The 230686-nt window shown below is 42.9% G+C and carries 182 protein-coding genes and 2 tRNA genes (2 of these 184 only partly in view); 75 read left to right on the top strand and 109 right to left on the bottom strand.

The window, feature by feature from the left end; genetic code table 11:
* Positions 1 to 554, top strand: partial view of a pyrroline-5-carboxylate reductase gene (proC, locus tag IDJ75_RS05865; RefSeq protein ID WP_191174648.1) — the 3' portion only. It extends 262 nt beyond the left edge of the window; 554 of the gene's 816 nt are visible here — the last part of the coding sequence; the start codon falls outside the window, past its left edge; its stop codon occupies positions 552 to 554.
* Positions 555 to 776: 222 nt separating this feature from the next.
* Here proC and IDJ75_RS05860 read toward each other — a convergent pair whose 3' ends face one another.
* Positions 777 to 977: a hypothetical protein gene (locus IDJ75_RS05860; protein WP_191174647.1), complete on the bottom strand. Its 201-nt coding sequence runs from the start codon at positions 975 to 977 to the stop codon at positions 777 to 779.
* 350 nt (positions 978 to 1327) lie between these two features.
* Between IDJ75_RS05860 and IDJ75_RS21310 the strand changes: the two genes are divergently transcribed.
* Positions 1328 to 1453 carry a hypothetical protein gene (locus IDJ75_RS21310; RefSeq protein WP_262892093.1) on the top strand — a complete coding sequence of 42 codons (126 nt, stop codon included), beginning with the start codon at positions 1328 to 1330 and terminating at the stop codon, positions 1451 to 1453.
* A gap of 7 nt (positions 1454 to 1460) precedes the next feature.
* Positions 1461 to 1784 carry a hypothetical protein gene (locus IDJ75_RS05855; protein WP_191174646.1) on the top strand — a complete coding sequence of 108 codons (324 nt, stop codon included), beginning with the start codon at positions 1461 to 1463 and terminating at the stop codon, positions 1782 to 1784.
* Positions 1785 to 1869: 85 nt separating this feature from the next.
* On the opposite strand, the gene IDJ75_RS05850 is transcribed toward IDJ75_RS05855, so the two are convergent.
* Positions 1870 to 3219 carry a PhoH family protein gene (locus tag IDJ75_RS05850; protein ID WP_191174645.1) on the bottom strand — a complete coding sequence of 450 codons (1350 nt, stop codon included), beginning with the start codon at positions 3217 to 3219 and terminating at the stop codon, positions 1870 to 1872.
* A 94-nt stretch (positions 3220 to 3313) separates the two neighbouring features.
* On the opposite strand from IDJ75_RS05850, the gene IDJ75_RS05845 reads away from it, so the two are divergent.
* Both IDJ75_RS05845 and IDJ75_RS05840 read left to right on the top strand, forming a co-directional pair.
* On the top strand, positions 3314 to 4201 hold the full coding sequence (locus IDJ75_RS05845; RefSeq protein ID WP_224746496.1) for an AraC family transcriptional regulator: 888 nt from the start codon (positions 3314 to 3316) through the stop codon (positions 4199 to 4201).
* Between the two features lie 75 nt (positions 4202 to 4276).
* Positions 4277 to 5395: an FAD-dependent monooxygenase gene (locus IDJ75_RS05840; protein ID WP_191174644.1), complete on the top strand. Its 1119-nt coding sequence runs from the start codon at positions 4277 to 4279 to the stop codon at positions 5393 to 5395.
* Positions 5396 to 5440: 45 nt separating this feature from the next.
* Here the strand turns inward: IDJ75_RS05840 and IDJ75_RS05835 are convergent, their stop codons facing one another.
* The 3 genes from IDJ75_RS05835 to IDJ75_RS05825 all read right to left on the bottom strand — a co-directional run bounded on the left by IDJ75_RS05835 (position 5441) and on the right by IDJ75_RS05825 (position 9979).
* Positions 5441 to 7078 (bottom strand): ABC-F family ATP-binding cassette domain-containing protein, encoded by a 1638-nt coding sequence (locus tag IDJ75_RS05835; RefSeq protein WP_191174643.1) that lies wholly within the window; start codon positions 7076 to 7078, stop codon positions 5441 to 5443.
* Positions 7079 to 7961: 883 nt separating this feature from the next.
* Positions 7962 to 8723, bottom strand: a complete 762-nt coding sequence (locus tag IDJ75_RS05830; RefSeq protein WP_224746495.1) for a TIGR03915 family putative DNA repair protein — start codon at positions 8721 to 8723, stop codon at positions 7962 to 7964.
* The gene (locus IDJ75_RS05825; protein ID WP_191174642.1) at positions 8723 to 9979 is read right to left on the bottom strand and encodes a putative DNA modification/repair radical SAM protein; all 1257 of its coding nucleotides are present in this window, start codon (positions 9977 to 9979) and stop codon (positions 8723 to 8725) included. The genes IDJ75_RS05830 and IDJ75_RS05825 overlap by 1 nt, the downstream gene beginning before the upstream one ends.
* An 83-nt stretch (positions 9980 to 10062) precedes the next feature.
* Here IDJ75_RS05825 and IDJ75_RS05820 point away from each other — a divergent pair, with 83 nt between their 5' ends.
* The gene (locus tag IDJ75_RS05820; protein ID WP_191174641.1) at positions 10063 to 10293 is read left to right on the top strand and encodes a hypothetical protein; all 231 of its coding nucleotides are present in this window, start codon (positions 10063 to 10065) and stop codon (positions 10291 to 10293) included.
* A 39-nt stretch (positions 10294 to 10332) separates the two neighbouring features.
* Positions 10333 to 10611, top strand: coding sequence for a UBP-type zinc finger domain-containing protein (locus IDJ75_RS05815; RefSeq protein ID WP_191174640.1), 279 nt, complete (start codon positions 10333 to 10335; stop codon positions 10609 to 10611).
* Here the strand turns inward: IDJ75_RS05815 and IDJ75_RS05810 are convergent, their stop codons facing one another.
* The 7 genes from IDJ75_RS05810 to ribD form a co-directional block, all read right to left on the bottom strand.
* On the bottom strand, positions 10612 to 11514 hold the full coding sequence (locus tag IDJ75_RS05810; RefSeq protein ID WP_191174639.1) for an SAM hydrolase/SAM-dependent halogenase family protein: 903 nt from the start codon (positions 11512 to 11514) through the stop codon (positions 10612 to 10614).
* A 52-nt stretch (positions 11515 to 11566) separates the two neighbouring features.
* Positions 11567 to 11881: a ferritin family protein gene (locus tag IDJ75_RS05805; RefSeq protein ID WP_191174638.1), complete on the bottom strand. Its 315-nt coding sequence runs from the start codon at positions 11879 to 11881 to the stop codon at positions 11567 to 11569.
* 57 nt (positions 11882 to 11938) lie between these two features.
* Positions 11939 to 12955 carry a biotin synthase BioB gene (gene bioB / locus IDJ75_RS05800; protein ID WP_191174637.1) on the bottom strand — a complete coding sequence of 339 codons (1017 nt, stop codon included), beginning with the start codon at positions 12953 to 12955 and terminating at the stop codon, positions 11939 to 11941.
* A 27-nt stretch (positions 12956 to 12982) separates the two neighbouring features.
* Entirely contained in the window at positions 12983 to 14332 is a 1350-nt protein-coding gene (gene mgtE / locus IDJ75_RS05795; protein WP_191174636.1) for a magnesium transporter, read from the bottom strand.
* Positions 14333 to 14686: 354 nt separating this feature from the next.
* Positions 14687 to 15301, bottom strand: a complete 615-nt coding sequence (locus IDJ75_RS05790) for an IMPACT family protein (protein WP_191174635.1) — start codon at positions 15299 to 15301, stop codon at positions 14687 to 14689.
* 3 nt (positions 15302 to 15304) lie between these two features.
* The gene (locus IDJ75_RS05785; RefSeq protein WP_191174634.1) at positions 15305 to 16174 is read right to left on the bottom strand and encodes an EamA family transporter; all 870 of its coding nucleotides are present in this window, start codon (positions 16172 to 16174) and stop codon (positions 15305 to 15307) included.
* 11 nt (positions 16175 to 16185) lie between these two features.
* On the bottom strand, positions 16186 to 17238 hold the full coding sequence (gene ribD / locus IDJ75_RS05780; RefSeq protein ID WP_191174633.1) for a bifunctional diaminohydroxyphosphoribosylaminopyrimidine deaminase/5-amino-6-(5-phosphoribosylamino)uracil reductase RibD: 1053 nt from the start codon (positions 17236 to 17238) through the stop codon (positions 16186 to 16188).
* 33 nt (positions 17239 to 17271) lie between these two features.
* On the opposite strand from ribD, the gene prmC reads away from it, so the two are divergent.
* The 4 genes from prmC to IDJ75_RS05760 all read left to right on the top strand — a co-directional run bounded on the left by prmC (position 17272) and on the right by IDJ75_RS05760 (position 21543).
* Positions 17272 to 18141, top strand: coding sequence for a peptide chain release factor N(5)-glutamine methyltransferase (gene prmC / locus IDJ75_RS05775; protein WP_191174632.1), 870 nt, complete (start codon positions 17272 to 17274; stop codon positions 18139 to 18141).
* A 146-nt stretch (positions 18142 to 18287) separates the two neighbouring features.
* Entirely contained in the window at positions 18288 to 20171 is a 1884-nt protein-coding gene (gene htpG, locus IDJ75_RS05770; RefSeq protein WP_191174631.1) for a molecular chaperone HtpG, read from the top strand.
* A gap of 559 nt (positions 20172 to 20730) precedes the next feature.
* On the top strand, positions 20731 to 21246 hold the full coding sequence (locus IDJ75_RS05765; protein WP_191174630.1) for a DUF4251 domain-containing protein: 516 nt from the start codon (positions 20731 to 20733) through the stop codon (positions 21244 to 21246).
* Positions 21247 to 21276: 30 nt separating this feature from the next.
* The gene (locus IDJ75_RS05760; RefSeq protein WP_191174629.1) at positions 21277 to 21543 is read left to right on the top strand and encodes a hypothetical protein; all 267 of its coding nucleotides are present in this window, start codon (positions 21277 to 21279) and stop codon (positions 21541 to 21543) included.
* 21 nt (positions 21544 to 21564) lie between these two features.
* Here IDJ75_RS05760 and IDJ75_RS05755 read toward each other — a convergent pair whose 3' ends face one another.
* From IDJ75_RS05755 to IDJ75_RS05720, 8 genes are all read right to left on the bottom strand, one after another.
* Positions 21565 to 22488 carry a sugar phosphate isomerase/epimerase family protein gene (locus IDJ75_RS05755; protein ID WP_191174628.1) on the bottom strand — a complete coding sequence of 308 codons (924 nt, stop codon included), beginning with the start codon at positions 22486 to 22488 and terminating at the stop codon, positions 21565 to 21567.
* Between the two features lie 86 nt (positions 22489 to 22574).
* Positions 22575 to 25172: an MGH1-like glycoside hydrolase domain-containing protein gene (locus tag IDJ75_RS05750; protein ID WP_191174627.1), complete on the bottom strand. Its 2598-nt coding sequence runs from the start codon at positions 25170 to 25172 to the stop codon at positions 22575 to 22577.
* A gap of 9 nt (positions 25173 to 25181) precedes the next feature.
* Positions 25182 to 26252, bottom strand: a complete 1071-nt coding sequence (locus IDJ75_RS05745; protein WP_191174626.1) for a dipeptidase — start codon at positions 26250 to 26252, stop codon at positions 25182 to 25184.
* 27 nt (positions 26253 to 26279) lie between these two features.
* The gene (locus IDJ75_RS05740; protein WP_191174625.1) at positions 26280 to 27395 is read right to left on the bottom strand and encodes a D-TA family PLP-dependent enzyme; all 1116 of its coding nucleotides are present in this window, start codon (positions 27393 to 27395) and stop codon (positions 26280 to 26282) included.
* A gap of 5 nt (positions 27396 to 27400) precedes the next feature.
* Complete coding sequence (locus tag IDJ75_RS05735) at positions 27401 to 27865, bottom strand: RidA family protein (protein ID WP_191174624.1); 465 nt, start codon at positions 27863 to 27865, stop codon at positions 27401 to 27403.
* Positions 27866 to 28180: 315 nt separating this feature from the next.
* On the bottom strand, positions 28181 to 28609 hold the full coding sequence (locus tag IDJ75_RS05730) for a GNAT family N-acetyltransferase (protein WP_191174623.1): 429 nt from the start codon (positions 28607 to 28609) through the stop codon (positions 28181 to 28183).
* Positions 28610 to 28891: 282 nt separating this feature from the next.
* A complete protein-coding gene (locus IDJ75_RS05725; RefSeq protein WP_191174622.1) occupies positions 28892 to 30829 on the bottom strand; it encodes a glycoside hydrolase family 97 protein in 1938 nt (645 codons plus the stop codon).
* Between the two features lie 132 nt (positions 30830 to 30961).
* Positions 30962 to 31822, bottom strand: coding sequence for an AraC family transcriptional regulator (locus tag IDJ75_RS05720; protein ID WP_191174621.1), 861 nt, complete (start codon positions 31820 to 31822; stop codon positions 30962 to 30964).
* Positions 31823 to 31943: 121 nt separating this feature from the next.
* Between IDJ75_RS05720 and IDJ75_RS05715 the strand changes: the two genes are divergently transcribed.
* Positions 31944 to 32924 carry a phytanoyl-CoA dioxygenase family protein gene (locus IDJ75_RS05715; protein WP_224746494.1) on the top strand — a complete coding sequence of 327 codons (981 nt, stop codon included), beginning with the start codon at positions 31944 to 31946 and terminating at the stop codon, positions 32922 to 32924.
* A 64-nt stretch (positions 32925 to 32988) separates the two neighbouring features.
* Here the strand turns inward: IDJ75_RS05715 and IDJ75_RS05710 are convergent, their stop codons facing one another.
* The 8 genes from IDJ75_RS05710 to IDJ75_RS05675 all read right to left on the bottom strand — a co-directional run bounded on the left by IDJ75_RS05710 (position 32989) and on the right by IDJ75_RS05675 (position 38913).
* Positions 32989 to 33528: a DUF4199 domain-containing protein gene (locus tag IDJ75_RS05710; protein ID WP_191174620.1), complete on the bottom strand. Its 540-nt coding sequence runs from the start codon at positions 33526 to 33528 to the stop codon at positions 32989 to 32991.
* Positions 33529 to 33642: 114 nt separating this feature from the next.
* Positions 33643 to 34113, bottom strand: a complete 471-nt coding sequence (locus IDJ75_RS05705; RefSeq protein ID WP_191174619.1) for a response regulator transcription factor — start codon at positions 34111 to 34113, stop codon at positions 33643 to 33645.
* A 78-nt stretch (positions 34114 to 34191) separates the two neighbouring features.
* Positions 34192 to 35097: an NAD(P)/FAD-dependent oxidoreductase gene (locus IDJ75_RS05700; RefSeq protein WP_191174618.1), complete on the bottom strand. Its 906-nt coding sequence runs from the start codon at positions 35095 to 35097 to the stop codon at positions 34192 to 34194.
* A 132-nt stretch (positions 35098 to 35229) separates the two neighbouring features.
* Positions 35230 to 36366 carry an acyltransferase family protein gene (locus tag IDJ75_RS05695; protein ID WP_191174617.1) on the bottom strand — a complete coding sequence of 379 codons (1137 nt, stop codon included), beginning with the start codon at positions 36364 to 36366 and terminating at the stop codon, positions 35230 to 35232.
* A gap of 11 nt (positions 36367 to 36377) precedes the next feature.
* Positions 36378 to 36929 (bottom strand): ATP-binding protein, encoded by a 552-nt coding sequence (locus IDJ75_RS05690; RefSeq protein WP_191174616.1) that lies wholly within the window; start codon positions 36927 to 36929, stop codon positions 36378 to 36380.
* Between the two features lie 5 nt (positions 36930 to 36934).
* Complete coding sequence (locus IDJ75_RS05685; protein ID WP_191174615.1) at positions 36935 to 37273, bottom strand: STAS domain-containing protein; 339 nt, start codon at positions 37271 to 37273, stop codon at positions 36935 to 36937.
* Entirely contained in the window at positions 37270 to 38406 is a 1137-nt protein-coding gene (locus IDJ75_RS05680) for a SpoIIE family protein phosphatase (RefSeq protein WP_191174614.1), read from the bottom strand. Before IDJ75_RS05680 ends, IDJ75_RS05685 begins: the two co-directional genes overlap by 4 nt.
* Positions 38407 to 38412: 6 nt before the next feature.
* The gene (locus IDJ75_RS05675; protein ID WP_191174613.1) at positions 38413 to 38913 is read right to left on the bottom strand and encodes a hypothetical protein; all 501 of its coding nucleotides are present in this window, start codon (positions 38911 to 38913) and stop codon (positions 38413 to 38415) included.
* 71 nt (positions 38914 to 38984) lie between these two features.
* Here IDJ75_RS05675 and IDJ75_RS05670 point away from each other — a divergent pair, with 71 nt between their 5' ends.
* Positions 38985 to 39908 (top strand): glycosyltransferase family 2 protein, encoded by a 924-nt coding sequence (locus IDJ75_RS05670; RefSeq protein WP_191174612.1) that lies wholly within the window; start codon positions 38985 to 38987, stop codon positions 39906 to 39908.
* Positions 39905 to 41080, top strand: coding sequence for a glycosyltransferase family 2 protein (locus tag IDJ75_RS05665; RefSeq protein ID WP_191174611.1), 1176 nt, complete (start codon positions 39905 to 39907; stop codon positions 41078 to 41080). Before IDJ75_RS05670 ends, IDJ75_RS05665 begins: the two co-directional genes overlap by 4 nt.
* Positions 41081 to 41133: 53 nt before the next feature.
* Here the strand turns inward: IDJ75_RS05665 and IDJ75_RS21130 are convergent, their stop codons facing one another.
* Genes IDJ75_RS21130 through IDJ75_RS05655 form a run of 3 tightly spaced genes read right to left on the bottom strand, consistent with a single transcriptional unit; the run spans position 41134 to position 43548 of the window.
* Complete coding sequence (locus IDJ75_RS21130; protein WP_317173742.1) at positions 41134 to 41631, bottom strand: SMP-30/gluconolactonase/LRE family protein; 498 nt, start codon at positions 41629 to 41631, stop codon at positions 41134 to 41136.
* Positions 41553 to 42029, bottom strand: a complete 477-nt coding sequence (locus IDJ75_RS21125) for an SMP-30/gluconolactonase/LRE family protein (RefSeq protein ID WP_224746492.1) — start codon at positions 42027 to 42029, stop codon at positions 41553 to 41555. The genes IDJ75_RS21130 and IDJ75_RS21125 overlap by 79 nt, the downstream gene beginning before the upstream one ends.
* 1 nt (position 42030) lies before the next feature.
* Positions 42031 to 43548 carry an alpha-L-fucosidase gene (locus tag IDJ75_RS05655; RefSeq protein ID WP_191174610.1) on the bottom strand — a complete coding sequence of 506 codons (1518 nt, stop codon included), beginning with the start codon at positions 43546 to 43548 and terminating at the stop codon, positions 42031 to 42033.
* Between the two features lie 98 nt (positions 43549 to 43646).
* On the opposite strand from IDJ75_RS05655, the gene IDJ75_RS05650 reads away from it, so the two are divergent.
* From IDJ75_RS05650 to IDJ75_RS05640, 3 genes are all read left to right on the top strand, one after another.
* On the top strand, positions 43647 to 45797 hold the full coding sequence (locus tag IDJ75_RS05650) for a glycoside hydrolase family 3 N-terminal domain-containing protein (protein WP_191174609.1): 2151 nt from the start codon (positions 43647 to 43649) through the stop codon (positions 45795 to 45797).
* Positions 45798 to 45936: 139 nt separating this feature from the next.
* Entirely contained in the window at positions 45937 to 46392 is a 456-nt protein-coding gene (locus tag IDJ75_RS05645; protein WP_191174608.1) for a DUF4268 domain-containing protein, read from the top strand.
* A 164-nt stretch (positions 46393 to 46556) separates the two neighbouring features.
* The gene (locus IDJ75_RS05640) at positions 46557 to 47759 is read left to right on the top strand and encodes a DUF763 domain-containing protein (RefSeq protein ID WP_191174607.1); all 1203 of its coding nucleotides are present in this window, start codon (positions 46557 to 46559) and stop codon (positions 47757 to 47759) included.
* Here IDJ75_RS05640 and IDJ75_RS05635 read toward each other — a convergent pair.
* Positions 47751 to 48275, bottom strand: coding sequence for a DUF4142 domain-containing protein (locus tag IDJ75_RS05635; protein ID WP_191174606.1), 525 nt, complete (start codon positions 48273 to 48275; stop codon positions 47751 to 47753). The two genes, IDJ75_RS05640 and IDJ75_RS05635, sit on opposite strands and share 9 nt — an antisense overlap.
* A 195-nt stretch (positions 48276 to 48470) precedes the next feature.
* Positions 48471 to 51044 carry a phosphoenolpyruvate carboxylase gene (locus IDJ75_RS05630; RefSeq protein WP_191174605.1) on the bottom strand — a complete coding sequence of 858 codons (2574 nt, stop codon included), beginning with the start codon at positions 51042 to 51044 and terminating at the stop codon, positions 48471 to 48473.
* Between the two features lie 191 nt (positions 51045 to 51235).
* On the opposite strand from IDJ75_RS05630, the gene IDJ75_RS05625 reads away from it, so the two are divergent.
* A complete protein-coding gene (locus IDJ75_RS05625; protein WP_191174604.1) occupies positions 51236 to 53395 on the top strand; it encodes an FUSC family membrane protein in 2160 nt (719 codons plus the stop codon).
* 30 nt (positions 53396 to 53425) lie between these two features.
* Here the strand turns inward: IDJ75_RS05625 and IDJ75_RS05620 are convergent, their stop codons facing one another.
* Together IDJ75_RS05620 and IDJ75_RS05615 are read right to left on the bottom strand one after the other, a co-directional pair.
* Entirely contained in the window at positions 53426 to 53914 is a 489-nt protein-coding gene (locus IDJ75_RS05620) for a PRC-barrel domain-containing protein (RefSeq protein WP_191174603.1), read from the bottom strand.
* Positions 53915 to 53938: 24 nt separating this feature from the next.
* Positions 53939 to 54589: an OmpA family protein gene (locus IDJ75_RS05615; protein WP_191174602.1), complete on the bottom strand. Its 651-nt coding sequence runs from the start codon at positions 54587 to 54589 to the stop codon at positions 53939 to 53941.
* A gap of 297 nt (positions 54590 to 54886) precedes the next feature.
* Between IDJ75_RS05615 and IDJ75_RS05610 the strand changes: the two genes are divergently transcribed.
* Positions 54887 to 56437 carry a M20/M25/M40 family metallo-hydrolase gene (locus tag IDJ75_RS05610; protein WP_191174601.1) on the top strand — a complete coding sequence of 517 codons (1551 nt, stop codon included), beginning with the start codon at positions 54887 to 54889 and terminating at the stop codon, positions 56435 to 56437.
* 118 nt (positions 56438 to 56555) lie between these two features.
* Here the strand turns inward: IDJ75_RS05610 and IDJ75_RS05605 are convergent, their stop codons facing one another.
* A complete protein-coding gene (locus IDJ75_RS05605) occupies positions 56556 to 57284 on the bottom strand; it encodes a ThuA domain-containing protein (RefSeq protein WP_191174600.1) in 729 nt (242 codons plus the stop codon).
* A gap of 79 nt (positions 57285 to 57363) precedes the next feature.
* Positions 57364 to 59073 carry a GMC oxidoreductase gene (locus tag IDJ75_RS05600; protein WP_191174599.1) on the bottom strand — a complete coding sequence of 570 codons (1710 nt, stop codon included), beginning with the start codon at positions 59071 to 59073 and terminating at the stop codon, positions 57364 to 57366.
* 125 nt (positions 59074 to 59198) lie between these two features.
* On the opposite strand from IDJ75_RS05600, the gene IDJ75_RS05595 reads away from it, so the two are divergent.
* From IDJ75_RS05595 to msrB, 6 genes are all read left to right on the top strand, one after another.
* A complete protein-coding gene (locus IDJ75_RS05595; RefSeq protein ID WP_224746491.1) occupies positions 59199 to 60053 on the top strand; it encodes an MOSC domain-containing protein in 855 nt (284 codons plus the stop codon).
* On the top strand, positions 60050 to 60343 hold the full coding sequence (locus IDJ75_RS05590; protein WP_224746490.1) for a VOC family protein: 294 nt from the start codon (positions 60050 to 60052) through the stop codon (positions 60341 to 60343). Before IDJ75_RS05595 ends, IDJ75_RS05590 begins: the two co-directional genes overlap by 4 nt.
* Positions 60325 to 60453, top strand: coding sequence for a VOC family protein (locus IDJ75_RS21305; RefSeq protein WP_262892092.1), 129 nt, complete (start codon positions 60325 to 60327; stop codon positions 60451 to 60453). The genes IDJ75_RS05590 and IDJ75_RS21305 overlap by 19 nt, the downstream gene beginning before the upstream one ends.
* A gap of 158 nt (positions 60454 to 60611) precedes the next feature.
* Positions 60612 to 62942 (top strand): penicillin-binding protein 1A, encoded by a 2331-nt coding sequence (locus tag IDJ75_RS05585; RefSeq protein ID WP_191174598.1) that lies wholly within the window; start codon positions 60612 to 60614, stop codon positions 62940 to 62942.
* 69 nt (positions 62943 to 63011) lie between these two features.
* Positions 63012 to 66179, top strand: coding sequence for a peptidase MA family metallohydrolase (locus IDJ75_RS05580; protein ID WP_191174597.1), 3168 nt, complete (start codon positions 63012 to 63014; stop codon positions 66177 to 66179).
* 137 nt (positions 66180 to 66316) lie between these two features.
* The gene (gene msrB / locus IDJ75_RS05575; protein ID WP_224746489.1) at positions 66317 to 66808 is read left to right on the top strand and encodes a peptide-methionine (R)-S-oxide reductase MsrB; all 492 of its coding nucleotides are present in this window, start codon (positions 66317 to 66319) and stop codon (positions 66806 to 66808) included.
* On the opposite strand, the gene IDJ75_RS05570 is transcribed toward msrB, so the two are convergent.
* The gene (locus tag IDJ75_RS05570) at positions 66798 to 67100 is read right to left on the bottom strand and encodes a GIY-YIG nuclease family protein (protein WP_317173741.1); all 303 of its coding nucleotides are present in this window, start codon (positions 67098 to 67100) and stop codon (positions 66798 to 66800) included. The two genes, msrB and IDJ75_RS05570, sit on opposite strands and share 11 nt — an antisense overlap.
* A gap of 142 nt (positions 67101 to 67242) precedes the next feature.
* Between IDJ75_RS05570 and IDJ75_RS05565 the strand changes: the two genes are divergently transcribed.
* The 4 genes from IDJ75_RS05565 (at position 67243) to bioD (ending at position 70311) form a co-directional block, all read left to right on the top strand.
* Complete coding sequence (locus tag IDJ75_RS05565; RefSeq protein ID WP_191174595.1) at positions 67243 to 68022, top strand: XRE family transcriptional regulator; 780 nt, start codon at positions 67243 to 67245, stop codon at positions 68020 to 68022.
* A gap of 123 nt (positions 68023 to 68145) precedes the next feature.
* Complete coding sequence (locus IDJ75_RS05560; protein ID WP_191174594.1) at positions 68146 to 68496, top strand: Spy/CpxP family protein refolding chaperone; 351 nt, start codon at positions 68146 to 68148, stop codon at positions 68494 to 68496.
* 71 nt (positions 68497 to 68567) lie between these two features.
* The gene (locus IDJ75_RS05555) at positions 68568 to 69698 is read left to right on the top strand and encodes an aminotransferase class I/II-fold pyridoxal phosphate-dependent enzyme (protein ID WP_191174593.1); all 1131 of its coding nucleotides are present in this window, start codon (positions 68568 to 68570) and stop codon (positions 69696 to 69698) included.
* A complete protein-coding gene (bioD, locus tag IDJ75_RS05550; protein WP_191174592.1) occupies positions 69688 to 70311 on the top strand; it encodes a dethiobiotin synthase in 624 nt (207 codons plus the stop codon). Before IDJ75_RS05555 ends, bioD begins: the two co-directional genes overlap by 11 nt.
* Here bioD and IDJ75_RS05545 read toward each other — a convergent pair.
* Positions 70292 to 71002 carry an energy transducer TonB gene (locus tag IDJ75_RS05545; protein WP_224746488.1) on the bottom strand — a complete coding sequence of 237 codons (711 nt, stop codon included), beginning with the start codon at positions 71000 to 71002 and terminating at the stop codon, positions 70292 to 70294. The genes bioD and IDJ75_RS05545 overlap by 20 nt on opposite strands.
* A gap of 128 nt (positions 71003 to 71130) precedes the next feature.
* On the opposite strand from IDJ75_RS05545, the gene IDJ75_RS05540 reads away from it, so the two are divergent.
* Positions 71131 to 72018 carry a 3-hydroxybutyryl-CoA dehydrogenase gene (locus IDJ75_RS05540; RefSeq protein WP_191174591.1) on the top strand — a complete coding sequence of 296 codons (888 nt, stop codon included), beginning with the start codon at positions 71131 to 71133 and terminating at the stop codon, positions 72016 to 72018.
* Positions 72019 to 72133: 115 nt separating this feature from the next.
* Here IDJ75_RS05540 and IDJ75_RS05535 read toward each other — a convergent pair whose 3' ends face one another.
* Positions 72134 to 73144, bottom strand: a complete 1011-nt coding sequence (locus tag IDJ75_RS05535) for a hypothetical protein (protein ID WP_191174590.1) — start codon at positions 73142 to 73144, stop codon at positions 72134 to 72136.
* A 220-nt stretch (positions 73145 to 73364) separates the two neighbouring features.
* Between IDJ75_RS05535 and IDJ75_RS05530 the strand changes: the two genes are divergently transcribed.
* Positions 73365 to 73661, top strand: a complete 297-nt coding sequence (locus IDJ75_RS05530) for a YXWGXW repeat-containing protein (RefSeq protein ID WP_191174589.1) — start codon at positions 73365 to 73367, stop codon at positions 73659 to 73661.
* A gap of 121 nt (positions 73662 to 73782) precedes the next feature.
* On the opposite strand, the gene argS is transcribed toward IDJ75_RS05530, so the two are convergent.
* Positions 73783 to 75552 (bottom strand): arginine--tRNA ligase, encoded by a 1770-nt coding sequence (argS, locus tag IDJ75_RS05525; RefSeq protein ID WP_191174588.1) that lies wholly within the window; start codon positions 75550 to 75552, stop codon positions 73783 to 73785.
* 210 nt (positions 75553 to 75762) lie between these two features.
* On the opposite strand from argS, the gene IDJ75_RS05520 reads away from it, so the two are divergent.
* The 11 genes from IDJ75_RS05520 to IDJ75_RS05470 all read left to right on the top strand — a co-directional run bounded on the left by IDJ75_RS05520 (position 75763) and on the right by IDJ75_RS05470 (position 89649).
* Positions 75763 to 77208 (top strand): arginine deiminase family protein, encoded by a 1446-nt coding sequence (locus IDJ75_RS05520; RefSeq protein WP_191174587.1) that lies wholly within the window; start codon positions 75763 to 75765, stop codon positions 77206 to 77208.
* A gap of 80 nt (positions 77209 to 77288) precedes the next feature.
* Positions 77289 to 78209 (top strand): citrulline utilization hydrolase CtlX, encoded by a 921-nt coding sequence (gene ctlX, locus IDJ75_RS05515; RefSeq protein WP_224746487.1) that lies wholly within the window; start codon positions 77289 to 77291, stop codon positions 78207 to 78209.
* 141 nt (positions 78210 to 78350) lie between these two features.
* A complete protein-coding gene (locus IDJ75_RS05510; RefSeq protein ID WP_191174586.1) occupies positions 78351 to 78866 on the top strand; it encodes a protease in 516 nt (171 codons plus the stop codon).
* Positions 78867 to 79401: 535 nt separating this feature from the next.
* Positions 79402 to 80796, top strand: coding sequence for an arginine decarboxylase (locus IDJ75_RS05505; protein ID WP_191174585.1), 1395 nt, complete (start codon positions 79402 to 79404; stop codon positions 80794 to 80796).
* 413 nt (positions 80797 to 81209) lie between these two features.
* Positions 81210 to 83303 carry a HEPN domain-containing protein gene (locus IDJ75_RS05500; protein ID WP_191174584.1) on the top strand — a complete coding sequence of 698 codons (2094 nt, stop codon included), beginning with the start codon at positions 81210 to 81212 and terminating at the stop codon, positions 83301 to 83303.
* Entirely contained in the window at positions 83300 to 84088 is a 789-nt protein-coding gene (gene cobA / locus IDJ75_RS05495) for a uroporphyrinogen-III C-methyltransferase (RefSeq protein ID WP_191174583.1), read from the top strand. The genes IDJ75_RS05500 and cobA overlap by 4 nt, the downstream gene beginning before the upstream one ends.
* Positions 84081 to 85577 (top strand): TSUP family transporter, encoded by a 1497-nt coding sequence (locus tag IDJ75_RS05490; RefSeq protein WP_224746486.1) that lies wholly within the window; start codon positions 84081 to 84083, stop codon positions 85575 to 85577. The genes cobA and IDJ75_RS05490 overlap by 8 nt, the downstream gene beginning before the upstream one ends.
* The gene (locus IDJ75_RS05485) at positions 85577 to 86296 is read left to right on the top strand and encodes a phosphoadenylyl-sulfate reductase (RefSeq protein WP_191174581.1); all 720 of its coding nucleotides are present in this window, start codon (positions 85577 to 85579) and stop codon (positions 86294 to 86296) included. Before IDJ75_RS05490 ends, IDJ75_RS05485 begins: the two co-directional genes overlap by 1 nt.
* Complete coding sequence (gene cysD, locus IDJ75_RS05480; RefSeq protein ID WP_191174580.1) at positions 86293 to 87198, top strand: sulfate adenylyltransferase subunit CysD; 906 nt, start codon at positions 86293 to 86295, stop codon at positions 87196 to 87198. Before IDJ75_RS05485 ends, cysD begins: the two co-directional genes overlap by 4 nt.
* A gap of 209 nt (positions 87199 to 87407) precedes the next feature.
* Positions 87408 to 88658 (top strand): sulfate adenylyltransferase subunit 1, encoded by a 1251-nt coding sequence (locus IDJ75_RS05475; protein WP_191174579.1) that lies wholly within the window; start codon positions 87408 to 87410, stop codon positions 88656 to 88658.
* Between the two features lie 295 nt (positions 88659 to 88953).
* Positions 88954 to 89649 carry a hypothetical protein gene (locus tag IDJ75_RS05470; protein WP_191174578.1) on the top strand — a complete coding sequence of 232 codons (696 nt, stop codon included), beginning with the start codon at positions 88954 to 88956 and terminating at the stop codon, positions 89647 to 89649.
* 451 nt (positions 89650 to 90100) lie between these two features.
* Here IDJ75_RS05470 and IDJ75_RS05465 read toward each other — a convergent pair whose 3' ends face one another.
* On the bottom strand, positions 90101 to 91528 hold the full coding sequence (locus IDJ75_RS05465; RefSeq protein WP_317173740.1) for an ATP-dependent DNA helicase: 1428 nt from the start codon (positions 91526 to 91528) through the stop codon (positions 90101 to 90103).
* Positions 91529 to 92507: 979 nt separating this feature from the next.
* Between IDJ75_RS05465 and IDJ75_RS05460 the strand changes: the two genes are divergently transcribed.
* The 4 genes from IDJ75_RS05460 to coaD all read left to right on the top strand — a co-directional run bounded on the left by IDJ75_RS05460 (position 92508) and on the right by coaD (position 95070).
* Positions 92508 to 93320 (top strand): DUF3822 family protein, encoded by an 813-nt coding sequence (locus IDJ75_RS05460; RefSeq protein ID WP_191174576.1) that lies wholly within the window; start codon positions 92508 to 92510, stop codon positions 93318 to 93320.
* On the top strand, positions 93296 to 93829 hold the full coding sequence (rsmD, locus tag IDJ75_RS05455; RefSeq protein ID WP_191174575.1) for a 16S rRNA (guanine(966)-N(2))-methyltransferase RsmD: 534 nt from the start codon (positions 93296 to 93298) through the stop codon (positions 93827 to 93829). Before IDJ75_RS05460 ends, rsmD begins: the two co-directional genes overlap by 25 nt.
* Positions 93830 to 93847: 18 nt before the next feature.
* Positions 93848 to 94429 carry a GDP-mannose pyrophosphatase NudK gene (nudK, locus tag IDJ75_RS05450; protein ID WP_191174574.1) on the top strand — a complete coding sequence of 194 codons (582 nt, stop codon included), beginning with the start codon at positions 93848 to 93850 and terminating at the stop codon, positions 94427 to 94429.
* A gap of 179 nt (positions 94430 to 94608) precedes the next feature.
* Positions 94609 to 95070 (top strand): pantetheine-phosphate adenylyltransferase, encoded by a 462-nt coding sequence (gene coaD, locus IDJ75_RS05445; RefSeq protein WP_191174573.1) that lies wholly within the window; start codon positions 94609 to 94611, stop codon positions 95068 to 95070.
* Here coaD and IDJ75_RS05440 read toward each other — a convergent pair.
* On the bottom strand, positions 95039 to 95626 hold the full coding sequence (locus tag IDJ75_RS05440; protein ID WP_317173739.1) for an NUDIX hydrolase: 588 nt from the start codon (positions 95624 to 95626) through the stop codon (positions 95039 to 95041). The two genes, coaD and IDJ75_RS05440, sit on opposite strands and share 32 nt — an antisense overlap.
* Positions 95627 to 95675: 49 nt before the next feature.
* Between IDJ75_RS05440 and pyrE the strand changes: the two genes are divergently transcribed.
* From pyrE to IDJ75_RS05420, 4 genes are all read left to right on the top strand, one after another.
* Positions 95676 to 96317: an orotate phosphoribosyltransferase gene (pyrE, locus tag IDJ75_RS05435; RefSeq protein WP_191174571.1), complete on the top strand. Its 642-nt coding sequence runs from the start codon at positions 95676 to 95678 to the stop codon at positions 96315 to 96317.
* 7 nt (positions 96318 to 96324) lie between these two features.
* Positions 96325 to 96720, top strand: coding sequence for an SRPBCC family protein (locus IDJ75_RS05430; protein ID WP_191174570.1), 396 nt, complete (start codon positions 96325 to 96327; stop codon positions 96718 to 96720).
* A 368-nt stretch (positions 96721 to 97088) separates the two neighbouring features.
* Positions 97089 to 98717 carry an ABC-F family ATP-binding cassette domain-containing protein gene (locus tag IDJ75_RS05425; RefSeq protein ID WP_191174569.1) on the top strand — a complete coding sequence of 543 codons (1629 nt, stop codon included), beginning with the start codon at positions 97089 to 97091 and terminating at the stop codon, positions 98715 to 98717.
* A 30-nt stretch (positions 98718 to 98747) separates the two neighbouring features.
* The gene (locus IDJ75_RS05420; protein WP_191174568.1) at positions 98748 to 99566 is read left to right on the top strand and encodes a carboxypeptidase-like regulatory domain-containing protein; all 819 of its coding nucleotides are present in this window, start codon (positions 98748 to 98750) and stop codon (positions 99564 to 99566) included.
* 170 nt (positions 99567 to 99736) lie between these two features.
* Here IDJ75_RS05420 and IDJ75_RS21300 read toward each other — a convergent pair whose 3' ends face one another.
* Positions 99737 to 100942, bottom strand: coding sequence for a hypothetical protein (locus IDJ75_RS21300; RefSeq protein ID WP_191174567.1), 1206 nt, complete (start codon positions 100940 to 100942; stop codon positions 99737 to 99739).
* 143 nt (positions 100943 to 101085) lie between these two features.
* Between IDJ75_RS21300 and IDJ75_RS05410 the strand changes: the two genes are divergently transcribed.
* A tRNA-Lys gene (locus IDJ75_RS05410) sits at positions 101086 to 101158 on the top strand.
* 337 nt (positions 101159 to 101495) lie between these two features.
* Here the strand turns inward: IDJ75_RS05410 and IDJ75_RS05405 are convergent.
* The 12 genes from IDJ75_RS05405 to IDJ75_RS05350 all read right to left on the bottom strand — a co-directional run bounded on the left by IDJ75_RS05405 (position 101496) and on the right by IDJ75_RS05350 (position 116881).
* Positions 101496 to 102482 (bottom strand): SAM-dependent methyltransferase, encoded by a 987-nt coding sequence (locus IDJ75_RS05405; RefSeq protein WP_191174566.1) that lies wholly within the window; start codon positions 102480 to 102482, stop codon positions 101496 to 101498.
* 150 nt (positions 102483 to 102632) lie between these two features.
* Positions 102633 to 103550, bottom strand: a complete 918-nt coding sequence (locus IDJ75_RS05400; RefSeq protein WP_191174565.1) for a glycerophosphodiester phosphodiesterase family protein — start codon at positions 103548 to 103550, stop codon at positions 102633 to 102635.
* A gap of 107 nt (positions 103551 to 103657) precedes the next feature.
* Positions 103658 to 104278, bottom strand: a complete 621-nt coding sequence (locus tag IDJ75_RS05395; protein WP_191174564.1) for a hypothetical protein — start codon at positions 104276 to 104278, stop codon at positions 103658 to 103660.
* 138 nt (positions 104279 to 104416) lie between these two features.
* A complete protein-coding gene (locus IDJ75_RS05390) occupies positions 104417 to 104881 on the bottom strand; it encodes a DoxX family protein (protein WP_191174563.1) in 465 nt (154 codons plus the stop codon).
* A 115-nt stretch (positions 104882 to 104996) separates the two neighbouring features.
* Positions 104997 to 105671 carry a MarC family protein gene (locus IDJ75_RS05385; RefSeq protein WP_191174562.1) on the bottom strand — a complete coding sequence of 225 codons (675 nt, stop codon included), beginning with the start codon at positions 105669 to 105671 and terminating at the stop codon, positions 104997 to 104999.
* A gap of 90 nt (positions 105672 to 105761) precedes the next feature.
* A complete protein-coding gene (locus tag IDJ75_RS05380) occupies positions 105762 to 107276 on the bottom strand; it encodes an alpha/beta fold hydrolase (RefSeq protein ID WP_224746485.1) in 1515 nt (504 codons plus the stop codon).
* Positions 107277 to 107481: 205 nt separating this feature from the next.
* Positions 107482 to 108216 (bottom strand): LamG domain-containing protein, encoded by a 735-nt coding sequence (locus tag IDJ75_RS05375; RefSeq protein WP_191174561.1) that lies wholly within the window; start codon positions 108214 to 108216, stop codon positions 107482 to 107484.
* A gap of 5 nt (positions 108217 to 108221) precedes the next feature.
* A complete protein-coding gene (locus tag IDJ75_RS05370; protein ID WP_191174560.1) occupies positions 108222 to 109565 on the bottom strand; it encodes a glycoside hydrolase family 18 protein in 1344 nt (447 codons plus the stop codon).
* A gap of 34 nt (positions 109566 to 109599) precedes the next feature.
* Positions 109600 to 110613 (bottom strand): glycosyl hydrolase family 18 protein, encoded by a 1014-nt coding sequence (locus tag IDJ75_RS05365; RefSeq protein ID WP_191174559.1) that lies wholly within the window; start codon positions 110611 to 110613, stop codon positions 109600 to 109602.
* 3 nt (positions 110614 to 110616) lie between these two features.
* Entirely contained in the window at positions 110617 to 112221 is a 1605-nt protein-coding gene (locus IDJ75_RS05360; RefSeq protein ID WP_191174558.1) for a SusD/RagB family nutrient-binding outer membrane lipoprotein, read from the bottom strand.
* Between the two features lie 33 nt (positions 112222 to 112254).
* Positions 112255 to 115761 carry a SusC/RagA family TonB-linked outer membrane protein gene (locus IDJ75_RS05355; RefSeq protein ID WP_191174557.1) on the bottom strand — a complete coding sequence of 1169 codons (3507 nt, stop codon included), beginning with the start codon at positions 115759 to 115761 and terminating at the stop codon, positions 112255 to 112257.
* A 67-nt stretch (positions 115762 to 115828) separates the two neighbouring features.
* Positions 115829 to 116881 carry a FecR family protein gene (locus tag IDJ75_RS05350; RefSeq protein WP_191174556.1) on the bottom strand — a complete coding sequence of 351 codons (1053 nt, stop codon included), beginning with the start codon at positions 116879 to 116881 and terminating at the stop codon, positions 115829 to 115831.
* 95 nt (positions 116882 to 116976) lie between these two features.
* Here IDJ75_RS05350 and IDJ75_RS05345 point away from each other — a divergent pair, with 95 nt between their 5' ends.
* From IDJ75_RS05345 to IDJ75_RS05330, 4 genes are all read left to right on the top strand, one after another.
* A complete protein-coding gene (locus IDJ75_RS05345) occupies positions 116977 to 117600 on the top strand; it encodes an RNA polymerase sigma factor (RefSeq protein ID WP_191174555.1) in 624 nt (207 codons plus the stop codon).
* Positions 117601 to 117747: 147 nt separating this feature from the next.
* Positions 117748 to 119331, top strand: a complete 1584-nt coding sequence (locus IDJ75_RS05340; protein ID WP_224746484.1) for a flavin monoamine oxidase family protein — start codon at positions 117748 to 117750, stop codon at positions 119329 to 119331.
* Between the two features lie 32 nt (positions 119332 to 119363).
* Positions 119364 to 120530 (top strand): pyridoxal phosphate-dependent aminotransferase, encoded by a 1167-nt coding sequence (locus IDJ75_RS05335; protein ID WP_191174554.1) that lies wholly within the window; start codon positions 119364 to 119366, stop codon positions 120528 to 120530.
* Between the two features lie 87 nt (positions 120531 to 120617).
* The gene (locus IDJ75_RS05330) at positions 120618 to 121598 is read left to right on the top strand and encodes a Hint domain-containing protein (RefSeq protein ID WP_191174553.1); all 981 of its coding nucleotides are present in this window, start codon (positions 120618 to 120620) and stop codon (positions 121596 to 121598) included.
* A gap of 52 nt (positions 121599 to 121650) precedes the next feature.
* On the opposite strand, the gene IDJ75_RS05325 is transcribed toward IDJ75_RS05330, so the two are convergent.
* Entirely contained in the window at positions 121651 to 122691 is a 1041-nt protein-coding gene (locus IDJ75_RS05325; protein WP_191174552.1) for a sialidase family protein, read from the bottom strand.
* A 246-nt stretch (positions 122692 to 122937) separates the two neighbouring features.
* Between IDJ75_RS05325 and IDJ75_RS05320 the strand changes: the two genes are divergently transcribed.
* Positions 122938 to 124140, top strand: coding sequence for an MFS transporter (locus IDJ75_RS05320; protein WP_191174551.1), 1203 nt, complete (start codon positions 122938 to 122940; stop codon positions 124138 to 124140).
* Here IDJ75_RS05320 and IDJ75_RS05315 read toward each other — a convergent pair.
* The 7 genes from IDJ75_RS05315 to IDJ75_RS05285 form a co-directional block, all read right to left on the bottom strand.
* Entirely contained in the window at positions 124137 to 124985 is an 849-nt protein-coding gene (locus IDJ75_RS05315) for an HvfC/BufC N-terminal domain-containing protein (protein WP_191174550.1), read from the bottom strand. The genes IDJ75_RS05320 and IDJ75_RS05315 overlap by 4 nt on opposite strands.
* Positions 124978 to 125898, bottom strand: coding sequence for an MNIO family bufferin maturase (bufB, locus tag IDJ75_RS05310; protein ID WP_191174549.1), 921 nt, complete (start codon positions 125896 to 125898; stop codon positions 124978 to 124980). Before bufB ends, IDJ75_RS05315 begins: the two co-directional genes overlap by 8 nt.
* Before the next feature lie 15 nt (positions 125899 to 125913).
* Complete coding sequence (locus IDJ75_RS05305; protein WP_191174548.1) at positions 125914 to 128013, bottom strand: ferritin-like domain-containing protein; 2100 nt, start codon at positions 128011 to 128013, stop codon at positions 125914 to 125916.
* 329 nt (positions 128014 to 128342) lie between these two features.
* Positions 128343 to 129263 (bottom strand): PorP/SprF family type IX secretion system membrane protein, encoded by a 921-nt coding sequence (locus tag IDJ75_RS05300; RefSeq protein ID WP_191174547.1) that lies wholly within the window; start codon positions 129261 to 129263, stop codon positions 128343 to 128345.
* Positions 129264 to 129763: 500 nt separating this feature from the next.
* On the bottom strand, positions 129764 to 136975 hold the full coding sequence (locus IDJ75_RS05295) for a cadherin-like beta sandwich domain-containing protein (protein ID WP_191174546.1): 7212 nt from the start codon (positions 136973 to 136975) through the stop codon (positions 129764 to 129766).
* Positions 136976 to 137090: 115 nt separating this feature from the next.
* Entirely contained in the window at positions 137091 to 138017 is a 927-nt protein-coding gene (locus IDJ75_RS05290; RefSeq protein WP_191174545.1) for a methionyl-tRNA formyltransferase, read from the bottom strand.
* A 36-nt stretch (positions 138018 to 138053) separates the two neighbouring features.
* Positions 138054 to 138596, bottom strand: coding sequence for a phage tail protein (locus IDJ75_RS05285; protein WP_191174544.1), 543 nt, complete (start codon positions 138594 to 138596; stop codon positions 138054 to 138056).
* A gap of 290 nt (positions 138597 to 138886) precedes the next feature.
* Between IDJ75_RS05285 and IDJ75_RS05280 the strand changes: the two genes are divergently transcribed.
* From IDJ75_RS05280 to IDJ75_RS05265, 4 genes are all read left to right on the top strand, one after another.
* Entirely contained in the window at positions 138887 to 139495 is a 609-nt protein-coding gene (locus IDJ75_RS05280; protein ID WP_191174543.1) for a hypothetical protein, read from the top strand.
* A 9-nt stretch (positions 139496 to 139504) separates the two neighbouring features.
* Positions 139505 to 140170 carry a hypothetical protein gene (locus IDJ75_RS05275; protein ID WP_191174542.1) on the top strand — a complete coding sequence of 222 codons (666 nt, stop codon included), beginning with the start codon at positions 139505 to 139507 and terminating at the stop codon, positions 140168 to 140170.
* Between the two features lie 95 nt (positions 140171 to 140265).
* Positions 140266 to 140916, top strand: a complete 651-nt coding sequence (locus IDJ75_RS05270) for a sensor histidine kinase (protein WP_191174541.1) — start codon at positions 140266 to 140268, stop codon at positions 140914 to 140916.
* A 7-nt stretch (positions 140917 to 140923) separates the two neighbouring features.
* Positions 140924 to 141577, top strand: coding sequence for a response regulator transcription factor (locus tag IDJ75_RS05265; RefSeq protein WP_191174540.1), 654 nt, complete (start codon positions 140924 to 140926; stop codon positions 141575 to 141577).
* Positions 141578 to 141598: 21 nt separating this feature from the next.
* On the opposite strand, the gene IDJ75_RS05260 is transcribed toward IDJ75_RS05265, so the two are convergent.
* The 11 genes from IDJ75_RS05260 to IDJ75_RS05210 form a co-directional block, all read right to left on the bottom strand.
* Entirely contained in the window at positions 141599 to 141922 is a 324-nt protein-coding gene (locus IDJ75_RS05260; protein WP_191174539.1) for a hypothetical protein, read from the bottom strand.
* A gap of 406 nt (positions 141923 to 142328) precedes the next feature.
* Positions 142329 to 144371 (bottom strand): alpha-amylase family protein, encoded by a 2043-nt coding sequence (locus tag IDJ75_RS05255; RefSeq protein ID WP_191174538.1) that lies wholly within the window; start codon positions 144369 to 144371, stop codon positions 142329 to 142331.
* 29 nt (positions 144372 to 144400) lie between these two features.
* Entirely contained in the window at positions 144401 to 146725 is a 2325-nt protein-coding gene (locus tag IDJ75_RS05250; RefSeq protein ID WP_191174537.1) for a glycoside hydrolase family 95 protein, read from the bottom strand.
* 140 nt (positions 146726 to 146865) lie between these two features.
* Positions 146866 to 148068, bottom strand: coding sequence for an SGNH/GDSL hydrolase family protein (locus tag IDJ75_RS05245; RefSeq protein ID WP_191174536.1), 1203 nt, complete (start codon positions 148066 to 148068; stop codon positions 146866 to 146868).
* A gap of 98 nt (positions 148069 to 148166) precedes the next feature.
* Positions 148167 to 149396: a DUF4998 domain-containing protein gene (locus tag IDJ75_RS05240; protein WP_191174535.1), complete on the bottom strand. Its 1230-nt coding sequence runs from the start codon at positions 149394 to 149396 to the stop codon at positions 148167 to 148169.
* Positions 149397 to 149426: 30 nt separating this feature from the next.
* Positions 149427 to 150671 (bottom strand): DUF5000 domain-containing lipoprotein, encoded by a 1245-nt coding sequence (locus IDJ75_RS05235; RefSeq protein WP_191174534.1) that lies wholly within the window; start codon positions 150669 to 150671, stop codon positions 149427 to 149429.
* A 37-nt stretch (positions 150672 to 150708) separates the two neighbouring features.
* The gene (locus tag IDJ75_RS05230; protein ID WP_191174533.1) at positions 150709 to 152619 is read right to left on the bottom strand and encodes a RagB/SusD family nutrient uptake outer membrane protein; all 1911 of its coding nucleotides are present in this window, start codon (positions 152617 to 152619) and stop codon (positions 150709 to 150711) included.
* Positions 152620 to 152645: 26 nt separating this feature from the next.
* Positions 152646 to 155900 (bottom strand): SusC/RagA family TonB-linked outer membrane protein, encoded by a 3255-nt coding sequence (locus IDJ75_RS05225; RefSeq protein ID WP_191174532.1) that lies wholly within the window; start codon positions 155898 to 155900, stop codon positions 152646 to 152648.
* Between the two features lie 512 nt (positions 155901 to 156412).
* On the bottom strand, positions 156413 to 158065 hold the full coding sequence (locus tag IDJ75_RS05220; RefSeq protein ID WP_191174531.1) for a sodium:solute symporter: 1653 nt from the start codon (positions 158063 to 158065) through the stop codon (positions 156413 to 156415).
* A gap of 17 nt (positions 158066 to 158082) precedes the next feature.
* Positions 158083 to 159315 carry an enolase C-terminal domain-like protein gene (locus IDJ75_RS05215; RefSeq protein ID WP_191174530.1) on the bottom strand — a complete coding sequence of 411 codons (1233 nt, stop codon included), beginning with the start codon at positions 159313 to 159315 and terminating at the stop codon, positions 158083 to 158085.
* A complete protein-coding gene (locus tag IDJ75_RS05210) occupies positions 159315 to 160139 on the bottom strand; it encodes an SDR family NAD(P)-dependent oxidoreductase (RefSeq protein WP_191174529.1) in 825 nt (274 codons plus the stop codon). Before IDJ75_RS05210 ends, IDJ75_RS05215 begins: the two co-directional genes overlap by 1 nt.
* Positions 160140 to 160497: 358 nt before the next feature.
* On the opposite strand from IDJ75_RS05210, the gene IDJ75_RS05205 reads away from it, so the two are divergent.
* The 3 genes from IDJ75_RS05205 to IDJ75_RS05195 all read left to right on the top strand — a co-directional run bounded on the left by IDJ75_RS05205 (position 160498) and on the right by IDJ75_RS05195 (position 164736).
* On the top strand, positions 160498 to 161409 hold the full coding sequence (locus tag IDJ75_RS05205; RefSeq protein ID WP_191174528.1) for an AraC family transcriptional regulator: 912 nt from the start codon (positions 160498 to 160500) through the stop codon (positions 161407 to 161409).
* 155 nt (positions 161410 to 161564) lie between these two features.
* A complete protein-coding gene (locus tag IDJ75_RS05200; protein ID WP_191174527.1) occupies positions 161565 to 164273 on the top strand; it encodes a TonB-dependent receptor in 2709 nt (902 codons plus the stop codon).
* A 389-nt stretch (positions 164274 to 164662) separates the two neighbouring features.
* A tRNA-Pro gene (locus IDJ75_RS05195) sits at positions 164663 to 164736 on the top strand.
* Between the two features lie 109 nt (positions 164737 to 164845).
* Here IDJ75_RS05195 and IDJ75_RS05190 read toward each other — a convergent pair.
* The 6 genes from IDJ75_RS05190 to IDJ75_RS05170 form a co-directional block, all read right to left on the bottom strand.
* Positions 164846 to 165424 carry a YdeI/OmpD-associated family protein gene (locus tag IDJ75_RS05190; protein WP_191174526.1) on the bottom strand — a complete coding sequence of 193 codons (579 nt, stop codon included), beginning with the start codon at positions 165422 to 165424 and terminating at the stop codon, positions 164846 to 164848.
* Positions 165425 to 165436: 12 nt separating this feature from the next.
* On the bottom strand, positions 165437 to 165670 hold the full coding sequence (locus IDJ75_RS21115; protein ID WP_317173746.1) for a DoxX family protein: 234 nt from the start codon (positions 165668 to 165670) through the stop codon (positions 165437 to 165439).
* Between the two features lie 12 nt (positions 165671 to 165682).
* On the bottom strand, positions 165683 to 165820 hold the full coding sequence (locus IDJ75_RS21110) for a hypothetical protein (protein WP_224746483.1): 138 nt from the start codon (positions 165818 to 165820) through the stop codon (positions 165683 to 165685).
* A gap of 7 nt (positions 165821 to 165827) precedes the next feature.
* Positions 165828 to 166295: an SRPBCC family protein gene (locus IDJ75_RS05180; RefSeq protein ID WP_191174525.1), complete on the bottom strand. Its 468-nt coding sequence runs from the start codon at positions 166293 to 166295 to the stop codon at positions 165828 to 165830.
* Between the two features lies 1 nt (position 166296).
* Positions 166297 to 166617 (bottom strand): ArsR/SmtB family transcription factor, encoded by a 321-nt coding sequence (locus IDJ75_RS05175; RefSeq protein ID WP_191174524.1) that lies wholly within the window; start codon positions 166615 to 166617, stop codon positions 166297 to 166299.
* A gap of 125 nt (positions 166618 to 166742) precedes the next feature.
* Positions 166743 to 168380, bottom strand: coding sequence for an alpha-amylase family protein (locus IDJ75_RS05170; RefSeq protein ID WP_191174523.1), 1638 nt, complete (start codon positions 168378 to 168380; stop codon positions 166743 to 166745).
* Positions 168381 to 168515: 135 nt separating this feature from the next.
* Between IDJ75_RS05170 and IDJ75_RS05165 the strand changes: the two genes are divergently transcribed.
* Entirely contained in the window at positions 168516 to 169196 is a 681-nt protein-coding gene (locus tag IDJ75_RS05165; RefSeq protein ID WP_191174522.1) for an SGNH/GDSL hydrolase family protein, read from the top strand.
* Positions 169197 to 169727: 531 nt separating this feature from the next.
* Here IDJ75_RS05165 and IDJ75_RS05160 read toward each other — a convergent pair.
* The 6 genes from IDJ75_RS05160 to IDJ75_RS05135 form a co-directional block, all read right to left on the bottom strand.
* Positions 169728 to 170591 carry a glycoside hydrolase family 16 protein gene (locus tag IDJ75_RS05160; protein WP_191174521.1) on the bottom strand — a complete coding sequence of 288 codons (864 nt, stop codon included), beginning with the start codon at positions 170589 to 170591 and terminating at the stop codon, positions 169728 to 169730.
* Between the two features lie 69 nt (positions 170592 to 170660).
* Positions 170661 to 171695, bottom strand: coding sequence for a family 16 glycosylhydrolase (locus tag IDJ75_RS05155; RefSeq protein WP_191174520.1), 1035 nt, complete (start codon positions 171693 to 171695; stop codon positions 170661 to 170663).
* Between the two features lie 5 nt (positions 171696 to 171700).
* On the bottom strand, positions 171701 to 172597 hold the full coding sequence (locus IDJ75_RS05150; protein ID WP_191174519.1) for a PKD domain-containing protein: 897 nt from the start codon (positions 172595 to 172597) through the stop codon (positions 171701 to 171703).
* Positions 172598 to 172608: 11 nt separating this feature from the next.
* On the bottom strand, positions 172609 to 174699 hold the full coding sequence (locus tag IDJ75_RS05145; protein ID WP_191174518.1) for a hypothetical protein: 2091 nt from the start codon (positions 174697 to 174699) through the stop codon (positions 172609 to 172611).
* A gap of 19 nt (positions 174700 to 174718) precedes the next feature.
* Positions 174719 to 176230: a RagB/SusD family nutrient uptake outer membrane protein gene (locus IDJ75_RS05140; RefSeq protein WP_191174517.1), complete on the bottom strand. Its 1512-nt coding sequence runs from the start codon at positions 176228 to 176230 to the stop codon at positions 174719 to 174721.
* Between the two features lie 19 nt (positions 176231 to 176249).
* Positions 176250 to 179372: a SusC/RagA family TonB-linked outer membrane protein gene (locus IDJ75_RS05135; protein ID WP_191174516.1), complete on the bottom strand. Its 3123-nt coding sequence runs from the start codon at positions 179370 to 179372 to the stop codon at positions 176250 to 176252.
* A gap of 368 nt (positions 179373 to 179740) precedes the next feature.
* Here IDJ75_RS05135 and IDJ75_RS05130 point away from each other — a divergent pair, with 368 nt between their 5' ends.
* Positions 179741 to 182617, top strand: a complete 2877-nt coding sequence (locus tag IDJ75_RS05130; RefSeq protein WP_191174515.1) for a ligand-binding sensor domain-containing protein — start codon at positions 179741 to 179743, stop codon at positions 182615 to 182617.
* Between the two features lie 7 nt (positions 182618 to 182624).
* Here IDJ75_RS05130 and IDJ75_RS05125 read toward each other — a convergent pair whose 3' ends face one another.
* The 15 genes from IDJ75_RS05125 to IDJ75_RS05055 all read right to left on the bottom strand — a co-directional run bounded on the left by IDJ75_RS05125 (position 182625) and on the right by IDJ75_RS05055 (position 210499).
* Positions 182625 to 185255 carry an ABC transporter permease gene (locus IDJ75_RS05125; protein ID WP_224746482.1) on the bottom strand — a complete coding sequence of 877 codons (2631 nt, stop codon included), beginning with the start codon at positions 185253 to 185255 and terminating at the stop codon, positions 182625 to 182627.
* A 213-nt stretch (positions 185256 to 185468) separates the two neighbouring features.
* The gene (katG, locus tag IDJ75_RS05120) at positions 185469 to 187742 is read right to left on the bottom strand and encodes a catalase/peroxidase HPI (RefSeq protein ID WP_191174514.1); all 2274 of its coding nucleotides are present in this window, start codon (positions 187740 to 187742) and stop codon (positions 185469 to 185471) included.
* A gap of 255 nt (positions 187743 to 187997) precedes the next feature.
* Complete coding sequence (locus IDJ75_RS05115; protein WP_191174513.1) at positions 187998 to 188492, bottom strand: helix-hairpin-helix domain-containing protein; 495 nt, start codon at positions 188490 to 188492, stop codon at positions 187998 to 188000.
* Positions 188489 to 188764 carry a hypothetical protein gene (locus tag IDJ75_RS05110; protein ID WP_191174512.1) on the bottom strand — a complete coding sequence of 92 codons (276 nt, stop codon included), beginning with the start codon at positions 188762 to 188764 and terminating at the stop codon, positions 188489 to 188491. Before IDJ75_RS05110 ends, IDJ75_RS05115 begins: the two co-directional genes overlap by 4 nt.
* A 117-nt stretch (positions 188765 to 188881) precedes the next feature.
* Positions 188882 to 191548 (bottom strand): glycoside hydrolase family 2 protein, encoded by a 2667-nt coding sequence (locus IDJ75_RS05105; protein WP_191174511.1) that lies wholly within the window; start codon positions 191546 to 191548, stop codon positions 188882 to 188884.
* A gap of 398 nt (positions 191549 to 191946) precedes the next feature.
* Positions 191947 to 194130, bottom strand: a complete 2184-nt coding sequence (locus IDJ75_RS05100) for a GH92 family glycosyl hydrolase (protein WP_191174510.1) — start codon at positions 194128 to 194130, stop codon at positions 191947 to 191949.
* Complete coding sequence (locus IDJ75_RS05095) at positions 194130 to 196433, bottom strand: glycoside hydrolase family 3 N-terminal domain-containing protein (protein ID WP_191174509.1); 2304 nt, start codon at positions 196431 to 196433, stop codon at positions 194130 to 194132. The genes IDJ75_RS05100 and IDJ75_RS05095 overlap by 1 nt, the downstream gene beginning before the upstream one ends.
* Positions 196434 to 196435: 2 nt before the next feature.
* Positions 196436 to 198676 (bottom strand): beta-N-acetylhexosaminidase, encoded by a 2241-nt coding sequence (locus IDJ75_RS05090; RefSeq protein ID WP_191174508.1) that lies wholly within the window; start codon positions 198674 to 198676, stop codon positions 196436 to 196438.
* 20 nt (positions 198677 to 198696) lie between these two features.
* A complete protein-coding gene (locus IDJ75_RS05085) occupies positions 198697 to 199842 on the bottom strand; it encodes an acyltransferase family protein (protein WP_191174507.1) in 1146 nt (381 codons plus the stop codon).
* A gap of 18 nt (positions 199843 to 199860) precedes the next feature.
* Complete coding sequence (locus IDJ75_RS05080) at positions 199861 to 202650, bottom strand: alpha-L-rhamnosidase (RefSeq protein WP_191174506.1); 2790 nt, start codon at positions 202648 to 202650, stop codon at positions 199861 to 199863.
* Between the two features lie 119 nt (positions 202651 to 202769).
* Positions 202770 to 204248 carry a RagB/SusD family nutrient uptake outer membrane protein gene (locus IDJ75_RS05075; RefSeq protein ID WP_191174505.1) on the bottom strand — a complete coding sequence of 493 codons (1479 nt, stop codon included), beginning with the start codon at positions 204246 to 204248 and terminating at the stop codon, positions 202770 to 202772.
* Positions 204249 to 204277: 29 nt separating this feature from the next.
* The gene (locus tag IDJ75_RS05070) at positions 204278 to 207694 is read right to left on the bottom strand and encodes a TonB-dependent receptor (protein ID WP_191174504.1); all 3417 of its coding nucleotides are present in this window, start codon (positions 207692 to 207694) and stop codon (positions 204278 to 204280) included.
* Positions 207695 to 207872: 178 nt separating this feature from the next.
* The gene (locus IDJ75_RS21370; protein WP_191174503.1) at positions 207873 to 209039 is read right to left on the bottom strand and encodes a FecR family protein; all 1167 of its coding nucleotides are present in this window, start codon (positions 209037 to 209039) and stop codon (positions 207873 to 207875) included.
* Between the two features lie 85 nt (positions 209040 to 209124).
* A complete protein-coding gene (locus tag IDJ75_RS05060; RefSeq protein ID WP_191174502.1) occupies positions 209125 to 209703 on the bottom strand; it encodes an RNA polymerase sigma-70 factor in 579 nt (192 codons plus the stop codon).
* Positions 209704 to 209944: 241 nt separating this feature from the next.
* Complete coding sequence (locus IDJ75_RS05055) at positions 209945 to 210499, bottom strand: RNA polymerase sigma-70 factor (RefSeq protein ID WP_191174501.1); 555 nt, start codon at positions 210497 to 210499, stop codon at positions 209945 to 209947.
* 215 nt (positions 210500 to 210714) lie between these two features.
* Between IDJ75_RS05055 and IDJ75_RS05050 the strand changes: the two genes are divergently transcribed.
* From IDJ75_RS05050 to IDJ75_RS05040, 3 genes are all read left to right on the top strand, one after another.
* The gene (locus IDJ75_RS05050; RefSeq protein WP_191174500.1) at positions 210715 to 211773 is read left to right on the top strand and encodes a FecR family protein; all 1059 of its coding nucleotides are present in this window, start codon (positions 210715 to 210717) and stop codon (positions 211771 to 211773) included.
* 163 nt (positions 211774 to 211936) lie between these two features.
* Positions 211937 to 215470: a TonB-dependent receptor gene (locus IDJ75_RS05045; RefSeq protein ID WP_394368088.1), complete on the top strand. Its 3534-nt coding sequence runs from the start codon at positions 211937 to 211939 to the stop codon at positions 215468 to 215470.
* A gap of 27 nt (positions 215471 to 215497) precedes the next feature.
* The gene (locus IDJ75_RS05040; protein ID WP_191174498.1) at positions 215498 to 217270 is read left to right on the top strand and encodes a RagB/SusD family nutrient uptake outer membrane protein; all 1773 of its coding nucleotides are present in this window, start codon (positions 215498 to 215500) and stop codon (positions 217268 to 217270) included.
* Positions 217271 to 217468: 198 nt separating this feature from the next.
* Here IDJ75_RS05040 and IDJ75_RS05035 read toward each other — a convergent pair whose 3' ends face one another.
* From IDJ75_RS05035 to IDJ75_RS05025, 3 genes are all read right to left on the bottom strand, one after another.
* Complete coding sequence (locus IDJ75_RS05035) at positions 217469 to 218362, bottom strand: bestrophin family protein (protein WP_191174497.1); 894 nt, start codon at positions 218360 to 218362, stop codon at positions 217469 to 217471.
* A gap of 219 nt (positions 218363 to 218581) precedes the next feature.
* The gene (locus IDJ75_RS05030) at positions 218582 to 220918 is read right to left on the bottom strand and encodes a TonB-dependent receptor (RefSeq protein WP_191174496.1); all 2337 of its coding nucleotides are present in this window, start codon (positions 220916 to 220918) and stop codon (positions 218582 to 218584) included.
* A 222-nt stretch (positions 220919 to 221140) separates the two neighbouring features.
* The gene (locus IDJ75_RS05025; protein WP_191174495.1) at positions 221141 to 221848 is read right to left on the bottom strand and encodes a Crp/Fnr family transcriptional regulator; all 708 of its coding nucleotides are present in this window, start codon (positions 221846 to 221848) and stop codon (positions 221141 to 221143) included.
* Positions 221849 to 221944: 96 nt separating this feature from the next.
* On the opposite strand from IDJ75_RS05025, the gene IDJ75_RS05020 reads away from it, so the two are divergent.
* From IDJ75_RS05020 to IDJ75_RS05010, 4 genes are all read left to right on the top strand, one after another.
* Positions 221945 to 222604 (top strand): class I SAM-dependent methyltransferase, encoded by a 660-nt coding sequence (locus IDJ75_RS05020; RefSeq protein WP_191174494.1) that lies wholly within the window; start codon positions 221945 to 221947, stop codon positions 222602 to 222604.
* Positions 222589 to 223248 carry a methyltransferase domain-containing protein gene (locus tag IDJ75_RS05015; protein WP_191174493.1) on the top strand — a complete coding sequence of 220 codons (660 nt, stop codon included), beginning with the start codon at positions 222589 to 222591 and terminating at the stop codon, positions 223246 to 223248. Before IDJ75_RS05020 ends, IDJ75_RS05015 begins: the two co-directional genes overlap by 16 nt.
* Positions 223249 to 223762: 514 nt before the next feature.
* Positions 223763 to 223897 (top strand): hypothetical protein, encoded by a 135-nt coding sequence (locus IDJ75_RS21295; protein WP_262892091.1) that lies wholly within the window; start codon positions 223763 to 223765, stop codon positions 223895 to 223897.
* A gap of 18 nt (positions 223898 to 223915) precedes the next feature.
* Positions 223916 to 224497 carry a PhnA domain-containing protein gene (locus tag IDJ75_RS05010; RefSeq protein WP_224746480.1) on the top strand — a complete coding sequence of 194 codons (582 nt, stop codon included), beginning with the start codon at positions 223916 to 223918 and terminating at the stop codon, positions 224495 to 224497.
* A 555-nt stretch (positions 224498 to 225052) separates the two neighbouring features.
* Here the strand turns inward: IDJ75_RS05010 and IDJ75_RS05005 are convergent.
* The 4 genes from IDJ75_RS05005 to IDJ75_RS04990 form a co-directional block, all read right to left on the bottom strand.
* Positions 225053 to 225259, bottom strand: coding sequence for a heavy-metal-associated domain-containing protein (locus tag IDJ75_RS05005; protein ID WP_191174492.1), 207 nt, complete (start codon positions 225257 to 225259; stop codon positions 225053 to 225055).
* A gap of 83 nt (positions 225260 to 225342) precedes the next feature.
* The gene (locus tag IDJ75_RS05000; protein ID WP_191174491.1) at positions 225343 to 227574 is read right to left on the bottom strand and encodes a heavy metal translocating P-type ATPase; all 2232 of its coding nucleotides are present in this window, start codon (positions 227572 to 227574) and stop codon (positions 225343 to 225345) included.
* A gap of 81 nt (positions 227575 to 227655) precedes the next feature.
* Entirely contained in the window at positions 227656 to 228228 is a 573-nt protein-coding gene (locus IDJ75_RS04995) for a helix-turn-helix domain-containing protein (protein ID WP_191174490.1), read from the bottom strand.
* Positions 228229 to 228305: 77 nt separating this feature from the next.
* A complete protein-coding gene (locus tag IDJ75_RS04990) occupies positions 228306 to 228677 on the bottom strand; it encodes a DUF3659 domain-containing protein (protein ID WP_191174489.1) in 372 nt (123 codons plus the stop codon).
* A 259-nt stretch (positions 228678 to 228936) separates the two neighbouring features.
* Here IDJ75_RS04990 and IDJ75_RS04985 point away from each other — a divergent pair, with 259 nt between their 5' ends.
* From IDJ75_RS04985 to IDJ75_RS04975, 3 genes are all read left to right on the top strand, one after another.
* Positions 228937 to 229338, top strand: coding sequence for an HYC_CC_PP family protein (locus tag IDJ75_RS04985; protein ID WP_191174488.1), 402 nt, complete (start codon positions 228937 to 228939; stop codon positions 229336 to 229338).
* Between the two features lie 119 nt (positions 229339 to 229457).
* Positions 229458 to 229940 (top strand): DUF3347 domain-containing protein, encoded by a 483-nt coding sequence (locus tag IDJ75_RS04980; RefSeq protein WP_191174487.1) that lies wholly within the window; start codon positions 229458 to 229460, stop codon positions 229938 to 229940.
* Positions 229941 to 229981: 41 nt separating this feature from the next.
* A protein-coding gene (locus IDJ75_RS04975; protein WP_224746479.1) for a multicopper oxidase domain-containing protein crosses the window boundary here: on the top strand, positions 229982 to 230686 show its beginning. The gene runs 1551 nt beyond the window's last position; only the first 705 of its 2256 coding nucleotides appear in the window; it begins with the start codon at positions 229982 to 229984; its stop codon lies beyond the right edge, outside the window.

The raw sequence follows: 230686 nt of genomic DNA, 5'->3' as shown, positions 1-230686 counted from the left end.
CCAACCAAACCAAACACCTGCTGATATCGGTAGTATCGGGCGTTAGCTGCCAGGATATCCGTACGCAGTTGGGGTTAGATATTCAGGTGATTCGCGCGATGCCTAACACAGCCATAGCTATTGGTCAAAGCATGACCTGTATTGCTACCGATAATGCTTCTGCTGCTAATGTTAGTCTTGTACTATCGTTATTTGATACCGTTGGCGTAAGCATTCAGATAAACGAGGAGTTGATGACATCGGCCACGGCATTATGTGCCTGCGGTATTGCATTCTTTTTACGCTCTATTCGCGCGGCATCACAAGGCGGTACCGAAATTGGTTTCCACGCACACGATGCCCTTAGAATGGCCGCCCAAACCGCCAAAGGTGCTGCCGATCTGCTCCTTCAGCTGGCATCACATCCCGAACAGGAAATTGATAAGGTTACATCGCCAAAAGGCTGCACAATAGCAGGATTAAACGAAATGGAACACAACGGCTTTAGCTCAGCTATGATAAAGGGTATCAAAGTTTCGGCGGAGAAAGCCGGAGCGCTTTATAAAACTGAATAATTGCGCTGGCCAAAAATTATGGCACCACAAATCAGGGCCACTTATTTGTGGTGTTAGAAAGGCTTTTAATTACTTTAAGAATAACTATACAGATGCTTTACAGCACGAACAAGGGCGGCAATGTATATATTTTCTACCTGCACCCTAATCAGAAAGGCGCTGCCCGTTTAAGGAGAGCTTTGGGCAAGGCCATCTACAAAGTGTTGTATAAGTAAGAGCGGATTACTCTTCGGTGTTAGCTTTTTTCTCTGGTGGGGTTGATACGATCTCGCCGAACTCATTTACGTAAGCCATCATATTATCAAGGTCGCTCCCGCTTGGGTTTTCTTTACGCTCTTGTTTACGTTGTGCTTTGTCCTCTTTCTTTTTCTGGCGGTTCTTTTCCAGTTGTTTTTTCATAAATGTTGCTTGCGATTTAGCCATATTTTAATGTGGATTAGTGAATAAAAAAAGCACCTGCTTTTACGGGCAGATGCTCAGTATCCTCACAATATAATCAATTTAAACCACTTTCCTTTCAAATAAAATCTTTTAAGTGTTGTTTAAACAGATAGGTGGCTGTATATCAGCTATTAATATTTTAACTGAATTGGTATTAATAGCGGCAATTTATTTATAATTCAAAACCTGCTGATTTTCAATAAATAAAGGTTAAATTTAAGAAATCCTTTCTAGCAAAATCAAGTATCAAAAAAGGCATTGCCAATATTTTCGCTGCATTGGCTGGGCTTACAGCAATATATCAATAGTATTAACAATTAAATAATTATACAATGAGTAAAGACAGAAAAACTGTTAAGGAAAAAAAGAAAGAACCTGCTGTAAACGTAAACAAAAAGCAATCGGCATATCAATCAGGTAAAGGTTCGGCTTCCTCAGATTTATCAAGTAAGAAATAAACAACACATGAGCGAACAAATAATAGAAGCACAAACCAAGATGTACCTGTATGATCTGACCAACCTTGCCAAAGAGCATGGTTTTAAGGCAGATGATAACTGGGAATTCAGCATGGCAAGCAATGCCGACAGGATAAAGATCCAAAGGAACTACTTCCCTACCAATGCTACCAAAATGGGGCCTGAGATATTATTGCAGGTTTTAAACTCGGTTAAAGCCGGGCTTAAACAATCTTACACACCCGATGACAGCCAGATTGACAAACGTACCATCATAGCTGATGAACTGGATTACCTTGTTGCGTTTAACCCTAAAAGGCCAAGAACGTAACCAACAATTGTCATGGTGAGCCGGTCGAACTATTAGTGAATATACAAGTCTTCGACTAGCTCAGACTGACATTTATCATTAAACTCTATAACAACTCCGTGGCTAAATTAGCCAGCTCGCTCCTTTCACCCTTTTGCAGGGTGATATGGGCGTAAAGCGGATGCCCTTTGGCTTTATCTATTAAATAGGACAAGCCGTTACTCTCGGCATCAAGGTATGGGGTATCTATCTGGTATATATCGCCGGTAAAAACAAATTTGCTGTTTTCGCCCGCGCGCGATATGATGGTTTTCACCTCATGCGGAGTAAGGTTCTGAGCCTCATCTACAATAAAGAAGATCTTGCTCAGCGTACGCCCACGGATGAACGCCAGCGGCGTGATAGAAATTTTATCGTTAGCCACCAACTCGTCCAGTTTGGCCTGCATCTTTTCGTCCTCGGCAAATTGGTCTTTTATAAATTTCAGGTTATCCCATATCGGTGCCATATAGGGGTCTATCTTTGATTTGACATCGCCTGGTAAAAAGCCAATATCCTTATTGCTTAAAGGCACAATTGGGCGGGTCACAAAAATCTGTCGGTAATATTTGCGTTGCTCCAATGCGCTGGCAAGTGCCAGCAGGGTTTTACCTGTACCGGCGTTACCTTGTATCGTTACCAATTTAATATCGGGGTGCAGCAGCGCATGTATAGCAAAGGCCTGCTCTATATTACGGGGATAAATATTCAATACGGGCTGCTCGGTCACTTTTTCCAATTGCCCGCTTTGCGAATTATAAAAACCCGATGCCGAACCGTTCTTACTGTTTAAGATATAAAACTGGTTGCCTGCCTCTACCGGGATATCTAAATCATCCACCGGCAGGCTATCGTTCTTATTGAGCTTGCCCAGCAGTTTCTCGGTTATTTTATTCAGGGTTGATTTGCCGCTGTACAGTTCTTCCAGGTTTTTTACTTTGCCGGTTTCGTAATCTTCGGCAAACAGGCTTAACGATTTTGCCTTTAAACGCAGGCAGATGTCCTTTGACACCAGTATAACTTTCCTATCTGGATGCTCAAACTGCACGCCGAGGGCTGCGTTGAGGATACGATGGTCTATTTTATCAGATCCAAACACTACCTCGGCATCGGCGCTGGTGTTCTTGGCATCCATGATCACCTTAAAGCAACCTTTGCTTTTGCCGTTTAGCGGCACCCAATGGTTAATGAGCCTGCTTTTAGACATTTCGTCCATCAGCCTGATAAAGCTGCGGGCCTCAAAGTTGCGGGTATCGTTACCGCTTTTCATGTTATCCAGCTCTTCCAGTACCTGTATGGGTATGGCTACATCGTGCTCCTGGAAGTTCTCAAAGGCGTTGTGGTCATAAAGTATGACCGAGGTATCCAGCACAAATATCTTCTTTTTTCCGTCTGTTTTTCCTGTAGGTTCCTTCATCAATGCAAAATAGGCATTTTGATTGGTGACTTACAGCAGATGTTGAAAATGTTGTAATTGTTGGGAAAGGTATTCAAAATTTATCTTTGCTTTGTTGTCTGATAAAGAAATGCCCCGTAAAAAGCGATCTATACCGGTAAACGCCATGGCGACTGAGTTCGGCACAGGCATCGTTATCGAAAAATTTTCGATGAGCGACATTGAGGCATTTGGCGAAGGCACTTTAGATAATGCGACTTCGGTACACCGCCACGATTCGCATTCATTCTTCCTGCTAAAGAGCGGTACGGTAAATATTACTATTGATTTTGAACAATACGTCATAAAGCCCCGGTCAATAATTTACATACATCCCGACCAAGTGCACCATGCTGTGGCATCTGAAAAGATGGTTGTGAGCAGTTGGGCAATCACCAATGAAAACTTGAACCCCGAATACCTAAAGTTGCTGGAAAGCATAACACCCGCAATGCCTTTGACACTAACAGCAGAAACCTTTAATATGATAGATGAAGCTGCTGACATTTTTATTAAACTTACCGGGCACAAAAGCGACAGGTTACATCACTGGTTGTTAAAAGATTGTTGCAACGCGTTGGTGGCCTTAGTTATTTCGCAATATTTAAAGGCAGCCAAACCCGCTGATAAGCTTACGCGGTTTGATGTGATCACTAAATCGTTCAGGGAGTTATTGGAACGGAAATACACTAACCTTAAACGCCCGGCGGAGTATGCTGAGATATTAAATATATCTGTACCCTACCTTAACGAATGTGTTAAAAACACTACCGGATATTCCGTATCATATCACATTCAGCAACGTGTTATTTTAGAGGCGAAGCGTTTACTTTACTTCTCTAACAGCTCCGTTAAAGAAATTGCCGCGGCGTTAGGTTATGATGATTATCCCTATTTTTCGCGCCTGTTCACTAAAGTTACAGGAATGTCTGCCCTTACTTTCCGAAACAAAAACCTTGGTTAGTCCAATACTTACCCCTTATTGCCATTCTTTACTACCCTTACCTGGCCTTCCTTTGCAGTATAAAAAAATACGAAGATGGAAGCAATTAAGAACAAAACGGCACTTATTTCCGGCGCCAGCATAGCAGGGTTTTCGGCAGCCTGGTGGATGAACAATATAGGCTACAAAGTAACCGTTGTTGAACTTGCCAACGAACCACGCGTTGCAGGCGGGGCTGTTAATATAGAAGGCCCCGCATTAGATGCCGCCAAGCGTATGGGCATTTTTGAGCAGTTAAAAGCTGAACGGTTAAACGTAGAATTGATTGAATTTAAGGATGCCAATGATGTTACAGAGGGTTCAATGTCAATGCCAACCGACGTAACACAACTATCCGATGATGAAATAGAGGTTGAGCGGGATAGATTTATTTATATAGTACATGAGAAGCTAAAAGATGATGTTGAATTTATTTTTAACGACTGCGTAACCGCGTTAAGTGAAACCCAAGATGGGATAAATGCCACATTTAAAAACCTCTCCGAAAGATCGTTTGACCTGGTATTGGGATGCGATGGTTCACATTCCGGCATACGGAAACTTTGGTTTGGGCCCGAGAAAAATTATGAATATTTTTTGCAGGCATACTTTTCCATCACAATAGTTAACAAATTACTGGTTAAACAAAAAACGATGCAAATGTATAATGTGCCCGATAAGGCAGTTATGCTTAATGCCTACAAAAATAAAACGGATATTATTTTTTGCCTTTACGCAGATGAACAGATACCCTATGATTACCGTAACATAGCGCAGCAACGAAAAATAATTACAGACCATTTTACAGGGCAAAGGTGGCGGGCGGCCGAATTATTGGAAGAAGTAAAAAACTCACCTGATTTTTATTTTGATAAGTTTTGCCAGATAAAAATGCCCACATGGACAAAAGGCAGGGTGGTGCTGGTAGGCGACTCTGGCTATTGTGCTTCGCCTGCTGCAGGTAAGGGTGCATCTTTGTCTGTAGCAGGCGCAGCATCGCTGGCAGATGCTTTACTAAAGCATAACGGCGATCTGGAACCTGCCTTTGCAGATTATAATAAAGAGTTGCGACCGTTTGTAGAAGAAGTGCAGGCTATAGCTGAATTAAATGTAAAAGAGAATTTCCTCCCCAGAACAGAAGAAGCTATCCACAAGAGGAATAAACAGGGTTTTTAGCTATTTATTATTTAATTAATGTTTTATTCAAAAGATCGGACAGAATCAATTACTCTGTTCGATCTCTTTTAAGCTATCCATCTTTTTATAGGCCAGGAATCCTTTGATATCCTCAAAATGCTCCCTAACACGCTTGTTGCCAAACTCAAATACTTTTTTTACTAAGCCATCCAAAAAGTCGCGGTCGTGAGATACCAGGATCAAAGTTCCATCAAAATCCCGGAGCGCATCTTTGATAATATCTTTGGTCTTCATATCCAAATGGTTGGTTGGCTCATCCAGTATTAACACATTCACAGGCTCCAGCAGCAATTTGATCATGGCTAAACGGGTTTTCTCACCTCCTGAAAGCACTTTAACCTTTTTGGTGGTATCGTCACCGCTAAACATAAAGGCACCTAAAAGGTCTTTTATCTTTAGCGTTCCATCGCTCAACGGGATTTGGTCAATGGTTTCAAATACGGTTAAACGCTCGTCCAATAATGACGCCTGGTTTTGAGCAAAATAGCCAATCTTAGCATTATGGCCAACTTTTAAGCTTCCTTCAAAATCAATCTCGCCCATAATAGCTTTGATCATGGTGGACTTTCCCTCGCCATTCTTACCTACAAAAGCTACCTTTTCTCCCCGCTCAATAACCATAGAAGCGTTTTTGAACACCACATGATCGCCGTAGGTTTTGGTCAGCTCTTCTACCATTACCGGGTATTGACCCGAACGTGGCGACGGAGGAAACTTAAGGCGTAACGCCGAAGTATCTACTTCATCTATCTCTATCACTTCGAGTTTTTCGAGCATTTTTACCCGCGACTGCACTTGCAATGTTTTTGAATAAGTACCTCTAAAGCGATCAATAAATTCCTGGTTATCGGCAATAAAGCGTTGTTGTTCTTCGTAGGCTTTTAGCTGGTGCACACGCCTGTCGGCACGTAACTGCAGATAATGGCTGTATTTGGCTTTATAATCGTATATGCGGCCCATGGTAACTTCAATTGTACGATTAGTGATATTATCTACAAAAGCACGGTCGTGCGAGATGACCATAACCGCTTTTGCAGAATTGATCAAAAAGTCTTCCAGCCATTGAATACTCTCAATATCCATGTGGTTAGTAGGCTCATCCAGCAAGATCAGGTCGGGCTTCTTTAATAAGATTTTGGCCAGCTCTATCCGCATACGCCACCCGCCTGAGAATTCTGAAGTTTGGCGGTCAAAGTCCTTACGCTCAAACCCAAGGCCTTTGAGCACCTTTTCTACTTCCGCATCATAATTGATCTCTTCTACCGTATAAACTTTCTCGCTTAGTTCCGATACCCTTTCAATCAATTTCATGTACTCATCACTTTCGTAATCTGTACGAATGTTAAGTTGCTCGTTTACCTCATCCAGCTCCTTTTGCATTTGGTTGGCCTCTGCAAAAGCTTTCATGGTTTCTTCAAAAACGGTCACCTTATCCTGGGTAAGCAAATGCTGTGGCAGATAAGCGATTACCGCGTCTTTAGGGCCGGTTACGTTGCCGGTAGTAGGCTTGGCTTCGCCTGCAATAATTTTTAAAATGGTAGACTTTCCTGCACCATTTTTACCCATCAGGGCTATTTTGTCGTTCTCGTTGATGGAAAAGGTTACATCACTAAATAGGACGGTTCCTCCAAATGAAACGGAGATATTATTTACATTAATCACAAAACGAGGGTGTTAAATTGAGCGGCAAAGATAGTGGAATTTGGCGTAAAATAGGAAAACGGAAGCCTCTTCTTTCGAAATGACTCCCGTTTTTCCTGCCCTCATGAATGCCGTAGCCGTCATGAAGCACCAAGTTTTGTGTAAAATTAACCGACCTGATCTCCTCTTTGTTATGATGCGAACGCTGATGTCTCTTTATTCTGTGCGAATGCCGATGTTTCAATTGTTTAACACTGATGCTGATCTTGTCTGTCTCCTTGCGGATGGCAACTCCTTCAAATCCGTTCCGTATGTGTCCTTCTTTCCTCTTGCGAGTGCTGACGGGTCATCTCGTCTGCGAATGTTGATCTTGTCACTTCTCCCTCGGGGAAGTCGACTCCTTCGTTATCCGTGTAACGCTGATACTTCTTTATTCGTTTGAACGCTGATGTCTCTTTGTTACGCTAACGCCGATTGCTTCAAGGTCATTATTTTGTTTGCTGCTTCCCGTAGGCTCTCGCAAAACCCATAATACCTCGTTAATCATTTCCGGGGTAAATTACTTTCGTATTTTATTCCCTTTATATGATTCAGGCACTTCCCTTATCTTTAGTTCGCCCTGAGGTTCACCCGATTAAGTTGCTGTATTCCTGTAAGGCTGTCAAAGTACGTCGTTCTTGATGATTACAATATAGGAAGATAAAGTGCCTTTTGTCAAGCACTTTTTTACTTTTCTTTTTAACATGTTATTAACAATAATGTGATGTTTATCCACATACATTTAATGATGTATAATAGTATTTTATGCTGCATATAGCGTGGTTATGAACATCGCCCTTTATCCACAAACAGTACCAAAACAGATGTTACGGGCAAATTAAAAAAGGCGTAAAATCGTAAAAAATCAAATTTTTTCGGTTAAATGCTTCCAATATCTTTTAGGGATGTGGCGTACATGCAGCTTCGTATTTTTACGTGATGGGATATTTACACTGGTAAAATAGTTCTTCCAAAGGTGCTGGTAGATCCCTTCATCCTCGGTAAAGGCGGCAATTACGTCAGCAGGTTTGGCTACGTTTGCAAAATCAAGAGAGATGTACTGTGTATGGTGCAGATCATAATAAAGGCCATATTTGCGACGCAGATCATAAATGATCCATTTCTGATCGGCATATCGGCTTTTAAAATGGCGGATAAGCAAGGGCAGTACATTAAAGTCGGGCTCGATACCGGCATAAAAGGTATCATCCTTCAGTTTCTGAAAACGCACAAAAGCCTCCATCCTATGCTTCTCGCGCCTAACCATCCGCACCATTTCTGATACGCGCATTACAAACCTGTTACCATAATCCTCTTCAATATTCACAGCCGAATCAAACGCATATCTGATGTAGCCAAGCAAACTATTGGCATCGCTATCCATTTCGGCCAGGTGCGCGGCATACAAACGCTGTACCCCCATCGATGAGATCTTTTGTTTTAGGCCTTTCAGCACACGGTTGGCCCGGGCCTCGTCGGTAATTACCTGCATCTTATCTTCAAACAGGGCATTAGCTCCCAAATCAGATTTTTGCAGGTTCACCCTACCCAGCCTGCGGTCGTAAACTTCAAATACTGCGGTAAGCAGGCCTTCGAAAGTGCCGTCGTAAATTAATGTGGTCATCATTAAAAGAGGTTTAATTGTACCTGCGTGTTCTTTAAGTATTTGCTTTGCGATGTAGCCAAGATGAATTGTTTAATGTTGCTGCCGGTAAGATCTCGCCGCTCAAACTCATTGCTTTTGCAAGTGATGAAATATTTGGCGCGGTTAAGGGCCACTCCTATTTTTTTGAGCTGATCCCAGTTCAGTTTAGCAAACTTGCGTGCGCTCACAATTTTTTGTGCCGATTGCAACCCAATACCCGGCACGCGTAATATCATTTGCAGGTCGGCCTTATTGATATCAACCGGGAATGCCTGCATATTGCGAATTGCCCAGCCCAGTTTCGGGTCGATATCCAGGTCGAGGTGAGGCTGACTATCGTTCACTATTTCGTTCACCTTAAAGCCGTAAAAGCGCATCAGCCAGTCGGCCTGGTATAGGCGGTTCTCGCGCACCATAGGTACGCTGGTATTTAAAGCGGGCAGGCGGCTATCGGCCAGCACCGGCACATAGCCCGAATAGTAAACACGCTTCAGGTTAAAATTCTTATAAAAGTAATTGGCCGATTGCAGTACCTCGCTATCATTCTCGGGCGTGGCACCAATAATTACCTGTGTACTTTGACCTGCCGGGGCAAATATGGGCGCTTTTTTAAATATCTTTTTTTCTTCGGTACGCTGAATGATGGCATTTTTAAGATAGCCCATCGGTTTTATCATATCCGCCTGGTTCTTATCGGGTGCTAAAAGTTTCAGACCTGCTTCGGTGGGCATTTCCAGATTCACGCTCAGGCGGTCGGCATACAGGCCGGCCTCGTTCATTAGTTCATCACTGGCCCCTGGGATAGATTTAAGGTGAATGTATCCGTTAAAGTTATGCTCGGTACGCAATTTTTTGGCGATGCGTACCAGTCGCTCCATGGTATAATCGGCATCTTTAAATATGCCCGAACTCAGGAACAGGCCCTCGATATAATTACGGCGGTAAAAGTTGATGGTCAGATCAACCACCTCCTGCACCGTAAAAGCCGCGCGCTGTACATCGTTACTTTTACGCGATACGCAATACGCGCAGTCAAATATACAATGGTTGGTTAACAGAATTTTTAACAGCGACACGCAGCGCCCATCTTCGGTATACGAATGACAAATACCGTTACTGGCATTGCCCAAACCTTTATTCTCATTTTTACGCTTGCTGCCACTGCTTGCGCATGATACATCGTATTTAGCAGCATCTGCCAAAATATTCAACTTCTCTGTAATCCTGTCCACATTCATATTTCAAAAATACTAATATTATTAGTATTTTTATCTCTGATATTATTTTACTTTACTCCTTTTAGGGTAAATTGGATGGTTAGATGGTTTTCACAGCTATTTCAAAAAAAGCCGAAACGTATGGGAACGGTAAATTTATAAGCAAAGACCGTTACGAGGTATTTGCCGGCGTTAAAATGTTTTTTTATGATCGGCAATCGATTATTGAAGAATTTAAGAAAGTGGGATTATTTGAGGTAACAGAGATAAAAGAAACCTACCCATTCTTTTTGATCAAGTGCAAAAAAGGCGGAACTGATTACGGTTGGGAATAAATAATTGCTTTGCTATATTAGCACAAACTTTTATCTCCTATGCCAGATTTAGATCCATCATTTTGCCAGCACCTGCAAGCCATAACTAAAGTAAAACTGAGTGACGACCAGGTGTGCGAAGAATGCATAAAACAAGGTACCGAATGGTTCCATCTGCGTACCTGCCAAACCTGCGGCGTTACCCTATGCTGCGACCAAAGCGATGAGCAGCACATGACCAAACATTATCATGCACAACATCACCCGGTAATAGCATCGGCACAACCCGGCGAGCGCTGGCTTTGGTGTTACCCAGATGAGCAATTTGCGGAGTATTAATTACTTCTTAGTCACCTCTACGCTCCAATCGGCCCCGCTGCCAATTTTGTAAGCATCAGCAAAGCTGCCCATGTTTAGCGCGAAGGATAATTGCATTAGGCTGTTCAGGTATACCAGCGGTTTGCCTTCGGGGACACTGCCAAAGGTTTCGCTGTAAGGCGCATCGCTTTCATGCACCAGTTTGCCTTTGTTAAAAATCTTTAAATGCAGCAAGTCGCCGTATTTAGGGTTAAGTTGCTTTACCAATCCTTCGCTGATGTCTGTCCAGATGTTACCATATTGTACATCGTGGATATCTATAGTACCTTTTAGCTTCCCTCCTTCAAAGACAGATCTTTGATAAGGGATGCTCACCACCTGTTTAGGTAATTCGGGTCCAACCTGTTCAAAGGTAATCACCCCTGCTGCAAGGCGTGCAGCGGTATACGAATAAACATCGCGGCCATGAAAGGTATAGGATTTTCCCGAACCAGCGCGACGGTTTTTCACTTCATCTATCTGGCGGATAGCGGCTATGCCATAGGTTTGGGCAACCAGCGTTAATGTGCCATTATCAGGTGTTACAATAAACTGCCCGGTATTGGTTTTTAATACCACCGATTTACGGGCGGTGCCCACTCCGGGGTCAACTACCGAAACAAATACCGTCCCCTTTGGCCAGTAGCTAACTGTTTGAAACAGCCGGTATGATGCTTCCCAAATATTATAATTAGGGATTTCGTGCGTCAGATCGTATAGCTTCAGATCGGCCGATACACCTATGGCAACACCCTTCATTTCAGAAACAGCGCCATCTTTCAGCCCAAAATCCGATTGATAAACAATGATCTTATTTTGCGCAAAGGTTGGTCTGATACCAAATAGCATCAGTATAAGGATTAAGGTTTTCAAGGTTTTATTCATATCCGCCTTGTATTAACCTAAGTGAGACTAATACAAGGATGAATATAAAAAATTATTCCGAAGCTTCTTCGCCTTTTTCGCCCAGTGCTACAATATCACCTTCTTGAAACAGGATAGCCTTCAGGGTTTCGCGCCAAACGGGTTTCTTGCGCAGCAAAAACTCCAGATCCATGCCGAAGTGTTTAAACTCTTCATGCTGGGCATTTTGCATAATTTCTTTTGCTTGTTTGTCTTTCTCTACCGAGATACGTTGTTCGTACCAGTTGATAGCTTCGGCTTCTTCGCCCAGAGATACTATCATGCGCACGAAAGTGCGGGTTTCTTGTGATAACTCCTCAGGTGGTTCGTGGTATTGGTCAAATGCCATAGCGTTTTCTTTTTTGTATAAAAGAAGCGCTATGGCATTTTTGTTTTATGAAGTTTTTTATATTACCTCGTTAATGCTCATTTCCTTAATTTCTTTAGAAACGTTTGGCCTTCCGTTTTTAAAAGCTTTACGCGGTGTTAAGCCTAAAAGCTGAAACATGGCCATATCTTCATCAAAAGATGGGTTTGGTGTAGTGAGTAATTTTTCGCCCGCGAAGATGGAGTTAGCGCCTGCCATAAAGCACATAGCCTGTTCAACGGTACTCATTTCGGTACGGCCTGCTGATAACCTTACAACCGTTTTTGGCATAATGATTCGCGTGGTAGCTATCATCCTTACCATATCCCAAACAGAAACACGAGGCTGCTCGGCCAATGGCGTGCCTTGTACCGGTACTAAAGCATTGATTGGAACAGATTCCGGGTGCTTTGGCATATTTGATAATGTTTTCAACATTGAGATACGGTCTTGAGCGGTTTCGCCAAGGCCGATGATACCGCCGCTGCAAACAGAAATTTTTGCTTTACGCACATGGTCGAGCGTTTGTAAACGGTCGTCATACGTACGGGTAGTGATAATTCGCTTGTAGTCCTCCTCAGAGGTATCCAAATTATGGTTGTATGCATACAGGCCTGCATCGGCCAAACGTTGCGCCTGGCTTTCGGTAAGCATACCCAGTGTACAGCAAACTTCCATATCAAGTTCGTTCACGGCTTTCACCATGTCAATCACCTTATCAAAATCGCGGTTATCCCTAACCTCGCGCCATGCAGCACCCATGCAAAGCCTTGAAGCGCCACCGTTTTTTGCTTTTTGCGCTACCGCAATAACCTCTTCTTTTGGCATAATGGCATGCACATCCACACCAGTATTGTAACGCGCTGCCTGCGGGCAATAAGCGCAATCCTCGGGGCAGCCGCCAGTTTTGATGGAGATAAGCGAACTTATCTGTACCTCCGCATAGTCTTTATTTTCGCGGTGAATAGTTGCCGCCCTAAATATCAGGTCCAGCAATGGTGAATGATATATTTTGGAAATTTCTTCCTGAGTCCAGTCGTATCTTACTTCAGTCATATTCGTATTCGTTTTGATGGGTCAAAATTATAATAAAAGCTTGCTTGCCAACCATAGTGGCAGAAAAAATCCAATACAATCTGTAAATGTGGTAATGATAATGGATGATGCCACAGCCGGATCAATCCCTACCCTTTTCAAAATCAACGGGATAGAAGCTCCAGTAATACCAGCAATAACCAGGTTACCCGTCATAGCCAGGAACAGCACCAGTCCCAGCATGGGGTTGGCATCGTAAAAATAAGCCACTGCAAAAACGATAACCCCGTTTGCTGCGCCATTTATTAACCCTACTAAAAACTCTTTTATAACCGTATTATAAGCCTGCCTGTCGCTCAGATCGCTCAGCGAGATACGCCTAACAGTTACTGCCAAAGCCTGTGTAGCAGTGTTACCGCCCATACCAGCAATAATGGTCATGTAGGCCGAAATGATAGCCAGATTTTTAACCGTCGAATCAAAATTACGGATGATGGAGGCCGCTAAAAATGCCGTGCCCAGGTTAATAACCAACCATGGCAAACGGCTCTTTACCGCGTCCTGCCAGTTACCACTCAATTCCTCATCTTCGGACACACCGGAGATCTTCAATATATCTTCGGTGTTCTCGGCTTCCATTACATCGATGATATCATCAACCGTAATGCGCCCCAACAATTTCATATGGTCATCAACCACAGGTATGGTGGTGAGGTTGTACTGTGAGATCAGTTTGGCTACCTCTTCCTGGTCAAGTTCGGCCTTTACGTACACAAAATCGGGTTGTACCAGGTCGCGCACTTTAGCTTCGCCGCGGGCTTTTATAATGTCTTTAATGGATACAATGCCTTGCAGGGTCTTATGGTCGTCTACCACATAAATGGTATAAAACTCTTCCATTTCTTCCGATTGGCGAATGATCTCATCCAGTGCAGCCTTTTTATCCAGGTTGATGTTTACACATATCACCTGCGAGTTCATCAACCCTCCGGCGGTATCTTCATCGTAATTTAATAGCGCACGGATGCTGGTAGCATCTTCCTGGTCAATATCCTGTAATATCTCGTGCTGGTCTTGCTCATCCAACTGCGAAATAATATCCGTAGCCACGTCATAATCCATCTCCTCCACAATGTCCGAGCGTTTCTCGGGATGAAGGCTGATCAGCAGGTCTTCGGGGTGCGATTCCTCGGTCATTTCGGAGATAACTTCAGAAGCTATCTCGGTCGACAGGGTATTGATGATACGCTCTTTGGCCTCCTGCGGAAGTTTTTCAAACAGTATGGCAATCTCCGAAGCGTGATAATCCTTCAGAACGTCCTGTAATTCAGCATCATCACCTTCAAGAGCGGTTTTAATGCGGAGCAGGTCGGTTTTATCGATTTCAAAAGATTGCATATGCAGGCAAAATAAGCAATTTTAGTGAGAAGCTGAACCGGCATGAGGCGGATTTTTACGATTGACAGGGGTTTTTCTTTGCAGAAACCAAAGCTGAGTTCACAGGGCAAAAGATTTCGCGTACTTTTTTGCTTTATTTTCCGGCCCCGGAATGCATGCTTTAAAACGTCCTTAAACGACCTAAAATGACTCAAAAACGCACCACATACCCTCAAAGTGTTCACGTTCACTGCCGTGAACACACATGAACACCTGCATTTGCCTTATAATCAGGCATTTCGTAGTTTTCTGTTAGTTATACCAAGGTAAGTATCAATCAGTCAATATGTTATACATTTACTAACGGTTTGGGCGTTATCCGCTGTAATTATAAACAACTTTTACCCCGCTTACTTTATTCAGCTTATACATCACTGCCTCTACCTGTGTTTTACGGACAGAAAACTTGATCGTACAGTTTAGTTCTGATACCTGCTCTAACACCTGCAATTGCTCATCCTTTATAATGCGCATTACATCGTTCATCTGCGGGTATTCAAAGGTGATGGTATAAATATCGTTTACGGTTTTTTCTATCACCTGCACGGCATCCAGTGCCATTTCGGTAGCGGTTTTGTAAGCATTGATCAGGCCGGGGACCCCTAATAAGGTACCACCGAAGTAGCGCACCACTACAACCAGTACATTGGTAATATTACGGGATAATAAAGTATTCAGGATAGGCCGGCCCGCCGTGCCCGATGGTTCGCCGTCATCATTCACCCTAAAAACAGACCGGTCAATCCCCAGGCGGATAGCCCAGCAAGCATGGTTGGCTTTTGGGTGTTCGGCCTTCAGGCTGGCAACAATTGCTTTTATATCATTATCAGATGTAACCGGGTATGCATAACCCAGAAACTTGCTCCCCCTGTCGCGGAAGATGCTCTCTGAGGGTTGGGCAATGGTTTTGTAGGTATCGTCGAACAGCACGCTTTAGTGATTTGAAATGGTAATAATTACGATGGCAACAACCGCCAGTGCCACACCAATTTTGTTAAGTATGCTAAGCCGCTCGTTAAACAGCACAAGGCCCACCAGGGTGCCCAGGGCTATCACACCGATATTCATCCCGGTAAATACGGTAGATGGGCTGTTGGACAGTGCCGTATGTGCTTTAAGGTAAAAAAATATGTTGCCAAAATTGGCTATCCCCAATATCCAGCCGAATATTACATGCGTAAAAGTTATTTTAGATAACTTATTTATCCTTCTAATTATCAGGATTATAAGCGATACTATAAATGCAATTATAAAGGCTAAGAACTGTAGGGTTGTAAAAGGCATCTGTTTAAAAGCTGCCACCTGTTTAAATAAAATATCAATAACACCAAAGCCCAGGAAAACCAGCACAAGGTATATCCAGGCATTACTGAGCACCTTACGGTTGGCTGTTTTCTTTTGCCAGGGGATGCTACATAAAATAGCTGCTATCCCCACAGCAATCCCTATAAACTTAAGCGTGTTTAAATGATCATTAAACAATAAAAATGCTGCCGTTAATGATACAAATAACGATAACCTTTGTGCAACATCAGTACGTACAATACCGGCCGCCCTTACCGAAGCTGCCAGCGCAAAAAATATAACCGGCAGCAAAACCCCTAAAGGAAGCAAGATGCTAAAGGGAGCTTGTTTTAGGGTTTCAAATTGCAGTACAGGTTTAAAAAAGAACCAGGTAAGCAATATAGCAATACTGTAATTCCAGGTGATGGCCTGGAAAACATCTATCTGGTAGCGTTTAGCCAGTTTCAGTAATATGGAAACAATAACACTGCAGCAAATACTTAAAAAAACGTACAACATTGTTCTGTTGGTTATATGGGTGGATTTGTAATGATCTGTAAACTGTCGGCCCCAACCGTGCTTTCACTGATAGTGGTGCCGGTTATAACAGGCGCCTTAATTCCACTTACCAGTGCAGATGCACCGGTAAAAATACGTGCTTCATCCCATAAACCTGCATCAATAAACGCTTTTAATGTGTAAGCGCCGCCCTCAATAATTACCGACTGGATATCCTGCAGGTACAACTGGAACAAAATATACTGCGGTACAAAGCGGTCAAAGTCCTCCAGGGCTATATATTTATTTTTGCCGTCAATATCTGTCTTTATCTCGTTAAATATCAATGTTTCAACTGTTTGGTCAAACACATTCAAAGTATCACTTAACTCCAAACGGCGGTCAATTACCACCCTTTTGGGCGATTTCCCTTCCGCATATCGTACGTTTAACTGTGGGTTATCAGCCAGGACTGTGTTTTTGCCAACCAGTATGGCGTCCTCTTCGGCGCGCCACTGGTGTACCAACTTACGGCTTTCGGTGCCGGATATCCAATACTGGCTGCCATCTGCCGGGGCAAAAAAGCCATCGGTGGTTTGCGCCCATTTTAATATAATGTATGGCCGTTGTTTTTGCACGCGGGTAAAAAAGCGGCGGTTTAGCCACCGGCATTCTTTTTCTAATACGCCCAACTTTACCTCAATGCCTGCTGCCTGTAGTTTCTCTATCCCTTTACCATCTACCTGCGCGAAGGGGTCACGGCAACCAACCACTACGTTAGGGATTTGATGTTTGATGATCAGATCGGCACAGGGCGGGGTTTTACCATAATGCGCGCAAGGCTCAAGCGAAACGTAAATAGTGCTTTTTTTCAGCAGGTCGGCATGGTTACTATACCTAGCAATCACCATATTAACAGCATTTACCTCGGCATGGGCCTGGCCGTATTTTTGGTGATAGCCCTCGCCTATTACTTTGCCATCATGAACTATAACAGCGCCAACCATCGGGTTGGGGCTAACGCTGCCGGCACCTAAAGCGGCCAGTTCAAGGCAGCGCTGCATATATATTTCATGTATTGCCATTGTGCAAAAGTAGGTTTTATGTTACTTTGTTGCATGAAAACTATTAAGGATGTATTCCTGGAATTTCAGCAAGGTTTAACCGGAGTGTATGACAGCCGTGAAACAGAGGCCATTACCCTGCTGGTGCTGGAAGAAATTACAGGTATGTCCCGCGCTAAACTTAAAGCTTTCCCCGGGAATGAGGTAGACGGAGAAGCTGTTGAAAAGATCCAGGGCATCCTCCAAGAGTTAAAAACCGGCAAACCTGTGCAGTACATTTTAGGCAGTACGGAGTTTTACGGTTTAAGTTTTTTAGTGAACCCGGCTACATTGATACCCAGGCCCGAAACGGAGGAACTGGTGGAATGGATCATTGAAAGTAAAAAATTAAAAGTTGAAAGTAAAAAGCTGGTTAGCATTCTTGATATTGGTACGGGTAGCGGCTGCATTGCCATCAGCCTTAAAAAGAACCTGCCGGATGCTAATGTAACCGCCATTGATATATCTGCCGGTGCTTTACATACCGCCAGGCAAAACGCTGTTATTAATGAAGTTAAAGTAGACTTTATGGAGAAGGATATTTTGAATAGTTCAGAGTTCAAAGTTAATAGTCAAAAGTATGATATAATCGTTTCCAATCCCCCCTATGTTACTTTAGAGGATAAACTGCAAATGCATCAAAACGTAACCGGCTTTGAACCACACTCCGCACTGTTTGTCCCCGAGAATGACCCGCTGATATTTTATAAGGCTATTGCTGATTATGCTTTGGAATATCTTTCACCGGGTGGCCTCCTGTTTTTCGAGATAAATGAAAATTTCGGCAAAGAAACAGTTGAGTTATTAACTGATAAAGGATTTATAGATATTGAGTTACGCCGGGATATGAGCGGCAGGGACAGGATGGTTAAGGCGGTTAATTGATTTGAAAATGTGCGGATTCCTATCATGAATTGATGTGCATATCTCCACATCCCCTCGCCTCTGCCAATTTGGCAAATTTTCTGCTTTGGAACGGGCATTGATTAGGTGTACCCGTAAATCATTCAAATTTCAAAAAAAGTACTACTATGCAAGAAAAAGGAACAATTTCGATACACACCGAAAACATTTTTCCCATCATTAAAAAGTTCTTATACTCTGATACCGAGATATTTCTGCGCGAACTGGTATCAAACGCTGTTGACGCTACACAAAAAATAAAACGCCTTGCTTCGTTAGGTCAATACAACGGCGACCTTGGCGACCTGCGCGTTGAAGTTGCTTTTGATGCCGACAAAAAGACCATTACCATATCTGATAACGGTTTGGGTATGACGGCCGAAGAAATAAAAAAATATATCAACCAGATCGCATTCTCGGGCGCTACCGAGTTTATGGAGAAGTTTAAAGAAGCTAAAGATGCCAATGAGATCATCGGCCGTTTTGGTTTAGGCTTCTACTCTGCATTTATGGTTGCCGATAAGGTGGAGATTGAAACCTTATCATACCAGGATGGCGCTACCCCTGCCCATTGGGTTTGCGATGGCAGCACCGAGTTTGAAATAAGCGATGGCAGCCTGGAAGAACGCGGCACCGAAATTACCCTGCATATCAATGCCGAATCTGAAGAGTTTTTAAACCAGCAACGCATCCAGGAGATATTGGATAAATATGCCAAATTCCTGCCGGTGCCTATCAAATTTGGCACAACCACACAAGAGGAAGAAGACGGCGTTGACGAAGAAGGCAAGCCAAAATACAAATCGGTTGAGGTTGATAACATCATTAATGATACCAACCCTATCTGGACAAAAGCACCAAATGAATTAAAAGACGAGGATTATCTTGCTTTTTACAAACAGCTTTATCCGTATAGTGAAGACCCGTTGTTCTGGATCCACCTGAATGTTGATTATCCTTTCAACTTAACCGGTGTGTTGTACTTCCCTAAGCTGAAGAACGACTTTGAGATAACCCGTAACAAGATCAAATTATTCTCGCGCCAGGTATTTATTACCGACGAGGTGAAAGATATTGTACCTGAGTTTTTAATGCTGCTGCATGGTGTTATCGATTCGCCGGATATCCCGCTTAACGTATCCCGTAGCTTCCTGCAAGCCGATAGCAATGTTAAAAAGATAAACAGCTACATCACCAAAAAAGTGGCCGATAAACTGGCCGACCTGTTTAAGGCCGACCGCAAAGGTTTTGAAGAAAAATGGAACGATATTGGCCTGTTTGTAAAATACGGCATGGTGAGCGAAGAGAAGTTTTACGATAAAGCAAAAGACTTTGTTTTGGTGACCAACACCGCTAAAGAGAATTTTACCCTGCCTGAATATAAAGAAAAAGTAGAAGGCACACAAACCGATAAAGACGGCCAGTTAATATACATTTATACCAATGATGCCGAAAAGCAGGATGCGTTTATCCAGTCGGCAAATAAAAAGGGTTATGATGTATTGTTGATGAACTCTCCTATCGATAACCACTTCATCAGTCAGTTAGAGCAGAAGCTTGAGAAAACATCGCTTAAACGCGTGGATGCAGATGTTGCCGATAAACTGATCAAAAAGGATGATGCGCCTGAGCATGTATTGACCGAAGAGCAATCAACCAAAATTAAAGAGATATTTGATAAGGCCATCAATAAACCGGCATACAAAGTACAGCTGGAAAGCCTTAGCCCGGATGAATTGCCGGTAACTGTAACCATGGACGAGTTTATGCGCCGTATGAAAGATATGGCTGCTATGGGTGGCGGAATGGGCTTTTACGGCAACATGCCCGATAACTATAAGGTTATTGTGAATGGTAACCACAAACTGATAAGCCGCATTTTAGATGGCGAAGATGAAGGTGTGCAGGCACAGTTGGCTAAACAAGCCTTTGACCTGGCCCTGTTATCGCAAGGCCTGCTAACCGGTGCTGAATTAACAGAGTTTGTTAACCGCAGCGTTAGCCTGATATAATACGCAGCCTCCTAACCCCCTGAAGGGGGAATAGAATTTAAAAGCCACTCGTAACTGAGTGGCTTTTTTGTGTTTATACTCCCGCCGTTTCAAGCGTCCACGCTTGAAACTAAACTATTGTTGTGAGCGTCCACGCTCACGATTAACCGGCAGCGCAGACACTGCCATAAACAATAATGTCAAGCGTTGACGCTTGACATGGCGGGTAAGAGAAATGACATAAAAGTGGCTGTCATCCTGAGCTTGTTGAAGGACGCGCGGAGAGGCCTTTGCTCCCTATGGTTCTACAGGCTCACCATGACATCCCTCGTAACATGGCATTTTGAGTTTGTGAAAGGGGTACTATATTTTTCATTTTATTTATGGAATACTTACTCCTGCTGCATCTATCATAAAAACACACATCATGAAAACAGATGCATTATATCCAATTTCAGCAAACAGTAAGTCGCCGCCGCGTGTAGTATTTTCAAACCGCTCATTATCAATAATTAATTAAACCTTTAACCCTATACAAAGTCTAACAAAAACTACGTTATATTTATTTAAGCAATTAAAAATGAAAACTTTAGTGAAAATATTATTCGCGCTGCTTATAGCAGTTGCTGTGGTTAATCCGGCTGGTGCGCAAAGCCAAAAAGCCATAAAAGAAGCAAAGAAGGCTGCCGAGATAAAAAGCCTTATCGATTCAAAAAACTATATTTTCCAGGCATCATATATGTACCCGAGTGGCGGTGGGTCCAGGTATCTTACATCGCCTTATGACCTTACGGTTAGCCCCGATACTGTTGAAGCTTATTTACCCTATTTTGGCGTAGCATATTCTGGCGCTGGTTATAACAGCAGCGACGATAACGGCATTAAATTTAAATCAACCAGGTTTGATTATGCCGCCAAAACAAAAAAGGATGGTAGTTACACCATCAATATAAAAGCTAACGATACCCGCAACGCCACACAAATGACCTTACAGGTGTACACTAATGGCAATGCCGACCTTACCGTAGTAAGTATGAACAGGCAGCAGATACGTTTTAACGGTTATATAAAAGAAAGAAGCAAACCGAAGGTGTAATTAATGGTTACCTTATAAACCATAAACATTATGCTTAAAATAGATACAGCGCAGGCAGGATTTGTAGGCAATGTGCTTCAAAACTATAACTTACCCGCCCCAACTGGTGGCTTTGACACCGAAGTAAACGGCAGTTTAATATTGCTGTTTGAAGACGAACAGGAAGCGGTAGCTTATCTTGATGTATTAGAAGATCAGGCTAATAAAGTAGCCGATAATTCGCCGGAAAAGGCTTTCCTGAATGCTTTGATTGTTGCTATTAACAATGATGAATTTGTACAGGCTTACCTACAATAAACCTGTACAAATTCATTAAACCTATACGCTTAAATTCTTATTAATATACTTTATGCTGCTGTTAATGCTTGCAAAGGCATCTTTCGGCATATCGTGTTCTACAAAAAAGCTGCGCATCCCGGCTGTTTCTGCCGCCGCAAATATGGGTTTAAAATCAATAGTGCCGCTACCTACGGGCATAATGTTTTCCCGGCTGGCATCCAGGTCTTTTAAATGCCATAGCGGGAAACGGCCAGGGTTCTGCTTAAACAGGTCAACCGGGTTTTTCCCCGCCTTAACGGCCCACGCCAGGTCAAGCTCCATTTTAAGGTGTTTAGGGTCTGTTTCTGATAGCAACAGGTCGTAAGGGATAGTTCCGTCGCTCAATATTTTAAATTCAGCATCATGGTTATGGTAAGCGAAGGTAAGGCCCGCTTTTGTAGCCGCCTCGGCAGTTTTATTTAATACTTTTATTGATGCTTTCAACTCTTCAGGAGTGCCGGTTGGGGTATTGGCACATACCAGATACTTAACGCCACCTTCGGCAGCCTCATCAACCAGTTGCTGCATATTATCCTGCAGGTTTAGCATAGGCGGTAAAACCATGGGTTTACCATCGGGCGTGGTTGGCATTTTAGCACCGGCAGGCAGTTTAAAAGGCGCGCCAAGCACATGGTGCGATTTCCATGATAAATGCAGATCATTAGCCAGGGCTTTAAACTCTTTGGGCTTCATTCCGTAATACCCGCCCTTTTTGCTGAATGCCGATTCTATTTCGCTATACCCCGCAGCAGCCACCTTGGTTAAGGTGCCCTTCACATCATTATCTATAATATTAAAAAAGGTGAATAGTTGCAAACCTACCGGATGCTTAATGATGTACGATGCCGCTTTACCTGATAAAACCGCACTGCCAAGCACCAACGTGCCCGTGCTTTGCAAAAACTTGCGCCTGTTAAAATTCATACTGATTGGTAATTTAGATTTACTTGGTAAGTAAATCTAAATCAAATAATTTAAAGCAGGAAATTTAATTGTGTCTAATTAACACATTAATGATACAGGCAATTAGCAATCAAGCCAGTCCAGCCGGTTTGGTGGGCTGCGCCTAAGCCCTCGCCGGTATCGCCGTTAAAGTATTCGTAGTACAGTATATGATCTTTAAAGTTGGGATCGGTCTGCGCTTTTTCATCGGTGCCGTTTATAGGGCGGCGGCCGTTCTCGTCAGGCATAAAAAGGTTTGAGATACGCCTGTAAATTTCGTTGGCCACCTCTTTAAGGTTCATCATATTACCAGATCCCGTTGGGCATTCTACAGTCAGCTCATCGCCGTAATACTGGTAAAAATGGTTCAGGCTTTCTATGATCAGGTAATTAATAGGCATCCATACGGGTCCGCGCCAGTTACTGTTGCCGCCAAACATATTGCTGTCGCTTTCGGCCGGAGTATAATTTATGCTGAACTGGGTGCCATTAATATTTGCGCTGAACGGGTTATTGAGGTGATATTTGGAAAGCGACCTGATACCGTACGGGCTTAAAAACTCGTTCTCATCCAGCATATATTTCAGGATGCCCTTCATGCGGTGCCCGCGTAAAAGGCTTATCAGGTGTTTGCCCGATGAACTTTTTTCGTCCCAGTGAGATACCAGCGCAACCAGGTCGGGCCGGTTGGCTTTAAACCAGTCCATCCTGTCACGAAAGATAGGGTTGCTATCGATGTCTGAATCGTCAAGCACTTCGGTGGCGAATAAGGGTATCAGGCCAACAATACTGCGTACCTTCATCTTCTCAGCCGAGCCGTCAGGCATACGCAGCTGGTCGTAAAAAAAGCCGTCGGCCTCGTCCCATAACCCACTGCTGCCCCCCTCACCCAGGCTTGACATAGCAGCCGAAATATAAATAAAGTGCTCAAAAAACTTAGAGGCGATATCGGCATAAGCCTTGTTGGTAATGGCCAGCTCCGCAGCTATACGTAGTAAATTGAGCGAATACATGGCCATCCAGCTGGTGCCATCAACCTGCTCAAGATGAGCGCCGTTGGCAAAACGGGTGTTACGGTCAAACACACCAATGTTATCCAGCCCTAAAAAGCCCCCCTCAAATATATTATTACCGGCCTCGTCCTTACGGTTAACCCACCACGTAAAGTTGAGCATCAGCTTATGGAAAATACGCTCCAGGAAAAACTCATCGCCCTCTCCGCCGTTGGCCTGTTTATCCATCTGGTAAATTTTCCAGGTGGCCATGGCCAGTACGGGCGGGTTGGCGTCGCTAAAATCCCACTCGTAAGCGGGTAATTGCCCGTTAGGGTGCATATACCAATCGCGTACCAGCAGGTTAAGCTGCCTTTTGGCAAAGCCCATATCTACAGATGCCAGCGGGATGCAATGAAAAGCAAGGTCCCATGCGGCAAACCAGGGGTACTCCCATTTATCGGGCATGGAAATGATATCCTGGCTGTTAAAATGCTGCCACTTGCTGTTACGCTGATGCTGCCTTTGGGCAGGCGGGGCAGATTCTGCCGGGTCGCCGTTTAGCCACTGGTGGATATTGTAATAATAAAACTGCTTGTTCCAAAGCATACCTGCAAATGCCTGGCGTTGGATCTGCGCTTTGGCGTCGCTTTCTTTAGCAGGGCGAAGTGCTTTATAAAATTCGCCGGCTTCCTGTTGGCGCGCTGCAAATACCCCATCGAAATCATCAAATGCATTTTCGGCCTTGTCAGATAACCTTAAACGAATAACAGTACTTTCACCTGCCGCAATGGTAACATCGCGGTTAAAGGCTGCTTTAGTACCTGTATTAGCCGGATTAACCGTTGCAGCACCGTTTACAATATAGTCGTTAATGCCATCCTTGTAAAAAGATTTGCCATCCTCAACGTTATTAAAACGTTTGGTATTGGTTTGGTTATCGCAAAACAGCATTTGGGCATCGCCCTCTGCCGCTAACCAAAGGTTGCCCAATTCTTTATGGTCAATTTTAATCTTGTTATTCTCTGCGGATAATTGCGGCTTATAATCGTCATAGCCCCACTCCCATGTGTTGCGGAACCAAACTGTTGGCAGCACATTTAAACTTGCATCGGCCTTGCCCCTGTTATGTACCGTAATTTTTATAAGGATATCATCGGTTGATTGCTTGGCGTATTCTACAAATACATCAAAATATTCATCATTGCTGAATATCCCGGTATCCATCAATTCGTATTCAGCTTGTGTGCGGTCGCGTTTTTTGCTTTCTTCAACCAAATGGTCATACGGGAATTGCTGCTGCGGATATTTGTACAGCATTTTCATGTAGGAATGCGTGGGCGTATTATCCAGATAGTAATACAGTTCTTTTACATCTTCGCCATGGTTACCCTCGGCGTTACTGAGGCCAAAGAAACGTTCTTTCAAGATGGCATCCTTCTTGTTCCATAACGCTACAGAAAAACAGAGGAGCTGTTCGTGATCGCAAATACCGGCAATGCCTTCCTCGCCCCAGCGGTAAGCTTTGCTGCGGGCAATATCATGGGTTATATAGTTCCAGGCATCGCCATCGGCACTATAATCTTCGCGTACTGTACCCCATTGGCGGTCACTTACGTAAGGACCCCATTTTTTCCAACCTGTATTCTTTAACCTTTCCTGCTCTGCACCCATGTTTATATTTTATTTCCACGCGTTCCGTAAAAAACGCAGCCAGTTGCCATGCATCATATTATCAACATCAGCATCGGTATAACCGCGTTTTTGTAATAAAACAGGCACTTTCTGCATATCGGCAATGGTTTCCAGATCGTATGGGCATTGTTCGCGCCCAAACGCACCATCAAGGTCGGTACCCATGCCTACATGCAGGGCGTTGCCCGCTATCTGGCAAATATGGTCAATATGATCTACCATTACCTCAAGATTGCAATTCATTTTACGCGGAGTTGACTGTCCCCTAACCCATCCGGGTACCATCATCCATGCATCAAGGGCTGCGCCTATCACTGCGCCACGGTCAATAAGGGCTTTTATCATTTCATCGCTGTACTGGCGGTTGTGGTTCACCAGGGCGCGGCAATTGTTATGACTTGCCAAAACATGCCCGTTAAAGTTATCTAAAGCCTGCCAAAAAGCATCGTCGCAAAGGTGCGTGGCATCAAGGATGATGTTGAGGCGTTCCATTTCTTTCAGTAGCTCTAAACCGTTCTGTCCCATCTTACCGGTAGCATCAGTACCGTTGGCATACCTGCCCGGGCCGTAATGCGCGGGGCCAACAGCACGAAGACCATTTTGATACGCACTTTCTAAGTATTCTACATCTATAATGGAATCCGCTCCTTCAAGGCTTAGGATATATCCAACAGGCTTATCTGCATTATCCGCGCCATTGCTCCATAAAGTAAGATGCTTTTCTAAACCTTGCAGGTTATTTACCTGTACCATTTCACCGGCGTCTGCCATGGCTTTGTACCAGGCAAGCTGGCCCTGCGTTTGCGCCCATGCCTGTTGCGGCGAATGCCAGCCGGGTAATGAATTACCGGGCGCTACATACCTGCCAATTTGCGTGGCTACCACCAAGCCGATATTTCCCTTACGTAGTTCGGGCAGGGATACCACGGCCTTTGCACGGTCGGGTTTATCGGTTAACCCTTCTTCGCGCCGGTTAATTTCGGCAACCGGGCGGGTTAGGTCGCGGTTCCATTCAAGCGCGTTCATGCTGAGGTCTAAATGGGCGTCTATAATAAACATCCTTTATATTGTTAAATTGATATATTGCTAAATGGTTATTTTTCTATCTCTTGCAGTAGTTTTCCATTCGCCGGTAACCACCTTATTTTCAATGGTTATAGCGCGTTCATATAAAGCCACTGACGGGCAAACGTGATATGGCAGGCCGTACAAAATATCGCCTATTTTATACTGATGGTTTTTACCTGCATCGGCCACTAAATGTTCCTCGCTTTGGCTAACAAACTTCAGTTCGGGGGCGTTTAAAAAGTACACTCTTTTAGCCAGTTCATTCTCTGCCGATACCGATTTATGACCCAGATCGATACAGATCTTACCTTCTTCGGGTAAGGAAATTATCCTGGCAACAATAAGCGCCGCTGTATGAAAAGGCTGTTCTGGAAACGCCTGCTGATATCCCTTGTCCCAATAAGCAAATGTACCGGGGCTGCATTCAACATCTTTTATTTTTGATATGATAGGAAAAGTTGGCGAACCACCTGCAATAATTACAGGCTGTGGATATCCTTTTGCTGCAATGTCATCAATCAGCTTAAAAACAGGCCCCATACTTTCACCGGAGCGTTTTTGGCGTATGGCGTAATCACTATCATGGATATGACCGTCATAAGCATGCAAGCCTTTAAAAGCTAATCCGGGTAATGATAAGCAGGTGGTATACAGATCCAAAGCATCCGCCCCGGCTGCAATACCGGTGCGGTTCATGCCCACATTCAGATCGATGTAAACGGCTATTTTGATATTGTTTTTTACAGCTTCGGCAGATATTGACTGAGCAGTATCTTCATTATCTACCAAACAAGAATATTTGGTTTGCGAATATGCCTTTATCAGTTGTACAAAGCGTTTAAGCTTTGGCCCTGTGGGTTGATATGCCAATAGAACATCAGGCGCTTTGGCAATGCCCAGCATTTCGGCTTCGGCAATGGTAGCACATTTAAATTTTTGAATGCCTGCCTGTATCATCAGCAAAGAAACATCTATGCTTTTATGTGTTTTTACATGCGGGCGCAAGCGGTTTACATCATCAATCATGGTTTTAACCAGGCCAATGTTATATTTTACCCTATCGGGATATACTACCAAAGCAGGCGTGTCCAGTTCATCAACGTTATTGATGCTGTACCACTCAGACGTTTCCATGTTGCTTATACAAGTTCAAATAAAGCCTCTATCTCTACCGGGATATTATCGGGCAATGAGCCCATCCCTACCGCGCTGCGTACGCCAATGCCGTTCTCTTCGCCCCAAACTTTGGCAAACAATTCGCTTGCGCCGTTAATGATGTAAGGGTGCCTTTCAAAATCGGGTGTGCAGTTTACCATACCCAATACTTTTATAACGCGTTTAACCCTATCCAGGCTGCCTAAATTGGCTTTTATGGTGGCCAGCATAGCTAAACCAACCTGCCTTGCAGCAAGCTTGCCATCTTCCATATTAATGGTATCACCAATACGGCCGATGATAAGGCTGCCGTCATCCTGCACGGTACCGTGGCCGGATAGGTAAAGGTATTTGCCATCAATTAAACAGGGTTTGTAAACACCAAGCGGTTTTGGTGCCGGGGGCAGGTTTAAGCCCAGGTCTTTAAAGTTTTGTTCGGCTGAGTTCATTTTGTAAATCTATTATTTAAAAATAAAAAGTAGTATTTTTTTAACCACAGAGGGAAACAGAGAAAAAAGGGCACAGAGAAAACAAAGTATAATTATGGTTCTTAATTTAAATTTAATGACTAAAAACAGGTGTAGCCGGTAATCATTTTAGAATAGGAAGCTCCGATGGAGCCAGGAATACAAAGGCTACCCTACGGGGTTGTATGCTAATCGGTCCAGACGGAGCCACGTGTTATAACATTTCCGCAGATTTTACTCCCATCGGCCCCTCCCCCTATTTATTGTTAGAAAATAATTGCGCCCTCTGCAAAAGCACTATACTTTCAATTTCAGGTCGTTTACATCATCCAATAAAAAACAATGGCTAAACTGCGTCATGCCGGTTTTGGGATAATAGTTTACCGCGGCAGGCGCAGCAAGCAATATCAGTTTGGCCTTAGGCGATTGCCTTTTTGTTTCGGATATTAAACGCACACCAATACCCTTTTTTTGATGATCTTTATCAACTGCCAGGTCTGATAAATAAGTACAAAAAGCAAAATCTGTAAGTGCGCGCGATATGCCTATCAGTTTACCATCTAAACGGGCGGTTACTATCAGGTTGGCATTTTGCAGCATATCCTGTATCCGTCCGGCATCATCAACAGGCCTACGCTCGGCAAGGGTACTCCGGTTTAATACATCAATAAATTCTTCTGCGCTGAGTGTTAATTCGCGCTGATATACAACTTCTGAAACGGGCATTTTGTAGGGTTTAAATGTTAAAGTACCATCACTTTGACGGCAATCAAATTTTATAATTTTGCGGGCCATACATATAGTCCAATAAATATAAACGCTTTAGTCCAGATAAATTTATAGTAAAAGCGTTGGCCCGGTGCAATCCCCTTCAAACGGTAGGGTGCATGGGAGATTTAACAAAGCGGTATAGAAAACTGACTAAATCACTCCCCGCTACTGCACAAACCATCACACTGATCCCAAGGAGTGAACCAATAGCCTGTTATGTGGGCTTTAACACGATAACTATTGGGGTTTTAGTTCTAAAACAAACCCGCCTTTTGGCATTATCCCAACTGTTACCTTACTATCTTTCTCCTGTACAATCTCCCGGTGCGCTATAGTACGCGGTGTGTTCCCGTCTGTAAATAGTGTACCGCGAAACACATCTTTATTATATAAAAAAGGTAATGATATCGTCCACGTTTTGGCAGTACTTTCGCCATTTATACCGGCTATATACCAGTTTTTGCCTTTACGGCGGGCTATGATGGCTTCTTTACCGGGTTCGCCCTGTATATAGCGGGTGTCATCCCAGGTATTTGGCACGCTGCTCAGGAAAGCCTTCACTACATTATCCTGGCTTAAGTAAGATGAATCGCTGTCGGCAAAGTGCATCATTCCCGACTCAAACATCACGCTTAAAGCCAGCTCATGCGTATTTGTTGTAGTATGCGGGCAGCATTTATAATCAGAAAAAGTAACGGGTGTATAATCCATTGAGCCGGCAACGTTTCGGGTAAATACATAAATGGTGTTTAACTCGGCTGCATCCATGGCAAAATCGTTAGACCAGCCGTAATTTTCGGCACCGCGTACTGATTCCATCGACAATAGATTGGGGTAAGTACGTGCCCACCCACGGGGCATAGTGCTGCCATGAAATATCACCATAATCTCTTCTTTAGCCGCATCCTTCAGGATGTCGGTATACAGCTTCATGATATTTTGCTTGTCGCTCTGAAAAAAGTCCACCTTAATAGCTCTAACACCCCAGTTATGTATTTTTTTTAATTCCTGCCTGCGTGTATCAGGGTTAAACATTACATCCCGTGGCTGTTCCCCAACGTTATTATGCGGCCCGCCAGAGTTATACCACAGCGTAAGCTTCACATTTTTTTGTTTAGCATATTTTACCAGGTCCTCAATAGAACCGCCGGCTGTTGGTATATTCCAGTTGGCATCAATCAATGAGTATTCCCATTTCATTTTGGCAGCCAGGTCAACAAAACGTTTCATAGTTGTAATGTTTCGGCTGCTGGCGTGGTCGCTCCACCAGCTCCATGACGAGCGGCCCGGTTCAACCCATGAAATATTACCTATGGCATTTGGTTGTGCTAAATGGTTTACCAGGTTTGATTGTACAACAGTACCTGCACTTTCACCGGCTATGATCAACCTCCAGGCGGTAGCAAACGGTGTTTTTGCAACAGGGTACGCACTACCCTGCCCCAAACCTTCGGCTGCTAACGGGAACGCCATTTTATATACGCCATTAGCCGCATTTTGCTGCAGGTGCATGGCTGCATTATCGGCCGTTGTGTTACTTTCAGAAATGAACAGCCATTGGTCTTTGGTGTGGAACAATACAGGGAACGCCCAGCCGCTGCTATCTTTAGCTGCCGTGCCTGCCGGGATGCCGTTTTTAAATACGTTTTCGTAAGATGGGTCTTTATCGTAAGGTTGCATCCAGGCGGTAGCTTCTGGTATGGCAAACTCAGTTAGTTCTTTTACAAGTGTGTAGTTTTTGGCAGAATCGGGAAAACGGTAACGGAAGGCTACGCCATCGTTGTAAGCACGCAGGTCAATAGTTATCTTGTTTTTATCGCTGTTGGCAAATGTAATACTTGCCTGGTTGGCAGTGGCATGGTATACGTGGTATTTACCCACAGGCAGGGTATAGATCTCATTAATTTTGCGGGTAAGTTCGTTCACAAAGCTCAGGCCCCCGGTAAATTTATCGGTTGTGGTCTCAACACCAAGCTTCGATTGGCGTACCACTTCGTTATTTTTATTCTGAACTTTATAGCTCAGGCTGCCGTTGTTCAGCTCCAAATTTATTTGAAGCCCTTGGTCGGGCGAGGAAACCTTCCACTCTGTTGTGCTTTTTTGTGCATACGCCTGCGACAAAATGATAAAGCCTGCTAAAAAGGCTATTACAAGCGTTTTTAAAAAATTAATCATTAGTTTACCTGGTAGTGTAGTTATTAAAACGATACTTCTGCAATTATCGACATTGAAAATTACATATGGGGCTATTACTGCAAGTTTTAGCCCTACATTTAAATAATAAGTAAATCGGGATAAAGTTTGCACTTATTTATTTTGATCAACCCAGGTCTTTTTAAAAGCTGATGGGTTTTGGCCAACAATTTTATTAAATAAACTATTGAAATACGACAAGCTATCAAAACCGATGGCGTAACATGTTTCGGTTATGTTTTTGCCCTGCATCAACAAATTTTTGGCGCGTTCTATGCGGTACTGGTTCACAAAGTCGGTAAAGGTGATATTGGTTTGGCGTTTAAAGTAACGGCAAAAAGCGGCGGTAGTTAAATTTACTTTGGCAGCTACAGCGTTTACGTCGGGTTTTTGGTGGTAGTTGGCATCAATGTATTCATAAACTGCTCCCATTCGGATCTTATCCTTCAAAATAAAGGATTTACTGGTGTTATCCTTATTCAGCTCTACAGTATCTGATGAACTTGCAAGCTGTTGGAATATGTCTATCAGTTCCAGTAATTGCTGGTATGAGCTTAGTTCCCCCAGTTTCTTTAAACGTTCTGCAACTACGGCTTTGGTTGTGCCGGTAAAAGCAATGCCTTTATCAGCCAATTTAAATAATCGGTTTATAGCAGCAAATTCGGGCGATGTGCCAATAGCCGCACCCAAGAAATCGGTGCGGAGCTGGATCACTATCTGGTGGTATTCGCTGCGCAGCCGGTAATCAAAATTAAGGTGAGGGATATTGCCACCTATAAGCACCAGGTCACTTTGCGTATAGCCGGATATATGCGAGCCTACGTGCCTGATACCCGCATCTGCCTCTACATAAACCAGCTCAACTTCGGGATGATAATGCCATAAAAAGGTATTGCGTAAACGCGGCGAAAATAGCTTAAAAGATTTGCCGGGTTCAAAATCTACCCGCTCTAATTGAATCTCATTTATCGCCATGTTGTTTAATTTTATAAGTAAAACTATGCAATAAAATCAATACAGAGCAAATATAGGTCACTATACAGAATATATGCGCCCCATTGGCCCGCTACCTTTGAATTATTAAACCAATAAAATAATGAGGACAGAAACCATGACACCCACTATGGCTCCGGCCATGAAAGCTAACGAAGCTCATAAAGTAATACCGGGGAACCCATCTACGGCAACATCAAGCCAAATAAAGTTAAACGACCGCAGCAACGGCAAGCCCTTACAGGTTTTAAGCGAGGTCGACTGGCAGTTTTGGGTGGATAATGGCTACGTGATCATTAAAAACGCCGTACCAAAAGAACAAGTAAAAAAGCTTGCCGATTACCTGTGGGAATATGAAGGCAAAGACCAAAACAATACAGAAACCTGGTACAAAAGGCCAAATGCTCAAATGCAAATGGCCGAGTTAAATAATACCGGCATGGTAGAAATTTATAACCAGCAATACATGTGGGATAACCGCCAGATGGAAAAAGTGCACCAGGCATTTGCCGATGTTTGGGGAACGGAAAAGCTTTGGGTAACGATAGACCGCGCCAACCTGAATTTCCCGCTAAGGCCGGGCTTTGAATATAAAGGTTTTATCCACTGGGATTACGACCCCGAAACCCGCCCGCAAAACGTACAGGGCGTATTGGCGCTGGCCGACCAGACTGACGAAACCATGGGCGGCTTTCAGTGCATCCCCGAGTTGTACCGCACCTACGATACCTGGAAACTCACACAGCCCCATGACCGCGATCATTACAAACCCGATACCACTGGCTTTACCATTGAAAAGGTAAAACTGGAAGCCGGCGACCTGCTGATATTTAACAGTTTGGAACCACATGGTATCCGCGCCAATACAAGCGGCAATAAGGTACGTGTGGCGCAATACATATCTATGATGCCCGCACAGGAAGAGAACGAAGAGCTGAGGCAGTGGCGCATAAACAGCTGGCAAAGCCGTGAAGCCATGCAAGGCTACGCCTTCCCCGGCGACCCGATGGAGCGCGAGAAAAAGAACCCGGTTGCCAAGTTATCGCCCCTGGGCAGAAAATTGCTGGGGCTGGATAAATGGTAGATAAAAGGAACACCCGGGAATAAAGCCCGGGTGTTCCTTTTATTTTTTAAGCTTACCTGCTTAATCAGGCTACTACCACGTTACCGCTATTTGTTTTACGTTTTAAAATAAGCGCCGTAATTAAAGCAATGATGATACCTACCGGTAATATCTCCATATATGTATAAAGTATTACACCAAAAACGGAATCGTATATACTTTTCATAGAATTTATTTCTTTTATTTTGGCAGCTATTTCTGCTGCGCTTGCACCGCTATTCTGCGCTTTTTGGATGAGTTGCTGAGAGAAGCGTTCCATAAAATCAGGAATAAAAAAGTAATAATCTATTAACCAGGCAGCCACATACATGCTTGAACCTATTAAGGCGATGAAGAGTGCCATTTTAAACGCTTTACCAAAGCTTATTACGCCATTATTCTGCTTGTCGCGGTAGTTCTTTATGGCGGGGAACATTAACGAAAAGGCGATGATCATGGATGCGAACCCCATTATCATATTGCCTTCATACGTACCTGTTTCATGGCACCAGGCAATACTTCCAACCATCCATGCCGAAGCTATAAGCCCGGCTATCAACCCAAATTTAATTACAGTTTTTTTCATGTGATCTTTTTAAAGTTTATGGCCCAAAGTTGAGGTATATGGGCATTTTTGCACTCATACTTTAGGGTGATTTTATACATATAAAGCTTTTTAATACTAAAGCGTGAGTGGCTTTTACGGTATCAGCCTTAGTTTTTTAGCTTTATCAACCGCCTGGGTACGGCGCTGTACCTCCAGCTTTTCAAACACCTTGGCCGAATGTGTTTTTATAGTATTGAGGGAAACGAACAGCCGTTCGGCTATTTGATGGTTACTTAAACCTTCGGCCATTAGCTGCAGTACTTCAAGCTCTCGCTTGCTTAAGCCAAGGCGGGCAAGTTCCTGTTCATCCAAAATAAAATCATTGGTTTTTACGATAACTTCCTTCTCTACAAAAACGGTGTTGACTTTTGGTTTCATTAATTTAACCGCCAGCCAAATGCCCAGGGCAGTAAATATGATGGCCAATGCGCCCCCGTAAAGCTCGACAGCGTAATCTGCGATAAGGAAACGCCACTCCAGCCACTTCATTAAAAACAATAAAGCAGCCAGAGATGCGCCATAAATTAAAACGGAACGGTGTCGTGCCAGGAAGTTCAATGTCATTACCCTATTTGTGTCTTAAAATAAGGCAATTTATGGCGTAATTCAAAAAATCGGGTGGATTGTTCTTACCTCAGAGAATTAAAATGCTTCGTCTATAAGAGCTTTATTTATAAAAACGCCCGCCATTGTGCCATTAGCAACAGCATTTGCCACACCGCGCAAGGGCGAGCTGTTATCGCCGGCGGCATAAATACCGGGAATGGTTGTAGCGCAAAACTTATCTGTTTGTATTTGGCCTTGTTCTGTTAAAACACACCCTAATTGTTCAGGGATATCAGTATGTTGTTTAAACGGTACGCGAGCAAATATTGCCCGGATTGCATGCTCAGTACCATCTATTAATTTAATTGCCTGCACCTGGTTATTAACACAATCTATACCGGCAATTTTTGTTTGGATAACCTTAATGCCGTGTTCTTTTAATTTTTGTTCCTGCCCCGGATTAAATGTTGATATACCATTTGTAAATAAAGTAAGATCCCTGCTCCAGTTATTAATAAGCTTTGCGAATTCAAAACCTTCATCGCCATTACCAAAAACAGCCAGTTTTTCCTGGTAAACCTCGTAACCATGGCAATATGGGCAATGAATAACAGATGTACCCCAACAGTCGGCAAACCCAGGTATATTTGGCATAATATCTTTCAGACCCGTTGCAATGAGCACCTTTTTAGTTATAAATGTTTGTGCTTTGGTGGCTGTTACTTTAAACCCTTCATCAATCTGAACAACATTTTCAACAGTATCGGTCACCAGCTTTACAGTTTTATAAGCAGCCAACTCCCGTCGGGCTGCCATAGTTATATCAGCTGGGGTTGCACCATCATTTGTTAAAAAATTATGCGAATGTGGAGTTTTTTTGTTACACGGGTCGCCATTATCTATCACCAGAACTCTTCTCACTGACCGGCCTAATGCCATTGCCGCCGATAAACCTGCAAAACTGCCGCCTATTATAATTACTTCGTATTGATTTTTTTTCATAAATATCGTGGATTTAATAGGTTATAAAAATTATTAATTATGAGGCTAAAATACTCAATTGCATCAATGTTGCATTTAATGATTAAAAAGATGAAACTCCTATGATATAAAAACAGGATAGATGAATAGCTGCTAATTCTGAGAAACTTTTTGAAACCGCCGCTTTATGCGCAGAAAATAACGTTCATAACCGAAGTAAGAGATTGATGCCAGCGCAATTGTCGCCCCTGCTGTTGCCACGTAAATAACCAGGTTTTGAATGATCAAATTACTACCATGCATATACTTTTCAACCAGATAAAACACCAGGAACAACGGGTATTTGTGTAGCAAATATATACCGTAGGATATTTTGCCCATGTATTGTAAAGGCTTATTACCAATTGTATAAAAACTTGTTGTTGGTTCGCATAAATTTACAATTAGCAAAGCCGCTATTACGGCCATAATCATATCACCCTGCGGTATTTCGTGCTTTAAATAAAAGTAAATAAATATAAAAAAAGCACTTGTTAAGGTCCATTGAGCCCGGCGCGTAAACACCCTGTTAAAAACATGCTGAAACCTGAATATAAATGCCGGATGTTTAGTGTTATAGTAAAGCGTAGCCACAATTGCCCCCACCATCATGTTATCAAACCGGGCGTAATATAAAAACAGGCTTAAATTTGCGGCAAACGTATTACTTTCGGGAAGGTTGCGCACCACAATATTTAGAACGATCAAACAACCTGTTATGATGATTAGTGCGTTAAGGATATTTTCGGGCTTTTTTATTTTGAATATATGCGGATAAAAAATGTAAAACTGCTCCTCTGTGCCTATAGACCATATGGGATCGAATATGGCTGGCAGCATTTTTAAACAAAAAGCCAGGTTGGGTAAAAAAAACACACTCAGCCACAACGCATTAGATGATCCTTTAGCGGGATATATAAAAAACCCAACAATAACCACCAGGAAATATAACGGCCAGATACGCAGGATTCGCCGGATGTAAAAATCTTTAAGTTTTACCTTTTTAAATTTGTCTTTTTCTACAAATAATAAATAAGTGATCAGGAACCCGCTAAGGGAAAAAAATATAGTTACCCCTATTTTGCCAAAATTTTGCAGGTTAAAGGGCAATTGTTGCAAGCCAAAATTTGTTTTATGATACTCAATATGTGATAACACTACCATTAAGGCGGCTATTGCTCTTACACCATCTAAATTGGAGAAGTAAACAAGACTTTTTTTAGCTGTAGTAATTGGGTTATGTTTTTGCATACATGCTTATTTTACACCATACTGGTTACAGATGCCGTAAAACTATTTGTACAACTATCAATATCAAATTCATACGCAAATGTGCTGGAAGCACGGGTAATGATCAATAACCCAAAATGCTCTGTTAATGTATTAATATCAAGCGGCCCGGTTTGTTCTGCTTCTTCAATAAAAAACTGAAGGCTGCAATTGTTTGTCAATTTGGCTTTTAAAATAGCATCAGCGTTGGCATAAACAGTTAATACCCTGTTGGCATGGTGTTTACCCGGCAATGGCCACTCTAATAAATTCCCGTTACAGCGTATAGTCAGCCCGTTACCCCTGTCTGTTTTTCTGATAATTATTTGATCACCCGTTGTAGTAATTTCGATGGTAGTTTCCTCCGTGCCCGAGTGTTTTAGCGAGTTGGTTAGCAACTCTATTAATACCAGCTTTAATTTGGTAATGGTGTCTTCGTCTGTTTGTTGTTGTTGGTCGATGTACGACATAACATCAGTCACCAATGGGTATAGACCATCAGCCTGGTTGTTAAATACAAATTTTTGTGTGGTTATATTCGCCATAGCTGTCAGCTTTTGCGTTCGGCCGCTTCAGTTGCCGATGGATATATTTTAAATGCCTTATCAAGCCTTATAAGCTGAAACAAACCGGCTACATCCTTATTTAAGCCTGCTACAACAATTTCGGCTTGGTTAACCAGGGCATATTTTAATGAGGATACCAGTGCCCCCAGGAATGAACTATCTACATATATCACACCTTCAAAATTTACAATAATGTATTTGTTGCCTTTATCTAATAGCGACGTCATTTCGTCTTTAAAAGCATCAGACACCGTTAAATTGGCTTCTTTAACCTGTATACCGGCTATCAAGGCATCTTTATAAATGTTGGTTAATAATATCATTGATCTGTTTTTTGTAAATGGATAAGGCTGCAATCATCAATATGCGCAACCGTTTTGCCCTGTAAAAATGTGCTTTTTTTAAACGCGGCAAACGACTGAGCTAAGTAAGGCTTTACGGCCTCTGTAAAAGTATTATAGTCTGTTTTTTTGCCATTAGTATCTTCAAAATCAATTATACCATCGGTAAATATAAACAAGCGGTCGCCTGTGTTTAGTTTTAATAACTGTTCATCAAAATCGCCATCGGGCATCAACCCCAATAACATACCTGACGAACCTATTTGTTTTAAACCTTTATCTGCCGTGTTATAATAAAGAAGTGGTAGGTCGCCGGCACCCGAATACGTTATCAAGCCCCCCTCCGTGTCAACCATCAGCAACGAAAGACTGGATAGTACATCATTAACCACAGGGTCATGATACACCACTGCATTTATTTTTTGCAGAATGCTTTTGGTAGAGAAATTCCCCTCGGATATGCATATGCGCACAGCTGCGCGGATGTAACTTAAAAACCCGAACGAAAAATACCAGGCCCCCCATTTTTTGCCCATAACATCCCCTAAAACAATAAAGGTGTAACGTTCATCAATTTTTATAAAATCTATAAAATCTCCCCCCGGATAATTTTGGAAGGATTTATGCCAAAAATCAACCTCAAAGCCTTTTATAACCGGTAACCTTTGCGGTACCGAATGCAGGTTAAGAGCCATAGCTGCCACGCTTAATTCTTTCAGGGTACGTTCGTGCTCCTCGCGTACGGTACTTAAAAAGTTGTTTATTTTTGAAACCACCACGGGAAGCGGTGTATCTTTCAAAATATAATCTACAGCTTCCAGGTTAATACCTTTCAACATCAGTTCGTTATCACCCTCAGACGTCAGGAACATGAAGGGAATATCTTTATAAATGGGCATGGCAATGAGGTTTTGCCTAAAGGCGAAGCCATCCACATCTGGCATATGATAATCTGAAAGTATAATGTCGGGCCGCTCCAGCCCCAGTATGGCCATTGCCTCATCGGCCGAATTAGCTTTCATACAATAAAAACCCTCTTTGCTTAATGCACGCCCCATCATCTCTAATACAAGTGGGTTATCATCAACCAAAAGGATTTTTTTTGATACGGCCATGGCGGGTTATACGCTTCGTTTTTTTAACAAAGCGTTTAATAACAAATATACGCCAGTAAACACAATAAGCAAAGCTATCAGGTCCATGAGGGTTACACCATCGTTGGGGTTAAAATGAAATATGGTAAACATTTCAAAATATGGCGGCGCGGGCATAATGATCATGGCCATCCCCAGTGTTATCATTGTAATGCCTATAATGGCTACAATCGTTTTTTTAACACGTTCGTGGTTAAGGTATTGCTTCGACACATCGGTATCCAACTGGTGCTGCGATAAAAGCATCTCAAAATCGTTCAACAGCCCCAGCCTGTCCTGCCCGGCATCAAGTCCCTTAAAAGCTTCAATTGTTTTGGGCAGCGATGCCTCATCAATGGCCTTGTTTATTTTTTGCTGAATGGCTTTGGCGCGCTTAACATCTACCCCCCCTTTTTGAATTAAAGCCACTAATTCATCAGCTTTTTGTTCCAATAATTCGGCTTCGCTGGTGGTTTGTTTATCCTTCAAGGTTTTAAATGATTATAAAATGCTTAACTTTTACTAATATTATACCGTTTAAAAGGCATTAACTATTTTATATGAAGCGGGTATCTGTTGTCACTATTAATTTTAACCAGGATAAAATTACAGAAGAACTTTTAGTATCAATAGCAGAAACAAATACTTACGAAAATTTAGAGGTAATTGTTGTTGATAATGGCAGCACTGTAAACCCTATCCCGTTATGGACAAGCAAATATCCCGATGTTAGGTTTATACGGTCTGAAGCTAACTTAGGTTTCTCGGGCGGTAATAATATCGGTATAGCGCAAGCCACCGGCGATTATTATTTCCTTGTGAATAACGATACTGAATTCTCTCCCGGCCTTGTACAAAAGCTGGTTGATATTTTGGATACACATCCGCAGGTTGGTATCATATCGCCAAAACTGGTGTATGATTTCGACAGGAGCATCATCCAATACGTTGGTTTTACACAAGTTGATTATTATACCTGCCGTAACCAGGCCGTTGGTAAAAACGAAAAGGATGTTGGCCAATACGATAATCTGCTTGGCCAAACCGGCTACTGCCACGGCGGCGCCATGATGGTGAAGAAAGAAACCTGTGAAAAGGCCGGATTGATGGCCGATAACTTCTTTATTTATTACGAGGAGGTTGACTGGGGCGAGCGCATCAATAAATCGGGCTACCAGGCATGGGTACGCGGCGATGCCGTTATTTATCATAAGGAATCCATGACAGTGGGCAAGAACAGCCCGTTTAAAGAGTACTTTATGAACCGTAACCGTATACTGTTCATCCGCCATAACGCGCCGGCTTTTAAGGCTTTTGTATTTTATATTTATTTTGTGCTGATGGTTGTTCCACGTAACCTTGTCAGGTATATAAAAGAGAAGAAATACAACTTTATCGGTATCCTGTTCCGCGCCGTTTGGTGGAACATAACACATAATAAAAACAGTACCGAGTTGGGTTTTACCATTAATAAGGTTTCATGATAATTGTTTTCTGGATAAGCCTTTTCATTGCGTTTTATACTTTTGTTGGGTACGGTTTACTGCTGTATTTTGTCATCAAAATAAAACGGATTTTTAAAGGCAAACCTGTTTTGCCCATTGTTGCTGATGATAACCTGCCTACCTGCACGCTTGTTGTAGCGGCTTATAACGAAGAGCACTTTATTGCACAAAAAATAGCCAATAGCCTGCAACTGAACTATCCCGCAGGTAAACTGAAATTTGTTTTTGTTACAGATGGTTCAAGCGACCGTACGCCTGAAATTATTGGTCAACACCAGCAGATACAATTATTGCACCGCCCTGAGCGTGCCGGTAAAATTGCTGCGGTACATCGCGCTATGGAGTATGTAGATACCGAAGTTGTTGTTTTTACAGATGCCAACACATTTTTAAATACTGAAGCTATAACCCGCATTTGCCGCCATTACAGCGACAAAACTGTTGGTGCCGTAGCCGGCGAAAAGCGTGTACAGATTGATGCCAGCGCCGATGCCAGCGCCGCGGGCGAAGGTTTTTACTGGAAGTATGAATCGGCCCTTAAAAAATGGGACTCGGAACTGTATTCGGTTGTAGGTGCCGCAGGCGAACTATTCAGCGTAAGACGTAACCTATACCAGGACGTACCTGCCGATACCGTACTGGATGATTTTATGATATCTATGCTTATAGCCGCCAAAGGCTATCGCATTATTTATGAGCCGGAAGCCTATGCGTTAGAAACTGCATCAGAAAATGTATCTGAAGAATTAAAACGTAAGATCCGTATAGCGGCGGGGGGGATACAATCCATACTGCGTTTAAAGAGTTTGTTACTACCTTTTAAATTCCCAATTCTATCGTTTCAATACATTAGTCACCGCGTATTGAGGTGGACCGTCACCCCTTTCTTTTTGATCCTGGCATTTATCACCAACTTTGCAGTAGCATTTGCCGGTAAGGGGCTTATTTATGAGCTACTTTTTGCAGGGCAGGTATTATTTTACAGCCTGGCCATTTTTGGCTATATTATGGAAGAACGCCAAATCCGCATTAAAATACTTTTTATCCCCTATTACTTCTGCGTAATGAACTACGCGGTAATGGCTGGCATTATCCGTTACTTTACCACACAACAAAGCTCGGTATGGGAAAAGGCACAGCGAAAAATGTGACCAGGATTCAGCGGATTTTTACGATTGACCGGATTTTTTAAAAGTGGAGGTCCCTACTCCACCCCTCTTACATTCATCTTCAAAGTATAAATAGCTTTTGAAGCTGTAATAAACAACACATCCCTGTTCTTACCACCAAAACAAACATTGGCGCTCCATGGTTCGGGGATATCTATATGGGCAATTTGTCCACCCTTAGAGTTGTATATACTGATACCCTTACCGGCCAGATAAAGGTTGCCTTGTTCATCAAGTGTAATACCATCAGCACTGGTATTGGCAATAAATAGTTGACGGTTGGCTAACAGGCCATTGGGTTTTATGGTGTACTTGTATATTTTACTGTCACCAATATCTGATACATACAGCTGTTTGCCATCCGGGGTGCCTACAATACCATTTGGCCTTACCATGCTATCCAATACTATTGGTTTGCTTTTGCCTTTCATCAGCACAAATACCATCTGGCTGCTTAATTCGCTTTTTTTACGTGTCCAGTAATCGCGTTGGTAGTATGGATCGGTAAAGTAGATGTTGTTTTTGGCATCCACCCACAAGTCGTTTGGCCGTTAAACAAACTACCTTCAGAGTTATTTAAAAGCACTTTTACCTTACCATCAGGTTTGATGCGCCATAGCTGGTTATGTTCATCGGCACAAGCTATCAGGTTACCTTCACCATCAAAATAAGTACCATTGGCGCGGCCTGCATTATCCATAAAAACAGAAAGCTTGCCATCTGTATCATATTTCCATATCTTGTTATTTGGCTGATCGGTAAAGAAGATATTTCCTTCCTTATCCACCGCGGGGCCCTCAGTAAACGCAAATTGTTTAGATACCAATTGTGGCGTCTCGTTAGCATCAAAAAGTGGCTTTATTTGACCAAAAACCGCCCCTGAAACGCCAAAAAAGAGACTTAAAACGCCCGCAATTACCCTGTATTTCATCTTAGAATTTCGGTGGTTTGCTGTTATCAATTAAAAATGCGACATCGTTTAATTTAGCTTCTTTATAAAGCCCGAAATCGCTCAGGGCAATGCAAACCGGCGACTTGGTGATACGCAGCCTGACCTTACTTGCAGATACATCATTTTGTAAACGGATCAACCGGTTGCCGCCAATGCTGGTAGCTTTGGCAATCTCCTCCCACTTACCATCCTGCCAGGCATCAACCGCTACCTCCTCAACCCGCTGGCCAAGTTTGATATTTTCGCGCAGGCGTATTATATTAAAGGTTTTAGGCTGATGCATATCTAATACCAATTCGGGCGTTTTCACTTTATCATCAGTTGCCCAATAGGTGTAACGGCTATCAACCAACAGGCTGGCTGCGCCATATTTAGTTTTATTATTACCTCTTGTATTACTTGCTGTTAACGTAGCGCCTTTGGCCAAATTGAGGGCAAAAGTTCTCCTTAACACATCGCCAAACTGCTTTAGTGATTGCACGTCATTTGTATTCAGCTGGCCTGTCCTGTCGGGCGATAAACCTAAGTCTAAAGCAGCGCCACGGCCAACACTTTGGTAATACAGGCTCAGCAATTTTTGAGGCGTTTTAACCGAATCATCCTGGCGTTTGTGGTAAAACCATCCCGGTCGAAGCGCCACATCACATTCGGCAGGCATCCAAAATTCGCCATCGCGATGGCCTTCTGTGCCTTCATAATCTTTTACATAGCCATTGCCCGGCTTCTTGCCGGCATCAGGCGCATGAGGTGTGTAGGTTGCCCAACTGGTTTCGCCGGCCTGTCCGCGTTCGTTGCCTACCCAACGTATGTCCGGGCCAACATCGCCAAAAATAACGGCGTTGGGCTGCAGCTTACGGGCAATACCCCAGGTTTCATCCCACCCGTAATAGGTAGATCTCTCTATCTTACGAACTTCGCGCGCACCGCCGTAGTAGCCATCACCACCGTTGGCACCATCATGCCAGGTAATAAATAACGGGCCATAATTGGTATACAATTCTTTTAATTGCTTACGATACACTTCTGTTACATACTCAGGCTTACCATAAAGGGCACTGTTCCTGTCCCAGGGCGAGCAGTAAACACCCATCTTCATGCCCATTTTATCACAGGCTTCACGATACTCGCGCAGTATATCGCCTTTGCCATTCTTGTAAGGGCTTTTGCTGATATTATGTTCGGTTGTTTTAGTAGGCCACAGGCAAAAACCATCATGATGTTTGGCTACTACAATTATACCTTTAAAGCCACCCGCTTTAGCCGCGCCGACAATTTGCATAGCATCAAAATTAGATGGGTTTACCAGTTTGGGGTCTTCATCACCATAGCCCCATTCCTTGTCGGTATAGGTATCAGGCCCCCAATGGATCAGGCAGTACATGCCGGTTTCCTGCCAGTTTAACTGGCCTTGAGTTGGTAATGGGCCATAAGGTTTTGGCGCGGGCTGTGCAAAAGCCGATGATGCAGCCAGCAGTAAAAGCAATGATAGGTATTTCATTTAAGCAGTATTAGTAATTGCTAAAGTAACATTTCAGCACAAAATAATTGGCAGAGCGGCCTATTTCTTTTAAGTTAGCATTCCCTTATACTGCCCATATGAAAATTCGATTTTATTATTTGCTATTGATACTTTTTGTACCGATAATGGTCTCCGGCCAGCAAAAAATTATCTATAAAGACAGTAAACAGCCTTTAGACGTCCGTGTAAAAGACCTGGTATCGCGCCTTACTTTAGAGGAAAAGATAGCCCTGTTAGGTTATCAAAGCAAAGCCGTACCGCGCCTGGGCATCCCTGCCTACAACTGGTGGAACGAAGCCCTGCATGGTGTTGCCCGCGCAGGCGAGGCAACCATCTTCCCGCAGGCTATAGGCATGGCAGCAACTTTTAATGACGACTTATTGAAACAAGTATCCAACGCTATATCAACCGAGGCCAGGGCAAAGTATAACCTGTCAACCGGGATGGGCAGGCGGCTGCAATACATGGGCCTTACCTTCTGGACACCCAACATCAACATATTTAGAGACCCTCGCTGGGGCCGTGGGCAGGAAACCTACGGTGAAGATCCGTTCCTTACCTCGCGTATGGGTGGGGCGTTTGTAAAAGGCTTGCAGGGTGATGATCCGCATTATTTAAAAGCCAGCGCCGCAGCCAAGCATTATGCCGTACATAGCGGCCCCGAAGCAGGCAGGCATGAGTTTAACGCCATAATAGATCAGAAAGATCTGCGCGAAACCTACCTATACTCGTTTAAGTACCTGGTTGATGGCGGCGTGGAAAGCATTATGTGTGCCTATAACCGGGTTAACGACGAACCTTGCTGCACCAGCAATACTTTGCTTAAAGATATTTTGATGAATGAATGGAAGTTTAAAGGCCATGTGGTTACCGACTGCGGCGCTTTAGATGATATTTACCTTCGCCATAAAACACAACCCGACCAGGTAATTGTAGCTGCCGAGGCCATCAAAGCTGGTGTTGACCTGGATTGCTCTACCCTTCTTCAAAACGATGTAATGCAGGCCGTAAAACGCGGCTTGCTGAAAGTTGGCGATGTAGATAAGGCCTTATGTGCCACCCTGCGCACACAATTCAAACTCGGTTTTTATGATGATGCGTCGCTTAATCCATACCATGGTTACGGTGCCGATAGCGTGCATAACGCGCAGCACATTGCCCTTGCACGTAAAGTGGCGCAACAAAGCATGGTGCTTTTAAAAAACGATAATAATGTGCTGCCGCTTAGTAAAAGTAAATACAGCAGCTATATGGTTGTTGGGCCAAATGCAACATCGTACGATGCACTGATAGGTAACTACCACGGAACAGGTAAAGTGGTGAATTTTGTAGAAGGTATAACCGCTGCTGTTGGCCCCGCTGCCCGCGTTGAGTATGACCTTGGGGCCGATAACCGCGACACCACTCATTTTGGTGGTATTTGGGCTGCGGGGAATGCAGACGTTACGGTTGCCGTGTTGGGCTTGTCGCCGGTTAACGAGGGCGAAGAGGGCGATGCCTTCCTGGCCCCGGGTGGTGGCGATAAGCTGGATATAAATTTACCCGCAAGCCACATTGCTTATCTTAAACGTTTGCGTGCCGAGGTAAAGAAACCCATTATAGCAGTGATCACAGCAGGCAGCGATGTGGATGTAGCAGCTATTGCCCCCTATGCCGATGCCGTTATTTTGGCCTGGTACCCGGGCGAGCAGGGCGGCAATGCGCTGGCCGATATTTTGTTTGGTGATATTTCGCCGTCGGGGCATTTACCGGTCACATTTTATAAAGCATTGAGCAACCTGCCCGATTATAAAGATTACAACATGAAAGGCCGTACCTACCGCTATTACGATGGCCCTGTGCAATATCCGTTTGGCTTCGGCATGAGTTATACAAAATTTGATTACACTGCAGCAGGTAACTTTAAAACAAGCTATAAAGCTACTGACACCATTAGTATAAGCATAGATATAAAAAACACAGGCACTTTTAACGGTGATGAAGTGGTACAGGCCTATATTCAATATCCGAAGATTGACCGTATGCCTTTAAAGGAGTTAAAGGGGTTTAAACGTGTAAGCGTAACTAAAGGGGCACAACAAACTGCAACCATTCGCATCCCTGTTAGGGAGTTGCAAAAATGGGACCTGGCTACTAACAAATGGAAAATTTACCCCGGTGAGTATAGGCTGATCCTGGGTGGTAATTCGCAGGAGGAGAAGTTGAGTTTGAAATTCAATATAAATTAGCCGAATGTCATTTCGAACGAGGTAAGAGGAGAAATCTTTTACAATTGCAAGTGTACATCACGCTTCAACAAATGTTTGGTGTAAAAGATTTCTCGTCGCTGCGCTTCCCTCGAAATGACAACGTGTTTAAAAAATATCTATGTACTCTAAAGATCAGGCATCACAGTTAAAACAGGCATTCTGGACAGCGTTTGGGCAATATATGGGCCCGGTACTATCTGCCGAAGGCCTGCGCACCAACTGGATCAATTATAAAACCGGTGTAAAGCACATCTATTTCAGAACGCAGGCTGATAATAAAATGGCAAGCGTTGCTATTGAAATAGCCCACCCGGATGCAGAGCTGCAGGAATTATTTTTCGAGCAGTTCGCCACCTACAAAACCATGCTACACAATACACTTGGCGAAGAATGGCAATGGCAACTGCATGGTAAGGATGAATACGGCAAAATCGTCAGCAGGATTTATACAGAGCTCTCCCCCGTCAGTATCTTCCAACAGGAAGACTGGCCAAAACTGATCTCCTTTTTTAAACCCCGTATAATAGCTTTGGATGAGTTTTGGAACGATGTGAAAGTCTCTTTTGAGGCGTAGACGCCTCTTATCCTCACCCAACAGTCATTGCGAGGAGCGATAGAGACGTGGCAATCTTCGATAGAAAGGCAGGCGACGAGCATGTAGAAGATTGCTACGCTCGCAATGACGCGCGAGAGGTGGTATTCTTTCATAATCTCAAACAAATTGCTAACTTTGTTAGCATGAAGCGTTCCGGTAGTGCCGATTTACCCTTACATTATGGTTATGTACCTGTTTGGCTCGCCGAACGTATGGCCAAACTGGGCCTCGCAGTAATAGAAACTATTGTAATGGATTACGGAAAGGATGAGGTTTTACGCCGCCTGAGCGATCCCTTCTGGTTTCAGAGCCTGGGCGCTGTTATGGGTATGGATTGGCATTCATCAGGCATCACCACATCGGTTATGGGGGCGTTAAAGCGGTCTATCAATCCACACAGCCGCGAACTGGGTATTTATATTTGCGGCGGTAAAGGCAAACACTCAACCAAAACTCCTCAGGAACTGATGAACGTTTGCAACACCACCGGGCTTGATGGTAACTACTTGGTAAAATGCAGCAAGTTGAGCGCCAAGATTGATAATACCGCTATACAGGATGGTTTTCAATTGTATACACATAACTTTATTTTAAGCGATACGGGCAAATGGGCCGTAGTACAACAAGGCATGAGCGACCTGAGTAGCACCGCCCGCCGTTACCACTGGCATTCGGAACAACTAACTTCATTTGTTGAAGATCCCCATACCGCCATCCACGGGAAAAACAACGGTTTTATTTTAAACATGGCCGATAAACTGGCTGATAGCTCGCGCACAGGTGTAATGCAGATTGCCGCCGAACAACCCGACCGCATGCTGAAAGAAATAAGGAAACTTGTAATGCCCAATCACCATGATGTGCAGGCAAAAGATGTCGACTTGAAACGCCTGGGTACTGTGCTGTGGCTGGCACACGAAAAACAACCTAAGGACTTTGAAGACCTGTTGCTGCTACAAGGCCTTGGCCCGCGTACATTGCAATCATTAGCTTTGGTAAGCGAGGTGATCCATGGCACGCCGTCAAGGTTTAAAGACCCGGCGAGGTTCTCCTTCGCGCATGGCGGTAAAGATGGGCATCCCTTCCCTGTACCTACAAAAGTTTACGATGAAACCATAGGTGTTTTGCAAACCGCCATCCACAAAGCCAAATTGGGCAACAGTGAAAAAAGCGAAGCCATTAAACGCCTCACCAATATAGCCCAGGCGGCAGAAAAAGACTTTACCCCAAATGCCAACTTTGACCAGGTGATAGAAAAAGAAAGGAATGATTCATGGAAATACGGTGGCCGAACTGTTTTTGGCAAAGCTAAACCGCCTTTGGAACAACAATTAAAACTATTTTAGACCAAGACATATTTCATTTGCCTGTTTCAGATGTTCCTGCAGTTTTGGCAACGTTTTGCCGGCAAAATCTTTTAACTTTTTGTCTGTGTTGGTTTCCCCGGCTTTAAAAATCTTTATGGCATTTTCATGGTCGTTAACCATAGCCTGTGTGTACTCCTTATCAAAATCATGACCCTTTTTACCTGTTAAGCTGCTTACCAAATGTTCGTGGGCAACAGTAAGTGTGTCGTTCGCAACCTTACTGCCAGATAGCTTTCTCAGTTCAGCATCCGCGTCAGTATGATCGGCAATGATCATTTTTGCAAATGCCAGCACTTCTGTGTTACGGGAATTTGTTAAGGCAAGTTGAGATACCTTAATTTCGGCTGCGCCGGATTCAAGAGCATCTTTCACGAAAGAAATCCCATCTTCGTTAGCCTGATTTATTTTATTGTAGTTTTTGGCTTTTTTGTTATTACAAGCTTGCACAATAAGTAAGGTAACCAATGCGAAGGCGATACTAAATGTTCTTTTCATCGTAAATATTAAGCTTATAATACTTACGTAACACGTATTACCACATTCTGTTTACAAAAACTTAATGATTAACATCCTCCCAACCGTCATTGTGAGCGTAGCGTGGCAATCTTCGATAGAAAAACTTGGCGGCATGTATCTCGAAGATTGCCACGTCGCTATAGCATCTCACAATAACGGTGGTACTTATGGCATTTACGCCAAATTCCTTCCGGCGTTCACAATACCGTACACCGTACGTATCACCAGCTTGTTATAAATACCAATCAACTCTTCATCGTCGGTATTATTAAGGCATTGCAGGGCATAGTGCTGTATAATAACCAATGGCAATACAATCTTCTCGCGTATGGCTATCGAACGCCTGTCAACCGGGAACTCTTCCATCAATACTTTGGTATCGGTAAGTTCCAGCAGCATTTCGCGGGTTAACTCATATTCTGCTTTCAGCCCTTTCCAAAAAGCGCTGAACTTTTTATCCTTAGCCATGTAAGCCGTAACCCTAAAGTCGGATTTGGTCATAGACATCATACAGTTATCCAGCATGGTTTTAAAGAAACCCGAGTTTTGATAAAGCTCTTTCACCTCTTTCCATTTACCGCCGTCCTTCATTTTCTTTAAAGCAGTACCCACTCCGTAAAAACCGGGAATATTTTGTTTTAACTGGCTCCATGAAGTAACAAAGCTGATAGCGCGCAGGTCTTCCAACTTCAGTTTGGCACCCGCGTTACGCTTGGTTGGCCGGCTGCTGATGTTGATCTGCGATAGCAATTTAAGCGGACTATAATTTTCCAGATACTCCATAAACAGCGGGTGCTCGCGCAGCGCCAGAAACAGGCCGTGGCTTTCTTCGGCCATTTCGGCTATCAGGGCTTTATGCTTGTTATCCAACAAATCGTTATGGTTGGGGTGCAGCGCGCTTATGATACCTGCGTTTATCAACTGCTCGGTATTGAACCTCGCCGTTTCTACCGACCCATATTGTGAGCTCACCGTTTGCCCTTGTATAGTAAGCTGGATATGATCGTTAGCAATTTCTTTACCCATAGACGCGTAAAAACGGTGTGTTTTACCACCACCACGTGCCGGCGGGCCACCCCTGCCGTCAAAAAACGCCAGTGTAATATCGTATTTGCGGGCCATGGCGGTAAGCTCAACCTTGGCTTTATAAATGCTCCAGTTAGCCATCAGGTAACCACCATCCTTGGTGCTATCGCTAAAGCCCAGCATAATGGTTTGCTTGTTACCGCGTTTCTTTAAATGCGCTTTGTAGAACGGGTGGGTATATAATTTCTCCATCACATCTGCGGCATGTTTAAGGTCGTTAACGGTTTCAAACAATGGCATAAAGTCAACACTCAGTTTATCTTTTTCCCATCCGCTCCACAAAAACAGGGCAATTAGTTGCAAAATATCTGATGCCTGTTGGCAGTTACTGATGATGAAACGCTGGCAGCCCTTTTCACCGTTGCTGTGCTGTATCTGCTTCATCAGCCTGATGGTGTCCAGTGTATCGCGGATAAGGCTATCAGCAGTTGCAGGGCATTTAAAATCGGCCTGGTTAAAGGGCAGGCTTTTAATTTTAGCCTCCTCGTTCATCTCTGCATAGTTTTTCGGTACGCCGGTATAAACCTTTTCGGTAGTGTATTTAAATACATCGCGCAGTACGCGGCTATCCTGCCTTATATCAAGTGTGGCAAAGTACGAACCGAATAAGTTTACCTTTTGGATCAGGTTATCTACAATGTTCACAAACAGGCTATCGTGCTCGGTAACCAGCGTTTGGCGCATAGATCTGAGTAGTTTCAGCAACTCAGGCTGCAGATCTTTCGGGTTATCCTGCGGGTTAAATGCGTTATCGTAAAGTACCGCTTCCAGTTTGCTGATGGTGTCGGCAAAGCCCCTGAAAGTGATGCGGCGTTTCAGGTTCCTGAAATCGCGGTAGTAACAGCGGTAAATAATTTGCCTTAATAAAGTTGATACCGAACGGGTAGTTTCGGTGGTAACGTTGGGGTTACCGTCGCGATCGCCACCAGGCCAAAAGCCAAGTTCAAGCACCTGCGGGTTACCCTCAATATCAAACTCTTCTTCCAATTTTGACTGGATGCCCGATAACGCATTATAAAATATATTCTCCAGGAACCACACCAAACTCACAGCCTCATCAACCGGGGTTGGCGATGTTTTGTTAAAGAATGGTGTTTTACCCAACTGCTGCAATAATCCGTCAATAGATGGGATATCGTTGGTTTTAAGCGCCTCTATCAGGTCAGTCATGATACCCAGAACAGTGCCCGGGTAAAACTGAGTAGGGTGCGCGGTAAGCACCAGCCTTAACGAAAAATCTTTTAGTTGCCTGCTGATGTTTGCCCTTGCCTGCTCGCTTTGCGATGCCTGCTGCACCATGCTTTGCAGCGTTCCGGTATCATCAACACGGCCAACCTTGGCAAATGATGAATCTTCAATGGCATCAAATAAAACCACCTGGCGCTCTATATATTGTATAAACCTAAACAAGCGGTTTATCTGCTCGCGATGGTCAACATTAGGTACGTATTTTTTGAAAAACGATTCGATGATCTCTGTAGGTGATAGCTGGTCGGCCGTCCCCTTATCGCAGTGCGAACTAAAGAATGGCAGCAAGATCCCTGTATCCTTAACCTGGTAAAAAGGCAATGTTTGAAACAAGCTGTTGTACAGCTCAAACCGCTTTACAACTTCGTGGTTAAAGATAGATTCTTTTTGACTGAGCCTTAAGGTTGATGGCATAATGAGTACAGGTTTACAAAGATTAGATAGTTTATTACGCCGTGAATTTAACTATCTAAAATTAAAATACTGTAAAAACTAAAAAATTAATAACGGTTAGTACATTTTAATGCAATAATTGTTATTACGAAACTGTACAAGTTTTATTTGTTTAATTTTGCCACATAAAATCAACACCCAATAATTAGTAGATGAACAACCATAAAAGAGAAATAAAAAGCTTTTTTTATAGTCAGTATTTTTCTGACGGGTTGCGCATGACCATTGGCATCATTACCCCCGCGCTGGTGCTAATGAAACTTGGCGATTTTAATATGGGGCTTACGCTGTCGTTAGGCGCGCTGTGTATCTGCACGATAGACGGACCGGGGCCAATTTCGCACAAGCGCAACGCTATGGCTGTAGGTAATTTTATACTCATCCTGGTAGCGCTAATTACCGGTTACGCCCGTTTTAACGTATTTACTTTAGGGCTGGAAATTACCATCTTTTCTTTCATTTTCTCTATGCTTACGGTTTATGGCAACCGTGCGGCATCAATTGGCACATCAGCTTTGCTGGTGATGATATTTATGATGGACAAGGCCGTCCCCCCGCCTGAGGTACCCATATTTTCTCTAACAATTTTAGCGGGCGGGCTGTGGTATATGATATTCAGCCTGGTGTTTTTCGGTATTCGCCCCTATCGGGCAGCGCAGCAAACCCTTGGCGAAAACGTCGCGGATATTGCTCGTTTCCTGCGGATAAAAGCCGATTTTTATAAGCAAGGTACTGACATTGACGAAAATTATCGCAAACTGGTTTTGCAGCAGATACAGGTAAGTAACCACCAGGATGCTGTAAGAGAAATACTTTTTAAAAGCCGGTTACTGGTAAAAGAATCAACTTCGGCCAGCAGGATACTGGTGCTTACTTTTATTGACCTGGTAGATATGTTTGAGCAGATCATGGCTACTCACTATGATTACACCTACATCCGCGAGAAGTTTGAAAACACCGGGGTATTATCAGAAATAGCCGATTTTTTACAACACGTGGCCGACGACCTGGATAATATAGGCTATGCTGTATTGGCCAACACCCGCCCCGAAAAGCTAAGTAACCTTGAACTGCGCTTAGAACACCTGAAACGCCGCATCGACACCATTGGTACCGATGATAAGGAAACCAGCAACCTGGTGTTAAAAAAGATCCTGATCAACCTGCGCGACCTGAGCAAAAGCATCTCCAATATTTATAAATACTACCATTCAAAAGCGTCGGATAGTTTAGTACAAAGCCCCACCGGTGTAGAGTACTCTAAATTTGTAACCCATCAGGATTTTGCCCCGCATATCTTTTGGGATAACCTTACGCTTAACTCAGGTGCTTTTAAACATGCCCTAAGGGTTGCTTTGGTTTGTTTAGTAGGCTTTATTACCGCAAAAAACTTTTCATTAGGCGGGCATAGCTATTGGGTATTGTTAACCATTATTGTGATACTGAAACCCGGCTTCAGTTTATCAAAACAGCGTAACTACCAGCGTTTAATAGGTACCATTGCCGGGGGCGCTATTGGTATTATGATACTAAATTTCATCCCCGGTAAAACTGCGCAATTTGTTATACTGGTTGCGCTGATGATAGGTACTTATAGTTTCTTGAGGATAAACTACATTGTGGCAGTAATATTCATGACCCCATACGTACTTATCCTGTTTAAGTTTTTAGGGCTGGGCACCATCAACGTTTTCCAGGAGCGGGTTATTGATACGCTGATAGGTTCGGGAATTGCGTTTATTGCCAGTTATGTATTGTTTCCTACATGGGAATTCCAGCAGATCCAGCTGATCTTAAAATCAGTTATCACCGCCGATATCAATTATCTGCAGAAAATCTCTGAAAGCATATCGGGCAAGGTGGTAGAGATAACCGAATACAAGCTTGCACGTAAAGATGTTTATGTAAACTCGGCCAACTTATCGGCCACATTTGAGCGGATGACATCTGAACCTAAAAGCAAACAGCGCAATATCAAGGGCCTGCATAAATTTGTTGTGCTAAATCACATCCTGGCCTCTTACTCGGCTAATATTGCTTCGGCACTTATGCGGTCAGGGCAAAAAACGCCCCATGCGGATATGTTAAAGCTGGTTAAGCGCAGCATCGCTGTATTAAAGGAAACCGATAGAAAACTGGATGGTGAAAGCATTATTCCGCCGGTAGCACCACCAAAAACGGATGGTGTACCAAAGTCGGAAATTACCTCTATCCCCCTTACAGAGGAGGATATTTTGATGAAAGATCAGTTAGGGTTTATCAATAAGATAGCTTCGGATATTGCCAAGGTCACGGATGATGTTTTGAGATAGTTTCTACAGACTGAGGCTGACAACACAATCCTAAGCGTTATCATCACCCGCAATAAAGCCCTCTTCATTTTTGGGGTAAAATTTTGTTTTGCTTACATGGATAGATCCCGGTGGAATTGGTGCGTCTTTTTCAACTTTATCAAGCGCAAGGCGGATCTCTTCATCGGTTCCTTTATTTATTATGCGGCCCCGTTCATAAAGCGGCAATGCCAATAAATTGGTAACACTTACACCGGGCAGTTTAACTTCGTCGTTATCCAGATCAAAGTCTGCAATTTCAATGGGTACCAATACACGCCCCTCTTCAAGGTTGGCATCGTTACTTTCCATATCAACCACAATATAACGGACCTTCCGGGTATCAGGGTCAAAAAGCAATTCGTACACCTCGCCTACTTTATTGCGGTGTGTATCTTTCACATCCCAGCCAAATATTTCGGGCTGGTCGTCTACTATCTCGTAATCACTTTCGCTTAACTCCTGCAAATTGTAATCATCTGTATCTTCTGTCGTAGCCATTGCTTTTTATTTTAAAGGTATAAATTACTTTTTCTCCACGCCCGTGTAAGCCACAATCTCCACACTACGGTTTTGCGCACGGCCTTTTTCGGTAGCATTTGTTGCCACTGGTTTTTGTTCGCCTAATGAATGAACGGTAATCTTAGCTCCGGATAAATGGCCTTCATTTACCAGCCAATCCCTAACAGCATTAGCGCGATTTGCACCCAGGGCTTTGTTATCACCTGCCGACCCAATAGAGTCAGCATGTCCATATATAGCTATTTCTGAAGTTTCGTATCTCTTAAGTAACGATGCTGCCACCTGGTGCAATTTACCGGCAGCGGTAGATTGCAGCGTGCTTTTATTAGGCGGGAACAATATATTTTCGCCAAGGCTGTAAATGGTATATTTATCGTTACCCCTAACAATAATGGCACTATCGGTCACTTCATCCAGCGATGCTTTGGGAATGTTAAAATCAATAGCGTTCCAATCAGGCTGTGTGGTTACAATAACATTGCTGTCGGTTTTTGCGCTGTCCTTTTTAACGGTGTCGGTCGAGTCGACCCTTATAGGTGCCGAACGGTTACATCCCCTATAAAGCAAAACAGCCGCAGCTATTGCTAAAATTGCAAATATGATCCATATAAATACTGAGCTTTTGCGCTTGGGCTGAACGTCTAACTGTGCCATAATGCTTTATTATGTTTATCTGTTGATTAATAAGCATTAATCAGGCCAAGTTTGAGTTTTTTTAACCACGAGCACACGGAGAATCTAAATCGACTACCACAAAGGTCACAAAGTATATATTCATTATTCTATACGATATTCCTTTTGTGTTTCTCTGTGAAAACCCCTGTGTTCTCTGTGATTAAAAGTCAACTAAAAATTCTAACAAACTTGTTACATCACCATTCATAATATGTTTTGCGCCCTGCATTTTATACATTCGCTATACAAACTAACTAAGCCCTATATCAAACTGATATGAAAAATTTTACCAAACTAATTATGGCATCGGCATTGTTTGCCGGTAGCACCACGTTTGCGCAAACTAAAAACGCGGTTGTTGATAATATTGTGAAGGAAGCCACCGATAACTCGCAGCTGGAAAAACTGGCGCACGAGTTGTTTGACGGTATTGGCCCGCGCCTGGTAGGCACCCCCGGTTTCGACAAAGCCGGCAAATGGGCGCTCGACAAATACAAAGGCTGGGGCATTACAGCCCGCCAGGAAAAATGGGGAGAATGGCGCGGCTGGGAGCGTGGTATAACCCACATTGATATGGTTTACCCACGCGTACACAGCATTGAAGGTACACAACTTGCCTGGAGCCCCGGGATGAAAAAACCGGTTACCGCCGAGGTTATTATTTTACCCGAAGTGACCGATTCTGTAGCTTTCCAAAAATGGCTGCCTGCAGTTAAAGGCAAATTTGTAATGATATCTATGAACCAACCAACCGGAAGGCCCGATGATAACTGGAAGGAATTTGCCCTAAGCGGATCTATTGATAAAATGAAAGCTGCCCGCACTGCCCAAACCGATGCATGGCGCAAACGCATTAGCAATACTGGTTTTAACACCCGTACCTTACCCGTTGCGCTTGAAAAAGCAGGCGCTGCCGGTATTGTTACCAATAACTGGAGCGCAGGTTTTGGGGTTGATAAAATATTTGGCGCTTATACCAAAACCATCCCTACCGTTGATATTGCTTTAGAGGATTACGGTATGCTGTACCGCCTTGCCGATAACAACGAAAAACCAAAGATCACCATACAGGCGGAATCAAAAGAACTTGGTGTTGTACCAACCTTTAACGTGGTTGGCGAGATAAAAGGCACCGAAAAACCAAACGAATACGTGATGCTTTCGGCCCACTTTGATTCATGGGATGGCGGCACCGGGGCTACCGATAACGGTACAGGTACCCTAACCATGATGGAGGCTATGCGCATTCTTAAAAAGGTTTATCCGCATCCAAAACGTACCATACTTGTTGGCCATTGGGCGAGCGAAGAGCAGGGCCTTAACGGTTCGCGTGCGTTTGTTGAAGATCACCCGGAGATTGTTGCCAACCTTCAGGCTTTATTTAACCAGGATAACGGTACAGGACGCGTGGTTAACATTGGCGGACAAGGTTTTGAAAAAGCAGGCGATTTCATCAGCCGTTGGTTAGAGGCGGTTCCGGATACCATCCGTCACCAGATAAAAACCAGTTTCCCCGGTTCACCGGGCGGCGGCGGGTCTGACTTTGCATCATTTGTTGCTGTAGGCGCACCTGGTTTCTCGTTAAGCTCAAACAGCTGGTCGTATGGTAACTATACCTGGCACACCAACCGCGACACTTACGATAAAGTAGTTTTTGACGACCTGCGAAGCAATGCAATCCTTACTGCCATATTAATTTACATGGCCAGCGAAGACCCCGCAAAACTACCACGCGATAAATCTACTAACTTACCTGCAGGCCGCAACGGCCAACCGGGTAAATGGCCTGAGCCCGTAAAAGCTAACCGCCACGGTGGCTTAGATTAATAAGATGCTTAATTATAAAGAAGGCCGCTTCAGTTTATGAGGCGGCCTTTTTTGTGGAATTAACTTTTATCATTCATCCACGCGTCATTGCTACGCTACGCTCGCAATGATGAATCGATTACTTCTTCCCTATCGCATATTGTATACCACCCAGCAAATGTTTTAAATAAAGCGGATCGGCGTATGATGCATCGGTATGGCCAAGAGCCGTATAAAAAGCACGACCGCCATCATAACTATGATACCAGCTCATAGGATGATTATCGCCATTCTCACCGCCGGTGTAGCTCTTCTCGTCTATCTTGATCAGTACATGCAGGTCATTAGCTATCCATTTGTAATTGTACCATTCATCAAGCCTGCGCCACGTTGCGGGTAAATGCTTAGTGGCAATAAAATTCCTGTCTACAATATTCAGGTTCGCCTCCTGCTGTTTACTGGGATGGCTTTTAAAATAAGCGCCTACCAGGTTACCGTACCATGGCCAATCATACTCGGTATCGGTAGCGGCATGTACACCTACAAAACCGTGCCCAGCTTTTATATACTGTTCAAAAGCAGTTTGCTGCCCGGCATTCAGCACATCGCCTGTAGTGCTCAAAAATATTACCGCGGCATATTGCTTTAAATTGTCAGTAGTAAATAATGCTGAATTGGTGGTGGTATCTACATCAAAGTTATTCTCCCTGCCCAGTTTTATGATAGCAGGAATCCCTACCGTTATCGACTCATGATGAAAGCCCGCTGTTTTACAAAAAATAAGCACTTTGGGTTTTGGCTTAGCACAACTTATAGCTGTAACCAAACAGATAAGCATTAAGGTAGTAACAATATTTTTGATCTTCATAGTTGTGTTTTTAGTCTTGTGTCTTGATTCCTGAATCTGATCCAGTCTTGTATCTTGATTCTTTTCTCTTAAATCGATTTTAAAGGTTTCCTTTTTTCAATTCATCCGCAGCAAAATTGGCTGCACGTGCGGTAAGCGCCATATAAGTTAACGATGGATTTTGGCAGGCGGATGAGGTCATGCAGGCGCCGTCGGTTACAAACACGTTTTTGGCATCCCAAACCTGATTGTTGCCGTTCAGTACCGATGTTTTGGGGTCGCGGCCCATACGCGCAGTACCCATTTCGTGGATGCCATCGCCAATATTGTGACCGCTGTCGTGCGTTTCTACATTTTTAACGCCTGCTGCTTCCAGCATTGCTTTGGCTTCCTTTACAATATCTATACGCATCTTCTTCTCGTTATCCTTTATCTCGGCATCCATAGATAATATGGGCAAGCCCCATTTATCCTTACGGGTTTTATCGAGGGTTATCTTATTTTCATGGTAAGGCAATAATTCGCCAAAACCACCAAAGCCTATTCTCCAGGCTCCCGGTTCAGATAACTCATCTTTATAAGCAGCACCGATATTCATTTCGGCTATTTCGCGGCTCCATCCGTTACGGCCTGCACCACCCTGGTAACCAAATCCACGCAAATAATCGCGCTTATCGGTACCCACGTTGGCAAAACGTACTATATATGGCCCGTTTGCCCTGCGGCCGTAATAGTATTTATCGTCATAACCTTCCACCTCGCCGCTTGCGCCAAGGTTGTAATGATGATCCATAATGTTATGGCCAAGTTCGCCGCTGCTGCTGCCCAGGCCGCCTTCCCAAATATCTGTTGCCGAATTCATCAGCACCCAGGCACTATTTAATGCCGATGCGTTCACAAACACCACCTTGGCGTAAAATTCATACGTTTTGTTGGTTACAGCATCGAGCACCTCTACGCCTTTGGCTTTTTGGGTGTCTTTATCATACAATATCCTGGTCACTATTGATTGAGGCCTCACAGTTAATTTTCTGGTACGTAACGCTGCAGGCAGAGTTGATGACTGTGTGCTGAAATATCCGCCGAAAGGACATCCCTCCCAGCAACGGTTACGGAACTGGCAGGCAGTACGGTAAGGGATAGGTTTGGTTAGGTTAGCCACCCGCCCAATGATCATATGCCTGCCGAATTGTTTTTTAATACTTGCCGCCACATCACGCTCTACCCAGTTCAGATCCATTGGCGGTAAAAAGTGCCCATCGGGCAGGTTGGGGATGCCTTCTACGGAACCGCTGATGCCCGCAAACTTCTCTACATGGTCATACCAGGGTGCAATATCTTTATAACGGATAGGCCAGTCAATCGCCCAGCCATCTTTATCGTTTGCTTCAAAATCAAGATCGCTCCAGCGATAGCTTTGGCGGCCCCATAAAATAGAGCGGCCACCCAAACGGTACGATCGCCACCAGTTAAACGGTTTCACCTCTGCATAAGGTGCATCCTGCTCATTGGCCCATGCATCTATCACCGCTTCCTGCGCTCCCCAATTGCGCGATATTACCGGGCGTTGTTTACGCTGCTGCTGGGTTACATTGCCGCGGTGCTCAAAATCCCATGGGTTATATTGCGCTGTTTTATAATCTTTTATATGTTCATAGTTTGAGCCACGCTCAAGCATAATGGTTTTAAGGCCGCGTTCGGTAAGTTCTTTTGCAGCCCATCCGCCGCTTATGCCCGATCCTATTACAATTGCATCATACGTGTTGTTGGCCGTAGCCTTGCCATTAATGTTGGGTGCGTTTATCGACATATTTTAAGGTTATAAACCGGTTTAGGAGAACCGGTGGGTTATTGGTTTAACAATACTATTAATTAATAGCCAATAAATCAACTGTAATTTAAACAATTATAAATGAGTTTAAAAATCATGTGCCAATGCATTACTTTTGTGATATGCTTACCGTTAGCCAGCTGTTTATTTACCCCATAAAATCGTTAGGTGGCATTGCGCTTACAACCGCGCAACTAACCGACCGCGGCCTGCAACACGACCGCCGCTGGATGCTGATAGATGACAATAACCGCTTCCTGTCGCAACGCGAACACGCGCAAATGGCCTTGTTTAAGATCGAAGTTTTAGCCGACGCGTTAAAAGTTACTTATACTACCGATGGCTCAAGCATAAGTATCCCATTTTTACCCTTAAAGAATGATCTGCTTGATGTAACAATATGGGATGATACCTGCACCGGTCAGTTAGTTAGCGATATTGTTGACGCCTGGTTTACCGTAAAGCTGGGCATCCCTGCCCGCCTTGTTTACATGCCTGATGAAACCCATCGCGCGGCCGACCCCAGGTATACTACCCAAGGCACTATAGCTTCTTTTGCGGATGCTTACCCGGCATTGCTGATAGGACAAGCATCGCTGGATGATCTGAACAACCGTTTATTGGAGAAACTGCCTATGAACCGCTTTAGGCCAAACATTGTGTTTACCGGCGGCGAGCCTTACAGCGAAGACCTTATGAACCATATTACCATAAACGGGGTGGATATGTATGGTGTGAAGCTTTGCGCCCGTTGCGTAATGACCACTATAGACCAGGAAACCATAGCCAAAGGCAAAGAACCGTTAAAAACCCTTGCCCGCTATCGCCGTAAAGGCAGTAAAATATTATTTGGACAAAACCTGGCCTTTAACAGCAATGGCATTATAAGCGTAGGCGATGAACTGCAAGTATTATCAATACATACCGAAGAAAGGTTTTTGCTGGAAGCCGTTGTATGAAAAACTATATTGCCCATATTAGCTTGCTGGTAGATGATTATGATGATGCCATTAAATTTTACACAAAGAAGCTTGGTTTTGAACTGATTGAGGATACCCATTTAAGCGAAAATAAAAGATGGGTTTTGATTGCACCAAAAGGCGCATCGGGATGTAATTTACTACTGGCGAAAGCTGCTAATGCCGAACAGGAAAGCCGCGTAGGAAACCAAACCGGCGGGAGAGTATTTCTATTTTTACATACTGACAATTTAGCAGGGATTATCAGCAGATGCTTGACAAAAAAGTGAATTTTGTGCGCAAGCCAACAGATGAAGCGTACGGAACCGTTGCCGTATTTGAAGACCTGTATGGTAATTTATGGGATTTGATTGGAACAACTACTGCTTCGGCAGTGTAATTTTATAAACACTGTTTAAATAAATTCACCTAACCCCTCCCATTAAAATATTTCTCCACGCAAACATCTTAACTTAAAATTTACTTGTTAAAATTGCGTTGTTAATTTTTGTCGACCGCCCGTTATGATTTGGGCGCATAATTTTACATCTTTACCCAATGTTCAGAGAGATAAAGAACCGGTATCTACGCTATTTTACCGTATTTATATATTTTATTATCATCTTTTTCTGCGCCATCGAGATAAATTTTCTGTGGCTTTTTGGCTACTCGCCTGATATGGAGGATATTAAAACCCCTACCATGTCGGTATCATCCGAAGTATATACTGCTGATGGTAAACTTATTGGCCGTTTTTACAAAGAGAACCGTTCCCCTGTCGATTATAAAAGCATTTCTCCTAATCTTGTAAACGCTTTGGTAGCAACCGAAGATGTACGCTTTTACAAACATGGCGGAGTAGATTTCCTGGGCTTTATAGGCAGTTTGGTATCTACTGCAAAAGGCGACCGCCGTGGTGGCAGTACCATTACCCAACAACTGGCAAAAAACCTGTTCAGCACCCGTAAGCGTAAATCGCAGGGGCTCATTAGGCACGTACCACTTTTACGCACCGTAGTATTTAAGTGCAAGGAATGGATAACTGCCTATAAAATTGAGCATCAGTACACCAAACAGCAAATACTTACCATGTATTTAAATACCGTTCCGTTTGGTAACAACTCATTTGGTATAAAAACGGCTACGCTAAAATATTTCAACAAATCGCCAAATGCGGTAAACCCTGCCGAAGCGGCCACTTTAATTGGCATGCTTAAAGCTACATCAACCTATAACCCTAAAACTAATCCCGAAAAATCGCTTGAGCGACGTAACGTGGTATTGAGCCAGATGGAAAAATACGGTTACCTTAAAAAACCGGAGTACACCGCTAACGTTGCGCTACCCTTAAATTTGAACCTGAACTACCGCGACAATACCGGCCAGGGCGATTCATACATCCGCCGCGCGGTTGAAAAATGGCTGGATAAATGGTGCAAGCAAAATGATTACGACCTTTATGAGGATGGTTTAAAGATCTACACCACCATCGACTCTAAACTACAGCAATACGCCGAAGAAGCCGTTGCTCAAAAAATGAAGATGCTGCAAAAGCGCTTTAACAATCTTTGGGGCAATAAAAACCCATGGCGCGATAGTAAAGGTGTTGAGATAAAAGACTTTTTACTGAAAGCCGAGCAAAGGCTGCCGATATACAAGCTACTGAGCAAAAAATACAACGGCGATACCACGCAAATAAATAAGTATTTTGAAAAGAAGAAACGCATGAGCGTATTTACCTGGAATGGCGACAGGGATACTACCTTCTCCAGTGTTGATTCGATAAAATACTATACCAAAATACTAAACACCGGTATGATGACCATGGAGCCATCAACCGGGAAAATTAAAGTTTGGGTTGGCGGCATTGATCATAAATACTTTAATTACGACCACGTAAACCAGGCCAAACGCCAGGCAGGCTCAACCTTTAAGCCTTTTGCCTACGTTACTGCGCTTGATAATGGCTTTACCCCCTGCGATAAATTTACAGACAAGCCCGTAACCATCAAATTTAAAGACAATGGTAAGGATGATGTTTGGCAGCCAAATAATGCCGATTTCCATTTCTCGTACCGCGAAATGTCGTTACGGTGGGCGATGGGTAAATCTGTAAACTCCATTACCGCACAGGTTACCGAGCACGTTGGCTGGGATAAAATTGTACAATACGCACATAAAATAGGTATCGAAAGCCCGTTGAAATCGGTACCATCGGTATCATTAGGTTCAAATGATGTTTCGGTTTACGAAATGGTACGCGCCTACAGTACCTTCCTTAACAAAGGCGAAAAAGTTGATCCATTACTGGTAACCAAAATAACCGACCAAAAAGGTAACATTATACAGGAATTCGCCTTAAAAGCCGAGCGTGTTTTAAGCGAAGAAACCGCATGGCTGATGCTATATATGTTCCGGGGCGGCATGGAAGAACCGGGTGGTACTTCGCAAGCCCTATGGGAGTACCCGGGCCTATGGAAAAAGAATAACCAGATAGGCGGTAAAACCGGTACATCAAGTGATTATGTAGACGGCTGGTATATGGGTATCACTAAAGACCTGGTAACAGGTATCTGGGTGGGTGCCGATGACCGCAGCGTACACTTTACCTCGTCAGAAACCGGCGAAGGCTCACATACAGCCCTGCCCATATTTGGCGCCTTTATGGAAAAAGTGTATGCTGATCCAAACTCCGGCTATACGTATGGGCCCTTCCCAAAACCATGGGTAAAAATAACCAAGGAGTACATGTGCCCATCGCCTGTTATAAGGGAGGATACAACATCAACAGATAGCTTACAGGAAATGCCTATGGATACTACTGCCGCGCCTGTAACCGTGCCCGCACCTGAGGAGAACCCTGAAAATAAACCACCGGCCACCCAATAAAATAAGCAACCATGTTTGTATAGGGTACGTATTTAATATAAATTAGCATAATTGTATAATACGCTATATATGAATAAACGTTACCCCTGCAATTTATCCATACGGTATCCTTTTATATTATCATGCCTGTTATGCGCATTACTGTTTAACCAGCAGGCTAAGGCGCAAAACTTTGGGCAAAACAAGGTGCGCTATAAAAATCTTAAGTTCAAGGTTTACAAAACTCCGCATTTCGAGATTTACTACTATCTTAAGAATGATAGCGTTATTAAACGCTTCGCGCAGGAGAGCGAGTTGTGGTACACACTGCACCAGCAGGTTTTTCGCGATACTTTCAACAAGCCCAACCCTGTTATTTTATACAGCAACCACCCCGATTTTCAACAAAGCACGCTGGTTGATGCATCTGTTGGTTTAGGTGGCGTAACCGAAAGTTTAAAGAACAGGGTAATTATGCCTATTGCCGAAACCAATCAGTTAACCCGCCACGTTATTGGGCATGAATTGGTGCACGCGTTTCAATACCATATGCTTTTTGGTGCCGACTCGGTAGGCTATGAACGTGCCGGCGAAGTGCCGCTATGGATGGTTGAAGGTATGGCCGAGTACCTTTCATTAGGTAAAAAGGATGCTTACACCGCCATGTGGGTACGTGATGCCTACCTGAATAATGATATCCCAACCATTGAAGCGCTGACCAATTCAAACAAATATTTCCCATATCGTTACGGGCAGGCGTTCTGGTCGTTTCTCGGTTCTACTTATGGCGATAGCGTCATTGTTCCGTTTTTTAAAAATGCCGCACGTTTTGGTGTACAATACGGCATTAGGCGCACCTTGGGCTATGATGATAAAACACTATCGCAGTTATGGAAAAACTCCATCCAAAATACATATAAGCCATTTTTAAAGGATACCGCGCAGGTACCAACCGGGCGTAAATTAATTACAACCAAGATCAGGGGCGATATCACCGCGCCATCGGTTAGCCCGGATGGGAAGTACCTCACCTACCTGTCGCAAAAAGGCTTGTTCAGTATTGATCTTTATCTGGCCGATGCTTACTCTGGACGCGATATAAAAAAACTCACCAGCAGTACATCAAACACACACATCGATGAGTTTAACTTTATAGAATCGGCGGGCGCATGGTCGCCGGATAGCAAACGTTTCGCTTTCAGCGTTTTCAGCAAGGGCCGAAACCGGATGTTGGTTATTGAAGTGCCATCGGGTAAACTGCTGAATGATATTTCTATGGAAAAGGCCGAGCAGTTCAGTAACCTTTCCTGGTCGCCCGATGGCAAAAGCATTGTTTTACAGGGGCTATCTGAAGGGCATACCGACCTGTATCTCTATAGTTTTGTTAGCAAAAGCGTAAAACAACTTACTAATGATAAGTACACTGAATACCAGCCAAGTTTTTCAAAGGATGGTAAAAAGGTGATTTTTTCTTCAGATAGAACCACATACGATAAATCGTTATCGCAAGAAATAACCTTTAACCTGGCCGAGCTCGACCTGGCCACGGGCAAAATAACCGACCTGAATATTTTTAATGGTGCAAACAACCTAAACCCCCAGTACTCGGCCGATGGCTCGCAGATCTACTTCCTGTCAAACCGGGATGGCTTCCGTAATATGTACCGTTATACGATGGCCGGTGGTAAAATTGAACAAATGACTAATTTGTTTACAGGTATCAGCGGCATTACCGAGTACTCGCCTGCCCTGACCTTATCTGATAAGGATGATGTACTGTACTCCTATTACCGGGCGCAAAAATTTACCATATATTCGGCAAAAGCATCTGAGTTTAAGCCTACAGTTGTGGAAGCGGGCGCCACTAATTTTGATGCGGCTATGCTACCTCCGCCACGTTCTGCAGGGGTCGACCTGGTCAACTCCAACCTGAATAACTTTTTAGCATACCGCAAAATCCCGCTTGACTCAATTAAGTCCACCCCGTATAAATCAAAATTCAAGCTCGATTATTTGGCAAGCAGCGGTATCGGCGCATCTATTGGTACTTATGGAGCCGGTTTATCAAGCGGCATCCAGGGCGTTTTTACAGATATTTTAGGCCGTAACCAGATCTATGCCGGGGTAGCCGTTAATGGCGAGGTATATGATTTTGGTGGGCAGGTGGTGTATCTGAACCAGCAGGGCCGCTGGAATTTTGGCCTTGGGGTTTCACATATCCCCTATCAATCGGGTAATTATGGTTACGATTTTACAACTATTGATATTAACGGCAAACAAACACCCGTTTATGAAGAAAAAACGGATATTATCAGGACTTTTGAAGATGCTGTGCAAGCCTTTGCATCCTACCCTATTTCGCGCTCGTTAAGGGCCGAAGTGGGCACATCTGCATCCAGGTACTCCTACCGGGTTGACAGGTACAGCACCTATTACGATTATACAACAACAACCGACGCAAACGGCGTTAACCAAAATATTATTGGCAACGCTATTGACTTTAAAAAACATAAAATATCCCGCCAGGATTTTTTGGATGATTATGGGATAAACCTGCAATCTTTCGCTGTATACAGCGGCCACGTGGCTTTAGTTGGCGACAACTCCTACTCTGGTATTGCAGCACCTCTTGGCGGTCACCGTTTCCGTTTAGAGGCTGAGTATAATGTAGGTACATACAGGTTTTTCTCGCCCACTATTGACCTGAGGCAGTACATTCGCGCAGCGCCGGTTACTTTTGCCGCAAGGTTTTACGGTTACGGGCGTTTTGGCGATAATACAAATGGGCTATACCCACTATATGTAGGTTACCCCTTCCTCATCCGTGGTTATGAGGCACAAACCTTTTATAACGGGCGCACAGCAAACAAAAACGGTTTTACCATCGATCAGTTATCGGGCAATCGTATAGCCGTGGCTAATTTTGAGGTACGCTTACCTTTTACCGGCCCCGAGAAACTGGCAGCTATCAAATCAAAATTCTTGTTTACCGATCTTAACCTGTTTTTTGATGCAGGTTTAGCATGGAATGGCGGCGACCAAATAAAATTTCAGAAAGCACCTGATATGATAGGCACCAATCCGGATGGGACAACTATTTACAACACCAACCAGCGCGTACCGGCTTTAAGCGCGGGTATCTCAATCAGGTTGAATTTGTTTGGGGCCATTATACTTGAGCCATACTATGCTATACCGTTTAACCGTACAGATGTTAAAAAACCTGTATTTGGGTTAAACTTTACACCGGGCTGGTAGGGTTTAAGGCAGGATAACCTTTGGGAGAAGATGTGAAACATTCAATCTGAGATGGCACGAGCTTTTGTAAAATTTATTCTGACAAATCCGGACTTTACAGTGACATCCATGCTGGCATGATATTCGTAAATTCAGGTATGATGAAAAGATCAATTTTAGCCATACTGGCAATAAGCATATTAGCTGTTTTTGGCTGTGATAATAGTAACGGGCAAAATAAAACAGCACAGGAGAAAAGAAGGTTGAGCAAACCTGCTGCGGAGTGGAAAAAGAAACTTACCCCAAACCAATACGAGATAATGGTTAACCGGGGTACCGAACCGCCTTATAAAAACGCTTACTACGATAACCACCAGAAAGGTGTTTATGTAAGCGCTGCCACCGGTGAGGTATTATTTAGCTCGGATGATAAATACGACAGCGGCACAGGCTGGCCAAGTTTTGTAAAGGCCGTAGACCCAAACAAGGTTGAAATTGTACACGACAGCAGCTTTGGTATGAGCCGCGACGAGGTTATTGAAAAAAGCACCGGTTTGCACCTTGGCCATGTATTTGATGACGGCCCTGCAGACAGGGGCGGCAAAAGATATTGCATGAACTCGGGCGCTTTGGTTTTTGTTAAAAAGTAACCGCCCTGCGTGCTGGTTGTATTGATGGCCTGCCGTATATTGGTCTTACCCTTACACCGCTTTCGTATTTTAAACCGGCGGTAAGGTCAACCCAATCAGGGTTTACCGGGCGTATCATTTTTTCTTTTTGCGGGCGGGTGTAAGTGCTTACCGTTTTAAACCGTTCCATAGCCTGCTCTTCAGTATTTATCTCTTCAAAATAAACAAGGCGGTTTAATTGCTGCGCGCTGTCGAAAAATAAAGTTGGCATCTCACCATAAAACTTAAGGGTTTTAAGTAAGTCTGTGCACATACCTACGTGTAAATTTTTCCTGTTTCTGTCTGTGATTATATAAACGAACCTCTTCATTTGATAAAAAATTTTGCTGGTTTAAAAATAATTACTAATTTTATGAGCATAAAAATACTAACTATTTTAGCAATTCCAAATTTTTATGGCAAATATTTCACAAAATATTAAATTCCTTCGCAAAAAGAAGGGGCTAACCCAGCAGCAATTCGCCGATCAGGTAGGCATAAAACGTTCATTAGTAGGTGCATACGAAGAAGAACGCGCCGAACCCAAATATGAACTACTAAAACAATTAGCAATATTTTTTGACATATCAATTGATGATTTCATTAACGAAACCATCGACGAAAAGTGGGCACCAAAGCCAAAAGGCAATCCCGCAAATCTCAGGATACTAAGTATTTCGGTAGATAAGGAAGATAACGAGAACATTGAAATGGTGCCGCTAAAAGCCAGCGCCGGTTATTTAAACGGCTACGCCGACCCCGAATATGTATCGCAATTGCCAAAGCTTTATCTGCCTATGTTTAAACAGGGTACGTACCGTGGTTTCGAGATAAAAGGCGATTCTATGCTGCCCCTGCAATCGGGTACTATTATAATAGGTGAATACCAGGAAAACTGGGCCGATGTAAAAGTTGGCGAAACTTATGTCATCATCTCCAAAAACGACGGCGTTGTTTACAAGCGTGCCGGTAATAAATATAAAGAAGGCCGTAACCTGAAACTGATATCAGATAACCCCGTGTACGACCCATACGAAATAAGCGCCGAGGATGTACTGGAGGTTTGGAAAGCAAAGGCCTATATATCTACCCATATGCCAATGCCAACGCCCGAGCCTACTATGGAAAGCCTCACCAGTATGATGGCCCAAATGCAGCGCTCGATAGCGAATTTGAATAATAAGGACGTGAATTAAAGCCAACAGCAACATTTAAGTTACACTTAAGCTATAACGCATAACAATTAAGTTACAGTGCTACAGGTTAAACCATTCCCTGTTATCTTTATCATAACATCAGTTAAACTAAAAAACTAAAAAATGAAAAAGATTATGATGATCTGCTTATTCGTATTAGGAATATCAGCAGTAAGCCACGCGCAGGGTCGCCCAAGAATGACCACAGCCGATAGGGTTAAGGCAATGAAAGAAACCTATAAACTTACTGACGACCAGGTAACAAAAATTACCGCCATTTACGATGCGCAAACCAAATCAATGGATAGCCTGCGTAACGCAGGTGGCGACATGAGGACGCAAATGCGCCCGATGATGCAGGCTACTAACGAAAAAGTTAAAGCTGTATTAACACCAGAGCAGGCAGCTGCTTACCAAAAAGAAATGGATGAAAGACGTGCCCGTATGCAAAACGGCGGTGGCCAGAACAAGTAATAAACAGTATTGCTAAAATAAAAGAAGCGGCTATAGGCCGCTTTTTTTATTTTAGCAGAAAATTAAAGCGATTGGCATCATCAGATAAATACATGCAGGATAAACTTGATGAGCGCAGGCAGTTGGGCAACTACCGCACCTTGCGAGCGGAGAGTGAACTGGTGGATTTTTGCTCTAATGACTACCTTGGTTTTGCCCGCTCCCCTTTTTTAAAAGATGAGATCCAAAGAGAAATAGAAAACTCCCCCGAAAGCTTAAACGGGGCTACCGGCTCCCGCCTTATATCAGGCAATTTGACTTATGCGGAAGAATTAGAACGACAAATTGCAACCTTTCACCAATCCGAAGCGGGGCTATTATTCAATTCCGGCTATGATGCTAATGTGGGTTTGTTTTCATCCCTGCCACAAAAAGGCGATACCATTATATGTGACGAACTAATACATGCCTCTGTTATTGACGGTGCTCGCTTAAGTTACGCCAACCGCTACACATTCCGCCATAACGATACGGAGAGCCTGAAGAACAAACTAAAGCAGGCCAAAGGCATTTGTTACGTAGTAATAGAAGGCGTTTACTCGATGGACGGCGATACGCCACCAATTGCTCATATCATTGCTCTTACTGAGCAATATGGCGCACATTTAATTGTGGATGAAGCACACGCCATAGGTTTGTACCCACAGGGATTGATCACTCATTTAGGCTTACAGGATAAGGTATTTGCCCGTGTGGTAACCTTTGGTAAGGCAATGGGATGCCATGGGGCAATTGTGTTGGGCAGCGGTATACTGCGCCAATACCTCATCAACTTTGCACGCTCTTTTATATATACCACAGCCGCCTCTTTCCACCAGTTGGCAGCAGTAAAGATGGCTTACCAACTTGTAACACGTTCGGGCGCCGATATTTTACGGCTCCAGCAAAATATAAAGCTATTTAAACAGGGAATTAAACCCAACCCCGCTTACCCTTTGTTACAAAGCGATAGCGCCATACAGTGTATTATTTTAGGCAATAATGTTAAAGCAAAACTTGCGGCGCAGCAGCTTCAAACCGCAGGATTGGATGTACGGCCTATCCTAAGCCCTACAGTGGCTCAGGGTGCCGAACGCATCCGCATCTGCCTTCACTCCTATAATACTACCGAAGAAATTGACCTGCTTATATCAACCATAAACAACATCATTCATGCAGCATAAACCGTTATTTGTTACCGGCATTGGCACAGATATTGGCAAAACGCTGATATCGGCCATATTGGTGGAGAAATTAAAATGCGATTACTGGAAGCCCATACAATCCGGCGAACTGGATAACTCCGACACGATGAAGGTGCAACGGTTAATATCTAATACAACTTCCGTTTTCCACCCGGAGGCTTATCGCTTAACCCAACCCTACTCACCCCATAAATCTGCCGCGCTGGATGGGATTGAAATAGACGAAAAAACCATCATTGCCCCAAAAACAAATAACCAGTTGCTAATTGAAGGTGCGGGTGGTTTAATGGTGCCTTTAAACAACCATGCGTTAGTTATCGATCTTATTAAACAATTAAATGCAGAAGTGATACTGGTTTCGCAAAATTACCTGGGCAGTATTAACCATACGTTGTTATCTATAGAAGCTTTAAAACAGCGCAGCATCCCCATTAAGGGCGTATTATTTAATGGCGAGGAGAATGCATCTACCGAAGATTACATTACGGCATACGGAGAAGTGCCGCATTTAGGGCGGCTACCATTTATGAATACCATAGATAAGGAATCTGTTAAAGCAGCCGGGGAACATATTATTTCCCCTTCAGCCTGAATGTAACTGCGTATTCTACTTCGCCACCAACCGGGTGGCCATTTTCTAACCCCGGGAGCCATTTAGGATGCAATTTCATTATTCGCAGCACTTCTTCATCGCAGCCGCTGCCAATGCCTTTTATAATTTTCAGGTCTTTAACAGCTCCTGTATTTGTTATTGTTAATCCTGCTACAACTACGCCTTGCGTTTGGTTCTTAATTGCAGCAGGTGGGTATTTTAATTCTTTTTTTACCTCATTTTCAAAATCTCGCCAAGTTTTAAATGGTGCAGGAGTAACTGCGATGTAGTGAAAAAATCGAGGTTTACGCTTTTGTGACGGATAAGCTTTAATCGATTCTATTTCCGCCTCAACTACAGCGCCCCGCCTATAATTAACAGCCTGCTGCACCCTGGCGAGTATATAATTATTCCCCTCCACAACTATTCGTTTCCCTTCTATCTCTAAAGCCGAAAAATACAATGTATCTCCATTATAAACTGATGGTATAGCGTAGTTACCCAATGAATCGGTCATAGCAACAGACCAATTAGTAAAATTTTTGCCGAATATGGATACGTTAATATTTTTCAAAGGCTGTCCCTCAACAGTTTCAACCTTACCTTTTATCGCCAATGTTTGCTGTGCGTTAAGCGAAGTTGTTATGGTGATAAAACCCAACACTAAGAACAATTTAAGGGTATTATACATAGGTATTGCGAGTAAAAATCTTGTAAATCAGTATTATTAATTTAAACTAAGGTTATACAAACCTAATAGTAAATCTTAAATTTGCAATGTAAACAAATCATCATTTTGCTTACAAAACCAATTATACGATGAAGAATATTACAGTTATAGGCTCGGGCACCATGGGTAATGGCATTGCCCATACTTTCGCGCAAAACGGGTTCAGTGTATCGCTTGTTGATATCAGCGATGCGGCTCTGCAAAAAGCCCTGCAAACCATTGCCGGAAACCTTGATCGCCAGATAAAAAAAGGCAGTATTGACGAGGCTGCCAAAACAGCCACCCTAAACAATATAAAAACCTATACCGATGTAAAGGATGGCGCTGCAGACGCCGATCTGGTTGTGGAAGCCGCCACCGAGAACCGGGAGATAAAACTTAAATTATTTAAACAGCTTAGCGAGGTTTGCAAGCCGGAAGTGATACTGGCATCAAACACATCATCAATCTCCATTACTGAAATTGCAGCGGCTACGGCTAACCCGGCCAATGTTATTGGTATGCACTTTATGAACCCCGTGCCGGTAATGAAACTGGTGGAAGTGATTCGCGGATATGCTACTACCGATGTGGTGACCGATACTATTATGGAGCTATCACGCCAATTGGGTAAAGAACCTGTTGAGGTGAACGATTACCCCGGCTTTGTGGCTAACCGCATATTAATGCCGATGATAAATGAGGCTATTTACACCTTATTTGAAGGCGTGGCGGGTGTACATGAAATAGATACAGTGATGAAACTGGGGATGGCCCACCCTATGGGCCCACTGCAACTGGCCGATTTTATTGGGCTGGACGTTTGCCTGGCTATACTTAAAGTGCTGCACAATGGTTTTGGCAACCCTAAATATGCCCCATGCCCGTTATTGGTGAATATGGTAACAGCCGGCCACCTGGGTGTAAAAAGCGGCAGCGGTTTTTATAAATATACTGCTGGTAGCAAGGATTTGGTTGTGGCTGAGAAGTTTGCTTAGACCCTTACTTACCACGCGTCATTGCGTAGCGTAGCAATCTTCGACGTGCTTGTAGCCGACTTTTCTATCGAAGATTGCTTCGTACCTCGCAATGACGTGTTTTTAGCAAAACAAATCAACTCAATTCCGCTATCAGCTTATCTGCATCATCAATCGTCATTACTATTTTAGTGACTGATACGGCTTTGCTGTAAACCCGTTCAACGCTAACGGGTTGGGCTAATGTAAAGCAAATATTGATGCTACTTTTGAGGATCCCACCGTTAAAAGTATCTTTATCCGGCTCAAAACCTATCCGGATTTTTTCTACAGATAAAATATTGTTGCGTTCAACGTTGGCTACCCAGCGGATACCTGTTCTCAGTATCAGTCTGTCGGGCATAACTAATACCGGTTTTTTGATGATAGCTGCCAGGTCGCCCGTTATAATTACAATACCGTAAGCGGTAAGGATACTTATAATCACTGCCGCAATTTTGCTGTAATGGGCTATCAGTAAATGGAAGCCTATCAATTCGCCAAAACAAGCAAACATAAAAATACTAAACAGGGCTATATAGCCCGCGTCTTTGTGAATACTGTAACCAGTAGCGGCGGGCGGTATAGCTTCTTTTTTTCCAAAAGGAAGTAAGCCGAATTTGAGCATACCGATCTCGGATGCCATTAATTTTATACCGATGCTATCTCCCAATACCTCAACCATGCTTTTACGCAGCAGGTAGGGGTTGTAAGGTTCTGCTACTTTTAGCTGTTTATAAACAGCGCTTATGCGTTTTATTTTACTTATAGCATAAATAAGCACACCCAGTTCTGCAAACATAGTGAGCTTTTTTATCTGCGCAATATAACCTTGCTGATGTGCGGGCAAAATAAAGTATGCTACAGCAAGGCAGCAGCTTGTCACCAAAAAAAGGTTTCGTTTTTTCAGCCTAAGCGGTCGCATTAATAACAAATAATAAGCAACCGGGAAAGTAATTACGATATCCCCTAAAAACGCCGTTGATACGATATCCTTTTTACATGCAGGCACATGATGCAGAATAAATAAGCCGCCGCCTAAAATTAAGCAAGCTGCTAACAAGATAAACCAAATATTTCTGTGGATGGATACCGACGGGATAGTCATGTTTATTGGAGGCTAAATTAAACGTTTTGTTACAGATGTTGCCTTAAAATTCTGCCTGTTATGCTGAATGATAGTGAAGTATCTAATCGCCGATTGGCATTTTCAATACGTATAGTTTTTTCTGATAGGCACTTCGCTATTCAGGATTGTAACAAGGTTTCCCCTTCGGGGAGTTAAACCTTTTTTTCCGCCATCTGTCCTACATAAAACTACATTACAGATGAAAACATTATCAAAATTTGGAATAATGGCAGCAATGGCAGGTTCGTTGTTCCTGGCATCATGCGCAAGTGAGGGTTACGTTGTTGAACAACCCGTTGAACCGGTTTACGTACGCCCGGTAGCCCCTTATGCCGGCGCTTACTGGGTACCAGGCGAATGGGTTTACCGTGGTAACCGTTACGTTTACAGAAATGGATATTATACCCGCGCCCGTGCAAACCGCGTATATATACAGGGCAGCTGGGCTCGCAGCCCGCGTGGCTATGTATGGCACAGAGGGCATTGGAGAAGATAGTTTGAGAGACTTAAGACGATAAGAATCAAGACCCAAGAAGTACATTTATGAGAAAAGCCCCCGGCATAACCGGGGCCTTTTCTGTCTTGATTCTTATGTCCAAATTTCCTGACTCTCTTTCTTACATTCTCTCTGGTACATCAATACCCAGCAAGCCCATGGCTTTGCTGATAATCTTTGCCGACGCGGCCGATAGTTGCAGGCGGAATTGTTTTAACCGTTCTTCCTCGGCTTGTAAAATGGATTTTTCGTGGTAGAACTTGTTATAGGTTTTGGCCAGTTCATACACATAATTAGCAATTAACGCCGGGCTATGCCCTACCGCTGCTTCCGCAATAACTTCGGGGAATTTCGAAAGGGTGACAATCAGATCACGTTCTATACCATCCAGTTCGGCTACATCATTTTGGCTGCTTTCTGCAGCATAATTAGCCCTGCTCAGTACCGATTTGATCCTTGCGTGTGTGTATTGGATAAACGGCCCGGTATGCCCCTGGAAATCCACCGATTCATTCGGGTCAAATAACAGGCGTTTCTTAGGGTCAACCTTCAGCAGGAAATATTTTAAAGCACCCATACCTATGGTGCGGTACAATTTATTCTTATCATCTTCGGTAAAGCCGTCAACCTTACCCATTTCTTCTGTTTGCTGTTTGGCGGTGTCAAACATATCGGCCATCAAGTCATCGGCGTCAACTACGGTACCCTCACGGCTTTTCATTTTACCTGATGGCAGGTCCACCATACCGTAAGATAAGTGGTACAAGCCCTGCGCCCAGCTTTTACCCAGCTTTTGCAGTATCAGGAACAACACTTTAAAGTGATAATCCTGCTCGTTACCTACCACGTAGATGGATTCGTCCATCTTATAATCATCGTATTTTAACTGGGCGGTACCCAAATCCTGCGTAATGTAAACAGATGTACCGTCCGCACGTAAAACAAGTTTCTGGTCAAGGCCTTCGGCGGTCAGGTCTATCCAAACCGATCCATCCTCTTTTTTAAAGAAAACACCTTTTTCAAGGCCTTCTTCAACAATATCCTTACCTAATAGATAAGTGTTGCTTTCGTAATAGTATTTATCAAAGTTTACGCCCAGGGTTTTGTAGGTAACATCAAAACCATCGTAAACCCAGCCGTTCATTGTTTTCCACAGCTTTATTACTTCCGGGTCGCCTGCTTCCCACTTCAACAGCATGCTTTGGGCTTCTTTTATCAGCGGGGCATTCTTTTTGGCTTCATCTTCGGTCTGGCCTTCTTCAACCAGTTCCAATATCTGCTGTTTATAAGCTTTATCAAACCAAACATAGTATTTACCTGCAAGGTGGTCGCCTTTTAAACCGCTGCTTTGGGGCGTTTCGCCGTTACCAAACTCGCGCCAGGCCAGCATGCTTTTACAAATATGGATGCCCCTGTCGTTAACCAGATTGGCTTTTATTACATCATAACCGGCAGCAGCCAAAATTTCGGCCACCGAAAAACCTAACAGGTTGTTACGGATATGCCCCAGGTGCAATGGTTTGTTAGTGTTAGGCGATGAATATTCCACCATCACCCTTTTTCCGTTTGGCTTTGGGGCAGCAAAATCATCACTCAAAATTCCGGTGTGGAGTTTACCAAGCCAGAAGCTATCGGCTAAAGATATATTCAAAAAGCCCTTAACCACGTTAAAAGCGGCAATTTGTGCTAATGTTTCTTGCAGATATGCGCCAATTTCGGCACCGGTTTGCTCGGGCCCTTTGCGCGATACTTTTGTAAACGGGAACGTAACTATAGTAACCTGCCCTTCAAACTCCTTGCGGGTATCCTGCAGGTTTACATCTTTAGCGGCAATATCAGTTTGGTATAAATCTTTAACGGCTTTAACAACAGCCTCAATAATAAAATCCATCGCGCAAAATTAACATAAATTAAAGAATGCTGCCTATAGCATGTTTATTTTTAACCACAGAATACACGGAGAAAAAAACACAGAGAACACGAAGCTTTCTTTGTGCCATATGTGAAAACCTCTGCGTACTCTGTGGTTAAATTTATAAGATATCACTATCCATAAAATATGCTTAAAAACTATAGATTTGTTTCTTCTTTATAACCATTTATGACACTTAATGACAAGGATTTTAGGATAGATGTAACATCTGAGATTGGTAACCTACGTACACTTTTGGTACATAGCCCCGATAGCGGGCTTGGCAAAGTGGTACCTTCAAAAGCGCAGGACTGGCTTTTTGAAGACATAGTGCACCTGGATACCATGCGCCGCAAGGAGTATGATTACTACATTAAGCTACTGATGTACTTTCTTGACCCTGATAAGATAAAAGGCAAACTGGCCGATATTGACAGCGCTACCGGCAACCGCGATTTTTTTAAACCCGACAACGCGGATTTCCATAACTCTACAAAAGTTATTGAGATACAAACCCTGCTGAGCGATATATTACAACAAAACGATATCCGCAAGAAACTTGTGGCAGCTGTATGCGCTATAGAAAGCTGTAATTACAAATTGCAGCTGCAACTAATAGATACCAATCCGGTTGAGCTGGCTAAGATCTTTATCTCCGGCTCACTGGGTGATGATACTATGATCTTCGCCCCCATCCCTAACCTGATATTCTCCCGCGATCTGGGTATCGCCATCAACAACCATATCCTGCTGAACAAGCCGGCTAAAAAGGCCCGCTCTCGCGAGACCTTGCTGATGCGTTATATATTTTTCAATCACCCACTGTTTGAAGCCTACCGCGACAGCGTTATCGAGATCCCGGAGAACAAACAGCATTTTTTGCGCCCCGGCGAAGTAAATGAAGAGAAAACCACTATTGAGGGCGGTGATGTGATGATGGTTAGCCCGCAGCACCTCATTATTGGCTGCAGCGAACGCACCTCTATCAGCGGCGCTAACGAGGCCATAAAATTACTGTTCGAGAATGATGTAGTGAACAAGATAACGATTGTGAAAATACCGCACAAGCGCGATTATATGCATATTGACACAGTATTTACGCAAGTGAAACGCAATGTATGGGTGCTGCTGCGATCATTAACCATTACCGAAACCGAGCAATCACAAAGTGAACCAATAGCCTGGTTTGCCGATAAAAAGAATAGAGATAAACCCGAGATTGTACAGTTCAGGAAAGATAAAAAGCCCAAAACCTTTAACACCCTGGAAGACCTGCTGGATAACATCAGCCAGAAGGATTTGCAAAGCACCGAACCTACCAAATTTATTTACTCGGGTAATGATGTATTCCCGTTTGACGCGCGCGAGCAATGGACAGACAGCTGCAACCTGCTGGCCCTTAAAGACGGCGTTGTTGTAGGGTACGACCGTAATGATAAAACAGTAGAGGCGTTTAAACAAAGAGGTTTCGAGGTGATCCACGTAACCGACCTCCTGCCCAAATTTGAAAGCGGTGAAACGCTCCCACAAAAAATGAAGGACACTTTAATACTGATGCCAAGCGCCGAACTTTCCCGCGCCCGTGGTGGCTTCCATTGCATGAGTATGCCATTAAAACGCGATGCGATTCTTTAATCATTGATTCATTAGGTCATTGAGTCATTGGCCTAATGAATTTAAACCAATGACTCAATGACAGCGAAGCGAATGACCCAATGACACAACAAAGTACCAATAACCTATTAATGATACGCCCGGTTGCGTTTGGTTTTAATGCCCAAACAGCCGAAAGCAACGCCTTCCAGAACCGCGACGACGACCAACAAGCCGTACAGCAAAAAGCCGTGCAGGAGTTTGACGCTTTTGTAAAAGTATTACGCGATAACGGCGTAAATGTGACGGTAATAAGTGATACTCCCGAACCGCATACCCCTGATTCTATCTTCCCTAATAACTGGGTATCTTTTCATGACAATGGTGATATCTTGCTCTACCCTATGCAGGCCAAGAATCGCCGGTTGGAACGCCGGGAGGATATCATTCGCCATTTGGAAGAGAGCTTTAAAGCCAATCACGTGATAGACCTGAGCAGGTTTGAAACCAAGAACCAGTTTTTGGAAGGCACCGGCAGCATGGTGCTGGACAGGGAAAATAAGATAGCCTACGCCTGCCTATCCCCCCGCACCAATGCCGAGGTACTAAAAGCCTTTTGCGATTACACAGGCTACAAAGCCGTTACATTTGACGCCTTCGACCAAAACGGACAAGCCATTTACCATACCAATGTGCTGATGGCCATAGGCAGCAAATTCGCGGTGATCTGTTTGGATAGCATTACAAATGAGCAGGAAAAGGAAGCGGTTATTAGTTCGCTAAAATCAACAGGCAAAGAAATTATAGATATCACCTTTGACCAGATGAACCATTTTGCGGGTAATATGCTGGAGGTTAAAGGTAATAACGGAGATACATTGGTGGTAATGTCGCAAGCGGCTTATAACTCGCTTACCTCAGAGCAAAAAGCAGCTTTAGAAAAGTATGGCAAGTTAGTTTATGCTGATATCAATACCATTGAAACCAATGGCGGCGGCAGTGCAAGGTGTATGATGGCGGAAGTGCATTTGGAGGTTGTTTAACCGGAAGTATGTTTGTACGATACCCTTCTGTTGGCGCAAGCGTGCCGTGGCTGTTCCATAACGAAGTGACTTGATTTATCTGCCCCCAACTTAAATGCACGCCCGCTGTTGCATAGTTTAATGTTACAACGTATAATTACTATGAAAAACTATCAAATATTAGCTATTGCCCTTTTGGCGTTATCATCATGCGGTGTGCGTTCGGGCAGCCAAACAGCAGATCAGGCCGATTCTTCCAAATCTTTAACCGATACAGCGGCAACCCCAAAAATACTCGTCGCCGAGATGACGATGAAAGATACCATCAAAGCCGGCGACTCCGTACTGTTAAAATTCACGGTAAAAAACAATAAGGCCGATACCGCCCGCTTTTGCAAATGGCACACACCTTTCGAGCCTTTAATGAGCAAATACCTGGATATTAAAGACGAGAACGGCAAGGAGGTGAATTACAAAGGCGCTATGGCCAAACGCATTATGCCTCCGCCTGCCGATAGCTATATCATCCTCAAAGCAAATGATAGTCTATCCGTAAATGCCGATCTGCTAAAAGCCTACGCTATTGATAAACCCGCTAAATACACCGTAACCTACAACAGCACCGGTATAAGCGGGCTTACTGTTAAAAAAAGTGTGTCGTTCGTGTATATTAAATAAGATTGTCAGTCTGAGCTTGTTGAAGACTTTACGAACGATAATGCATCTTTCTAATGGTTCAACAAGCTCACCATAACATACTTGCTTATGCTTTGCTGGCAAACGCGTGCTGCGAGTGCCTTTACAAACCATACCGCGTTAAGGATTGCAGCGGATACCGGCCCTAGCCTATGCCTGTGCACGTATGAGCTAAAAGCCTGGGCCGCAGGCAACGCCATTACCAGTAGCAGTTAACTTACTGCTGGCAGAATTTTCTAAGACTTATTTGCTTTAAGTCCGCCAATGGTTCCACAAACTCATCACCATTTATAACGAAATAAATTCAACTTCACCACCTCCAAATTAAGCTTCAATTTTCCGTGCCCTTACGCCTTTGCATGAGCTATCTTCAAGCTTTTGCAAAACCATTCAGAATCAACTTATTACATCAATATCAATTACCCGGCAAACAAATTACATTTCTACTATAAAATTTACATCCAACAAATAGCAAATAAATCCGTTTAAAATATACATTTGCACCAAATTTTAAAGAATGCAGAGTTACCAGGAATTTCTTGACCTAAGCGTTGGTTTCCCACAGGATGGTTATGAGATAATAGAGGACGAGTTATATTTTAACGACCTCAATTTAATGGAGATGATTGAAACGTACGGCACCCCCCTGCGCTTCACCTATCTGCCTATTATCAGCAAAAAAATACAGCAGGCCAAGCTGCTTTTTCAGCAGGCAATTATTAAAAATAATTACCGCGGCACGTATAAGTATTGCTATTGCACAAAAAGTTCGCATTTTAAGCATATTGTAGAAGAAGCGCTGAAGAACGAGATCCACCTGGAAACATCGTCGGCCTTTGATATGCCAATGATTGACGCACTGGAGAAAAAAGGTGCCCTGAGCAAGGACATGACCGTTATTTGCAACGGCTTTAAAACTTTTCAATATAAACAGTATATTATTGATATGCTGCACGATGGTTTTAAAAACATCATCCCGGTGTTGGATAACAAAGAAGAGTTTAACCTGTACGATGACGAGGTAGAGCTGGATACACCATGTAACCTGGGCATCCGTATAGCGGCGGAAGAGCAGCCCGATTCACAATTCTACACTTCGCGCCTTGGTGTGCGTATGGAGGATGTGATAGATTTTTATCATAACAAGATAGAGAACAACCCTAACTTCCAGGTAAAGCTGCTACACTTTTTCATTAACTCGGGTATCTCTGATACGCCATACTACTGGAACGAGCTTGAGAAATACGTAACGCTTTACTGCAAGTTCAAAAAAATAAACCCCGCGCTGGATACCTTGGATATCGGCGGCGGTATGCCGTTCAAAGATTCATTGGTGTTTGATTTTGATTACGAGTACATGATCAACGAGATTGTGAGCCGTATCAAAGAGATCTGCGCCGAGCACGATACCATGGAACCCGATATTATTACCGAATTTGGTAAATATACCGTTGCAGAAGCATCGGGCATATTATACAAGGTATTGGGCCGCAAACAACAGAACGATCGTGAGAAATGGTTGATGCTGGATGGATCGTTCATTACCAATCTGCCTGATGTTTGGGCACTTAACCAAAAATACATCCTGCTGCCGATTAACAACTGGGATAGCGAATACGAACGTGTTAACCTTGGCGGTATCACTTGCGACGGGCAGGATTATTACAACCAGGAAGCCCACATGAATAGTGTGTATATGCCAAAAACCCGTAAGGTACAATACCTGGGCTTCTTTAATACAGGTGCCTACCAGGAAGTATTAAGCGGCTACGGTGGTATACATCATTGCCTTCTGCCATCGCCAAAGCATGTTATCATCCGCAGAAACAGGGATGAGACATTTAACTTTGAGGTATTTGGCGAAGAGCAAAACAGCAAACAGGTATTAAAGATACTGGGTTACACTACCTAATATTTTTTATAGATCGATATTTGAAAGCACTGCCATATGGCGGTGCTTTTTTGTTTGATGATCTATCGTTTCCCCTCCTTTCTCCGCACGTCATTGCGAGCGTAGCGTGGCAATCTTCGATAGAAAAGTCGGCGACAAGCAGGTCGAAGATTGCCACGTCGCTACGCTCCTCGCAATGACGGTTAGCGACAATCAACATTTTTTTTTCAAATAAATTCTAGTATTCCCGTATACTATATATATATTTGGGGTATAATAATGAAACAAATAGGATTTACATATCATAACAACCTTATTAACTGCTGTATGTGGGCGAATATATCGCGGTTGTAAGTGTGTAAATAAATAATACTCGCCTCTTCAGCCGCAGCAGAAGAGGTTTTTTTTTGAGATAACTAAATTACGTACCGAATATGCAGAGCTTCAGAACAGAGCTGGAGAACCCCATCGTTGAGCAGGACATCATCGACCTGGAAAGGAAGATACGTGCGTTCCGTGAGGGCAAAATACACGACGAGAAATTCAGAAGCCTACGTTTGGCCCGCGGCGTTTATGGCCAAAGGCAGCCGGGCGTACAAATGGTGCGTATAAAACTACCATTCGGTAAGGTTACTTTTAAGCAGCTTTTAAAAATTGCCGATATATCCGACGAGTACGGCAGCGGCAACCTGCACTTAACCACCCGCCAGGATATCCAGATCCACTACGTTAGTCTTGACCGTACCCCGCAGCTTTGGGCCGAGTTGGAGCAGGACGACATCACCCTGCGCGAAGCTTGTGGCAATACTGTGCGTAATGTAACATCGTCCCCTACCTCGGGTATCGACCCATTGGAGCCCTTTGATGTATCACCTTATGCACAGGCAACATTTGAGTATTTTCTGCGGAATCCTATCTGCCAGGAAATGGGCCGCAAGTTCAAGATTTCTTTTTCATCAAGTGATGCAGATACGGCTTTCTCTTACATCCATGATATTGGCGCGATCCCTAAAGTAAACGAAGCCGGCGAACGTGGTTTTAAAATATTGTTAGGGGGTGGTTTGGGTGCACAGCCTTTGCTGGCCAGTCCGGTTGAGGACTTTTTGCCCGAAGATCAACTGATTCCTTACATAGAAGCTATTATCCGAGTATTTGACCGCCACGGCGAGCGCAATAACCGTAACAAAGCCCGTTTAAAATACCTTATTCAAAAAATAGGTTTAGACGAGGTACTGCGTTTGGCTAAAGAAGAACGCACCGCGCTTAAAGTAAAAAGCTGGCCGGTAAACCGGGACGCAGTTCCGCAACCCGCTTTGCCCGATGATATTACTTACAGGGATGTAGATATAATGAACCCGTTGCGTTACGAGCAATGGCTTGCTACAAATGTGTTTAAGCAAAAGCAACAAGGTTTTTACGGCGTATATATTAAAGTACCCGTAGGCGATATCCCAACAGATGTTGCACGCAAATTGGTTACGGCTATAAAACCTTACGTTGCCGACGAGATCAGGATTACGCAAAACCAGGGTTTATTGTTAAAGTTTGTGCGTAAAGAAGCGCTGCCTGCATTATATGAAGGGCTGCATGCTTTAGACCTTGCGGCGCCGGGTTTTGATAGCCTTGCCGATGTTACCACCTGCCCCGGCACCGATACATGTAACCTTGGCATCAGTAACAGCATGACCATGGCTAAGGTGCTTGAAGATGTAATATATAACGAATACGAAGATTTCATCTACAACCGCGAGATCAAGATAAAGATCAGCGGCTGTATGAATAGCTGCGGCCAACATGGTTTGGCGCATATAGGCTTCCATGGCAGTTCGTTAAAAGCGGGTACAAAGGTGTTGCCATCTGTACAGGTAATGCTGGGCGGCGGCACGGTTGGCAACGGTGTAGGCCGCGCTGCCGAACGGGTGATCAAAGTGCCATCAAAACGAGCTACGGATACTTTACGGTATGTATTGGACGATTACAAAAACAACTCTGTGTCCGAAGAAACATTCCATACTTATTATGACAGGCAGGGCAAAGATTATTTTTATCGATTGCTAAAACCCCTTGCCGACCTGACCACCCTTACCGACGATGAATTTGTGGACTGGGGCCACCAGGAAACTTATGTTTCAGCCATTGGCGTTGGCGAGTGTGCCGGTGTCATTATCGACCTGGTTGCTACCCTGCTCTTCGAGAGTGAAGAAAAACTGGGCTGGGCAAACGGCGCTTATGCCAAAGGTTTATGGGCCGATGCCATCTATCACTCATACAACACCATGGTAAGCGCGGCTAAGGCTTTACTGCTTGATAAAGGCGTTAACAGCAGCACCCAAACAGGCGTAATAAAAGAATTTGACAACAACTATGTAGCTACCGGCGAATTTACCCTCGAGAGTACCTTTAGCGACCTGGTGCTGCAGATCAATAAAAATGAACCATCTGAAGGATTTGCCACCGCTTACAAGCAACAGGCTACAGATTTTTTAGAAGCAGTAAAAGTTAAGAGAGAGGCAGTGTTGCAATCATGATAAATAACAGTACAAATAATATAAAAGACCCACGCGTAACCCTTGTTGGTGCAGGCCCCGGCGATGCGGAACTGATTACCCTGAAAGGCATTAAAGCCCTGCAAACCGCTGATGTGGTTTTGTATGATGCTTTGGTGAATGATGAGCTGCTGGAATATGCCCCCGCTGATGCTGTTAAAGTTTATGTGGGCAAACGCTCAGGCGATCATTTTTTTTCTCAGGATAACATTAACCGTTTGATGGTTGATTATGCGCTGAATTACGGCCATGTAGTACGTTTAAAAGGCGGCGACCCGTTTGTATTCGGCCGCGGGCACGAGGAATTGGACTTTGCAGCGGACTATAACATCCCTACACAGGTTATACCGGGCATTTCCAGCTCGATAGGTGTACCGGGCTTACAGGGTATCCCTGTTACGCACCGTGGCCTTAGCGAAAGCTTTTGGGTAGTTACCGGTACTACCAGCGATGGCAAGATCTCCCGGGACATCTACGATGCCGCTAAAACCAACGCTACTGTGGTGGTGCTGATGGGCATCCATAAGCTGGCAAAAATTGCAGATATCTTTAAAAACGAAGGCAAGGGCAAACTACCCGTTGCCGTAATACAAAGTGGTACCACTGTTAACGAAAAGGTAGCTATCGGCAGTGTTGATAGCATTGCAGAGCTTGCTGCACAACAAGGCATCACCTCACCTGCCCTTATTGTATTTGGCGAAGTGGTATCCCTGCACCCAAAATTTGAATTGGTAAAACAAGTTTATGACGTTGTTGCAAATGGATAATGATTTAACAGAAGTTCAGGCAGATAAAGCGCAGGGTAACCAATTGTTCCCGGTGTTTTTAAAGCTGAACAACCTGCATACCCTGCTGGTTGGCGGCGGCAATGTTGGTCTGGAAAAGCTTACGGCCCTGCTCAATAACAGCCCGGCCGCAGCCGTTACCATTATTGCCAAAGATTTTTTACCCGAGGTACACGCGCTAGCGTCGCAATACCCCCTGCTCAAAATCATCCAAAAATCATTCGTAGATACCGATCTGGATACCGCCGATATTGTTATTGCCGCTACAAATGATAGCGAACTGAATAAATATGTACGCGATTCGGCGCACGACCGTAAGCTGCTCATCAATGTTGCCGATAAGCCCGGCCTTTGTGATTTTTACTTAGGTTCCATCGTGCAAAAAGGCGACCTGAAAATTGCCATCTCCACCAACGGTAAATCGCCAACCATAGCCAAGCGCTTAAAAGAAGTTTTAGGCCAGTCGCTACCCGGTGAACTGGATATTACGCTTCAACAAATGAGCGAAGTGCGTAATACCCTCTCAGGCGATTTTACGTACAAGGTTAAAGAGCTGAACCGGGTTACCGCTATTTTACTCGGCCCCAAAAAAGCGCCGAGCACCAATAAGATCAAATTTTTGGTTTGGGCTACGTTTGTGGGGTTCCTGGCTGTAACCATTACTGCCCTGTGGCTTAAAGACCCGGCGTTTAAAAACTACGTGGAGAATATCTCCCCGATGTTTTATTATTTCCTGGGCGCAGGGTTTGTATTCGCGCTGATTGATGGGGCCATAGGCATGTCATACGGGGTAACATCCACCACCTTTTCACTATCAATGGGCATCCCGCCTGCTTCGGCAAGTATGGGTGTGCACTTATCCGAAATTATGAGCAACGGCATTGCCGGCTGGATGCATTACCGCATGGGTAACGTAAACTGGAAACTGTTTAAACTGCTGTTGTTGCCGGGCATTATCGGCGCCGTTACCGGCGCGTATTTACTATCATCATTAGAGCATTACGCACAGTACACTAAACCGTTAGTTTCGGTTTATACACTCATATTGGGTATTGTTATCTTTAAAAAAGCTTTAGACCTTAAAAAGAAACGCACCACAGCTAAAATAAAACGCATACCGCTGCTGGGGCTTGGTGGTGGTTTTATTGATGCCGTTGGCGGCGGTGGATGGGGTTCTATCGTATTATCAACGCTGATAGCAGGAGGCCGCCACCCACGGTTCTCGTTAGGTACGGTAAAACTATCCCGCTTTTTCATAGCGCTGATGGGCTCTCTTACCTTCATTACCATGCTCAACAGCTCGCACTGGGATGCAGTGGCGGGTTTGGTAATCGGCAGTGCTTTGGCATCGCCTGTGGCAGCGCGTATCTCTAACAAAATTTCGGCAAAGGCTATCATGATGGCGGTATCTATTATCGTTATCCTGATCAGTATCCGCAGTATTAGCATCTTTTTAATGAAAGTTATATAATGGCCGATACTACTTACATATCGCAATTAGTGAACGGGAAGAACCCGGCAGATGCTTTACGTGCCTTAGCGGAGCAATTCGCGGGCGAGATCGTATTCTCAACCAGTTTCGGCTGGGAAGACCAGGTGATATCACACATGATCTTCGCCCATAACATCCCCATCAAAGTTTTTACGCTGGAGACAGGCCGCTTGTTCCCCGAAACCTATTACGTGTGGAACCGCACTATGGAGATCTATGGTCAGCCTATCCATGCCTATTACCCGGATAATAACCGCCTGGAAGCGATGGTAAACGCCAAAGGGCCCAACAGCTTTTACGAATCGGTAGAAAACCGTAAAGAATGCTGCGGCATCCGTAAGATAGAGCCCCTGCACCGCGCACTGGCCGGTAACCAATGCTGGATAACCGGCATTCGTGCCGAGCAATCTCCCAACCGGGAGGATATGAGCAATGTGGAATGGGATGAGGGTAACCAACTCATTAAGTTCCACCCTATTTTCAACTGGACTTTAGACGATGTAAAAGCATACATCAAACAATATAATATTCCTTACAATACATTGCATGATAAGGGTTTCCCGAGCATAGGCTGCCTGCCCTGTACCAGGGCGGTACAACCCGGCGAAGATTTTAGGGCCGGGCGCTGGTGGTGGGAAGACCAAAGCAAAAAAGAGTGTGGTTTACATGCAGTAACGTTAAATGATTTAAAAGAATGAGCAAATACCGGTTAGATTACCTGGACGAATTAGAGGCAGAGGCCATATATATTCTGCGCGAAGTAGCGGGGCAGTTTGAAAAACCTGCGCTGTTATTTAGCGGTGGTAAGGATTCCATCACCCTGGTGTATCTGGCGTTAAAAGCCTTTCGCCCGGGCAAGTTCCCGTTTCCGCTGGTGCATATTGATACCGGCCACAATTTTGAAGAAACCATCACCTATCGGGATGATATGATAGCCCGCATTGGCGAAAAACTGATAGTAGGCCATGTTCAGGATAGTATTGACCAGGGCAAAGTGATAGAGCAAAAAGGCAAAAACGCCAGCAGGAATCCGTTGCAAACTACTACCCTGCTAGATACCATTGCCAAACATGGTTTTGACGCTTGTATTGGTGGTGCCCGCCGCGATGAGGAAAAAGCACGCGCCAAAGAACGCATCTTTTCGGTACGCGACGAGTTTGGCCAATGGGACCCAAAACGCCAGCGGCCCGAGCTTTGGGATATTTACAACGGTAAGATCCACAAAGGCGAGAACGTACGCGTGTTCCCGATAAGCAACTGGACGGAGCTTGACGTGTGGAATTATATCCGCCGCGAGAACATCCCCTTGCCAACCATTTATTTTGCACACCAGCGCGATTGTATCACCCGTAACGGGCAACTGATGGCAGCATCACCTTTCCTGAATATGGATGCGGATGATGTGATAGAAACAAAGAATGTTAGGTTCCGTACCGTAGGCGATATGACCTGTACCGCGGCTGTAGAATCGTACGCGTTTGAGATAGATGATATTATTGACGAGATAGCATCATCCAAGATCAGCGAACGCGGCGCCCGTATGGACGACAAGGTAAGCGAAGCCGCCATGGAAGACCGGAAAAAAGGGGGATATTTTTAATTTAACACCCGACGACGCTTCGCTGGTCGCCCCTCTCTGCTGCGCAAAGAGAGTGAAGAAAAAATTAAAAAGAGCCAACCCTCTTTCCGCCACAGTCGAAGAGAGGGTGGTCGAGCGAAGCAACGACTTGGTGAGTAAACTACGACGTAAGTAAAACAGGGCATTAACAAACTCCTAACCCCTCTCAAGAGGGGAACTATAATAAGAGAATGGATATACTAAAATTTATAACCGCAGGCAGTGTAGACGATGGCAAAAGCACTTTAATAGGTCGCCTGTTGTACGATAGCGAAGCCATCCTGGCCGACCAGTTGGAGGCGCTGCATGCATCGAACCGTAAAAACGACGACGGCAGTATTGACCTTGCCATTTTAACCGATGGCCTTAAAGCCGAGCGTGAGCAGGGCATCACCATTGATGTGGCCTATAAATATTTTGAAACTGACAAGCGCAAGTTCATCATAGCCGATGCGCCCGGCCATATCCAATATACCCGTAATATGGTTACCGGTGCGAGTAACGCAGCTTTATCTATTATTTTGATTGATGCCCGCAAAGGCGTTATCGAGCAAACTACGCGCCACTCTTTCCTGGTTTCGTTATTACAAATCCCTAAAGTGGTTGTTGCAGTAAACAAGATGGATATGGTTGATTACAGCGAAGAAGTATTCAACAACATTGTTGCCGACTTTAAAAAGCTGGCTGCTAAAGTAAATCTGGATAATGTTACCTACATTCCCGTGAGCGCGCTGAAGGGCGATAATATTGTATACCAGTCCTCAAATATCAGCTGGTACAGCGGCGACAGCCTGTTGCAGCATTTAGAAAATGTGGAGATCACCATCGACGATTCATCGACCCATGCCCGCCTGCCCGTACAATGGGTGGTACGCCCGCAGACGGATGAACTGCACGACTACCGCGGTTATGCCGGCAGGGTTTCGAGCGGATCGTTCAAGGTGAATGATCAGGTAACTATCCTGCCATCAGGCTTTAGTACCACTATTTCTAAAATTGAATTGTATGATAAAGAACCTGCGGAAGCATTAGCGGGCATGTCTGTAACCGTACATCTGCAGGATAATATCGACATCAGCCGTGGGGATATTATTGTGAACAGCGCCGGGCAACCGCAGCTAAGCAACGTAATTGAAGCCGACCTGTGCTGGATGGATACCCGTCCGCTGGATGCTTCGCTTACCTATTTGGTACAGCACAATACCAAAACCATCCGCTGCAAAATACAGGAGGTGATCTATAAAGTGAATATCAACACGCTGGAGAAGGATTACGACGACGAATTTAAACTAAATGATATTGGCCGCATTGTGATAAAAACAGCTGAGCCCTTAGCATTCGACCCATACCAGGCAAATAAAGCCAACGGCGGCGCTATTATTATTGATAGCCGCACCAATGTAACCGTAGGCGCGCTGATGCTGCGCCAGTCGGTAGAGTAAACAGGAATAATCTCCAATTATTATATAAACCAGTTAAGTGAAGTATGATTACCCTGTGCGAGGTGCAACTCGTGCGGGGTTCTTTGTTTTAAACTCCCGACCAGTCATACTGAACTTATTTCATGCCCCGGGACAAATTTACCTTGCTTTCCACCCTGTCATTTCGAGGGAAGCGTAGCGACGAGAAATCTTGTTCATGTGATGGGTAGCGAACTTTGCAATGTTATGTGATAAGCGTAAAGAGGTTCTCTAATAAAGTTTTTTTTTAACTTTAAATCATTCTAAGATCAGATGTATGCCTAAAACTTTAATCACATTATTAGCTGTTACTGTAATTTACATCAGCTTACTTGCCTGTAATTCAAATAATAGCATATCTAAAAAAAACACTACGAAAGAGTTTGAGGGAATAATAACTTATCATGAAATAATTAAAAACAGTGATAGCACTTTTAATGTGGACGACACTGTACAGCTTTTTTATTCTCATGGGAATTATGTTGGTATTCACTCTGAACCATCGTCAAAATTTCATTTAGTTAAGGATTATTATTTTGAGAAAAAAGCTTTGAGATTATTGCTTTTCAATAATTCAGATACTTTACATCAGCTAAATTTAAATCTTCCAACGGAGAAGCTCGATGACATTAAAGTGAAAAAAATAGAGGATCAAATATTATCACGACAATGTGAAGAAATTAATGTTAGTATAAGTTATCCTAAAAAGGACTCGACAACTTATTCAGATTTTACTATTGTTTTTTCGAGGGGATATTTGAATGTAGATAAAGAACATTTTAAAAACTGGCGTTTAGGATTTTTTAATAAGGTAATAGATGAATCCGGAGCCTTTTATTTAAAACTAAAAGCAGTTCATTTCGACAGTTCGCATAAGAATATATTATCCAGCAAAACCTACGATGTTATATCGGTAAAAGAACAGACCATCGATCCTAAAATATATGAGATTGACGCAACTAAGATTAAATAATTTTGGCAACAAGCATTAAACCAATTTAAATACTTTCAAACCACTGTATCATCTTAGCTTGTTTCAGGAAACCCTCCGAACAAGCTTACAATGTTTCCCATACTGTCATTTTAAGAGAAGCGCAGCGACGAAAAACGGCCCTATTCAAAACCGGATGCAAGGTTTAGAAGATTTTTCCTCGTACCTTCGAAATAACATAAGTCAATTCAAGTCACCCCGTTCCAGATGAGCACAAGAATGGAACACGAACGATTGCGTTAAAAAAACGGCCCTTTTTCGACTTTTTTAGGCCTTGGAACGGCCTTTTCAGGATTTGTAATGTCCTAAAAAGGAAATAAATGCATTTGAGTAGTAATATGATTATAGATAGTTATAAAATAACAACCTGTTCCATTTATTTTGTTTCGAAATAAAACGGGACAAGCTAATTTGTTAGTTCTCCGTCGCCGGCCTATTCCTCTTCGCCCCCGCCAACAAAAAACTTCTTGTTAAAATTAACCAGGTAAAGCTCGTTGGTAGCGCGGGTACAGGCGGTATAAAACCAGCGTAAAAAATCGGTGTTTACCATTTCATCTGTCAGGTAGCCCTGGTCAACAAAAACGGTTTCCCACTGGCCGCCCTGGGCTTTGTGGCAGGTAATAGCATAGGCAAACTTTACCTGCAGGGCATTATAGTATGGGTTTAATTTTAGCTCGTTATGCTTGGCGCGCTTATTGGGGATATGGTCGTAATCCTTCATGGCTTCCAGGTAAAAGCGCTTTTGGTCGATAGGTTGCAGTGCAGGCGCTTCGCTGTACAGTGTATCCAGCAATATCTTACAATCAAGCACCGGGTCTTCCACATAATCAGTAAACTCCAGCTGCACATCGGCAAACCTAAAACCGTACATCTCCTCAATACGGCGCACCTTTTTTACACGGGCAATATCGCCATTGGCAATAAAGCCGGTGCTGCCCTCCTCCTGGCCTTCCAGCCAAAAGTAATTGTTCTTCACTACCATCAGCTGGTCGCCGCCGGTTAGTTCCTCCTCACGCATCAGTATGCGCCCGCGGATCTGCCGGTTGTACAAATTAGCATTTTTATTACTGCGGCAAATAATCAGCGTACCATCGTACCCATATTTGCTGTAGGCATAATTAAGCCCTTCTTCCAGCATATCGCTGCCCATGCGATAAACATCCTTGTAACCTTTTGTCACAATTTGCGGCATCACCTCTTTACCCTCGCGGATAATATTGCGCACGTTGGTTACATTATACAATATGCCCGAATCCTTTTGCTGCCTCAGTACATCCGTTAGCTCGTAGCTGTAAACAGTAAGGCCGTAATCTGCCTTCATCAGTTTTTCATCAAGCGCGGGGCTGTCATCAGCACCTACGGGGGGTAACTGGGCGGTATCGCCAACCAGCAGCAGCTTGCAGTTTTTGGTGTTATAAACGTAGGTCACCAGGTCGTGCAGCAGGGTATCGCGGTTGTTGCCGCTCAGGGTATCAGATATCATGGATGCCTCATCAACTATAAAAAGCGTGTTGGCGTTCATGTTCTCGGCAATGGCGAACGATTCGTCCACGTTGAGGGCCGATTTTTTACGATAGATGCGTTTGTGAATGGTAAACGCCTTACGGCCGCTGTAGTTGGTTATTACCTTAGCTGCCCTGCCCGTTGGGGCAAGCAGTACCGATTTAAAGTTATACATAGGCAGCGCTTTCACCAGCGCACCCACAATTGTGGTTTTGCCGGTGCCTGCGTAACCTTTAAGTATAAAGCAATCGTCCTCCTCGCCACTGGTTAAAAAGGCGTGCAGCTTACCAAACAGTTCCTGTTGCTGCGGCGTAGGCTGATGCGGGAAACTTTTGCTGATATCGTTTAATACTGACACAGCACAAAAATGGGGATAAGTACGCGAAATAGGTAGCCGGCACCGGTTAATTATTTTCATAAAGGATTTTATACAGCCCGGTAATTACTCACCCCGACTACGCTACGCTGGTCGACCCTCTCTGCTGCGCAAAGAGGGTGAAGAAAAAAGATTTTTGCCATTGTCACCAACAATATTGAGGACGGTTTTAAATAGCCACGCTTTATGTATGGCCGCTATGCTGATAACACCAGCAAGTGCGAAACCGTTAACAGGTTTTGAGTGAATGATTTACACGCGCAGAAACTTTCCCAAAACGACAAAAAAAGAACAAAAGGCACTTAACATTATCCTTTAATTAAATAAACCATATATATTATAATAATAAAAAACATATATTCTTTTTAGTTGTAAAAGCATACATTATTTAAATACCTAACTTACATGCAACTGCCAAAGGCTATTATTGAATCCATTAGATCTTTAAGTGTTGGTACTATAGCACAAAACATTGGTATTTACTCCGTTTTATTTATTTTGTTATATATCATCATAGTACAGCATAAAGTAATTGAAGAGCGTAAACATTAAAAATAGCTTGTGCATAGCCGATAAGACGATTTAAAAGAGCGATCTTACGCCTTCGAGCTATTGCAACCAACATTTTCAAGCCATTTTTTAATACCAAAGCCATGCATAACGGCTTGTTGGTGACACCACGATAGGTGTTCGGAAGATTCGAAAAGCCACCGGTCTTTGCTACGCTCCCACCCTCTCTTCGCTGCGCGCAAAGAGGATTTTGCTTTTCTTGTCGGGGTGATTTGATAAACAAAAGATCTTCCGAACCCTTGTTGGTGACAACACCAACAAGGGCAAAAGGGTCAACCGGCGCTTAGCGTAGTCGGGGTTAGTAAATTGCCGGGCATCAATAAAGGCTAAGTATTTGTGATAAGTATGTTAATTTACTAATCAGGAAAAAATATTACTTTTGTTAACCTGCATGAGCGAGAACAGACACCATTACACCAGCGACGAACTAAGCCTTACCCAGGCCCACAGCTATACCCTGTTGTTACAGGTTGATGCTAACACCTTTAATTATGCTATACTATCCGGCAAACAGCTTTTAGCATGGGGCGAAAATTATTCGCCCGATGAACTGCGCGACCCGCAGCAACTGCGTGATGTTTTAACCGCCAATTACCAACGAGTGATTATTGGTTTAGCCAGCACAGGCTTCACTTTATTACCCCAAAGCCTTTTTGACAGCAACCGTATTGCCGACGTTGCCCGCCTGCTTGATGTAAGTAATACCGAGAAAGTAAATGCAGAAGCTTTAGACAGCCAAAACATCATTATTTATAAGGTTGACGAAGTGTTAACCTATGCGGTAAAAGACCTTGATAACCAAAAGGCCATTTTTACTGATGCCGGATGGATAAAGGCCATAGCTGCCGATTACCCTTTAAGTAATAATTTGTATTTAAATATTGGTAACGATGTGGTATCTATAGTAAATTTCACTAACAGTAAACTGCGTTTTTACAACAACTTTAGCTTTAAAAACCACGAAGAGCTTGCCTATTTCAGCGCCCTGGTAACTACCGAGCTGCAAATTAAGCCCGAGGATGCAAAGCTGATCATTAGCGGCGATATCAATAACAGCGACAGGTACTTTACATACCTGAAAGACTTTTTTGGCGATGTACAGTTGAACAACATCCGCCTGCTTACCCTTCCTGACAGGGTTGCCCCTCATAAAATACTTAGCCTTTCTGCTTTATCGCTATGCGCATCATCGGAGGAAAACTAAAGGGCTTAAGGCTTAACCCGCCAAAAAACTTACCTGTTAGGCCTACTACCGATCTTGCTAAGGAGGCCCTGTTCAACATCCTGCAAAACCAGATAGAGTTTGAGGATATTAAAGTGCTTGATCTGTTTAGTGGTACCGGCAACATAGCCATGGAGTTTGCATCCCGCGGAGCGGAAAAAGTTACCGGGGTTGACCGCGCCATACAATGTGTGCATTACCTCAAAGATGCATCGCGCCAGCACGGGTTAACACAGATAGAAGTTTTTAAGGCCGACGTTTTTAAATACCTTGACCTGGAAACCGAGCAGTACGACCTGATATTTGCCGACCCACCCTACGACCTGAACAAGATACCCGAGATACCCAAAATTGTATTTGAGAAAAACCTGCTTTTAGAAGGCGGTATGCTGATAGTAGAGCATCAAAGCATGCAAAACCTGAGCAACCACCCTGCTTTTGTGGAGCAACGCAAATACGGGCACTCGTCGTTCTCGTTCTTTAAAGCATAATTAACCTATCCTCTCTTTATGAGCGAAAACATCCGCAACCTGCAAACCACTGTCCTGTCTGATAACTGGTACACGCTTAGAAAAGTAACCTACGAACTATTAGCTCGCGACGGTAAATGGCAGGCGCAATCGCGCGAGGCTTACGACCGTGGTAACGGCGCAACTATACTATTATACAACAAAGCAAACCAAACGGTGATACTTACCCGCCAGTTTAGGATGCCAACTTATTTAAACGGCAATGCCGATGGCTACCTGATAGAAACCTGCGCAGGTTTGCTTGATAAGGACAACCCCGAAGACTGCATCCGTAAGGAAACGGAGGAAGAGACCGGCTACAAGATAACATCGGTACAAAAAGCATTTGAGGCGTATATGTCGCCCGGCTCGGTTACCGAGATATTGTACTTTTTTACAGCCGAATACACCAAAGATATGAAAGTAAGCGATGGCGGCGGCCTGGAAGAAGAAACCGAACACATTGAAGTGCTGGAGCTGCCATTTACTAAAGCTTTAGAGATGGTAAAAACAGGCGAAATAAAAGATGCCAAAACCATGCTGCTGCTGCAGTATGCGCAGATAAATGGGTTGGTGGGTTAAGTAAACTATACTGTCGCCCGGCTCCAGCCGAGTGACCCACTATTATAAGGCCCTCCGGCCGCCTGGGTTACTGCGGCAAGATGCCGCCTAATATTTATCACCCGGCTGGAGCCGGGCGATTGCATGCTTTATAATCAAATAATCCTTACTTTTGAACAAGCAATAACATCATCATCAGCATGAAAATAGCCCTTTTCCCCGGTTCGTTTGACCCGGTTACCAAAGCCCACGTTGATATTGTAAAACGCAGTGTTGCCTTGTTTGATAAGGTTTACATTGGTATTGGGGTAAACAGCACCAAGCAGGGCCTGCTTAGCGTTAGCAAACGTGAGGATATGCTGAGGGCGGTTTTTGCGCATGATGAGCGCATACATATTGTGGCCTATGAGGGGCTCACCGTAAATTTCTGTAAAAGCATTGGTGCCGATTATATGATCCGTGGCATCCGTACCGTATCAGATTTTGAGTACGAAAAGGCCATAGCACAGATGAACCACGCCCTTGAGCCCGAAATTGAAAGCATCTTTATTGTAAGCAAGCCGGGTTATTCCTCCATCAGCTCCAGCATCGTACGCGAGATAATCAGGTACAATGGCGACGTTGCCCAGTTTATTCCGAAGGAAGCATTGCCGTATCTGTAATCAGCTCTTCTTTCTCCAGCACATCAATAATGGATGGGAATGTATTGTTAACAATGGTTGGCACTTCTTCATCCTTAAACCAGCGCACATCGGTTATGCCCTCCTCTAACTGGGGCACCAGCTTAGCGTTGCCTTTATAGCGCATTTTAAACCAATACGTTTTCTTAAGTACTACTTCGCCTTTGTAGATATAGGTATGGTAAGTTTTGCAGATCCCATATTCCAGCTTGCCCACCTTTATGCCACACTCCTCCTGAACCTCGCGCACAGCGGCAATTTTGGTTTTCTCTTTCTTCTCTATTTTGCCTTTGGGCAGGTCCCACTTATCGTTACGGTAAATAAACAGGTGGTCGCCGTGCTGGTTGGTAACCAACCCACCGGCCGCTTCTATCAGCATATTGTTTTTGATCACCTTTTTTAAAAAGGCCTTGGCGTCATCGCAAAGCACATAAAATAATTTGCCCGGCTGTTTATCAACCCAGTGGTAAACAATTTTTAAATCAAAGTGCTCAGCATCAATCTTTTGATAATGTTCTGCAAATTTGGGTGATTTCACGGTTAGTAAAACCACTTTTTCGTTAATATAAATTCTGTATTTTTGAGCCATGTTAACTAATAGTGAGACCGAGCAGCAAGTAGCCGAATTTCTGCTGCAAATTAAAGCAATAAAACTACAACCTACTAATCCTTTTACATGGGCATCCGGATGGAAATCTCCTATCTATTGCGATAACCGGATTACGCTATCGCACCCTACTATCCGTACTTACATCAGGCAGCAGCTTACATCGGCCATACAGGAAAAATTTGGCTCGGTTGGCTGTATAGCAGGTGTGGCAACAGCAGGTATCCCACAGGGCGCTTTGGTAGCGCAGGAAATGGGCTTACCTTTTATATATGTACGCGCTAAAGCAAAAGAACACGGCACAGGCAGCCTTATTGAGGGCGAGATCTCTCCGGGCCAGCGTGTGGTAGTTATTGAAGACCTGATATCAACAGGTAAAAGCAGCTTACAGGCTGTTAAAGCATTGCGCGATGCAGGTTATACTGTTGCAGGCCTTGCCGCTATATTTAGCTATGGCTTTGATATAGCTGAAGAAAATTTTAAAGAGGCAAAATGCCCTTTTATTACCTTATCTAACTATAACGCTTTATTAAAATACGCCGAGGAGCACCAGTATATATCTGCTGCCGATACGGATGTATTAAAACAATGGCGTACACAACCCTCAACCTGGGGACAATAATATGAGTATGAGCGTTTTTGAAAGCAAGGTAACGGTTAATAAACCGGCAGCACAGGTGTACGCGTTTTTAGCGGACATGAACAACCACAGGCAGCTGATGCCGGATAACATTGTGGATTGGACATCGACCACTGATGTGGCAAGTTTTAATATCCAAAACATCACCAAACTTTCATTAAAGATAGAGGAACGGGTGGCCGATACACTGGTAAGGATAATACCTGCAGAAAAACCGCCGTTTGATATGGAACTAAAATGGGAACTAAGCGAAGTTGATGGGGCTACCCAGGCTGCGTTTACCATTACGGCAAGCCTCAGTATGATGATGAAGATGCTTGCATCAGGGCCGCTGCAGAAGCTTGTCGACGAGGAAACAACTAACTTAGCATCGATGCTAAGTTAGTTGAACCTCATTTTCCGGGGGCTTAAGATCTTTTTACTTTAAGGTGTTGCACCACAACCAGTGCATTCACAATAAAAAGACTCGTTACTACAATAGTCATAAAAATTAATTAGGGGGTTTTTGACTGTATTACGGATACTATAATTCAATAGTTATACCAAAACCTAATTTATGCACTAATTGCATCATTAGCCAATATTTTTGTTAGAATATTTTTTATTAGCGTAATTAGCGTAGAAAGGGCGCCTCAATGGGTCGGCATAGTGTAGATTAATATGCCTGCTTCATCATTCATCAAGCTAATTTAGCCCACGGTTAAAATAAATTAACTATTTACCGTATTTTTGCGCAAAAATATAAGTTCACGCATGATCACGGTATCAAATTTATCTTTACGCTACGGCAAACGCACCCTTTTTGAAGATGTTAACCTTAAATTTAGCCAGGGCAATTGCTACGGTATAATTGGGGCAAACGGCGCAGGCAAATCAACCTTCATGAAAATTCTTTCGGGCGAGATCGATCCTACAAGCGGGTCGGTTAGTTTTACCCCGGGCGAGCGTATGGCTGTTTTAAGCCAAAACCACTACGCTTTTGATGAATTTACTGTAATTGAAACCGTTATGATGGGCTACAAAGAAATGTACGCCGTTATGAAGGAGAAAGATGCTATCTATTTAAAAGAAGATTTTAGCGATGCCGATGGCGAGCGTGCCGGCGAACTGGAAAACCTTTTTGCTGAAATGGATGGCTGGAATGCCGAAAGCAATGCAGCTACCCTATTGAGCAACTTAGGCATTAAAGAAGAGTTTCATTATAAACTGGTTAAAGACCTTGATAACACCCAAAAAGTACGCGTGTTATTAGCACAGGCCCTTTTTGGCAAACCCGATATTTTGTTACTGGATGAGCCTACAAACGACCTGGACATCCACACCATTACCTGGCTGGAAGATTTCCTGGCATCATACGAGGCTATTGTGCTTGTAGTATCGCACGACAGGCACTTCCTGGATACCGTGTGTACACATGTGGTGGATATTGATTTCGCCAAGATGACAATTTATACCGGTAACTACACCTTCTGGTACGAAAGCAGCCAGTTGGCCTTGAAACAACGCAGCGACCAAAACAAGAAAACCGAAGACCGCGTTAAGGAGCTACAGGAGTTCATCCGCAGGTTTAGCGCGAATGCTTCGAAATCTAAACAGGCAACCAGCCGTAAAAAAGCGTTAGATAAGATCAACCTTGACGAGATACAGCCATCAAACCGTAAATACCCGGGGATTATATTTAACAACCAGGGCCGCGAAATTGGCGACCAGGTGCTGCAAACAGAAAAGCTTACTAAAAAGCTTAACGGCGAGGTGCTTTTTGCCAACATTAACCTGATGGTAAACAAAGGCGATAAAATTGCGGTGCTATCACAAAACAGTTTGGCAACTTCTGCCTTCTACGAAATTTTAACCGGCCGCGATAAAGACTTTACCGGCAGCTTTAAATGGGGTGTAACCGTTAACCTGGCCGATATTCCTATTGATAACACCGAATACTTTAAAGGTAAAGACGACAACCTGATAGATTGGCTGCGTGAATATTCGGCAGGCGAAAAAGACGATCAGTTTATCCGTGGCTTTTTAGGCCGGATGCTGTTTAGCGGCGAGGAAGTGCTGAAGAAAAGCAACGTATTATCGGGTGGCGAAAAAATGCGCTGTATGTTTAGCCGCATGATGCTGCAATCGGCCAATATGTTATTGCTTGATGAGCCTACCAACCACCTCGACCTGGAATCTATCACGGCGTTAAACAACGGCATGAAGGACTTTAGGGGTAATATCATCTTCACCTCACGAGATCATGAACTGGTAGAAACCGTAGCCAACCGTATCATCGAGATAACACCCGGCGGTATCATTGATAAGTTAATGACCTACGACGAATATATAAACAGCGACGTAGTACAGAAACAACGCGAAGAATTGTACGCTATGGCGTAACTAATGGGGCAACAAATACGTCTTACCAATATGAAACGCATACTGTTTGTTGCCCTTTTTATAATTCCTTCTTTATTAGCCAGCGCCCAAACCTTTGAAGGCCTGGTTAAAGATGCCAAAACCAACCAGCCCCTGCCCTATGTAAACGTGGGCATAATTGGCAAAAGCGTAGGCACCGTTACTGATAGCGCCGGCCGTTATAGGTTAAACCTTGCCAACCACGATACCGACAGCTTAAAGCTATCTATGATAGGCTATATAGCACAAACCTACCGGGTATCGGCTTTTGTTAGCAATGCCCCTAAAATTATTTTACTGCAGCCATCTGTAACGCAGCTTAAAGAGGTTAAGGTGAGCAACCGTAAGTGGAAAGAAGGTGTACTGGGCAATACTTCACAATCAGACAATAGTAACGCGGGGTTTAATGCTAACAGGCTGGGCTACGAGATAGGCACCGTAATTAAGATAAAGAAATCGCCAACCTATCTTAAAAAATTCAACGTACATATCTCTACCGCCTCTACGTACCCGGTAAGGCTTCGCCTTAATTTTTACAGTTTAAAGAAAGGCATGCCCGATCAGCTTCTGCAAAACCAAAATATTTATGTAGATGTGCTGCCGGGGCAAAAAGATATCCACGTTAACCTTGAGCCTTATAACATTTTTGTAGACGATAACTTTTTTGCCAGCCTGGAGTGGATAGAGAACGGCAAGGGCCGCGGACTGATGTTTTCGGCATACTTAAGCCTATTTGGCAGCGGCGCGGTTATCTCGCGCGAAACAAGCCAGGCCAATTGGGAAAAGGTTGGTATTGCCGGTATTGCGTTTAACGTACTGGCTGAATACTAAAGCACCACTATATGTAAATGGAGAATTTACGCCCTACTGAACCGGGGTTTATAACTCCACCATACTGCTGTAAAGCAAAAGCCATAAATATTGAAGCACGTTAAGCGCCGGCAATATTTATGGCTTGCAAGTTTCAACCAGCAATTATTTTATATTAATGCAATTGATTATTAAAGATTAACGCCTTGTAATTCTCCCCTTATAATGGTTACAAGCTGATCTTCTGTTACTGTTAAATATGAATTATCTTCAGTAATTAATATTTTGCCCCTTTTACCATTGCTCCCTTTTATACCAACGTTCCCGTCATTTCCTCTTTGCCCGTTAGTACCGGGCTCCCCACCTAATCCGCTTCCGGCAATACCTGCAAAAATATCGCCATTACCGCCTTTCCCTCCTTTACCTGCAGTTGCACCTAAACCACCTTGCCCGCCAATGCCGCCTTCTCCTGCATTTCCTCCTTTGCCGCCCGTATTATTTATAGTATAAATCAATGGTGCTATATTGTTTTTTAGCGAATAAACCTTAACCAGACCACCATCACCACCGTCCCCCCCCTGGCCGCCATCGCCCCCATTGCCGCCATTACCACCATTTCCTCCATCTCCTCCTTTGCCGCCTTTTTTAGGGCTATGTCCACAACTTGTTATACTACCTTTACCGCCCTTACCGCCATTGCCCCCGTTACCTCCATTTTGTCCAGCCCCGCCATCTTGTCCTTTCCCGCCATTACCGCCATCACCTCCAATTGCAATAAGTTGAACTTCGGCTGATGGGTGGAATGTTTTAGATATTAAAGAAACAGAGCCTGCATTTTCCCCATTTTCCCCCATTTTGCCTGGCAGGCCGTTGGCTCCGGTTTGTCCGTTACTACCGGCTTGCCCATTATCGCCTTTTTTAGCTCCCCCGCCTGTACATGTAGCATTTCTCCCGCTGCCGCCATTTTTTCCGATTCCGGCACTGGTAGCAAAAGGTGCTGCAGGGGTAGTAAATGCACTACCATCGCGCCCTTTAGTAGCTCTCGTATTCTGAATATTTAAAAATCCTCCTGTATAGTTAGCCGTTATAACCAGGTTAGATTTGGAAAACAACAATTTATCCCTGGCGCCTAATAAAGTATCACATATAATAACTATGGTAAAGTTAGGCCCATTGGGATGCACTAATTCAACCGTATCTTTCAATACTAAAAGCTTTGTTCTAAGTGTAGAAACAACTTTCACCTCTTTACCTGCCGAACCAAATATAGTAAGCGGTACATCGTACGATTTTCCAAATCCCTCCAATAAAGAATTTAGCCTTTCTTCACTGGTTTGTGCGTAACTGTTACTGTAAACCAGCATTAATAACATCAGAAATAGTTTGTAAGATTTCATAATAAGTTGTTTAGGTTACATTTATGATAGAATATTTATTTAGAAAAGTATATTGTAGTTCAATTATCTAAAGATGTAGTAAAAACATTAGCAGTTACACCAATAGATTGTATATTTGCATCCAGGTAAAAATTGCCGGCCATGACTTGGTAGCTCAGCTGGTAGAGCAACTGACTCTTAATCAGTGGGTCGAGGGTTCGAACCCCTCCCAGGTCACCCAAAAACCTTTCAGTACTACTGGAAGGTTTTTTTATTAAATGGCAAGGTATATTTGGCTTCCGTCTCCCCATTAATGCTGTATTAGCTTATTTTTCAGTTAAAGTTAACTGGTTGAAGTATTAATAAAGAGGGTGTTATAACCCATTTTATTAAGATATTTATTTTACTGGCAAGGGAACGTTAACCCAAGCCCTTGAGGCCACATACAGATCATAAGCTTTTAGCGCACAGTATGTGATATTTACAAAGAGCGCGATGTTGCTAACGCGAAAGAGCCGCGTACATATCGTAAATAAATGAAGTATTCATTAAAGAAATAGCCAAGCCAGGTTATTTATCCCCACTGATGAATAAAACCGGGCTTTTCTCCATTAAGATAATTAAAGGTGATGTGTTTACCCTCCATTTCTCCGACACCGGTAATCATCTTTGGATTGGTAAGGCTGCACTGGTAGTCGGTTAACACTTCATCACCATAAGTTTCTATATGGGTGTGCAGAAAAACAGTTTTATAATCATATACCTTATCAGGGATACGGAAGCTAACCGGTTGCGGTGTTGTATAATGTTCCCTGCTTATGGTATATACTCCACCAAGAGCTATACGGCGCGGTAACGCCCCCGCCATTCTACTTCTTTGTTCTTCGTTTAAGTCTAACAAGTTTGCGCTTACAGTAATCTTAGCAGGTACAAATAAGGCCAAAGGTGGTAACTGCGGGATAAGGTTTTGCATAACAGCCACCTGCGGCTCTTTCATTAATGCATTCAACATAGTTTCTGATACGGCCAAATGAACTGTTGTACCCTCGGGTATTTTATAGGTTGTGGCATCAGCGCATATGTACGCTTTTATATATTCACTTAAATTTTGCCGGTCATACATTCTCTTTACCGCATCAAGCGATACCTGATTAATGTCAAGAAAAGTAAAGGCTATCTCTGATGGGCTGAACAATGCAACTAAAGGAGTAAGCAGTGTTGCATATGGGCCGCAGCCAGCATATAAAATATGAATGGTTTGTGAAGGGAAATCTGCTTTTAGCCTGCAAACCGCCTTATATATTCCCCGAACAAAAACTGCTGTCCGCTGAAACTCAAGCAGGCAGTGGGCGGCCTTAATAGTTGATACCGCTTTACCCGACGGCAACATAATATCATCGTCTGTAATATTCCCGGCAGTTACCCCGCATTGTTCAGCATATAATGAGTGTAATTCGTGAATTACTTTATAAATACCCCCTAAGTTATCAGGCTCATCTATAATAGTTCGGTTAGCTCTTTTGAGCAAATCAATAAAATCAGTGTTTGCTTTTGTTTCCATTCATCTATTTAAATAGCTAACGTTGTGCAAAGCCAAACTTACAGGCAAAACGCTAACGTATAAATATACCGCTGATAGTTGATATATTAACCTGTAAAAACCAGCCGTTTAAACAAGTTATTTCAAAACAATGCAGTAACTTATGGTATGTTATTTTAGCAATTCGCTTAAATAATTGGGGTAATCGGTTATAATACCGTCAACTTTTAACTCCGTTAAGCGTTTCATTTCGGTAGTTTCGTTCACCGTCCATGGGCATATCAACATCTTTTTGTCGTGGCATTGTTTCACCAGTTGTTCATTCACCATGCCATAATGCGGGTTATAAAACTGCGGAGTATATCCTAACTCGGTCAAATTTTGTTCAAAGCTAACCTTGTTATCGCCGGTTAAAAAACCGGTAGCTACCTCAGGGTAATTTTGATGCATTACCTTTAAAGGGCGTTTATCGAACGACTGAACGATTAAACGTTTACCGAGTTTTTTAGCTTTCATTACATCCATAACTTTTTTAACAAAAACCTCTGGCACGGGCTGGTTAACACCATCTGTTTTCGCATCCGATTTTATCTCTAGCAGGTAATAAACCTGTGGTAAGTTATTTGCCTTAGTGTAATGCTCAACAGAATCAACCAGTTCTGATAGCAGCGGCGTGTAAGTAGCCAGGTTTTGCTGCTGCGGAAAAGCCGGATATTTTTTTGTACCGATAATAAAAGGCTTAATATCGGCATAATCCATCTGGTAAAAAAGGTACTTGTCGCGGGCTTTAGGATCTATCTCAGCACCATTGGGCATCAGCGTATAATTAGGGTCGAACGAATCATCGTGATAAACAATCACCTTACCATCTTTAGTAACATGAACATCAAACTCTATGGTATTTACGCCATAGTTAATGGCTTTCTGCATAGCAGGTATTGTATTCTCAGGCATCATTCCACGCGTACCGCGATGGCCTATTTTAAAAAATGATGGGTATTTTGACACATTTTTTGAGTTAAACGAACAGAACACCATTACAGAAGCAAAAATAACAGCTGCACATAGTATGCTTTTTAAATTAGCCATAAACATATTAGTTTTAAAATGAGGATCTCCTACAACAAAGCTATAAACATATAATTCAGCAGAAAGGATTTTTATTTGTAAAGCAACCAAACTGTGAGAACAGTTACTTAATACAATACGTATTTTTTGGTTTTGTGGCGACCGTTGGTGTCGTACTCAATGATCAAATATCTATCAGTTAGCTTTTTGATCTTTATACGATATAGTATCATTGGTTCATTAAAAACATCATTAGGAAAACTAAGTAGTCGTTTTTTGCCAGTGCTAACGCTGTACAAGATCATTTTATCCTTCGTAGTTGGTACATCCTGTTCGCTGTAAAGCAAAGCCTCTTTCTTTTTAACCACATCTATCCACCAGGCATCGGTTTTCAGAATATTTTTGCCTGTCGTTTTTTTGATCAGTTCAATTTCATGCGGGTTTCCTGATCCGTAAGAATGTACAAATACAAAGTACTCCTTAAAGTCAGCCCCAACATAACCCAGGCTTTTATAAAGCCCCCCTCTCACATCCGACGCAAGCTCGGCTATCTTTTTATTCCCCCTGGTAAGGTAAAGATACTGAGTGCTGTCATCCGCTTTAAACAGGATATTGTACCCCCCTGTTAATTTTGTGGGATAATCATACGGCTCTATTTCGTCTGCCTCGCTTTTTGTTGATGGTGTATTTTGTGAATAAGCCGCTATGCCAATTAACAGAGATAAAATAAAGAGACTGATAGTACGCATGCAATAAATTTAGCCACCAACTTACTCAAAAAAAATTATTTACGAGATGTTAGCGAGCTTATATTCTATAGTAGTTTAAAAATATAAAAGCCTTCCAGTTTGGCTGAAAGGCTATTTGTATTTGATAGCACTCGCTTTTTATGTTCTTTTATGGCGATACGCATTACTATCGTTTATCCATTTATCTGCCGAGAATGACCCTGACCCTACTATCCAGATAACTACCAGCATCAGGAATACCAAGATAGAAAGCCATAGCTCGGTATTCAGGAATGTAAGCCCCCTGGTTGCATTCACAAAAAATATGGCACCCAGCACTATGGGCATCTGTATAACAACAGCCATACGGGTAAGTAACCCTACGATGATGAGCAGCCCCCCTATAACATGCGCAAATGCTATGATATGTATCAGCACCATGGCCATCAGGCCCGAAAAGTCAAAAACGTTATTATGGAAGATCCAATCCTGCTGTACCGCGGTGTTACTTATAAAAACAACGCCCTTACCAAAAATGATCAAACCAAGTACAATGCGAACTACATCGAGCCATTTTGGATGATGAAGATCACCCCAGTGCTCTATTTTACGAACCATGTTCATAACGCCCTCCTTTTTAAGAATGTTTATAATTGATTATTATGAAGTTACGCATAAAAAATAATTATAAACACAATTAAATTTTCACTTTTTGGGATACGTAAAAAGTTGTCGGGCTTTATATATTAAACAGCACTTTCAGTCCCGAATAACCAATTTGAAGCCCTACGCAAAATATCAGGAATGCAGATATACGGTTTACAATGGTTTCGCCATTTGGCCCTAAATACCTTAATATGGTTTTGGTGTTCAGGTAAAAAATGTAGATCATAGCACATATTACAATTATGGAAACCAGTATTGAACCTACATTAAGATAGTATTCGGCACTACCAATTTCATTGTTGTGTGCGCTGAGGGTAAAAAGCACTGAGATGGTACCGGCACCTGTGGTAGCAGGGAAAGTAATAGGATAAAATAGCTTACCCGCTATATGTTTATAGGCCGAAACATTGATCTCGTCTTTTACCGCGTCGTGGTCAGAGCTTGGTTTCGGGTCTGACGATAAGAAATCCCACCCTATTTTACATATCATGATGCCCCCGGCAAGCTGAACAATGGGTATCGAGATCCCAAACAAGCTCAATATCCACTGGCCAAAAAAAAGCGATACCGTGCAGATGCAAAAAGCATAAAAGGTGATTTTGCAAACCGCACGGCGTTTTTCGGCCTTGGTAAGGTTTTCAAAAAACGGGGTTAAAATAAGCGCCGAACCAATTGGATTTACTACCGGGAACAGGGCTATTATACCTATAAAAACAAGATTAAGAAACGTTTGATGAAAGATATTCATAGCATTACAATTGAACGGGACATAATGCAATATGTAAATAATCTTCCTGATTTACCAGGCGTGGTTTACAACATTTTCATCAGGCAGGCATTATTGCAGCCGTACAATGCTGGCATTTGGTGCAATAACCTTTTTGTACGGTTCGTTCAAAAACTTCCTTACCATTTCGTACCATTCTTTACTGCCCACGCCATGCCCTTTGTTGATAAACAAAAAGCTTTGGCCGTTTGGCATATAATGGTTTATAGCACTGATATAACGCGGCCTGCAGTTGGGGTCCATCTCGCCATCGCCCAGTAATACAGGTTTTAAAGAGTAGTAAGGCTGTTTGGTTCCGGCATTAACAGGTGGCACCTTCCAGCAATCGCACATGCTTTTTATTACATCGTTAATGCGGTAGCCTGTTAAGTATGGATAGGCTTTGTATAATTGCTGTATCACCTCTTCGCTATGGTAAGTACTTTGATCGGCGCAGTAGGCAGATATCCGCATCCCATCGGGCGCCTGGTTCTTGCGGAACAGATCATCTAAAAAGGTATTGATATAAACGCTGTGATGGCCTTTTATCATCTCTGTGATCATATAAGCCACATCTTTCCGGTGCAAATTATCCGACATCGTGTTCATGATCTCCGCCAACAGTTCGTTTTTAGTGTAGGCAATCTTTACAGAATCGGTTGTGCCTTTTTCTAAATAAGGCTGATAAAAAGTTTTATAGGCAATACCATTAAAGTAATCCAGGAAACGCTGTTGTAAATTACCGTACAATGCTTTATCTGTCGAGTCCTGCTCTACATGGCGAAACAGCACGGTAAGCGCCTCATTAAAATTAGCAGGCTCATCTTCATCTATCGGCGTAAATATAGGTAAGGGCGAATCAAGCACCAATGAGCGGACATGCGTGGGGTCCTTCTTTAATACAGCTGTCATCAAACCACCGCTATATGATCCGCCCAAAAGGTTAATTGAATCTATTTTCAGCACCGCGATCAGGTCGTGAATATCAGAAACAGTTTCATCCGTATTATAGCCGGACAGGTCTATACCCCTATTCTCTAAAGTCTTCTTGTATCTTTTTACACCTTCAAGCACCATGCTGTCTTTATCAAGGTTTTTCCGGTACGATTCTTTGATGGCGGCATCCAGGTCAAACGCCCTTAGGTGCGGTAATGCATACCTCGTCCCCCGCTGTTCTATGGCAATACAGTCGCGGTCTTTTATCAGGTCGCTTTTTGTAGCACCAATAGCCCAGCCTAAAGAGCTGCCACCCGGGCCGCCGGCAGTATACAACAACGGATCTTTCTTCTTGTCGGGGTTTTTACTGTACACCACAATAAAGGGCAACTTAATCATCCTTGATGCCTTTTTATTACGGTTTTCGGGTACAATAAGATAACCGCACCTGGTTTTAAAGCTGCTATCAATTTTATCAAATGGCGCGGAGAAAGCAGTTTTAAGATTTGGTGGGGCTATCTTTACAAAATTGCTGTCCATCATAAACCGGCAATTGCAATCTTCTATTTTAGGTGTATATTTTTTTTGCTGGGCCGTAGCCGATAAAATGCATAGCAACCCAATAAAAATAAGTGTGCCGGTCTTTTTCATATTTTGTTAATGGCTTTGAACAATAAGATGCTTTTTAATTGCAATATGTTGCAAGGTAGCAGTACTAAAGATAACAGCTATTTACAAAACCACCCTGGTGATTTCACCTTTTTAATACATCTTAAACTACCAAAACTGCTGCAACAAAAAACCCGGCTGCTTTATGTGCAGCCGGGCTATCTAACTAATCAACAAATTTGCTGTTTTATTGCGCACTAAACTTAAAGCTGTGTATCACCACCTCAAATGGTTTATCATCCGTTGGTGCCTGCCCTTTAAACAACCAAAGGTTTAACAATACCGGCATGCTTACACTGCTAATAGATACCGACGGGCTTTTAAACTCTTTACTGATAAACAGGTTATCCCGCGGCTCATCGTTCACGTGGCCGTACAGGGTTTTAAAAGTTATTTTGTCGGCAGTACGGGTAAACTTATGCGTGGTATACGTACCGTTTGGTGATGTAAACTCTGTTGAAAAACTGGTATGCCTTGGCGGATCACCCAACTTAGGGTAAACCGTGTAGTTTAAATTTGGATAGCTGCTATTGCCCCATCGTGCAAATTCAATATCTATCTCGTCCCTTGCATCGGTACCCGAGTAGTCAAACAAGCCTAGTACCAGGTTTTTGTCGAACTTATCTACATCAGCATCAATCTGCCACTGATAGGTGCCCATACCGAAGCTTTCGGTACTGGCCACTTCGGCGCATTCCCAATGGCCTGTGGTTGCGTTCTTGCTCACCTTTAAATGCAGCCAGCCGCTGCCATCAACCCACACATTGTTACCGCTCCAGTAATTGGGGCCGGGGCCGGTAGCTTCTGCGGGTTCTTTAACCTTCCAGGTGTAGCCGCTCCATTTAATGGTTTTATCCTGTGCGTGCGTATAGCTGTGTATCAGCAAAAGTGCAAACGCGATAGTATATATTTTTTTCATCATCGCTCTTATTTTATTCCGTTAAATAATGCCAGCATCAACGAATTCGCATCCTGGGTGTCATAATCGCCGCCATACAAGTAACCGCCTTTAAAGCCATTATTTTTCAGGTATTGTGCTTTTTGAGTAATTAGCGGTACCCCATTGTAATATACCCCTTTGCCCGATTTGTCGGTAAATTCCTTACCAAACGCGGTTGGGTCGGCAGTTAAAATATCCTTGTAGGTCATGTAATCATACGATCCCCAGCTTGCGTTATTACCATTAGCGTCCAACTCGTTGTAACGCAAACCAAACGCAGGCATACCCACAACCAGTTTACTGGCCGGCAGATGGAAGTTTGGCCATATAGCAGCACCGTCAATCATAAACTGTAAGCTTGAAGACTGCCCAACAGGTGCGCCCGGGCCTATGTGAATATTATCCTCAAAGGCATGCAAATTAACCCAGCTTGCAGCCGAAAGATCTGGATACTCCCAATGCTGGTAATTTACCGAGGCTGTTACGGTAACTAAAGCGCTTGGCGGTAATGCCGCCTTCAGCTCGTTAAGGAATGGACCTATCGCGTGGATATTATCAGGCGCATTGCCCGAGTTGATGTCAGTCATCATAATATCTACACCGTCCATACGTTTGGCGGCAACATAAGCTTTTACCAGGCCAATAAGTTTAGTGCGTTTTGCAGGGTCGCGTATAGCGGTACCAAAATCGTTGGTTTCATAAATAGCCCAACCATCAATACCTGATAGCCTGCCACTAATACCCATTATAACCGGTACGCCTGCAATATGCGCCCTTGCAACCAGTTCTTTTGCTTTTTGCCCTACCTCTCCCGGCGAAGTATCCAGGTCACCTTCCGGTGATACCAGGCCAACCTTGTAAGTTACATGCGTAACATTATTAAAATTCACGTTCGCTGCTGATGCATCCTGCGTAAGGTACGACATCGCTATTTTAGTATAGGGTTTAAATGTATAGGTTGAAGGGTTAACTAACACCTTGGTGCTGCGCACACTCGAATCGCCGTTGTAAGTAACCTTTAGTTTGATAGTAAATTCACCTCCACCTTTTGGCGAAAAGTTAAACTTTTTATCTTTCGATACCTCCACGTTGTTCACCAGCCAACTGATATCGGCTTTGCCGGCAGGTGTTACCTCAATGTTGGTAAACTTAGCTGTATCGCCCTCGTCAATAACCTGAGCTCCCGAAAACTCCCTCAAAATATCGAAGATACGGGGCTGAAGCGGGTTGGCATCCTCCTGCTCTTTTGCCACATCCTTTTTACAGCCTGCGGCTACCACTACCAGCAGCATCAGCAGTAGTAATGGTAATTTTTGATAGATCTTTTTCATTTTCTATGATTTAAATTTCTTTAATGTCTTAACCTTATTTTTTTGCCGCCTTTACCTCGGCGTCAATGATATTGAGTAATGAATTTGCCCCGGTACCGTCCTGCAGTAATTGCCAAACCATAATGCCACCGGCTTTTTGTAAAGCCAGGGTAGTTTTACTTTTGATGGTAGGCAAACCATTATAGTACATGATACCACCGGCAGCAACCGTTACTTCATCCTTATTCTCTGATCCCGGGTATTGTTTAACGATGTCTGCAAAACTCATATCCTCAGGCACGCCGCTGCCAAAACCGTAACCATAAAAAGGCAGGCCAAGGCTCAGCCTTTCTTTGGCTATGCCGCGGGTGCCGCTCCAATAATCCAGATCATCAACAGCCATACTGTATGGCGAGTGCTGCCCGGGCTTCTCAGGTTTCCAGGGGCCGGTTTTATCGTACGACATAATGTTGATATAATCGAACTGTGCCAGCGCCTTGTTGGTATATTGCGCTGCGTAAACCGTAGCTATAGCCGTGGTAAGCAGTTTACCCTTTGGCTTAAGGGCGGCTTTTACAGCTACCACAAAAGCCTCATAATTATCATCAACAAAATGGCCTTCCAGGTCAATATCAATGCCATCCAGGTTGTACTGGTCTGCTATACTGGCCAGGCTGGCCGCAAGTTTTTCCCTGCTGCTGCCTGTAGCTATCAGCGTGGTATAATACTCAGGTGCAAGCCCGCCGCCAATTGATGCCAAAACCTTTACGTTTTTAGCATGCGCCGCTGTTACCAATTCTTTTAACCCATCCAGCGTAGTAAAATTCCCGGCGGCATCGGGGTTTATAAATGCAATGTTAAGATGGGTTATCTTACTAAAATCAAACTGTATGGCGCGGCCATCCACCACATTGTACTCTCTTAAGTAACCTACTACCCTAAAAGATGCGGCAGCTACCGGTTTCTTATAGTCATCATTCGTCTTTACTTCAGATTTCGCACTCTTTTTACAGCTGCACATCAATATGGCCATTAATATAACGCACCAAATATTTCTTCTCATCATCATATACTATTGTTTATCCCACCAAACACGTTTGGTCCAGTCATCAATACCGCCTTCAATAGCGGCAATTGCTTTGTTAATGTTTGTTGCGTTTTGCTCCGTTTCGGTAAGCGGGTATTCAAACCTGCGCGGGGTAGTTGTAGCGGTAGATTCGCCGGTAATAGCAGGCAGTAACACCGGGAAGCCTGTACGGCGCCAGTTAGCATAAGCCTCTGGCCCGTTTAATAAAAGTGCAACCCAAAGCTGCGTATCTATTGCTTTTAATTCGTTCCCCGGCGGTAGCGGATTATCCGTTTTAAAGTTTTCGATCTCAGTACTGGTCAAAACAGGTCCGCCTTTAAATAAAGCCAGTTGCCTCATGGCTGCTTCCACCCCATTCTGGTAATGCGTTTTAGCATCAACACCCAGGTTTAAGTTCCAACGTTGGTTTGCTTCGGCTAATAAAAGCTCGGTTTCGGCGTAAGTAATATGGAAGTAAGGCGCATCATTGGTGATCATCCAGTTGGCAAGCTGTACTTTTTGGCCATTGTTTGGCACCTGTACAATACGGCCACCACCAAGGTCAACATTTATAGCTCCCAAAAAGTCGTCGTAATTGTACTTACCCGGGCCTACGCCAATAATACCAACCTGTGCTTTTACCTGGTCGGTAACGTCAATCCTTTCAGATGGTTTGTCGGGGTTTACCCAATAATCGCGGGCAATATATTTTAAACGGGGGTCATTACTGCTGCTCATTACATTTAACAGGCTGCTGCAAATACGTGGCCTGCCTTCGTCAGGGTATTGGTTGATAGCTACAGATACACCATTACCGCGAATATCAGCATAGCTGTTTTGCACATCGGCATGGTGAGTTATGCAATTATCATCAGCACTGGTAAATACACCAGCCGCGTAAGCAGCCTGTACTTCTGCTTTTGCTTTATCAGGCGCTATTTTGCTTAAGCGCATGGCTAAACGCAGGTGCAGCGAGTTGGCAAACTTTTTCCATGCCGGCACGCTTCCCTGGTAAAAAATATCGGCAGCTACATTGTCTTTTGATGCATCTAACTGTGCCGAAGCAGCGGTAAGTTCTTTAAAAAAATCGTCGTAAATATCTTTTTGCGCATCAAAAACCGGGCGTACCACTCCTGATATGTATCCTTTGCCTGCCTGCGAGTAAGGGATATCGCCGTAAAGGTCTGTCATCCTTGCAAAAATATATACCTTCATAATGCGGCACATGGCGTTCAGGTTGCTTTTAAGCGGGTCTTTTGAAGAGCGTTCTACCGCGTCAACAATGTTCAGCACATCATTAGGGTAGCCAAGTTCCCAAAGCTCAGACATGTACTGCCTGTTCTTCACATACTCAAAACCATAACGGGTGTAATAGGCGCCTCCTATTTGCTGCACAAGCGGCATGGTCATGATAATGCTTGTACGCTCATTTATGGTCAGCTCGCCCGAAAAACGCAGCTGCGTAAGCACCAGCTGATTTACCGGATCGAGGTTGTTTGATTTGGTGGGATCGGTATTCATATCACCAAAATCTTCGAACTTCTTGCAGGAAACCAACACAGTGGTTGCCGTTAAAAGCAGGATAATTATTTTATTTATATATCTTTTCATATCTATATGATTATCAATAGTCTATAAATCTTGTTAGAATTTCACGTTTAAGTTAAAACCCCAGCTTTTTCTTGATGGTAATGAACCATACTCAAGCCCCTGCCCGTTACCATTATTGTAATTAGAGTCGGGGTCAACATTGGGTACATTTTTATGGATGATGAACGGGTTACGACTAACCAGTGCTACCGCCATATTTTTGATACCCCATTTTGATGAAATTGCAGTTGGGATGGTATAACTCACCGTTATCTCGCGCATTTTAATATAACTGGCATCATATATAAAAGGGGTAGCTACGCCATTACCATCGCTGTAATAATTGGCCCAGTAAACAGATGGATCAACCGCCTTGGTGTTGGGCGCGTATATAGGTTTACCTGATCCGTCCACACCTGTCTGCACCACTCCCTGAGGCACATATCCCCTAACTTTACCCGCTGCTGTCCATTGTTCTATGCTCTGGCCTTGCGACTGGCGGTCCTCTTCAGATTTTATCCATTCGGCCCTGCCCGGTAAGGTTACTAAACTTGCCCCCCTTATAACGTTGAACAGGTTTGTCATGGAAAATAAGCTTGCGCCTTGTTTAATATCAACAACAAAGCTTAACCCGAAATTTTTGTAGTAGAACGAACTGCTTAAACCACCCGTCCAGCTCCAGGTACCTTTACCAAGCACTTCGCGATCAACCGTTTGTAGCGGCGCCAAAGTAACCGGGTCAAGTATGGCGCGGCCCTGGTCGTCTTTTTGTCCTCCGTAGCCTAATATTGCTCCATAGGCGGTGTTTGGCCTTGCCACTACCGAGGTACCCAACCAGCGGGCATCAGATAAGGTTAGATAAGGCACACCATCAGCAAGCGACTCAACGTTGTTAATATTACGTGCAAAGTTCACGTTAAAGTCCCAGCTAAAGTCTTTACTTACAATTGGCCTGGTATTAATGGCTACCTCTATGCCTTTATTACCAATAACACCGGCGTTTAATAAGCTTTGCTGAAAGCCTGAGCTTAATGGTATGTTAACCACATTGATCTGGTCGCGTGATTTTGAGGTGTAATAAGTAAGGTCTAACCCTATGCGGTCATTAAAAAATTTCAGATCGGCACCAACTTCAAATGAGCGGGTACGTGTTGGTTTAAATTTCTCTTTATCAGGAGGTAAAACAGTGGTACCTATACCGCCCAGAGGCGTACCGTTAAATGGCTGCGGATTAAGGGCGTAAACCTGGTTTAACATGTAAGCCTCGGTACTGCTGGCCACTTCGGCGCCGGATACCCTTAACTTACCAAAAGAAAGGATCGATTTATCAATCCTGAAAGCATCGGTAAATACAAAACTTGCCGATAGTGACGGGTAGGTATAGGCATTTTTATTAGGCGCCAGGGTAGATACCGCATCACGGCGAACCGTTGCATCTACATATAAAAAGCTTTTATATGCTGCTGTAAACAATCCGTATAATGAGCGGGTCTCCATTTCACGTGGGGAAATTTGCAGAACTGTCCTGTCAGAAAAGCCGTTAGAACTGATAATGTCAGTAGCTACCTGGTCAATATTTGAAGTGGTATAACCCGGCGCCTGGCTGTGTGATAAACTCGCACCTAACCTTGCCGATAAATTTAATGATGCGGTTACCTGCTTTTGCGCGGTTAGTAACATATCCGCCTCGGTAGTTTGTATTTTTTGGTTGGTGGTTTCCAGCCTGCCGGTTAATGAGCCGGGGGTTGACCGTGGACTGAATTTCTGATAATCAAAATAAGTAAAATCTGTTGAAGCACGGCCTTGTAAGCTTAACCAGCTTGTAAAAGTATAGTTAGCCTGTAAACCGCCTATCATACGGTTTTTCTTGGTTTGATTGCTCATTTCGTTAATTACCCAATATGGATCGAGCCGGTACTGGCCACCTCCCCATTCTACATAATTACCTTCAGCATCTTTATAACCGGTTTTAAAGTATGATTGATCTACGTTATTAGCCAGGCCAATAAAGTTGTTGCCAATATTACCCGGATCATCTGCCAGCGAAGGGCGGTTAGTTACATTCTCGTTCATGTACATTACCCTTGCTTCAACTGTTAAGTTCTTACCGAATTTAGAGCTGCCGTTAAAGTTGAATGTATTACGGCGCATGTTGCTGCCCGGTACAATATCGTTATTACGCAGGTCTGAAAGAGACAGGCGGAAGTTGCCTTTCTCGCTTGAATTTGCTAAAGCTATGGTATTGGTAAAAGTTGAACCTGTGCGGAAGAAATCCTGAATATTATTTTTTACCAGGGCATAAGGGCGGTAAACGCCATCAAAGCCTATCACTTGTAAGTTTGGATCTAAACGTGGGCCAAAGTTGTTAAACAAAGTGTTTTTTGCCTGTGCAGCATCAATTACCAATTGCTCTGAACTACCCTGCCCATATATGTACTGGTTGCCATCCAAAGTGGTCAATTGTTTTTCGAACGATGAGGTGCTGTTAAACTCAATACCCAGCTCTTTCCTGTTCCCGCCTTTTTTGGTGGTGATCAATATTACACCATTGCCTGCGCGGCTACCGTAAAGCGCCGATGCCGATGGGCCTTTCAGTACGCTTATCTTATCCACATCATCGGGGTTAATGGCCGATATGGCATCACCAAAATCCTGCCCGCCCGAGTATTTGCCACCGCCTACCTGGCCGTAGTTAGAGTTATCAATCGGCACCCCATCTACTACATATAATGGTTGGTTATTACCGGTGATGGTAGTATTACCACGTATAATTACTCTTGATGAACCCGCCGGCCCCCCGGCACCGCCGGTTATAACCAAACCTGCAACCTTACCCGCAAGCGAGTTAATGACGTTTGTTTCGCGGGCTTTTTTCAGGTCGTTACCGTCCACTTCAGCAAAGGCGTAACCCAGGGCGCGCTGCTCGCGCTTAATACCAAGGGCTGTTACCACAACCGTTTTTAGTTCGGTACTGCTAAGTTTGAGTGATATGTTCACAAATTTCACTTCCTCGCTGGCAATAATAGATGAAGGCTCAAAACCCAGCATCTTAAATGTTATTATATCACCCGCATTTGCATCAATTGCAAACTCGCCGGCGGTGTTGGTCACAACCGATTTATCTGTTTTGGTATTGATAACCGTTACACCCGGCAACGTCAGTTTATCAGGATCTAATACTTTGCCTTTTAGTACAAAGGTTACAAGGTTTGCATTCCCTTTAAGCGCCTGTATCAATACCGTTTCGCCCGAGATCTTGTATTTAACGTTGATCTGGCTGGCCAGTGCATCAATAACATCGTTAAGCTGTTTATTGGTTATCTTAAGGTTTATCCGGCGTTTAAAATCAACGTCGGCAGGGTTGTATGAGAAATGCACCTTGGTGGCGTTCTCAATTTGTTTAAACACTTTTTCTACCGGCTGGTCCTGCCAGTTAAAAGAATAAAGTGCGTTGGGCGATGATTGGGCGTAGCTGCTGGTATAAATAACCAGGAACACTGCACCAAGCATCCTCAATAACATTTTTGAAAAAAAACGTGAAGAGGGTAGTTTTTTTAGCATAGTTTAAAGATTTAGGTACGTTAATTTATGATAAGGTTTAGGTTGATTTATGGTACGGTTTGTTCAATTAGAACACGATTGTGATGGTATCTCCTTTTAGTTTGTATTTAAAATTGTTTACGAAGCCAATGGCATCCAATACCTCGCTAATGCTTTTATTGTTAAACTGCCCGGTAAACCTGATCTGATCAACCTCTTTAGCATCAGTAGTTACCTGTATGCCATAAGTATTGGTTATTTTGGCTGCTATCTCACTAAAGTTGGCGTTATTGAATATGAGCTTGTTGTTTATCCAGTTTTGCAACTCGTCCCTGCTAAAGTCCGATTTGGTGAAACTATTACTGCCATTTGCCAATACAACCTGCTGGCCGGGTATCAGTATCTGTTCTGTTATATTAGCGCTGGGCTGTGTGGCCTCAACTTTAACCTTACCTGTTGCAAGCATTACGCTGGCTGTTTTTGATGTGGCATAGCTGCTCACTTTAAATGATGTGCCTAAAGCTGTGGTAGCGGTTTTATTGGTAAGTACCACAAACGGGCGGCTCTTATCTTTGGTAACTTCAAAAAAGGCCTCGCCTGTTAAAAGCACATGGCGGTCGTTACCATTATAATCATTTGCTATTTTAAGGCTACTTGATCCGTTTAGGGTTACCGTGGTACCATCGGGCAATACAACACTTTTGCGGGTACCATAATTTGTTTGCGCCACCATGTGGTAATTGGCATTGGTGATGCGGCTATACATTACCGCCCCCGAAACCGGCGCATTATATCTATACAAACCATAAGCAATTACCAGCACTAACAAGGTAGCAGCAACGGCAATACGTGGCAACCATAGCCTGCTCACCTTAGCAATTGGTAAGGGTTGTTTTTTTAATTGCTCAGTTGCTATGGCAGCCTTTAATTTATCAAGCTGTTGTTGCTTATCTGCCTTGCTCACTTTTATGCCCAGCAGCAGGCAAAGTTCGCGAGCATCGGCAATCTTCTTTTTAAGAAGTGGTTGGGTTAAAATAATATTTTCCCAAAATGCCTTATCTTCATCATTAAGCTCATAGCAATAGTTAACAAAGCTCTCATCCGTTAAAAAATCCTCGATATTAAAATTTGTATAGTCCATTAAGTTGGTATTTACATACAAGTGCAATAGATTATTCTTTTTTACCAACACTTTTTAAAAAAATTTATAAAGATTTTTATTAATTTCATCTTTAATTGGCAAAAGCACACCAAACGGCCGAAAAAGAGCGCATGAGCATCAAAACGGAACGGATAAAAAAGAACTGGCAGTTGCTTGCAGAAGGCGATGAGCAGGGCCTTTATGCCTGTTTTGATATTTTTTACGATGACTTGTACCGCTTTGGCGTTTGTATGTACAAAAACCCCGAGCTGGTAAAGGAAGGTATCAATAGTTTATTCATCGAGCTTTGGCGCATTCAGGATAAATTATCATCAGTACAAAACATGCAGCAGTATGTGCTTACTATATATAAACGCATCCTTTACAAAACCTACCAGCAATACTCGCGCGAAACTTTTACCAATACTATTGAAGAGGCCGAGATTGAAGCGGCAATTACCGAACAGCCCTACGAAAACATCCTGATAGCCAGCCAGCAGGACGAGATAACTAAAAAACGACTACAAAAGGCCCTTAACCAGCTTACCCCACGGCAGATAGAAATTGTTCAGATGCGCTATTTTGATCAGATCAGTTTTTGCGAGATCTCTGAAAAAACCGGCCTTACCGAGCGCACCATTTATAACACCCTGCACAACGCCATCAAAGTACTGCGCGATGTTTTTTCTCTTGCTTTGATCATTCGCTTATTGAGTTAAGGTTATTTGACTTACGGCCCCGGGTTTTGATAATAATGTATATAAAACACATAGATATTATCATATTTAAAATATTTCCGCGCTTCTTTTATTAAAACAGATATTAAATTATCTTTAACAAATTAAGCATTATTACAATTACTCCTATTGAAAACAATTAGCCGAAGAGATTTTTTAGGCAAAGGCGCAATGCTTGCGGGAGGCACCTACCCCGCCATGATGGCTTTAGGCTTACTACGCCCCTCCCCTGCACATGCTTTTAATTTAGAAGGCATCGGGCAAGGCAAACACATTATTATTTTAGGGGCTGGTTTGGCCGGCATGACCTGCGCTTACGAACTTAACAAACTTGGTTACCGCTGCACCATCTTAGAGGCCCGCCAACGTACCGGAGGCCGCTGCTGGAGCATCCGTAACGGCAGTACCAATACCGAAATTGACAAACCTACTGTTACCGCCCATTTTGATGAAGGGCAGTATTTTAATGCAGGCCCATCGCGCATACCACATAACCACGAACTTACCTTACATTACTGCAAAGAGCTTGGTGTACCTATCCAGGTGTATAACAACGTAAACGAGGGTGCTTATTACTTCGCCGAAGGCAAAGGCCCTTTATCAAACAAAAAGATAAAGGTTCGCGAGGTACATAATGATATACGCGGGTATATGAGCGAAATGCTGGCCAAAAGCATTGACCATGACGGATTGGATAGCGCATTAACAAAAGAAGATGCCGAAAAGGTTATTGAGTACCTGAAAGCAGAGGGTGGTTTGGATGTAGATAAACTTTACAAAGCTTCCGCAAGGCGCGGTTATACTGAGATGTACGGTGCGGGTAACAAGCCCGGAAAATTTGGTGAACCACACAAACTGGCCGACCTGATCCACTCGAGCCTGATGGACCCTGACTTTTATAATGTGGCCGAGTATACCTACGAGCTACAGATGACGATGTTCCAGGCTGTTGGCGGGATGGATAAGATATCATCAGCTCTGGAGAAGAAAGTGGCCCCATACTTAAAAATGGGTACCGAAGTAACCGATATTACCAACCTGCCCGAGGGTGTTAAGGTATTATATACCGATGCTACAGGCAAGCATGAACTAAGTGCCGACCTCTGTATCTGCACCCTGCCCTTACCGGTACTAAGTAATATCAACCATAACTTCTCGGGCGATGTAAGCCGGGCGATAGATTATATCGGCTATATCCCTACGGGTAAAATTGGCCTGCAGTTTAAGCGCCGATTTTGGGAAGAAGACGAACATTTGTATGGGGGCATCACCCATACAAATAATGACCTGACACAGGTGTTTTACCCATCGTACGATTACCTGGGCAAAAAAGGAATCCTGATAGGTTACTATAACTTTAACGAGAAAGCACAAAAGATAGGTGCATTAGGCTACGCCGACCGCGAGAAGTTTGCGCTGGAAAAAGGCAGGCTAATCCATCCGCAGTACGATAAGGAGTTTGAAAGTTCTTTTTCTGTAAGCTGGCATAAAACAAAGCACAGCCTGGGCGGGTGGGCGGTTTATAATACCGATACCCGCAAAAACCAATACCCGGCGCTGTTAAAGCCCGATAAGCAGGTATACTTTGCAGGCGAACACCTCACCTACCTGAACGCCTGGATGGCCGGCGCGTTTGAATCGGCACGCAGCACGGTGGCTGCACTACATGCACGGGTTAGCGGGCAGCAGGTACAATACAAAGTGCAGCAATAAATTAAAACTAAGAAAACTAAAATAGCATCACAATGGCAAATTCAATTAACCGCAGAAACTGGATCAGATCCAGCGCTTTTATGGCCGGGGGACTGGCTTTTTGTTCGGGCACTATAACAAAACTGGCAGCTATGCCAAAACGTGTATTGCGGTCGCCACGTGCACTTACAGACCGGGAAGTAGCATTAGCAGCCCCTTTTGACCTGAAAGCAAGGCTTTTGGCCAACGAAAACCCGTTCGGCCCTTCGGCTACTGCAAAAAAAGCCATTGCAGATGCGCTTGATAAAAGTTACCAATATCCATTTATGCTCGCTTCGCAGTTATCGGGTAAAATTGCAGCTTATGAGGGTGTGGCGATGAAAAACATCTTGCTGGATTCAGGCTCTACGCCATTGTTGCATGCCGCTGCATTATGCTACACAAAAGGCGGTAAAAGTGTTATTACCGGCGACCCATCTTACGATGACCTGCCAACCTACGCAGAAGAATTTGATGGCAAATGGGTAAAAGTACCTTTAACCGCCGACTATAAATTAGACCTTGACGCCATGGAAGCCAAGGTAGATGCCAACACCGGAATGGTTTATATATGCAACCCAAATAACCCAACCGCAACTGTTGTTGATACAGCTAAGCTTAAGGCCTTTTGCGACCGGGTATCAAAAAAAACAATGGTATTTATTGATGAGGCTTATATTGATTACCTGCCCGATCCGCAGAACAGCACTATGATAAGCCAGTTAAAAGCGGGCAACAACATTATTGTAGCGCGCACCTTCTCAAAACTTTACGGCTTTGCCGGTTTGCGTTTAGGTTATGTAATTGCCCAACCCGAAACTATAACAACATTAAAAAAATATTCGAGCGCCGGGTTTAACATCAGCAGCACAACACTGGCTGCCGCCGTTGCCGCTTACCAGGAAAAAGACTTTTTAGCAGAGACCCTTAAAAAAACCAACGAATCGAAAGAGTATCTGTATTCTGTTTTGAAAAAGGAAGGTTATACCTATATCCCTTCATCGGCCAACTTTGTGATGTTCCCGATAAAAATGGATGGTAAAAAGTTCAGTACCGAAATGTTTAAACGCAGCGTAGGCATCCGCGACTGGAAACTGAATGGCCAGGACTGGTGCCGCATAAGCATTGGCCGTATGGACGAAATGGAAGCTTTTGCCGCTGCATTTAAAGAAATATCTTAATTATTAAGAGAGGCAAGAGTTAAGAACCAAGACTGTAATTGGTTAGGCATCTTGATTCTTGACTCTATTATCTTGACTCTACAACTCATGCGTAAACTAACATTAACACTATTATTTGCGGGCGCGGTATACATTAGCGGGGCACAAACCGTAACACCAAGGCCCCTTACTATTGCCGAATACACCAAAGCGCAAACCTTTACCATTACCGACCTAGATAAGGACACTTATGTAAAATTTGAGAACGCCTACGTACTCGACCGATACGAGGGCCGCAAGCCTTACTTCATCACCGGTAGCGATGGCCTTAAAAAGCGTATAGACCTGTACAAACTGATAGCCAAAGAAGGCATGCAGGAAATTGGCACTATGGTTTTCTACACTAATGAAAAGGGAAAGGTATACAAAGCACTGGTACCCGATTTTACTGCCGATGCGAAGGTTTGGGAGCAATACTTCCAGGACATTGATAACATTAACAAGGTAGAGACAAACTTTATCCTGAAGTTATCATACATCCTATCGAAAGAACTGAGCTTTCAGCAATACAAACTGCTTAATGGCGGTAAGGATATGAAAGAGGAATCGGCAACCTATGGAAACGATATCTGTTTCCCGGGTGATGAACTGGTGACGATGGCCAATGGCAGCAAAAAAATGCTGAAAGATGTAAAAAGTGGCGACGAGGTAATTACGGTTGACCCTGCCACTAAAAGATCATCGGCAGTAAAAGTAAAAGAGTTAACCACACACGATGCTAAGAACTACGCCTTAACCAAACTGGTGCTTGTATCGGCACAAGTTAACGGGCAAAATGTGAAGTTAAACACTAAAGTATTACAGGCTACACCAAACCACCCCATGCTAACCAAACAAGGCAATCAAAAAATTGGCGAGATAACCGTTGGGCAGGATGTACTTTGCCTTAATGACAAAACCGGTAAATACGAAGCTTACATCGTTTTATTAAAAACAGAAAAAGCGGGCGGCACTCAAAAAGTTTACAACATAGTAGCCGATGGTGGCAGCACCGTGGTTATGAATGGTGTAATGGTGTTGCAGAAATAAATACAGGTTAAGTTATTGTTAGCATATTTAAGCTCAACTACTTATCTTGTAATTAGTTGAGCTTAAATTGTACAAATTTTATACGGCTTCTATTATACGTGTAAGTTATAAAAATATCGCCCAGGGTATCGGCAATAATGGCGGGGTAACTGTATTCGCCTTTTTTTTCATTTTCAAAGGTAAACACATCATGCCAGTTAACTCCATCTGCCGAACTGGCCAGCTTTAACACCGATCTGCCTTCCCACCAATTAAGGCCCGCGGGAAGCGGGTTATAAACTAATAGCTGCATGCCGTTAACGGTTACCGCATCACTGCCCGAATTTGGGTTAGGTAAAGCAGTTTTAGTCATTTTAGACCATGTACCCCCGCCATCTTCCGACCAGCTTTGCACTATAACATTTTGTTTACTGCGCGCAAGTAATTGTAGTTTATTGTGTGGATAAGTTAACAGCGATGGTTGTATAGTTTGAAAAGTATCACAATCTATCGTTATTTTTTGCCAGTTGTTTAACCCACTATCAGACTTTTCAAGATGTACCTGCCAATGCTTTTCGTCGAGGCTCTCTGTACTTGATGGGTACAAAACATCACCGTTTGCCAATTGCAGTGGTTTGTTTTTAACAGGGCCCAAATATCCAGCAGGCAAACGAATGGCAGCCGACCATGTTTTACCGTCATCGGTAGAATACTTATACATCGCCCACCACTCGCGCGGGTTAAGCCCTACTTTATAATGCAGGTACAGCTTACCATCACGTGCCTTAAATAATACAGGGTTCCAACAGGGGTATTGTTTACCATTGTGCTGTATACCATCAGCAACAATAACAGGTTTGGCCCACGCCCCATTTAAATATATTGCTGCCCATATACATACATCGGGGCTTCCCTCACTAGTCCCTCCAAACCACGCGGCCATTAAATTATTATTATCCAGCTTAACAATTGTAGATGCATGGCAGGATTTGAATGGAGCGTTTTCAAAAATAAATTCGCTGGTAACCATACTAAGGCCGTTTGTGGTTTGTGCAAAAACGTTCAATCGTAAAAAAACAAGCGAAAGGTATACCAGGGTATATTTTATTTTCATTTGTAAAAGCATCTTAGTTTATTATTGGATATTTATACCAGGCAATTAAACCACTTGTTATTAAACAAATGAGCCCTTTTGCAATGATATACAATAATTATTACATCGAAGCTTTGTTAGCCAGTTGCGGCAACAGTTACACGCCTTAGCTTATAATGTTAATAACCAAATAGCAGGTGTTCAAAAATCGGCTCGCATTTTTTATTACAGTTTGGTAAACTTGCCAAATATTGTACTCTATATACTATGGCTAAACCCGCACACCCTATATACAACTTACATTTTGCGCTGGTTTGTCTTAGTTCACTGCTATTCTCGGCAAGTTTTAATATGCTGATACCAGAATTGCCCGCTTACTTAAGCAGCATGGGCGGCGGCGAGCATAAAGGCCTTATTATAGCTTTATTTACGCTTACAGCGGGTATCTCCCGCCCATTTAGCGGCCGGCTTACAGATACCGTTGGCCGTGTGCCTGTAATGGCGGTTGGCTCCATCGTTTGTTTTATATGCGGGTTTCTTTACCCTATACTTAGTACAGTATCAGGCTTTTTATTTCTGCGGTTATTACATGGTTTTTCAACCGGGTTTAAACCAACGGCAACAGCTGCCTACGTAGCCGACATAGTCCCCCGCGAACGCTGGGGCGAAGCATTAGGCTTTCATGGAATTTGCTTTAGTACAGGTTTAGCTATCGGGCCGTTTATTGGCAGTACCATCAGGCTGGCGTATTCATTAAACGTATTGTTTTACGCATCCTCGTTTTTAGCGCTAATGAGTATTGTGATATTGATGAACATGAAAGAAACGCTGAAACTTAAGCAGCATTTCAGTTTATCAGTACTGAAGATCTCCCGCAAGGATATTATTGCGGTTGAGGTTTTACCTACGGCTATAGTAACTTTACTGTCGTACGTGGCATACGGTGCCATACTTACCGTTATCCCCGATTGGAGCGGTCACTTAGGTATCATGAATAAAGGGCTGTTTTTTATGGTGTTCACCATTGCATCTTTAATGATACGTTTTATTGCCGGTAAAGTATCAGACCGGTATGGGCGCATTTATGTAATTAATACCGGGCTGGTATTACTGGTTATAGCTCTTGTAGTTATTGGCTACCAGAAAACATCTTTTGGTTTATTAGCAGGGGGTGTTATTTATGGCGTTGCTACGGGCATCCTCTCTCCCGCCCTTAATGCCTGGACGGTGGACCTGAGCCAGCCCGATCATCGCGGTAAAGCTATGGCAACTATGTATATCTCGTTAGAGGCAGGGATAGGTTTGGGCGCATTAATATCAGGCTGGTTTTACCAGGATGTAATAGGTATGGTACCGTCCATTTTGTATGCTACGGCTGTAACTACCGTTCTGGCTTTAATTTATATGACATTCCGCTCAAAAACGCCCGAAAAACACCGGAATGATTTTTTAATGGAGGCTGAGGTTTAGTTTGCCACTTGTATAAACCCGCATTTACGGAAAAACGGCATCCACAAAAAAGCATCAGCCAAAAGCTCAGCCGATGAAATATTCTGATCGGCACTTAATACCGAAATAGCATCGTATAAATTGGTATGCTTACGGCATTCGCTCAGTAGCAAATATTGTGTTTCGGTTATTTCTTCCAGTACAAGGTGATAGTTTTTCCTGCTGATAGCCATATAACTCTTTTGCGGCGATGGCAGTTCGTATTCCTCCTCACGGTAAATCGCCTGGAAAAACTGTTTCATCGGAAAATTAAGTTCCAATAATTGCAGGCATTCGGGTATGCTGATGTTTAAAGTACCGAAAAACATATCCCGGATATCTACCTGACTGGTATTAACAGCATCGTTTTCAATACCGGGTGCGCGCATGGCAACCTGCCTGGCACGCTCTACCCTTGCCAGTTTAGCAGGGATATCAAAATGAATGTTATCTATCCCTTCCTGGGGCTGTGGTTTGGTCTTATCTAAAAAATCGGGAAAGGATTTCCCGAGGTCGTACAAAGTAAATGAGGTGGATGGGTGATACATCAGATAGGCTTTGGCAAAGCTATCAAACAATTCATCACCCATAAACTTTTTGCTGATAGCGTAATCGGCATACATGCAATCAAGCAGCCGCGCCATATAGCCGGAGCTATATACATTCAGCCTTGCATATACAGATGCCGCACCTTCGTCAGATACAACATCATTTTCATTAACATGATACAAATGATTTGCCAACCCTATTTTCTGGTTCAAAAAACCGGGGGCCATCACTACTGTACACAGCCAGTTCTGCAGTAATACGGTATCCTGTTTAACCATTTGATGCCTGTAATTGAAAATCGACCGGGTTTGATACCGGCATATTTGGTGAACGATATATACCCATATCAGGGATATTGCCCTTCAGTACCTCCCGGGCTTTAAAAAGTTCTTCCAGCAGTTCAGGGTATTCCGGGATCTTTGCATCCCATTCAAGCAAGGTACTTACGCCGCCCGTTAGCTGTTGTGCCTGCCGGTACAGTTTCCATACTTCTGATGGTACTGGCTGGTCATGCGTATCCACCAGCAAAGCGCCGCAATCGGTTGGGCCGGCAATATGCATTTGTACAATATGCTCATGCGGCAGGCTGTCAATGTATTTAACCGCATCAAAGCCATGGTTATGCGCTGATACAAAAACGTTGTTCACATCAAGCAATAACCCGCAGCCTGTTTCTTTAGCTAACGCGGATAAAAACTCCCACTCGGGCATGGTTGATGCTTTAAACTGCAGGTAGGTTGATGGGTTTTCTAATATTAGCGGACGCTTCAAAAAGTCCTGTATCTTCAGCACACGTTCGGCCACATGGTTAAGGCTTTCCCCGGTCATGGGCATGGGCAGCAGGTCGTGTGTATTGGTGTAGGCAACGCCCGTCCAGCATAGGTGGTCAGAGATCCATTCCGGTTCTACAATTTCAGCAAGTGCCTTGAGTTTTTGCAAATAAACGTAATTGATAGGGTCGGTGCTCCCAACTGACAGTGATACGCCATGCATTACTACCGGCACCTGTTTACGTACGTGCATAAGTACGTGACTGGCGAAACCAAAATCATCCATAAAGTTCTCACTAATGATCTCGAACCAATCTACCCCTGCCGGGTTATTAAGCAAGTAATTAAAATGTTTGTTTCGTAAACCCACGCCAAGGCCCAAATTTGGCAGGCCCAGGCGTGGTTTAGTATTGATGCTCATAAGCAATAATTATTTTTAGGTTGATGGCGGGAATGCAAGGCGCAGATCGCTTGGTTTTGGTTTTTCGGGAACCTTTTCGCCGCGTTTCTTTAACACTTCCGCATAAGCCCTCCAGGCAACATCATAAACAAATTCGCCCTCGGCATAATCCATTATTTGCATAGCTTCGGCTTTATGGGTTCCTTTAGCAAAATTAAACAATTGCATTTTGTACTTCTCATCCTTAGGAAGCGCAGGGTAGATCTGCGATGCAGATATAGGTACGGCACAACCGCCGAAACCACCGCAGGCGTTATCTGATGGCGGGCTGAATGGCAAGCCTTTACCCGGTGTAGGTACAGAACCGCCGCATCCGCTGCCACCGCCGGTAGATTGTACGAAACCGCAGCCACCTTCGGCCTTGCAATCGTTTGATCCTTTACAGGCATGAAATAACTGGCTTGGCGCACAACTGTCCAGATAGCATCCGGCATCAGGATTTTCATCAAGGTTCATCCCCTGGCACGCGTGGTATAAATGCACATTGCGGTCGTATGGCTTCTCACCCTCTGCTATGATGCCTAAAGTGATATCCGGAATCTTACCAAAAACGGCCCAGCAAATAGACATCCTATCGCCCGAACCGCCCATTGAAGGGAACGGAAACTCCACTTTCGGGTTTTTAAAGTACTCATTTAACACTCTGGTAACCCCTGCAATGGCACCTGCTGATGTGCGGCTGAAAAGATCGTAGTTTTTATCGTCTTTATCTTCCAGTTTTAAGCGATTAAGGGCGTCTGCAATATCCTTTGTAGTTGGTAGCTTACTTGAAGGATCAGGCGTGTAGCCAGCGGTTTGCAGCATTTCTGCCGTCCATTTATTACCATCGGCATGCCATTGGTCCCAGGTGGTGATGCCACCACTTTCAATAAGCGTTTTTACAAACTCAAAAGTTTCAAAGTGATCCATTTTACCGAATACACCACGGGCATTTGCCTTTGCCGAATCAACCTCTTTCCCATCTGCATTAAACGACGGGTATTTTTTGCGCAGCACCGGGCAGCTTGGCTGAAACTGGTTTTGAACCGCCATCAGGTTACCTGATGCCATGAGGCTTTTCAGGGTTAGTGGAGCGTCGAATTTCCGGTCTGCAGCCACTTTGTCTAATATTTCTTTCACAACACCTGCGCCTTCGCCCTGGTCTGTGATACCGTTTATCATATTTAATACTTCTAACAGTGCCTTTTCACTGTCAAGTGTATTGATGCTTGTTGGCATGCCAGGATATTCATTTTTATCTTTTTGATCGGGGTTTATCCTGCCCGGGTTAAAAACTTCCTGTTGCAGGAATGGGCAAAGCGCCCTGTTATCGCCTGGTTTTAAAGGAAGTTCAACACCAGGGTTTGCGAGTTGTATTGATTTTGCAAACACTACATCCCATAAGGTTTTGCCGTCCGTATATTCAAGCGACAGGTATTTCCACAACTGCATGTACATGTTACCTATCGAACCAAACCATGGTAAGGCTTGCCCCGGCTCCCAATCTTTATATGGTGCCTGCTGGTTGTATTTGCTTTGAAACATTTCCTCGGTCATCATATGCCTCGCGTCCTCTTCGGTTTGCTCAATAGCCAGGAAAAGATCCATCTGAGCCAAATTCATAGGGCCTATATTTACCCTGATGTTTGGTTTATTGGTATCTTTAAAATCTAAGATACCCGGCAACACAGATGAATCCGGCGAATAGCATTTCCATGCGAAGGTTTTTTCGTCCTGTAATGGTTCGCAGGTAAACTTGGGGTCGTAGGCAACGGCCTTTGCCAGGTTCGATACAATTTGCAGGTGAAGCATTTCGGCTACAAAAACACTAAAAACTGCATTAAATGCCAATTCGTTAGAGTTTACCGTTTTAGATGATGCCGACATGCCCGGCCAGATGCGGCCTTTATACACACTGCTATCCCTGCTGTTGATCTCGTGCATTCCTTGCAGCGAATACAATGCCGTCATGTACAAGGGAATAGTAAACAATTCTACGTTCACAGCTGCCTGCACAAGGGTATGCAAGGCCTTTTCATCCTTTTCACGGAGTGAAACATCCCGCTGTTGTTTGCTTTTAAATAATAATTTGCTCATTGTTTTAAGGTATTTAAGGTTTTGGTATTGTTCCGTTTGCTAAATGCCTGAGGCCTTCAATGCCCGGCAAAAACACATATAAGCCGCCATCAGTCCGTATAAATTGCGGCAGGCCTTTCAGAATTGTATAATCTTCCTTTTTGGGTTCTGGTGGTGAGCCGGGTGGTAAAAAAGCAAATTTTTTATGTCTATCTATACCATCATCAATACCAAACACCGGGTCGATACCGCTATTATTGTGATAATATCGATCAAAATTGCGTTACGCTATTCCTATCCCAATGCTACACTAAACCGCAGCAATAGATAAACCCTTTATACCCCCTGCACTACAGCAACTTACGTTCGCTGGTTTTACCAAAGCGGTAGGCCAGGCTAACTTCGTGTATAGTGGTGTTAAAACCGCCCAGGTTGTTTGATGATGTACCAAACTGATAGCTATAACCCACTTTAAACGTATCGGTAATTACTGATATAATACCCGAGGCCCTTTTATTGGTACGATAGCCTGCACCAATACCAAGCTGTTCTTTTAAAAATATTGTCCCGGTAAAATCTGCAAGCAAAGGCGAGCCGTTTACATATGATACCAGCGTTGATGGTTTAAACTTGATATCATCGCTCAGATCGGCCAGATAAGCACCTGAAAAGTAAAAGTGATTTTTAAGATAATTTGCCTGTTGCACAGATGCCGTACCCAGGCTACGGATACTTAGCTCAGGTACCGATACGCCTACATAATATTTATCACTATAAAACATTACCCCGAAACCTATATTAGGTTTGGTTTCGCGCACATCATCCCTAAACTGAGGGTCATATGAATCGAGTGTTGAATAATTTGCATTATAATTGCGTACACCTGCATTTAACGATACAGCCAGGTAATCGTTACCGGTAAGTTGTATAGCTTTGGCAAAAAAGGCGTTTACTTCTAATTGTTTTTCAACCGCTACCTGGTCGTTAAGTACATATATACCAGCTGCACCACCTATTGATTCTATTGGCAGGCTACCGCTAAATAACAAACTGGTTGGTGCCCCGTTAATACCTATAAATTGTTTACGGCCCATCAGGTTTAGTGATCCGGCTTTATCTAACATAGAGTATGCAGGGTTTATAGGGGTCAAATTATCGGCATATTGGCTGTAGGCATAGATCTGTTGCTGCGCCACAAGCCTGTTGCTGCATATCATCATCAATATGCTTAATAGTAGTAAAAATTGTTTTTTGTTTAGGTTTAAACTCATGCCCGTTGTTTCTCGCACCACTGTTTTGTTAATCTGTTAATAATTAGGGAATATTTTGCTCTGTATTTGACCTGCTGATATTACTAATAGTGATAACAAAACATGATTTGAAAGTGATGGAATGAGCTTTACGCACCCGGCATTATGATGAGAATCTGCCGGTAATTGTGAAAGTAAAGCTGTTTTCATAAAAAGCAATTTAATCAGGTTTATATCAATTAGTAACAAGCCCTGCTATCGGTAATAACCTTCAAGCAATTGTTTAATCAGGGGCAATAGTAAGCAAGCAATTTACAAATTAATAGCGTTAAAATATTATAATTATATCCCCTAAAACTACTGCTGCTACCTTACAAATCTCTATTAAAAACAAAACGCGTTATAGGGTAAAAACAGCTTATTTACACTTTAATTAAGGGTGAAATAAAGTATTATAAAAGTTTTTTAAATACAAAAGCCCCCGCTAACACGGGGGCTTTTACCAGGATGGTTATTATTAATTAATACTTAATGATGATATAGCCGGTTTTGCGTTTGTTTTGTTTATCAACCTGGTACTCTAATGCATAGAAGTATGTGCCCGGTTTTAGTAATGCGCCCGTTTTGTTTGAGTGCCCATCAAAAGTATGACTACCATCTTTACCGTAGTCTTTGGTCTCGAATACCAATGTACCGCTGGTGTTCATGATAGACAGTTTGTTACCTGCATAAGCGCTGATGCCTTCAATGTACAGGAAGTCGTTCGAGCCGTCGCCGTTTGGTGACACCCCCTGGTGAACCACTACCCCATCGTCTCCTGTTGGTGCAACATTGTTAGCCGTTTTATTAGCAAATAGCAGTTTACTGCCATCCTTGTTTACCGCCAGCAAACTTGATGGCCTGGTTACATTTACCGTATAGGTTTTGGTTGTTGCTCCGTCTTCTGCTAACACTACTATTGTTATTAATGTTGAACCGCCCGCTGTAAGTTCTATAGGATCTGATGATGTACCACTGGTAATTACTGTACCATTCACTGTAACCCCCGCACCGTCACTAACAGTAGGTATCACCCTGATATTACGTTGTTCAGGGCTTACATTAGCCACATAATTTACATTACCAGAGCCTGTAGTGATGGATAAAGTTGTTGCAGGACTCAATACTATTTTCGCCGATGTATTACTTGAGCCTGTATGCCCTACATTGATAGAATAGGTATTAACAGTTATACCATCTTGTGCCGTTACCGATATGTTGATGATGGTTGACCCGGCATTAAGCACTATCGGGTCAGAGAATGTTCCGCTGTTTACTATGCTACCGTTAACCCTGATCACCGCATCTGCCTGTTGAGCGGTTGGTTTCACGCTGACGCTATTTACATTCGGGGATACAGAGGTTACATAATTAAAATTAGCTGTGCCGGTTGTACTAAGAAGAGTTGACGCTGGGTTAAATGCCAGACTTACTAAAGCATTGTTGGAACCCGTACGGTTAACGGTTATAGAATAAGTAGTAACCGTTAAACCATCCTGTGCCGTTACCGATACGTTGATAATGGTTGGGCCGGTATTAAGTGCTATAGGATCGGAGAATGTTCCGCTGCTTACAACGTTACCGTTAACCCTAATCACCGCATTTGCCTGTTGAGCGGTTGGTTTCACGCTAATACTGTTTACATCAGCAGATACTGAGGTCTTATAATTCACATTAGCTGAACCTGTTGTGCTAACAAGTGTCGACAATGGGTTAAAGGTAAAGCTCACCCTAGAATTATTGGAGCCGTTTCGATTTATGGTTATGGAATAGGTATTAACCGTTACCCCATCCTGCGCAGTTACCGAGACATTGATAACGGTTGGCCCGGTATTAAGTGCTATCGGGTCAGAGTATGTTCCGCTGCTTACCACATTACCGTTAATTTTGATCACTGCGTCTGCCTGCTGAGCGGTTGGCTTTACACTCACGCTACTTACATCCGGAGATACAGAGGTTACATAATTTACATCAGCTGTGCCCGTAGTGTTTTCGAGTATTGACAATGGATTAAAGATAAAACTCACCCTCGCATTATTTGACCCCGTACGATTTACAGTTATAGAATAAGTTTTAACTGTTACACCATCCTGTGCCGTTACCGATATATTGATAATGGTTGGCCCGGTATTAAGTGCTATCGGGTCAGAGTATGTTCCGCTGCTTACCAAGCTACCGTTAATCCTGATCACAGCATCTCCCTGCTGAGCTGTAGGCTTCACGCTCACACTGCTTATATCCGGAGATACAGAGGTTACATAATTAAAATTAGCTGTTCCGGTTGTAGTAGCAAGATTCGACACGGGGTTAAGTGCCAGGCTTGCTAATGCATTATTTGAACCCGTACGGTTTACGGTTACAGAATAAGTTTTAACCGTTACACCATCCTGTGCAGTTACCGATGCATTGATAATGGTTGAACCTACATTAAGCACTATCGGATCAGAGAATGTTCCGCTGCTAACAACATTACCGTTAACACTGATCACCGCATTTGCCTGTTGAGCAGTTGGTTTCACGCTGACGCTGCTTACATCTGGGGATACGTAGGTCACATAATTAAAATTAGCTGTACCGGTTGTAACTAATAATGTGGATAATGGGTTAAGTGCCAGGCTTGCTAATGCTACATTAGATAGTGGTACAGCCTCTCGGGTTACATTTACAGTGTAGGTTTGTTTAGTAACACCATCTGCTGCAGTTACCACAATCCTAATCCTATTTGGAGGGCCTTCAAACAAATTAATTGTAGCTGTAGGGCTCGATTGTGAAATTTGAGTATCGCCTATTGTTATAGTTGCTGTACCAACAGTTGCTACAGGCGTAACTGCTATAGAAGTAACATTATTTGGTACCGATACGTTGTATGTTCGTGTTGCTGGAACGAAAGCTGGTGTTAAAGTACCAGCATTTATTGTTAATGAGGCAAGTGTTACATCAGCAAATGGTAGCCTGTTTATATGTACCTCATATGTTTTGGTATGGGCACCATCTTCTGAAGTTACCACTACTGTAAATACGTTATCACCTAATGATATCGGCAGCAAATCTGTAGTAGTATCGTACGGTAAAACAACACCATTAACCGTTACAGTAGATACACTATTTTCTGAAACTGCGAATAAACGCACTGAGGCAATATTGTTAGGGGCATAAATTGGTGTAAGTTCTTCCCCCATAGAGAAGTTAAAGTTTTTAGAGAAACTTGATCCCGAAGAAACATTCAGCGCTAACAGGTTAGCAACCGGCGACTGTAGCGGCGGTGCCTGGCCAGCGCGGGTAAGTACCAGCGTGTAGGTTTTGGTAGAACTGGTATCCTGCGAGGTAACCACTATGTGGTAAGTATTTGACCCACCATGTACCGGCAATGTATAGTTTGCAAATCTTGGCACTACTGTACCATCTATTTTAACTATAGCGTTTTCATCTGCAGATACAGCGTTTAACGGGATGCCGGTATAAGTAGAATCGGCAACCGTAGCTGTGTAATCTAAAACGTTCGGGTTAAACTCTTCGTTAACAGATGTTATAAAAGGGAAAGATAAGCTTGCCAGATCTGCATTTGATGACCTTAGCCTGTAAATATTTAACACATAAGAAATATGATTAAGGCCATTCTCTGAAGTTACATCTATAACTACACTATTAGCACCAAATGCTAAAGACACATTATTGCCAAGGGTTGTATTTAAAGATTGGTTGTTAACTTTTATAATTGCCGCGTTGTTTGTTGACGTTGGCAGGAACGTTAACACCCCAACACCAGTTGCAACAGTTGCGCTATAAGAATGCGTACTGCTAATAAATGGCGTGTTTAAAGTAATGCTGCTGTTACCAATTGATGTTAAGGTAGCATCAGCAGATTGAGCACGGGTTACGGTAACCTTGTATATTCTTTCGTCACCGTTTTCAGCTTTAGAAACTATGGATACTTGGGTTTCGCCAACATTAAGCGCGGTATTTACCGGGTTAGTTGTTGCCAGGTCATATCCGCCTACAAATATGTGTGTTGTAGGAGAAACAGCCGTAGCGGTTACATCTGTTGAGGTAACCAGGTTACTAACCGATGCTGTATAATTTAAGGTGTTGGTATCAAAAGCGGGGCTATAGACTAAGCCGCCTAAGTTTAGGCTGGCTAACAAATTATTAGTATCGTAAGCCCTGAAAATATTTAACGTGTAATATTTTGTTGTCGAACCATCCTGCGCGGTAACAATAATGTTAAAGTTATTATTACCTGTATTTAAAGGGACGTTTTGGGTAATGCCCGAAGTAAGTGCCCCCCCGGTAAATTGTAGGGTTGCATTTTGCTGGTTAACAGTAGCTATTAAATTAAACGATGTTACGTTGTTAGCAACGCTGAAGCCATAGCTTGTCTGGCTGCTGCTAAACACCGGGTTTAAAGTACCTTGGTCAACAGTTAGGTTGGCAAGTGTGGCATCTGTTGATGCAGTGATGGTAAGTGCGGTACTGTTTGCTGCATCCTGCACAAAATTATAGTTTGCAGCGCTTAAGCCACTGCCAATTATAGGATAGTTGCCAAGTGCGGTGTTTAAGCCTGCTGTTGATGTAAAGCTTAAAGTACCGGTTGTTGCCGATGCTTGGCTATCCCCACTAACAAAACCTGTTACCGAACCTGCAAAGGTTGGGTTTACTGTTTGGAACGGGCGGCTTGCCGGCGTAGCAACGTAAGTTAAAGTGGCTTTATTAATTGACAGGTTTGCACCAGTATAATTAATAACATAGTTGCTATTTAATGCTAATGTGCCCTGGGTAATAGCGTAAACTCCTGCGTTTTCGCCGGCATCCCTGGTAAGGCTACCTGTAAAATTATCACCTATTGCTAATGCATCGTTAGTATAGTTAAAAGCAGGGTCAGCATCGCCATAGTTTTTGCTTGTTGCAGCGGCGGTTACATTAATAGTTTTTGTTCCAATGGTTAAATTAGCGCCAACATATATGATATTATAATTGCTGCCTAAAGTTAACGTGCCCTGGTTAATAGCATAAGTACCAACACTTTCGCCTGCGTCACGTGTTAATGCGCCGCTAAATGTATCCGAAAATTCTAATGGTGCGCTGGTATAAGTAAGTGCGGGATCAGCATCGCCGTATGCTTTTGTTTGGGAGTAGACATTAACGGCAATTGATTTAGCTGTGATAGTAAACGTATTAGTTACAAAGCTGATGTCATAGTTTGAAGACACATCCTCTCCTGTACCAATGTTAACCGGATGTTTATTACCTAATGTTAATGCGTAAACGCCAACATTTTCCGACGTATTGTTTCTTCCGAATGTTCCGGTCATGCCATCACCCGAAGCAAGACTTGTACCATTGAAAGAATATGGAGCACCGTTTGCAAAGTCTGCTTGTCCGTAAACTTTAGTAACCGGAAGTGGCGCTACGGTAAGCGGGCGTTTAGTAATGGTTAAAGTATTACTCACAAAGGTAATATCATAATTAGCACTTTGGTCAGCCCCGCTATTTACATTAACCGGGTGTTTAGCACCTAAACCCAGATTATAAACTCCAACATTTTCACCCACCGGTCTTTCAAAAAGCCCCGTCATACCATCACCATTAGCTAAGCCCATTCCGCCTATTGTATAAGAAAAAGATGCAGGATCTGCGTCGCCGTATACTTTGGTTTTTATGGTAGGTGTAATGGTTATTGCACGTTTAGTAATAGCAAAGTTGTTACTAACAAAGCTTAGCGTGTAATTATTACCTAAGGTAAGTGTATTTTGCGTAAGGGCATATAACCCTACATCTTCGCCTGCTGCACGGCTTAATGAGCCGGTAAAGCTGTCGCCGCTTTTAATTGCGCCCGATGTAATAGTATAAGCAAAACTTGGTTCAGCATTACCGTAAACTTTGGTTTGGCCGGCCGTTGCGGTAACCGTTATGGCATTTTTGTTTACAGTTAAACTCTGTACAACATTGGTAGCTGCCAAAGTATTACCATCACCACCTTGTGAAGCAGTAATGTTTGCAGTACCAGCTCCTACTATATGAATCTGTCCGCTTATAATAGTAGCCACAGCAAGGTTATCGCTACTGTAAATAACACCAAGGCCGCTGCTTGCGCTTGCGCCCGGTGCAAAATCGGCATCGCCATATGTTTTTGTGGCTATACCGGCAAAAGTTATTGTTTGTGCCGCTTTAGGGCGGCTAACTGTTAGTGTGTATGTTTTTGTAGTTATACCGTCTTGTGCGGTTACCAGGGTTGTAATTACGTTATCACCTATATTTAAGCTGATAGCGCCTGATGCTGTACCCGAAGTAACAGCAACATTATTTACTTTTATACTGGCGTTACTGTTGTTTTTTGTTGGTGTAACAGTTATGGTTGAATTTGCATTGGCTACCGATGCGGTATAACTTAATGTCCCCGATGAAAAACCAGGCGTTAATGTACCTGCACTAATGGTAAAGCCCGAAAGTGTGGCATCATTTGAAAGTGTTGTGAATGAGGTAACCGCACCATAAGAAGTGCCCGCACCACTTGTGGCGTAAGATCTTAAATAGTACGTTGTTGAACCAGTAAGGCCAGAAATACTTCCGGAAAAGCTACCTGTACCTGAGCCATTTGACGCTTTAACAACGCCGCTGCCGCCTATTGTTGGCATAGTATTGCTTGAGCTGTACACTACCCCGCGCTCGGTTACACTTATGTCGCTCCTGGTAACATTACCACCTACTGTAGCCGTACCCGAAGATACCGAAGTTGCAGATGCAGTAGTTAGTACCGGTATATTAGGCACCCATAAAGAAGTAACCGTTGAACTACCAGGTAAACTTGATAAGGATTTTATTACAGTAGCAGTACCTGTTGAAAGATCTATAGATGAAATTGTACGCGCTGGCGAAACATTGTCAAATACAAATGCACGGTTATTACCCAGATCCAACGCCATAAAGGTAGGCGCTTGCGCAACACCCACAACAGCTGCATAACCGGTGCCATCGGGATGAATTCTGCTTATAGCATCATTGGAGTTTGTAGCGCCTGAGTTATTTGATGACAGGTAGTAAATATAATCTGTTTCGGCATCATAATCAATATCCTGTACAAGGAATGGATTACCCGCCGGGGCTGTTATGGTTATAGTTTGCGCAACGGTTCCTGCAGATAAGTTTATTGTTAAAAAGTTTTTTTCGGACGCCAACTGGTTATACACATAAGCCTTATTATTTGCAATATCCAATGCCAGCAAGGTAGGGTTTTTACAAAAACCAGATATGACAACGGTTTTACCAGTTCCATCCGGCTTTACTTTGATTAACGCGTCATTTGAGGTAGCAGATGTAGGGCCGCTATCTGCTACAACATAATAAATGTAATCATTTATCGGATCGTATTTAATAGCATAGCATCTTGCAGTAGCTTCTGTTATAGGTATAGTAGCCGTTACAGCACCCGAAGTTAAATTTACAACTTTGATGCTCAACCCGTTTGGAGGGGTTGTAGAAAACGCCTCGTATACAAATGCACGATTATTAGGCAGGTCAATTTCCATTAGCCCGGGCGATGCTGTAAATGAATTTGCCAGCAAGGTAGCATTGGCTCCATTGTAATCCATACGGTTTATGCCATCAACAGTTGAGATCGACCCGGAGGTGGCATCATTTGTCATGTAATAAACCTGTGCCTGGCTCCTGTTACCAATACCAAGCAGTACCAGTAACATTAAAGCCATTGTAAAAGACCTCATATCTCTTACTAATAGATTTTTCAACAAGGGTAAAAGTTTTTTCATAATAAAATTTTAAGCGTTCAGGTATATATTTTACCGGCTATGCCGTTTATATTTTGCTAATAAATATTTGCCCTGTTTTTAAACCATAAAAACCTGCATGCCGGGCCGGGATGCAAGTATTATTTATATTAAAAAAGTTAATGTTTAGCATTTTATTGTTGATACAGGCCACATTAAACTTGTTATTCGCAATTGTGATTGTTCCGGGTATGTTATTTGCTTCTGTTGAAGCTGGTTCGGCATCTAATATTTTCAGTTCGTATCCGTTTATCAACGTATTTGCACCATTATTCCACGAAGTGCAGGCTTTCACCAGATCAACAATCTCATTTGCATCCATTGTTTCCCAGTTTATCATTACATCGGCCAGTTGGGGCCTATTATAATACCAGGCCTGGCTTTCGTCTTGTATCTTGTAATCAGGCGCTTGCTTACTGTTCAGTTTGGTAAGTATGTATGCTACCCCCTGCACCTGCAGCTGGCCAAATGCCTGATTTATATAATTGTAAGTATGGTATTCCTCATTTTTAATACTTTGTTCCCAAATAACCGGCCCGCTATCAAACTTATTGGCTAACTGGTGTATAGTTAAACCTAACTGCCGTTCGCCGTTTTTTAATTGCCAGAAAACCGGTGATGGCCCTCTGTATTGCGGCAGCTTGCCAAAATGTATGTTAAATATGCCTTTTGGCACATTATTAAGTTTTGCAACATCAATTTTATTACTGTAACCAGTTATAAATATCACGTCTGGTTCGTTCAGTTGCTGCCAATTGTATAGCTCTTTCTTATCATCTTCTGCATAAAACGGTATGTTGCTTATCCTGCAAAAGCCAGCTAATTCGCTCACGCTTATATCAGCATAGGGCGATTTTCCGAAGTATAACATAACCCCTACTTTAATACTGCTTAGGTACGAAAGCAGGGGTATGCATATTTTTGAATTTGATACTATGCCAATTTTCACCGGCATGTAGTAAAATGCATCAAACTTGTATTCATTTAATTATTATGGTCTTGAAGGCCAAATACCAGACCATGCGATAATATAATTGATACCTAAATAAGGTGTTACTACATTTACCGGCTGGCTGCCGCCTGCCGAAGCAACGGTTTTTGGATTCATAGTTACATCCGGTGCTGCCTGTGAATAAATATTTACACCCGAGCCACTAACAGGGTCGCCGGGGCTCGTAGCCGGGAATGCGCCGGTTGGTTGTAGAACTGTACCGTCTGCAGATACTGCGTTAAGAATGTGTGTGTGCGCAGGCATTTGCAGGGCAGATAAAGTAACGTTTTCATTACCGCCTATTTGTCCAAGTTCGTAACGTGATACGTTTCTTCCCTGTCCGTTGCCTGAGTGAATAGGTGTACGACCGCGTAGATCCGGTAAGTTAAAAGTTTGCACACCATCGCCGCCATAGGTAGTACCTAATAAAGCAAACAAAGCTGAGTACTGGCTGATAGGAAGAGTTGATCCGTCGCAAAAAAACCAGCCGTTTGGTGCAAAGTTGCCCGCAAACATTTTAATTTCGGCCAATAAAGGTTCCATAGTTTAAAGTGATAAGGTTTAGGTTAAAAATTTTGTTTATTATCTGTAAATATAAAATATTTAATTAGTTGGCAATAATTTTTATTAAAAATCGTTAGCAAAACCTTCACATACCCATTCGCGCTAAAATTGCTATCGTTTATCTTAACAAATCTGCATTAAAACCTATAATTAATATAGGGTAAAAACAGCTTTTTTCACAATTGCTTAAGGTGGAAAAAAGGCATGGCTTTAATTTGTATATCTGTTTATAAATAGTCACTTTCGGTAAACTTAATCCGTAAACTATTATGACTATTAAAAACTCCGTATTTCTATTAACCGTAACAGCTATAATCTTTAGCGCATGCCAAAACCAGCACGCTAAAGATGACACAAAAGCTGAAGCACCTAAATTAACCGCCAAGCAAGTTATTGATACCGATAGCTTAAGCTACGAACGTGCTAAACAGTATGTTAAAAATTATGAAAAACATGCCGGCACTGTTGATTCTAATTACAGCGAAGCGAATTTCACTAAGACTAAAAAGAAACCAAACACCCGTTGCATTTGGTTCAGTGCCGACAGGATATTGGCCCTTGCTCAAAAAATTAAAGATGAAGGTGGCGACGGTATCCGTTTTTACCTGGCAAGTTATGATACTGTTTATGCAGCAAAATTTAATGGCCGCAAACCACCAAGAGATTACTGGGGGTATAACACCTTGGTAATGGTATCTACTAAAGATAGCGTAAACCAGGTAGCCGAGCATTTTCACAGAGATTATTATACAAACGGAAAAGTAACGCCAAATAAGCCGGCAACAGGTTTTATATTAGGTGGCGTACCCGAAAACCGTGGCGAGATTTGCCCTCCGCCAAAAACTTGTAATACCGTAGGCGCTACGCTTATCCCATAATATGTAAGAATGATATTTATTAGCGTTAGTACAGTATCTGAATTTTTATGCTTCCTGGTTGCGTTGCTTTGCTTGTATAAAGACAAAGCCGTAGCCTGGAAGCTGTTTATCCCCTTTTTATTATTAACCTGCGTGGTTGAACTTATTGGGATATATGTTCGCGAATTTGTGCACATACCAAATTACGCTATATACAACTTTTACATACTGTTTGAATGCGTTTTTACCAGCTATTTCTTCTTCTACTTATACAAGGCATATCAATACAAATTAAAATGGTTGCTGATATGGGTAACGTTGTTTGCGGTAATGTACATCGCTGAACTGTTATACAACAATTTCGGCAATTTCGTATCAATAACTGCGTCCGTCATGTCGGTAGTATTTGTACTGGCCAGTCTCTACTTTTATTATATTAAATTAAAAGACGAACATTTTGAACCATTGGTGTTCTCGGCACCGTTTTGGTGGGTTAGCGGCACACTTTTCTTTTATTTTGGAAGCACAGTGTGTAATAACTTTTCAAAATATTTGGCTATGTATGAGATTATTGCATATAAATACTCTGTAAGATACCTGATCTTTAATTTATTAAACATCATCATGTACATTTTTTGGTCATACGCTTTCATATGCAGATATCGTCAAAGGAAATCATCTCCCTTATTGGGTTAACGTCCATTATATTTCTAATAGCGCCAACGTTCCTTATCGTGTATGTGTTATCATATAACCGCAGGAAAAAGAAGCATCAGGAGGAAACTATGTTAATGCAAAAAAATTACGAGACAGAACTGCTTAAAACACAGATGGAGGTACAGGAGCAAACACTTAAAACTGTTGCTTACGATCTGCATGATAATATAGGTCAGCTGCTTAGCCTCACTACTATTACACTTAGCTCTATAAACCTTAACGACAGCGAAAATACGGCGGGAAAAATAGCTTTGATTGAAGACCTTACCCTACGATCTATAAAAGAAGTAAAAGCCTTATCGCGCCTGTTGCATGGAGAGGAAATAGTGAGCCGCGGCTTAAAAGCAGCTATTGAATTTGAATTAGAGTGGTTAAAACGGTCTGATAAATTCCGGATAATTTTTGATCATAATGTGACCGTATATAATATTGATAGCGCCAAAGAGACCATACTGTTCAGGCTTTTTCAGGAGATAATTAACAATATTATACAGCATGCTAAAGCAACAGAAATAAATATTAATTTACAAACAATAACCGATAGTTTAAGGCTTACGATAAGTGACGATGGAATAGGTTTTAATGTTGATGAAATATTAAACCGTAAGGCGGGAATGGGCTTACACAACATCATGAAAAGAAGCGCCATGATAAATGGCACAGCTTCCATTATTTCAACGCCATTAAAGGGCGCTACTATAACTATAAATGTCCCGTACAAATAATTCCCCCATGTATACCGAAAAAGTAAATATTGCCATTGTTGATGATCACACCCTGTTTCGTCAGGGATTGGCGCACCTGCTAACCGAATCTAACGAAATAAACGTTTTGTTTGATGCTGATAACGGCGCGGATATGATTAAAAAACTCCCCCTCCACCCCCTGCCGGATGTTATACTAATGGATATAACCATGCCAGTTATGGATGGTTATGAAAGCACCAAATGGATCAAAGCAAACCACCCCGGTATTAATGTTTTGGCATTAAGCATGTTTGAAGAAGATAAGCCTATTATAGGCATGCTTAAAAGTGGCGCGGGTGGTTATATGCTTAAACAATCAAAAGCCGGCGACCTGGTAAGCGCTATTAAAGGTATTGCCAAGCAATCAATTTATATAAACGAGCTGGTATCCGGCAAGTTATTACGCAACATACAGAATAACCAACCGGTAAAAAACACACCTATTGGATTAAACCCTAACGAATTAAAGTTTTTGGAGTTATGCTGCTCTGATCTCACCTATAAGCAAATTGCTGATATGATGAACCTAAGCCCACATACCATCGACAATTACCGCGAGGCGCTGTTCCAAAAATTCGAGGTAAAATCAAGAACAGGCCTGGTTATATCAGCACTAAAGAATGAACTGATAAAGATATAACCCCGGTAAAATAATTAAATATTAAACAGTTGGCTCTGCAGGTTTTTTTTTGGCAACCACTTCGTCAACTGTTTTTATTTTTGGTGTTGCTTTAGGCGCAACTTTGGGTAATTCAGCAACCTTTGATTTATTTTCAGTTTTAACCAAAACGGCTTCTACCTTAATATCTTTAGCCAGTTTTTTGGCCAGTTTTTTCGCTTCTTTAACAATCTTTTTTTCAAGCTTTTTAGAGACTTCACCAAATTTTTCGGTAATTTCCTTTAGTTGTGATACCAGGCTTAACTGGATAGCCTTCTGAGCGTTTTTCTTAGCTTCTTTAATAAGCGGTTTAAGTTTATTTTTCATGTATCAGTATAATAATATATGCAAAAGTATGCCTTGGTAAGGTTAATTCAATATTATCATTATGTTAACCAATGTTAATATGCTTAACATTGTGTGTATAACAAACTTTTATTTTGTTACTGACTCATTATAGGTATGATTGTTCTCATTTGGCACTACGCAGACAGCAATAACAAATTAGCAATTATTTTATTGGATAAAAACGAACTTACCACTGGTAATGCCACCTCCAATCCCGGCATCTGTTCGGCATTACTGCTCCAGTTGATGCGGGATATTTTATCAAGAAAAGTACACCATGTTTTTTTCGCTTGCTGTACAGTTATATTTTGGTAATATACTACAGGACAAAATATAGCTTATATAAGCACAAATCAAAACACCACACTATATACAAGTCTTTTCACTATCTATTTATTGTAAACTTATACAATACCGCATCTGCCCCGTCAAGCTTAAACTTCAGGCTACCATCATTCCGGATATCGTTATCCTGCAATAATTCCTTTACGTTAAACAATTTGTTAATATCAATCCCTAATCGCTGTGCAGATATGTCGAAGTTTTTGCTATCCCTCCCGTAATTGAATGCAGCTACATAAAAAACATTGCCTATTTGTTGAGTAAATACCTCTGAAGCATTTGTACCTGTGTTACCATCAAGCGGTTTAAATGCTTTACCATTTTTAACAAGTTTTATCAATTCAGGATTTTGATAGTACTTTTTAACACGAGCTATCCATTGTCCGTTTACTGAAAAATCATCTCCGGATAGCCATGTACCTGTAACAAGCCCCGATAGCAGCCTTGCACGGTTTGCACCGATGCTTTCGTCGTTAAATACGATGTGGTCGGCATCTATATAATTGTACAAATATGTTTGCCACCAACCATATGTTAGGCTATTTAGTGTATACTGCGTATTATCGATAGATTTGAACGCATCGCATGCTATGCGCCTCATGTGTACGTATCTGCCGGTTGCCATGCTTGGCGATATGGCTGCATATAATAGCATTTGCCCCCCCAGTTGGTCTACCAGATACTGCATACCTTTACGGTAAGCTTGCATACCCGTTTTAACAGTAGGGTTGTAAAATGAATTGCCCTCGGATGCGGCATGGCCAAGAAAATCTATCTTGATCATTTTAAACCCGCAGCTTTTAAGTTTACCAATAACGTACGCAATGCGTTTTTGCGTACCGGGATGTGTTGGGTCAATAGCCCGGGCGCCATCAATATCATTATACCCATTACCAATTTTTGTCCACATGTCGCCAAAAGTGTAATTGCTGCCATCCGCCGTACGGTTTGGTCCGCCGTTATGTCCCCAATCTGTAAATGGCGCCCAGTATACACCGGGTTGTAAACCTTTGGCTTTACAATAATCGGCAAAGGCTTTTAATTTGCTGTAATCACCATTGCTTACAAGGTTATCCCAATACGAATCAAGATCGATATACGCAGTATTACCTGTACGGAATGCGGGGATGCTATCGGCAAAAAAATCAGCTACTTTGGTAACTTTCTCATAGGTTAATTTCTCTTGTATTACCCCCCAGCTATTCCAGCCCACGGGCGTTTGTTTATCCCAGTTAAAAACATACGGTGGTTCGGCAATGCGGTTTGCTTTGGCGTAATTTTCCATCCCGTTACGCCAATCGTTAAAGTAGCCTACAAATATTTTTGGCGATGTAATAGTATTGCCGCAGATGGTGCCATGTTCAATTTTATCTCGGGTTACCGCCTCGGCGGTATAGCCCCCCCAAACCCTAATTTGATTTAATGGCTGTTGAGCCTCCATATCAACCCCGGTTTTCCAAACACCGTGCTCAACCGAGCCGACTACTATACCGGCCCTGGTTTGTTCAGAAAACACCGTTCCAACTTCTGAGCTTACCCCTGTAGCAACTTTAAATGGCTTTGAATTATAACTGATGAAAGTGTCGTTATCAAAAGGCACGAACAATGAGCGTATATCGCCCCCTTTTATAGCGTCAAACTGCCCGTTAACCGGCGCCATATAATTACTTTTTAATTGATTGCCTGTAAATGTAATTTCAGTTAAAAAGTAGTTTTTGCCAGTATAAGTATAAAAAACCTGTTTCATTTGCGACAGGCCGCTACCCGTTAAAATTATGGTGTATTTAACCCCCTTACCAAAACCATCCTTTATGGCAAGCTTTGTGTATTTTCTTAATTTATAATTTTCAGAGCTGAGCGTATCCGTATTAACCTTTGCAATTGATGCGATATTTATTAATATACTTATACCACTGTGATAAACGTTATATGTACCAGTTTTTAAATTGTATTTGATGCTGTAGTTTTGCCCATAAGGAATATTTACTATGCCCGAGTTTGGCGGTTTAACACCTGCACTAACAGGACATATAAAGGCAAGCGAAAATAGGATACACAGGAAGTACCCGGTATTTTTTTTAAACATAAGATTAGGGTTAATTGATTTTATGCTGATTATGCTTTTACAGTATGGTAAGTTTTGATAACGCCATTAATTTTAACTTTAACTTTCCGGGGGCGGGAAGAGATTATCCGACAATTAATCACCTTCCCGTTTTTCCAACTAAAATCTACCATATAATTCCCCCGGGCTTTCACACCTTTTACTTCACCTGTTGCCATCCAGCTATCGGGTATTGCCGGCAAGAGCTCAATAAAACCTGCGTGGCTTTGTATAAGCATTTCGGCGATACCAGCTGTGGTACCAAAATTACCGTCAATTTGGAAGGGCGGCCCTGCCGAAAGCAAGTTTGGATATATGCCACCACCTGCACCGTAATTAATATCGGTTTTAAGGGTTGGCTTCATAATCTCGGTAAATAACTTATAGGCTCGATTACCATCGTGCAGGCGCGCCCAAAATAACAGCTTGTATGCTATAGACCAGCTCGGCCCGTCGTCGCCCCTAACCTCCAATGTTTTTTTACTTGCTTCGGCCAGCGCCGGCGTTGCATCTGGTGTAATTAATGATGCCGGATATAAACCATATAAATGAGATATATGCCTGTGCTGCGGCTCGGTTTCTTTGTAATCTTCCAGCCATTCCATAATGCGTCCGTCCTTGCTTATTTGCCCTGCGGGAGGCAATTGTTTCAATTTTGCTGCAAGATCCTTTCTCAAGGCCTCATCTTTACCTAACAATTTAGATGCTGTAATTACATTATTAAATAACTCCCTGATAATCTGGTTATCTATGGTTGGAGCAACGCATATACTAGCTGTTTTACCATTTGGCAAATAAAAACTGTTTTCGGGCGATGAGGAGGGTGATGTTACTAAAAAGCCTGTTTTGGCATCGTGTATAAGCATACTACTATAAAACTGCGCAGAGCCTTTTAATATGGGATATATATCGCGCAGGTAAGCTTTATCTTCCGAAAAAGCATAATGCTCCCATAGGTTGTTACATAACCACCCCGAACCAGATTTGGTTACACCCCATGATGCGCTTTCGCCGGGTTCTGTAAACCCCCAAACATTGGTTATAACGTGTGCAACCCATCCATCAGCATTGTAATATGCTTTAGCGGTGCGCTCGCCGGGTTTTATCATTCCCTTTACCAGTTGAGCCAGCGGAAGGTTCAGTTCAGATAAATTTGACACCTCAACCGGCCAGTGATTCATCTGCACATTCACATCAAGATGGTAATCGCTGTTCCATGGGGTGTTTACCTGGTTAGCCCATAAGCCCTGCAAATTAGGCGGTAATAAACCAACACGTGTACTGCTGATGGTTAGATAACGCCCATACTGGTAAAATAAAACGGGTAAAAGCTTATCGGCATTTGGGTTTTTATGAAAGCTGATCAGGCGTTGGTCTGTAGGCTCATCTGCTGCTGTGCCTGTGCCTAAATCTACCGTAACCCTTTTAAATAACTTTTGATATTTAGTTATATGGGATGCACGTTCTTGCGCATATGGAGTTTTTAAAGCACCATTTAGCGCAGCATCAACATTTCTCTTATAGTCAGCACCTCTAAAATCTGTATTCGCCGATACGTAAATGACAACCTCCGTAGCGTTTTTAACAACCAACTTGTTATCATCGTGGGTTAGCGTACCTCCTGTTAACTGTGTTTTAACTTTGGCGAGATACTGCATACCGCCGTTTGCTGTACCGCTAATCATTTGGCCATACATTTGCATTTCACCATCCTTTTGGACGGTTACAGACCTTTCAGGGCGGGATAAAGCAATTGTAAAATTCAGTTGCCCGGGTTTATCGGCAGATAGTTTAACAATACTTACATCATTATTAAAACTGGTAAAGTACTCGCGCTTGTAAGTGACATTGCTTAGTTTGAATGTGCAGGTAGCAATGGCATTATCCAGCGAAAGCTGGCGATTGTAATCAGAATACTCCTCATCATTAGTATAATTGAATTTTATTTTCAGATCGCCAAGTACCTGGTACTTACCAAATGGCTCACTACCAGAGCCCTTGCCTGTGCAAATAAAGTTTTTATCAACCAGTTGCTGTGCTTCGTCATTTTTTCCTTCGGCAAGTAATCTTCTTATTTCGGGCAAACTTTTATATGCCGCGTAATTATTTGCATCCTGCGGTGCGCCCGACCATAAAGTTATATCATTCAGCACAATATGCTCTTCCTTTATACCACCATCGGGCATCATTCCTAAATGTCCGTTACCCAGGGGCAGGGTTTCTTCCCAAAGGGTTGCCGGTTTGGTATACCACAACCTTAACGGTGTATTTTGTGCATAAGTAACAGATGTTGTAAAACAGAAAATAATAAACAGGTAGAAGTTTTTTTTCATCATGATTAAGATATGTCCAATGGGTAGTTAAAATACACTTGGTAAACAGGTTAATTTCAACAATTGGTGAAATACTAATTGGTTGGCTAAAAATAAATGCTCACATGCTGCTTTAAAATGGACAAATCCAGCAAATGAATGGATTATTCGTTCCTCAGAAAATAAACAATACGACAGGCGTTCCCCTTACTATTTATGTTATGATGATCGGCTATTTTTAATTTTAGCACATGTTTGCCCCTGTGCAGGTTACCACTAAATAAAATATACCATGGTAAATGCAACGAATTGCTCCATGGAGTAAATAAATCGATCTCTTGATATGGCCTGTTATCAATTGAATAGGATACAGTACCTGCATCGCCGCCTGATACAATCCCCATGCCTATGGCTGTACCTGTAAATGGCAATGTTAGTTCCGCGCCGGGGGTGTCTGTTATTAGCATAGGTACGTTTACAAAACCGGGGCGTGTACCTAAACCATCGGCTGGCGACCAAGCAGGGTTTAAAACCCATTTGCCATTAAGCTTAGCAGTGGTTATGTTTTGATAATTTCCTGTAGCAAAGCTCCATTTATTTAACATTTTGGGGAATTTTTTGTGGTTTGGTGCTGTAAATTGCTGTTTATCTAATTTTTGTATTAAACTTTTAATATTAGCAAAGTACAACTCCTGGCCAAAGGGTGACGGGTGCAGGTCTTTAAAATCATTATCCCAACTAAACTCCTTGTTTTTTATTTTATCATAAACCTCTTTAGCAAGGTTGATAGACGGAAGATTATAATGCTTTGCTACCAATTCATGATTGGTTACTTCTACAGGTATTTTACCTTTAGCATAATCACTGTTTTTATCCGGGTCTGCAAACGACATCATCACAATATCTATTAACGGGTTAATACGTTTTGCATGCCTTACAATACCTTCCAGATCACGCAGTTGCGTGAGGCTATCGGTGCCATTTACACGATCATTCACCGCGGCTTCTATAAACAACAAGTCTATTCTTCCGGAATCGAGCACATCTCGTTTTAAACGAAAGGCATGTGGCAAGCTGCCTAATGATGGTATACCCGCCATAATAAACCTGAACTTTGTATCGGGGAAGCGCTCATTTAAATAGGCGGTCACCTTATTGCGCCAGCCTGGGTTATAGGTTATAGACCCACCTAAAAAGGCAACTGTAGCACTTTTATTCTTTTTTACAGCATACATAAAATTATTTGCTCCTCCCCTGATTTTATAATAGTTACTATATGGAAGCGCGTTGGCAACAGCAACCGGCTGCGCCTTAACAGAGAAAAACAAGCAAGCAGTAAAAGCTAAAACAAAAAGATATTTGATCATAATGAAGATTTGCCTAAAACAAATAAATGCATTAATCAAATAAACCATCCTTATATAAGGATGGTTTATTTGATTAAGATATAGTTTGACGGGTACTTTTAGTTAAGTACATCATTCCAGAAAGTCATTTCGCTCATATTGCTGTAATAACTATCGCCAGTGGTTACATGTTTAACCCTGATACGGATGTATCTTACCGGTGGTAAGCCAGCATCAAAATTAATTTTCAAGGCAGCCTGTCCGTCATCTGTACGTTTTACTTCTTTTAAAAGCGTCCAGCCTTTGGCTTGCATTTCTGCCGGCCAGCCGCCATCATTTGGCGATAAATTGGTTGCAGCGTTGGTAATATCTGCAATACCCCATATCTCAAAGTCATCCGGGTTATTGCAGCAGTTACGGCCGGTTTCTTCTACGCTGGTTAGTTTTTTATAAACTGCACCCATGTCAAATGTTATGGTGTGGGGTAAATGGTGATCGCCATCGCTATGGAAAATATTCGGATAACCTTGAGGACCAACACTGCCATCCCAAAGTTTGCTTACACTGGTACCAGATTCATAAGTACCGGCATCACCGGGTAACTTATTCTCTCTAAATAATGATTTAGCGCATTGGGTAATACCTGTAATTTCAGGAAATACTGAAGGCTGGTCAACATAAAAGGTATCTATTGCGCCCCTTACCGGTACATATCCAGAACTAAAGGTTACCGGCGCTCCCGATCTATAATCGGTAAGCGTAATACCATTACTATCAGGCTGTAGCATCTTTTCTGTTTCTATACCTGCCCTGTTAGTATATTTAATAATGGTTGATACATTAATAGAAAGGGTATCAACCTGTAAAAAGTTAAGCCTTACATTACCATTGGCACTAACTGTTGACGGATTGGCTGCATTGTAAACCCGATTTGTTAAACCACTTTTATATACAGGCCCGTAAACCTTTACATTATTGATATCCAATGGGATAGAACGATTACCTTTTGCATCATATGAGAATATTGTGAAAGAATAAATATACTCGTTGAGGTTTGGGATGATGGCAGTAATAGAATCGGCCGTATTATGGTTTGTTGAATTAACCACCAATGAATCGGTTTTATTATTCCAGTAAATAACATACCTGTTAATGCTTGGATCTGGGCTTGGGTTCCAAACTAAAGCAGTACGCAGGTTACCCGCCTTTGAGTGCGGCTTTATTACCACCCCGGGGTAGGTAATTTCTTTATCTCCAAGGAATTTCTTAAAATCTGTATCCTTTTTCTCGCAGCTTAAAAAGCCGATACTGATGATTGAGAACAGACAAATGCGAAAAAGATTTTTCATAATTTATGTCTTTAAATTATTGATCAAATATTATTGTGGCTTTCCATAAACCGATACTTCCATTAAGTGGGCTGCATCACCACGGCCCCAAGTATCGTGCACTAACAAACGCAGATACTTAACAGCCGGCGCTGTTGGCGGCACAAGGAAGTCGACACCTGCTTTTACAAAGGCTTCGTCGGCAGAGTTGGTAAAGCCCGGTGTTAAGCCTGACGGGGGGTTAGGATAACGATAATTACCCAGGTTCACCCAATCGCCGATTACAGTACCAGCCGGTGCAGATTGAGGAAGAACAACATCAGCCGGCGAATCTGAATTTGAACCCCACCATGTGAAGTTTTTGGGGTTACCATGAAAAAACGCATACTCCAACGGGCGTTCATAAATTTTTATACGACTTATTTGCGCACTTACGCCGATACCAAAAGTACATTGCATTGGTTTACCTGTACCTGGCTGAGTATGCCAACCGTTTGAGTACCCATCAATTTTACCATCCCATAAATAAGGCAGTTCCCAACCATAACCAATCTGGCTATCACTTGGTTGTTTATAAACCGAGAACTTGGTTTTATCCAATTCTGTTTCAAAAAGTGGGGTAAGATTAACCAACGTGGTATCCGATATATTTCCAAATTTGTCTGTAACATATACACCAAACTTTCTTTCAACAGCTGGGAAACCTCTAACCGAGTAATTAATGGTATCGCTATTAGTATAGTGTTGGTCACTTACTTCAAGTTGCTCTGTAGAGTTATCCATTGCGATCAGTATCATACCCACCTCTTTTTTAAATGGGTTTAATGCCTGTATATTAACGCCGCCAAAATCTTTGGTGATATTAATTGTGGGTTTAACAAGTTTATAATATGGCACATTCGGATGTACAGTTACTGTAACCGGATCTGACGACACATTGGCGCGGCTAACAGTATATAATGTTACAGTATAATCTTTATCGGTAGCAAAACCATCAACCTTAACAGTATCTGTATAATAACTTGATTTGGTTTCCCTTGCCGTTTTATCGTTGATATTATATTTTGCAAGTACATACAAAATATTATCAGAGTTAGGCAAGTCATACGTAATATTGGCACTACCATGCAGGTTCTCTACTTTTATGTTGGTTACAACTGCCGGTTTTGTTTTATCAGTAGATATTGGCCCTTTGTTATAACCCTCGTTCTTTTTACAAGCCGCCAGGAAACAAATAAAAGCTAATATCTGCAGGCTAAACAATGCCTTTGCGGAATATTTATTTATCATTTTCATAATTAATTTCTTTTTAGGTTTCATCACACACTATATTCTACCAGTATGGGTTTTGCACCAGGTTGCCGTTAACAATAAGGCTATTATCTTTTATTGGCCACAAATAATTACGCAAACCAAATATGGCGGTAAATACGGTGCGTGGTTGATAATAGTTAGCTGGTTTATTTTCATAAACATTCCATCCCTGCATTGGCGTACTTAATACAATTTGTAGCTCTTTCCACCTGCGCAAGTCCCAGCCTGACTGGCCTTCAAAGCATAGCTCTAACCGTCTCTCCTGGTGGATGATCTGTCGCAGGCCTTCTTTGGACCCGAATTTTCCCGGATTTTTCGAATAGTCTGTCCATGATTCAACTACGCCTTTAAGGCCCGCCCTTGCCCTTACTTTATCTATATACAGGTAGGCCTCGGCTGTTGGGCCGTTGGCTTCATTTAAAGCTTCGGCATATAAAAGATATAACCCCGCAAGGCGTATCATAGGTAAACGGTAACTAATTTCCTGGAAACCATCATCATAAACTGATTGATAATTAACCAATTTTTTTGGCCAATAACCGGTAATATTTAATGTATTAACATCTTTAGGCCCGGCAAATGATTCTATACCCCTGGCCCAAACATGATACATATCATTGAGGTTTGTTTTACCATTACCAAACCAAATACCGCCATCAAAACCAAGATTCGCATAAAAACGAGGCTCGCGGTTAAAATGCTCCTTAACGGTTACCGAATCTTTAGCGATATAAAAACGATTTGCGTCGTCGCCCGTTTTTAGGCTATAGCGGCCCGGATAATCAAAGGTTTTGTCCTCATTTATCGGCACACCTTTATCAGAGTAAAAAAGCTCCTGGATTGACATGGGCACCGCGAAGGTTGATGGGTTAGAAAAAATATTTACAACACCTTTTTGTGTTAAACGAGGTGTTGCATACCCCTGCCATGAAAAGGTTGGGTTTAACGCCCAGATCAGTTCGCTGTTCTGCTCCCATTTTTCGGTAACTGCTCCCTGCAAGGTTAAAACCGTACGTAATGAATCTGGCAGCACCCTGATGCTTGCTGGCGGGATAAAGGTGTATAACTTTAAACCACTTGCCTCGCAGGCATCAATCGCTTCTTTACAAGCTATTGCTGCCCTCTGCCATTTTGCAGGGTCATAAGCTGCAGGGAAAAGTTTTTGTCCGTCTTTATTCTGGGTACTTGTATAATCGGGGTTACCATTAAACAACGGGCTTGCCGCCGTCATTAATACATCGGCCTTAACTGATAGAGCTATGTTACGGGTAATGCGGCCCAACTCTTTTGCCTGGTTATCAATAACCGGTGGCAGGTCTGGTGCGGCTTCGTCCAATAACGATACGATGTAGTTAAAAACAGAGTCAACCGGTGCCCGCTTAACCTTTATCTCTTCGGTTGAAGCAGTGATATCCAAATTGGTTTTAATTAACGGGATCGGCCCATATAAACGTGCAAGATAAAAGTGATAATAGGCCTTTAAAAACTTGGTTTCTGCTATCCATCTCTTTTTTTCACCTTCACCTAAATCAACCGGCTTGTTAATATTTTCCAGCATGGTATTACATCTCCTGATAGAGCGGAATACCGCCTGCCCGCTATTTTCGCCATCCCAATAATTTAACCCGGGCTGCGAACTGTTTTGCGATCCACGAAGTAAGTTAAACCCCGTTTCATCGATAGGGTGCTTGGTTAAATTGTTTGGATAAATGATCTCTCCTGACGTTGTAAACCCTGCGTTAGTTGTAGCATTGGCAAACTGTTGTAAGGTAGCATAACAGGTAAACAGATAATTTTCTGTTTCATTACGGTTTCTGAAAGCATACTCAAGCGTACCGGTATTATCCGGCGCCAGGTCCAGGTACTTTTTACAGGATACGCCCGATAGCACTACTACTACCACGCATATAAACTGAGCTATTTTTTTCATATAACTGATATATAAATCCTTGTGTATTATAAATTGACGTTAAGGCCTACGTTAAATACCTTTTGTATTGGGTAAGCAAAACCATTACCCCCAATTTCCGGGTCCCACAATTTGAACGGGCTCCAGGTATATAAATTTAACCCGTTAAAGTAGATACGAAGCTTGCTCATTTTCCATTTTTTGGTAATACGAGCAGGAATAGTGTAACCTAACTCTATTGATTTTAAGCGCAGGAAGCTACCATCGCGCATCCACCAGGTACTATTTTGCCTGTTGTTTTCAATCTGGTTACCGTTTACGCCCAACCTTGGATATTGCGCATATAAATTTTGGTTATCTTCAGACCAATGATCGTCTGCAAATGCCTTGAGTAGTTGTGTGTTGCCGCTTGCATAAGCGCCATCAGGGCTTTGTATGAAAGGGCTGGTTCGGCTTGCATCTATAAAGAAGCTAACCTGTGCCTGGCCTTGGAAAAAGGCTGAAAGATCAAACCCCTTATAACCACTTGATACGCCATAACCATATACAATTTGAGGCACTGTTGGGTACCCGATAAAAGTAAGGTCGGCAGCATCTATTTTGCCGTCATTATTTAAATCGCGGTATTTAATATCACCACCTTTAGGTGCAATACCATTGGTTGAGAATATTTGGCTTGGCGAGTTTAGGGCCTCGTTATCATCAACAAACAAGCGCTCCGCTATGTACCCTACAGCACGGTTAATAGATTGGCCTGTTTGATAACGGTAAGCTTCGGCATATTCAGGTTCTTCGTATTTGCTGTATTTACTTGTAGCGATAGTTAAGTTACCCCTTGCCTGGATAAAGCCGGTTGTACCAATTTGTGTTTTATAATCCATCTGCAGGTCGATACCTTTAGACTCGGCTTCACCAAAGTTGGCGCTTACATTAGCCTCTAAACCCATAGTGGTAGGTATTGAAGACCGGTTTTGTAAGATATTAGTACGATGGTATTTGTACACCTCGGCCACTATGTTCAGGTTTTTAAACATGGTAAGTTCCATACCTAAGTTTAATTGCCTTGAGGTTTCCCAGGTGATATCAGAGTTAGCATAGTTATTAACCGTAACACCATTACGGCCATAACCGTTATTAGTACCAAAATATGCTGGGTTACCACCGTTCAGGTTAACGTCAGACAGATAGAAGAACCTTTGCTCCCCTATCTGGTCGTTACCTACTGTACCGTAGCTGGCCCTTAATTTCATCCGGTTTACAACATCATATATACCGTCTTTCCAGAATTTTTCGTCAGATACGATCCATGAACCGCCAATGGTTGGGAAGAAACCGAACCTGTGGTTGGCCGAAAAACGCTCGGTACCATTGTAACCAAAGTTAAATTCTAAAAAATACCGGCCTTTATAAGAGTAAGTTGCACGGCCTGCCACGGTAAGGTTACGATAAGGTAATGATTTAAATAATGTTTCCTGGTTACCGTATAGCGTTTGTTGCTGTGTACCTATTAATGAACTGCTGATGTTATGATCGCCAAGGCGTTTGCTGTAATCTAACACACCCTGAAAAAACAAGTAAGTATTGGCTTGTGTAGTATTGGGGTTACGGTAGTAATTAAGATATTCGGTGGCCTGGCCGGGTTGAGAGTTTAACCACGATAGAACGTACGTATTATTTGCTTTATCATAGCTACCAATGTTATAATAAAAAGGCGAGTAACCCATTGATGATTCAAAATACGAATACCTGTTGGTATGGAACAATCCGTGGAAATTTAAACCATTGGTTACCGCGTCAAGATTTTGGTTTAGCTCCAACTGTGCCGATACGCGCGATTGTGAAAAGTTTTTATGCCCTCTTAATAGTGCAGCATAAGGGTTTAAATACGCAACTGTATTTGCCCCTCCCGGGTCAGGAGAATTACCAAACAGGATATGCTGGGTATTCTGATTTGCCAAATCTGCCGGGTAATATGCTGGAAACAACACCGGGCTGGTGTGCATGGCTATATTATACAAATCGGTAGAGAAAGAAGCATCAGAGGTTAACGGGCCATTATATTCGTTAAAGGTACCCACAAGCCTTACAATCATCTCTGTAGATTTTGTAAGGTTGATATTAATATTAGAGCGTAACTGATAGTTACGGAAGTTTACGTTGTTATTGTTATTGTTCTTTATGTCTTCACGTAAAATGCCATGGTCAATATTATATGACCCTGATACATAATAGCGTGCTACACCGCCGCCGCCGCTTACGCTCATATCGGCCCTTTGGGTGTTAGTGCGGTCTTTAAATAAAGTTTTCAACCAATCTACCGCGGGGTAAACATAAGGGTTGCTACCCGGTGCGTTTGCAACAGTGGCTTGCCTGTTAATAATATCGTTTGGTGTAAAGGGCAGCGGACTCAAGGGGTCGCGTGTGCGGGTTGCTTCGTTAAACAGGCGCATATAGGTGATAGGATCTGCCAATTCAAGGTTTTTAACCGATTGCGAAATCGAATTCTCTACACGTACATTTATTTGTGGTTTGCCTACTTTACCCTCTTTTGTAGTAACTAATATAACACCATTTGCCCCCCTTGCACCGTATAAAGCGGTAGCACTTGCATCTTTTAATATAGAGAAGCTTGCTATATCATCAACCTGCAAACGGGCAAGATCAGAGGTTGAGAGTTCAACGTTATCAATTAAAATAAGCGGATCTTTTTTGTAGCCGAAAGTTGTAACCCCCCTGATAAAGAAAGATGAGTTATCAAGGCCTGGCTGGCCGCTTGGCTGGTAAGCAATTACACCTGCAACCTGCCCCGCCAAAGCGTTGGTAAGGTTACTCGCCGGTATTTTTAAATCGCCGGGGGTAATAGTGGTTACTGACCCAACAACGGCTTCTTTACGTTGTTTACGGCCATAGGCGGTAATTACAACATCGTTAAATTCGTTTTTAGTAACCTTCATTACAATGTTATAACTCCGGGTATCTGCTAATACCGTAAAGGAGGTTTCCCTGTAACCTACATAAGTTACCCTAAAAACTGTACCCACTTCGGCATCAATAACAAACTTTCCGTTAACATCGGTTGCTGTGCTTACGTTTTTGCGGTTGGTAGCCGATATATTGGCGCCAATAATACTTGTGCCTGTGGTATCTGCCACAACGCCCGTAATAGTCACTTTACTTTGCGCATAGGTTTTGGTGCTGGTTATAGCACATAATATCAGGATACAATACAATGTACAGGCAACTTTACCAAGCGCAATTTGGGGTAGCCTAAAGCTGTTTATGCGTTCGTAAAATGGTTTCATAAATTTTTATCATAATTTGGTTTTATAGTACTTGGTTCATTAAAATAATTGCATTGTATGTTTTGGGATAGGTCACAATCTCATGGAACATTTCCGACTGAAATGGCACAGCAATACAACCCTGCAAGGCATTAGCTTACAGTAAATAATTACGGGTTTATTAAAATTCTGTACAATCCGATGATTGTGCAGCAAATTTAAATCCTATATCCCATGGTAAATATTGTGGCTTTTGGAAGTAGCAGCGCCCGACCCGGCGGATGCCATAAAACCGCACAAGGCGTATTTATTACCTGTTTTTTGTAAAAGTGTTCCATAATTATAAGAATTGGTTAATTGGTTCGATAAATTTAAACGCTTAAAAACTGCTTTAAAATGGATAAAGCTTTAAAGGTGATGGACTATTATATTATTCACGTATTAAAATCGTATTTAATATACAAATCAATTACAATGGGTAAACACAACGGTTGTAGCAGCAATTACATAACGTTATTAGTATATGAATTTAATTATCTAAATATCCAAAACAACACTACCATTACGCCAATAAGCAACACCGACAAAAACTTATAATTACCAAACCCTTGCCAGCCAGGGCTCTGAAGTGATTCGAGCGGCGATCTCCAGTAAAGCTTTGAACTTTCGGCTGTATGCTGCGCCGGATACAGAAACGTTATGCATACTTGCAACAGTACACAAAACACAAACAGGTAAAAGGCCATCATCATAAATGGTATCTGGCCAAGTATAGACTGTGGTAACAACTTGCTGTAAGCGAATACCAAAACACCCGCTGCCGAACCAATGTATAATGTAAGCTGCGCCGATTTAGCCGATGCCCTACCCCAAAATACACCTAATAAAAACACACAGGTTATAGGCGGTGCAATGTGGGCTATAATATCATTCAACCCATTAAAGATGCTTTCGTAACTATTTAGCAGCGGGAGTAATAATAATGACAGTACAAAAGATAAACCCGCTGCTATTTTACCTGCCTTAACCAGTCTTTCATCGCTCGCGTCGGGTTTATAGCGTTTATAAATATCATAGCTGGCCATTGTTGAGATAGAGTTTAATGCGCCCGAGATCTGACTCATTAACCCAGACAATAAGGCCGCAACAAGTACACCTGCCAACCCTTTGGGTATCAATTGCAATATCATGAGGGTATAAATCCCTTTGCTGTTAACCACCTCTTTACCTGCGGCCATGGTTTTAATACTGCTCAGATTAAGGTGACCGGTTTGATACAAAGCGTAAGCAAAAAGCCCTGGCATCACAAAAATAAACACAGGCAATATTTTGATGAAGCCACAAAACAATGGCCCTACCCTTGCGTGGTTTTCGTCTTTAGCGCCCAATACACGCTGTACAATGGTTTGGTCGGCACACCAGTACCATATACCAAGTACCGGATACCCAAGCAATACGGCATACCAGGGCAGGCCGCTGCTATCGCCGTGCGGGCGCATCATTGATAATTTATTGAGTTGATTATTTTGCTGTAGCACATGCACCATATTATCCCATCCGCCCATTTTATTATAGGCAACCACACTCATAATAACTGCTCCGCTTAACAACACTACGGTTTGGATAGATTCTGTAACCACCACTGCCTTTAAGCCACCTACAACCGTATAAATAGTGGTAATAACGGCAATGATAATTACACTTGTGTACATATTAACCCCAAACAGGGTTTGCAACACAATGCCACCTGCCAGTAATGAAAACGAAATATGAATAATTATGGCCGATAGTATAGAAATAAATGCCAGCCAGTCTCTACTTGCACGGTTATAGCGCTTCTCTAAAAAATCGGGTAAGGTAGATACCCCTGATTTAATATAGAACGGCACAAAGAACAAGGCAAGTAAAATAAGTGTGAACGATGCCATCCACTCAAATGTGCCATTAAGTAAACCTGTATCAAAACCGCTTTGTGCAAGGCTTACCAAATGCACGCATGATATGTTTGTGGCAAAAAGGGCCAGCCCTATCATAGGCCATTTAAGGCTTTTACCGGCTAAAAAATATTCGCTGGCCACATTGCCTTTTTTGTTGGCGTTACGGTGCCGCAAACCCGTCCAAAGCCCTATTGCCAGTATAACAATAACATATAAAATACTTACGGTGGCGTCAAATGAACCTATCATATATACTGTTATTCAGCTTAATCTTTTAAAATGATCAGGTCGCAGCTGCTACCGGCTTCCTGCGGGGTTTTATACACACCGTTTATAATTTGAGCGGGGTTTAAGAAGTGCTTTTGCAGGTGCGGAATATGCTCCAGGAACAGTGCCTCGTGGCCTACAGCAATATGGTTAAATAACACTAAATGCTGATGCAGCTGCCCCATATCGCCTACGTGTGGCACCACCGGTACACCATATTTTTTACAAAGCAGGCTTATGGTTATAAATTCGCTTACACCACCAACACGAACGGCATCCACCTGCATAAATGACGACGAGCCCGATTGCAGGTAATTTTTAAAGATGATCTTATTCGGCACATGTTCGCCGAGGGCAAGTTTAACGGGCGCTATAGCCTGCGCCAGTTTAGCATGGGCATTTACATCATCCGGATGTGTTGGCTCTTCTACCCAGTATGGGTTCATGTTTTTTAACTTTGTGCAAATATCTATAGCCTGGGGCAAATTCCATTGCTGGTTGGCATCAAGCATCACCTTAACATCATCACCTGCAACCTCGCGTACAATATGCGCACGGCGGATGTCGCGTTCCGGGTCAATAGAGCCTACTTTTAACTTCATAGCAGTAAAACCTTCTGCTAAAGCTTTTTTACAATTCTCCCGCACCAACTCATCCGAATAGTTGAACCAGCCTATTGAAGTATCGTATCCGGGATAGCCTTTATCCAGTATCTGCGACCTGTTGGCTTTAGTTGATTGTTGCCCGGTAAGCATTTCTATGGCCTGCGAATGAGTGAGTTCCTCTTCCAGATAGGATAAGTCGAGCGTATTTACAATTTGTTCAGGTGCAAGATCTATAAGCAATTTCCATAAAGGCACTCCCCGCTTTTTGGCCCACAAGTCATAACAGGCATTAGTTACCGATGCCAGGGCGAGGTGCACCACACCTTTATGCGGCCCCAGCCAACGGAACTGTTGATCATTGGATAATTTCTTAAACAGGCCGCCAAAGTTGGCCATCGTTACCTCAATGTCTTTACCTACCAGGCTTTGAGCATAATATTCTGCCGCTTTACAAACCAGGTTATTACCCTCACCAAGGGTAAAGGCAAAGCCGGTACCTGTAATACCACTATCATCGCGTAGTTGCGTTACGGCATAAGAGTATATAGGGTCGCGGTGTATGGCATCGCTACCTGCATTACCTTCAAGCGGGTAACGTATATCTGATATTTTTACTTTGGTTATCATTATTCTACTGCTTTTTGATTGGGTAAAACAGCATTATTTCCAGCAGGTCTTTCCATATATTTACGATAGCCCAATTCGGCACCGCCCGATACAGGCAAAATGCAGCCCGTAACAAACCGGGCTTGTTCAGACACCAAAAAAAGACAAACATCGGCAACCACATCACCTTCGGGGCAATATCCTAATGGGTGGATCTCGTCCAAATAACTTTCTATATGCGCTACGTTTGGCTGCTGGTTACTCCAGCGCCTTAACATAGGTGTCCAAACACCAGCAGGTGCTACCGCATTAACCCTGATGCCAAATGGTGCATAATCTAACGCCATTGATTTGGTGAGCGCATTAACAGCTCCTTTGGTTGCGGTGTATGCAGCATGCTGATCTTGTCCTATATCACCAACAAGGCTACTTGTATTTAGTATAATACCTTTAGTTTGCTTTAATGCGGCAATACCATATTTGGTAGTATGATATATCCCTTTAACATTCACGTTAAAAACTTTATCCCATTCGGCATCGGTAGTGTCGCACACGGTTTTTGAGGGGCTGGATACCCCTGCATTGTTGTGGATGATATCTATCTTACCGAAATGCGCAATGGTTGCTTCAATGGCCCTCTCTATATCAGCGGGTATAGATACATCGGCAAGTATATAATAAATATCATCATTAAAAAACTGCATGCGGCATTGATGCAGGCTATGTTTTTTATGGGTAATGATACTCACTTTGGCCCCGGCTTTATAATATCTTTTGGCGCATTCATAACCTATACCCTCGGTACCGCCGGTTAAAAAAACAACCTTATCTTTTAGTATTTGCATATTTTTTTGTGCAAGCAACATCAATATTGTTTTATACAACAATACCACTGCTTTATATTATTCTGTTTGTGCCCCATATTGTTTTAGTATGATCTTTGCAAAAGCCGTGTGCTAGTTTACTGATCAATTTTATAATTGGTTCGCTTTAATACGGTGACCAAATTTAGTTTGCGGGTAAAAGCTATCTAATAGCCAATTCGGTTATTTTAATGGATAATTCTATCAATATTAAAAAGGCAGCAAAATAATTTGTAAAAAACTATTCTCATTATATCAAAATAAAGCTATTTTTAACCTAACCAATTGGCAGCTACGCCAATCCTAATGGAATATTCTATTAATTATTGCAAATTAAGCTATGGGTAATTCTTTTAAAAGAAAAGATGGTTTTGACGGTGAAAAACTAATTAGTATACCACAAAAAGTATTAAAAGAGTATGTTAAAAGATATCCTGCTTTATTTAATATCTATATAACCCAAATAGGATATTTTCCTAAAGCTTCTTATCATTATAAAGAAAGGCGCCGGGGGTGTGATGACAACATACTCATCTATTGTATTAAGGGAAAAGGTTATTATGTGATGGATAAGAAGAAATTTGAGGTTACCCCTAATCAATTCTTTATTACCCCTAAAACAGAAGTTTACATGCGCTACTGGGCCGACGAAGAAGACCCATGGACGATTTACTGGGTGCATTTTACTGGTGATGATATTGAAAATTTCAACAAGTCGTTAAATATTGGTGAATTTAAGGGGCCGGTACAGATCCCTTTTAATAATAAGGCGCTTGATATATGGAACAACATTTATCAAAACCTTGAAATGGGTTACAGTATTGAAAACTTATGCAATGCCAGTTTTTGCCTGTATAATTTAGTAGCAACCTTTTTGTTCCCGCACAAGCATATCACCAACAATGAGCAAAGCAGTGCGGAAGATATTATCACCTCAACCATCATCAACATGAAGGATAATATTGAGAAGAAAATGACGGTAGAAGATATGGCCGGCCAGCATAAATTATCCAGCTCGCATTTTTCGAGTTTGTTTCGAAAGGCTACTGGCATGCCCCCTATTGACTACTTTATACACCTGAAAATGCAGAAGGCCTGCCAGTTTCTGTACGCCAACGAGGCTAAAATAAAAACCATAGCTATGGATTTGGGTTACGATGATCCGTATTACTTTTCAAGGGTGTTTAAGAAATACATGGGCATGTCGCCAGAGCAATATAAGCTAACCACAAACGTGCGCACACAGGTTTAAGCATGGTAAGCCCCCTCCTTGCTGCTTACACTAAATTTGATTCGAATGTATCATCAGGGCGTTTTTAAAGCATAAAAAAGCCGATCGGGATTACCTTTCTATTCTCTTTTTAATTACGTATCTTTCATCAAATAACACCTACTCCTTATTTCTACATGAAAAGAAAACTATTAGTACTGCTATCCTTCGCACTACCCTTAACACTTTTATTTACTGCTTTTACTGATGACGACTGGCTTAAAAACCTGATAACCAATATTAATAAATGGCAGGAAGATCATCCACAGGAAAAAGTACACTTACATTTAGATAAGCCTTTTTATAGTATTGGCGATGATATTTGGTTTAAAGCTTATGTGGTAAATTCTGAAAAAAATGAGCTGTCGACCATTAGTAATGTGCTTTATGTAGATCTGGTTGATGAGCAGGATTCTGTTCACCAAAGTTCAGTTGTGCCACTTAATAATGGTTTAGGCAACGGCGATTTTAAGCTAACAGACTCGCTGGTAAGCACAGGAAAATATCACATAAAAGCCTATACCCGCTGGATGCAGAATTTTGGTGATGATTTTATATTTAACAAAGACATAGTAATTGGCGATGCCCGTACGTTTACCAACGTATTGGCTAAAGCTAACTTTAAATTCGAGCCCGATTCAAAGGTGAAAACCAGTATTACTTATTTAAACCTGGCCGACAAGAACCCTATGGCGGGCAAATCTGTAAGCTACGCCCTTATATCAAAGGGCACAACGCTTTCTTCCGGCAAAACAATTACCGATGGTGAAGGCAAAATAACACTCGAAAAAACTCTAAAAAGCCAATATGTGAATGATGCGTATTTAGAAACAGAAATTTTTATGGATAAAGACAACTCCGTTAAAAGGCGATTTTCGGTAGTTAACAGTGTTGGTAAGGTTGATGTGCAGTTTTTTCCGGAAGGGGGGCGTCTTGTTTACGGCATCAGATCAAAAGTTGGTTTTAAAGCGCTGTTACCTAACGGTTACGGTGCAAATATAACCGGTTCTGTTGTTGACCAAAACAACCAAACAGTAGCCGAGTTTGAATCATCGCATGCAGGTATGGGCGTATTTCCATTACAGCCAATAGCCGGTAATAAATATACAGCTGTTGTAAAAGATGCATCCGGTAAAGAAACCCGCTACCCCATGCCGGTTGCAGATAATGAGGGATATGTACTTGCTGTAAATAACACCCGTACAGATAGTGTTACTATACTCATATCGGCGAGCAAACTACTTGTGGGCAAGGCGGCGGCTTTGATCATGCAGCAAAACAACGTGGTTAAATATGCCGTAAAAGCAAAAATAGACCAGCCTTATGTTAAGATGAATGTGGCTAAAAGCCTGTTCAATACAGGTATATTACAGGTAACATTACTATCGGCCGAGTCTGCCCCTGTGGCAGAGCGCCTGGTTTTTGTTGAGCGGAACGATCAGTTGAAAATGAATATCACCAGTAACAAAACGGCTTATAGCAAGCGCGAAAAAGTGCAGATGCGGCTTGCCTTGAACGATGCTGACGGAAACCCTATACAAGGCAATCTGTCAATAGCTGTTACTGATGCGAATAAGGTAAAGGTTGATGAAGACGACCAGGTAACCATCTGTTCGAACCTACTGCTAACATCAGACCTTAAAGGCTATATAGAAAAGCCAAACTATTACTTTAATCCCGCAAACATAGACAGGGCAAAACATCTCGACTATTTACTTTTAACCCAGGGTTGGCGCCGTTTTAAATGGGCTGATGTAAAAGCCGGCAAAACAGGCGATATTACCTATCAGCCACAAAAAAGCATTGGCGTAAGCGGCACAGTTACAACTATCGGTAATAAGCCCATACCAAACGGCAAACTTGCCTTATATGGCAATACACCGCAAGGCCCGCTTTTGGTAGATACAATAACCGACGAAAAAGGAAATTTTGTAATAGATGGCTTTAGCTTTACGAATGATGTAAAATTTGTGGTACGAGCTAAAAACGCGAAAGGTAAAGACAGGGTACGAATAGCATTAAACAGGGTACCTGTACCTAAATACAATTCATACAAATTGGGTAATGAGGATGTCGCATCTAATAATTTTGTAGATTATTTAATGAACACTCAAAAAAGGTTCGATCAATTCCCCGGAGGCACACCGGGCAGAACCACCATGCTTAAAGAAGTGCTTATAAAAGATAAAAAAACTGGCTCTACCAGTACCGTAAAGGGGTCTAAAGCATTGGGATTAAACGGTGCAGATGTAGTTTTAAGTAAAGAACGAATGGTTAGTTACACAAATTTGCTACAAGCTTTTTATGGCGTGGCGGGTGTAGAAGTAAGAAATGATATCGTTTACCGGATTGGTAGGGTAACATCATTAACAAGGCCCAGAGGCGAACCTATGACTGTAATGGTAGACGGCATGACGATTGATCCAAGCACCTTAAAGGATATTTCGCCAATGGACGTAGAAGGTGTTGAGCTTTTTACATCAGGCGCAAGCACCGTAATTTATGGCGACGCAGGTGTTTGGGGTGTTATCCAAATTACCCTTAAAAAAGGTGGAGAAATGTACAGGTTGCCTATCACTTATCTCGACCGCATCATGGTAAAGGGTTACACTCCTCAAAGAGAATTTTATTCGCCTGCTTATGATCAGCCAAGCGACAGAGATGCAGAAGCTGATCTTAGATCAACTATTTACTGGCAGCCCAATGTTGTTACCGGTGTAGATGGTAAGGCATCCATAAGTTACTTTACTGCCGATGAGCCCGGCACATACCATGTTATAGTTGAAGGTTTAAATTTAGATGGCAAGCTGGTACGGCAAACGTATGATTTTAAAGTTGGCAATTAATTGCTATTGCATTTGAATAGTTAAGCCCCGTACCACTTGCTGATACGGGGCTTTTACCTTGTAGCCGCATTCCCCCTATTTTTATAGTACGACTACCGGTATGTTATAACCTTACAGCTCGCCAGTTTTTCAAGCAATAAAGTTTTTGCAGCAAATACCCTTTTACGGTAATATTGCTATTGTATAAAGTAACAGCCATTTTAAACAATGGTCAATACTACATATGTACTATTTGAAGTGTTTCACTGCGATTAGAGGCATATTTAAGGCTGGTAAAAAAAAGTTTTGATGCTAAACTTTTGCAAATGAATTGGTTAAACAACCCCTTACAAATTCTTTAAAAAAAAGTTTGCACAGCTACACAAAAAAGCTACCTTTGCAATCCCAATCGGGATGTAGCGTAGCCCGGTATCGCGCCACATTTGGGATGTGGAGGCCGCAGGTTCGAATCCTGCCATCCCGACAATAGCGATACCAAGTATCAAAACCTCTTCAATTATTTTGAAGAGGTTTTTTGTTTTATCAGCCCCGCCTATTTAATATATGTGTTTACTGTTTAGGTTGCAATTATATTAATCATTCAATCCTTTACCGGCTAAAATTTGTGGTATACACTTTTCAACCCTTGCCTCGCGGGTTTTTGATTGTTTAGGGGCCGAAAAGTGCAACAGATATGCTTTTTGCCTGCCGGGTGTTAGGGCCTCAAATGCAGTTTTAAGTACTGCGCTTCCGTCTAATTTACTTTGAAACTCTTCGGCCACTTTAAAATCAGCGGTCGTTTTAAAATTCACTTCCAGCCCGGCTTTTTCTACCTCAATAGCTTCAAAAACATAAGTTTTTATGATAGCTTCCCGTTCTGTAACCTCATCGATGTTAGTGAACCGGATTTGGCGTGCCGATTGCACATTCTCCGTTTGCTGGATCAGGATGCCATCAGCATCGTTCAACAATACGCCTTTAAAGAATAAAAGCGCACAGTACTCCTTAAAATGGTGTATTAAAACGATGTTGCTTTCTTGATAGGTGTAACACGGGCACCCCCATTTCAATTCCTCAGTTAGGCCGCAATCCAGGATGATAGTTCTTAGCTTCCTGACCTCATTCTGCCACCTTTTGGCCTTATTAAAATAAAAATCAACCTTTGGGTTCATACTGTTCAAGGGTTAGTTAACTAAAATGATCTTTCTGTTCGCAGGCCTGAAATACCAAGACAAGATAATAAAAACGGTTTGGAAAAATGGCCCGATAAGCCCTTGTATGCTATGATCGCCACTCAACAAATGTGAAGCAAAAGCACCTGTCATCACAAAAAACAGCCCTGCATAAGCCCATTCCTTAACAAGCTTAAACCCCGGCAGTAAAATAGCTATCACACCAAGTATCTTCCATATACCAATAATGTACAGCAGCTACAATGGGTAACCTAAGGGTGCAATCAGGTCAACCATTTCTTTTGCCTGGAGTATTTGCGCCAGGCCACTCCCTGTCATTCCTGTAGCTACCAGGAGTGTTGTGAGCCAGTAGATGAATAACTTTGTCTTCTCCATGATGTTGTTATCTTAATTTGGTTGCAATATCCTGTAAACGGTTATGTGCCATATTGATTCCCCGGGTAAAAGGCAACTTCAGCATCTGATCCCTAAGCATGCCTGATTCATATATGCTGTGTATCGTAAGCTTGCTTGTATCGTCAGTAAGTTTTTCAAACTCATGCAACTCAAGCTGCACGCCAAAAGGCGCATTCTCCATTTCAAATGTGCGGGTTATCTTCTGGTTGGGTATAAACTCATGGATGGTACCATTGGCTTTAAACACCACATTTCCCTTAGCATCTGATGTTTCAAATTGCCAGCTGCCGTGCTTTTTACTTTCCAGCTTCAATACCTTTGTTCCCATCCATTGCTCAATAATTTCGGGCTCTGTAAATGCTTTAAAAAGTAGTTCCAAAGGCAAATCAAACTCTCTGGTTATTACCAGGTCCTGCTTGCCCTCTTCAGCTTTGATTTTGGTTTTCAGTTCCATGTTATTTGTTTTTATAGTTTTTCATTACGGTTTCTAACAAATTAAACCTGTCATCCCACATTTTTCGGAACGGCTCAATAAATTCGGCTACTTCCTTCATTTTTTTTGCGTTAATGTGATAGTGGATCTCCCTGCCGCTTTGCTCCTGTTTTAGCAATTCGCACTCGGTAAGTATTTGCAGGTGTTTTGAAACTGTTGGCCTTGCAGTATCAAAGTGTGAGGCTATTGCACCAGCTGTCATGGCTTGCGCAGCAACCAACAATAATATTGCCCTCCTGGTTGGGTCGGCTATGGCCTGGAATACATCTCTTCTTAAGTTCATCGCGTAGCTATTTGACTACAAATATAAATGTAGTTATTTAACTACACAATAGTTTATGCATTTAAATTATTCAAAAGCACAAGAGCCACCCTGTTTGGATGGCCCTTGTTATAACAAATAGTTGTTTAATCCCAATTAAAGGAAATTTCCCTACCGTTTAGGCTCCATTTTTCGGGAAAGGGGTTTATTAACCAATCCAGCGGTTCGCCGTTGGGCTGCACTTTGGCAGCGTTGGTAAAGGCTTGCTTTATGGCTGTTTTTTTTTCTGCATCCAATATATCCAGCTCTGCCGATATAAAGAGCGGCGAACCGCTTTCTGCCAGTAATAGCAACCATTGCTTATTCTTATCCCAGGCAACATCTTTTGTTAAACCCACGCAGTCGCCATCGGCAGCGTAAAATGCTTTATTTTGCGGCAGGCGAAATCCCAGGGTATTAACCCCCATTTTTTTTGTCCGCGGCCACTCCTTCCCACTGGTATCATCACCAATGCGATTAAGCTCGAATACTCCGGCAGATAGATGGCTCATAGTATTACAGCCAATAATATACATATCGCCAGCGGCTTCCCTTATCGTATGATAGAGTGTGTTGATGATCTCGGCGTTGGTTTTTGTTTGATCCTGAAACTTCCAGCCGGGGGCTGTAAAACTATCTTTCATCTGCATACCCCACCTGCCAAAAATGTCCCAACTGCTGTAATCATGTTTTACCATGTTGTATCCCCACTGCTTATACAAAGTTATATTACGCTTAACCCTTGCAAGGTTTTCGGGTATAGTTGGGTCGAGGATCAGTTCATCACCTTGCTGACTACGACCTGGTATTTGGGGGGCTAACAAGCTTTTACTATCATCCTTACGGGCAATTAAGGGGCGTGTCCATAAACCCGGGAGCATACCATGGCTTTTTATTTCATCGGCCATTTTATGCATATCCTTAAATTTATCGTTCACAATCGAAAAATCGTCGGCATGTTGCCAGCCATCGTCAATAACAGAAAACGGGCGGTTGTTTGTATCTGTAACCAACTCGGCCATAGCGGCTGTTTGGTCACTTATGGTTTGATAAGAGTTTTTTCCATACACCACATACCAATCGTTAATACCGTAAACGGGTTGTTTTGGCAACCGTGGTTTTGTGCACATTACTTTGCAAAAATCAGTAAGAGTTGCGTAAGGGGTTTGCCCTGCCTTACTCATGCCGGTTACAATATCTGCAGCATGCAAGGTGCGCTGGCCAAGTTTTACCCCCACCCCGCCAGAGCGTGTATCCATAACCAATTCTATTCCATCAGGCTTTACACCCCACCAGCAAAGTGTACTGCAGCCGGTTTTTACACCAAAGCATGCGGTTTGTTTATCGTCATGAAGTAAAACATACCATGGGTTTCGTACCACTTCACCTGGTGGTTTCCAGGCCATATCACCATAAGTACGTTCCCAATGGTCGCCTAATACTTTGGGATATGTTGATGTTTGGTATTTCCACTTAAACTTTATTGCCTGTAATTCGGCCGCCGGAGATTGGATATATACCGCCTGCGCGTTACCACTGTTTTTAACCTCTGCTTTGATATCCCGGTAGGTAAAAACGGACCCGCCTTTACCGGTAAGTTTAACCCATTGGTCACCAACCTGTGCCCAGGCCTCGTCAGGATGATTGATCAGCGAAGCACCGCTGCCTGTAGCGTACGTTAACCGGCTGTACATAACCGCGGCAAAACCGGTAGCAGATAGCTTAATAAAGTTGCGTCTTAACATGGGTATTTAATATGATGGCTAAAAGTAGCAATTACAAAGTTTTATACAAACCAATAAACCGGGTTAAGTAACCTTTGCATAAAAAATATAATGCTGCAATTAGTGCCGGAAGTATTTTTTTATAAATTGCACCTTATGAAAAACGCTATTTATACTACTACATTATTGCTATTAAGCCTTACTGCCGGTGCGCAGGACTGGCCAAACATAAAAAGATATGAAGAAGCCAACAAAGCCGTAAAATCACCTGCAAAAGGTGAGAAAAGGGTTGTTTATATGGGAGATTCGATCACCGATTTCTGGATCAATAACGATTCGACTTTTTTTAAAAGCAATAATTATTACGACCGCGGCATAAGCGGCCAAACCACAGGGCAAATGCTATTGCGTTTCCGCGAGGACGTGATCAACCTAAAACCGGCTGTGGTAGTGATACTTGCAGGCATCAACGATATAGCTGAAAACAACGGCCCATCAAAACTGGAGGATGTTGCAGGTAATATTTTCTCGATGGCCGAATTGGCTAAAGCCAATAATATTAAAGTGGTGATATCATCGGTATTGCCTGCGGCGGCGTTCCCGTGGCGGCCTGCTATAAACCCGGTAGAGAAGGTTAAAACCCTAAATGAAATGCTGTTAAACTATGCCAAAAAGAACAACATGGTTTATCTTGATTACTTCACCGCTATGGCCGATAATAAAAGGGCACTGCCTTTAGCACTATCAAAAGATGGTGTACACCCTAACCTTGAAGGTTATAAAATGATGGAGCCTTTAGCTAAAAGAGCGATAGCACAGGCTCTGCAAAAAAAGTAAGCTTAACCCGTTTGTTCCATTTTAAAACGAGAGAATAGAACAACGGAACATATTGACAACGAGAAATTTACCATTTTACGAGCTATCAGTATTTCAATAAATACTTGAGATATATTTAGCTAACTAATTGTTTAATATCGAATTATTAATTTAAAATCTATTTTATAATAACTGGCCCAAAAATGCAACCAAAATATGGGTAAAAAAGTGGCAAAATAACGCTTTTATTCACCTTTTTTAGGCCTTGAAACGGCCTTTTCAGGAAGCAGGAAAGCTGTAAAAGGGAAAATTGATTAAATATAAATACCTGTTTACAAATAATTATAAATTTAAACCTGTTCCATTTTTTTCCGAATGGAACCAAAACCGGAACAGGCTTCCAGCCTATTGGCAACTATAAACAAAACCAACTTTATTTATCTAAAAGTAATACCTTTTCACATACAGGGTATTTTACAAACAGCTTTTAAAATTTAAGGCCCGTAATTGATCAATTACAGGCCTTAAATTATCAATGTTTATTAACTTATATCACCTGGTTTTAGTCACCTTAACCCAGTCTACCCACATTTTGGCTTCACCGTTTTTCACCATATTAACAGAGCTTTCGGGCAAGCCATAATAAGGTTGCTTTATGCCATTTATCTTAGCCGGGTAACCACCGCCAAGGGCATAGTTAAGTATCAGGTACTGCTTATTATCAAATATCCATTTGCCGTAATGCTCGGCCATTTTGCGGGTTACGCGAAACATGGGTGCACCATCGTATTTAAATACAAGCCCCTCGGGCGACCAATCAACAGCGTAAACATGCCATTGGGTAGCATCGTGCTCTTTATCAAAATATAAACGGTTTACAAAAGGCGTTTCGCCGCTGTAACCCGGGCCGTGTACTGCCGCGCTTATCCAGTCGGGCTCGCCTACATATTCCATAATATCAATTTCTCCCGCATCAGGCCATGCACCGTTCCCCAGCATCCACCAGGCAGGCCATAAACCTTCGCCCGCCGTAACTTTTATCCTGGCCTCGGCCGTACCGTAAGTAAAATCAAATTTGCCGCGGGTGTTTATCCTGGCCGAAATAAAATCGTACTCCCTGCCCTCAACATTTTTAAACTTAGGCAAGTATTTGGGCTTTAACACCAATAGGCCATCCTCGAGGTACATTACAGATGATGAGTCTACATAAGTTTGCAGCTCGTTATTCCCGTTAAAACCGGGCACTTCCGGGGTCCATTTATTACGATCAAGGTGGGTGCCTGAAAAATCATCAAAAAAAACCACATCACCTTTGGCATACCCTGTAGCCGAACTTTTTTTGACAGATGAGCAGGACGTACTTATAGTTATTGCAGCCGCAACAGCAGCCACATAAATACACTTTTTATAAAGCATAATATAATTAGGGGATTTTTTAATAAGTTAAACGCCATTTAATTAAATGGCGTTTAACTTTAATTTTGATTATTTATATACGCGTACGTAATCTACCTCCATCGTACTGCTGGTAAAATTAGGGTCGACCGCCGGGCCGCCGAAATTACCTCCCATTGCTACGTTAAGTATCAGGAAGAAATTGTTGTTAAATGGCAGGTCGGCACTATTCGGGAACGTATAATATACAACACCGTCAATAGCGAACTTCAAAGTTGCCGGCGTCCAATCCAGACTGTAAACATGGAATTCTGTTGAAGCAGTAGGGTTTTGGGTAGTGCCCCCTACACCCCCGCCGCCATAGTGGCCAGGATAGTGCATGGTAGAGAATATGGTGTTTTGCTGTTTACCCACATGCTCCATAATATCTATCTCGCCACAGGCAGGCCATGGTGTAGTATCAACATTACTGCCAAGCGCCCATATTGCCGGCCATGTGCCCACACCGGTAGGCAACTTTGCTTTAACTTCTACGCGGCCATATTTAAAATTGAACTTACCTTTGGTTAAAAGCCTGGCTGAGGTATAACCAAAACCGTTGTAATCTTCTTTTTTAAGGTTTATTTTTAAAGTACCGTTACTTACCACCGCGTTATCTGTGCGGTTGGTATAGTACTCCAGCTCGTTATTACCCCAGCCGTTGTTATTGCCAAGATCATATCCCCATTTACCCGGATCGGGCGCACCGGCAGTAGTAAACTCATCCGACCAAATTAGGGCTTCGGCTGCAGACACATTTACCTGTATTGTTTTTACAGTTATTTTGCCGCTTTGGCTTTTAGCTGTAACTTTTACGGTATAAGTACCCGCTACCGGGTACTTGTACGTCACCTTACCGTCTGTACTGTTCTGGAAAACACCGTTACCAAAATCAAACTCGTAAGATATCGCGTTGTCTGCTGTTACGGCAAAGGTTACTGTGCCACTGTTATCTGCACTTACCGTAGGGGTTATAACAATGTTAGCGGGCTTATCTGCTATATTATTCGCCCCATCGTTTTTTTTACTGCAGCCGGCAAACAATGCCACCAGTGCTATCAGTATATATTTATGTGTGTGTTTCATGCTTATTATGGTTTAAGTTTAAATTTCTGATACCATGCAAGGCCGTCAATACCAATACTACGTACGGTAATATTTGTAGCAGTAAGCTCCATAAGCTCGTAAGTAGTACCACCAGTACCAAATGCTATAAGCCCGTTACCCGGCACTGTAAATTGTATGCGTGTAGAGTTTGCCGAAGTTGAACCGGATGTGGCATCCATAAAGGCAAGCTTTTTAACGCCGGTAACGTCAAGGTCATAACAATTATCTCCTCCTGATTTACCATAGAAAGCGGTGGCGGCTGCTGTGAAAAACGATTGCCCTTTATTGTTTATCGTCATATTTATGCTGCTTCCATCCTTGGTAAAGGTTATCTCATCATCATATAAGCATTCAGCGCGTTCGTCAGGCTGTGCGCTGTAATAGGTTGATGTATAAGTATCAAGAGGGCCTACACCTACATGGCCGGGTGTTTTACGATCTATAACCCATGTTTGCGAACTGCCATTTGTAAGATTTTTCATAATTGCTGCCGGGATTTCGAACGCCACAAACACGGTGATCTTTTGTGTTGTAGTTGTGGTTACACCACCGGTTCCTATAGCACTCACTACAATAGTGTAATCAGAAGTGCCCGGGTTGGTGTATTTGTGTACCAATTCGCCTTCGCTTACTATTTTGGTGTTACCATCGCCAAAATCTATTTTGTACGAAATGGCGCCGGTGGCCGATGTTTTAATGGTAACGTTACCAGAACCTGCCCCGGCAGGGTTTGCCGCATCTGCACCTTCAATAACGGTCGACAGGGTTAAATCCTTCGGGGTAACTATTTTACCAAAGGTATACTCTTGCTTTTTACAGCCTATTACAATTATAACGGCTGCCAAACAGATGGTTATTAATGCTTTTATATTAATTTTCATCGCTCTATAAATTAATTAAGTGTGATATCATCTAAATAGAATGTGTAATTGGCCGAACCATCACCCGATGTACCGTTATCAAATATCAGCACCACCTTTTGGTATGAGTTTGCTGTATTGATGCCGGAGTAATCAAAGGTTAATTCTTCCCATTCGTTTGCCTTGGTAGTAAGCACCTCTTTTTCGTAGCTGATACCACCGTTGGTCAGGTTCTCAACCTTTAACAATACCTTAGCACCCACCCTTGGCGAGTACACCTTCATTTTAAAGGTTTTTTTGGTAGAAAAATCTATCGGGTTATCCAACGCAAGGAAACTTCCGCCATAAGTAGCACCGGGGTTTTTAACCATTTTGGCAACCTTGGTGCTGGTATTAATACCAGAAGCATTGGGGTTGTTTACGATGGTTACCGCGCCGCCATCAAAATCGGTAAAGGCATAGTTTAGGGTTGTTGATTGAAAATCAAGCGGGATACCTAATACAGATGATGGTGCGGGTACCAATTTCAGATCATCCCAGTAAAACACTTTACCAGAACCGCCTACGTTAAAGTCGAAAAACACGGAAGCTTTATCGTAATTATAAGCCGGGTTAAAGGCCGGTGTACCTGCAGAGTTATTCAGGAAATTGAAAGTTAAAGTTTCCCATTGGTTAGCAACAGTTGTCACCGCATCTGTTTCAACAGCTTTAGTGTTATCGGCATGGTCTTCTAACTTCAGCTTGATGGTTATACCTGCTGCAGGCGAATACACACGCAGGCTTAACTGAGCAAAGGCTGATGTTATGGGCACTTTAGTTGGGAAGCCTGCCGCTGTACCAATAGTAACCCCAGCCCAGGTTTCGGCGTTGCCCGGTTTGGTGGTCTTCTTAACTTTGTTAGCCGGGTTTGTTGGGTCAACAGCATCAACGGTAATGTTGTTACCAAAATCAATTACGGTGTAATCTGTATTTGGTGCATCAAAGGTAACCGGTAAGCTGATCTTTTGGATAGGGGCGGTCATTTTCAGGTCGTCCATATAAAACACCTTGCCGCTGCCTCCTACGTTAAAATCAAAAAACATTGAAGCTTTATCATAAATAAATGCCGGGTTTAAAGCGGGTGTACCAGCCGAATTATTATTAAAATCGAATGTTAAAGTTTGCCATGCATTAGCTACGGTTGTTACTGCATCTGTTTCAACAGACTTTGTACCGTCGTTATGATCTTCTAATTTTAATTTTACAGTTAAACCGGCAGCAGGTGAATAAACACGCGCTGTCAATTTTGAGTTGGCAGCGGTTACCGCTACTTTATTTGCAAAGCCTGTAGCGGTACCTAAAGTTGTACCTGCCCAAACCTCGGCGCCACCGGGTTTAATAACTTTTAAAACTTTGTTTGCAGCATTAGCCGGATCTGCAGCTACACTTGATACGTTACCGCCAAAATCGCTGGTGGTGTAATCATAATTAGGGTCATCAAAAGTTAAAGGCAAGTCTATTTGTTTGCCTACTTTAATAGTTTCCTCGTGTTTAGTTGTTGCAATACCGCCGCTTAATGCAACCACCCTTACCACATAGCTACCTGCGCTTGCGTACGTATGTGTAGCTGTTTGTGCTTCCAGGAATGAATCATAAGGCTCGGGGTTGCTTGTTGTTTCATCACCGTAATATACATGAAACATGGTTTCATAATCAGCAGTGGCGCCAACATTAATTGTTAAGCCATTGGTGGTAACTGTAGTTTTTAAATTTTCAGGGGCCTTAAATGATACGGTAAGCCCCTGGCTTAATTCGGTTGTTTTCCCGTTAATTCCGTGGGCCACTATCTTTACCGTATAAACACCCTCCTTGTAGGTATGCTGTGTGTTTTTACCGGCGCCAACTTTAACAAAGCTTTCTGTGCCATCTCCGTAGTAAACATCATATATGGTTGCACCTTCGCCCGAAGGGAAAATGGTAACCAGGCCCGTGTTATCCTGTGTAATATTAAATAATACCGACAGCTTTGCCGGCTCAGATACACCGCTGTTAACAAACGATGTATCGTCAAATGATTCCTTTTTACAGCCCGCAATAACAGCCAGTAGCAAGGTTATACTCAAAAAATATTTTTTCGCATTCATGATCTTGTTATTTTATGAATTAGTATCCGGTGTTTTGTGGTATGCCTGTAACGTTTATTTCTTCCTGTGGTATAGGGAAAACCTCGTGTTTGCCTGCTACAAAGCCTGTAAGCTTTGTGGCAGCCTGCCCTGTTCTTACGAGGTCAAAAAAGCGGTCGCCGTCCATAGCAAGTTCTAAGCGGCGTTCGTCCCATATTGCTTGTTTCAACGTATTGCCTGTAGCTGTTACCTTATGTGTATCGTCTCCGAATGCACGGGCACGTACGCGGTTCAGGTAATCCTGCGCTTTAAGGTCATTAGGGGTGGTTGACCTGTTATTTGCTTCGGCAGCCATCAATAACACTTCAGCGTATCTTAAAACCCTAAAATTGTTCAGGTAGTTCAACTCAACCTGGCCGGATGTTTCGCCTTTGCGCGGCAAATACTTACCGTTATATAAACCGGTGTTTTTGTAAGGAGCTACCTGGTATGTAATACCATACTCGGGATGGGCTGTTTTATAAGCTTCAATATCAAACGCTGTGATAGCTTTACGCTGATCGCCCGCAGCGTATGCAGCGGCCAGGTTTTGGGTTGGAAGGTTAGTGCTCCAGCCTGCAGCATAAGGCATGGCGGCACTACCATTTATACCCCTTATACCGTTTTGCTGTACCGCATAATTACCCTGGCCACGGGTTGCCCCGCCCCAGTTGTAATATGGCGAACCGTTAGTGTACTGGATCTCAAAAACCGACTCGGGGCCGTTCTCGCCCGCAGCCAGATAGATAGAGGCATAATCGCTCACCAATGAGAATGCGTTTGAGGTAATAATTGGCTCAAGTACGGCATCGGCATCGTTAAATTTGTTTTCATACAAATAAACCTTACCTAATAATGCTTGTGCCGCATATTTGGTTACCCTGCCTTTTTGATCCTGATTTACCGGTAAAGCCGCTATAGCTGCCTTAAGGTCGGTTTCAATTTGTGCATAAACCTCGGCTTTAGGTGCTCGTTTTAATGATTTCGCGTCGTTATTGTCAAAGCGGCCATTGGTAAACAACGGCACATCGCCCCACATTTTTACCAGCGTAAAATAATAGTAAGCACGTAAAAAGTATATTTCACCGTAAAGGGCATCTTTGCCATTAAAGTCAACCGTTTCGCCTGCTTTATTTTTCTCTTTATATTGTATAAGATAATTAGAGCGGTTAACACCTTCATAAGCTACCTGCCACAGATCGTACAGTGTTGAATTTGTTGATGTTAGTGTAAAATCATCAATTTGCTGCAGAGGTAAAACATCTGATGCGCTTTCGCCACCTGCAACCGAATTATCTGATGCAATATCGCCTATCACAACTACCTGGTTTAACCATTGCAGCGGCGAATAAACGCTGATAGCCATGGTACGGTAATCACTTTCAGACTTCAGATAATCAAGGTCGGTAACCACAAAACGATCGTGAGGGTTACTTTCAATCCATTTTTTACATCCTGTAAATGTGGTTATTAACATAACCAAGCCAATTAGCTTTATATATCTTTTATTCATCGTAATATCTTTTAATGAATTATAATTTAATGTCAAGTCCCATGGTATATACTCTTGGTTGCGGATATGCACCACGGTCAACACCTGTATCAAACACCCCACCCCCTATTTCGGGATCAAAGCCAGAGTATTTTGTAAAGGTGAAAGCATTTCTAACCTGCCCGTAAACCCTTATGCTCTTAAATACTTTACCCTGTAATAAGCGAGGGAGAGTGTAGCCTAATTGTATATTTTTGACCTTCACAAATGTGCCGTCTTCCACATACCTGTCAGATGCACGAATGTTGCTGTTATCATCAGTAAAGGTATACCTTGGGTAACGGGCATCATTGGTTGTACCCTCGCCGGTCCATCTGGCTAATACACCACGGTATTTATTGGTGTAGTTACCGTTACGCTCATAAGCACGGTAAATATCGTTTCCGATAGAGGCATAAGTGAATGCGTTAAAGTCAAAGTTTTTATAACTCATGGTCAGCGTCCAGCCCAAGGTAACCTTAGGGAATGGATTGCCTATGTTAGTGCGGTCATCAGCATTGATCACACCATCTTTATTTACATCTACAAAGCGGATGTCGCCCGGTTTAGCACCCGGTTGCGTAGCCCATGCGGCAACATCGGCAGTATTCTGGAACAATCCATCGGTTTTATAACCATAGAAATATCCCGGTGCCTGGCCTTTTTCAAATACCGTTACCTGTTGCGATTGGCCATTAAAGTAGCTGCCACCAAATATTTTGGCTGTACCATCACTGTTTGTTGCAGTAACAAGGCTTTTCACTGTAGTTACAGTAAACGTATTGCCCAGGGTAAACGAATTTCCTATTTTTTCGTTATAGCCAATTGTTACATCAAGCCCGCTGTTTTTTGTTGAACCAATGTTACCATCGGGTAATGGTATTGTACCCGTTACAAGAGCTCTACCGGGTTGAAAGATCAAACCTGATACTCTCTTTTCGTAATAATCAGCAGTGATATTCAATTTGCCGTTTAACATCGTTATATCAAACCCAAAGTTTGCCTGTTTCTGTGTTTCCCAGCCAAGCAGCGGGTTAACCGTTGAACCTAATGTAGAACCCGGATAAAATACGTTGTTGAAATTATAACCGTTACTGTTTGCAGTAGGGCCGTAATCGGGCCCGCCGGTTACAATGCTGGCAGCCTGTGTAGGTGTTATATCGCTGCCAACTGTACCATAACTACCTCTTATCTTTAAGAAATCGATAGCCGAAACGTTGAAGAAACTTTCTTTACTTGCAACCCAACCTACTGATCCCGAATAGAAATTGGCAAACTTCCTGTCTTCACCAAAAGCTGTTGACCCATCACGGCGTGCGGTGAAAGATGCAAGGTACCTTTCTTTGTAGTCATAGTTCAACCTGGCGAAATACGATAAGTTACGGCTGAAATACTGGTAGTAATAGCCACCGCTTGCCGATGGGTTGGTAGCGGTGTTTGTACCGGTAGCTGCACTGTAATCGGCAAATGTCCACGAGTTGAACGGAACATCCTGCCTGTTGGCACCAGCCGCATTCCCTGATGTTTTAGCCATTGAGAAACCTAATACGGTTTCAAAATTATGGTCTTGAGCTACTTTAAAATTGTAATTGGCATATGTTTCCCAGGTATAGTTAAAGTTGCTTATTTTATCCTGGTTTACGCTGTTATGCTTGTCAAGTACCGTTGAGCCATCAGCGTTCATGCTGTTGTCAACATTCAGCGGCCCGTAAAACACAAGTGGGGTAAAGCTCTTGCTATTAGCATCGTACTTGGTATATCCAAACCTGCTGGTTAGTTTCAGGTTCTTTAATATATCATATTGCATCTCAAATTTACCGTAAAGCTTATTACCCAGGCTTTTGTTATAGGTATTATCAAGTTTAGTTAAAGGGTTATAAACCTCAGATAGGATCAGGTTACTGTAGCCGTATTTACCAACTGTATTTTCAGTATTATAAACCGGTACAGTTGGGTCAAAATTAAGTGCACTACCAATAACGCTGTTAAAGGAGTTTTCCTGGATACCTTTTGAATTTAATATTACACCGGTGGTGTTCAATATAAATTTCAGTTTGGGTGTAAGCTGAAAATCAAGGTTAGCGGTGAAGTTACCACGGTCAAACCTGGATTTATCGCTGCCGCCAACTATACCTCCCTGGCTTGTATAACCGCCGGCCAGGAAGTAAGTTACCGTTTCGCTGCCGCCGCGTACACCAATGTTGTGTTGTTGCAAAGGGGCGGTTTTAAATACTTCTTTTTGCCAGTTGGTACCAACGCCGAGTACAGACAGATCAGGAAATATTACCGGGCCGCCTGATATAACACTTCCCTCATTCACCATTGCTCCATATTCGGTAGCATTTAAAACAGGGATGTACCTGGCTATTTCCTGCACACCGTAGCTACTGTTTACAGTCAGTTCGGTTTTCATGTTTTTACGGCCGGTTTTGGTTGTTACCACAATAACGCCATTACCGCCTTTAACACCGTAAATAGCAGTGGCCGATGCATCTTTAAGCACACTTATCGATTCAATATCAGCCGGGTTTACAGCGTTCATGTCACTTAACCCCTGCATTACACCATCAATAACCACCAGCGCACCTGCACCACTGTAAGAGTTTATCCCTCTGATAACTACTGTTGGTGTTGAACCAGGTGTACCACTTTGTACAACGGTAACACCCGCTGCACGGCCCTGTATGGCTTCTTCTGCACGCACCGGGTTTTGTTTTTGGATGTCTGAACTTTTTACTGTTGAAATTGCGCCCGACACTTTGGTTACTTTTTGGGTACCGTAACCAATAACAACAACTTCGTTAAGGGCGTTGTTCATGTTATCCTCTAAAGCAAAGTTTTGTTCGCCGGCCTGGGTTATTTTTCTTTCTATAGTTGTCATGCCTACAAACGTGACAGCTATAGTACCACCGCCTTGTGGAATGCTTAATGTGTAATTACCATTTACATCTGTAACAACACCTGTTGTTGTTCCTTTAACGGTTACTGATGCGCCGGGCAATGATTGTCCGTCGGATTTTTGGGTTACTTTACCGGTTATACGCAGGGATTGGGCATGGCCCGCCTGGCTAATAAAACATAAGAGCAAAGCAATACCCACGAAAAACTTGAGTCTTAATTGCATAAGGTTTAAATTGATAATTTAAGTTAATTGGCCTGATTGGTGTCGGCCTTTGGTTAATTGTAAAGTTTATTCATACATAATTTTTTCGGGCATAAAAATGCACGGTCATACATTTGGCTTAAAGCATTAGTTAACGGTTTTAAATTGGTTTATAATTTTTGCCGGAGCAATTGGTTTATGGGTATCAAATGTATGGCAGGTAAATGCCTAAAATGAAATTTGGCACTACATCACTGCTACACAACATTGAAAAATCGTTTAAAAACACAGATATTAGTGCACCAATTATAAACCCTGGTAAAATTTTGCTAACCCGATATAAAAGACTGTTTTTAAAGGCATTACTCTTAATACCACTACTTGCATGCATGCAAAATGCTATGCCGCAAACCTATATTGGCCAGCGTAAAACAATAAACTACGAGAAAAGACAGTACAACGCGGGCACCCAAAACTGGAAAATACGCCAGGATGCACAGGGCCGTATGTACTTTGCGAATAATGAGGGCGTACTTGTTTTTGATGGTTCGTACTGGCAGTTATATCCCCTGCCCAATAAAACAATTGTACGTTCGCTTGAGTTTGGGAGCGATAAAAGGTTGTATGTAGGCGGCCAGGATGAGATAGGATATTTTTCGCCGGCTAAAAACGGGCAGCTTGCATTTACATCCTTAAAAGAACTTATTCCTAAAGCCGACCAGGAATTTTCTGATATATGGGATATTGCCAGCCATGGCAACGAGGTTTTTTTCCGTTCGCACGATAAGATAATCAGGTTTGGTAATAATAAAATAACCGTCTACCGCTCCCGCTCGTGGTTATTCCTGGGCACTTATCAGGGCAAATTAATAGCACACGACGAGCAAAAGGGCCTTTTGACCTATGTTAATAATAACTGGCGACCTTTTATAGATAAGAAAGAACTGCCTAAGGGTTTTTACATTACTTCGGTATCAAAGTTTAATGATACATCGAGCCTGGTTACCACAGCTAAAGATGGTTTGTACCTGCTAACGGGTAATAAACTTAAATACTTTAACCTTACTGGTTTTGGCATTAACAATCATCAGCATTTTTCGGCTGCTACAGCACTTGATGACGGCACCTACCTGGTGAGTACTTATATTAACGGTATTTACCAAATAGATAAAAATGGCAACGTGATAGAAAATATTGGCAAAAAAGAAGGCCTGCAGAATATTTTTGTACGCTTTATGTATGCCGATGTTAACCACAATATTTGGTTAGGGCTTGATAATGGAATAGATTTTATTGCCTATAATAACGCTGTTAAGCATATTAACCCGGCGGTATTTAAAGATGGCGGGGGCTATGCAACTGCGTTGTACAAAAACAACCTGTACTTTGCATTATCTAACGGTGCGTATGAATTGCCGGTAGGTAATACTACAGATCTGAGCTATCTTAAAAGTAACTTTAAGCAGGTTGCTGAAGGCCAAACATGGAATATTGCCGCGGTTGACGGGCATTTACTGGCCGGCCGCGACGATGGGATCTTTGAAGTTTTGAATGATAAGCTTTCCCCTATTTATAACAGCACCGGTTTTTGGATCTTTCAGCCTTTAAAAAACAAGGCTGGTACCCCGCTTATAGCTGCAGGTAATTATTATGGCGTGCGTTTGTTTGAAAACAAGGGCAACTCCTTAATTGATAAAGGCAGTGTAGCAAAATATTATGAGTCGGCACGTTTTGTACAAATTGATAGTAATAACATTATCTGGACATCGCACCCCTATCGCGGAGTTTATAAGTTAAACCCCGACAATGATCAGATCAAAACCTATACAAGTGCGCAAGGCCTGCCATCTAACCTCAACAATTTTGTTTTTAAAGTAAAAGGGCGTGTTGTAGTAGCCACCGAAAAAGGTATTTATGAATATGATGTTAAAACAGATCATTTTAAACCATCGGCGCAGTTCAAAAACATATTTGGCGACCGCAGTTTAAGATACCTGCAGGAAGACAATGCAGGCAATATCTGGTTTGTACAGGGCAAAAGCCTTGGCGTGGTTGATTATTCTGCAACACCAACTATCATCAACTTCCCCGAGTTAAATAACCGCATACTCAGCGGTTTTGAAAATGTTTATCCCATTAATGCCAACAATATATTTGTAGGCAGCGAAAATGGATTTTATCATATTAACTATGCTAAATACAAACAAAACATACATGCCTTAAATGTATACATCCGTAAAGTTAAAGTTACTTCAACTACTGATAGTGTAATTTACGGTGGTTATTTTGATCATGTTAACGATAATGGCAAACAAACGGCAAGTAATACGCTCACACTTGGCTACAAGTGGCGTTCGTTGCATTTTGAGTATTCATCACCAATTTTTGAGGAGCAATCAAATGCCGAGTATAGTTATTTATTAGAAGGGTTTGATCAGGAATGGTCGGCATGGTCAAAAAAATCGGAAAAAGATTACACTAATTTACCGGCAGGCAACTACACCTTTAAAGTAAAAGCGCGTAACCATCAAAATAACGAATCGGCTGTAGCATGCTATACTTTCAATATCAATCCACCCTGGTATGGCTCGGTACTGGCGTACATCATATACCTGTTTATGATTGCAGGGATACTGTATTACCTATACAAACTACAGGAAAAGCGCCACATCATCAAACAACAGAAGGAACTGCTTATTCAACAGCAAAAAAATGAAGAAGAACAAAAGCAAATAGCTTACCTGCATCAGCTGGAACTGGAGCGTTCTGAAAAAGAAGTGGTGAAACTTAAAAATGAAATGTTGCAGTCTGAAATAGAGTTTAAAACATCAGAACTGGCATCCTCGGCATTAAACCTTGTACAAAAAAAGGAGTTTTTACTTAAGGTGAAGGATGAATTGCAAACCCTGCAAAAATCTGGTAAGGACATGGTAGAGGCCGGCGAGATCAAAAAAATATTGCGCCTTTTAGCCGGGGAAAATAAAATAAATGAGGAATGGGAACAGTTCTCCATCCATTTTGATAAGGTACATGCAGGTTTTTTAACTATTATAAAAGACCGCTACCCAGCCATCAATCAGCAGGAACTGAAACTCTGCGCATATCTGATCATGAACTTATCCAGCAAAGAAATTGCCCAGTTAATGGCTATTTCTGTTCGAGGGGTAGAGATCAGCCGTTACCGCCTGCGCAAAAAGTTACAGATCCCAACAGAGATTAACCTGTTTGAGTTTTTATTTGATATACAGCGGGAGTTGATGAAGTAGTACAACCCTACTCTGTTTTTAAACTTTTTGCAGGATTAGCCAACGCAGCTTTAATAGCCTGTGAACTAACCGTTGAAAATGCTATCAATACAGATGCCAGCCCGGTAAGCCCGAAGATCCACCAATTGATATTGGTGTGGTAAGGATAACCCTGCAACCATTTGTTCATGAGCCACCAGGCAACAGGGCAAGCTATTGCAAATGCAATAAGCACCAGTATCAGGAAGTCTCCTGTTAACAAAGCCGTTATCCTTACTACAGAAGCGCCAAGTACTTTACGGATCCCTATTTCTTTTGTGCGCCCCTCTGCCATACAGGCTGCCAATGCAAATAAACCCAGGCACGATATAAAGATAGTGAGGCCCGCAAAAACGGCTACCATTTGCCCGATGTGCTGTTCTTCCTGAAATTTTATCCGGTATGATTCGTCCAGAAACTTGAAGTCGAAGGGGTAATTGGGGTTATACTGTTTAAATACAGTGCTGATCTTATTGATATTATCGGCTACGGAATTTTGGGTATTTAGCTTTAAGGTAATAGTACCAAGCTTCCTGTCCGCGCCACGAATAATAATAGGCAGCGATGGCGCAAACGGCGATATTGCTACGTAGTTTTTTACTATGCCTACAACATGATAATTACCATTCCATGCTTTAATTGTTTGCCCTACAGGATTTTTAAAATTCATTATTTTGGCGGCCTGCTCTGTAAGCAATACAGCACTGGTATCAGTTGGGTTAGCCGCAATATCTATATCGCGACCCGCCAGTAATTTTAGTCCGAAGGTTTTGGTAAAATCGTGGTCGGTAGAGTTTTCACCAAATGACTGCCGCAAACCCGGGGATTTGCCATCCCATTGATATTGGTCATTGTCACCCCATATATCCTGTATAGGCGATGATGTACGTGTAATGCTGCTTACAGCACCGCTGTTTACTAAATCATTACGTATGGTTGTATAATTTTTTGCTATATCACCCTTTATGTAGATATAGACCAGGTTATCAACCTTGTAACCTGTATCACGTTTTTGCGCATAATTAATTTGCCTGTAAATAACCGTAGTGCTAATTATAAATACAATTGCCAGGGTAAATTGCACCACCACTAATACCCTGCGGGGATTAATTAACCCGTGCATGGCTTGTACAGTTCCTTTCAACACTTTTACCGGTTTAAATGCCGATAAATAAAACGCCGGGTAACTTCCTGCAACAACACCTGTTAGTATTATAAACCCAACTGCTACAAGCCAAAAAAATGGTTTATCATAAGGCACTAACAAGGTTCTGTCAACTACTCCGTTAAACCATGGCAGCGCCAGTTGTACCAGTACCAGCCCCAACGCCCCTGCTACAAACGCTACCAATAAAGACTCTCCCAAAAACTGTTTAATAAGCCATAAACGTTCCGCCCCGGCAACCTTACGGATGCCAACCTCTTTTGCACGCCTTGCGCTGCGTGCCGTGCCCAGGTTCATGTAATTGATGCAGGCAATGAAAATAATAAGCAAAGCAATTACGGTAAACAAATGAACCGTATTTAATCGACCTCCAACAAACCGGCCATTTTCATAGTTTGAATACAGCCACCATTTGCCCATTGGGTGTACAAAAGCATCATTAAGCTTCTCGCCCGGGTAGCGGCGGTAAATATCCTTGAAAAGTTTATTAGCAGTAGCTTCTGTAACGCCTTTTTTTAGCATTACATAAGTTTGCAAACTGTTAAACTGCCAATCTGTGTTGTACCAGTGCACCTCTTTCATATAATCAAAAGGCACTATGTATTCAAAACTAAACTGAGTGTTATTAGGCAGGTTTTTTAGCACCCCGGTTACGGTAAAATTAGCCGTACTATCTACAGCTATAAACTTCCCTACCGGATCGGTATCACCAAAAAGTTTTTTGGCCAGCTTTTGTGTAAGTAAAATGGAATGCACATTGTTTAACGCCGTATTGGCATTACCTTTAAGCAGTGGGAAACTGAATAGTTTTAAAAAAGCAGGGTCGGCAGTAAGGCCTTGTGTTTCCAGCTTTTTGTCACCGTTCTTTAATACGAATGACCCTACCCAATTTGTACGTACGGACTCTTCAACCTGTCCATAATCAGCTTTTAATGCAGGGGCAAGTGGCATAGGTGTACTAGGCCATGCCTGCAATGTACCATTTATTTTGGTGCGGTTAAATACCTGGTATATGCGGGCCTTATTAGTATGAAACTGATCGTAGCTTAACTGGTTTTGTACCCAAAGTAAAATAAGCACTGCCCCCGCAATACCAACAGCCAAACCACTTATGTTAACAGCAGAGATACTACTGTTTCTTTGCAGGTTACGTACAGCAACTTTAAAAAACTGCCCGGCCATGGTTGCTTCACGGGTAATAACATTACCTAATTTTTTCCACGTACTCTTTACGCCCCACTTCTTAGCTTCGCCATGTTCAACCTTTTTCAGGAAAGCTTGTATTTGCTGCGGGCTTACCTGCGGATAGGGATCCTGGTAGGTGATCAGGAAATCTTTTACTAACAGGTATAATTTGGGATACAAAACCAGCAATGATTGCAATTCCTTCACCTCAGCGCGACTGATATCGCCCGAGATAAATTTTTCAACCAAATCCCATACATGTTCTTCCATTCAGTTACGCTGATCTTTACACGCTTACCACATTTTTCAAGCCACAATTATATACAATTGATTATTAACTATTTAACAAACAAACGTTCATGTAAAGCGTTCGATACCGAACGGCAGATGTTCGCTTTGTGACAGTGTGTAACATATAAAATATTGCAACAAAAAAGGCACCGCATGGTGCCTTTTTATATCAGATGTTAAGATGTGTTTGTTCTATTTCAGGTCAAACCTGTCCAGGTTAGTTACTTTGGTCCAGGCGGCTACAAAGTCTGTTACAAATTTTTCTTGTGCATCCGCGCTGGCATATACTTCAGCAACGGCCCTAAGTTCTGAGTTCGAGCCAAACACCAGGTCGGCACGGGTACCGGTCCATTTTACCTCACCGGTAGTACGGTCACGGCCTTCATAAATTTCCCTGCCGCCGGCCGCCGCTTTCCAGGCAGTGCGCATATCAAGCAGGTTCACAAAAAAATCGTTTGTTAACTGACCTTGGCGGGAGGTGAAAACGCCATGCTTGGATCCGTCATAATTAATATTCAATACTTTGAGGCCTCCCATCAACACAGTCAGTTCGGGTGCTGTTAAAGTAAGCAACTGGGCTTTATCTATCAGCAACTCTTCGGTAGATACAGTTGTGTTCCCTTTACGGTAATTCCTAAACCCGTCTGCAGCAGGTTCAAGATAACCAAATGATTCCACGTCAGTTTGCTCCTGTGAGGCATCCATACGGCCAGGGGTAAAAGTAACTGTAACATCGCTCCCTGCATCCTTAGCTGCTTTTTCAATACCGGCATTACCCGCAAGCACGATCAAATCAGCCAGCGAAACTTTTTTGCCGCCTGCCTGCGCCCCGTTAAATTCGTTCTGTATACCTTCAAGCATCGTTAATACCTTTTGTAATTGTGGCGTATTGTTTACCTGCCAGTATTTTTGGGGAGCCAGGCGGATACGGGCGCCATTAGCACCACCACGTTTATCAGAACCGCGGAAGGTGGAAGCCGAAGCCCATGCTGTAGCAACCAGCTCTGATACGCTTAAACCGGATGCCAGTAACTTTGCTTTTAAGCCTGCAATATCATTTTCGTTTATTAGCTGGTGATCAACTGCAGGGATGGGGTCTTGCCAAAGCAATTCTTCCTGTGGCACATCCGGGCCAAGGTAACGCTCCCGAGGCCCCATATCGCGGTGTGTTAATTTATACCAGGCACGTGCAAAAGCATCTGCAAATGCTTCGTGATCTTCTAAAAAACGGCGTGATACTTTCTCGTAAGCCGGGTCAAACCTCAAGGCAAGATCAGTGGTAAGCATAGTTGGCTTGTGTTTTTTTGCACCATCGTACGCGTCGGGTATTATATCATCTGCGTTTTTAGCTACCCATTGGTGTGCACCCGCAGGGCTTTTGGTTAATTCCCACTCAAAGCCGAATAAATTTTCGAAAAAATTATTACTCCATTGAGTTGGTGTTTTTGTCCATGTTACTTCAAGCCCGCTTGTTATAGTATCAGCGCCTTTGCCAGAACCATATTTGTTTGCCCAGCCAAACCCCTGCATCTCCACATCAACGGCTTCGGGTTCTTTGCCTACATTGTCGGCAGATGCCGCACCATGGGTTTTGCCAAAGCTGTGGCCTCCGGCAATAAGGGCAACAGTTTCTTCATCGTTCATAGCCATACGGCCAAATGTATCGCGGATATCCTTAGCAGCTGCAATTGGATCGGGGTTACCATCGGGCCCTTCGGGGTTTACATATATCAAACCCATTTGCACAGCAGCAAGTGGTTTCTCCAAGTTACGGGAGTGGATATTGCCATCGGCGTCATCTTCAGACACCAACACACCACGGCCTTCAACACCTTCAGAGCCGTGAGCGTATCTAACATCGCCGCCCAGCCAGGTGGTTTCAGAACCCCAATAAACTGATTCATCCGCCTCCCATACATCCTCGCGGCCACCACCAAAGCCAAAGGTTTTAAAACCCATTGATTCCAGCGCTATGTTGCCGGTAAGAATCATCAGATCGGCCCATGAAATTTTGCGGCCATATTTTTGTTTGATAGGCCAAAGCAATCTGCGGGCTTTATCAAGGCTTACGTTATCGGGCCAGCTGTTAAGTGGGGCAAATCGCTGCAAACCCGCGCCGCCGCCACCGCGGCCATCTGTTACACGATACGTGCCGGCACTATGCCATGCCATACGTATAAATAAACCCCCATAGTGGCCAAAATCTGCCGGCCACCAGTCTTGCGAGTCGGTCATCAATGTGTGAAGATCTTTTTTTACAGCTTCCAGATCAAGGCTTTTAAATGCTTCTGCATAATTAAAACTATCGCCCATGGGGTTTGATAATGATGAATTCTGCCTCAGAATATTAAGTTTTAACTGGTTTGGCCACCAATCGCGGTTACGGGTTCCGCCGCCGCCAACATTGTTTTTCATACTACCGTTGTGAAAAGGGCATTTACTGATGTCGTTTGATTCGTTTTCCATTTTTATAGGTTTACTGTTAAAGTTTTTAACTATGCTTCTGAATACTATAAAATTATGACATTGGGTTTGATAATCATAATCGATTAATTCTATACGGGATAGTTAAAAGTTATAAACCCATATACCAGATTAAGAAATATTATTAAAACATCACAAAGCCCGTAAATGTGTATTTACGGGCTTTGATAGTATTCGTTTAACTTCAATCTCTCTAATTATTATGCGGCTATGGCCTTATATAATATAGTCTTATTATCAACCTTGCAGATAATCGTTCATTTTAGGGTATTCCCCGCTCTCGTACCATGGTTTTTTAGGCCGGTCAGCCGGGTAACCGTATTGCTTGCGGTAGGCTTTGCGTTCGGCAGTAAAATCCCACCAGCGTTTGGTATTATCACGATTTTCAATGTAGTGTACCAACAGTCTGTACGAATCTTCTACACATGGATCGGCCCATGTGCCGCTATGCTGTTCAAAAGCATCAAACAATTCCACCGCCGATTTCCCTTTGAGTTGGTCCAATGTATAATAACCCTGACTTATCAGTTCTTCTGCAAAGTTGATACCGAGTGAGGGGATGCTTTGAAATTCGGCCAGCGCGTTCAATTCCTTTGTACGCTGAGCTGATGCCCTCAGCAAACTGGAAATTTCATCGGTCGCGTAATCCTGCAATTGCTTTTGGCTTATCTTTTTGGTTTTAAGCACTTGCTTTTCGGCCACAGTCAACCGGTAGTTGATTGTTTTTTTCATAGCCTTTCTACATAATTAATAATAAAATCGGCGAGCTGTTCCTGCTCTGCAATAGATAATTGGTCACCATCATAGATCCAATATCCCTGCTCATCAAATAAAATACGGCCAAGGTTATCAGGCATTTCTTCAAAAGCGGTGTACAGCTGATAGCATTGGGATGCACCTCTGTGCTGATGGTCGGGTACTACCCGAATTACTTCATCGGGGCCACCTTTGCGTTTTACAAAAGCTTTGGCTTCCTGCGTTAAATAGTTATTGGCCGTCATCATATTACGTTCAATATTTTTTCAAATATAAACGAAAATACTAATATTTTTAGCATTTAAATACTCTTTCTTAATTTTTCTATTAAGAAAATAAGCTTTCCCGATGCCCGGCCCTAAATTTTATTTAGCATTGCCGGAAGTTACCGGTACATATTGCTCCTTTAAATTCCAGCCATTTATGCTAACAAAAGGCGTTTGTGAGTATTTGCTAATATCATAATTCATGGTGACGCTTTTTTGTTCGCCGGGTAATACCGATACATAATTATCGCTGTAAAAAACGGGAAGTAAACGATTGTGGGTTTGCCCGTCAATTAACGACAGCCGGTTAAAAAACGCCACTGGTGCATCCGTTGGATTTGTTAAACTTACAAGTACAGTTCCGGGTGTAGTTTGTACTGCCTTTATCATAAGCTTTGAAGGGGCCATCTTTTTCAATCCGGAGTACTCACCATGCTCATCAGGTAACCAATACAGGTTATTACTTAAAATATTTTTCTTAATGTCTAATAATTGTAGGGACAGGAAAAGGCCTTCTTCTTTTGCCAGTTTATCGATCCCGCTTTTTATGGGCACAAAACCCTTTACTGATGAAGGTAAGATCTCTTCAAAAACCTGCGTTATCTGTTTCTCCTTACCGCTTATATCGTAAGTTTTCACCACCAGCATCAGGTCGCGCCTGGTTTCAAATGTATTGTTTACTATGGTCACCATACCATTAAGCGGGTTATACATTACGTGCAGGGGTTCGCTGCCATTATGCAAGCCGTATAAACAAGCATTGGGGTCAAGGTAGTAATCATACATCTGCCCGCGCATGGCGGTCCATGGGTTTTGGGTTTTCCAGATCATTACACCTGTGTACCAATCCCACATATGCGCGCTGAAACCTTCTATAAGTGCCCGGTATTGGTTATAATTAACCAATTGCGCTTTAGCAGCAAAATCTCTGGCACCAGTAGCTTTACCGTAAGGTTCAATTGCGGCATCATAGCCTATATATTTATGATAGTTCCATACAGAATCGGTTGTTGATTTGTTTTTCTCTGTAGAGAACACCGGGGCAACCATATTTTGATCGGGTATAAACCGCTTTAAAGATTCGTAATCGCCAATACCAACAGAACCAATTTCGGAATTAAAAGGGAATGTACGTTCTTTCCAAAAAAGCGAATCGGGTTGTATACCGTAAGGCCCATCGCCATTGCCTCCCAGCGTATTAAGCGACATTTTATCGGAGTTGGAGTATTCTACAAACAAGCGAGTTCCATCCAGTTTTGGCAATATCGTGTCTCTTACTGCAAGTAAAATATCTTCGGGAGGGGTTATTTCATTACCACCGCACCATACCGCCAACGACGGATGGTTGCGTACCATTTTCACCTGGTCGGCAACCGATCGCAGGTACAGCACATGATCATCCGGGTATTTGCGACGTACCCACTGGTCGTCTTTTTTCATTGGGTCCACCCAGCGGCCATTAGCATCGCCCGAGATCCAGAAATCCTGGAAAACCAGCAGGCCATACTTATCGCAGGCGTTATAAAACTCGGGCCGCTCAACCAAAGCACCTCCCCATACCCTAATCAGGTTTAAGTTCATATCCCGGTGGAAACGCACTTCGGCATCGTATCTCCAATCTGAGAAACGCAACATGGCATCTGAAATGATCCAGTTACCGCCTTTAATAAATATTTTTTGCCCGTTAACCTCTATTTGCCTGCTGTTTGTTTGCGTGTTCCAACTGGTTTGTATCTCCCTCACACCCACATTTATCTCCTGAGCATCCGAAATTTTGTTGCCTACAAAAAATTGAACGCTGGCTTTATACAGATATGGATTCCCATAACCATTTGGCCACCATAGCTTCGGGTCTTTCAGTAGCAGGTCATCAAGGTTTATTTCATTTGATGAACCGGGCTTTACCATAACCTTTTTAAATACCTTTTGCCCTGTGATGGTAAATTGTAAAACACCATTTATTACTTTACCGGTTGGGTTTGAAACCGTTGCCGATACTTTAATAACAGCCGGCTGCTGTTTACCTTTAACCTGCCTAATACCCGGTACCAGTGTCACAATATGCGGGTCGGTAATACTCACCGATCCTGCGGTTTCTATCGTTACCTTATCCCATATACCTGTATTTCTATCGCGGACAGGCTGTATCCAATCCCAACCGGCAGTATATTGTAAACCCACATTACGGGCAATGGTACCATCCCCACCCTGCCCGCCATTTGGGTTACCAACAGGGTTAGGTGGATAAACCAATACCGCCAACCTGTTTTTGCCCGATCTGTTAAGCAGGGCAGTTATGTTATAGCGCTGCCGCAAGAACATGCCATGGTGGGTTTGCTTGTTTAACTTTTTACCGTTCAGATAAACCTCACTACTATAATTAACACCCCGCAGGTTCAGATAAACCTGACTATCTCCACCGGGAATGCTTTTTTCAAAATCGTTTACAAACCAATAGGTATAATATTCACTTCCTGTATCATAAATGTCCCTGATGTATTTGTTATTCATCCCATAAAAAGGGTCGGGAATTTTATGGTTATTTAAAAGCGTGGTAAGCACTGTGCCCGGTACAGTAGCCGGCATCCATTGCGAGATATCATAACCTGGCGCAAATATCCTGTTGCTACCACCGGCAAGTTCACCAACCGGCTTGCATTTCCAACCTGTACTTAATTCATATCGTGATTGTGCATCGCTTTTACTTATTGTAAAAGAAAGCAATGCAATAAACAGGCAAAATTTAAATGGAGAAAATAAGGTCATGATAATAAATTAATAAAAGGTTTATTAAAAGATGTTAGTTTCATCACAAACCAACCTCCTTTTAAATAATCCTTGTACATAGCTTGTTTTATGATAAAGCGCGGCACTCAACTTTATCGGCCGAATATAAAATATTCGTTTTGCTTTATAAATTGCTTTCAGTGTAAAGTTTACTGACAGATAACTAACCTATGGTTTACAATCATTTAAAATACAGTTACGGCTATTTTTAGTAAGCTATGATATATGCATCCTTCAATTACAAATTCCGACTTGCCGAATTTGTATTGTGGAAATGGATAGCCTATGATATATTTAGAATATTAGCGAACCAGGCTATTCATTGCCTGTAAAATCGCCAACTGGCAGGTTAAAATTTATAGTAGGCAAAACTATCATTAAAAACTTGCGGTGGAAGCACGGCTACCCATAATAAAAACCAACTTACCCCCCATCATAATATCATGATGGGTAATATAGTTTTTGGTATACAGCTTACCATTCAAACTAATGCTTTGCACATATTTATTTGCTGCCGATAGTCCTTTGGCTTCGATAGTAAATACCTTATTGCCCGGTAAGGAAATAATTGTTTTACTGATTTGCGGAGCACCAAAAACGTAATGCCCATCTGCCGGGTTAACCGGGTAAAACCCCATGGCTGTAAATATGTACCATGCCGACATCTGCCCGCAATCGTCATTACCCGATAAACCTTCGGGCGTGTTCAAATAAAACTGATCAGCAATTTGCCTTACCATTTGCTGGGTTTTGGCAGGGTTGCCAGCCAGCGTGTATAAATAGGCCACATGATGCACCGGCTCGTTACCGTGTGCGTACTGCCCTATCAGACCGGTAACATCCAGCGTAGAGCCTTTACCAAACACTTTTGATTCCATGCTGAATAAAGAATCGAGTTTGTTGGAAAATGCTTTTTTACCGCCCATCAATTTTATCAACCCGGGGATATCCTGCTGTACCTGCCATACATATTGCCAGGCGTTCCCTTCGGTATAATCACCTCCGGTTGCCAGCTGCCCGCTATCTAAATGCGCAAAGGGCTGTACCCAATCACCGTTTGACAGGCGCCCCCGCATCAGGTTAGTAGATTTATCGAACAGATTAGCATAGAATTTTGAGCGTTTTATAAAATAGTTATAGTCGGCCTGTTTACGCAAAGCTTTGGCTAATTGGGCAGCGCACCAATCGTCATAAGCAGCCTCCAGTGTACGCGAAACAGCCTCGCGGCGCACAGTATCTGATGGCAGGTATCCGTAATGCATATATAAGTTCCAATCATACTTCGGATTTCCGTTATGGGTAAGTGTCGCTTTAATTGCCTCAAATGCTTTTTCTTTACTGAAACCGCCAATACCTTTTAAGCTTGCATCTACAATAACGGGGATAGAGTGGTTGCCTATCATGGCGTAACTTTCTTTCCCCCAAAGCGTCCAGATGGGGAGTAATTTGGTGGTATTATAATGCTGCAACATACTCTCTACCATCTGTCCGGTTCTGCTTGGGAACAGGATGGTATAAAGCGGATGCGCGGCGCGATAGGTATCCCATAAAGAAAAGGTTGAATAAAAAACCTTATCGGCCGATTGATGCACCAGGCTATCGGCACCCCGGTATTTACCATCTATATCGGCAATATTATTGGGCTGAATTAGCGTGTGGTAAAGGCTGGTATAAAAAGTCGTTTTTTGCTGATTTGTACCGGTTGCTTTTATTTTGCCCAGGTAGCTGTTCCAGGTCTTATCGGCGGCTATCCTTACATCATCAAAGGTTTTATTTTTTGTTTCTGACAGGTTATTTACCGCCCCGGCTATGCTTACGCCTGAGATACCTACCCTTGCCACAATCTGTTCATGGGGCGTAGTCTCAAAATCGAGCACCAGGCGCCTGTGGTTACTGCCATCTATAAAATGATAACCACTGAATGCTTTGCTGAATCTGGCGGTGAAGTATACTTTCTTATCAACCCATAAGCTGGTTACCGCGTAGCCGCTGATGGTATTTTTATCGATAATTTTGATGCTGCCTTCACTCACATGGGTTTCCAATTGTTCGGGAGCATCAACCAGGCCGCTTTGCATATCAACCAACAGGTGCGACTGCCCTGCGTTGTTAAACGTGTACCTATGCACGCCCGTGTGGGCAGATGCCGTAAGTTCTGCTCTGATATTGTTATTATCCAGCACTACTGCATAATATCCCGGGGAGGCTTTTTCTGTTGATTTGGAAAACCCACTCACAAATTTATCCGGCGTTTTACCCTGAAACGGAAAGAACAGTACATCACCAAGGTCAACGCCGCCGGTACCGCTTAAATGCGTGTGCGCAAACCCGGTGATCACCTTGTCTTCATATCGATAACCCGAGCAATAGTTCCATCCAAAATTACCCGTCTCAGGGCTTAGTTGCACCATCCCAAAGGGAACGGTAGCCCCGGGAAAAGTATGCCCTGTAGCCGATGTACCGATAAACGGATCGACATATTGGGTGTAGGTTTGGGCATACAAGCCGATACCATTACACCATATAAGCAGCATCAATAAATATTTGATTAGCCTCTTCATTATTTATACTCCAAAGTTTGTTTTAACACCACGTCCTCTGCAGATCGGGCGATCATAACATCAAAGGTGCCCGGCTCGGTTACCCATTTCATTTGGGTATTCCAAATGCCGATATCTTCTGGTGTTATCGTAAATTTCACTATTTTGGTTTCGCCCGGTTTTAAATTGATCTTATCAAAACCCTTCAACGCCATCACGGGCGTGGTTACCGGGTTTATTTTGTTGCCCAGGTACATCTGCACAACTTCCTTACCCTCTGCTGTGCCGGTATTGGTAACTGATAGAGATACTTCCACCTGCTCATTTTTACCAAATATCGTTTTTGATACTTTGAGATCACTGTATTTAAAACTGGTATAACTCAAACCGTAGCCAAAAGGGAACAGGGCATCTGTTGAGGCAAAAACATAATCCTGCCCCGGCTTTGTTATGGAACCGGGGTTGTGATAAAAGCCTTTATTTGAATTTACACGGTTATAAAATACCGGGATATGCCCCGTTGATTGCGGGATGGATACATTTAACCTGCCCGATGGATTTACCTTACCAAACAATATATTAGCCACCGCATTACCGCCCTTTTCGCCCGGGTACCAGGCTTCCAGTATGGCAGGGATATTCTCTTTTTCCCAACTAATGCTCCATGGCCTGCCCTGCACCAAAACCAGTATTACCGGTTTCCCCGTTTTATAAATTTCTTGTAGCAGTTCTCGCTGTACGCCCTGCGGACTGATATCGCTTACATCATAACCCTCACCGCATGTAAACGGATCTTTAGGTTCGGCATCTGGCGCGTGGCCGTTCCAGCCAATGCCGGAGAACACCACGCTTGTGGTGCCCAGCACCACTACCACAGCATCACTATTGTTAGCGGCATTTACAGCATCTGCAAAACCGCTTCTATCCATTGATGACAGATCGCTGCCCTTGGCGTAATTTATCTTCACTTTATCGCCCACCAACTGTTTGATCCCATCCAGGATGGTTGTACCCGAGCGGCTATCCCTTGTAGAGCTATAATCGCCATATTGCACCTGGTTGGCATTTGGGCCAATCACCGCCAGCGATTTTAACTTGTCCATATTAAGCGGCAAAAGCTGCTTATCGTTTTTTAGCAGGATGATAGATTCCTCGGCTATTTGCTGCGACAGGGCTACATGTGCGGGTGTATGTACCCTTGCCTTTAACTGAGCGGTATCTGCCAGCGGTTTTTCAAAAAGCCCGGCTTTAAATTTGGCGGTTAGGATGCGGGTAACAGCAGCATTAATGGTTGCCCCCTTTATCTTACCGGCTTTTACCAATTTTAGCAATTGCGCATATACATCGGGCGATGGGGCTTCCACATCAACACCGGCAGCCATTCCAAGCAGGGCGGCGCCGTCGGCGTCTTTAGCCACATGATGGAATGTATAAAGCATTTTCAGCCCTTCATAATCCGAAAAAACAACGCCTTTAAAACCCCACTCCTTACGCAGCACCTGCTGTAGCAAAAAATGGTTTGTATGCGCCGGCACGCCGTCTATTTCGTTATACGATGGCATTACCGAGTAGATATTCGCCTTTTGTACAGCATCTTTAAAAGGCACTAAGAACATCGAGCGTAATTCCCTTTCACCTATTGATGCCGGTGCAAGATTGATACCCGCTACCGGGATACTATAAGCCGCGAAATGTTTGGCAGTGGTCATTACTTTATCTTTACCAATACCTATTCGACTTTGAGCTGCAGTACCCTGCATACCCGTTACAAATGCACTGCCTAACTGGCTTACCAGATAAGGATCTTCGGCAAAACATTCCTCTACCCTTCCAAAGCGCGGATCGCGGATCAGGTCGAACAATGGTGATAGCGCCTGGTCTACCCCTGATGAACTGGCCTCATAGGCGATAACCGATCCCATTTGATTGATTAGCTTGGGGTTCCATGTACTGCCCTGCGCAATGGCCTGGGGGAAAATGGTTGCACCGCCTGCCAGTTGGCCGTGTAAAGCTTCGCCAATTTGTATGGGCGGGATGCCAAGCCGTGTTTTTTCGCGGGCGTATCTTTTTGCTGTTATTGATTGCGAGGCGATCTCGCTAACGGTTACAAAGGGGCTTTCCACAAAACCATATGCTATCTTATTATCCAGCGAGCCTGTTAGCGAGCTCATACTCATTTGCCCTATCTTTTCTTCGAGGGTCATACGGCTTAACAGATCTTTTACACGTTCCTGTACCGGCGCCTTAGCGTCTTTATACAACTGCGCTTTTGCTGATGTGATGATCAGCAATATCAAAACTGCCAGAGTAAGCTTTCTTCTCATTATTAATGGAACAAATAGTTTTCATGGTTCAACACCTTACCTGCCATCGTTAACTGAATTAGTTTCTCGCCGCTGTTAACATCGTTTGCCGGGTAATAACCGCTAAGGGAGTAATACCCTGCTTTTAAATGCAATACTGCCTTTTGCGGTTCGGCATAGCGGTTTTTATCGGGACTGATAACTGGTATATTATCCAAATAAAGTTGCGGACTGATCAAAAAATCCGATGTGATTTCATAATCACCTTCGGTTATAATATGAATATATCCATTCACTTTGATCCAGTTATTAGCATCATCATTTGATGGCGTAAAAGCATGCGGGAATGTAATTATACCAGTAGCTGTAGGTTTTTCGTTACCCAGTTTTTGATATTCTTTTTTGGTGATGTATGATTCATATATCAGCCCGGGGAGCAATTTGCGGTCGTCTGTTTTTGCCGGCTTAAATTCATCGCGGGTTATTTTTACCCGCTGCCTGATATACTGGTTGTTCAACGTCCAGGTGGTATAGGTTGATAGTGTTAGTGTATCCTTTAGCGGCACATTTATCTTCACCGGGAAATTAACCGCCTCTGATGAACTATCAGGCATCCGTCCGTTTAACGAGTATCTTACCTTGGCGCCATTCAAAGGATAATTGAGGGTATTGATATAACGGTCGCTGTTGGTAACAATATTGGTAACGTTATCAATATCTACTAATCGGGCGTTCAAATTCCAAAGCTTAAACAATGGGTATTGTTGATCCATTTTGTTTTTAAACCGCTCAATATCCTTATCAGCCTTTGCCGACCAGGTTAGTTCCGCAACCGCCAGCGATCGCGGGTACATCATATATTCCAGGTGAGGCAGGTTGGGGATCTTCTCCGTCCAGATATTGCCTTGTGCTCCTAATATATAGGCGGCTTCTTCAGTATTTAACTGGGCTGGTAAAGGTTCATAATTATAAACCATTTGCCACGGTACAACAGGGTTCCATCCTATTGGTTCCAACTCCTCATTAGCCTGCGGGGCATCAAAATACATATAAGGCAGGGGTGTCATGATAACCGGGTGGTGCATTTTTGCTGCTTCTATACCGCCAGCTTCGCCCCGCCAGCTCATCACCGTAGCCGATGGCGCTAAGCCGCCCTGTAGTATCTCGTCCCAGCCTATCATTTTTTTATTTTTCGAGATCAGGAACTTTTCTATCCTTTTTATAAAATAGCTTTGCACCTCGCGCTCATCTTTTAGATGTTCTTTTTTCATTAGCGCTACAGCAACCGGGCTTTTTAGCCAATCAACCATTTCGGCTTCGTCACCGCCTATGTGGATGTATTGATTCGGGAAAAGTTCAATAACCTCTGTCAGTACATTCTCTAAAAACTTAAAGGTATTTTCGCTTGGGTCGAGCATACGCACCCGGTGCTTTGCCCCTGTCGAATCCTGGCAACCCAGTTCGGGGTAGGCAAATATGGCTGCTTCGCTATGGCCGGGCATCTCAATTTCGGGCAGTACCGTTATATAACGTTCTGCAGCATATTTCAGCACCTCACGAATATCATCTTTGGTATAAAAGCCATCGCGTCCGCCATCTATCAAATTATCCAACTTGCGAAATTTGCCTTGCTTTTCGTAAAAACTTATCCGGGCACCTACTTCGGTAAGAAGAGGGTATTTATCTATTTGAATGCGCCAGCCCTCATCATCTGTTAAATGCCAGTGAAGGGTATTTAATTTATAATGCGCCATCATGTCGATGTACTTTTTCACCTCATCAACCGTAAAAAAATGGCGAGATACATCAAGGCTCAAGCCCCGCCATTTAAACCTTGGGGCATCGGCAATAGTAACAGCTGTTAAACGCAAAGGCGCAGCTGCAGGCAGCATTTGTATTAAAGATTGCACACCATAAAAAATGCTTGCCCCTTCGCCTGTAATGTTTATCCCTGTGCTTTTAATATTTAAAGCATAAGCATCGGTATTAGCCGTATGATTGCTTACCAGTTTAATGGCAATAGTGGCAGGTATCCTTGCAAAAACCCTGAGTTGTAAATGCAGGTTATAATTTTGCGCAAGGTAATTCTGAAGATACAAACCTACAGTGCGGCTCTGGGCATCGGTACCGATCACGGCGTTACCGGTTAACAGGTAACTCCCCTTTTGTGCCGATATTTTAAGTGGCTGCGGGATAATATGAAACTGTGCCTGTACGAATGACGAACTTAACATTGCCATGAAAAACACAGTAGCGGCAATCATGACATTACTTTTAAAACACCTCATACTTTAACAATTATGTTTTTCTTGTACATGAACCATATAGGTATAAACGCCAGTATAACGGTTACTATAGCGGCCAAAAGCGAAGCATTTTCAGGAGAAAAATTCGGGGTAAAAAAGCTGGTATAGGTGTATGACCATAAATTGGTTTTATGCCCGTTTGAAGTTAGCGGTATCATGGCGATAAACATGGGGATATACCCGCCAAGTATATAAGCGGTGATGGCATTGCGACCAAAAGCTATAAATGGAGTTACAAATTTGCTATATCCTTTCCTATCAATAAACCAATAGCTTAAGCTTAAAAATATAATGGCCAGCCCGGCGGTAAACAATACAAAGGTGCTGGTCCATAATGATTTATTTATCGGGAAAACCACGTCCCACGCCAAGGCAACCAATATCATACCCACGCCTGTAGCTATTATAGCAAATAAGTTATGACTGCTTTTTAAATTACCTTTTTTTAACCAGTTACCGGTTAATACCCCAATGAAGCAAGTTGATAGAGCTGGTATAGTACCCAACAAACCTTCGGGGTCCCAGGTTTTTGACGATTGCCATAAATGGTTTTCGGTAAATACCGTCCTATCAAGCCAGGCACCCAAATTTGTTGCCGGTTCCAGGTTAGCCGGGCCAAACCCGGGAACTGGCACTATAGTCATTAATACATAGTAAATAATTAAAAATGCTACCAGTAGATATGCCTGTGTTTTAGCACTTGTTTTTAGAAATATTACCGCGGTTAGGCCATATACTACAGCAATTCGCTGCAAAACTCCGGGGATACGCAAATGCGCAAATTCAAAATTGGAGAGCAGCGGCAGGAAAACCCCAAGCGCAAATAAAATAACGGTACGCCTTAGTATTACAAGTAATAAAGCAGTGTGCCCACTTGTATTTTCCTTTTTGCTCTGTAGTGCATAAACAATTGATACGCCTACCATGAACAGAAAAAATGGGAACACCAGGTCTGTTGGGGTGCAGCCATTCCATTTAGAATGTTCAAGCGGCCAGTAAATATGCCCCCAATCGCCGGGGTTATTAACCAATATCATTGCAGCGACCGTAAATCCTCTAAAAAAATCAAGAGAGAGCAATCTGTTGGTTGCTGCCGTATTAGCGGGAGTAGAAATGAGTGCCATTGAGTGATGTTTTTGATGCTAACTCTTTTTATTTTTAACTTTTAAGGTGTAAACAAAATGATAAGTGCCTGAGCCTATGTTCATTTGCTCATCATTTCCTTCTTTGGCAATATTTGTTATTTCTTTTACCGTATTAATATCCAAGCCGCTTTCGGTGATCTGATCTGTAACAGATGGCAATACTACCTGTGCCGTAGTATTTGGCGGTACAATTATATCTAAAGTAAATATGCCATTATCAATAGTCCATGCCGATTTGATTTTGCCGTACAGTGTTTCCAGTTCGGCCTGGGCGCTGGTGAGTTTACCACCCAAATGCGGGGCTATGATGATCTTATGAAAACCAGGCGCAGCTTCGTCTGTATTAATGCCGGTAATTACACGGTACATCCAATCGCCAATAGCACCGTAAGCGTAGTGGTTAAAGGAGTTCATCCCGGGGTCTTCAAAACTTTTGTCCGGTTTTATACCATCCCAACGTTCCCATATAGTTGTAGCGCCGTTTTTAACCGGGTACAGCCACGAAGGGTACGATTCTTTCATCAGTAATTCATACGCCATATCAGTATGCCCAAAACGGCTTAATACATGGCAAATGTAGGGTGTACCTAAAAAGCCTGTGGTAATATGGCCATCATAATCCTCAATGTTATTCACCAATCTTTTAGCTGCCGACTCCCGCAAGTTCTCGGGCAGCATATCAAAATTAAGGGCCAGTACATATGATGTTTGGGTTCCCGATATCATACGCCCGTTCGGCGTAACGTATTCGCCCATAAAAGCTTTTTTGATATTGGCCAGTAAACCGGTATATTTTGTAACATCTTCTTCCTTACCTAAAATAGTAGCTGCATTAATAAGCAGTTGAGTTGAGTGCGCATAAAAAGCCTGGGCAATTAAATTTTTATCAGTTAAAGCAGCACCATCGGCATAATCGGTACCGGCATAAAAAAGCCAGTCGCCAAAGTGGTTACCGGTATCCCAAAGATAATTGCGGCTGTGTAACTGTATGTAGCCTACCCAGGCCTTCATACTTTCGTACTGTTGTTCTAAAACCTGTTTATCGCCATAAGCCAGGTAAATATTCCAGGGGGCAATAGTTGCCACATCGCTCCAGCCTGATGCCGCAGCCAGGGTGCTATCCAGCATATTGGGTATTACATATGGCACGGCACCATCTTTATGCTGATCAGCCGAAAGGTCTTTTAACCATTTGGTAAAAAAGCCAGCTACATCCATATTAAATGTGGCAGTGCGGCAAAATGCCTGCGCATCGCCAGTCCACCCCATACGCTCATCGCGCTGCGGGCAATCAGTAGGCACATCAATAAAATTACCTTTTTGCCCCCAAAGGATATTATGCTGCAACTGGTTAACCAGCGGATTGGAAGTAGAAAAAGTACCTGTTTGCGCCATATCCGAATAAAGGGCATTGGCTACAACATTGGTTGAATCTATAACGCCGCTATAGCCAACAATTTTTAAAAATCTAAATCCCTGGAAGGTAAAATGAGGTTCGTAGGTTTCTACAGAATCACTTTTAAAAATGTATTGGATCTCCTGCTTTGCGGTACGAAGGTTTTTGGTATAAAAATTTCCTTTTTGATCAAGCACCTCGGCATGGTAAAGTTTTAATGTATCTCCAGCTTTACCTTTTAATTTAAATTTTACCCAGCCCACCAGGTTTTGTCCAAAATCAACCACCCGGTCACCCTCAGGAGTAGTAAGTACTTTTAACGGGAAAAACTGCTCGTGCTTTTTAACCGGAGGACCAATTAAGGTTACGAGGTTTTCTTTTATGGTATTATCAACTTTCACTGAATCCCAACCTTTATCAATATAAGTGGCGGTGCTCCAGTTTGGTTTCTCATTACGGGCATCATACAACTCGCCATCAAAAAACGATGAAGAACGGATAGCGCCGTAGCTTACCTTCCAGCTTTTGTCTGATGTGATAATCTCGCGTTTGCCGTTGGTGTAAAGCACTTCTAATTGAAAAAGAAGCGCCAGTTTTTTGCCGTAAACATTCTTAATACGGTTGTATGTATACCCACGGTACCAGCCATCTCCAATGGTCACGCCAACTGCATTATTCCCTTTCTTAAGTCCTCCTGTTACATCATATACCTGGTATTGCAGGCGTTTGTTATAACTCGTCCATCCGGGGGCAAAATAATCATTACCAATACGTTTGCCGTTTAGCTGTGCCTCGAACACACCATGGGCGGTAACATATAAATGCGCTGCGCGGATATTATGGTTCAACTTAAAAACCTTTCGGAACATTGGGCTTGGCCCGCCGGTGGTATCAGAGTCATAATTATTCTGGATCCATTGTGCAGTCCAGTCCTCCGGATGCAGCAAGCCCATTTTCCAGGAATTTACCATGCTCCAGGGCGATGCCTGCCCGTAGTTATTCCAAACCCTTACCTGCCAATAAACTTTTTGGCGCGATGCCAGGGCCGGGCCGGCATAATTAACATGTACAGATTGATCTGACGCTACCTTACCCGATGTCCATAAGATATTTTTGCCTTTAGTAAGTGATACCGCGTTTTTGCCTACCCTTATTTCATAGGCCGTTTGTATAACGTTACGTTGCTGCGCCAACAGTTTCCAGCTTAACCTGGGGTTGGCGGCTTCAATGGCTATAGGGTTTGTTTTATACTCGCATATTAAATTTTCCACCCGTAATGGCGGAACAGGCACAACCTTTTTTTGTGCTACAGTGGTTTTAAAACCAAATAATACCGCGATAATAATGAAAAGTACTTTTTTACGAACAACCCTGCTGGCTATATAATTCATGTTAAAAAAAGATATAACGGAACGTACGAAATAATCACCGGTTTAGCCGGCAGTAAATATTAAATACTACTACGTTTGAAGCGTCCTTATGTTGCACATAAGGACGCTATCTGAAAAATTTATTGGTGCTCCAGTAATTCTTCGTTTAAAGGGTACTGGTAAAGCAGGCGGATATTGGTGTAAGCTGCCGGGCTTATCGTCCACGAGTCTGATTTGTACTCACGCTCGTGCTGGGCATGCGCGGTCATTACCTCTACGGCTTTGCCTGTGCGCAGCAAGTCAAACCAGCGATGATTCTCAAAGGCTAATTCTACTTGTCTTTCATGAGCAATAGCTACACGGAAAGCCTCCTGATTTGGCACATCAACCGCTGTTTTGTCATCTAAACCGGCACGGAACCTAACCTTATTTAAATATAAAAAAGCATCTCCACCGCCTGCATATCCCTGCTCGTTTAAACACTCGGCCAGCATCAGGTATACATCCGAGTAACGGTAAACCGGGAAATTATTAGCGGTTATACCCTGTACAGCGCCTTTACTCTGATACTTTTTGATAAACGGCAGGTCGATACCATATTCGTCAGATACAAAATCAGTTAAGGAAGCATCCCTCCTTTTATCTCCCGGCTCATAAGCGGTCACCAGGTCCTGGGTAGGTATATTCCATCCGTTCACAGCGCCATTATTTAATTCGTGGCCGGTAATATCGTCGCTATAATAATCCCATGGGATAAAGGTGTCTACAAAATCACTACCCAGGCCGTTAGGGCCCTCTATGTACTGGATCTCGAATATCGATTCTTTACTATTTTTGGTATTAATATTAAAATTGTCAGCGTAGTCGTCATTCAAACCATATGCATTTGATGCAATAACATCCCTTAACAGAGGTATGGCCAGGTCAAATTTCTTTTGAGTCATGTACACCTCGGCAAGCATAGTTTCGGCAGCGCCTTTGGTTACCCTGCCTTTATCGGCAGGAGATGCATATGTAACCGGAAGTTTAGCTATCGCATCTTTGGCATCGGCAATAATGGAATTGTAAACATCGCTAACCGGTGCTTTAACCCCTATTCTGTAAGCTTCATCGAATGATTGTACCTCGTGCAGTACTAAAGGCACAGAGCCAAACAAACGTACCAGATTAAAATAATTAAAAGCACGTAAAAAACTGGCCTGTCCGGTAATAGTATCGGCTACAGCGACATCAAGTTTAGCTGCGGGTAACCTATCTAAAATAACGTTACACCTGCCTATAATTTGATAACTACCGGTTAAAAAAACGGCCGGATAGTCGTTATTATTCAATTCCCTGAATTCGTCCATATCTTCCTTTAGGTTTCCAGAACGGTCGTATGGGTCATATTCATAAGAAGTATTGTCCGACCGCATTTCGGCCATTACCCAAAAAGAACCGTTATACAAACTCTGCAAAGGTTGATAACAACCGGTAATTGCTTGCTGAAATTGCTGAGGAGTTTTGAAAAAATTTGCCGAGTTCTGAGAATCTGTAGGCGCCAGGCTAAGGAAATCCTTTTTACAGCTTACAAAACCAAGTGCTATAGTAAAAAGGGTGAAGTATATATATTTTTTCATGTCGTTTAATATTTGAGTTTACAGATCAATTAAAACGTTACGTTACAACCTAATTGATAGACAGCAGAAACAGGATAACCTGTAAAATTCACATTTGGCGAAAGTGAGCGGTTTCCTTCCTGGCCGTCAATACCAACTTCGGGGTTACCACCTTTATAACCGGTGATGAGTATAGCGTTTTGCGCGCTGAAATAAACTCTGAAGTTTTTAGTGAATTTGGTTTTAAAATTATATCCCAAGTCTATGTTTTTAACCATCAGGTATGAGTTGCTTTCTACCCAGTACGATGGATAGTAATCCCTCGCCAGGTTAGTATTTGCTGTTGTAGTTGGCAACAAGCCGGCACCCGGGTTACTCTCTGAGCGCCAGCGTTGCGCTACCGATTTTTCCACATTGAATACACCATCTAAATTGGTAGTAAACTGCTTGTACATATCAAATACGTGCCCACCTACCGAACCGGCTGATATGATATTCAGATCAAAGCGCCTGTAACTAAAATGGTTGTTAAACCCAAAAGTGAACTTTGCCCATGGGTTACCAATAACGGTTTGATCTTTACCATCAATTACACCATCGCCATTAATATCCTTATACCTGATGGTACCTACAGCCTGGCCGTCAAAGTGTGGCTTCGTATCAAGTTCGTGCTGGTTCTGGAAAATGCCATCGAATATATACCCGTAAAACTGACCCAGCGGGTAACCTACTTTGGTAATGTTGGTTGGGTTATCATTTGCCGGAGCATCATAAATATATGGTGTTGGCCCTAAACTAAGCACCATGTTACGGTTAAATGATATATTCATATCGGTAGACCAGTTAAACCCTTGGCCTACAATATTTTTAGTAGTTAAAGTAAACTCCCAGCCGCGGTTACGTACATTACCTACATTTGTGAAACCACCGGTTTGGCCAGATACAGACGGTATACCTATATATTGTAGCATATCGCGTGTGTATCGGTTATAATACTCTGCAATTAAATAAATACGGCCTTGTAAAAAGGATAGATCAAGACCAATATCAAGCTGGCGGGTAGTTTCCCAACCAAGTTGTTTATTACCCAAAGATGAGATGGCTGCACCTGGGGTAAGCACGCCTCCAAAAGGATAGTTGTATGGATCAACACCGGGTATATAATCATAATTACCAATGCTGTTATTACCTGCTAAGCCAAAGCTACCGGTAAACTTTGCCTGGTCTAAAAAGCTTAATTTAGGAAAGAAAGCTTCATCTGAGATACGCCATCCGGCAGATACCGAAGGGAATGTGCCCCAGTTATGGCCGGGTGCAAACCTTGATGAACCGTCACGACGGATAGATGCGCTTAACAAGTATTTATCTTTATAAGCATAATTTGCGCGGGCTATTAACGATAACAGGCGCCATTCCTCGTTTCCGTTAGCACCATTGCCCGGTGCGGTAATAATAGTTGCCGAGCCGATTGAATGAATTGCATCATCCGGGAAGCCGGTACCAAAGGTATAACGGTTGCGGCTTGTTTCCTGCTGGATACTAAAATCACCGAACAAGGTTAGGGTATGACTGCCCCATGTTTTTTTGTAGTTAAGGGAGTTTTCGTTAAGCCAGTTTAATGATGAGGCTGTAGTGTTTGAAGTGATGGCTTTTTGCTGCTCGCCATTTTTATTAGGATTATTAAAACCACCAAGGAAAGATGGCCTGAAATAATCTTGTGTTTTACTCTGCAAATCAACCCCAAAAGTTGACCGTGCAGTTAAGCCGGGGATAATCTGCCAATCAACATAAGCATTAGTTAGAACCCGTATTTCATTGCGATTATTGGTTGTATTTACTAATTCACTTACCGGGTTTGCGTTTTGGAATGTTCCCGGCGAGCCTATTACATTAGTATAAGAGCCATCGGGTTGTTTTACCGGTATTAGCGGGCTCTCCAGGTAGGCCTGGCTCAATACCGCCGATTGGAAATGCCCATCTGTTTCCTGTAGTTTACGTAAGCTATAAGTTGGAGCAACGCTTAAGCCAACAGTTACGTTTTTAGTTACATTGGCATCCATATTGGCTCTTAACGAATAGCGCTGAAAGCCGGTATTTAGTACTGTACCTTCCTGGTTAAAATAGCCCATTGAAAACAGCGACCGTACTTTATCAGTACCATTAGATATGCTGACATCATAATTATGCATTGGGGCAATTCGTGTTACCGCATTAAACCAATCGGTACCTTTGCCATATTGAGATGGGTTACGATACTCAACAGGTACATCGTTAATATTAAAGGGCTTACCTGCTGCAGCTGCAGCATCCTGGTAGCTTTCTAAACGCCATTGTGCAAATTCGGTAGCATTCATCACTTTAAGCTTGCATTGCGATAATATGCTTTGCACCCCTGATGATGTATTCACCGTAACATTTGATTCGCCTTTTTTGGCCCTTTTAGTAGTGATCAGGATAACACCGTTTGAACCTCGTGAACCATATATTGCAGTAGAGGCCGCATCCTTTAAAACACTGATATTTTCAATGTCATCCGGGTTGATAGTACTTAAAGGGTTTGAATACTGATCAAAACCGGGAGATAACGGGAACCCATCAATTACGTATAGTGGGTTATCGCCCGCACCTACCGAACCGGCACCACGGATATTTACAGATACCCCGCCCCCAGGTGTACCGGTTACCTGGTTTACAGTAACACCAGCCAACTGGCCGGCAAGTTTAAGGTCTAAACTGGCTGTTTTAATTTCTTTGATGTTTTCCATCTTCACTGTACCTACAGCACCGGTTACATCTTTTCTGGATTGCGTACCGTAACCCACAACTACCACTTCGTTCATCTGCTGGTTATTAACCTGGAGATTGATATTGATCTGTGTACGGCCATTAACAGGCTCCTCGGTGTTCTTATATCCCAGGAACGAGAAAACCAATATGTCCGTTGCCTCGGCACTAATACTATACTTTCCATTTATATCGGCGCTGGCGGCAGTAGTACTACCCTTTACCCTCACCGTAGCACCCGGTAGCGGCTCGCCTTTTTCATCCAGTATAACACCGGTTATGGTTATTTTTTGTTCGGCCACACGCGTTTGGGCGGCATTGTCCTTTTTACTTACTACAATGGTTTTATTCTCAATGGCGTAGCTAAAAGGTTCGTTTTTAAAACATGCTTTCAGGGCTTCTTCTAACGAGGCATCCTTTAATTGCAGGCTTACCGGCCTTGCTGCCGCAAGGTCTTTATACCTGTAAAAAAAGCTGTATCCGCTTTGCTTCTCAATAGCTGAGAATACTTTTTCCAGCTCGGTGTTGCTGGCGTTTATGGTTATGGTTTGTGAAAAACTTTTGGCACTCAGGTGCAAACAACCGATGATGAGTAAAAAGACCGTTAATTTCATGGCCAAAAACAGTTTTGAGGTGGATCTACCTAAAGCATTAAGTATTTTACCACTAAAGTTTAATTGCATAACTTAGTAATGTTTGGTTTAAGAATATCTGTTGATGAAACATTTTTAACTTATCCATTCGCTAAAGCCGGTGGTGTTGCAGCACCCCGGTTCTTTTATGGAATAAGTTTTTCAGGAAGGGAAGATTAATGGCTTTGTCGATATTTTTTCATAAGTTCTAATTTAGTTGGTGAATATTTTATGGTTTTACTATAAGTTTCTTGTTCTCTAATACAAAATGGATCTTACTTAGCTTAAGGATGTTTAATACCTGCGACAACTTTGCACTGCGCTCTATTTTGCCCACAAATTCATCATCAGGGATATTGCCTTCGTAAGCTATCTCAATATCATACCACCGGGCTAACTGGTTCATGATCTCATGAATGCCCGACCGGTTAAATTCAAAATAACCATTCTTCCAGGCTATGGCATGTTCGGCATTTACATCAGATACCGTTATCTGACCGTTTTTCAGCATCCCTTGCTGGCCTGGTTTTAATTTATTACTTACCCCGCCACTGCTCAACTGTACCGAGCCTTCCAGCAGGGTGGTTTTTACAGCCGGCTCATTATGATAAGCCATTATATTAAAGTGTGTACCCAAAACCTTAACCTGCATATCATTAACCTTTACATAAAAAGGCATAGCGGCATTTTTTGTCACTTCAAAATAGGCTTCGCCTGTAAGTTCAACAGTACGCTGCCCCCCTTTAAATAAAGTAGGATACTTTAATGATGATGCCGCGTTTAACCAAACTTTAGTTCCATCGGGCAGTATTACCTGGTATTGGCCGCCTATGGGTGTACTTATTGTGTTAAAGGCTATTGGAGTATTAGCATCGGCATTTTTAGAAGGCGCTATCAGGTAGATGAGCTGCCCATCTTTTGTTTTTTCAACACTCATGTGGCCGGCTTTGGCAAGCACACCAATTTTTGCTGAATTAAGTTCCAGCTTTGAGCCGTCGGCCAGGGTAAGGGTAGCCTTATTTTGGCCGGGTTCGGCATCAAATTTAACCGCGTTCTTTTTCAGTGCGATAGATTGAAGGTCTGCAGCTTTTTTAGCTTTGTACACAAATATGCCTGTAATAAATGTGAGGCCAATTAATACCGCCGCTACTTTCTTCAGGGCCTTAGCTATGCTAAACACTTTAACAGTACCGGTATCTGCGCCTTTTTTTACCGCTGCCTGCAGGCGTTGCAGCATTTTATCTTCCAGATGTTGTTTTAAACCGAACAATTTTTCGTCCCATTCTATGTCCTCCTGAAAGCTGTCGAAAAAGTTAAGTAATAGCTGTTCTTCTTCAACAGAAGCATTTCCTGCTAAATACCTATCAATGAGTTGTAAAAATTCTGGCTGGGTCACTATTATGCTTTTAACAGGAGAGTAAAAAAGCAGGCGTATCCCCTATCTCAAAATAAAATAAATTTAACAGGATGTTAACAAGGGGTTATTTTTTAATGACCTGATGTAATATCAGCATCAAAACTTCGGCGCTTAATGAGGTGCGCAATAATCTGAGCGCTTTAGTTAAATGGTTTTCCACTGTTTTTGAAGAGATGTTTAAATGCGAGGCTATCTGCTTGTGCGACATATTTTCTTCGCGGCTCAGTTTGTACACCTCACGACATTTTTCGGGCAGTTTATCAACTATTGAACTTATCTGGGCTATCAGTTCTTTATATTCAATGGTACCATAACCTGCGGGAGTGTGCAACCGTGCTACAAGATCATCATATATCTCGCAGCGCACAGTTCCGGCACGTATCTGCCTGTAAACCTCATACCTAACAGATGCATATAAGTAAGCTTTTAGCGTCACTGTTATTTCTATAGATTGGCGCTTATTCCATAGTTTGATAAACAGATCCTGGATAATATCCTCACATATCTGCTTGTCTTTAATAACATGATATGCGGCCAGGTATAATGGCTGCCAGTATTTTTTGTAAATGCACGACAATGCAACCTCATCATCCTGCTTAAGGCGATCAATTAGCTGAATATCATTTAGTAACAACTCGTGCATATTTAACTAAGCTAAAAATATGGTTTGATATTTTTAGTATTAATAATTAAAAGCACTAAAAAAGTTACCATGTAACACTAATTTTTAAATTCATCATACAATACTACACTTGTGAAAAAAGCCCTGGGTTACTATTCCAATTGAATATATGCATACAGGGTGTAGCGTCAACTTAGCTAACTTATTGGAATTAAAAAAGAATCCAATAAAGCTAACAATATCACAGTAATATTACGCTTGTCTAAAACATGTAGGTCATGTACCTAAGCAATTTTCTGAGCCGCTCTAGCGCAATTCCCATATGCCTTTCTACTGTCTTAGTAGATATATTGAGTTTAAGCGCAATATCACGGTATTTCAAACCCTCATAACGGCTCATTATAAATACCTGCCGGCATTTACCGGGCAAACTATCTATAGCAGACTTTATTTGGACAGTAAGCTCTTTATCGTTATAACAACTTTCTATATCAGTTGCACAAGTATTTATCAGATTGTTTTTTTGCAGATAAGTAATATAAAGGTTTTCTATTTTCTGATGCTTCAGGTAGTTCAGGCAACGGTTTTGAGTGCTTTTGTACAAGTAGGCTCTAATGCTAACAGTCTTATTCAACATTGCACGCTTCTCCCAAAGCGTTACAAAAACCTCCCCTGCTATTTCTTCTGCATTGTTAATATCATTTACAAACCTGTTTGCAAAAAGGGTAAGCTTTGGGTAATAATACTTAAAGAGTATTTCATAAGCTTTGGTATCTCCCCTACAAAGTTTTGATGTCAATATCTCATCTTCTGTCACATTAATCAAGTTTTAAGATATTTCTGAACTTTTTAAAAAACTTTAACAAGTTAAAGAAAATGATTCGGGCTCGCAAATGTTTATTAAAATAGTTTTATGATACTGTTAACCATAGTACTATTTCGTTAATAAATAGAAGGCTAATATCTAATAATGTTAAAATAGAAAAAAAATAATTGGGGGTATTTGTTCGGTAAGTTGTCTTAGGAGTATTAATGGAAGATGAATCTGAAATAAAGAGTTTACTGGTAAAATACATTACCAGGCAGGCTAGCGAAGACGAAATTGCTTTTGTTAAGCAATGGATAGGCGCGCACCCGGAGAACGAACAGTATTTTGCGCAATTATATGAGGCGTGGCAAAACAGCCTGTTATTAGAGCCTACAATGATTGATACTGATAAAGCATACTCTCGGTTTTTAAACACAATTAATTACAGAAGGCCACAAGCAAAAAAAATGCACAGAGCATGGCTCGCGTTGTATATTTTGTTAGCCGCAGTAACCATTGTTTTTATTTTTAAACCCCTACCTTCAAACCTATCTCCTTTAAACCAATTAGCTGCCGACCCCGGCAGAGTACGTAAGATTACTTTAACAGACGGTACCATCATTTGGTTAAATTCGGGCTCTACGTTAAGATATAACAACGATTTTGGCAAAACCAATCGCAATGTTTATTTGGAGGGAGAAGGTTTTTTTGAAATTGCAGCAGGCAAAAAGAACCTACCATTCATTGTGAATACCAAAAATTACATTGTCAGGGATATAGGTACCAAGTTTAATTTAAAAGCATACCCTAACGATTCTTTTTTTGAAACCGCTGTAGTAACAGGCGAAGTTTCTATTGAAGATACAGAGCGTAAAAACAATGCGATGAATCGGATTTATATTAAACAAAGACAAAACCTTCGTATCTGGAACCGACAATCAGAGCAAGCAGAGGCATCGCGTGGGCTTAATGATGCAGCGTCGAAGACTTTTAATGAAATCCAAATAATGCAGTTTACCCCTGATCAAGAAGCTAAATATACCGGATGGAAAGACAACCTGATGATATTTGAGGGGCTAACGCTGCTGGAAATCGCAAAGGTATTAGAACGCAGGTATGATGTTAAAATAAGTATTGATAATATCCAACTGCAAACCATTCGGTATACAGGTAATTTCAACAATGTAGGGAGCGTGGAAAAAGTTTTGGATATTATAAAACAAAACACGCCAATTATCTACTCCAAAACAGGAGATGTAATAACAATAACTAAAGCGAAATAACTCAAACTATCAACTAAACAAATAAAAAATACTATGGGATAAAACTCGACAAAGCCACAAAACCCGGATTGCGCTAACAACCCGGGTTATTTATCAATCAATTAATAGCTAATACCCTACGCTTGGGGAAGCATTGTATTAACTAATTAACTAACACAAATTTATGATTATTTTTTACAGAAAAGCTGTGACGGCTTCTGCCGTCTGGCAAAAAACGCTCAAAATTATGAAGCTTGTAACTGTTTTGCTCCTAACCGGATTAATACAAATACATGCTGCAGTCTATTCTCAAAAAATCTTCAACTTTAACGAACATAATATCTCCGTCAAAGGAATATTTAAACAGATCGAAAAAAATAGCAAATACAGTATTTTTTACCGAACCGATCAGGTGGATCAGGAAAGAAAGATCCAAGTTATAGTAAAAGATGCTACCATAGACGACATCATGAAACTGGCTTTGCAAAATCAGGCGCTTACTTACCAGATAATGGATGATGTAGTTGTTGTAAAGCCCGCCGGAGACAAAACCATTACGACCCTTACTGTAAGTGGCATAGTTACAGACGTTAAAGGCCAACCACTGCCTGGTGTAACCGTTAAGCTCAAAGGCAGCACACTTGGTACAACTACGGATATTAACGGAAAATACAATTTAACCTTGCCTGATGGTACAAGTTCGCTGGAGTTCACTTTTCTTGGCTTCGCTACACAGATCGTCAATGTGAATGGCCGACAAATTATTAACGTGCAGCTTGCAGAGGAATCAAAAGCGCTGACAGAGGTGGTTGTGGTTGGTTATACTACCCAACGTAAAAAAGACCTTACAGGTGCAGTATCGGTGGTTGACGTGAAAAACCTCAACAAAACAGCATCCTCATCCGTGAATTCACAATTACAGGGCCAGGCCTCCGGCGTTACTGTTATCGGTTCCGGCCAGCCGGGTGAAGAGCCTCAGGTTCGTATTAGGGGTTTTAACACTTTTGGTAACAATACGCCCTTATACGTTATAGACGGCATACCCACCCAGGATGTAAGCACCCTGAACCCAAATGATGTTGAAAGTTTCCAGATACTGAAAGACGCGAGCTCGGCATCGATATACGGTGCCAGGGCTGCAAATGGTGTTATTATCATTACCACAAAAAAAGGTAAAGGCAAGGTAAACATCCAGTATGATGCCTACTATGGTACCCAGGTACCAAAAGGCGGGAACGTATGGCATACGCTTAATCCGCAGGAAATGGCAGATCTGAAACACCTCGCCCAAACCAATTCTGGCGTTACGGATTTTACTGACGAACAATATAACCCGGATGGTACAGGGACTAAATACACCTTGCCAGATTATATTACTCCGGCAGGTACAAAAGCCGGCGCCCCATCTGTCGATCCCTCTCTTTATTACGTCAACCCCAATTATACCACCAGTGATGATTTTAACAGCTTTTACCGCATAACAAAAGCTAACAAAGCGGGAACCGACTGGTATCACGAGATATTTAAAAGTGCACCTATAACCAGCCATAATATAGCAATAAGTGGCGGCAGCGATCAGGGCAACTACCTTATTTCGGCTAACTATTTTAATCAGCAGGGTACTTTGATAGAGACTTATCAAAAAAGATACACATTAAGGGCCAACACAAATTTCAACCTGAATAAGCATGTAAGGGTTGGCGAAAACCTGGCCTATTCGGTAACCAAAAACCCTAAAGTTGGTGGTAACAACCCTGATGGCGTTATTACAATGGCTATACGTCAACAACCAATCATACCTGTATATGATATTGCCGGCAATTATGCAGGCAGCTATGGATCGGGCCTGGGAGATGCTAATAACCCTGTCGCAATTCAGCAACGCTCGAAAGTGAACGGTGATGTGGGATACCGCCTTTTCGGTAACATTTACGCAGAAGCCGATTTTTTAAAAGATTTTAATTTCCGCAGTACTTTTGGTGGTGATATCAGCAATGGCAACTCTCACTATTTCAACTATCCAACTTACGAAAGCAAAGAAAACTCGCAAACTAACAGTTATGGCGAAGACAGCTACAGCAACTGGAATTACACTTGGACAAATGCTTTGAGCTATCATAAAAAACTAAATAAGCACGATATCAAAGTGGTTTTAGGAACCGAGGCTTTTGAAGACTACCAAAGTTCTTTAGGTGCTACCAGGCAAGGTTATTTCAATTTTGACCCCAACTACGTAAATCTTAACACAGGATCGGCCAATGGCTCAAGCAACTACGGCGAGCATAATAGTTACACCATGCTTTCGCAGTTTGGCCGTTTAGATTATGATTACGATAATAAATACTTATTCAATGCTACTATCCGCCGGGATGGTTCATCACAGTTTTCCAAAGAACACCAGTACGGCTATTTCCCTGCATTCAGCGCGGGGTGGCGTATTTCTCAGGAAGGCTTTTTAAAAGAGGTGAATTGGATATCCGACTTAAAGGTTCGTGCAGGCTGGGGGATTATGGGCAACCAGTTAAATCTTACTCCCGATAATGCTTACAATACTTACGGAAGCAGCATTGGCCAATCGTACTACCCCATAGGTGGGGGCACGGTTATACAGCCCGGATTTTTTCAGCAGCATATCGGCAACCCCGATGCAAAATGGGAGAAAGATATTAACAGCAATATAGGTTTGGACGCTACATTCTTTGGCGACAAATTATCCATTACGGCAGATTATTATCGTAAAGATATCAAGGACCTGCTCTTTAACCCGGAACACTTAGGCACCGAAGGCAATGGCACCGTGCCTTTTGTAAACATAGCGCAAATGAAAACTACCGGTTTGGATATATCGGTAACAGGTAATTTTAAACTCAACAACGACTTTAAATTTAACAGTACTCTATCTGTTACAACTTATAACAATAAAATCACAAAGGTATCAGACAACGCTACCTATTTCTATTCAGACATCTCACGTAGGTTTGATGTAAACATGGTAAGAAACGAGACCGGCCATCCTGTGGGGCAGTTCTACGGTTATCAGACCGCTGGTTTCTGGAACTCTCAGGCTGAGATAGATGCTGCTAACGCCAAGGTGCAATCCGCAACCGGGGACCCAAATGCTGTTTATCAAACGGATGTCAAACCGGGCCGTTTCCGCTATAAGGATGTCAATGGCGATGGAATCATTGACGACGCCGACCGTACATTTATAGGCGACCCCAACCCTAAATTTACCGCTGGCTTAAACCTGGGCCTCACCTACAGGCAGTTTGATTTTAACATGCTGCTTTATGGGTCATTCGGTGGGAAAATATGGAACAACGTTAAATACTGGAGAGACTTTTATTCGTCATTTGAAACGGCAAAAAGCTATACCGCACTATATGATTCCTGGACACCTTCCAATCACAATGCGAAAGCTCCAATACAGGAATTGGACGCATCAGTGAGTAGCGGATCGACACCGAATTCCTATTTTGTCGAAAATGGCACATATCTGAGAGCACGCAATGCCCAAATCGGATACACATTTAACACGTCAAAAAAATCAGGCATACAGAAGTTAAGGGTTTACGTCTCGGCAACTAACTTATTTACCATTACCGGTTACAGCGGTACGGACCCCGAACTCAATGGCGGTGTGCTAAACTTTGGTATTGACGAAGGCACCTACGCGAGCCCGCGCACATTTTTAGTTGGTGTGAATTTTTCATTATAACAATTGATAATTGCAAAAGATTAAAAGATGAGAACAAAAGTATTTATCACCATAATTCTGGCAGGTGCGATAGCACTTGGCTCATGTAAGAAATATTTAGAAAAGCCGCTGACCGGCGCTTTAGAAAGCCCGCTGCTGGTATCAAAAGAAGGAGTTAACCAATTGTTGATAGGCGCTTATGCTGCACTTGACGGCCAGCAGGGCGGAGATGCCGCAATTGGTGGCGGAGGGGCATGGGAAACGTCCCCCGACAACTGGATCTATGGCGGTGTAGCAGGCGGCGATGCCAATAAAGGCAGTGACCCCGGCGACCAAACACCTATAGAACTGATATCAAAATTTAATAGCGATGCCACCAACGGCTTTTTTAACAGCAAATGGAAGGCGGATTATGAAGGCATATCACGTACAAATATTTTAATTAGCACAATTGGTAAGGTGAGTACTTTCTCCGCAGAGGAGAAAGCTAACCTGATGGGCCAGGCCCGCTTTTTACGTGCCCATTATTATTTCGACCTGAAAAAGATGTTTAACAATGTACCATATATTGATGAAATTACTACAGACTTTAACCAACCCAATAACACGGATATATGGCCAAAAATAGAGGAGGATTTTAAGTTTGCCTACGAAAACATGGACGGTGAGCAGGCTGATGCAGGCCGCGCCAATAAGTGGGCTGCTGCTGCTTACCTGGCAAAAACTTATCTTTATGAACATAAATTTGAGCAGGCACGCGACCTTTTTGAAACCGTAATAGCTGAAGGCACTACAGCCGGCGGCGTAAAATACGCTTTAAACGACAGGTTTGAAGATAACTTCAGGGCAGCAACAAACAACAGCCCGGAATCCGTATTTGCCGTACAAGCCGCTGCAAATGCCGACCCTGCCGGTCCTTCAAACGCCAATAATGGTGATATGCTTAATTTCCCATACGGCACAGGCAGCCCGTTCCCATGCTGCGGTTTTTACCAGCCTTCCATTGACCTGGTAAATCACTTCCGTACAGATCCTGCTGGTCTACCATATTTGGATACATACAACGATCATCCCATTAAGAGTGATATGGGGTTGACATCTGCTCAGCCCTTTACGCCCGATGCGGGTACGATCGATCCACGGTTAGACTGGACAGCCGGTCGCCGTGGTATCCCATATTTGGACTGGGGTAACCATCCGGGGAATGACTGGGTAAGGAACCAGCCGTACGCCGGCCCTTACTCACCTATAAAAATGGTGTTTGGAAATGCCGCGCAAGACACCGAAGGCGACATGCTTTCATGGGCGCCAGGCTCGGGCATAAACAACAACATCATCCGCTTTTCGGACGTATTGCTGATGGCAGCAGAAGCACAAGCGCAAACCGGTGGCTTGCCGAGGGCTTTACAACTGGTTAATCTGGTACGTAACCGGGCTGCAAACCCAGCTGGCTTTGTCTACAAATACAAAGACCCTTCAAAACCAACAAGTGGTTTTTCAACAACACCTGCTGCCAACTATAAGATCAGCCCCTACCCGACGGGCTATTTTTCAAGCAAGGACGTGGCTTTAAAAGCAATTTATTTTGAACGTAAAATAGAACTAGCTTTAGAAGGCCACAGGTTTTTTGATCTCGTAAGGTGGGGGATTGCCGAATCTGAACTAAATGCATACTTCACTTATCAAAGTAAGTTTACTCAAGATGTTAAAGGTGGGCACTTTACTACCGGAAAAAACGAATATTATCCTATCCCCCAACGACAGATAGACCTGAGCGGTGCAAGCGGCGCATCAAAGCTAACACAAAATAAAGGATATTAATGATAGATACCTGACTAAACAGGCGGCGTATTATGATATGCCGCCTGTTTTTACGATGATCTAAATTTGGTTAAAATCTGCAAACCTTGTCCCAAAATGGTTGCAAAATATATGCTTTAGCGACGAAATTGCGCTATCGAGCTGTTTGGGTATCTTTATAATCTATACTTGATTACAGGTATATATGATTAAATGTATTTAAAGTGAATAGAAGCGTTCGGGCTGTAAAGGTTCGGGCACATTCGGGTCGCCGATTAATTGCTTGATATTGATCTCAATGTTAGTAGCGATTGTTGTCATGGCAGTATCCGTTGGTAAATTATTGAAAGGATCCTGCAAATGCGTAGCTGATTTTTCCAACAGGAAAAATGCCGACGAAATGACCAGTAACAAGGGAATTTCAAAAAAACTGTCGATGTCGGTTAGTGCGATAGATAACGTTACTACGAAAATATAAATAAAATAATGGAGGAATAAACGGTAGGTCTGCGGGAAAACCGTACTTTTTATACGCTCGGCCATACCCATGGCATTGGAAAAGTTGACAAGCGTATTATTGATCTGCACCTGGCTGAACAGTTCCATGCTTCCCTCCTCTCTCAAATGAGTGATCTGTCGCGTATTCAATTGGAGTATAGCCAATGGTTTGTTCATATGTCGCTTAATTTCATTCATGTCGGCTTCTGACAAATATTTATCAAGATTTGCCATGGCATCCAGCCCCCGCAGGCTTTGCCCTAAACTATAGCACCAGGCTATTTGCCGGTAAGCGACAGATCTAATTTCCTTTTGTCTATCTTTTGACACAAAAGACTGTAACTGCAAAACAAAGGTCCGGCTTTCATTGACGATACTCCCCCAAATTTTACGGGCTTCCCACCAACGGTCATAAGACTGACTGATCTTAAAAGATAAGATTACGGATATTGCAGTACCTATAAATGTGGGAATAGCAACAGGCATCTGCGGGATCAAATTCCTGAAATGTCCGGTTAAATAGTTAACCACTAAACCCACAACGAGGACATAAGGCAGTTCGTTTTTTATTTTTCCAAAAATGTATGAAACCGGAATTGACTTCTTTAAGAGCATGATTTTAATTTACCACACCTAACAAATTTCATATAAAGTGGTTTGACCGTTTTTATAGGATGGCTGATATTTTTATTCGAGTATAGCAGGAAGCTTATTGAAGAAGCACCAATCTCAACCTGTCAGTGTTTAAATCAGGTCATAAGAATATGGCTTTCGGGTGTAATTTATATGATCAAACTGTTTTGATCTGCTTCCATAACCGCCTTACAATTTAATTTAAAATTCAAAGATCAGCCCGAGGGTCGGCTGTATATTCCCGCCTTTTTGAGCGAGAAATTTTGTCTGGATCTTGCTTGCATCCCCGGGGGCGTCCATCACATTTCCGGAGGGATCCCTAACAGGCACGATAACCGGTTGCCGGTTATATTTGTAACCTGTAACGTTTTGCATATCAAAATAAAAGTTAAATGCGTAGTGTTTAAAGTAATATTTTTTGTCGACCCTGGCATCAAGTTGGTAAAACAGCGCCGGCACCTGCGTATTTAACAGGTTATAAGCCGGTATACCCCGGGGGTAAATGTTAAAGTTTGTTTTAAGCGATGATAACGATTGGTCATATGGGGTGTAAGGGCTGCCACCGGTTAACCTGAGTTTGGCACCAACCTCCCAATTGCTTTTTAAAAGTTTACCGCCGGTTAAACTGAGTATATAGCGGTTATTCCACGATGACTGCACATAAGCCCCGTTCTTGTTCTGAAACTCGCTTTTGTAAAGCGTAAGTGCAAATATGCCGTAAAAACCATTGGTGAGTTTTTGCTGCGCAAAAAACTCTAAACCATAACTTCGGCCATGGCTTTCGCCAACCACCGGGTTATTGCCCACTACACCAAAATCAGCCCCGAGATTAGCCAGGGGGATAGAATCATTAAGGGTTTTAATAATAGGGTAATGTGAGTAATATTTATAAAAGCCTTCAATTGTAAAACGTGTGCTGGGTAAATTGTATTCCATACCCAAAACAAGCTGCTTATTCTGGATATAGTTGACATTACGGTTAACCAGCGTATTTAAACTATCGCGGTAGCCCAAAACTGTGTAAGCCGGCAACTGGTAGTAAATACCCGTGTTAAAATTCAGGCTTAGCCGCTCGCTTAGATTTAAAGATGCCGAGAGCCTGGGCGAAATTGTTCTCGACAGGTCATTCATGTCAGATGAAAGGTTGTTTGCATCTGCCCTTAAGCCAAATGACAGGGACAACAGGTTATTAAAAAACGGGCGGCTTACCTGCCCAAATACGTTATATTTAAAAAAGTTGATGGTCGAATTGTATATCTGGTTGCCATAAGGCAACAAATTAAATGTATTAGTGCTATAATGTGCCGCCTCGCCGCCGGCACCAAAGTTGACACGATACAAGCCTTGCTGGCTGGTACTTTCCAAACGCAATTTATTTTCGGCCTCTGCCGAAGTATAGTCAAGTATACGGCCCATGCTTTCCTGGTTGTCTTTATACTTTACCGCGTTATTGTTTAAATAGCTCCTGCTGGCTACAAACAGGATAAAACCCTTTGGCCTGAAATGTTTGTAAGTGGCGCCCACGGTATAACTATTTTGCGTATTCACAGGGATGGTGGCCAGCGTATATTGGTTTTCTTCGGTACTGTCTGCCGATAGGTTAAGTTTAAACCTATCTATGGCCCCAAGGCCAATAAATGTTACTTCATCCTTATTGCTGAGTTTTGTTTTTATCTTAAATTGAAAATCCTGGTATGAGGGCAAGAACGGTAGTTTTAGCAGTTTAAACAAGCCTTGTAGATAGGAGTACCTGTACGAAGCCAGATAGGTAGTACGTTTTCCCAGAGGACCTTCAATGGTTGCACTAAAATCACTTGACCCAACAGAAAGCGTAGCGCCCAACCTGTCAGCGCGGCCATCCTTTTGGTTAAACTCGAAAACCGAACTCAGGGTATTGCCACGATTTGCCGGGAAAGCGCCCGAATAAAAATTCACCTCTTTAATAAAGTCGACATTGATAAGTCCCACGGGCCCGCCGGACGAACCCTGCGTAGCAAAATGATTGATATTGGGGATCTCTACCCCATCCAGATAAAAGCGGTTCTCGTTAGGTGCGCCACCCCTGATAATAATATCATTACGAAAACTAACCGGCGACGAAACGCCGGGCAGCGACTGGATCACCTTTGATATATCACGGTTACCACCGGGGTTTCTTTTGATCTCCGAAACGCCAATGCTCCTGAGGGATAGCGGGCTTTCCATCGTTTTATTAAGTCGTCGGCTGCCCAGAATCTTCACCTCGTTTAAACTTGCCACAATTTGCTCCATCGCCACATCCATAATGGTAGGCTTAACCGTGCCGATCTGTATATCTGCAAGCGATACTGTTTTAAAACCAACTTTTGAAAACATAAGGGTATAATTACCGGGCCTTAACCTTAGGCTGTAGTTACCCAGCGAATCAGAAACCACTCCTGCCCCTCCGCCCAAAACCTGGATACTAGTACCACTAACCGGCTGGTTAGTCACTCCGTTGGTGATAGTTCCCCGTATAAATGCTTCCTGGCCAAAAGACAGCATCGGTAAAAGTATCATTGTGATGTAAAAGGAAATTTTTTTCATAAGCATGGCATCGAAAAGCTGTTATCATCTTAATATATTATGACAACCTGTTTTCATATTGATAAGGCTTGAGCTTACCAATTCTTGAAAATACAATTAAAATTCACGCTACCATAAAAAATAAATCCCAGGGATTAAAAAGCCCCTGTTGAGACATCATTTGGCCTGATTCATCCAAAGTATTGGGAAATAACATTACCGGTAATTAGCCCGTTTGACAAGCAGGTGTACGTCCTTGATGATGATTTTTCTACCTTCCGTTAACAGTACACCTTCTGCTTTAAACTCTCTGAGCAGGCGGATCACGTTTTCTTCAGCAAGGCCTGCCATATTAGCCAGGTCGGCGCGGGAAATATTGATCGGAATAGCTTCGTGATCATTCAATCCGTATTTGAACTTTTCCCGCAGTACAATGAGCGCGATCGCCAGCCGCTCAGGACCTGTCCGTTGCGCAATCACAGAGATAGTATTGGTCAATACCGTGAATTCATGACTCATTGCCTTTAGCAGGCGAAGTGCGAAAACTGGCGACCGGCTTAATATATCCATGAAGTCTTCTTTTGGAATGAACGACACCATCGTATCTTCCATCGCTGCGGCAGAGTCCGCATAGCGCTCTCCGGAAAGCACCGGGTGGTAGCCCATCAATTCGCCCGGGCCGGCCACATAAATGATTTGTTCCTTTCCGAGCTGGTCCGCCTTGTACTTCTTGACCCTGCCGCTACGTACAAGAAAGATACCGGAAGGCACGGTTCCTTCACGGAAGATCACATCTCCTTTAAAGAGGTGTTGTTCGGTAATGTGCCGGGTAAGCAGGGCTGTTTCCTGATCAGAAAGCGCGCTAAGCACCGAATGCGTTGTAAAACTCCACCTTTCGATCGGAAAAATTCCGTTTAGACTCATAGGTCAAAGTTACGAAAAATCAAAACTGATAAAGATCAGTTTTTGAACTGATCTCCTTCAGGTGCATCGGGCAACCGAAGGACGGAAATTTGCAGAATGGATGTTTATCCCTTTTCCCCTTTCCCTCCGGAACCGGAACCGTACCGGCAAAGGTTGCTCACCCCGGTGGAGAAGCGCCGGCCCAACGACTGTTTCTTCCGGAATGATGCGGAATTTGATTGGTTATACCCTGAACACCTGCAACTGATTTCAATGGCGCACTGGACGCCATTAGCTGTGGCAACAAAAGCGGCCGACTACCTGAACGTACCTGGTAATATCCTGGATATCGGGAGTGGCACGGGTAAATTTTGCCTAACAGCGGCACACGGCCATCCCAATGGCAAGTACTATGGGGCGGAACAACGGCACGAACTGGTGCATTACGCCACCCTGGCCGGCAGCTACCTTAATTTACCTAATGTCCGCTTTATCCATGCGAATATCACACAGATAAATTTCAATGAATTCGATCACTTTTATTTCTACAACTCTTTTTTTGAAAATATCGACCAGAAAAATGCCATCGACGATACGATAGAGACTTCGTATAGCCTCTATGAATATTATAACGGTTACCTGTTGGCTGTTCTCAAGGATAAACCGCCCGGCACACGTGTTGTGACTTACCAGTGCCTCGGAGAAATGATTCCTGCTAATTATAAACTGGTGGAGCAGTCCTTTCTTACCCTGCTCCAGTTATGGATCCGACAATAAATGGCATGTTTAATTATAAAACTTATCTCAAATACAAAAAGCTATCGTATATGTATACTGATACCCTGAATATATCTTTCTTCCGCAAAGATGCCACATTCGACACTTTATACCCCTCGCATATCCGGGAGCTCTCCCAGCTACATTGGACCGGCCTTGGTGTTGCGCTGGAAGCCAGTAATTTCCTCGCCAGTCCGGGGGCACGGGTACTTGATATCGGCAGCGGTGTCGGGAAATTCTGTATCGCAGCCGGTGTCTACCACCCGGAAGCGAGCTTTCATGGCATCGAACAGCGTAAGGAACTATTTGGTTATGCCGAAACCGCAAAAGAACAGATCGGTGTTCAGAATGTACATTTCAGGCATGGCAACCTCACCTCCTTAAACTATGATGAATATGATCACTTTTATTTTTATAATTCTTTCTACGAAAATATAGAACCGGAAAGCCGGATCGATTACGCCGTACACACATCTTATGAATTGTATAACACCTACACCTTTCATATACGGGAAATGCTGGCCAGCAAACCGGCCGGGACCAGGCTGGTTACTTATTATGCGCCTGACAAGCAGGTGCCAACGGGCTATACGTTAATAAATAATTCATACAGCAGATACCTTAAAATGTGGGTAAAGGAATAGAGGAGATTATAGCTCCTTGCTCTAAGAAGAATAATATAAAATGAGTAAAACACCAAAATTGAAAGCCATGCTCGGCGCCAAATGCCCGCGTTGCAGAAGGGGCAATATGTTTGAGGGAGGTGCATGGCGTATAGGCGCGAACCGGATCAATATTAACTGTCCTTCATGTGGAATGATCTTCGAGATCGAACCCGGCTATTTCTACGCGGCCATGTATGTCAGTTACGCGTTCAATGTTGCGGAAGGCGTAAGCATTTGCCTTTTAACGCGGCTGGTAACCGGTAATACGGATTCCCCGTGGTTATACTTGAGCACAATCCTAATCGGCCTGGTGTTATTGTCCCCATTAAACTTTCGGTATTCCAGGGTCATTTTGCTTTACTGGTTGTCTCCAAAAGTGCATTACCGTCCTGAACTGGATAAATCCATAATCCGAAAGCCTGATTAAACTTAGGCACATTCCCTTTACAAAAGGTAAAATACGCTATACCATAACTTCGCGAAAAACTTACCGATGAGGAAACAAAACGATAATTACTCCTTCTGGACAAAATATAAAAAATTTGCAGGTAACGAGATCCTGCTTTATCTGATCATGGTGCTAGGTATTTTACTTGGCATTGTCATAATTAACTTTATACGTAAATAAATAGTATATTAAATTTATATGATGAACATTACCTTAAACGCGGGATCACCCGAAATCAACACCTGCGAACTCTGCCAATCTGCAAGCGAACTTACCGTGTACACAGTTTCTCCAGCCGGTTATGCCGCTAACAACATAAATGTTTGCTTAGGCTGCAAGTCCGAACTGGCAAAACCCGAAAAACCGGACAATCGTTACTGGCGCTTCCTGGCTGAAGCCATGTGGAGCGATGTCCCGGCCGTGCAGGTTTTATCATGGCGCATCTTGTCCCTTCTGAAAGATGAGGATTGGGCCGCAGGTTGCCTCGAAATACTTTACCTGGAAGATGACCTGCTCGCATGGGCAAAGGCAGGCTTTACAGTAGAAGCTGAGGAGCCAGCTGAGGTTCACCGCGATAGCCTTGGGAACGAATTGCAGCATGGCGACACCGTGATTTTAACCCGTTCGTTGGATGTCAAAGGAAGTTCACTTAACCCCAGAATGGGCACTGTCGTTAAAAACATCCGGCTAGTTAGCGATAACACCGACCAGATTGAAGGCAAGATCGACGGGCAGACCATCGTTATCCTGACCAAGTACCTGCGCAGGCAGAAAAATTAAATTAATCAATGCATGATCATCCGAATGAAAAGAAATGTTCAGGATGCTATTCGTGTGGAAGAAACTGCTGCCCCGCCTGAGTGCAATTGAGGCTACTTATGGTTATTGTTACCGGCCGGGTAATGATACGGCATGAGTATGCGCTTTGAAGATAATATTTAAGTAGTGTTATCCAATAATGTCACTTATGTCAGGCAAACTAAACAGCGGTTCTGATAAAGATAAATGTGAACGGAATTACTTTTCGGAATAGGAATTTGAGCTGAACACGAAAATCACAACAAACCATGATCAAAGCATTTGGTTCAACGCCGCATAAATGGCAAATATCTTTTCGAAGTAACTCCTGGGGTAAAATAGCCCACACTAATATTAACCTTTATGACCCAGCTCTTTTGAAACAGTTTCCATAGGGATGCCATTAGCTTGCTGTAGTCCCCATATTAACACTCACCTTGACCACATCTCATCTTATTTCAGAAGCGCTGATTGTGAACTGCGGGCAGACCTGAGACCATACAATAAAATACACATTCACCTACTGCCTGGTAAGTATTAAACTTTTTCAATTCTAAATCCAACAGATTCAACACGCTTAATAATTGAATTAGAAATCGTTTCAGCTTTTACCGTCAGGATTTTTTCCGGTACGCTGGTATCCACCAGCCAGTTTCCTTCACCTACAGTTTCATTTAAAGCGGGTGTTACTTTGGCGATACAGCCGCCACAATTGATATTTGTTTTAAATTTTAAAGTTTCCATTGTTATAATTTATAGTTCAAAATTAGCTGCGATCAGGCTTTTAGCTTTACAGGATAAGCGCGATTTGTTATAAAATAATCGCACTAAAGTTTAATTGCTTTTAAACGCAAGCTGTTGCTTACCACCGATACAGAACTCAAAGCCATCGCTGCACCTGCTATCATTGGGTTCAACAGAAAACCGTTGTACGGGTATAGTATCCCTGCAGCCACCGGTATCCCGATCACATTATAAATGAATGCCCAAAAAAGGTTCTGCCTTATCGTGCTTACCGTTTTCTTAGAAAGTAAAAGCGCCTTGGGTATCGACTGCAGATCGGATGTGATGAGCGTAATTTTGGCAACTTCCATCGCAATATCTGATCCTTTGCCCATGGCGATACTGACATCCGCCTGTGCCAACGCTTCGCTATCATTGATTCCATCACCTACCATGGCCACCACTTTACCTTTTGCCTGCAATGCTTTTATAAATTCCGCTTTATCATGCGGCATTACCTCAGCGCTATAATTTTCAACGCCGACCTCGCTTGCAATCGCCGCAGCCGTCTGTACATTGTCCCCTGTCAGCATAAACACCTCCACGCCATTTTGCTGCAACTGATGAATGGCGTTTTTAGAACTGCTTTTCACGTTGTCAGCTATAGCTATAATGGCCAGGCAATGACGGGCATCACTGAAGTACACCACCGTTTTGGCGGATGCCTGAAGTTCATTGGCTCTTTGTTTTAGTGATGGCTCAATTGTAATGGCATTCTCTTCCATTAGCTTGCGATTGCCAACCAGGTACCGGCTACCCGAATATTCGGCTTTGACGCCCCTCCCGGTCAGACTTTCAAAGTTCTGCAAGGCGAAGTTATCTGTAGCAACAACTGCCATTGCCGATACTACAGCTTCAGCTAAGGGATGTTCAGAGCGGGATTCCAAATTGTAAAGAATTTGGCTTAACAAGGAATCATCTGCCAGCCCCTCTAACCAACTGATCTCTGTAACGCGGGGCCTACCTTCGGTTATCGTTCCGGTCTTGTCCAGAACAATGGCATTTACCTTATATCCCAGCTCCAGGCTCTCGGCATCTTTTATTAAAACGTGGTTCTCTGCACCTTTTCCAACACCTACCATAATGGCTGTAGGGGTGGCAAGGCCCAAAGCACAGGGGCAGGCTATAACCAGAACAGTGACGGAAGTCAGCAACGCATGGGTAAATGCATTATCACCACCAAAAAGCATCCAAATAGCGAAGGTCAATACGGAGATCACCAGGACAACAGGTACAAATATACCGGCGATCTTGTCGACCAACTTCTGTACCGGGGCTTTACTGCCCTGTGCTTCCTGCACCAACTTAATGATGTGGGCGAGTAGTGTATCGCTGCCTATCTTTTCCGCCTCAAACCGGAAGCTACCTTTCTGATTGATCGTACCGGCAAATACCTTTTCTCCGGCCGTCTTTTCCACCGGTACTGGCTCACCGGTGATCATGCTTTCGTCTACAAAAGAATTGCCCGAGCTGACCAGGCCGTCCACGGCGATCTTTTCTCCCGGCCGAACGATAATGACATCGCCCGGCACGACCGATTCAACGGGCATTTCCTTCTCCGTACCATTTACAATAAAACGTACTGTTTTGGGTTGAAGGCCCATCAGCTTTTTAATGGCCGATGACGTATTGGACTTCGCCCTTTCCTCTAATAATTTCCCTAAAGAAATGAAGGTGATAATAACAGCCGCAGCTTCAAAATATACATGAGGATGAACACCTCTGCTGTGCCAGAAATCGGGATTGACGGTATTGAAAGCGCTAAAGATGAAAGCAATCCCCGTGCTTAGCGCAACGAGTGTGTCCATATTCGCTTTTCCATGGCGGACTTGTTTCCACGCACCGATAAAGAAGTTCCTACCAAACCAGAAAACTACAGGTATGGTCAGTAACATCGATATCCATTCGGCATGGGGTATATCCATGAAAAACATGCCGATGAGAAAAACCGGAAATGCAAATATGGAAGACCAAATGGTTCGTGTTTTTGATTCCAGATATTTTTTGTACTGTTCTTCTTCCTGGGCCTTTGAAGGGTCTTGAGCATTGACGATCAGGTCATATCCGCCTGCCTGTACCGCCTTTTGAAGAAGTACAGGATTAGTTTGGGTGTCATCGTATAATGCCCAGGCAGTACTGTTAGCAAAATTAACACCAGCATCGTTAACGCCGGGAGCCGATTTTAATATAGATTCAACGCTAATTGCGCAACCTGCGCAGGTCATGCCGGTAACGGGAAATAATTTCTTTTGAGTATGAATTGTTTTGGTTGTCATCGTTCAGATCTTTATTAAACAAAGGTCTGAAGTGCGATCTCATTGAACTTTACAGAATTGGCTAAGCGATTTACATCTTTTTCAGATCGTGTCAAGGGAGCGGCGCGAACTACCGCCCGATCGTGCCGCTTTAAACTGTGAGGGCGTTTGACCTGTCACCTTTTTAAATTGCGCGGAAAGATGAGCAACACTGCTGTAGCCCAATTTATAGGAGATCTCGCTCAGGTTCAGTTCGTCGTAAAAAAGCAGTTCCTTCACCCGTTCGATTTTTTGCTGGATGATATATTGCTCCAGTGTGATGCCCTCTACTGCCGAGAATAAGCCGCTCAGGTGCTTGTAATCCTGGTGTAGTTCATCCGCAAGCAATGCAGACCAATTCACCTTGATATCCAGGTAGTCGCTATGATGTATTTTTTGAATAATACTGTTTTTGATCTGCTCTACAGTTTTTGACTTGGCGTCATCCAATAGTTCAAAGCCCAGTTTACTTAGCCCCTCTGCCAATTCCAGGCGCTGCTGTTTATCAATATCATTACGTAAATGCACGAGGCCCAGATGAACATCGTTCACCTGGAGCCCGTGTCTTTTGAGTTCCTGTTCGACTACCATTTTACAGCGGTCGCATACCATATTTTTGATAAATAGTTCTGTCATATAGCAAACCTAAAGGTCGCTATTTAATCTTAAAGGCGTTTATACAATTATGCCCGATCTTTATAAAATAAGTGGCGTTAATGTACCGGATGTGGATTGGCTTGCTTTTTTAAGAACAGGCAATGCGCAGCACAGGCATGCAGCTTGTAATTTTTGTGCGTGGTGCCCAAATTATGGCCGTCCGGATCTAATATCTCACATTCTTCAGCGTCTTTATCCTTGACTTTTAAAACCTGCTGTCCTTCATTGTTGAAATAAAAGCCGTTCTTCGCCGATTTTCCTAATTTGTTGCCCTTCGCGTCGATCACGTTACCGTCACGGTCGATAAAATAGACTTTGTTGCCCTTGGCATCCTTTACGATATTGTCCTTACTGATGTAGCCCAGCAAGGTACCGCCATGGTCATGTATCTCACCTTTTTTGTTGATGTGAATTTCATTTGCTGGCACTGGTTTTGGCTCGGTTTGCGCAGATGCAGGTGCAAAAACCAGCTATCACCAGGGTGGTGATGGCACATATTAAGTGGATCGCTTTTTTCATGATTGTTTTTTAAGTGAAAGTAAAGCAGGCAGATAGGCAATAATGTTGATTATAGTCAGTTATTGAACTGATTTGCATCATTATCATGCTGCTGTAGATCTGGTTATTTTGTAAATACAATTGAAAATTATATAAATCGCTTTCCGTTATATTGATGATATTTGTATCGTGATCAAAAAGCTGTTCATAACCTTTTTAGCTGTGTTGTACCTGGGCGTTTCTTCCGGGGCAACGCTGCATTACCAGTACTGTATGGGCAGGCTGGTCAAGGTATTACTATGGCACAGTCACACCGAAAAATGCCATACCTGCGGCATGGATCTTAAGGCAAAATCAACTAAAAAGTGCTGTACAGATAAGCACCAGCAGCTCAAATCAGATAAAAGCGGTTCGGTCACTTATAGCCAGCTTACCCTGGGTACCAGTGCGGTTGTGCTACCGGCAGTTCATTTTTTCGGATCATTGTCTTATCCTAATGTACCGCTAACGGTTCAGTACCCGGTAAGCCAGGCACCTCCATCCGTTCCGGCTGTCCCCGTATTTTTGCGTAACTGTGTTTTTCGTATCTGATCCTTTTTCTATTTCTTCGATCCTGAAGAAACGAATGATCTTTTGATCATTTATTCAAGTTTAACCTCAATAATTTCCTGTTAATCAGGAATTAATATTCATTTTTAAAATTTAAGAGCATGAAAAAGCTTCCAATTCTCGTATGCGCCTTTTTGGCGCTATTGTCCTTTACGCAAGTGAAAGCGCAAACCAATTCATCCAAAGATGCGATATTAACCGCCTATTACGGTGTAAAGAACGCTCTGATCAGTGGCAATGCGGCCACTGCAAATACCAAAGCAAAAGAATTTCAAAGCACAGTAACCGCCGTTCCAGCCGATCAATTGACCGAGGCTCAAAAAGATAAACTATTGTTTGATGCCCGGCATATTGGTGAGAGCAATAATATAGCCCATCAGCGCGAACATTTTGCCAAACTATCAGAGAACATGTACACGCTGGTAAAAGCCGGTAAGTTTAACAGTACGCCGGTTTACCGCAACTATTGCCCGATGAAAAAGTCTTATTGGTTAAGCGAATCAGCGGCCATCAAAAATCCTTATTACGGTAATCAAATGCTAACCTGCGGTGAGGTTAAGGAAACTTTACCTGCTGCAAAATAAAATATACGGGCCGGAGTGAAAGCTTCGGCCTGTTTTATACCATGAAAAAATTAATCTTATTATTTAGTATTCTATTTTTGCTTTTTGGAGTAGCCTTTGCGCAGCATCCTATGATGATGGGCAAAGGTCAGCATCTTCCGCTGCATACCAGGATCGGCAATCGGGACATCTACCACTTGTATATTAACGATACTACCGTAAACTACACCGGTAAGCAAACAGCCGCCATGGCTATTAATGGCAGCATACCCGCACCGACGCTGGAGTTTACCGAGGGCGATACGGCGGAGATCTACGTGCATAATGAAATGATGATGGAAACCTCCATCCATTGGCACGGTTTGATTTTGCCTAACCGTTACGATGGTGTGTCGTATCTCACAACGACGCCTATTCTCGCCGGGCAAACACACTTATTTAAATTTCCGCTGGTACAGCATGGCACCTATTGGTATCATTCGCATACCATGACACAGGAACAAAGCGGCCTGTACGGAGCGTTTATTATTCACGAGCGCAGGCCTCAGCCAATGAAAGAATATACTTTATTGCTGAGCGACTGGACGGATGAGAACCCCGAGCAGGTGCAGCGCCGCTTACATAATGCGACCGACTGGTATGCCATCCGCAAAGGCAGTACGCAGGACTATTGGCAGGCTTTAAAAACCGGGCACCTGAAAACCAAGCTGACCAACGAATGGAAGCGTATGAACGCCATGGATGTAAGCGACGTTTATTACGACCGA

Source organism: Mucilaginibacter rigui (genome assembly GCF_014773275.1).
Classification (GTDB): Bacteria; Bacteroidota; Bacteroidia; order Sphingobacteriales; family Sphingobacteriaceae; genus Mucilaginibacter; species Mucilaginibacter rigui_A.
This window is presented reverse-complemented; position numbering and strand designations above follow the sequence as displayed.

Excerpts from the sequence above, each read along its gene's own strand:
- nudK (WP_191174574.1), top strand. The coding sequence starts at position 93,848 with ATGAGCGAAAACATCCGCAACCTGCAAACCACTGTCCTGTCTGATAAC.
- IDJ75_RS05595 (WP_224746491.1), top strand. The coding sequence starts at position 59,199 with ATGCATTACTTTTGTGATATGCTTACCGTTAGCCAGCTGTTTATTTAC.
- IDJ75_RS04980 (WP_191174487.1), top strand. The coding sequence starts at position 229,458 with ATGAAAAAGCTTCCAATTCTCGTATGCGCCTTTTTGGCGCTATTGTCC.
- IDJ75_RS05200 (WP_191174527.1), top strand. The coding sequence starts at position 161,565 with ATGAAAAGAAAACTATTAGTACTGCTATCCTTCGCACTACCCTTAACA.
- htpG (WP_191174631.1), top strand. The coding sequence starts at position 18,288 with ATGCAAGAAAAAGGAACAATTTCGATACACACCGAAAACATTTTTCCC.
- IDJ75_RS05025 (WP_191174495.1), bottom strand. The coding sequence starts at position 221,848 with ATGAGTCTAAACGGAATTTTTCCGATCGAAAGGTGGAGTTTTACAACG.
- IDJ75_RS05520 (WP_191174587.1), top strand. The coding sequence starts at position 75,763 with ATGACACTTAATGACAAGGATTTTAGGATAGATGTAACATCTGAGATT.
- IDJ75_RS05720 (WP_191174621.1), bottom strand. The coding sequence starts at position 31,822 with ATGGCGATAAATGAGATTCAATTAGAGCGGGTAGATTTTGAACCCGGC.
- IDJ75_RS05855 (WP_191174646.1), top strand. The coding sequence starts at position 1,461 with ATGAGCGAACAAATAATAGAAGCACAAACCAAGATGTACCTGTATGAT.
- IDJ75_RS05605 (WP_191174600.1), bottom strand. The coding sequence starts at position 57,284 with ATGAAGATCAAAAATATTGTTACTACCTTAATGCTTATCTGTTTGGTT.
- IDJ75_RS05585 (WP_191174598.1), top strand. The coding sequence starts at position 60,612 with ATGTTCAGAGAGATAAAGAACCGGTATCTACGCTATTTTACCGTATTT.
- IDJ75_RS05490 (WP_224746486.1), top strand. The coding sequence starts at position 84,081 with ATGGATAATGATTTAACAGAAGTTCAGGCAGATAAAGCGCAGGGTAAC.
- IDJ75_RS05730 (WP_191174623.1), bottom strand. The coding sequence starts at position 28,609 with ATGCCCGTTTCAGAAGTTGTATATCAGCGCGAATTAACACTCAGCGCA.
- rsmD (WP_191174575.1), top strand. The coding sequence starts at position 93,296 with ATGCGCATCATCGGAGGAAAACTAAAGGGCTTAAGGCTTAACCCGCCA.
- IDJ75_RS05315 (WP_191174550.1), bottom strand. The coding sequence starts at position 124,985 with ATGGTTAAACAGGATACCGTATTACTGCAGAACTGGCTGTGTACAGTA.
- IDJ75_RS21295 (WP_262892091.1), top strand. The coding sequence starts at position 223,763 with ATGAGGAAACAAAACGATAATTACTCCTTCTGGACAAAATATAAAAAA.
- IDJ75_RS05075 (WP_191174505.1), bottom strand. The coding sequence starts at position 204,248 with ATGAAAAAATATATATACTTCACCCTTTTTACTATAGCACTTGGTTTT.
- IDJ75_RS05035 (WP_191174497.1), bottom strand. The coding sequence starts at position 218,362 with ATGCTCTTAAAGAAGTCAATTCCGGTTTCATACATTTTTGGAAAAATA.
- IDJ75_RS05460 (WP_191174576.1), top strand. The coding sequence starts at position 92,508 with ATGAGCGAGAACAGACACCATTACACCAGCGACGAACTAAGCCTTACC.
- IDJ75_RS05655 (WP_191174610.1), bottom strand. The coding sequence starts at position 43,548 with ATGAAATACCTATCATTGCTTTTACTGCTGGCTGCATCATCGGCTTTT.
- IDJ75_RS05470 (WP_191174578.1), top strand. The coding sequence starts at position 88,954 with ATGCCTAAAACTTTAATCACATTATTAGCTGTTACTGTAATTTACATC.
- IDJ75_RS05860 (WP_191174647.1), bottom strand. The coding sequence starts at position 977 with ATGGCTAAATCGCAAGCAACATTTATGAAAAAACAACTGGAAAAGAAC.
- argS (WP_191174588.1), bottom strand. The coding sequence starts at position 75,552 with ATGGATTTTATTATTGAGGCTGTTGTTAAAGCCGTTAAAGATTTATAC.
- IDJ75_RS05255 (WP_191174538.1), bottom strand. The coding sequence starts at position 144,371 with ATGTTTAAAAAAAATACCGGGTACTTCCTGTGTATCCTATTTTCGCTT.
- IDJ75_RS05430 (WP_191174570.1), top strand. The coding sequence starts at position 96,325 with ATGAGCGTTTTTGAAAGCAAGGTAACGGTTAATAAACCGGCAGCACAG.
- IDJ75_RS05535 (WP_191174590.1), bottom strand. The coding sequence starts at position 73,144 with ATGACTATCCCGTCGGTATCCATCCACAGAAATATTTGGTTTATCTTG.
- IDJ75_RS05755 (WP_191174628.1), bottom strand. The coding sequence starts at position 22,488 with ATGAATTTTAACAGGCGCAAGTTTTTGCAAAGCACGGGCACGTTGGTG.
- IDJ75_RS05000 (WP_191174491.1), bottom strand. The coding sequence starts at position 227,574 with ATGACAACCAAAACAATTCATACTCAAAAGAAATTATTTCCCGTTACC.
- IDJ75_RS05020 (WP_191174494.1), top strand. The coding sequence starts at position 221,945 with ATGGATGTTTATCCCTTTTCCCCTTTCCCTCCGGAACCGGAACCGTAC.
- IDJ75_RS05540 (WP_191174591.1), top strand. The coding sequence starts at position 71,131 with ATGAAGAATATTACAGTTATAGGCTCGGGCACCATGGGTAATGGCATT.
- IDJ75_RS05220 (WP_191174531.1), bottom strand. The coding sequence starts at position 158,065 with ATGATAGGTTCATTTGACGCCACCGTAAGTATTTTATATGTTATTGTT.
- IDJ75_RS05235 (WP_191174534.1), bottom strand. The coding sequence starts at position 150,671 with ATGAAAATGATAAATAAATATTCCGCAAAGGCATTGTTTAGCCTGCAG.
- IDJ75_RS05160 (WP_191174521.1), bottom strand. The coding sequence starts at position 170,591 with ATGCTTTATAAAAAGTGTATTTATGTGGCTGCTGTTGCGGCTGCAATA.
- IDJ75_RS05395 (WP_191174564.1), bottom strand. The coding sequence starts at position 104,278 with ATGCGTACTATCAGTCTCTTTATTTTATCTCTGTTAATTGGCATAGCG.
- IDJ75_RS05645 (WP_191174608.1), top strand. The coding sequence starts at position 45,937 with ATGTACTCTAAAGATCAGGCATCACAGTTAAAACAGGCATTCTGGACA.
- IDJ75_RS05650 (WP_191174609.1), top strand. The coding sequence starts at position 43,647 with ATGAAAATTCGATTTTATTATTTGCTATTGATACTTTTTGTACCGATA.
- IDJ75_RS05280 (WP_191174543.1), top strand. The coding sequence starts at position 138,887 with ATGACTATTAAAAACTCCGTATTTCTATTAACCGTAACAGCTATAATC.
- IDJ75_RS05015 (WP_191174493.1), top strand. The coding sequence starts at position 222,589 with ATGGATCCGACAATAAATGGCATGTTTAATTATAAAACTTATCTCAAA.
- IDJ75_RS05530 (WP_191174589.1), top strand. The coding sequence starts at position 73,365 with ATGAAAACATTATCAAAATTTGGAATAATGGCAGCAATGGCAGGTTCG.
- IDJ75_RS05475 (WP_191174579.1), top strand. The coding sequence starts at position 87,408 with ATGGATATACTAAAATTTATAACCGCAGGCAGTGTAGACGATGGCAAA.
- IDJ75_RS05070 (WP_191174504.1), bottom strand. The coding sequence starts at position 207,694 with ATGCAATTAAACTTTAGTGGTAAAATACTTAATGCTTTAGGTAGATCC.
- IDJ75_RS05615 (WP_191174602.1), bottom strand. The coding sequence starts at position 54,589 with ATGGCACAGTTAGACGTTCAGCCCAAGCGCAAAAGCTCAGTATTTATA.
- IDJ75_RS05360 (WP_191174558.1), bottom strand. The coding sequence starts at position 112,221 with ATGAAAAGATATATAAATAAAATAATTATCCTGCTTTTAACGGCAACC.
- IDJ75_RS05485 (WP_191174581.1), top strand. The coding sequence starts at position 85,577 with ATGGCCGATACTACTTACATATCGCAATTAGTGAACGGGAAGAACCCG.
- ribD (WP_191174633.1), bottom strand. The coding sequence starts at position 17,238 with ATGGCAATACATGAAATATATATGCAGCGCTGCCTTGAACTGGCCGCT.
- coaD (WP_191174573.1), top strand. The coding sequence starts at position 94,609 with ATGAAAATAGCCCTTTTCCCCGGTTCGTTTGACCCGGTTACCAAAGCC.
- IDJ75_RS05335 (WP_191174554.1), top strand. The coding sequence starts at position 119,364 with ATGGCAAATTCAATTAACCGCAGAAACTGGATCAGATCCAGCGCTTTT.
- IDJ75_RS21125 (WP_224746492.1), bottom strand. The coding sequence starts at position 42,029 with ATGAAATACAGGGTAATTGCGGGCGTTTTAAGTCTCTTTTTTGGCGTT.
- IDJ75_RS05270 (WP_191174541.1), top strand. The coding sequence starts at position 140,266 with ATGCAAAAAAATTACGAGACAGAACTGCTTAAAACACAGATGGAGGTA.
- IDJ75_RS21305 (WP_262892092.1), top strand. The coding sequence starts at position 60,325 with ATGCTTGACAAAAAAGTGAATTTTGTGCGCAAGCCAACAGATGAAGCG.
- IDJ75_RS05760 (WP_191174629.1), top strand. The coding sequence starts at position 21,277 with ATGCTTAAAATAGATACAGCGCAGGCAGGATTTGTAGGCAATGTGCTT.
- IDJ75_RS05380 (WP_224746485.1), bottom strand. The coding sequence starts at position 107,276 with ATGAAAAAGACCGGCACACTTATTTTTATTGGGTTGCTATGCATTTTA.
- pyrE (WP_191174571.1), top strand. The coding sequence starts at position 95,676 with ATGTTAACTAATAGTGAGACCGAGCAGCAAGTAGCCGAATTTCTGCTG.
- IDJ75_RS05640 (WP_191174607.1), top strand. The coding sequence starts at position 46,557 with ATGAAGCGTTCCGGTAGTGCCGATTTACCCTTACATTATGGTTATGTA.
- IDJ75_RS05370 (WP_191174560.1), bottom strand. The coding sequence starts at position 109,565 with ATGAAAAAGATCTATCAAAAATTACCATTACTACTGCTGATGCTGCTG.
- IDJ75_RS05635 (WP_191174606.1), bottom strand. The coding sequence starts at position 48,275 with ATGAAAAGAACATTTAGTATCGCCTTCGCATTGGTTACCTTACTTATT.
- IDJ75_RS05350 (WP_191174556.1), bottom strand. The coding sequence starts at position 116,881 with ATGGACTATACAAATTTTAATATCGAGGATTTTTTAACGGATGAGAGC.
- IDJ75_RS05155 (WP_191174520.1), bottom strand. The coding sequence starts at position 171,695 with ATGAAACACACACATAAATATATACTGATAGCACTGGTGGCATTGTTT.
- IDJ75_RS05400 (WP_191174565.1), bottom strand. The coding sequence starts at position 103,550 with ATGGCTAATTTAAAAAGCATACTATGTGCAGCTGTTATTTTTGCTTCT.
- IDJ75_RS05620 (WP_191174603.1), bottom strand. The coding sequence starts at position 53,914 with ATGGCTACGACAGAAGATACAGATGATTACAATTTGCAGGAGTTAAGC.
- IDJ75_RS05250 (WP_191174537.1), bottom strand. The coding sequence starts at position 146,725 with ATGATGAAAAAAAACTTCTACCTGTTTATTATTTTCTGTTTTACAACA.
- IDJ75_RS05240 (WP_191174535.1), bottom strand. The coding sequence starts at position 149,396 with ATGAAAAATCTTTTTCGCATTTGTCTGTTCTCAATCATCAGTATCGGC.
- IDJ75_RS05670 (WP_191174612.1), top strand. The coding sequence starts at position 38,985 with ATGAAGCGGGTATCTGTTGTCACTATTAATTTTAACCAGGATAAAATT.
- IDJ75_RS05295 (WP_191174546.1), bottom strand. The coding sequence starts at position 136,975 with ATGTTACTGGTACTGCTTGGTATTGGTAACAGGAGCCAGGCACAGGTT.
- IDJ75_RS05325 (WP_191174552.1), bottom strand. The coding sequence starts at position 122,691 with ATGAAAATAAAATATACCCTGGTATACCTTTCGCTTGTTTTTTTACGA.
- IDJ75_RS05700 (WP_191174618.1), bottom strand. The coding sequence starts at position 35,097 with ATGAAAAAAAATCAATACGAAGTAATTATAATAGGCGGCAGTTTTGCA.
- cobA (WP_191174583.1), top strand. The coding sequence starts at position 83,300 with ATGATAAATAACAGTACAAATAATATAAAAGACCCACGCGTAACCCTT.
- IDJ75_RS05210 (WP_191174529.1), bottom strand. The coding sequence starts at position 160,139 with ATGCAAATACTAAAAGATAAGGTTGTTTTTTTAACCGGCGGTACCGAG.
- ctlX (WP_224746487.1), top strand. The coding sequence starts at position 77,289 with ATGACACAACAAAGTACCAATAACCTATTAATGATACGCCCGGTTGCG.
- IDJ75_RS05565 (WP_191174595.1), top strand. The coding sequence starts at position 67,243 with ATGGCAAATATTTCACAAAATATTAAATTCCTTCGCAAAAAGAAGGGG.
- IDJ75_RS05840 (WP_191174644.1), top strand. The coding sequence starts at position 4,277 with ATGGAAGCAATTAAGAACAAAACGGCACTTATTTCCGGCGCCAGCATA.
- IDJ75_RS05710 (WP_191174620.1), bottom strand. The coding sequence starts at position 33,528 with ATGAAAAAAACTGTAATTAAATTTGGGTTGATAGCCGGGCTTATAGCT.
- IDJ75_RS05560 (WP_191174594.1), top strand. The coding sequence starts at position 68,146 with ATGAAAAAGATTATGATGATCTGCTTATTCGTATTAGGAATATCAGCA.
- IDJ75_RS05085 (WP_191174507.1), bottom strand. The coding sequence starts at position 199,842 with ATGGCACTCATTTCTACTCCCGCTAATACGGCAGCAACCAACAGATTG.
- IDJ75_RS05815 (WP_191174640.1), top strand. The coding sequence starts at position 10,333 with ATGCCAGATTTAGATCCATCATTTTGCCAGCACCTGCAAGCCATAACT.
- IDJ75_RS05510 (WP_191174586.1), top strand. The coding sequence starts at position 78,351 with ATGAAAAACTATCAAATATTAGCTATTGCCCTTTTGGCGTTATCATCA.
- IDJ75_RS05225 (WP_191174532.1), bottom strand. The coding sequence starts at position 155,900 with ATGAAACCATTTTACGAACGCATAAACAGCTTTAGGCTACCCCAAATT.
- IDJ75_RS05110 (WP_191174512.1), bottom strand. The coding sequence starts at position 188,764 with ATGATGACGGCCAATAACTATTTAACGCAGGAAGCCAAAGCTTTTGTA.
- IDJ75_RS21300 (WP_191174567.1), bottom strand. The coding sequence starts at position 100,942 with ATGAAATCTTACAAACTATTTCTGATGTTATTAATGCTGGTTTACAGT.
- IDJ75_RS05570 (WP_317173741.1), bottom strand. The coding sequence starts at position 67,100 with ATGTGCACAGACTTACTTAAAACCCTTAAGTTTTATGGTGAGATGCCA.
- IDJ75_RS05175 (WP_191174524.1), bottom strand. The coding sequence starts at position 166,617 with ATGAACTTAAGAAGAGATGTATTCCAGGCCATAGCCGACCCAACCAGG.
- bufB (WP_191174549.1), bottom strand. The coding sequence starts at position 125,898 with ATGAGCATCAATACTAAACCACGCCTGGGCCTGCCAAATTTGGGCCTT.
- IDJ75_RS05785 (WP_191174634.1), bottom strand. The coding sequence starts at position 16,174 with ATGTTGTACGTTTTTTTAAGTATTTGCTGCAGTGTTATTGTTTCCATA.
- IDJ75_RS05245 (WP_191174536.1), bottom strand. The coding sequence starts at position 148,068 with ATGATCAAATATCTTTTTGTTTTAGCTTTTACTGCTTGCTTGTTTTTC.
- IDJ75_RS05735 (WP_191174624.1), bottom strand. The coding sequence starts at position 27,865 with ATGAACTCAGCCGAACAAAACTTTAAAGACCTGGGCTTAAACCTGCCC.
- msrB (WP_224746489.1), top strand. The coding sequence starts at position 66,317 with ATGATGAAAAGATCAATTTTAGCCATACTGGCAATAAGCATATTAGCT.
- IDJ75_RS05425 (WP_191174569.1), top strand. The coding sequence starts at position 97,089 with ATGATCACGGTATCAAATTTATCTTTACGCTACGGCAAACGCACCCTT.
- IDJ75_RS05260 (WP_191174539.1), bottom strand. The coding sequence starts at position 141,922 with ATGAAAAATAAACTTAAACCGCTTATTAAAGAAGCTAAGAAAAACGCT.
- IDJ75_RS05045 (WP_394368088.1), top strand. The coding sequence starts at position 211,937 with ATGATTATTTTTTACAGAAAAGCTGTGACGGCTTCTGCCGTCTGGCAA.
- IDJ75_RS05810 (WP_191174639.1), bottom strand. The coding sequence starts at position 11,514 with ATGAATAAAACCTTGAAAACCTTAATCCTTATACTGATGCTATTTGGT.
- IDJ75_RS05745 (WP_191174626.1), bottom strand. The coding sequence starts at position 26,252 with ATGTTTATTATAGACGCCCATTTAGACCTCAGCATGAACGCGCTTGAA.
- IDJ75_RS05850 (WP_191174645.1), bottom strand. The coding sequence starts at position 3,219 with ATGAAGGAACCTACAGGAAAAACAGACGGAAAAAAGAAGATATTTGTG.
- IDJ75_RS05170 (WP_191174523.1), bottom strand. The coding sequence starts at position 168,380 with ATGTTAAGACGCAACTTTATTAAGCTATCTGCTACCGGTTTTGCCGCG.
- IDJ75_RS05090 (WP_191174508.1), bottom strand. The coding sequence starts at position 198,676 with ATGATTGCCGCTACTGTGTTTTTCATGGCAATGTTAAGTTCGTCATTC.
- IDJ75_RS05390 (WP_191174563.1), bottom strand. The coding sequence starts at position 104,881 with ATGAACATGGTTCGTAAAATAGAGCACTGGGGTGATCTTCATCATCCA.
- IDJ75_RS05665 (WP_191174611.1), top strand. The coding sequence starts at position 39,905 with ATGATAATTGTTTTCTGGATAAGCCTTTTCATTGCGTTTTATACTTTT.
- IDJ75_RS05505 (WP_191174585.1), top strand. The coding sequence starts at position 79,402 with ATGCAGAGTTACCAGGAATTTCTTGACCTAAGCGTTGGTTTCCCACAG.
- IDJ75_RS05290 (WP_191174545.1), bottom strand. The coding sequence starts at position 138,017 with ATGCCGGTGAAAATTGGCATAGTATCAAATTCAAAAATATGCATACCC.
- IDJ75_RS05135 (WP_191174516.1), bottom strand. The coding sequence starts at position 179,372 with ATGCAATTAAGACTCAAGTTTTTCGTGGGTATTGCTTTGCTCTTATGT.
- IDJ75_RS05830 (WP_224746495.1), bottom strand. The coding sequence starts at position 8,723 with ATGATGACCACATTAATTTACGACGGCACTTTCGAAGGCCTGCTTACC.
- IDJ75_RS05600 (WP_191174599.1), bottom strand. The coding sequence starts at position 59,073 with ATGTCGATAAACGCACCCAACATTAATGGCAAGGCTACGGCCAACAAC.
- IDJ75_RS05150 (WP_191174519.1), bottom strand. The coding sequence starts at position 172,597 with ATGAAAATTAATATAAAAGCATTAATAACCATCTGTTTGGCAGCCGTT.
- IDJ75_RS05355 (WP_191174557.1), bottom strand. The coding sequence starts at position 115,761 with ATGCTAAAAAAACTACCCTCTTCACGTTTTTTTTCAAAAATGTTATTG.
- bioB (WP_191174637.1), bottom strand. The coding sequence starts at position 12,955 with ATGACTGAAGTAAGATACGACTGGACTCAGGAAGAAATTTCCAAAATA.
- IDJ75_RS05060 (WP_191174502.1), bottom strand. The coding sequence starts at position 209,703 with ATGCACGAGTTGTTACTAAATGATATTCAGCTAATTGATCGCCTTAAG.
- IDJ75_RS05165 (WP_191174522.1), top strand. The coding sequence starts at position 168,516 with ATGAAAAACGCTATTTATACTACTACATTATTGCTATTAAGCCTTACT.
- IDJ75_RS05680 (WP_191174614.1), bottom strand. The coding sequence starts at position 38,406 with ATGGCCGTATCAAAAAAAATCCTTTTGGTTGATGATAACCCACTTGTA.
- IDJ75_RS05375 (WP_191174561.1), bottom strand. The coding sequence starts at position 108,216 with ATGATGAAAAAAATATATACTATCGCGTTTGCACTTTTGCTGATACAC.
- IDJ75_RS05305 (WP_191174548.1), bottom strand. The coding sequence starts at position 128,013 with ATGAGCAAATTATTATTTAAAAGCAAACAACAGCGGGATGTTTCACTC.
- IDJ75_RS05040 (WP_191174498.1), top strand. The coding sequence starts at position 215,498 with ATGAGAACAAAAGTATTTATCACCATAATTCTGGCAGGTGCGATAGCA.
- IDJ75_RS05705 (WP_191174619.1), bottom strand. The coding sequence starts at position 34,113 with ATGACATTGAACTTCCTGGCACGACACCGTTCCGTTTTAATTTATGGC.
- IDJ75_RS05625 (WP_191174604.1), top strand. The coding sequence starts at position 51,236 with ATGAACAACCATAAAAGAGAAATAAAAAGCTTTTTTTATAGTCAGTAT.
- IDJ75_RS05030 (WP_191174496.1), bottom strand. The coding sequence starts at position 220,918 with ATGATACTTTTACCGATGCTGTCTTTTGGCCAGGAAGCATTTATACGG.
- IDJ75_RS05750 (WP_191174627.1), bottom strand. The coding sequence starts at position 25,172 with ATGGGTGCAGAGCAGGAAAGGTTAAAGAATACAGGTTGGAAAAAATGG.
- IDJ75_RS05715 (WP_224746494.1), top strand. The coding sequence starts at position 31,944 with ATGAGGACAGAAACCATGACACCCACTATGGCTCCGGCCATGAAAGCT.
- IDJ75_RS21110 (WP_224746483.1), bottom strand. The coding sequence starts at position 165,820 with ATGGAGAAGACAAAGTTATTCATCTACTGGCTCACAACACTCCTGGTA.
- IDJ75_RS05385 (WP_191174562.1), bottom strand. The coding sequence starts at position 105,671 with ATGAATATCTTTCATCAAACGTTTCTTAATCTTGTTTTTATAGGTATA.
- IDJ75_RS05365 (WP_191174559.1), bottom strand. The coding sequence starts at position 110,613 with ATGATGATGAGAAGAAATATTTGGTGCGTTATATTAATGGCCATATTG.
- IDJ75_RS05105 (WP_191174511.1), bottom strand. The coding sequence starts at position 191,548 with ATGACCTTATTTTCTCCATTTAAATTTTGCCTGTTTATTGCATTGCTT.
- IDJ75_RS04995 (WP_191174490.1), bottom strand. The coding sequence starts at position 228,228 with ATGACAGAACTATTTATCAAAAATATGGTATGCGACCGCTGTAAAATG.
- IDJ75_RS05205 (WP_191174528.1), top strand. The coding sequence starts at position 160,498 with ATGGGTAATTCTTTTAAAAGAAAAGATGGTTTTGACGGTGAAAAACTA.
- IDJ75_RS05695 (WP_191174617.1), bottom strand. The coding sequence starts at position 36,366 with ATGCAAAAACATAACCCAATTACTACAGCTAAAAAAAGTCTTGTTTAC.
- IDJ75_RS05630 (WP_191174605.1), bottom strand. The coding sequence starts at position 51,044 with ATGCCATCAACCTTAAGGCTCAGTCAAAAAGAATCTATCTTTAACCAC.
- IDJ75_RS05690 (WP_191174616.1), bottom strand. The coding sequence starts at position 36,929 with ATGGCGAATATAACCACACAAAAATTTGTATTTAACAACCAGGCTGAT.
- IDJ75_RS05805 (WP_191174638.1), bottom strand. The coding sequence starts at position 11,881 with ATGGCATTTGACCAATACCACGAACCACCTGAGGAGTTATCACAAGAA.
- IDJ75_RS05050 (WP_191174500.1), top strand. The coding sequence starts at position 210,715 with ATGGAAGATGAATCTGAAATAAAGAGTTTACTGGTAAAATACATTACC.
- IDJ75_RS05420 (WP_191174568.1), top strand. The coding sequence starts at position 98,748 with ATGAAACGCATACTGTTTGTTGCCCTTTTTATAATTCCTTCTTTATTA.
- IDJ75_RS05190 (WP_191174526.1), bottom strand. The coding sequence starts at position 165,424 with ATGAACCCAAAGGTTGATTTTTATTTTAATAAGGCCAAAAGGTGGCAG.
- IDJ75_RS05500 (WP_191174584.1), top strand. The coding sequence starts at position 81,210 with ATGCAGAGCTTCAGAACAGAGCTGGAGAACCCCATCGTTGAGCAGGAC.
- IDJ75_RS05125 (WP_224746482.1), bottom strand. The coding sequence starts at position 185,255 with ATGGAAGAACATGTATGGGATTTGGTTGAAAAATTTATCTCGGGCGAT.
- IDJ75_RS05180 (WP_191174525.1), bottom strand. The coding sequence starts at position 166,295 with ATGGAACTGAAAACCAAAATCAAAGCTGAAGAGGGCAAGCAGGACCTG.
- IDJ75_RS05080 (WP_191174506.1), bottom strand. The coding sequence starts at position 202,650 with ATGAATTATATAGCCAGCAGGGTTGTTCGTAAAAAAGTACTTTTCATT.
- IDJ75_RS05590 (WP_224746490.1), top strand. The coding sequence starts at position 60,050 with ATGAAAAACTATATTGCCCATATTAGCTTGCTGGTAGATGATTATGAT.
- IDJ75_RS05005 (WP_191174492.1), bottom strand. The coding sequence starts at position 225,259 with ATGGAAACTTTAAAATTTAAAACAAATATCAATTGTGGCGGCTGTATC.
- IDJ75_RS05215 (WP_191174530.1), bottom strand. The coding sequence starts at position 159,315 with ATGATAACCAAAGTAAAAATATCAGATATACGTTACCCGCTTGAAGGT.
- IDJ75_RS05285 (WP_191174544.1), bottom strand. The coding sequence starts at position 138,596 with ATGGAACCTTTATTGGCCGAAATTAAAATGTTTGCGGGCAACTTTGCA.
- IDJ75_RS05580 (WP_191174597.1), top strand. The coding sequence starts at position 63,012 with ATGAATAAACGTTACCCCTGCAATTTATCCATACGGTATCCTTTTATA.
- IDJ75_RS05405 (WP_191174566.1), bottom strand. The coding sequence starts at position 102,482 with ATGGAAACAAAAGCAAACACTGATTTTATTGATTTGCTCAAAAGAGCT.
- IDJ75_RS05275 (WP_191174542.1), top strand. The coding sequence starts at position 139,505 with ATGATATTTATTAGCGTTAGTACAGTATCTGAATTTTTATGCTTCCTG.
- IDJ75_RS05140 (WP_191174517.1), bottom strand. The coding sequence starts at position 176,230 with ATGAATAAAAGATATATAAAGCTAATTGGCTTGGTTATGTTAATAACC.
- IDJ75_RS05820 (WP_191174641.1), top strand. The coding sequence starts at position 10,063 with ATGGTTTTCACAGCTATTTCAAAAAAAGCCGAAACGTATGGGAACGGT.
- prmC (WP_191174632.1), top strand. The coding sequence starts at position 17,272 with ATGAAAACTATTAAGGATGTATTCCTGGAATTTCAGCAAGGTTTAACC.
- IDJ75_RS05320 (WP_191174551.1), top strand. The coding sequence starts at position 122,938 with ATGGCTAAACCCGCACACCCTATATACAACTTACATTTTGCGCTGGTT.
- IDJ75_RS05610 (WP_191174601.1), top strand. The coding sequence starts at position 54,887 with ATGAAAAATTTTACCAAACTAATTATGGCATCGGCATTGTTTGCCGGT.
- IDJ75_RS05300 (WP_191174547.1), bottom strand. The coding sequence starts at position 129,263 with ATGAGTTTAAACCTAAACAAAAAACAATTTTTACTACTATTAAGCATA.
- IDJ75_RS05130 (WP_191174515.1), top strand. The coding sequence starts at position 179,741 with ATGCAAAATGCTATGCCGCAAACCTATATTGGCCAGCGTAAAACAATA.
- IDJ75_RS05115 (WP_191174513.1), bottom strand. The coding sequence starts at position 188,492 with ATGAAAAAAACAATCAACTACCGGTTGACTGTGGCCGAAAAGCAAGTG.
- IDJ75_RS05685 (WP_191174615.1), bottom strand. The coding sequence starts at position 37,273 with ATGATATTATTAACCAACATTTATAAAGATGCCTTGATAGCCGGTATA.
- IDJ75_RS05265 (WP_191174540.1), top strand. The coding sequence starts at position 140,924 with ATGTATACCGAAAAAGTAAATATTGCCATTGTTGATGATCACACCCTG.
- IDJ75_RS05330 (WP_191174553.1), top strand. The coding sequence starts at position 120,618 with ATGCGTAAACTAACATTAACACTATTATTTGCGGGCGCGGTATACATT.
- IDJ75_RS05825 (WP_191174642.1), bottom strand. The coding sequence starts at position 9,979 with ATGAATGTGGACAGGATTACAGAGAAGTTGAATATTTTGGCAGATGCT.
- IDJ75_RS05725 (WP_191174622.1), bottom strand. The coding sequence starts at position 30,829 with ATGATTAATTTTTTAAAAACGCTTGTAATAGCCTTTTTAGCAGGCTTT.
- mgtE (WP_191174636.1), bottom strand. The coding sequence starts at position 14,332 with ATGCAATCTTTTGAAATCGATAAAACCGACCTGCTCCGCATTAAAACC.
- cysD (WP_191174580.1), top strand. The coding sequence starts at position 86,293 with ATGAGCAAATACCGGTTAGATTACCTGGACGAATTAGAGGCAGAGGCC.
- IDJ75_RS05100 (WP_191174510.1), bottom strand. The coding sequence starts at position 194,130 with ATGAAGAGGCTAATCAAATATTTATTGATGCTGCTTATATGGTGTAAT.
- IDJ75_RS05545 (WP_224746488.1), bottom strand. The coding sequence starts at position 71,002 with ATGTATAATACCCTTAAATTGTTCTTAGTGTTGGGTTTTATCACCATA.
- IDJ75_RS05010 (WP_224746480.1), top strand. The coding sequence starts at position 223,916 with ATGATGAACATTACCTTAAACGCGGGATCACCCGAAATCAACACCTGC.
- IDJ75_RS05740 (WP_191174625.1), bottom strand. The coding sequence starts at position 27,395 with ATGGAAACGTCTGAGTGGTACAGCATCAATAACGTTGATGAACTGGAC.
- IDJ75_RS05145 (WP_191174518.1), bottom strand. The coding sequence starts at position 174,699 with ATGAATGCGAAAAAATATTTTTTGAGTATAACCTTGCTACTGGCTGTT.
- IDJ75_RS05230 (WP_191174533.1), bottom strand. The coding sequence starts at position 152,619 with ATGAAAAAAATAGCTCAGTTTATATGCGTGGTAGTAGTAGTGCTATCG.
- bioD (WP_191174592.1), top strand. The coding sequence starts at position 69,688 with ATGCAGCATAAACCGTTATTTGTTACCGGCATTGGCACAGATATTGGC.
- IDJ75_RS05095 (WP_191174509.1), bottom strand. The coding sequence starts at position 196,433 with ATGAGAAGAAAGCTTACTCTGGCAGTTTTGATATTGCTGATCATCACA.
- IDJ75_RS05765 (WP_191174630.1), top strand. The coding sequence starts at position 20,731 with ATGAAAACTTTAGTGAAAATATTATTCGCGCTGCTTATAGCAGTTGCT.
- katG (WP_191174514.1), bottom strand. The coding sequence starts at position 187,742 with ATGGAAAACGAATCAAACGACATCAGTAAATGCCCTTTTCACAACGGT.
- IDJ75_RS21310 (WP_262892093.1), top strand. The coding sequence starts at position 1,328 with ATGAGTAAAGACAGAAAAACTGTTAAGGAAAAAAAGAAAGAACCTGCT.